The sequence below is a fragment of the Enterobacter sp. CFEC122 genome (genome assembly GCF_052983755.1).
The window spans coordinates 113,839-344,524 of record NZ_JBRIQR010000001.1; the positions used below are offsets into that span (position 1 = coordinate 113,839).

At 57.1% G+C, this 230,686-nt stretch carries 203 protein-coding genes, 2 tRNA genes, 3 pseudogenes, 1 CRISPR repeat array and 1 riboswitch (2 of these 210 running past the window's edge); of the genes and pseudogenes, 116 read left to right on the plus strand and 92 right to left on the minus strand.

Annotation, left to right across the window (positions count from 1 at the left end; translation table 11 throughout):
• A protein-coding gene (locus ACVCAM_RS00550) for an ABC-F family ATPase (protein ID WP_008501187.1) crosses the window boundary here: on the plus strand, nt 1–555 show its final stretch. Its footprint begins 1,041 nt before the window's first position; 555 of the gene's 1,596 nt are visible here — the last part of the coding sequence; the start codon falls outside the window, past its left edge; its stop codon occupies nt 553–555.
• Nucleotides 556–638: 83 nt separating this feature from the next.
• On the opposite strand, the gene ACVCAM_RS00555 is transcribed toward ACVCAM_RS00550, so the two are convergent.
• Both ACVCAM_RS00555 and ACVCAM_RS00560 read right to left on the minus strand, forming a co-directional pair.
• Entirely contained in the window at nt 639–3,002 is a 2,364-nt protein-coding gene (locus ACVCAM_RS00555) for a glycoside hydrolase family 31 protein (RefSeq protein ID WP_025912881.1), read from the minus strand.
• A gap of 17 nt (nt 3,003–3,019) precedes the next feature.
• Nucleotides 3,020–4,321, minus strand: a complete 1,302-nt coding sequence (locus tag ACVCAM_RS00560; protein ID WP_025912882.1) for an MFS transporter — start codon at nt 4,319–4,321, stop codon at nt 3,020–3,022.
• Nucleotides 4,322–4,609: 288 nt separating this feature from the next.
• On the opposite strand from ACVCAM_RS00560, the gene ACVCAM_RS00565 reads away from it, so the two are divergent.
• Complete coding sequence (locus ACVCAM_RS00565; protein ID WP_025912883.1) at nt 4,610–5,683, plus strand: LacI family DNA-binding transcriptional regulator; 1,074 nt, start codon at nt 4,610–4,612, stop codon at nt 5,681–5,683.
• On the opposite strand, the gene ACVCAM_RS00570 is transcribed toward ACVCAM_RS00565, so the two are convergent.
• From ACVCAM_RS00570 to ACVCAM_RS00585, 4 genes are all read right to left on the minus strand, one after another.
• Nucleotides 5,680–6,936, minus strand: a complete 1,257-nt coding sequence (locus ACVCAM_RS00570) for a DUF1479 domain-containing protein (protein ID WP_025912884.1) — start codon at nt 6,934–6,936, stop codon at nt 5,680–5,682. The two genes, ACVCAM_RS00565 and ACVCAM_RS00570, sit on opposite strands and share 4 nt — an antisense overlap.
• A 151-nt stretch (nt 6,937–7,087) precedes the next feature.
• Nucleotides 7,088–7,903: a Cof-type HAD-IIB family hydrolase gene (locus ACVCAM_RS00575; RefSeq protein ID WP_008501192.1), complete on the minus strand. Its 816-nt coding sequence runs from the start codon at nt 7,901–7,903 to the stop codon at nt 7,088–7,090.
• A 166-nt stretch (nt 7,904–8,069) separates the two neighbouring features.
• Nucleotides 8,070–10,502, minus strand: coding sequence for a formate C-acetyltransferase/glycerol dehydratase family glycyl radical enzyme (locus ACVCAM_RS00580; RefSeq protein WP_023343643.1), 2,433 nt, complete (start codon nt 10,500–10,502; stop codon nt 8,070–8,072).
• Between the two features lie 4 nt (nt 10,503–10,506).
• Nucleotides 10,507–11,406: a glycyl-radical enzyme activating protein gene (locus tag ACVCAM_RS00585; protein ID WP_025912885.1), complete on the minus strand. Its 900-nt coding sequence runs from the start codon at nt 11,404–11,406 to the stop codon at nt 10,507–10,509.
• A 129-nt stretch (nt 11,407–11,535) separates the two neighbouring features.
• Between ACVCAM_RS00585 and fsa the strand changes: the two genes are divergently transcribed.
• Nucleotides 11,536–12,198: a fructose-6-phosphate aldolase gene (gene fsa, locus ACVCAM_RS00590; RefSeq protein ID WP_025912886.1), complete on the plus strand. Its 663-nt coding sequence runs from the start codon at nt 11,536–11,538 to the stop codon at nt 12,196–12,198.
• 86 nt (nt 12,199–12,284) lie between these two features.
• On the opposite strand, the gene moeB is transcribed toward fsa, so the two are convergent.
• Entirely contained in the window at nt 12,285–13,037 is a 753-nt protein-coding gene (moeB, locus tag ACVCAM_RS00595) for a molybdopterin-synthase adenylyltransferase MoeB (RefSeq protein WP_025912887.1), read from the minus strand.
• Between the two features lies 1 nt (nt 13,038).
• Entirely contained in the window at nt 13,039–14,271 is a 1,233-nt protein-coding gene (moeA, locus tag ACVCAM_RS00600) for a molybdopterin molybdotransferase MoeA (RefSeq protein WP_106106211.1), read from the minus strand.
• Between the two features lie 187 nt (nt 14,272–14,458).
• Between moeA and iaaA the strand changes: the two genes are divergently transcribed.
• Genes iaaA through gsiD form a run of 5 tightly spaced genes read left to right on the plus strand, consistent with a single transcriptional unit; the run spans nt 14,459 to nt 20,681 of the window.
• Nucleotides 14,459–15,397 carry a beta-aspartyl-peptidase gene (iaaA, locus tag ACVCAM_RS00605; RefSeq protein ID WP_025912889.1) on the plus strand — a complete coding sequence of 313 codons (939 nt, stop codon included), beginning with the start codon at nt 14,459–14,461 and terminating at the stop codon, nt 15,395–15,397.
• A gap of 11 nt (nt 15,398–15,408) precedes the next feature.
• Nucleotides 15,409–17,280, plus strand: coding sequence for a glutathione ABC transporter ATP-binding protein GsiA (gsiA, locus tag ACVCAM_RS00610; RefSeq protein WP_407223192.1), 1,872 nt, complete (start codon nt 15,409–15,411; stop codon nt 17,278–17,280).
• 23 nt (nt 17,281–17,303) lie between these two features.
• Entirely contained in the window at nt 17,304–18,842 is a 1,539-nt protein-coding gene (gene gsiB / locus ACVCAM_RS00615; RefSeq protein WP_025912891.1) for a glutathione ABC transporter substrate-binding protein GsiB, read from the plus strand.
• 5 nt (nt 18,843–18,847) lie between these two features.
• On the plus strand, nt 18,848–19,768 hold the full coding sequence (gene gsiC, locus ACVCAM_RS00620) for a glutathione ABC transporter permease GsiC (protein ID WP_025912892.1): 921 nt from the start codon (nt 18,848–18,850) through the stop codon (nt 19,766–19,768).
• 1 nt (nt 19,769) lies between these two features.
• On the plus strand, nt 19,770–20,681 hold the full coding sequence (gene gsiD, locus ACVCAM_RS00625; RefSeq protein ID WP_021240948.1) for a glutathione ABC transporter permease GsiD: 912 nt from the start codon (nt 19,770–19,772) through the stop codon (nt 20,679–20,681).
• A 64-nt stretch (nt 20,682–20,745) separates the two neighbouring features.
• Here the strand turns inward: gsiD and rimO are convergent, their stop codons facing one another.
• Complete coding sequence (rimO, locus tag ACVCAM_RS00630; protein ID WP_008501203.1) at nt 20,746–22,071, minus strand: 30S ribosomal protein S12 methylthiotransferase RimO; 1,326 nt, start codon at nt 22,069–22,071, stop codon at nt 20,746–20,748.
• 216 nt (nt 22,072–22,287) lie between these two features.
• Here rimO and bssR point away from each other — a divergent pair, with 216 nt between their 5' ends.
• Together bssR and ACVCAM_RS00640 are read left to right on the plus strand one after the other, a co-directional pair.
• A complete protein-coding gene (gene bssR, locus ACVCAM_RS00635; protein ID WP_407223193.1) occupies nt 22,288–22,671 on the plus strand; it encodes a biofilm formation regulator BssR in 384 nt (127 codons plus the stop codon).
• Nucleotides 22,672–22,777: 106 nt separating this feature from the next.
• Nucleotides 22,778–23,896, plus strand: a complete 1,119-nt coding sequence (locus ACVCAM_RS00640; RefSeq protein WP_023326977.1) for a PQQ-dependent sugar dehydrogenase — start codon at nt 22,778–22,780, stop codon at nt 23,894–23,896.
• Here the strand turns inward: ACVCAM_RS00640 and ACVCAM_RS00645 are convergent, their stop codons facing one another.
• Nucleotides 23,897–24,523 (minus strand): glutathione S-transferase family protein, encoded by a 627-nt coding sequence (locus ACVCAM_RS00645; protein WP_008501206.1) that lies wholly within the window; start codon nt 24,521–24,523, stop codon nt 23,897–23,899.
• A 241-nt stretch (nt 24,524–24,764) separates the two neighbouring features.
• On the opposite strand from ACVCAM_RS00645, the gene dacC reads away from it, so the two are divergent.
• Nucleotides 24,765–25,970, plus strand: coding sequence for a serine-type D-Ala-D-Ala carboxypeptidase (gene dacC, locus ACVCAM_RS00650; protein WP_008501207.1), 1,206 nt, complete (start codon nt 24,765–24,767; stop codon nt 25,968–25,970).
• Nucleotides 25,971–26,057: 87 nt separating this feature from the next.
• On the opposite strand, the gene deoR is transcribed toward dacC, so the two are convergent.
• The 3 genes from deoR to ACVCAM_RS00665 all read right to left on the minus strand — a co-directional run bounded on the left by deoR (nt 26,058) and on the right by ACVCAM_RS00665 (nt 28,228).
• Nucleotides 26,058–26,816 (minus strand): DNA-binding transcriptional repressor DeoR, encoded by a 759-nt coding sequence (gene deoR, locus ACVCAM_RS00655; protein ID WP_023292922.1) that lies wholly within the window; start codon nt 26,814–26,816, stop codon nt 26,058–26,060.
• A 67-nt stretch (nt 26,817–26,883) separates the two neighbouring features.
• Nucleotides 26,884–27,492 (minus strand): undecaprenyl-diphosphate phosphatase, encoded by a 609-nt coding sequence (gene ybjG, locus ACVCAM_RS00660; RefSeq protein WP_021240944.1) that lies wholly within the window; start codon nt 27,490–27,492, stop codon nt 26,884–26,886.
• Nucleotides 27,493–27,499: 7 nt separating this feature from the next.
• Nucleotides 27,500–28,228: a phosphatase PAP2 family protein gene (locus ACVCAM_RS00665; protein WP_407223194.1), complete on the minus strand. Its 729-nt coding sequence runs from the start codon at nt 28,226–28,228 to the stop codon at nt 27,500–27,502.
• 168 nt (nt 28,229–28,396) lie between these two features.
• Here ACVCAM_RS00665 and ACVCAM_RS00670 point away from each other — a divergent pair, with 168 nt between their 5' ends.
• Nucleotides 28,397–29,629, plus strand: coding sequence for an MFS transporter (locus tag ACVCAM_RS00670; RefSeq protein ID WP_348569875.1), 1,233 nt, complete (start codon nt 28,397–28,399; stop codon nt 29,627–29,629).
• Between the two features lie 46 nt (nt 29,630–29,675).
• Here ACVCAM_RS00670 and ACVCAM_RS00675 read toward each other — a convergent pair whose 3' ends face one another.
• Nucleotides 29,676–30,488 (minus strand): Cof-type HAD-IIB family hydrolase, encoded by an 813-nt coding sequence (locus ACVCAM_RS00675; protein ID WP_021240941.1) that lies wholly within the window; start codon nt 30,486–30,488, stop codon nt 29,676–29,678.
• The gene (locus ACVCAM_RS00680) at nt 30,478–31,692 is read right to left on the minus strand and encodes an MFS transporter (protein WP_023326980.1); all 1,215 of its coding nucleotides are present in this window, start codon (nt 31,690–31,692) and stop codon (nt 30,478–30,480) included. The genes ACVCAM_RS00675 and ACVCAM_RS00680 overlap by 11 nt, the downstream gene beginning before the upstream one ends.
• Nucleotides 31,693–31,773: 81 nt before the next feature.
• Here ACVCAM_RS00680 and ACVCAM_RS00685 point away from each other — a divergent pair, with 81 nt between their 5' ends.
• Nucleotides 31,774–32,337, plus strand: coding sequence for a TetR/AcrR family transcriptional regulator (locus ACVCAM_RS00685; protein WP_407223195.1), 564 nt, complete (start codon nt 31,774–31,776; stop codon nt 32,335–32,337).
• 107 nt (nt 32,338–32,444) lie between these two features.
• Nucleotides 32,445–33,959 carry a sensor domain-containing diguanylate cyclase gene (locus ACVCAM_RS00690; RefSeq protein WP_407223196.1) on the plus strand — a complete coding sequence of 505 codons (1,515 nt, stop codon included), beginning with the start codon at nt 32,445–32,447 and terminating at the stop codon, nt 33,957–33,959.
• Between the two features lie 69 nt (nt 33,960–34,028).
• On the opposite strand, the gene arsC is transcribed toward ACVCAM_RS00690, so the two are convergent.
• The 6 genes from arsC to ACVCAM_RS00720 all read right to left on the minus strand — a co-directional run bounded on the left by arsC (nt 34,029) and on the right by ACVCAM_RS00720 (nt 40,047).
• Nucleotides 34,029–34,460 carry a glutaredoxin-dependent arsenate reductase gene (arsC, locus tag ACVCAM_RS00695; protein ID WP_055321937.1) on the minus strand — a complete coding sequence of 144 codons (432 nt, stop codon included), beginning with the start codon at nt 34,458–34,460 and terminating at the stop codon, nt 34,029–34,031.
• Between the two features lie 12 nt (nt 34,461–34,472).
• Nucleotides 34,473–35,762, minus strand: coding sequence for an arsenic transporter (locus ACVCAM_RS00700; RefSeq protein ID WP_021240936.1), 1,290 nt, complete (start codon nt 35,760–35,762; stop codon nt 34,473–34,475).
• A 40-nt stretch (nt 35,763–35,802) separates the two neighbouring features.
• Nucleotides 35,803–36,123 carry a metalloregulator ArsR/SmtB family transcription factor gene (locus tag ACVCAM_RS00705; protein ID WP_008503437.1) on the minus strand — a complete coding sequence of 107 codons (321 nt, stop codon included), beginning with the start codon at nt 36,121–36,123 and terminating at the stop codon, nt 35,803–35,805.
• A 224-nt stretch (nt 36,124–36,347) separates the two neighbouring features.
• Nucleotides 36,348–36,827 (minus strand): Hcp family type VI secretion system effector, encoded by a 480-nt coding sequence (locus ACVCAM_RS00710; RefSeq protein WP_407223197.1) that lies wholly within the window; start codon nt 36,825–36,827, stop codon nt 36,348–36,350.
• Between the two features lie 221 nt (nt 36,828–37,048).
• Complete coding sequence (locus ACVCAM_RS00715) at nt 37,049–37,756, minus strand: hypothetical protein (protein ID WP_021240933.1); 708 nt, start codon at nt 37,754–37,756, stop codon at nt 37,049–37,051.
• Between the two features lie 605 nt (nt 37,757–38,361).
• Complete coding sequence (locus ACVCAM_RS00720; protein ID WP_008503440.1) at nt 38,362–40,047, minus strand: aspartate:alanine antiporter; 1,686 nt, start codon at nt 40,045–40,047, stop codon at nt 38,362–38,364.
• A 273-nt stretch (nt 40,048–40,320) separates the two neighbouring features.
• Between ACVCAM_RS00720 and ACVCAM_RS00725 the strand changes: the two genes are divergently transcribed.
• Nucleotides 40,321–40,695: an inner membrane protein YbjM gene (locus tag ACVCAM_RS00725; protein WP_025912901.1), complete on the plus strand. Its 375-nt coding sequence runs from the start codon at nt 40,321–40,323 to the stop codon at nt 40,693–40,695.
• Between the two features lie 35 nt (nt 40,696–40,730).
• Here the strand turns inward: ACVCAM_RS00725 and ACVCAM_RS00730 are convergent, their stop codons facing one another.
• Nucleotides 40,731–41,000 (minus strand): GrxA family glutaredoxin, encoded by a 270-nt coding sequence (locus ACVCAM_RS00730; RefSeq protein WP_006809455.1) that lies wholly within the window; start codon nt 40,998–41,000, stop codon nt 40,731–40,733.
• Between the two features lie 184 nt (nt 41,001–41,184).
• Between ACVCAM_RS00730 and nfsA the strand changes: the two genes are divergently transcribed.
• From nfsA to ACVCAM_RS00785, 11 genes are all read left to right on the plus strand, one after another.
• Entirely contained in the window at nt 41,185–41,907 is a 723-nt protein-coding gene (nfsA, locus tag ACVCAM_RS00735; protein ID WP_447093481.1) for a nitroreductase NfsA, read from the plus strand.
• A gap of 69 nt (nt 41,908–41,976) precedes the next feature.
• The gene (gene rimK, locus ACVCAM_RS00740) at nt 41,977–42,879 is read left to right on the plus strand and encodes a 30S ribosomal protein S6--L-glutamate ligase (RefSeq protein ID WP_219368527.1); all 903 of its coding nucleotides are present in this window, start codon (nt 41,977–41,979) and stop codon (nt 42,877–42,879) included.
• 63 nt (nt 42,880–42,942) lie between these two features.
• On the plus strand, nt 42,943–43,419 hold the full coding sequence (locus ACVCAM_RS00745) for a YbjN domain-containing protein (RefSeq protein ID WP_003858385.1): 477 nt from the start codon (nt 42,943–42,945) through the stop codon (nt 43,417–43,419).
• Nucleotides 43,420–43,770: 351 nt separating this feature from the next.
• A complete protein-coding gene (potF, locus tag ACVCAM_RS00750) occupies nt 43,771–44,883 on the plus strand; it encodes a spermidine/putrescine ABC transporter substrate-binding protein PotF (RefSeq protein ID WP_008503444.1) in 1,113 nt (370 codons plus the stop codon).
• A 143-nt stretch (nt 44,884–45,026) separates the two neighbouring features.
• Nucleotides 45,027–46,160 carry a putrescine ABC transporter ATP-binding subunit PotG gene (potG, locus tag ACVCAM_RS00755; RefSeq protein ID WP_021240929.1) on the plus strand — a complete coding sequence of 378 codons (1,134 nt, stop codon included), beginning with the start codon at nt 45,027–45,029 and terminating at the stop codon, nt 46,158–46,160.
• Nucleotides 46,161–46,170: 10 nt separating this feature from the next.
• Entirely contained in the window at nt 46,171–47,124 is a 954-nt protein-coding gene (gene potH, locus ACVCAM_RS00760) for a putrescine ABC transporter permease PotH (protein ID WP_021240928.1), read from the plus strand.
• Nucleotides 47,121–47,966, plus strand: coding sequence for a putrescine ABC transporter permease PotI (potI, locus tag ACVCAM_RS00765; RefSeq protein ID WP_008503447.1), 846 nt, complete (start codon nt 47,121–47,123; stop codon nt 47,964–47,966). The genes potH and potI overlap by 4 nt, the downstream gene beginning before the upstream one ends.
• A 65-nt stretch (nt 47,967–48,031) precedes the next feature.
• Nucleotides 48,032–48,505, plus strand: coding sequence for a YbjO family protein (locus ACVCAM_RS00770; protein ID WP_047073438.1), 474 nt, complete (start codon nt 48,032–48,034; stop codon nt 48,503–48,505).
• Nucleotides 48,506–48,545: 40 nt separating this feature from the next.
• A complete protein-coding gene (rlmC, locus tag ACVCAM_RS00775; protein ID WP_407223199.1) occupies nt 48,546–49,685 on the plus strand; it encodes a 23S rRNA (uracil(747)-C(5))-methyltransferase RlmC in 1,140 nt (379 codons plus the stop codon).
• A 105-nt stretch (nt 49,686–49,790) separates the two neighbouring features.
• A complete protein-coding gene (locus tag ACVCAM_RS00780) occupies nt 49,791–50,498 on the plus strand; it encodes a response regulator transcription factor (protein ID WP_025912904.1) in 708 nt (235 codons plus the stop codon).
• On the plus strand, nt 50,482–51,951 hold the full coding sequence (locus ACVCAM_RS00785; protein WP_045405969.1) for a sensor histidine kinase: 1,470 nt from the start codon (nt 50,482–50,484) through the stop codon (nt 51,949–51,951). Before ACVCAM_RS00780 ends, ACVCAM_RS00785 begins: the two co-directional genes overlap by 17 nt.
• Nucleotides 51,952–52,031: 80 nt before the next feature.
• Here ACVCAM_RS00785 and artJ read toward each other — a convergent pair whose 3' ends face one another.
• From artJ to ACVCAM_RS00815, 6 genes are all read right to left on the minus strand, one after another.
• On the minus strand, nt 52,032–52,763 hold the full coding sequence (gene artJ, locus ACVCAM_RS00790) for an arginine ABC transporter substrate-binding protein ArtJ (protein WP_021240923.1): 732 nt from the start codon (nt 52,761–52,763) through the stop codon (nt 52,032–52,034).
• A 173-nt stretch (nt 52,764–52,936) separates the two neighbouring features.
• Nucleotides 52,937–53,605 carry an arginine ABC transporter permease ArtM gene (gene artM, locus ACVCAM_RS00795; protein ID WP_407223200.1) on the minus strand — a complete coding sequence of 223 codons (669 nt, stop codon included), beginning with the start codon at nt 53,603–53,605 and terminating at the stop codon, nt 52,937–52,939.
• A complete protein-coding gene (gene artQ, locus ACVCAM_RS00800; protein WP_008500033.1) occupies nt 53,605–54,321 on the minus strand; it encodes an arginine ABC transporter permease ArtQ in 717 nt (238 codons plus the stop codon). Before artQ ends, artM begins: the two co-directional genes overlap by 1 nt.
• 6 nt (nt 54,322–54,327) lie before the next feature.
• Nucleotides 54,328–55,059, minus strand: a complete 732-nt coding sequence (gene artI / locus ACVCAM_RS00805; protein WP_008500032.1) for an arginine ABC transporter substrate-binding protein ArtI — start codon at nt 55,057–55,059, stop codon at nt 54,328–54,330.
• A 19-nt stretch (nt 55,060–55,078) separates the two neighbouring features.
• Nucleotides 55,079–55,807 (minus strand): arginine ABC transporter ATP-binding protein ArtP, encoded by a 729-nt coding sequence (artP, locus tag ACVCAM_RS00810; protein WP_008500030.1) that lies wholly within the window; start codon nt 55,805–55,807, stop codon nt 55,079–55,081.
• A gap of 226 nt (nt 55,808–56,033) precedes the next feature.
• Complete coding sequence (locus ACVCAM_RS00815) at nt 56,034–56,552, minus strand: lipoprotein (RefSeq protein WP_023292915.1); 519 nt, start codon at nt 56,550–56,552, stop codon at nt 56,034–56,036.
• A gap of 97 nt (nt 56,553–56,649) precedes the next feature.
• On the opposite strand from ACVCAM_RS00815, the gene ACVCAM_RS00820 reads away from it, so the two are divergent.
• From ACVCAM_RS00820 to ACVCAM_RS00830, 3 genes are all read left to right on the plus strand, one after another.
• Nucleotides 56,650–56,973, plus strand: a complete 324-nt coding sequence (locus ACVCAM_RS00820) for a heavy metal-binding domain-containing protein (RefSeq protein ID WP_008500028.1) — start codon at nt 56,650–56,652, stop codon at nt 56,971–56,973.
• Nucleotides 56,970–57,800 (plus strand): N-acetylmuramoyl-L-alanine amidase, encoded by an 831-nt coding sequence (locus tag ACVCAM_RS00825; RefSeq protein WP_025912908.1) that lies wholly within the window; start codon nt 56,970–56,972, stop codon nt 57,798–57,800. Before ACVCAM_RS00820 ends, ACVCAM_RS00825 begins: the two co-directional genes overlap by 4 nt.
• Before the next feature lie 275 nt (nt 57,801–58,075).
• Entirely contained in the window at nt 58,076–58,699 is a 624-nt protein-coding gene (locus tag ACVCAM_RS00830; protein ID WP_023292914.1) for a helix-turn-helix domain-containing protein, read from the plus strand.
• On the opposite strand, the gene ACVCAM_RS00835 is transcribed toward ACVCAM_RS00830, so the two are convergent.
• Together ACVCAM_RS00835 and ACVCAM_RS00840 are read right to left on the minus strand one after the other, a co-directional pair.
• A complete protein-coding gene (locus ACVCAM_RS00835; RefSeq protein WP_177317256.1) occupies nt 58,700–59,332 on the minus strand; it encodes a hypothetical protein in 633 nt (210 codons plus the stop codon).
• On the minus strand, nt 59,332–60,897 hold the full coding sequence (locus ACVCAM_RS00840; RefSeq protein WP_447093482.1) for a peptidoglycan-binding protein: 1,566 nt from the start codon (nt 60,895–60,897) through the stop codon (nt 59,332–59,334). Before ACVCAM_RS00840 ends, ACVCAM_RS00835 begins: the two co-directional genes overlap by 1 nt.
• Between ACVCAM_RS00840 and ACVCAM_RS00845 the strand changes: the two genes are divergently transcribed.
• The 16 genes and pseudogenes from ACVCAM_RS00845 to ACVCAM_RS00920 all read left to right on the plus strand — a co-directional run bounded on the left by ACVCAM_RS00845 (nt 60,883) and on the right by ACVCAM_RS00920 (nt 77,470).
• A complete protein-coding gene (locus tag ACVCAM_RS00845; protein WP_126287664.1) occupies nt 60,883–61,248 on the plus strand; it encodes a hypothetical protein in 366 nt (121 codons plus the stop codon). The two genes, ACVCAM_RS00840 and ACVCAM_RS00845, sit on opposite strands and share 15 nt — an antisense overlap.
• A pseudogene (gspC, locus tag ACVCAM_RS00850) lies at nt 61,199–61,929 on the plus strand (type II secretion system protein GspC). Before ACVCAM_RS00845 ends, gspC begins: the two are co-directional and overlap by 50 nt.
• 13 nt (nt 61,930–61,942) lie before the next feature.
• On the plus strand, nt 61,943–63,865 hold the full coding sequence (gene gspD / locus ACVCAM_RS00855) for a type II secretion system secretin GspD (protein WP_023343662.1): 1,923 nt from the start codon (nt 61,943–61,945) through the stop codon (nt 63,863–63,865).
• A 14-nt stretch (nt 63,866–63,879) separates the two neighbouring features.
• Complete coding sequence (gspE, locus tag ACVCAM_RS00860) at nt 63,880–65,358, plus strand: type II secretion system ATPase GspE (RefSeq protein WP_008500020.1); 1,479 nt, start codon at nt 63,880–63,882, stop codon at nt 65,356–65,358.
• Nucleotides 65,358–66,566: a type II secretion system inner membrane protein GspF gene (gene gspF, locus ACVCAM_RS00865; RefSeq protein ID WP_022647588.1), complete on the plus strand. Its 1,209-nt coding sequence runs from the start codon at nt 65,358–65,360 to the stop codon at nt 66,564–66,566. Before gspE ends, gspF begins: the two co-directional genes overlap by 1 nt.
• 3 nt (nt 66,567–66,569) lie before the next feature.
• On the plus strand, nt 66,570–67,019 hold the full coding sequence (gene gspG, locus ACVCAM_RS00870) for a type II secretion system major pseudopilin GspG (RefSeq protein WP_008500018.1): 450 nt from the start codon (nt 66,570–66,572) through the stop codon (nt 67,017–67,019).
• Entirely contained in the window at nt 67,019–67,504 is a 486-nt protein-coding gene (gene gspH / locus ACVCAM_RS00875; protein WP_008500017.1) for a type II secretion system minor pseudopilin GspH, read from the plus strand. The genes gspG and gspH overlap by 1 nt, the downstream gene beginning before the upstream one ends.
• On the plus strand, nt 67,497–67,880 hold the full coding sequence (gene gspI, locus ACVCAM_RS00880; protein WP_023292909.1) for a type II secretion system minor pseudopilin GspI: 384 nt from the start codon (nt 67,497–67,499) through the stop codon (nt 67,878–67,880). Before gspH ends, gspI begins: the two co-directional genes overlap by 8 nt.
• On the plus strand, nt 67,877–68,506 hold the full coding sequence (gene gspJ, locus ACVCAM_RS00885; RefSeq protein ID WP_025912913.1) for a type II secretion system minor pseudopilin GspJ: 630 nt from the start codon (nt 67,877–67,879) through the stop codon (nt 68,504–68,506). The genes gspI and gspJ overlap by 4 nt, the downstream gene beginning before the upstream one ends.
• Entirely contained in the window at nt 68,503–69,513 is a 1,011-nt protein-coding gene (gene gspK, locus ACVCAM_RS00890; RefSeq protein ID WP_025912914.1) for a type II secretion system minor pseudopilin GspK, read from the plus strand. The genes gspJ and gspK overlap by 4 nt, the downstream gene beginning before the upstream one ends.
• A 15-nt stretch (nt 69,514–69,528) precedes the next feature.
• Entirely contained in the window at nt 69,529–70,671 is a 1,143-nt protein-coding gene (gspL, locus tag ACVCAM_RS00895) for a type II secretion system protein GspL (RefSeq protein ID WP_025912915.1), read from the plus strand.
• A complete protein-coding gene (gene gspM / locus ACVCAM_RS00900; RefSeq protein WP_021240906.1) occupies nt 70,668–71,153 on the plus strand; it encodes a type II secretion system protein GspM in 486 nt (161 codons plus the stop codon). The genes gspL and gspM overlap by 4 nt, the downstream gene beginning before the upstream one ends.
• Nucleotides 71,150–71,947, plus strand: coding sequence for a prepilin peptidase (locus ACVCAM_RS00905; protein ID WP_023326999.1), 798 nt, complete (start codon nt 71,150–71,152; stop codon nt 71,945–71,947). Before gspM ends, ACVCAM_RS00905 begins: the two co-directional genes overlap by 4 nt.
• Nucleotides 71,948–72,204: 257 nt before the next feature.
• Nucleotides 72,205–74,937: a glycosyl hydrolase family 18 protein gene (locus ACVCAM_RS00910; RefSeq protein WP_447093483.1), complete on the plus strand. Its 2,733-nt coding sequence runs from the start codon at nt 72,205–72,207 to the stop codon at nt 74,935–74,937.
• A gap of 136 nt (nt 74,938–75,073) precedes the next feature.
• Nucleotides 75,074–75,508 (plus strand): type III secretion system invasion protein IagB, encoded by a 435-nt coding sequence (iagB, locus tag ACVCAM_RS00915; RefSeq protein ID WP_025912918.1) that lies wholly within the window; start codon nt 75,074–75,076, stop codon nt 75,506–75,508.
• 150 nt (nt 75,509–75,658) lie between these two features.
• Nucleotides 75,659–77,470, plus strand: coding sequence for a chitinase (locus ACVCAM_RS00920; RefSeq protein WP_008500007.1), 1,812 nt, complete (start codon nt 75,659–75,661; stop codon nt 77,468–77,470).
• Between the two features lie 160 nt (nt 77,471–77,630).
• On the opposite strand, the gene ACVCAM_RS00925 is transcribed toward ACVCAM_RS00920, so the two are convergent.
• From ACVCAM_RS00925 to poxB, 4 genes are all read right to left on the minus strand, one after another.
• Nucleotides 77,631–78,644: an NAD-dependent epimerase/dehydratase family protein gene (locus ACVCAM_RS00925; protein ID WP_008500006.1), complete on the minus strand. Its 1,014-nt coding sequence runs from the start codon at nt 78,642–78,644 to the stop codon at nt 77,631–77,633.
• Nucleotides 78,645–78,736: 92 nt separating this feature from the next.
• Nucleotides 78,737–80,173, minus strand: coding sequence for an SDR family oxidoreductase (locus tag ACVCAM_RS00930; protein WP_025912919.1), 1,437 nt, complete (start codon nt 80,171–80,173; stop codon nt 78,737–78,739).
• A gap of 10 nt (nt 80,174–80,183) precedes the next feature.
• Entirely contained in the window at nt 80,184–81,185 is a 1,002-nt protein-coding gene (ltaE, locus tag ACVCAM_RS00935) for a low-specificity L-threonine aldolase (protein WP_025912920.1), read from the minus strand.
• A gap of 38 nt (nt 81,186–81,223) precedes the next feature.
• The gene (gene poxB, locus ACVCAM_RS00940; protein ID WP_025912921.1) at nt 81,224–82,942 is read right to left on the minus strand and encodes a ubiquinone-dependent pyruvate dehydrogenase; all 1,719 of its coding nucleotides are present in this window, start codon (nt 82,940–82,942) and stop codon (nt 81,224–81,226) included.
• Between the two features lie 151 nt (nt 82,943–83,093).
• Between poxB and ACVCAM_RS00945 the strand changes: the two genes are divergently transcribed.
• Nucleotides 83,094–83,528: a DoxX family protein gene (locus ACVCAM_RS00945; RefSeq protein ID WP_407223202.1), complete on the plus strand. Its 435-nt coding sequence runs from the start codon at nt 83,094–83,096 to the stop codon at nt 83,526–83,528.
• A gap of 165 nt (nt 83,529–83,693) precedes the next feature.
• Nucleotides 83,694–85,107: a CRISPR direct-repeat array (repeat unit 28 nt; unit sequence GTTCACTGCCGTACAGGCAGCTTAGAAA).
• A gap of 146 nt (nt 85,108–85,253) precedes the next feature.
• Here ACVCAM_RS00945 and hcr read toward each other — a convergent pair.
• The 4 genes from hcr to aqpZ form a co-directional block, all read right to left on the minus strand.
• Complete coding sequence (gene hcr / locus ACVCAM_RS00950; RefSeq protein WP_407223203.1) at nt 85,254–86,222, minus strand: NADH oxidoreductase; 969 nt, start codon at nt 86,220–86,222, stop codon at nt 85,254–85,256.
• Nucleotides 86,223–86,232: 10 nt separating this feature from the next.
• Nucleotides 86,233–87,885: a hydroxylamine reductase gene (hcp, locus tag ACVCAM_RS00955; RefSeq protein ID WP_126287656.1), complete on the minus strand. Its 1,653-nt coding sequence runs from the start codon at nt 87,883–87,885 to the stop codon at nt 86,233–86,235.
• Nucleotides 87,886–88,029: 144 nt separating this feature from the next.
• Nucleotides 88,030–88,929, minus strand: a complete 900-nt coding sequence (locus ACVCAM_RS00960) for a lysine exporter LysO family protein (RefSeq protein WP_045352064.1) — start codon at nt 88,927–88,929, stop codon at nt 88,030–88,032.
• Between the two features lie 170 nt (nt 88,930–89,099).
• Nucleotides 89,100–89,795 carry an aquaporin Z gene (aqpZ, locus tag ACVCAM_RS00965; RefSeq protein WP_008499998.1) on the minus strand — a complete coding sequence of 232 codons (696 nt, stop codon included), beginning with the start codon at nt 89,793–89,795 and terminating at the stop codon, nt 89,100–89,102.
• Between the two features lie 290 nt (nt 89,796–90,085).
• Between aqpZ and ACVCAM_RS00970 the strand changes: the two genes are divergently transcribed.
• Complete coding sequence (locus ACVCAM_RS00970; RefSeq protein WP_008499997.1) at nt 90,086–91,744, plus strand: ATP-dependent endonuclease; 1,659 nt, start codon at nt 90,086–90,088, stop codon at nt 91,742–91,744.
• Here the strand turns inward: ACVCAM_RS00970 and ACVCAM_RS00975 are convergent.
• On the minus strand, nt 91,741–92,697 hold the full coding sequence (locus tag ACVCAM_RS00975) for a VirK/YbjX family protein (RefSeq protein ID WP_023292896.1): 957 nt from the start codon (nt 92,695–92,697) through the stop codon (nt 91,741–91,743). The genes ACVCAM_RS00970 and ACVCAM_RS00975 overlap by 4 nt on opposite strands.
• Before the next feature lie 159 nt (nt 92,698–92,856).
• On the opposite strand from ACVCAM_RS00975, the gene macA reads away from it, so the two are divergent.
• Together macA and macB are read left to right on the plus strand one after the other, a co-directional pair.
• On the plus strand, nt 92,857–93,972 hold the full coding sequence (gene macA / locus ACVCAM_RS00980) for a macrolide transporter subunit MacA (protein WP_023327007.1): 1,116 nt from the start codon (nt 92,857–92,859) through the stop codon (nt 93,970–93,972).
• Complete coding sequence (gene macB / locus ACVCAM_RS00985) at nt 93,969–95,909, plus strand: macrolide ABC transporter ATP-binding protein/permease MacB (protein WP_008499994.1); 1,941 nt, start codon at nt 93,969–93,971, stop codon at nt 95,907–95,909. The genes macA and macB overlap by 4 nt, the downstream gene beginning before the upstream one ends.
• Before the next feature lie 70 nt (nt 95,910–95,979).
• On the opposite strand, the gene cspD is transcribed toward macB, so the two are convergent.
• Nucleotides 95,980–96,201 carry a cold shock-like protein CspD gene (cspD, locus tag ACVCAM_RS00990; RefSeq protein ID WP_008499993.1) on the minus strand — a complete coding sequence of 74 codons (222 nt, stop codon included), beginning with the start codon at nt 96,199–96,201 and terminating at the stop codon, nt 95,980–95,982.
• Nucleotides 96,202–96,468: 267 nt separating this feature from the next.
• On the opposite strand from cspD, the gene clpS reads away from it, so the two are divergent.
• The gene (gene clpS, locus ACVCAM_RS00995) at nt 96,469–96,789 is read left to right on the plus strand and encodes an ATP-dependent Clp protease adapter ClpS (RefSeq protein ID WP_025912927.1); all 321 of its coding nucleotides are present in this window, start codon (nt 96,469–96,471) and stop codon (nt 96,787–96,789) included.
• Between the two features lie 27 nt (nt 96,790–96,816).
• A complete protein-coding gene (gene clpA, locus ACVCAM_RS01000; RefSeq protein WP_014831269.1) occupies nt 96,817–99,096 on the plus strand; it encodes an ATP-dependent Clp protease ATP-binding subunit ClpA in 2,280 nt (759 codons plus the stop codon).
• Between the two features lie 207 nt (nt 99,097–99,303).
• Here clpA and infA read toward each other — a convergent pair whose 3' ends face one another.
• The 5 genes from infA to trxB all read right to left on the minus strand — a co-directional run bounded on the left by infA (nt 99,304) and on the right by trxB (nt 105,127).
• The gene (gene infA / locus ACVCAM_RS01005; protein ID WP_002211347.1) at nt 99,304–99,522 is read right to left on the minus strand and encodes a translation initiation factor IF-1; all 219 of its coding nucleotides are present in this window, start codon (nt 99,520–99,522) and stop codon (nt 99,304–99,306) included.
• Nucleotides 99,523–99,806: 284 nt separating this feature from the next.
• On the minus strand, nt 99,807–100,511 hold the full coding sequence (aat, locus tag ACVCAM_RS01010) for a leucyl/phenylalanyl-tRNA--protein transferase (RefSeq protein WP_008499991.1): 705 nt from the start codon (nt 100,509–100,511) through the stop codon (nt 99,807–99,809).
• A gap of 45 nt (nt 100,512–100,556) precedes the next feature.
• Nucleotides 100,557–102,278: a heme ABC transporter ATP-binding protein/permease CydC gene (cydC, locus tag ACVCAM_RS01015; RefSeq protein ID WP_025912928.1), complete on the minus strand. Its 1,722-nt coding sequence runs from the start codon at nt 102,276–102,278 to the stop codon at nt 100,557–100,559.
• Complete coding sequence (gene cydD, locus ACVCAM_RS01020) at nt 102,278–104,044, minus strand: heme ABC transporter permease/ATP-binding protein CydD (protein WP_407223204.1); 1,767 nt, start codon at nt 104,042–104,044, stop codon at nt 102,278–102,280. Before cydD ends, cydC begins: the two co-directional genes overlap by 1 nt.
• 114 nt (nt 104,045–104,158) lie before the next feature.
• Entirely contained in the window at nt 104,159–105,127 is a 969-nt protein-coding gene (gene trxB, locus ACVCAM_RS01025) for a thioredoxin-disulfide reductase (RefSeq protein WP_021240886.1), read from the minus strand.
• 544 nt (nt 105,128–105,671) lie between these two features.
• On the opposite strand from trxB, the gene lrp reads away from it, so the two are divergent.
• From lrp to ACVCAM_RS01075, 10 genes are all read left to right on the plus strand, one after another.
• On the plus strand, nt 105,672–106,166 hold the full coding sequence (gene lrp, locus ACVCAM_RS01030) for a leucine-responsive transcriptional regulator Lrp (RefSeq protein ID WP_000228469.1): 495 nt from the start codon (nt 105,672–105,674) through the stop codon (nt 106,164–106,166).
• 135 nt (nt 106,167–106,301) lie between these two features.
• Nucleotides 106,302–109,970, plus strand: a complete 3,669-nt coding sequence (locus tag ACVCAM_RS01035) for a DNA translocase FtsK 4TM domain-containing protein (RefSeq protein WP_025912930.1) — start codon at nt 106,302–106,304, stop codon at nt 109,968–109,970.
• Nucleotides 109,971–110,098: 128 nt separating this feature from the next.
• Nucleotides 110,099–110,713: an outer membrane lipoprotein chaperone LolA gene (lolA, locus tag ACVCAM_RS01040; protein WP_021240884.1), complete on the plus strand. Its 615-nt coding sequence runs from the start codon at nt 110,099–110,101 to the stop codon at nt 110,711–110,713.
• Nucleotides 110,714–110,722: 9 nt separating this feature from the next.
• Nucleotides 110,723–112,066 carry a replication-associated recombination protein RarA gene (rarA, locus tag ACVCAM_RS01045; RefSeq protein ID WP_008499984.1) on the plus strand — a complete coding sequence of 448 codons (1,344 nt, stop codon included), beginning with the start codon at nt 110,723–110,725 and terminating at the stop codon, nt 112,064–112,066.
• 92 nt (nt 112,067–112,158) lie between these two features.
• Nucleotides 112,159–113,451 carry a serine--tRNA ligase gene (serS, locus tag ACVCAM_RS01050; RefSeq protein WP_008499983.1) on the plus strand — a complete coding sequence of 431 codons (1,293 nt, stop codon included), beginning with the start codon at nt 112,159–112,161 and terminating at the stop codon, nt 113,449–113,451.
• A 211-nt stretch (nt 113,452–113,662) separates the two neighbouring features.
• Nucleotides 113,663–116,107: a dimethylsulfoxide reductase subunit A gene (gene dmsA, locus ACVCAM_RS01055; RefSeq protein ID WP_447093484.1), complete on the plus strand. Its 2,445-nt coding sequence runs from the start codon at nt 113,663–113,665 to the stop codon at nt 116,105–116,107.
• 10 nt (nt 116,108–116,117) lie between these two features.
• A complete protein-coding gene (locus ACVCAM_RS01060) occupies nt 116,118–116,735 on the plus strand; it encodes a DMSO/selenate family reductase complex B subunit (RefSeq protein ID WP_021240882.1) in 618 nt (205 codons plus the stop codon).
• Between the two features lies 1 nt (nt 116,736).
• A complete protein-coding gene (locus tag ACVCAM_RS01065) occupies nt 116,737–117,600 on the plus strand; it encodes a dimethyl sulfoxide reductase anchor subunit family protein (protein ID WP_447093485.1) in 864 nt (287 codons plus the stop codon).
• Between the two features lie 275 nt (nt 117,601–117,875).
• Complete coding sequence (locus ACVCAM_RS01070; RefSeq protein ID WP_008499979.1) at nt 117,876–119,024, plus strand: MFS transporter; 1,149 nt, start codon at nt 117,876–117,878, stop codon at nt 119,022–119,024.
• A 123-nt stretch (nt 119,025–119,147) separates the two neighbouring features.
• Complete coding sequence (locus ACVCAM_RS01075) at nt 119,148–119,678, plus strand: anti-virulence regulator CigR family protein (protein ID WP_023292887.1); 531 nt, start codon at nt 119,148–119,150, stop codon at nt 119,676–119,678.
• Between the two features lie 35 nt (nt 119,679–119,713).
• On the opposite strand, the gene pflA is transcribed toward ACVCAM_RS01075, so the two are convergent.
• The 4 genes from pflA to ycaO form a co-directional block, all read right to left on the minus strand.
• Nucleotides 119,714–120,454, minus strand: a complete 741-nt coding sequence (gene pflA / locus ACVCAM_RS01080) for a pyruvate formate lyase 1-activating protein (protein ID WP_025912934.1) — start codon at nt 120,452–120,454, stop codon at nt 119,714–119,716.
• Between the two features lie 203 nt (nt 120,455–120,657).
• Nucleotides 120,658–122,940 carry a formate C-acetyltransferase gene (pflB, locus tag ACVCAM_RS01085; protein ID WP_008499975.1) on the minus strand — a complete coding sequence of 761 codons (2,283 nt, stop codon included), beginning with the start codon at nt 122,938–122,940 and terminating at the stop codon, nt 120,658–120,660.
• Nucleotides 122,941–122,991: 51 nt separating this feature from the next.
• The gene (gene focA, locus ACVCAM_RS01090) at nt 122,992–123,849 is read right to left on the minus strand and encodes a formate transporter FocA (RefSeq protein WP_008499974.1); all 858 of its coding nucleotides are present in this window, start codon (nt 123,847–123,849) and stop codon (nt 122,992–122,994) included.
• Nucleotides 123,850–124,255: 406 nt separating this feature from the next.
• On the minus strand, nt 124,256–126,016 hold the full coding sequence (ycaO, locus tag ACVCAM_RS01095) for a 30S ribosomal protein S12 methylthiotransferase accessory factor YcaO (protein ID WP_023292885.1): 1,761 nt from the start codon (nt 126,014–126,016) through the stop codon (nt 124,256–124,258).
• A 127-nt stretch (nt 126,017–126,143) separates the two neighbouring features.
• On the opposite strand from ycaO, the gene ACVCAM_RS01100 reads away from it, so the two are divergent.
• From ACVCAM_RS01100 to ACVCAM_RS01160, 13 genes are all read left to right on the plus strand, one after another.
• Entirely contained in the window at nt 126,144–126,836 is a 693-nt protein-coding gene (locus ACVCAM_RS01100) for a DUF421 domain-containing protein (RefSeq protein ID WP_023343682.1), read from the plus strand.
• 162 nt (nt 126,837–126,998) lie between these two features.
• Nucleotides 126,999–128,087: a 3-phosphoserine/phosphohydroxythreonine transaminase gene (serC, locus tag ACVCAM_RS01105; RefSeq protein ID WP_025912936.1), complete on the plus strand. Its 1,089-nt coding sequence runs from the start codon at nt 126,999–127,001 to the stop codon at nt 128,085–128,087.
• Nucleotides 128,088–128,156: 69 nt separating this feature from the next.
• Nucleotides 128,157–129,440 (plus strand): 3-phosphoshikimate 1-carboxyvinyltransferase, encoded by a 1,284-nt coding sequence (gene aroA, locus ACVCAM_RS01110; RefSeq protein ID WP_008499969.1) that lies wholly within the window; start codon nt 128,157–128,159, stop codon nt 129,438–129,440.
• A gap of 184 nt (nt 129,441–129,624) precedes the next feature.
• A complete protein-coding gene (cmk, locus tag ACVCAM_RS01115; RefSeq protein WP_008499967.1) occupies nt 129,625–130,308 on the plus strand; it encodes a (d)CMP kinase in 684 nt (227 codons plus the stop codon).
• Between the two features lie 111 nt (nt 130,309–130,419).
• Nucleotides 130,420–132,093 carry a 30S ribosomal protein S1 gene (rpsA, locus tag ACVCAM_RS01120; protein WP_008499966.1) on the plus strand — a complete coding sequence of 558 codons (1,674 nt, stop codon included), beginning with the start codon at nt 130,420–130,422 and terminating at the stop codon, nt 132,091–132,093.
• A gap of 170 nt (nt 132,094–132,263) precedes the next feature.
• On the plus strand, nt 132,264–132,551 hold the full coding sequence (gene ihfB / locus ACVCAM_RS01125) for an integration host factor subunit beta (protein WP_008499965.1): 288 nt from the start codon (nt 132,264–132,266) through the stop codon (nt 132,549–132,551).
• A 214-nt stretch (nt 132,552–132,765) separates the two neighbouring features.
• Nucleotides 132,766–135,030: a ComEC family protein gene (locus ACVCAM_RS01130; protein ID WP_025912937.1), complete on the plus strand. Its 2,265-nt coding sequence runs from the start codon at nt 132,766–132,768 to the stop codon at nt 135,028–135,030.
• Between the two features lie 35 nt (nt 135,031–135,065).
• A complete protein-coding gene (msbA, locus tag ACVCAM_RS01135) occupies nt 135,066–136,814 on the plus strand; it encodes a lipid A ABC transporter ATP-binding protein/permease MsbA (RefSeq protein ID WP_008499963.1) in 1,749 nt (582 codons plus the stop codon).
• Nucleotides 136,811–137,788 (plus strand): tetraacyldisaccharide 4'-kinase, encoded by a 978-nt coding sequence (lpxK, locus tag ACVCAM_RS01140; protein WP_447093486.1) that lies wholly within the window; start codon nt 136,811–136,813, stop codon nt 137,786–137,788. The genes msbA and lpxK overlap by 4 nt, the downstream gene beginning before the upstream one ends.
• 44 nt (nt 137,789–137,832) lie before the next feature.
• The gene (locus tag ACVCAM_RS01145) at nt 137,833–139,062 is read left to right on the plus strand and encodes a winged helix-turn-helix domain-containing protein (RefSeq protein ID WP_063615873.1); all 1,230 of its coding nucleotides are present in this window, start codon (nt 137,833–137,835) and stop codon (nt 139,060–139,062) included.
• A 45-nt stretch (nt 139,063–139,107) separates the two neighbouring features.
• Entirely contained in the window at nt 139,108–139,290 is a 183-nt protein-coding gene (gene ycaR, locus ACVCAM_RS01150; protein ID WP_006174474.1) for a protein YcaR, read from the plus strand.
• On the plus strand, nt 139,287–140,033 hold the full coding sequence (gene kdsB, locus ACVCAM_RS01155; protein WP_008499959.1) for a 3-deoxy-manno-octulosonate cytidylyltransferase: 747 nt from the start codon (nt 139,287–139,289) through the stop codon (nt 140,031–140,033). The genes ycaR and kdsB overlap by 4 nt, the downstream gene beginning before the upstream one ends.
• Nucleotides 140,034–140,175: 142 nt before the next feature.
• Nucleotides 140,176–141,069 (plus strand): YcbJ family phosphotransferase, encoded by an 894-nt coding sequence (locus tag ACVCAM_RS01160; RefSeq protein ID WP_025912940.1) that lies wholly within the window; start codon nt 140,176–140,178, stop codon nt 141,067–141,069.
• Here the strand turns inward: ACVCAM_RS01160 and elyC are convergent.
• Entirely contained in the window at nt 141,046–141,825 is a 780-nt protein-coding gene (gene elyC / locus ACVCAM_RS01165; RefSeq protein ID WP_023327028.1) for an envelope biogenesis factor ElyC, read from the minus strand. The two genes, ACVCAM_RS01160 and elyC, sit on opposite strands and share 24 nt — an antisense overlap.
• 124 nt (nt 141,826–141,949) lie before the next feature.
• Between elyC and cmoM the strand changes: the two genes are divergently transcribed.
• The 7 genes from cmoM to ACVCAM_RS01200 all read left to right on the plus strand — a co-directional run bounded on the left by cmoM (nt 141,950) and on the right by ACVCAM_RS01200 (nt 152,587).
• Complete coding sequence (gene cmoM / locus ACVCAM_RS01170) at nt 141,950–142,729, plus strand: tRNA uridine 5-oxyacetic acid(34) methyltransferase CmoM (protein WP_008499956.1); 780 nt, start codon at nt 141,950–141,952, stop codon at nt 142,727–142,729.
• Between the two features lie 3 nt (nt 142,730–142,732).
• Entirely contained in the window at nt 142,733–144,055 is a 1,323-nt protein-coding gene (mukF, locus tag ACVCAM_RS01175; RefSeq protein WP_008499955.1) for a chromosome partition protein MukF, read from the plus strand.
• The gene (mukE, locus tag ACVCAM_RS01180) at nt 144,036–144,740 is read left to right on the plus strand and encodes a chromosome partition protein MukE (protein ID WP_021240871.1); all 705 of its coding nucleotides are present in this window, start codon (nt 144,036–144,038) and stop codon (nt 144,738–144,740) included. Before mukF ends, mukE begins: the two co-directional genes overlap by 20 nt.
• Nucleotides 144,740–149,191, plus strand: a complete 4,452-nt coding sequence (gene mukB, locus ACVCAM_RS01185; RefSeq protein ID WP_025912942.1) for a chromosome partition protein MukB — start codon at nt 144,740–144,742, stop codon at nt 149,189–149,191. Before mukE ends, mukB begins: the two co-directional genes overlap by 1 nt.
• 178 nt (nt 149,192–149,369) lie before the next feature.
• The gene (gene ldtD, locus ACVCAM_RS01190) at nt 149,370–151,193 is read left to right on the plus strand and encodes a L,D-transpeptidase (RefSeq protein ID WP_407223206.1); all 1,824 of its coding nucleotides are present in this window, start codon (nt 149,370–149,372) and stop codon (nt 151,191–151,193) included.
• Nucleotides 151,194–151,367: 174 nt separating this feature from the next.
• Entirely contained in the window at nt 151,368–151,919 is a 552-nt protein-coding gene (locus ACVCAM_RS01195) for a YcbK family protein (protein WP_014169403.1), read from the plus strand.
• Nucleotides 151,920–151,939: 20 nt separating this feature from the next.
• The gene (locus tag ACVCAM_RS01200) at nt 151,940–152,587 is read left to right on the plus strand and encodes an MBL fold metallo-hydrolase (protein ID WP_025912944.1); all 648 of its coding nucleotides are present in this window, start codon (nt 151,940–151,942) and stop codon (nt 152,585–152,587) included.
• A 48-nt stretch (nt 152,588–152,635) separates the two neighbouring features.
• Here the strand turns inward: ACVCAM_RS01200 and ACVCAM_RS01205 are convergent, their stop codons facing one another.
• From ACVCAM_RS01205 to pncB, 4 genes and pseudogenes are all read right to left on the minus strand, one after another.
• Nucleotides 152,636–153,826, minus strand: coding sequence for an amino acid aminotransferase (locus ACVCAM_RS01205; RefSeq protein ID WP_447093487.1), 1,191 nt, complete (start codon nt 153,824–153,826; stop codon nt 152,636–152,638).
• A gap of 184 nt (nt 153,827–154,010) precedes the next feature.
• A pseudogene (locus ACVCAM_RS01210) lies at nt 154,011–155,129 on the minus strand (porin).
• Nucleotides 155,130–155,735: 606 nt separating this feature from the next.
• Nucleotides 155,736–157,136 carry an asparagine--tRNA ligase gene (gene asnS, locus ACVCAM_RS01215; protein WP_021240867.1) on the minus strand — a complete coding sequence of 467 codons (1,401 nt, stop codon included), beginning with the start codon at nt 157,134–157,136 and terminating at the stop codon, nt 155,736–155,738.
• Between the two features lie 166 nt (nt 157,137–157,302).
• A complete protein-coding gene (gene pncB, locus ACVCAM_RS01220; RefSeq protein ID WP_447093488.1) occupies nt 157,303–158,505 on the minus strand; it encodes a nicotinate phosphoribosyltransferase in 1,203 nt (400 codons plus the stop codon).
• Nucleotides 158,506–158,759: 254 nt separating this feature from the next.
• Here pncB and pepN point away from each other — a divergent pair, with 254 nt between their 5' ends.
• Nucleotides 158,760–161,372 carry an aminopeptidase N gene (gene pepN / locus ACVCAM_RS01225; RefSeq protein WP_407223207.1) on the plus strand — a complete coding sequence of 871 codons (2,613 nt, stop codon included), beginning with the start codon at nt 158,760–158,762 and terminating at the stop codon, nt 161,370–161,372.
• Between the two features lie 50 nt (nt 161,373–161,422).
• Here pepN and ssuB read toward each other — a convergent pair whose 3' ends face one another.
• Genes ssuB through ssuE form a run of 5 tightly spaced genes read right to left on the minus strand, consistent with a single transcriptional unit; the run spans nt 161,423 to nt 165,663 of the window.
• Nucleotides 161,423–162,193: an aliphatic sulfonates ABC transporter ATP-binding protein gene (gene ssuB / locus ACVCAM_RS01230; protein WP_008499944.1), complete on the minus strand. Its 771-nt coding sequence runs from the start codon at nt 162,191–162,193 to the stop codon at nt 161,423–161,425.
• Nucleotides 162,190–162,981 carry an aliphatic sulfonate ABC transporter permease SsuC gene (ssuC, locus tag ACVCAM_RS01235; protein ID WP_025912947.1) on the minus strand — a complete coding sequence of 264 codons (792 nt, stop codon included), beginning with the start codon at nt 162,979–162,981 and terminating at the stop codon, nt 162,190–162,192. Before ssuC ends, ssuB begins: the two co-directional genes overlap by 4 nt.
• A 9-nt stretch (nt 162,982–162,990) precedes the next feature.
• Nucleotides 162,991–164,136, minus strand: coding sequence for an FMNH2-dependent alkanesulfonate monooxygenase (ssuD, locus tag ACVCAM_RS01240; protein ID WP_023327036.1), 1,146 nt, complete (start codon nt 164,134–164,136; stop codon nt 162,991–162,993).
• Complete coding sequence (locus ACVCAM_RS01245) at nt 164,133–165,095, minus strand: aliphatic sulfonate ABC transporter substrate-binding protein (protein ID WP_447093489.1); 963 nt, start codon at nt 165,093–165,095, stop codon at nt 164,133–164,135. Before ACVCAM_RS01245 ends, ssuD begins: the two co-directional genes overlap by 4 nt.
• Nucleotides 165,088–165,663 (minus strand): NADPH-dependent FMN reductase, encoded by a 576-nt coding sequence (ssuE, locus tag ACVCAM_RS01250; RefSeq protein ID WP_008499940.1) that lies wholly within the window; start codon nt 165,661–165,663, stop codon nt 165,088–165,090. Before ssuE ends, ACVCAM_RS01245 begins: the two co-directional genes overlap by 8 nt.
• Nucleotides 165,664–165,911: 248 nt before the next feature.
• Between ssuE and pyrD the strand changes: the two genes are divergently transcribed.
• Together pyrD and zapC are read left to right on the plus strand one after the other, a co-directional pair.
• Nucleotides 165,912–166,922, plus strand: a complete 1,011-nt coding sequence (gene pyrD / locus ACVCAM_RS01255) for a quinone-dependent dihydroorotate dehydrogenase (protein WP_008499939.1) — start codon at nt 165,912–165,914, stop codon at nt 166,920–166,922.
• A 166-nt stretch (nt 166,923–167,088) separates the two neighbouring features.
• Nucleotides 167,089–167,631, plus strand: a complete 543-nt coding sequence (zapC, locus tag ACVCAM_RS01260) for a cell division protein ZapC (RefSeq protein ID WP_021240861.1) — start codon at nt 167,089–167,091, stop codon at nt 167,629–167,631.
• Here zapC and ACVCAM_RS01265 read toward each other — a convergent pair.
• Nucleotides 167,628–168,737, minus strand: coding sequence for a YcbX family protein (locus tag ACVCAM_RS01265; RefSeq protein ID WP_025912949.1), 1,110 nt, complete (start codon nt 168,735–168,737; stop codon nt 167,628–167,630). The two genes, zapC and ACVCAM_RS01265, sit on opposite strands and share 4 nt — an antisense overlap.
• 98 nt (nt 168,738–168,835) lie before the next feature.
• Here ACVCAM_RS01265 and rlmKL point away from each other — a divergent pair, with 98 nt between their 5' ends.
• The 6 genes from rlmKL to rmf all read left to right on the plus strand — a co-directional run bounded on the left by rlmKL (nt 168,836) and on the right by rmf (nt 176,762).
• Complete coding sequence (rlmKL, locus tag ACVCAM_RS01270) at nt 168,836–170,944, plus strand: bifunctional 23S rRNA (guanine(2069)-N(7))-methyltransferase RlmK/23S rRNA (guanine(2445)-N(2))-methyltransferase RlmL (RefSeq protein ID WP_447093490.1); 2,109 nt, start codon at nt 168,836–168,838, stop codon at nt 170,942–170,944.
• Between the two features lie 12 nt (nt 170,945–170,956).
• Complete coding sequence (locus ACVCAM_RS01275; RefSeq protein ID WP_248248582.1) at nt 170,957–172,864, plus strand: ABC transporter ATP-binding protein; 1,908 nt, start codon at nt 170,957–170,959, stop codon at nt 172,862–172,864.
• Between the two features lie 13 nt (nt 172,865–172,877).
• Complete coding sequence (gene pqiA, locus ACVCAM_RS01280) at nt 172,878–174,131, plus strand: membrane integrity-associated transporter subunit PqiA (protein ID WP_008499934.1); 1,254 nt, start codon at nt 172,878–172,880, stop codon at nt 174,129–174,131.
• 4 nt (nt 174,132–174,135) lie between these two features.
• Nucleotides 174,136–175,776 (plus strand): intermembrane transport protein PqiB, encoded by a 1,641-nt coding sequence (pqiB, locus tag ACVCAM_RS01285; RefSeq protein ID WP_008499933.1) that lies wholly within the window; start codon nt 174,136–174,138, stop codon nt 175,774–175,776.
• On the plus strand, nt 175,773–176,339 hold the full coding sequence (gene pqiC / locus ACVCAM_RS01290) for a membrane integrity-associated transporter subunit PqiC (RefSeq protein WP_407223208.1): 567 nt from the start codon (nt 175,773–175,775) through the stop codon (nt 176,337–176,339). Before pqiB ends, pqiC begins: the two co-directional genes overlap by 4 nt.
• A 255-nt stretch (nt 176,340–176,594) precedes the next feature.
• On the plus strand, nt 176,595–176,762 hold the full coding sequence (rmf, locus tag ACVCAM_RS01295) for a ribosome modulation factor (RefSeq protein ID WP_013097261.1): 168 nt from the start codon (nt 176,595–176,597) through the stop codon (nt 176,760–176,762).
• A gap of 70 nt (nt 176,763–176,832) precedes the next feature.
• Here rmf and fabA read toward each other — a convergent pair whose 3' ends face one another.
• Both fabA and ACVCAM_RS01305 read right to left on the minus strand, forming a co-directional pair.
• A complete protein-coding gene (fabA, locus tag ACVCAM_RS01300; protein WP_008499931.1) occupies nt 176,833–177,351 on the minus strand; it encodes a 3-hydroxyacyl-[acyl-carrier-protein] dehydratase FabA in 519 nt (172 codons plus the stop codon).
• Between the two features lie 68 nt (nt 177,352–177,419).
• Nucleotides 177,420–179,180, minus strand: a complete 1,761-nt coding sequence (locus ACVCAM_RS01305) for an AAA family ATPase (protein WP_023343697.1) — start codon at nt 179,178–179,180, stop codon at nt 177,420–177,422.
• 186 nt (nt 179,181–179,366) lie between these two features.
• Here ACVCAM_RS01305 and matP point away from each other — a divergent pair, with 186 nt between their 5' ends.
• Nucleotides 179,367–179,819 (plus strand): macrodomain Ter protein MatP, encoded by a 453-nt coding sequence (matP, locus tag ACVCAM_RS01310; RefSeq protein WP_008499929.1) that lies wholly within the window; start codon nt 179,367–179,369, stop codon nt 179,817–179,819.
• A gap of 64 nt (nt 179,820–179,883) precedes the next feature.
• Here matP and ompA read toward each other — a convergent pair whose 3' ends face one another.
• Together ompA and sulA are read right to left on the minus strand one after the other, a co-directional pair.
• Entirely contained in the window at nt 179,884–180,939 is a 1,056-nt protein-coding gene (gene ompA, locus ACVCAM_RS01315) for a porin OmpA (RefSeq protein WP_023292865.1), read from the minus strand.
• Between the two features lie 354 nt (nt 180,940–181,293).
• Nucleotides 181,294–181,803, minus strand: coding sequence for an SOS-induced cell division inhibitor SulA (sulA, locus tag ACVCAM_RS01320; protein WP_021240857.1), 510 nt, complete (start codon nt 181,801–181,803; stop codon nt 181,294–181,296).
• Between the two features lie 217 nt (nt 181,804–182,020).
• On the opposite strand from sulA, the gene ACVCAM_RS01325 reads away from it, so the two are divergent.
• Nucleotides 182,021–182,647 carry a TfoX/Sxy family DNA transformation protein gene (locus tag ACVCAM_RS01325; RefSeq protein WP_021240856.1) on the plus strand — a complete coding sequence of 209 codons (627 nt, stop codon included), beginning with the start codon at nt 182,021–182,023 and terminating at the stop codon, nt 182,645–182,647.
• Here the strand turns inward: ACVCAM_RS01325 and yccS are convergent.
• Both yccS and ACVCAM_RS01335 read right to left on the minus strand, forming a co-directional pair.
• Nucleotides 182,604–184,766, minus strand: coding sequence for a YccS family putative transporter (yccS, locus tag ACVCAM_RS01330; RefSeq protein ID WP_032651202.1), 2,163 nt, complete (start codon nt 184,764–184,766; stop codon nt 182,604–182,606). The two genes, ACVCAM_RS01325 and yccS, sit on opposite strands and share 44 nt — an antisense overlap.
• A 19-nt stretch (nt 184,767–184,785) precedes the next feature.
• The gene (locus ACVCAM_RS01335; RefSeq protein WP_023343701.1) at nt 184,786–185,232 is read right to left on the minus strand and encodes a YccF domain-containing protein; all 447 of its coding nucleotides are present in this window, start codon (nt 185,230–185,232) and stop codon (nt 184,786–184,788) included.
• Between the two features lie 123 nt (nt 185,233–185,355).
• Here ACVCAM_RS01335 and helD point away from each other — a divergent pair, with 123 nt between their 5' ends.
• Nucleotides 185,356–187,410: a DNA helicase IV gene (helD, locus tag ACVCAM_RS01340; protein ID WP_447093491.1), complete on the plus strand. Its 2,055-nt coding sequence runs from the start codon at nt 185,356–185,358 to the stop codon at nt 187,408–187,410.
• Nucleotides 187,411–187,469: 59 nt separating this feature from the next.
• Here helD and mgsA read toward each other — a convergent pair whose 3' ends face one another.
• Nucleotides 187,470–187,928 carry a methylglyoxal synthase gene (gene mgsA / locus ACVCAM_RS01345; protein ID WP_008499922.1) on the minus strand — a complete coding sequence of 153 codons (459 nt, stop codon included), beginning with the start codon at nt 187,926–187,928 and terminating at the stop codon, nt 187,470–187,472.
• An 80-nt stretch (nt 187,929–188,008) separates the two neighbouring features.
• Complete coding sequence (gene csgI, locus ACVCAM_RS01350) at nt 188,009–188,671, minus strand: curli synthesis inhibitor (RefSeq protein WP_407223210.1); 663 nt, start codon at nt 188,669–188,671, stop codon at nt 188,009–188,011.
• A gap of 173 nt (nt 188,672–188,844) precedes the next feature.
• Here csgI and ACVCAM_RS01355 point away from each other — a divergent pair, with 173 nt between their 5' ends.
• Nucleotides 188,845–189,258: a CoA-binding protein gene (locus tag ACVCAM_RS01355; RefSeq protein ID WP_008499920.1), complete on the plus strand. Its 414-nt coding sequence runs from the start codon at nt 188,845–188,847 to the stop codon at nt 189,256–189,258.
• A gap of 37 nt (nt 189,259–189,295) precedes the next feature.
• On the opposite strand, the gene hspQ is transcribed toward ACVCAM_RS01355, so the two are convergent.
• The gene (gene hspQ / locus ACVCAM_RS01360; RefSeq protein ID WP_447093492.1) at nt 189,296–189,613 is read right to left on the minus strand and encodes a heat shock protein HspQ; all 318 of its coding nucleotides are present in this window, start codon (nt 189,611–189,613) and stop codon (nt 189,296–189,298) included.
• A 60-nt stretch (nt 189,614–189,673) separates the two neighbouring features.
• Nucleotides 189,674–190,864 carry a 23S rRNA (cytosine(1962)-C(5))-methyltransferase RlmI gene (rlmI, locus tag ACVCAM_RS01365; protein WP_070533581.1) on the minus strand — a complete coding sequence of 397 codons (1,191 nt, stop codon included), beginning with the start codon at nt 190,862–190,864 and terminating at the stop codon, nt 189,674–189,676.
• A 175-nt stretch (nt 190,865–191,039) separates the two neighbouring features.
• Between rlmI and ACVCAM_RS01370 the strand changes: the two genes are divergently transcribed.
• Genes ACVCAM_RS01370 through yccX form a run of 3 tightly spaced genes read left to right on the plus strand, consistent with a single transcriptional unit; the run spans nt 191,040 to nt 192,689 of the window.
• The gene (locus ACVCAM_RS01370) at nt 191,040–191,597 is read left to right on the plus strand and encodes a kinase inhibitor (RefSeq protein ID WP_248248586.1); all 558 of its coding nucleotides are present in this window, start codon (nt 191,040–191,042) and stop codon (nt 191,595–191,597) included.
• Nucleotides 191,598–191,607: 10 nt separating this feature from the next.
• Nucleotides 191,608–192,396, plus strand: a complete 789-nt coding sequence (locus tag ACVCAM_RS01375) for a helix-turn-helix domain-containing protein (RefSeq protein WP_248248587.1) — start codon at nt 191,608–191,610, stop codon at nt 192,394–192,396.
• A gap of 11 nt (nt 192,397–192,407) precedes the next feature.
• Nucleotides 192,408–192,689: an acylphosphatase gene (gene yccX / locus ACVCAM_RS01380; protein WP_008499914.1), complete on the plus strand. Its 282-nt coding sequence runs from the start codon at nt 192,408–192,410 to the stop codon at nt 192,687–192,689.
• Here the strand turns inward: yccX and tusE are convergent.
• From tusE to ACVCAM_RS01410, 6 genes are all read right to left on the minus strand, one after another.
• Nucleotides 192,686–193,015 carry a sulfurtransferase TusE gene (gene tusE / locus ACVCAM_RS01385; RefSeq protein ID WP_008499913.1) on the minus strand — a complete coding sequence of 110 codons (330 nt, stop codon included), beginning with the start codon at nt 193,013–193,015 and terminating at the stop codon, nt 192,686–192,688. The genes yccX and tusE overlap by 4 nt on opposite strands.
• 68 nt (nt 193,016–193,083) lie before the next feature.
• Nucleotides 193,084–193,635, minus strand: a complete 552-nt coding sequence (locus ACVCAM_RS01390) for a LuxR C-terminal-related transcriptional regulator (RefSeq protein ID WP_407223211.1) — start codon at nt 193,633–193,635, stop codon at nt 193,084–193,086.
• Between the two features lie 10 nt (nt 193,636–193,645).
• Nucleotides 193,646–194,803: a CfaE/CblD family pilus tip adhesin gene (locus tag ACVCAM_RS01395; protein WP_025912954.1), complete on the minus strand. Its 1,158-nt coding sequence runs from the start codon at nt 194,801–194,803 to the stop codon at nt 193,646–193,648.
• A gap of 1 nt (nt 194,804) precedes the next feature.
• A complete protein-coding gene (locus ACVCAM_RS01400; protein WP_447093493.1) occupies nt 194,805–197,522 on the minus strand; it encodes a TcfC E-set like domain-containing protein in 2,718 nt (905 codons plus the stop codon).
• A gap of 72 nt (nt 197,523–197,594) precedes the next feature.
• Nucleotides 197,595–198,101: a CS1 type fimbrial major subunit gene (locus ACVCAM_RS01405; RefSeq protein WP_021240847.1), complete on the minus strand. Its 507-nt coding sequence runs from the start codon at nt 198,099–198,101 to the stop codon at nt 197,595–197,597.
• A 75-nt stretch (nt 198,102–198,176) separates the two neighbouring features.
• Nucleotides 198,177–198,920, minus strand: a complete 744-nt coding sequence (locus ACVCAM_RS01410; protein ID WP_407223213.1) for a fimbrial protein — start codon at nt 198,918–198,920, stop codon at nt 198,177–198,179.
• Nucleotides 198,921–199,228: 308 nt separating this feature from the next.
• Between ACVCAM_RS01410 and ACVCAM_RS01415 the strand changes: the two genes are divergently transcribed.
• Nucleotides 199,229–199,981 (plus strand): winged helix-turn-helix domain-containing protein, encoded by a 753-nt coding sequence (locus ACVCAM_RS01415; protein WP_407223214.1) that lies wholly within the window; start codon nt 199,229–199,231, stop codon nt 199,979–199,981.
• Entirely contained in the window at nt 199,978–200,454 is a 477-nt protein-coding gene (locus ACVCAM_RS01420) for a hypothetical protein (RefSeq protein ID WP_407223215.1), read from the plus strand. The genes ACVCAM_RS01415 and ACVCAM_RS01420 overlap by 4 nt, the downstream gene beginning before the upstream one ends.
• A 56-nt stretch (nt 200,455–200,510) precedes the next feature.
• On the opposite strand, the gene yccA is transcribed toward ACVCAM_RS01420, so the two are convergent.
• Entirely contained in the window at nt 200,511–201,170 is a 660-nt protein-coding gene (yccA, locus tag ACVCAM_RS01425) for an FtsH protease modulator YccA (RefSeq protein WP_407223216.1), read from the minus strand.
• A gap of 270 nt (nt 201,171–201,440) precedes the next feature.
• Here yccA and ACVCAM_RS01430 point away from each other — a divergent pair, with 270 nt between their 5' ends.
• From ACVCAM_RS01430 to ACVCAM_RS01440, 3 genes are all read left to right on the plus strand, one after another.
• Nucleotides 201,441–203,069, plus strand: a complete 1,629-nt coding sequence (locus ACVCAM_RS01430; protein WP_172513185.1) for an ABC transporter substrate-binding protein — start codon at nt 201,441–201,443, stop codon at nt 203,067–203,069.
• Between the two features lie 130 nt (nt 203,070–203,199).
• Nucleotides 203,200–203,287: transfer RNA gene (locus ACVCAM_RS01435), tRNA-Ser, on the plus strand.
• Nucleotides 203,288–203,577: 290 nt separating this feature from the next.
• Complete coding sequence (locus tag ACVCAM_RS01440) at nt 203,578–203,835, plus strand: YjhX family toxin (protein ID WP_047745106.1); 258 nt, start codon at nt 203,578–203,580, stop codon at nt 203,833–203,835.
• A 101-nt stretch (nt 203,836–203,936) separates the two neighbouring features.
• Here the strand turns inward: ACVCAM_RS01440 and ACVCAM_RS01445 are convergent, their stop codons facing one another.
• The 5 genes from ACVCAM_RS01445 to ACVCAM_RS01465 form a co-directional block, all read right to left on the minus strand.
• On the minus strand, nt 203,937–204,773 hold the full coding sequence (locus ACVCAM_RS01445) for an alpha/beta fold hydrolase (RefSeq protein ID WP_407223217.1): 837 nt from the start codon (nt 204,771–204,773) through the stop codon (nt 203,937–203,939).
• Between the two features lie 155 nt (nt 204,774–204,928).
• A complete protein-coding gene (locus ACVCAM_RS01450) occupies nt 204,929–205,147 on the minus strand; it encodes an acyl carrier protein (RefSeq protein WP_008499867.1) in 219 nt (72 codons plus the stop codon).
• A gap of 17 nt (nt 205,148–205,164) precedes the next feature.
• Nucleotides 205,165–206,598 carry an AMP-binding protein gene (locus tag ACVCAM_RS01455; RefSeq protein ID WP_407223218.1) on the minus strand — a complete coding sequence of 478 codons (1,434 nt, stop codon included), beginning with the start codon at nt 206,596–206,598 and terminating at the stop codon, nt 205,165–205,167.
• A complete protein-coding gene (locus ACVCAM_RS01460; RefSeq protein WP_407223784.1) occupies nt 206,595–207,713 on the minus strand; it encodes an MBOAT family O-acyltransferase in 1,119 nt (372 codons plus the stop codon). The genes ACVCAM_RS01455 and ACVCAM_RS01460 overlap by 4 nt, the downstream gene beginning before the upstream one ends.
• Nucleotides 207,714–207,841: 128 nt before the next feature.
• Nucleotides 207,842–208,978 (minus strand): D-alanyl-lipoteichoic acid biosynthesis protein DltD, encoded by a 1,137-nt coding sequence (locus tag ACVCAM_RS01465; protein WP_407223785.1) that lies wholly within the window; start codon nt 208,976–208,978, stop codon nt 207,842–207,844.
• Nucleotides 208,979–209,256: 278 nt separating this feature from the next.
• On the opposite strand from ACVCAM_RS01465, the gene ACVCAM_RS01470 reads away from it, so the two are divergent.
• A tRNA-Ser gene (locus ACVCAM_RS01470) sits at nt 209,257–209,344 on the plus strand.
• A gap of 44 nt (nt 209,345–209,388) precedes the next feature.
• Here ACVCAM_RS01470 and ACVCAM_RS01475 read toward each other — a convergent pair.
• Genes ACVCAM_RS01475 through hpxO form a run of 3 tightly spaced genes read right to left on the minus strand, consistent with a single transcriptional unit; the run spans nt 209,389 to nt 212,542 of the window.
• Entirely contained in the window at nt 209,389–210,324 is a 936-nt protein-coding gene (locus ACVCAM_RS01475) for a PDR/VanB family oxidoreductase (RefSeq protein WP_407223219.1), read from the minus strand.
• An 11-nt stretch (nt 210,325–210,335) separates the two neighbouring features.
• Nucleotides 210,336–211,370: a molybdenum cofactor-independent xanthine hydroxylase subunit HpxD gene (gene hpxD / locus ACVCAM_RS01480; RefSeq protein WP_047747667.1), complete on the minus strand. Its 1,035-nt coding sequence runs from the start codon at nt 211,368–211,370 to the stop codon at nt 210,336–210,338.
• A 17-nt stretch (nt 211,371–211,387) separates the two neighbouring features.
• Nucleotides 211,388–212,542: an FAD-dependent urate hydroxylase HpxO gene (hpxO, locus tag ACVCAM_RS01485; RefSeq protein ID WP_021240834.1), complete on the minus strand. Its 1,155-nt coding sequence runs from the start codon at nt 212,540–212,542 to the stop codon at nt 211,388–211,390.
• Nucleotides 212,543–212,781: 239 nt separating this feature from the next.
• Between hpxO and uraD the strand changes: the two genes are divergently transcribed.
• Entirely contained in the window at nt 212,782–213,282 is a 501-nt protein-coding gene (uraD, locus tag ACVCAM_RS01490; RefSeq protein WP_045406706.1) for a 2-oxo-4-hydroxy-4-carboxy-5-ureidoimidazoline decarboxylase, read from the plus strand.
• Nucleotides 213,279–213,602, plus strand: a complete 324-nt coding sequence (gene uraH / locus ACVCAM_RS01495; protein WP_063418631.1) for a hydroxyisourate hydrolase — start codon at nt 213,279–213,281, stop codon at nt 213,600–213,602. Before uraD ends, uraH begins: the two co-directional genes overlap by 4 nt.
• Here the strand turns inward: uraH and guaD are convergent.
• Nucleotides 213,582–214,898 (minus strand): guanine deaminase, encoded by a 1,317-nt coding sequence (gene guaD / locus ACVCAM_RS01500; RefSeq protein WP_407223786.1) that lies wholly within the window; start codon nt 214,896–214,898, stop codon nt 213,582–213,584. The genes uraH and guaD overlap by 21 nt on opposite strands.
• Nucleotides 214,899–215,000: 102 nt before the next feature.
• Nucleotides 215,001–216,497 carry an NCS1 family nucleobase:cation symporter-1 gene (locus ACVCAM_RS01505; RefSeq protein WP_407223220.1) on the minus strand — a complete coding sequence of 499 codons (1,497 nt, stop codon included), beginning with the start codon at nt 216,495–216,497 and terminating at the stop codon, nt 215,001–215,003.
• 144 nt (nt 216,498–216,641) lie between these two features.
• Between ACVCAM_RS01505 and ACVCAM_RS01510 the strand changes: the two genes are divergently transcribed.
• The 3 genes and pseudogenes from ACVCAM_RS01510 (at nt 216,642) to puuE (ending at nt 219,046) form a co-directional block, all read left to right on the plus strand.
• The gene (locus ACVCAM_RS01510) at nt 216,642–217,358 is read left to right on the plus strand and encodes a GntR family transcriptional regulator (protein ID WP_407223221.1); all 717 of its coding nucleotides are present in this window, start codon (nt 216,642–216,644) and stop codon (nt 217,356–217,358) included.
• Nucleotides 217,358–218,229: pseudogene (hpxA, locus tag ACVCAM_RS01515) on the plus strand (allantoin racemase). Before ACVCAM_RS01510 ends, hpxA begins: the two are co-directional and overlap by 1 nt.
• Nucleotides 218,114–219,046, plus strand: a complete 933-nt coding sequence (gene puuE / locus ACVCAM_RS01520; protein WP_407223222.1) for an allantoinase PuuE — start codon at nt 218,114–218,116, stop codon at nt 219,044–219,046. The pseudogene hpxA and the gene puuE overlap by 116 nt, the downstream one beginning before the upstream one ends.
• 115 nt (nt 219,047–219,161) lie before the next feature.
• On the opposite strand, the gene hpxZ is transcribed toward puuE, so the two are convergent.
• From hpxZ to hpxW, 4 genes are read right to left on the minus strand one after another with little or no spacing between them, the layout of a single operon-like run.
• The gene (gene hpxZ, locus ACVCAM_RS01525; RefSeq protein ID WP_008499851.1) at nt 219,162–219,548 is read right to left on the minus strand and encodes an oxalurate catabolism protein HpxZ; all 387 of its coding nucleotides are present in this window, start codon (nt 219,546–219,548) and stop codon (nt 219,162–219,164) included.
• Nucleotides 219,545–220,942 carry an AtzE family amidohydrolase gene (locus tag ACVCAM_RS01530; RefSeq protein WP_407223223.1) on the minus strand — a complete coding sequence of 466 codons (1,398 nt, stop codon included), beginning with the start codon at nt 220,940–220,942 and terminating at the stop codon, nt 219,545–219,547. Before ACVCAM_RS01530 ends, hpxZ begins: the two co-directional genes overlap by 4 nt.
• Nucleotides 220,939–221,127 carry an oxalurate catabolism protein HpxX gene (gene hpxX / locus ACVCAM_RS01535; protein WP_407223224.1) on the minus strand — a complete coding sequence of 63 codons (189 nt, stop codon included), beginning with the start codon at nt 221,125–221,127 and terminating at the stop codon, nt 220,939–220,941. Before hpxX ends, ACVCAM_RS01530 begins: the two co-directional genes overlap by 4 nt.
• 10 nt (nt 221,128–221,137) lie before the next feature.
• Nucleotides 221,138–222,721 (minus strand): oxamate amidohydrolase, encoded by a 1,584-nt coding sequence (gene hpxW, locus ACVCAM_RS01540; RefSeq protein WP_407223225.1) that lies wholly within the window; start codon nt 222,719–222,721, stop codon nt 221,138–221,140.
• Nucleotides 222,722–222,863: 142 nt separating this feature from the next.
• On the opposite strand from hpxW, the gene hpxU reads away from it, so the two are divergent.
• From hpxU to hpxK, 7 genes are all read left to right on the plus strand, one after another.
• Nucleotides 222,864–223,703: a MurR/RpiR family transcriptional regulator HpxU gene (gene hpxU, locus ACVCAM_RS01545; protein ID WP_320737523.1), complete on the plus strand. Its 840-nt coding sequence runs from the start codon at nt 222,864–222,866 to the stop codon at nt 223,701–223,703.
• A gap of 191 nt (nt 223,704–223,894) precedes the next feature.
• Entirely contained in the window at nt 223,895–224,677 is a 783-nt protein-coding gene (locus ACVCAM_RS01550) for a transporter substrate-binding domain-containing protein (protein ID WP_008499846.1), read from the plus strand.
• Between the two features lie 4 nt (nt 224,678–224,681).
• Nucleotides 224,682–225,347, plus strand: coding sequence for an amino acid ABC transporter permease (locus tag ACVCAM_RS01555; protein ID WP_045354435.1), 666 nt, complete (start codon nt 224,682–224,684; stop codon nt 225,345–225,347).
• The gene (locus tag ACVCAM_RS01560; RefSeq protein WP_071882588.1) at nt 225,347–226,003 is read left to right on the plus strand and encodes an amino acid ABC transporter permease; all 657 of its coding nucleotides are present in this window, start codon (nt 225,347–225,349) and stop codon (nt 226,001–226,003) included. The genes ACVCAM_RS01555 and ACVCAM_RS01560 overlap by 1 nt, the downstream gene beginning before the upstream one ends.
• Nucleotides 225,984–226,721 (plus strand): amino acid ABC transporter ATP-binding protein, encoded by a 738-nt coding sequence (locus ACVCAM_RS01565; protein WP_407223226.1) that lies wholly within the window; start codon nt 225,984–225,986, stop codon nt 226,719–226,721. Before ACVCAM_RS01560 ends, ACVCAM_RS01565 begins: the two co-directional genes overlap by 20 nt.
• Before the next feature lie 13 nt (nt 226,722–226,734).
• Entirely contained in the window at nt 226,735–227,976 is a 1,242-nt protein-coding gene (locus ACVCAM_RS01570; RefSeq protein ID WP_032651243.1) for a pyridoxal-phosphate-dependent aminotransferase family protein, read from the plus strand.
• The gene (gene hpxK, locus ACVCAM_RS01575) at nt 227,973–229,202 is read left to right on the plus strand and encodes an allantoate amidohydrolase (RefSeq protein WP_032674503.1); all 1,230 of its coding nucleotides are present in this window, start codon (nt 227,973–227,975) and stop codon (nt 229,200–229,202) included. The genes ACVCAM_RS01570 and hpxK overlap by 4 nt, the downstream gene beginning before the upstream one ends.
• Nucleotides 229,203–229,286: 84 nt before the next feature.
• On the opposite strand, the gene ACVCAM_RS01580 is transcribed toward hpxK, so the two are convergent.
• Complete coding sequence (locus ACVCAM_RS01580) at nt 229,287–230,288, minus strand: magnesium transporter (protein WP_021240818.1); 1,002 nt, start codon at nt 230,286–230,288, stop codon at nt 229,287–229,289.
• 60 nt (nt 230,289–230,348) lie between these two features.
• A riboswitch (M-box (ykoK) riboswitch) is annotated at nt 230,349–230,518 on the minus strand.
• Between the two features lie 159 nt (nt 230,519–230,677).
• Between ACVCAM_RS01580 and ACVCAM_RS01585 the strand changes: the two genes are divergently transcribed.
• Nucleotides 230,678–230,686, plus strand: partial view of a DedA family protein gene (locus ACVCAM_RS01585; RefSeq protein ID WP_032674505.1) — the 5' portion only. 495 nt of this gene lie beyond the right edge of the window; 9 of the gene's 504 nt are visible here — the first part of the coding sequence; its start codon is at nt 230,678–230,680; its stop codon lies beyond the right edge, outside the window.

Genomic DNA, 230,686 nt, shown 5'->3' on the forward strand with positions numbered 1-230,686 from the left:
ATTGCCATTCTGGGCGCCAACGGCGTGGGTAAATCCACCATGCTGAAAACCCTGGTCGGCGAGCTGCAGCCGGACAACGGCACCGTGAAATGGTCCGAGAACGCGCAGATTGGCTACTACGCGCAGGACCATGAGTACGAGTTCGAAAATGACCTGACCGTCTTCGACTGGATGAGCCAGTGGAAGCAGGAAGGCGACGACGAGCAGGCGGTGCGCAGCATCCTGGGCCGTCTGCTGTTCAGCCAGGACGACATCAAAAAGCCTGCTAAAGTGCTCTCCGGTGGCGAGAAAGGCCGCATGCTGTTCGGCAAGCTGATGATGGAAAAACCAAACATCCTGGTGATGGACGAACCGACTAACCACCTGGACATGGAATCGATCGAATCCCTGAACATGGCGCTGGAGATGTATCAGGGCACCCTGATCTTCGTCTCTCACGACCGTGAGTTCGTCAGCTCGCTGGCAACCCGCGTGATCGAGATTACGCCAGAGCGCGTGGTGGACTTCACCGGTAACTACGAAGATTACCTGCGCAGCAAAGGTATCGACGGCTAAAAAAAAGCCCGGTGGCGCTTCGCTTACCGGGCCTACGGGTGACTTTGTAGGCCGGGTAAGGCGAAGCCGCCACCCGGCAATGTTCAGAGCACCCACTCACTCCTTTCAACCCCGTTCACCCGCAGCGTACGTTTTTCCCCCGCCGGTAATGATACCTTCAGCGCCTTCCACGCCGGACGATAATCCCCCCGCGCGTTCACCTTCAGGTTGATGGTTGCGCCATCGCACACCATCTCCCATTCCACCCACAGCGCGTTGCCGTTCAGGTAGCCCCAGCTTTCGCCGTCATCCTCAAACAGCAGCCCGGCGGTGGTGCCGACGCCTTTCACCGGGAACAGTTTCAGCTCACGGGTATCGTCTTTATCGGCGCTCACGTGACGGATGCGTTCGCTGAGCGGCAAACCGGCACCGGCGCGCACCAGCAGCGGCAGCTTTTCCAGCGGCGCATCAAGGACGATCGCCTGGCCGCCCGCATACCACGCGTGGGTGTAAAAATCGTACCAGCCCGTTTCGTTATCCGGCAGCCAGACGCGGCGCTCGCGCTGCCCGGCTTCGACGACGCTGGCCACCAGCAGGTCACGGCCCAGCAGGAAATCGTCGCACTCTTCAAACGTCTGCGCATCGTGCTCATGATCGAGGAAGGTCGGGCGCAGCATCGGCTCGTCGTCGGCGTGCGCCTGCCAGAGCAGGGTGTAGAGATACGGCAGCAGGCGGTAGCGCAGTTCAATGGCGCTGCGAATCGCAGGCGTGACGCCCGGGTACATCCACGGCTCGTTCACCGTGTGATCATCGTTCCACGAATGAATGGTAAAGCGCGGGTGCATCACGCCGTTCTGTACCCAGCGCACGAACAGCTCGGCATCCGGCTTGTCGCCGGAGAAACCGCCGACGTCGTGACCGACGTTGAACAGTCCGGACAGGCTCATGCCCAGCCCCATGCGGATGTTATAACGCAGGGTGTCCCAGTTGGTGCGGTTGTCGCCGCTCCAGGTCTGAACGTAGCGCTGCATCCCGGCGCAGCCGGAGCGGGAGATCAGATACGGACGCTTCTCCGGCGCAAAGCGCTGCTGCGCTTCCAGCGAGGCGCGCATCATCAGCAGCGGCATCACCGGGCGAATGTGCTTGATGGCGATCTCCTGACCGAAGCCATAGCAGCGCGCTTCCCCGTCCCACACTTCATACTCGTTGTTGTCGTTCCAGGTGGAGTCGATGCCCATCTCCAGCAGCTGCGTGGTCACGCCGTTCTGCCACCACTGCACCGTCTGCGGGTTGGTGAAGTCGAGATGCGATCCTTCGTCATCCCAGAAGCTGGAACGTTCAGGCGCATCGGTTTCTGAATCACGAATGAACAGGCCGCGTTCCGCCACTTCGCTGTAGCGGGGATGATCCTGCAACAGACACGGCTTGATGTTGGCCGCAAGCCGCAGCCCCGCGTCGTGGAACGCCTGGCTCATCACCTTCGGCTGCGGCACTTTGTCGTAGTTCCAGTTAAAGACGTAGCGCTTGCCGTTAATCGAGGTATAGCCGGAGGAGAGCTGGAACGAGTCGCACGGAATGGCATGCTCATCGCACAGGCGGATGAAGTTCATCAGCTGGTTTTGCGCGTCCGGCGCGTCGGTGTAGTGCATGGTCGAGCCGCTGTAGCCCAGGCTCCATTTCGGTCCGAACAGCGTTTTCCCCGTCAGGCGCACGAAGGCTTTGGTCACGTCCAGCACGCGCTTGCCGGTGAAGAGGTAGTAGTCAATATCGCCCGCTTCCGCCTGCCAGCGGCGGTAGGCAGTGTGATAGTTGTCGATCTCGTTACCCAGATCCAGCCAGCAGTTGCTCAGGTTATCGTAGAACAGACCGTAGCTCACGTCATCGCGACGGGTGAGGGTGAACGGGATGTGCTTGTAAAGCGGATCGGTGCTGGCCGCGTTATAGCCCATCGCGTCCAGGTTACGCATCTCATAGCGTTTACCGTTGCGCTGCAGATCGCCCGCTTTCTCGCCCAGGCCGTAGAAACGCTCGTCCTTGCGGCGGCTGAGGTAGTGCGCCACGCCGTCGCCGTGGGCGTTCAGCAGGTAGGCGCTGGTGGGACGGTCGTTGACCAGCGGCTGCCACTCGCCCGCGTCATTGCGGTAGTGCCACTCCAGCCACAGCGGCTGGTGGACCGTCACGCGCAGCTGCTCGGTTGCTACCGTTAACGTGTCCTCCTGCTGCTTCAGCGTCCAGGCCGGGCAGGTGAAGCCGCTGACATCGTCACGACGGCGACCTTCCCACGGCACGTCTTTTTCCGGTGCGATGCTCCAGGTGCGGTCCAGCGCCAGCTCGCCTTTGCGTTTGATCAGCACGCGGAACAGGTTCTCTTCCAGCACATACAGGCACAGACGGTGCTGGTTATCGACCAGCAGTTCAAGATGGTTTGCCGACTGCGTATCAACGGTCCAGTTTTTCAGGGTTTTCATATGCAATACATCCACTATCAGGCGCGCTTGGCGCGACGTTCAGCAATAAATGCTACCAGGAAGAGAGCGCCAATCAGGTCAAAGAAGCCCATGGCGATAAAGAGCGGGTTAAAGCCGATTTTGTCGGCGGTCACACCGATTAACAGCGAGAACAGGAAGCTGGCGATCCACGCCGCCGAGCCGCGCATGCCGTTGACGGTCGCCATCTGGCCTTTGTCGAACGACTCCACGACCAGGGCGCTCAGCATGCAGGAGATGATCTGGTGCCCGAAGCCGCCGATGGAGATCAGCACGATGGTGATATACGGGTCGCGGGTAATGGCCACGATGGCCAGCGAGATCATCAGGAACGCGCCGGTCACGGAGCTGGCGACGACCGAGTTAACGCGGGAGCAGCCGAACAGGCGGGTGTACAGACGCGTCAGGTAGCCGCTTGCCACGCTGCCGAGGTCGGCGGCGAGGAACGGCAGCCAGGCAAACATCGCAATCTGCTTCAGGTCCATACCGTGCTCTTTGGCAAGATACAGCGGCACCCAGAAGCTCAGCACCGCCCAGGCCGGTTCCGCCATAAAGGCCGGGATGGCGATACCGTAGAAGCGTTTGTTTTTTGAAACGGTTTTCAGCGCGGTCAGGAAGGGCAGTTTGACCGGCGCCGGTTCGTTATCCTGCTTGATGAACGCCAGCTCGTCCTTGCTCAGGTTCGGGTGCTGCTCCGGGTTATGGTAGAACGCCCACCAGAGGATCACCCACAGCAGCGCCAGCACGCCGGTAAACATAAACGCCCCCTGCCAGCCGAACGAGGCGTGAGCAAAGTAGATGATAGGGGGAGCCAGCATCGCGCCGATGGAGAAGCCCACGCCCGCCCAACCGGCGGCAACGGGACGCTCTGATTTCGGGAACCATTCGCCGATGGTTTTGGCGTTCGCCGGGGTGGCAGCGGCTTCTGAAGCCCCCATAAAGAAGCGCAGTATGGCCAGGTGCAGCCAGCTTCCGGCGCCCGCATGGAAAATACACATCAGCGCCCAGATCCCGGCGCAGACCATAAAGCCAATCTTGAGGCCAATGACGTCAATCAGCCAGCCGCACAGGGGCTGGAAAATGGTATAGGCGATCTGAAACGCGCCGACGATCCAGGAGTATTGCTCGGTGGTGATCCCGAGGCTCTCTTTTAGCTCCGGAGCGAGAATACCTAAGGAATTTCGGGTGATGTAGTTAACGGTGACGCCCAGCAAAAACAGCACCAGCATGTACCAGCGCAGGTTCTTGATGACGCGACGGGTTTTGCTTGTCGCAATGGTGTTATTGATGTCCTGACTCATTTTACTCTCCACAAGACGGACGGTAAGGGGACGGAGGTTCAGGTGTCACACAGATTGTTATGCCTTTGATTTCTATCCGCTTATAATGCTTAAGTTGCTATACAACTAGTATGGAAGCTGTGTGACAAGTTCACCTTAAGGAAGAAAATGAGTGGGCAAAAGTGGATTTTGTGCAAAATTTCTCATAACAGACGAAAATACTCTGGCATGATGGCATTTATGCCAGTTATTGCCTGATAAACACGCTATGAAAATTTTTTCATTTCGCAAATGGAGCCAGATCACAAAATGGACAAAAGGCTAAAAATCACCGAAATCGCGGCCCGCACGCAGCTCTCCATCAGCACCGTGTCGCGGGTGCTGGCGGGGAAAGCGAATACCAGCGAAAAAGCGCGTGCAAAGGTGCTGGCGTGCGCGCGAGAGCTGGGGGTAATGGACGGCATGGCGGCCGGGCGTCTGCTGCTTAACAGCCTGGTGGTTTTTGCCCCGCAGCGCGCCTTCGACGAGCGGTCCGACATCTTTTACTACCGCGTGATCCAGAGCGTGAGCAATGCACTTGCCTCCCACGAGGTCCGGTTGCGCTACTGCGCGCTGGAGGAGAACGACAGCGACGCCCAGCTGTTTCTGGCGCGGATGAACGAGCCGGATACCCAGGCGGCCATTCTTCTCGGTATTGACGATCCGCATATCCACGATCTGGCTGTGGACGTGGGCAAACCCTGCATGCTGATTAACTGCCGCGACCGGCACATGCGTCTGCCTGCCGTTGCGCCGGATCACCGCGCCATCGGCGAGCGGGCGGCGGAGTACCTGTTCGAGATGGGACACCGCGAGGTGATGAACGTGCTGTGCCTGCGTCGCTACACGATGGAGCTGCGCCTGTCGGGGATCCGCGACGCGTGGCAGTCCCACAACCTGGCGTTCAACGACAAGCGCGATCTGCTGGTGGTGCCGAGCTTCAGCGCCAGAGAGACGGAGCAGCTGGTGAGCGATTGGCTAAATCAGCAGCAGGGAAAAGACCTGCCGACGGCGTTCCTGGTTGGCGGCGACTTTATGGCGGCGGGCACCATCAGCGCCTTACAAAACCACGGCCTGCGCGTGCCGCAGGACGTCTCGGTGATGAGCATCGACGGCTTTAACCTGGCGGCGATTCAGGATGTTCCATTAACGGCCGTGCATGTTCCCCGCGATGAGCTGGGAACGGAAGCGGTACACATGCTCCAGCAGCGGCTCATGCGCCTGGACGCGCCGGTAGGCACATTGCTGCTGAACGGCACGCTGGCCGTGCGGGAATCGGTACGGCGGATACGTCAGGGGAAACGACGCACCGCCGTGGAGCGGGAAGGGCTGTACGACAGCTAGACCATGCCCAGCGCGCGTTTGCCGTGGATGTTGAGATCGTTCACGGTAAAGCGGTCCTGCCAGGTTTTTTCATAATCCTCGCGCGGGAAGTCTCCCGGCGACGCGCCGGTTTCCAGCGCTTCCTTGACCTTCTTCGCGTAGGCGAGGTTTTTCTCGCACATCGGTGCGGCGGGGATGTACATCACGTTGCCCCAGCCCTGCTGATCTTCCACCGGCGCGACGGAGTGGATCACATCGCAGTGCCACCACACCGAATCACCCGCCTCCAGCGCAGGAATGCTGGTCAGCGCCTCGATAAGCAGCGGGTGCCACTTCTCGGAAACCGGCAGCACGCGCCCCGGCGCCACGCCGCACAGCTCGTCCTCCGGCACGTCGTCCAGCAGCGGACGCAGCAGAATGTACGCCATTGCTTCCGGGATCGGCACTACGTGCAGCAGCCCCTGGCCGGGGATCATGTCCGACAGCGCCGTCCAGCCCTGGAAGGTGCGGAACACCGAGCATTTGGTGGTGTTATCGACGGTATACTCTTCCACTTCGGTACGGTGCGCGGCGTTCCACGGATCGTACTTGTCGACGTTGCCGTCAAACACGCGGGCAAAGACCTGCTGGTAGGCAGGCAGCAGCCAGCGCTCCAGCGCGCCGGAGTCGGTATGCGCGCCGAGTCCTTTCGAGGTGGTTCCCGGCGGACGGCGGCGAATACGATCCGGGTAAATCACGCTCACGTCCGGGTCGAACCACTGCTTGCCGTTGCTCTCGAACGTCCATAAGCGGTTCAGGAACGACTGCACCTGCGCCATTTCTTCGCTCTGGCGCGCCTGCATTTGCGCCTGCGACCAGTAGATCGGGTAAATCTCCGGACGGGAAGCGCTCAGGGTGCCGAAGAAGTTATCGCCTGGCCCTTTGTACACCTCATCAAACTTGTTCAGATCGAGGTAGTCGAGCATCGACTGATCCCACGCCAGCGCCTGCTCGCGCGGGAAGTGACCTTTAATCACCGCGCAGCCGCGGCGCTTAACGGCCTCGCGCTGTGCGTCGGTAATCGTGCCGTTTTTCACATCGTTAAACGGAATCACCGGCCAGACGGATTCACCTTTATTTTTAAGGGCGTTAATTTCCGCCACTCGGGTGGCAATGCTGTCGCTGAGCTTGTTGAAGACCGCCTGCACGTCGCCGATCTGCGCGCGTAATTCACGTTTCAACTGACGGATTGCCGCTTTGTGATCCGCTGGCAAGGTTTCACTGGTAAAGGTCATAACTGCCTCGCATCTTTCATTCGAAAGTAAAAATGTCTACAAGTGATACTTTAAGTTAAAAATAAGTTAATGCAAGTTTAAAAACTTGACCTGCGCCACAGGACGGGAAAATGAGTGAGGGTGCCGGAGCAGGGCTCCGGCGAGAAGAGGATCAGGCGTCGAACGGGGAATGGTTGTCGAGCACGGCCTGGATGACGTTCAGCGCGCCGTGATGGTTGTTGTCATCGGTGCTGTAGCGGCTGATTTCTTTGATGCTCTCTGCCGCGTTGCCCATCGCAAAGGAATATTTCACCAGCTTCAGCATCTCGGCATCGTTGCCGCTGTCGCCAATGGCCACGCACTCTTGAGGAGAGATTTTCCAGCGTTTCAGCAGGCGGCTGATGCCGTTCGCTTTGTGCAGGCCGGGGATAATCAAATCGACAAAGCCAAAGCCGCTGGTGACCGGCTTCATGATGCCGTCCAGGGAGACGTGGAGTTTATCCACCAGATTAGGAATGTCGCTGTCCGGCAGGTTCAGGGAGAACTTAAACAGCACGTCGTCAATGTCGCGGTAATCGCTGATGCGCTTTAAGCGGTGGTAGTGCTTTGACATTAGCGCCACGAACGCGTCCGGCGCTTTATCGCTGACGTAGGCGCTCTCCAGCCCGCAGGCCACGAAGTTCAGCCCTTTGTCTTTCAGCAGTTCGCCAATCACGATCTGCGATTCATGGCGCGTCAGCTCGCCGTGAAAAATCTGCTCGCCGCGATCGAACACCAGCGCGCCGTTTTCCGCCACGAAGGAGATCCGATCTTTAAGCTCCGGAAAGAAGGAGATGAGCTGGTAATACTGGTTGCCGCTGGCGACAACAAATTCAATGTCGCGGGCTTTAAGCTGTTCAAACTGTGCCTGGAAGCGGTCACGATCGTACTGCTTGGCATCATCAAGGAAAGTTCCGTCCATATCGGTGACGATAACTTTAACGGTCATACTGTGCTCCTGGGTCACTGCGTTTTGAAACATTCTAATAACAAGGTGACGAGGAGCACAAATTTAATTTCGAATGAAAGTCAGAAAGCCGGGTGGCGGCTTCGCCTTACCCGGCCTACGGGGAGACTCTGTAGGCCCGGTAAGCGCAGCGCCACCGGGCGTTTTCTTACAGCGTATGCTCAGTACGGGCGATAATATCGTCCTGCGCATCCGGCGACAGGGCGGTGAAGAACGCCGAGTAACCCGCGACGCGCACCACCAGGTCGCGGTACTGGTCCGGGTGTTTCTTCGCCTCCAGCAGCGTTTCGCGCGAGACGATGTTGTACTGAATATGCCAGCCCTTATGCACCTCGAAGAAGGTGCGCAGCAGCACCATCAGCTTCTGGCGATCGCTGTCGTTTTCCAGCGTCGACGGGTTCAGCTTCTGGTTCAGCAGCACGCCGCCGAGAATCGCTTCCGTCGGCAGTTTGCCCACCGAGCCAATTACCGCCGTCGGGCCGAGGTGGTCCGTACCCGAAGCCGGGCTGGCCCCTTCCGCCAGAGGGGTATGCGCCTTACGTCCGTCCGGTGTCGCCATCGTCGCCGCGCCAAACGGCACGTTCGCGGAGATGGAAGAGGTGCCCGCGTAGTAGTTACCGCCAATCGGGCCGCGGCCGTAGCGCGGGTTATGGTACTGCTTCAGCTCTTCAATGTAGGTCTGATAGGCGCGGGTCAGCAGCATATCCACGCTGTCGTCGTCGTTGCCGTACTTCGGCGCGCCGTTGATCAGGCGCTGACGCAGCTGCTCGTGGGTCAGGCCATCGAAATCATCGGCCAGCGCCGCCGCCAGCTGCTGTTGACCGATGACGCCCTGTTCGAACACCAGCTTCTTCACCGCCGCCAGGCTGTTGCCGAGGTTGGCGATGCCCACCTGCAGGCCGGACACCCAGTCATACTTCGCGCCGCCCTGCTTGATGCTTTTCGCGCGCTCGATGCAGTCGTCCACCAGCGCCGAGCAGAGAATGTCGTGGACGTTCTCCTCCAGCATGGTGTCCACGACGTACTCAATCTCGATGGATTTGCGGGTGTAGTAGCGGATCTGGCTATCCCAGGCTGCCATCACTTCGTCGAAGTTATCGAAGTTACCGGCAGAGAGGGCTTTCTCCTGCGGCAGGAACACCTTGCCGCTGGTGGCGTCGCGGCCGCCTTCCAGCGCGGCCAGCATCACGCGGGCGAAGTTGATAAAGCTCATGCCGGTGCAGCGGTAGCCCCACTTGCCGCCTACCGCGGTTTCGATGCAGCCAATGGCCGCGTAGTCGTAGGCGTCGTCGCGTTCAACGCCGAGCTTGATGAATTCCGGAATGACGATTTCATCGTTGTTGAACGCAGGCATCCCGAAGCCACAGCGGATCACCTGCACGCAGGCGTCGAGGAAGTCGTTGCTCATGCCCGCGTGATAGCGCACGCTCAGGTTCGGCTGGGTGGAGCGCAGGCGACCGCAGGATTCCAGAATCGCGTAGGAGAGCGGGTTCACCGCGTCCATCGGCTCACCGTTGACCAGCTTCTGGCCGCCGATGGTGACGTTCTGGTACAGCGGGCTACCGGCGGAAGCCTTCGAGTGCGAGCCGGAGCGGATCTTGTTCACTTCCAGCAATTTCAGCCAGCAGCTGTGCAGCAGCTCGATGGCGTGCTCGCGGTCCAGGCTCTGGTTCAGCTCCACGTCGCGGCGGTAGTACGGATAGAGATACTGGTCCATACGCGCGAAGGAGACGGAGTGGCCGTTGGACTCAATCTGCAGGATCAGCTGAATGAAGTAGCACAGCTGCAGCGCCTGCCAGAAGGTTTTTGGCGGCTCGTGGGCGATTACGTCACAGTTTTCCGCCATTGCCAGCAGCTCGTCGCGGCGGCTTACGCGGGTTTCGGTGGAGGCCATCTCGCGCGCCAGATCGGCGAAGCGTTTGATGTGCAGGCTGACGGCTTCCAGCACGATATCAATGGCTTTCAGGAACTGATCGCCGTGCAGGTCTTCCAGCACCGTCAGGTTGATGCGCGAGCGGCGCTCGGCCACTTTGGCGCGCAGGCCGTCGAGACCTTTCTCCAGTACCAGCGGGAAGTTCACCGCCAGGTGCGCGTCGCCGGAGGTCATGTTGCCTTCGGCTTTGATGATGCCGGTTTCCAGCAGGCCTTTCTGCTCGTCGGTGAACATGCCGTAGCAGCGGTCCTGCACCGTCTGGCCGCGCCACCACGGGCAGATCTCATGCAGCACACGCTTGTTCTCTTCGCTCACCGCAAAGCCCGCGCCCGGGCGATCCGCCAGGTCGTCAATCTCTTTCTCAATCCAGGAGACGGTGTATTCCGGGAAGATCGGTGCGGCGCGCACTTCGCTGGCCTGGTTACCGATAATAAGCTCGTCGTGTTTGATCCAGATGGTACGCTCGGCCAGGTGATGCGCCAGCGCCAGGGCGCGACGGACCGGGATCGGCTTGTCCATGTGCTGCTGGTACATTTCGGTGTAATGCTGGGCACGCTCGGTACAGACCGGCGGCTTAACGATATGTACCAGCGCCGTTTTGTGCGCCTTAATGCGCTCGCTGAGGGTATTGAGATTCAGGGTTGTCATAAGTTTATCCTCGTAAGGTCGCGGTTAACCCTTTCTGGCAGGCGTACTGCTGCGCGAAGTCCAGCAGGGCAGGGTTATCCAGCGGTTTGTCAGGGGCAGAGTAGGGTTGGCCGAGCAGGGTGTATTTGTTCATGCCCAGCGTGTGATACGGTAGAAAATGAATATCGTCGACGCCGAGCTCATCGGCAGCGAAGTTGGTAATGGCGGTGATGGAGGCTTCATCCGCGTTGAAGCCCTGGATCAGCGGCACGCGGATGGTGATCGTTTTCCCGGCGGCGGCCAGGCGTTTCAGGTTGTCCAGGATGCGCTTAGCCGAACCGTCCGTCCACTGCTTGAAAACGTCTCCGTCGACATGCTTCAGGTCGGCGAGGAACAGATCGACGTACGGTAATGACGGCTCGATATAGTGCCACGGCACGTGAAGGCAGGTTTCGACGGCGGTGTGGATACCCTGGTCATGGCTGGCTTTAAACAGCGCGTGCGCCAGCTCCGGGTTCATAAACGGTTCGCCGCCGGAGAGGGTGATCCCGCCGCCGCTGCGGTCGTAAAAGGGTTTATCGCGCAGTACGGTCGCCATGATCTCCTCGACCTGCTGTTCTTCGCCGCAAACGGTCAGCGCCTGCGTCGGGCAGCAGTCGGTGAGGGCATCAAGCGTCTCTTCACTCAGCTTTTCGCGGTGGATGACCAGGCCATTCAGCGCGCGTTCGATGCAGCCCGGTGCCGCCTGCTGGCACAGGTCGCAGCCGTCCAGGCACAGACGCGCATCAAACAGCACGTCCCGGCTGCGGGAGCGGCTTTCCGGGTTCTGGCACCAGCGACAGCCCAGCGAGCAGCCTTTCAGGAACACCACGGTACGAATTCCGGGGCCGTCGTGGGTAGAGTAACGCTGAATATTGAAGATCATGTTTTTCGCCTCTCATCTTGCATATGAAGATTAAATTACTTTCGAATGAAAGTTATCTTGATGCAGGTCAACTCTTGAGCAGGTTTTGTCGTGATAGGGTAAGTGCAGGCTAATTTTGAAGGTGACATCATGGAACTTTATCTCGACACATCTGACGTTGCGGCAGTCAAAAAGCTGGCGCGTATCTTCCCGCTGGCGGGCGTGACCACCAACCCAAGCATCGTTGCGGCCGGTAAAACGCCGCTCGACGAACTGCTGTCCGCGCTGCACGACGCGCTGGGCGGTAAAGGCCGTCTGTTCGCGCAGGTGATGGCGACCACCGCCGAAGGGATGGTGGAAGACGCGCGTAAGCTGCGCGCCATCATTAACGATCTGGTGGTGAAAGTGCCGGTGACCGCAGAAGGGCTGGCGGCGATCAAGATGCTGAAGGCGGAAGGGATCCCGACCCTGGGCACGGCGGTCTACGGTGCCGCGCAGGGAATGCTCTCCGCGCTGGCGGGGGCGGAGTATGTGGCCCCTTACGTTAACCGCGTGGACGCGCAGGGCGGGGACGGGATTCAGACCGTAATTGAGCTGCAACAGCTGCTGACGCTGCACGCGCCGCAGTCAAAGGTGCTGGCCGCGAGCTTTAAAACCCCGCGTCAGGCGCTGGACTGCCTGCTGGCAGGCTGCGAGTCCATCACGCTGCCGCTGGACGTGGCGCAGCAGTTTATTACCTCTCCGGCGGTAGACGCAGCGATTGTGAAGTTTGAGCAGGACTGGCAGGGGGCGTTTGGACGGACGTCCATCTGACGCGGTTGCCGGGTGGCGCTGACGCTTACCCGGCCTACGTTCGAGCCGTTGTAGGTCGGGTAAGGCTAAGCCGCCACCCGACTTTTTTACTGGCTACACACCTCACACCCCGGGTTACGCATCAGCTTCATCTCGCGGAACTGGCAGGTCATCGCGTCATACATCACGATTTTCCCCGCGGCGGGCGTGCCGTAATTCGTCAGCACCTTGATCGCTTCCATTGCCTGCAGTGAACCAATCACGCCGACGAGCGGCGCCATCACGCCCGCCTCAACGCAGGTCAGCGCATTCTCGCCAAACAGACGGCTCAGGCAGCGGTAGCAGGGTTCACCCTCGGCGTACGTGAAGACGCTGATTTGCCCCTCCATGCGGATCGCCGCCCCGGAAACCAGCGGGGTTTTGTGAGCAAAACAGCCCGCGTTGAGCTGATTACGGACGGTGACGTTATCGGTGCAGTCCAGGACCAGATCGTGCCGGGCAATCTGCGCGGAGAGCGCGTCGTCATCCAGCATTTCGTCAATTAGCGTGAACTGAACGTGGGGGTTGATACGCGCCAGCGCAGCCCTGGCGGATTCCACTTTCGGCTGGCCCACCGTCGCGTCGCTGTGCAGCGTCTGGCGCTGCAGGTTGGACACCGACACGGTATCGAAATCCAGCAGCGTCATGCTTCCTGCGCCCGCCGCGGCAAGGTACTGCGCGGCGGCGCAGCCCAGCCCGCCCAGCCCGACGACCAGCACGCTGGCCGCCTTGAGCGCTTCCTGACCTTCGAAATCAAACCCGCGCAGCACAATCTGGCGGTTGTAGCGCATCATCTCCGGGTCGCTCAGCTCCACCGCCATGTCAGCCTCCGAACAGGTGGTTAAAGCGCTCAACCTCAACCCATTCGCCGACTTCCACGTTGCCGCGCTCGCGCTCCAGCACGATGAAGCAGTTGCCCAGACTGAAGGAGCTGAAAATGTGCGAGCCCTGATGTCCGGTGGTGCTCACTTCGAGCTCACCGTCCGCGCCGCGCGCCAGAATGCCACGCTGGAAGTCGAGACGGCCCGGTGATTTTTTCAACCGCGTCGCAGCACGCACGCGCAGGCGTTCCGGCAGCGGGCTGGCCTTGTTGCCGGAAAGCTTCGCCAGCAGCGGGATCGCCAGCTGGTAGAAGGTAAGTGCCGCCGAGACCGGGTTACCCGGCAGGCCGCAGAACCAGCTGTGTGGAAGCTTGCCAAACGCGAACGGCTTGCCCGGCTTGATCGCCAGCTTCCAGAAGGCGATTTCGCCCAGCTCTTCAAGCAGGGTTTTGGTGTAATCCGCTTCGCCCACGGAGACGCCGCCGGAGCTGATGACCACGTCGGCGGATTTATCCGCCTCGATAAACGCCGCGCGCAGTTTTTCCGGATCGTCTGGAATAATGCCGAGGTTAATCACGTCGCAGCCCAGCTGCTCCAGCATCAGGTGTACCGCCAGGCGGTTGGTGTCGTAAATCTGGCCGTCCTGCAGCGGCTGGCCCGGAAGCTGCAGCTCGTCGCCGGTGGAGAAAACGGCGACGCGCACTTTGCGGATAACGTCAACTTCCGCGATGCCGAGCGAGGCCAGCACCGGCAGCTCCGCCACCGTCAGCCTTTGCCCGGCGGCAAAAACGGTCGCGCCGAGGGTAATGTCTTCGCCCGTGCGGCGGATGTTCTGGCCCGCTTTGACGCTGGCGGTAAAACGCACGCCGTCGTCGGTCTGTTCGGTCTCTTCCTGCATGACGACAGCGTCGCAGCCAGCCGGAACTGGCGCGCCGGTCATGATGCGCACGCAGGTGCCCGCAGGCCATTCGCCGCTAAACGGCTGACCCGCAAAGGCTTTACCCGCCACCGGCAGGGCGTTACCCGTCTGGAGATCCGCCAGGCGTACCGCGTAACCGTCCATCGCGGAGTTATCAAACCCCGGCACGTTGAGCGGGGAGACGATATCGCGTGCGGCAATACGGCCAAAACAGCGCACGAGGGGCAGCGTCTCAACGTCATGCAGCGGGGAAACTCGGTCAAGCATCTGCGTGAGTGCCGTCTCAAGCGGCATCAGTCCGGCGGTAAAATCCATGGTGGGCTCCTGCGGAGTAACAACGAAAGCGTCCATTATGGCAGAAAAGTGCGGCTAACTGTATGACCGGAGGGTGTACGCTTTACATCACTGTTACGTCTTTCTATATTCAAAAATCATCTGAAGTTTCGTCGACGATAATGATATTTATAGAAAAAGCCGCAAAACAGGCTAACGGGTGATGCGAATGGTTAAGGCGGTAATCGCAATTCATGGCGGGGCCGGGGCAATCACCCGTGCACAGCTCACTCCTGAGCAGGAAAAGCGCTACATCGACGCGCTGTACGCCATTGTCGAAACGGGCCAGAAAATGCTGGAAGCGGGCGAGAGCGCGCTGGACGTGGTCACCGAGGCGGTACGCCTGCTGGAGGAGTGCCCGTTATTTAATGCGGGGATAGGTTCGGTCTTTACCCGGGATGAAACCCACGAGCTGGATGCCTGCGTCATGGACGGTATCTCCCTGAAAGCGGGGGCCGTGGCAGGCGTCAGCCACCTGCGTAACCCGGTGCTGGCCGCGCGTCTGGTGATGGAAGAGAGCCCGCACGTGCTGCTGACGGGCGCGGGGGCGGAGAGGTTTGCCTTCGAACACGGAATGGAGCCGGTATCGCCCGATCTGTTTTCCACAGAGGCGCGCTATCAGCAGCTGCTGGACGCCCGTTCGGCGGGTATGACGCAGCTTGACCATACTGCGCCGCTGGATGAGCGCAGCAAAATGGGCACGGTCGGCGCGGTGGCGCTCGACAAAGCGGGCAACCTCGCGGCGGCAACCTCCACGGGCGGGATGACCAACAAGCTCCCCGGACGCGTGGGCGACAGCCCGCTGCCGGGCGCCGGCTGCTATGCCAATAACGCGACGGCGGCGGTGTCGTGTACCGGCACCGGAGAAGTCTTTATTCGTGCCCTTGCGGCCTACGACATTACCGCGCTGATGGATTACGGCGGTTTAAGCCTCAGCGAAGCCTGCGAGCGCGTGGTGATGGAGAAACTGCCTGCCCTAGGCGGCGTCGGCGGGCTGATTGCGGTGGATCGCGAGGGTAACGTGGCCCTGCCGTTCAACAGCGAAGGCATGTACCGCGCCTGGGGCTATGCCGGCGATGAGCCGAGCACGGGGATCTATCGTGAATAAGGGGGCAGCGCGTGCCGCACAGTGAAGAGCTGGACAACCGCGAAGTGCTGGCTGTCCATCAGCTGAATATTGCGTTTCAGGAAGAGCGGCAGTTCATCCCCGCAGTACAGAATTTATCGTTCACGCTCAGGCGCGGCGAGACGCTGGCGATTGTTGGCGAGTCCGGCTCCGGGAAATCGGTCACCGCGCTGGCGCTGATGCGCCTGCTGGAACAGACGGGCGGGCAAATCAGCAGCGAGAAAATGCTGCTGCGCCGCCGTAACCGTCAGGTCATTGATTTAAACGAGCTGAGCGGCGCGCAGATGCAGGGCGTGCGCGGGGCGGACATTGCGATGATTTTTCAGGAGCCGATGACCTCCCTGAACCCGATGTTCCCGGTCGGGGAACAAATTGCCGAGTCCATCCGCCTGCATCAGGGGCTAAGCGGTGATGAGGCGCTCAGGGAGGCCAGACGCATGCTGGAGCTGGTGCGCATTCCGGAGGCGCAGGCCATCCTGAGCCGCTATCCGCATCAGCTTTCCGGCGGCATGCGACAGCGGGTGATGATTGCCATGGCGCTCTCCTGCCGTCCGGCGGTGCTGATCGCCGATGAACCAACGACGGCGCTGGACGTGACGATTCAGGCGCAGATCCTGCAGCTCATCAAGGTGCTGCAGCAGGAGATGGAGATGGGGGTGATTTTCATCACCCACGATATGGGCGTGGTCGCCGATATCGCCGATCGGGTGCTGGTGATGCACAAGGGCAGCGCGGTGGAAACCGGCCCGGTCGAGCAGATTTTTCACGCGCCCGCGCATCCTTACACCAAAGCGCTGCTGGCGGCGGTTCCGCGCCTGGGGGCGATGAACGGCAGCGATCTGCCGCGTCGTTTTCCGTTGATCTCCCTGGAGGCGTCTGAGCCGCAGGAGGAGGAACGCGAGCAGGACACCGTGGTGCCGGGCAAGCCCATTCTGGAAGTGCGCAATCTGGTCACGCGTTTTCCGCTGCGCAGCGGTGTGTTGAACCGCGTAAAGCGCGAAGTGCACGCGGTGGAAAACGTCAGCTTCGACCTCTGGCCGGGCGAAACGCTGGCGCTGGTAGGGGAGTCCGGCTGCGGTAAATCCACGACCGGGCGCGCGTTGCTCCGTCTGGTGGACGCGCAGGAGGGCAGCATTACCTTTAACGGCGAGCGCATTGATACCCTTCCGGACAGCAGGCTGCAGGCGGTGCGGCGGGATATTCAGTTTATTTTTCAGGATCCGTATGCCTCTCTCGATCCGCGACATACGGTGGGGTATTCGATTATGGAGCCGCTGCGGGTGCATAACCTGCTCGACGGCGAGGCGGCGCAGCGTCGCGTGGCCTGGCTGCTGGAGCGCGTTGGCCTGAAGCCGGAACACGCCTGGCGTTATCCGCACGAGTTTTCCGGCGGGCAGCGGCAGCGTATCTGCATCGCCCGCGCGCTGGCGCTGAACCCAAAAGTGGTGATTGCGGATGAATCCGTCTCGGCGCTGGATGTCTCTATCCGGGCGCAAATCATCAATCTGCTGCTGGATTTACAGCGGGATATGGGGATCGCCTTCCTGTTTATCTCGCACGACATGGCGGTGGTTGAGCGCATCAGCCATCGCGTGGCGGTGATGTTTATGGGGCAAATTGTGGAAATCGGTCCGCGAAGAGCGGTGTTCGAGAACCCACAGCATCCGTATACCCGCAAGCTCATCGCGGCGGTCCCGGTCGCCGATCCGGCGCATCGTCACGGCCAGCGCGTGCTGCTGCAGGATGAAATGCCGAGCAATATTCGTAAACGCGGCGAGGCCGTGGAGCGCGTGGCGTTGCGTGAGGTCGGGCCGGGTCATTTCGTGGCTCCCCCGCGTCAGGACAATGCTTTTTCGCGGTTATAACTTTCAACAGGCAGGAGAACATAATGGTTACATTTGTAGCGCGTAGATGGTTGTTAGCCGCGAGCGTGACGGCAGCCCTGGCCGCTGCCCCCGCGTTCGCTGCCAAAGATGTGGTGGTCGCCGTCGGCTCTAACTTCACCACGCTGGATCCGTATGACGCTAACGACACGCTCTCCCAGGCGGTGGCGAAATCGTTCTACCAGGGGCTGTTTGGCCTGGATAAAGAGATGAAGCTTAAAAACGTGCTGGCGGAGGGGTACACCGTTTCGGATGACGGGCTGGTGTACACCATTAAGCTCAAAACCGGGGTGAAATTCCAGGACGGCACCGACTTTAATGCAGACGCGGTGAAGGTTAACCTCGATCGCGCCAGCAATCCTGAAAACAGCCTCAAGCGTTATAACCTCTATAAAAACATCGCCAAAACCGAGGTGGTCGACCCGGCGACGGTAAAAATCACCCTGAAAGAGCCGTTCTCCGCGTTTATCAATATTCTGGCGCACCCGGCGACGGCGATGATCTCCCCTGCCGCGCTGAAGAAATACGGCAAGGAGATCGGCTTCCACCCGGTCGGTACCGGTCCGTACGAGCTGGTCACCTGGAATCAGACCGATTTTGTGAAGGTGAAGAAATACGCGGGATACTGGCAGAAAGGGCTGCCGAAGCTGGACACCATCACCTGGCGTCCGGTAGTGGATAACAACACCCGTGCGGCGATGCTGCAAACCGGCGAGGCGCAGTTTGCCTTCCCGGTCCCGTACGAGCAGGCCGCCATTCTGGAGAAAAACAGCAAGCTGGAGCTGGTCGCCAGCCCGTCGATCATGCAGCGCTACATCAGCATGAACGTCACGCAAAAGCCGTTCGATAATCCGAAGGTGCGCGAAGCCATTAACTATGCCATTAACCGCCAGGCGCTGGTGAAGGTCGCTTTTGCGGGCTATGCCACCCCGGCCACCGGCGTGCTGCCGCCGGCTATCGCGTATGCGCAAAGCTATCAGCCGTGGCCGTACGATCCGGCCAAAGCGCGCGAGCTGCTGAAGGAGGCGGGCTATCCGAACGGCTTTAGCACCACGCTGTGGTCGTCGCATAACCACAGTACCGCCCAGAAGGTGCTGCAGTTTACCCAGCAGCAGCTGGCGCAGGTGGGGATTAAGGCGCAGGTTACCGCCATGGATGCCGGACAGCGTGCGGCAGAGGTCGAGGGTAAAGGGCAGAAAGAGAGCGGCGTGCGGATGTTCTACACCGGCTGGTCGGCCTCGACCGGTGAAGCCGACTGGGCGCTGTCGCCGCTGTTTGCCTCGCAGAACTGGCCGCCAACCCTGTTCAATACCGCATTCTACAGCAACCCGCAGGTGGACAAAGACCTGGCCGATGCGCTGAAAACCACCAAACCGGACGAGAAGGCACGCCTCTACAGGGACGCGCAGGACATCATCTGGAAAGAGTCGCCGTGGGTGCCGCTGGTGGTGGAGAAACTGGTGTCAGCCCATAACAAAGCGTTGACCGGGTTCTACATCATGCCGGATACGGGCTTTAGCTTTGACGATGCGGATTTAAAATAACGCCCATGCTGAACTATGTTTGTAAACGCCTGCTGGGGCTTATCCCGACGCTACTGATTGTGGCGGTGCTGGTGTTTTTGTTTGTCCATATGCTGCCGGGCGATCCGGCGCGTCTGGTTGCCGGGCCTGAAGCGGATGCCACGGTCATTGAGCTGGTGCGTAAACAGCTTGGTCTTGACCAGCCGCTGTATATGCAGTTTCTGCACTATATTGGCAACGTTCTGCAGGGTGATTTTGGTATCTCGATGGTGTCGCGTCGTCCGGTGTCGGAGGAGATCGCCAGCCGCTTTATGCCCACGTTCTGGTTAACGTTAGCCAGCATGAGCTGGGCGGTGGTGTTCGGACTTGGCGCCGGGATTGTGGCGGCCGTCTGGCGCAACCGCTGGCCGGACAAGCTCGGCATGGCGCTGGCGGTGACCGGCATCTCCTTCCCGGCGTTCGCGCTGGGGATGCTGCTGATGCAGGTCTTCTCCGTTGAGCTGGGCTGGCTGCCCACCGTCGGGGCCGATACCTGGAAGCATTACATTCTACCCTCGATGACGCTGGGGGCTGCCGTGTCGGCGGTGATGGCCCGCTTTACCCGCGCCTCGTTCGTTGACGTGCTGAGCGAAGATTATATTCGCACCGCGCGGGCGAAAGGGGTCAGCGAGAAGTGGGTCATTCTCAAGCACGGGTTCCGCAATGCGATGATCCCGGTGGTGACGATGATGGGGCTGCAGTTTGGCTTCCTGCTGGGCGGCTCTATCGTGGTGGAAAAGGTCTTCAACTGGCCGGGGCTGGGACGTCTGCTGGTCGATTCCGTCGAGATGCGCGACTACCCGGTGATTCAGGCGGAAGTCCTGCTTTTCTCGCTGGAGTTTATTCTTATCAACCTCGTGGTGGACGTGCTCTACGCCGCCATTAACCCGGCCATCAGGTATAAGTAAGATGCGATTATTGAACTGGCGGCGTCAGGCCGTATTAAACGCCATGCCGGGGCTAAAACCGGACCACATCCGCACCCCGTGGTCTGAATTCTGGCGGCGTTTCCGCCGCCAGCCGGTCGCGATGACGGCGGGGCTGTTCGTGCTGCTGCTGATCGTGGTGGCGATCGTGGCGCCGTGGGTGGCGCCGTTTGATGCGGAAAACTATTTTGACTACGACCGCCTGAACGACGGGCCCTCAATGCTCCACTGGTTCGGCGTGGACTCTCTCGGGCGGGATATCTTTAGCCGGGTGCTGGTGGGGGCGCAGATCTCGCTAGCCGCCGGGGTGTTTGCGGTGCTGATCGGCGCGGCTATCGGGATCGTGCTGGGGCTGGTCGCCGGCTATTACGAAGGCTGGTGGGACCGCATCATCATGCGCATCTGCGACGTGCTGTTTGCCTTCCCCGGCATTCTGCTGGCGATTGCCGTGGTGGCGATCATGGGCAGCGGCATGGCCAACGTCATCATTGCGGTCGCGGTGTTTTCGATTCCGGCCTTTGCCCGCCTGGTGCGCGGCAACACGCTGGTGCTGAAACAGCAGACCTTCATCGAGTCGGCCCGCAGTATGGGGGCCAGCGATGCGACCATCCTCTTCAGCCATATTCTGCCGGGGACGGTGTCGTCCATCGTGGTCTACTTCACCATGCGTATTGGCGTGTCGATAATCTCGGCGGCCAGCCTGTCGTTTCTGGGGCTAGGGGCACAGCCTCCGACACCGGAGTGGGGCGCGATGCTGAACGAGGCGAGGGCCGATATGGTGATTGCGCCACACGTGGCGATCTTCCCGAGTCTGGCGATTTTCCTGACCGTGCTGGCGTTTAACCTGCTGGGGGATGGGCTGCGCGACGCGCTGGATCCGAGGATAAAGGGGTAGTGCAGTGAAATGTGCCGGGTGGCGGCTACGCCTTACCCGGCCTACAAAAGCGGAGTGGGGGGAATTAAACCCGGCTACCCCATAGGTCATACTCATCCGCGTTTTCAACCTTCACGCGAATAATATCACCCGGCTTAACGTTGGTTTCGCCATTCAGGTACACCGCACCGTCGATTTCAGGGGCGTCCGCCATGCTGCGGCCAATCGCGCCTTCTTCGTCCACTTCGTCGATGATAACCATGATCTCGCGGCCCACTTTCTCCTGCAGACGTTCGGCAGAAATCTGCTGCTGAAGCTGCATGAAGCGGTTCCAGCGCTCCTCTTTCACCTCTTCCGGCACCTGGTCCGCCAGCTCGTTGGCGGTTGCGCCTTCTACCGGGCTGTACTTGAAGCAGCCGACGCGGTCCAGGCGCGCTTCCTTCAGGAAGTCGAGCAGCATCTGGAAGTCTTCTTCGGTTTCACCCGGGAAGCCGACGATGAAGGTCGAGCGCAGGGTCAGGTCCGGGCAGATCTCACGCCACTGTTTGATGCGCGCCAGCTGACGGTCAACGGAGCCAGGACGTTTCATCAGCTTCAGGATACGCGGGCTCGCGTGCTGCAGCGGGATGTCCAGGTACGGCAGAATCTTGCCTTCCGCCATCAGTGGGATGACGTCGTCAACGTGCGGGTAAGGGTAAACGTAGTGCAGACGCGTCCAGATACCGAGTTTGGACAGCTGCTCGCACAGGCCGACCATGCTGGTTTTCACCGGCTCGCCGTTGTGGAAACCGGAGCGGTGCTTAACGTCCACGCCGTAAGCTGAGGTGTCCTGGGAGATGACCAGCAGTTCCTTCACGCCCGCATCGGCCAGACGTTTGGCTTCCGCCAGCACTTCGCCGATTGGACGGCTCACCAGATCGCCACGCATGGACGGGATGATGCAGAAGGTGCAGCGGTGGTTGCAGCCTTCGGAAATTTTCAGGTACGCGTAGTGACGCGGCGTCAGCTTCACGCCCTGTTCCGGCACCAGGCTCAGGAACGGGTTGTGCTTGGGTTTTGGCACGTAGTGATGAACATGTTGCAGCACCTGCTCGTAGCTGTGCGGGCCGGTAATCTCCAGCACCTTCGGGTGCACTTCGCGGATCTGGTCTTCTTTCGCGCCCAGACAGCCGGTCACGATCACTTTGCCGTTTTCGGTCAGCGCTTCACCGATGGCTTCCAGTGACTCCTGGACCGCGCTGTCGATAAACCCGCAGGTGTTAACGATCACCATATCGGCGTTGTCGTAGCTTGGCACCACGTCATAGCCCTCGGTGCGCAGTTCGGTCAGGATGCGTTCTGAATCCACCAGGTTTTTCGGGCAGCCCAGGGAGACGAAGCCGATTTTCGGCTGGTGCGTAACATTGCTCATAGGTTAAAAATTCATCAATTATGGAGTTATCAGGGCGGGATTTTACAGCGTATCGCGGGGGATTTATACACTCTTTGCAAGGCGGATGCGCCGGGCAGAGGTTGTAACATTGTAAATAATGTTAATCAGTTAATAAAAATTGATCCCAGGCATTAAACTGTACAAAAAATGTACTTATCCTGACTATGCACAATGGCTGACAGAGGAGGAAAGAGCATGACCGTTGACAGACTAAAACGCGATCTGCTGAACAAGCTGATCAACGCCCGAATCGACCTGGCCGCGTACCTGCAGTTGAGGAAGGCAAAAGGGTATATGTCAGTCAGCGAAAGCGAACATCTGCGTGATCACCTGTTTGAACTTTGCAATTTCATGCGTGAAAAAGCACCGGCCCTGCAGGCGAACTACGGCGAAAGTGAAGAAGTCGCGCTGCGCCGCGCCGCCGAGGTGCTCTCCATTGCAGGGGTGTGTCTGATGAACGGACGCCACGACTGCCCGAATTTTATCGCCGTAAACGCGGAGAAGCTTGAAAACTGCCTGACAACGCTCTCTCTATGCATCATGTGCCTGAACGAGCACAAACAGCTTGAACAGCACTGATCCCGGGGGAGGCAACTCCCCCTTCTGATTAAGCTTTTGTAAAAGTGGTAACGCGCCCGGACGCAGTGGCTAATCTTTAAGCCATATGCCGATAAAGGAGCGCGTTATGCCTCGATCCTCGCTGATTTCCCTGCCTGCGTTATTTATTCCGTTTTCACTTCTTGCTGCGCCAGAGGCGGTGAAGGTCGAGGTGCTGCAAAACAGACTCGATCACCCCTGGTCCCTGGCGTTCCTGCCGGATAATAACGGGCTGCTGGTGACCCTGAAGGGCGGCCAGCTCAAACGCTGGCAGGCCGGAAAAGGGCTCTCCGATCCGATTGTCGGCGTACCGAAGGTCTGGGCAAACGGCCAGGGAGGATTGCTGGATGTGGTGCTGGCGCCGGATTTTGAAACGTCGCGCCGCGTCTGGCTGAGCTACGCCGAGGCCGGGCATGACGGCAAAGCCGGAACGGCGGTGGGCTTTGGCCGCCTGAGCGACGACTATTCCCGCATCGAGGGATTCCAGGTGGCGTTCCGCCAGATGCCGAAACTCTCAACCGGTAACCATTTCGGCGGACGGCTGGTGTTCGACGGCAAAGGCTCCCTCTTCATCGGACTCGGCGAGAATAACCAGCGTCCGACGGCGCAGGATCTGGATAAATTGCAGGGCAAAGTGGTGCGCCTCACTGAAGACGGAAAAGTCCCGCCGGATAACCCCTTTGTGAATACCCCCGGTGCGCGACCTGAAATCTGGTCTTACGGCATCCGCAACCCGCAGGGGATGGCGATGAACCCCTGGAGCGACACGCTGTGGCTGAACGAGCACGGCCCGCGCGGCGGGGATGAGATCAATATCCCGGAGAAGGGTAAGAACTACGGCTGGCCGCTGGCAACGCACGGCATTAACTACAGCGGGCTGAAAATTCCGGAAGCCAAAGGCGAGCACGTCGAGGGCACCGAGAAGCCGCTGTTCGTCTGGAAAGTCTCACCCGCGGTAAGCGGCATGGCGTTCTACAACAGCGACGTCTTCCCGCAGTGGAAAAACAAGCTGTTTATCGGCGCGCTGAAGGAGAAGGACGTGATCGTGCTGAGCGTGGAGGGTAACAAGGTGACAGAGGACGGGCGCATTCTGGGCGACCGGGATCAGCGTATTCGCGATGTGCGGGTGGGGCCGGATGGGTATCTGTATGTCCTGACCGACGAGACGGACGGGCAGCTGTTGAAAGTCAGCCCGTCCGGTGCGTAATCAGGTAACCGGGATCATCACGACGTTACGGTACGCCGGGCGATCGCTCAGCTGTTTAAGCCAGCGCTCCAGGTGCGGGCGCGGCGTCCACTTCAGGCCCATGTTGGTCAGGTTCCAGACGAATGGCGCCACGGCGATATCGCCGGTGCCGAACGTCTCGCCGGAGAACCAGGCGTGCTTCGCCAGCTCGTCATCCATCATCGCAAACAGATTTTCGCAGGCATCCTGCGCGGCGTGAATCGCGGGATAATCGCGTTCCGCTTCCGGCGTGCGGATAAGCCCCATCAGGATCACGCGGTGGGTTGGGGACAGCGTCTGGTTCGCCCAGTCCATCCACTTTTCGCCCTGGGCGCGGCGGGCCGGGTTTTCTACCCACAGGCGGCCCTGACCGTACTGGGCGGCGAGGTAACGCACAATCGTGTTGGACTCCCAAAGCGTCGCGTCCGTTTCATCATCGCGCAGCAGCGGCACCAGGCCATTCGGGTTCATGGCCAGATAGTCGGCCTCCTTGTTCACGCCGAACGCCATGCCTGCCATGATTTGATTGAACGGTAAATCCAGCTCTTCCAGCGTCCAGAGCACTTTCTTAACGTTGGTCGAATTATTCCTGCCCCACAGCGTAATCATATTTACTCCCGATGAGATGTGAATCCGAATCAGCTTTTCGCCATGGTGAGATAAACCTAACAATTACGCAACAGAAGACAAAAAAATCGCCTTAATCAAAGCGTATCTGAATGTTATTGCATAAACTTTAATAACTTTACCCTCGTTGGGTTTCTTTAACGGTTTTAGTGCGCTATTACTCATCGCTTCTTGCGACACGGTGATGTGACGTAATTTTTGAATGGACACTCGGGTGGCATTTATGACGCGTAAAATGACTTCTCTGCGCAGCCTGGCGGCAGGCTCTGCGCTTCTTTTCCTGTTTGCACCAACGCTCTACGCAGCTGAACAGGCTGCGCCCGAAGCGCCGCCAGTGGATGCGCGCGCCTGGATCCTGATGGACTACGCCAGCGGTAAAGTGCTGGCGGAAGGGAATGCGGATGAGAAACTCGATCCGGCAAGCCTGACCAAAATCATGACCAGCTATGTGGTGGGCCAGGCGCTGAAAGCGGGCAAGATCAAGCTGGACGATATGGTGACCATCGGGAAAGACGCCTGGGCGACCGGCAACCCGGCCCTGCGCGGATCTTCCGTGATGTTCCTGAAGCCAGGGGATCAGGTCTCCGTTTCCGATCTGAATAAAGGGGTGATTATTCAGTCAGGAAATGATGCGTGCATCGCGCTGGCCGACTACGTTGCCGGCAGCCAGGATTCTTTCATTGGCTTGATGAATGGTTACGCGCAGAAGCTGGGCTTAACCAACACCACGTTCAAAACGGTTCACGGCCTGGATGCGCCGGGCCAGTTCAGCACCGCGCGCGACATGGCGCTGCTGGGGAAAGCGCTGATCCACGACGTGCCGGATGAATACGCCATCCACAAAGAGAAAGAGTTTACCTTCAACAAAATTCGCCAGCCGAACCGCAACCGCCTGCTGTGGAGCAGCAACGTCAACGTGGACGGGATGAAAACCGGCACCACGGCGGGTGCAGGCTATAACCTGGTGGCCTCCGCGACCCAGGGCGACATGCGCCTGATTTCGGTAGTGCTGGGCACCAAAACCGACCGCATTCGCTTTAACGAATCAGAAAAACTGCTGACCTGGGGCTTCCGCTTTTACGAAACCGTGACGCCGATTAAACCGGATGCCACGTTCGTCAGCCAGCGCGTCTGGTTTGGTGACAAGAGCGAGGTGAACCTGGGCGCGGGTGAGGCGGGCTCGGTAACCATTCCGCGCGGCCAGCTGAAAAACCTGAAGGCCAGCTACACTCTGACCGACCCGCAGCTCACCGCCCCGCTGAAAAAAGGCCAGGTGGTTGGGACGATTGATTTCCAGCTTAACGGTAAGTCGATTGAACAGCGTCCGCTGATTGTGATGGAAGCAGTGGAAGAGGGCGGCTTCTTCAGCCGGATGTGGGATTTCGTGATGATGAAATTCCACGGGTGGTTCGGCAGCTGGTTTAGCTAAGTTTTTTGCCGGGTGGCGCTGCGCTTACCCGGCCTACGTTCGAGCCGTTGTAGGCCGGGTAAGGCGAAGCCGCCACCCGGCATAACCTCAATACATCAACTTCACCTGCTGCGCTTTCGCGTGGGCCACAATCTCGTCGTCCGGGCGGCAATCGCTGACGATGGCATCGAACTGCGCCAGCTCGCCCATTCTTGCCGGACGCACCTTACCAAACTTACTGTGATCGACCACCAGAACATGGTACTGCGCGGCGCTTAACGCCCAGTGCTTGACCGGTAATTCTTCCAGGTTAAAGCAGGTTGCCCCCTGGCGCACATTGACGCCCGCGGCGGAATAAAACGCGATATCCGGGCAGAGGTTGCTGAGCGTGTCCTGCAGGTTGAGCGGCTTAAAGATCGCGTTGCTGGCGTGAAACTCACCGCCGCAGAGGATCACCCGGCACTCGGGTTTCTCCTGAAGCGCCAGAAAGGTGTTCAGGGAATAACAGACGGCGGTAAACGGAATGCTGCTGTCGATGGCTTCGATAATCCACGGCGTGGTGGTACCGCAGTCAAAAAACAGCGTCTGGTGCGGCTGTACCAGGGAAGCCGCAAGCCGCGCGGCTTTGCGTTTCTCTTCCACCAGGCGCGTCTTCTGGTCGCTGATCAGATAATGGCTGGCGCTACGCGGCTCAAGCACAATGTATCCGCCCAGCAGCACGACGGGCGCGCTCTCGCTGTTCAGATCCCGACGAATGGTCATCTCCGAGACGCCGAGGAGGTTGGCGGCTTCCTTAAGATGCAGCTTATCGCTGCGCTTCAGCGCCTGTAGCAGCTGAGCAATGCGGTCATCGCGACGTGTTTCCATAGTTCCTCGGCATAAAAAAATGAACCCCCGCAGGGCGGGGGTTCAAGTGTAACCTGTCAGGTCGGGGTTAGTCACGTATCCAGCCTTTGCGGATCGGGATGGCGAAAATGGCGCGATAGAGTGAAGAAAGCGCACGGTAGAGCGCTTCCCCGATGAGGCTCCACAGGATAGCCGCGCTCACGCAGCCAATCAGCCCCACCAGGAAGCCGCCCACCATATCCAGCGGCCAGTGGACGCCCAGATACACGCGAGACCAGGCGATGGCCACAGCGACCACCATCAGCACCGCACCCGACCACAGGCGATGCCAGAACAGGAAGGCCAGTGCGAAGGTGAAGATCACCGTACCGTGATCGCTCGGGAAAGAGTCATCCGGCGCATGGTGCAGGAAGGTATAGCCGACGTGATCGACAAACGGACGATCGTGCGGGAACGCATGGCCCAGAATGTAACTTGCCAGGACGCTTACGCCGAGAGCCATCGCCACTTTGATTACAAGCTTGCGCTGCGCTTTCACCTGGCTACGAGGTCCCCACAGCCAGAGGATGGCTGCCAGCGCGGGCACGATACTGATCAGATCTTTTGCCAGAAAGGTGGCGAAGTCGATCATCCACTCGGGCGAGGCCGGGGTGGCGTTGATCAGATAAAACAGCTGATAATTCAGATTCTCTAGCATAGCGTTATCACTCTTTAGCAAACCGGGTGGAAACCAGCCCGTAGACTGCCACCTGGGAAAACCAGACCCACCACCCGGCCCACAGGTTGTGAGAGAAAAAATGCGCCCCGCGCATGACCTGACCGAAGCCCATCGCCAGACCCAGCAAAATGCCGAGAACGACAAAGCTCCAGGCCAGACGCGGCCGCTCGCGCCAGAAGGCAAAAAACAGTCCCATCACCATAAAGCCGCTGGAAGAATGGCCGCCGGGGAAGCAGCGCCCCGGGCCGCTGTCCGCCGGGACGGCGCTGAACAGGGGATAGGACATCGCCTTACCGCCATATTCCACCAGGTCCCACGGGCAGCTGTGATGGCTCATGCTTTTCAGCACGCCCACGACCAGCGCGCCAAGCCCCATCAGCAGCGCCGCCGTAACCAACCTCGCGTTACGCTTGTACGCGCCGTAAAACAGCGCCACGGCGCCTAAAGCGATGGCAATGTACTTCGCCAGACGATGGTTGAGCAGATCCAGCAGGTGGTCTTTCTGCAGCGGGAAGCTCTTCGTCGCCGCGTCATACCAGAAGCCGGTGATCCATCTGTCGAGCGCTTCATTGCGCGATAGCCACGTAAACACTACGGCAAGGACTATCAGTATGAAAAGCTGATAACCATAAAAGCGGGACGGCAAGCGGTAAAGGCATTTTGTCTTATTTGTCTGTAACTTAGACAATTCTGAACGGCTGGAGGTGAGTGACATAATTTGGGGTCGTTGACGAGTAATGGGGCTATCATAAATCTGTCAAATTAAGGAAACCTTAAACGAAGACGATATGTGCTTTATTTCTGTTTATCCTCGATAAATCACTATCTCGGGCTGCGGCATTTCATTACACTCGTCGCGATTTTGTCATTATAAAGAGATTGCATGTTAAACCGTTCTTCTTCAGGTTCACGTCTGGGTCGTCAGGCGTTGCTTTTCCCCCTGTGTCTGGTGCTCTACGAATTTTCTACCTATATCGGCAACGATATGATCCAGCCCGGTATGCTGGCCGTGGTGGCGCAGTACAACGCCGGAATTGAGTGGGTACCGACCTCCATGACCGCCTATCTGGCCGGCGGCATGTTTTTGCAGTGGCTGTTAGGCCCGCTGTCGGATCGTATTGGCCGTCGCCCGGTGATGCTGACGGGCGTGGTGTGGTTCATCGTCACCTGCCTTGCCACGCTGCTGGCGCAAAATATTGAACAATTTACTCTGCTGCGTTTCCTGCAGGGGGTGAGCCTGTGCTTTATCGGCGCCGTGGGGTATGCGGCCATTCAGGAGTCGTTTGAAGAGGCTGTGTGTATCAAAATCACCGCGCTGATGGCGAACGTGGCGCTGATCGCTCCCTTACTCGGGCCGCTGGTGGGCGCCGCATGGGTGCATATGGCCCCCTGGGAAGGGATGTTTGTGCTGTTTGCCGTTCTCGCCGCCATCGCGTTCTTTGGCCTGCACCGTGCGATGCCGGAAACCGCCACCCGCATCGGCGAGAAGCTTTCGCTGAAAGAGCTGGCTCGGGATTACAAAGAGGTGCTGAAGAATGGCCGCTTTGTAGCGGGCGCACTGGCGACCGGGTTCGTTAGCCTACCGCTGCTGGCGTGGATCGCCCAGTCGCCGGTTATTATCATCAGCGGTGAAAAGCTCAGCAGCTACGAGTACGGCCTGCTGCAGGTGCCGATCTTTGGCGCGCTGATTATCGGTAACCTGGTGCTGGCGCGTCTGACGTCACGCCGCACCGTGCGTTCGCTGATAATCATGGGCGGCTGGCCGATTGCGGCAGGGCTGATTCTGGCGGCGGTGGCAACCGTCGCGTCATCTCACGCTTATTTGTGGATGACGGCGGGGCTGAGTATCTACGCCTTCGGGATTGGCGTGGCGAACGCCGGGCTGGTGCGCCTGACGCTGTTTGCCAGCGAGATGAGTAAGGGCACGGTCTCCGCGGCGATGGGGATGCTACAGATGCTGATTTTTACCGTCGGTATCGAGGTGAGCAAGCATGCCTACGCGATGGGCGGTAACGGGCTGTTCAGCCTGTTTAACCTCGCCAATGGCGTGCTGTGGGTTGGCCTGATGGTGGTGTTCCTGAAAGACAAGCGCGTCGGAAACGCTCTGCAACCTTAATTCTTATGCCCTCTCCCTGTGGGTGAGGGCACCAGACCGCACGCGGTCAATTAAACGGTGCCTCCCCGTTCAACACCTTCTCAATCACATCCAGCACGCCTTCCTCGTTATTGTGCGGCGCTTCAAAACGCGCTGCCGCTTTGATATGCGGTCTGGCATTCGCCATCGCAAAGCTGAACCCGGACTGGCGCAGCATCTCCACGTCGTTGCCGCTGTCGCCGAAGGCCACCACGTCGCTGTTCTCTATGCCCCAGCGCTGTTGCAGGATCCGCAGGCCGTTGGCCTTATGCACGCCGGGGATAATCAGGTCGATACTGCCGTGACCGGTGGTGACGGGCACCATGATGTCGCTGAGCTTTTCATGCAGCAGCGCCTGAATACGCGGAATTTCATCATCGGACACGTTGAGTCCGAACTTGAAGAAAATATCGTTCAGGTTGTCGAAATCGCTGACCATTTCCAGACGGTGATAGTACTTCGCCGCGATGGCCTTAAAGCCCTCGTCATAGCACTTGAGAGTGTAGGCGCTGCTCTTCCCGCAGGCGATAATCTCAATGCCGGGAACGTCGTTTAAGACGCTCGCGACGGTCTCGAAATGGGCTTTCGACAGTTCACCGTTAAAGACGTCTTCACCCTCACTCACGACCCAGCCGCCGTTTTCGGCGACGAATGAAATTTCATGCGCAATCTCCGGGAAAAAGGAGATGAGCTGGTAGTACTGGTTGCCGCTGGCGACCACGAAGCGAATGCCTTGCGCCTTCATGCGCGCGTACTGCGCCAGAAAGCGCGGGCGATTGTAGGTCTTGGCATCGCTCAGGAATGTGCCATCCATGTCGACGGCGATCAGTTTAACGCTCATATCCCTTCTCCAGTGTCGTTTGATTCGTTTCCGGCTTTGCCACCGCGCGCGCCACCAGCGCCGCGATGATGACCAACCCTAATACCACCAGCATGGCGCTGCGCAGCCCGTAGTGCTCCCCGAGGAAGCCGAGCAGCGGCGGCCCGACCAGGAAGGCGAGATAGCCCGTGGTTGCCACCACGCTGACGCGCGTCGGGGCATCCGGGCCGGTATCGCTGGCGGCAGAGATGGTCAGTGGGAAGCCGAGGGACGCGCCCAGCCCCCAGAGGATCACCGAGACGCCGGCAATCCAGTCCACATCCACAAAGATGATCATCGCGATACCCAGCCCGCCGAGCAGGGCGCTGGCGCGCACTACCGCCACGCGGCTGTAGCGGTCAATAAACCAGCCGCCGGTGAAGCGCCCGACGGTCATCCCCAGCGTAAACCCGGCGTAAATCAGCGAGCCGGAGGTCGGGCTAAAGCCGTGACCGTCCACCATCAGCAGCGGCAGCCAGTCGTTGGCGGACCCCTCCGCGAACGCCATCGCCAGCACCACCACGCCGATCAGCATCAGCTGGAAATCGCGGTAGAAGGGCAGCCCTTTTTCGGCTGAGTGCTGTTCGTCAGCGGAGTTTTTACCGGTGCCGTCCGGGATGGCCCGGATGCCGGTCAGAATGGGAATGATGCACACCAGCGCCGCCAGCAGAATATGCAGATTCGCGCTCACGCCAGTGGCCGTCAGCGCCATCCCCACGCCCGCACCGGCCAGCGTGCCGAGGCTATAGAAGCCGTGCATCATCGGCAGCACGGTTTTGTTCATCTCGCGCTCGACCGCTGCCCCTTCCACATTTATCGCCACTTCCGCCGAGCCGAAGCTGCCGCCAAACACCGTCAACCCCAGCGCAAACAGCACCGGTGAGGCAAACCACAGCGCCGCGCTCAGCACCATCATCCCGAACACCGCGAAGCACATGGTGGTGCGGATCACCGCCCGCGTACCGAAGCGCTTCACCAGCCATGCGGAGCAGAGAATGCCGCTCATGGAGCCTATCGACAGGCCGAACAGCACGATGCCCATTTCTGCGGTAGAGACGGACAAAATGTCGCGAATGGCGGGGGTGCGCGTGGCCCAGGAGGCCATCAGCAGACCGGGAATGAAGAAGAACATAAACAGCGCCCACAGGCGGAGCTGCAGGGCTTTGCGGGGAGAGGTCAGCGTCATCGGGATAGCACCAGAAGTACAACAATAGCGACAACACTAGCAAGTTTGTGTACATTTGTACACAAACCAGGTGAGGAATTGATGAGCAGACCACCCAACGATCCGCATCGCCGGGAGAAGATCCTGCAGGCGACGCTCGACACCATTGCTGAACACGGTATTCACGCCGTCACGCACCGTAAAATCGCCACCTGCGCGGGCGTGCCGCTGGGGTCGATGACCTACTATTTCGACGGCATGGAGCCGCTGCTGGAGGAGGCCTTCACGTGGTTTACCCGCCAGATGTCGCAGCAGTACCGGGATTTCTTCGCGGGCGTCACCGGGCCGGAAATGGCGTGCGAATCCATCACCACGCTGATCCACAGCTCGCAGGTGACCACGCCGCACAACATGGCGCTGATGTATCAGCTTTACGCCTTTATGCACCGCAGCGCGGCGCTGAAAACGATGATGCAGGACTGGATGAAGATGAGCCAGACCACGCTGGAGCAGTGGTTCGACCCGGTCACCACCCGCGCGCTGGACGCGTTTATCGAAGGGATGACGCTGCACTATGTCACCGACCGGGCGCCGTTAAGCCGGGAGGAGATTCGGGCGATGGTGGGGAGGATTGCGGGCATTACACCGTTAAATAAAGAAAATTAGTTCATATTTTTCAATGTATTACGATTTTTCTCCATATTGACAATCCGGACCGATCACGTGACTATCCACCGCGGTGGTTATTTACTGTTCAGTGGTTGAGGTTGGCGTTGGGTGAAAAAGTAAGTACCTGGTTCGTGCAGGTCAGTCTGGCAAAAAAGAGAGCGTTGTTAGTACTGTTGATTTTGGTTCAGGCGAGTCTGCTGATTGGGCATCTGCTCTACCAGCGCGGCTATGTGGAGGATAACGCTGCACGTATCCTTCGCAATACGGCCATACTCCAGTCCCAGCAGTTTGATACCAGCCTTAACGCGATGCGCTACCAGATGCGCTTTATCGGGAATGCCTTTCTGCTCAACCATACGGTCACGCCTGAAAACGCGCAGCCATTCCTGCAAGGGGAGCTCAAGCGCGCCTGGCTGGATGGCGTTGTCGTCTTTGATGAAGACGGTGATTTTCTCAGCAGCCGCGCGCTATTTCCTTTTGAGCGCGCTCTGGACGCCTCTACGCTTGCGCAGGCCAGCTTTCGGCAGCACCCTCTGTTTACCGATTTTCGCCGGGATGAAGTTACCGAAAGTTTGTTTTACTGGCAGAGCAACGGCACGGATAAAAACATGTTGGGCTTCGTGATGTTCCGTGCAGTGCGCGACGCACATGGTCGCTTTCTAGGTGGTGCGTTGGGTTTCTTCAATGGTAACACCATGAACGATATGTTTCGCAAAATGGAAGCGCAGGGCTTCGATTTAGGTCAGGGTGGGGCGATGGCGGTCCTTGATCGTGACAATGCGGTGCAGCTTGCCCGTATGGGGGCGAATGACGGTTCGCAATTGAACACCTCCGACCCGCGCCTCGCGAAGCTGCTGGAATACGCAAGCGATACCGCACAGGTCCAACGATATACCTCTCCGATTGATGGCGTTGAACGTATGGGAGTATTTCTTAACCTCAACGAACGCAAATGGGTGCTGGCCGTCGGGCTGGCCAGAAAAGACGTGCTGCACGGCTGGTATTATCAGGCTCTGTGGACGGCGCTGGCGATTCTGGTTATCTCCATTACGCAGTGGTTTCTGATGCATTACATCCACGTCAACGCCCTGCAGCGGGCGCGTTTCCAGCAGGAGGCGCGGCTCGATCCGCTCACCGGGCTGGCAAACCGTCGCCAGTTTGATGAGTGGTCTTTGCGGGCCTGCAATCTTGCCCGTCGGCATCAGCAGCCCCTGTGCCTGATGAGCATGGATCTGGATTTCTTCAAGCGTATTAACGACACCTGGGGCCATGACGGCGGCGATGCGGTGCTGAAGCATATTGGCAATGCGCTTCCGGCACTGGTGAGGGGCAGCGACATTGTCGCCCGCTTCGGCGGGGAAGAGTTTGTCGTAGCAATGCCGCAGACCTCTCTGGAGACGGCCGCTGAGATCGCCGAGCGCGTACGGATGAGCCTTGCCAGCCAGAACGTCGACTTCAACGGGCAGACGATCCGCTTCACCGCCAGCATGGGGCTCGTATGCATGACGCCGGATGAACTGGAGATTGAACATGGCGTGCAGTCAGCCCTGGCGCGAGCCGATCGTGAGCTTTATCGTGCAAAACGTGAGGGGCGCAACCGGATCTGCGTGGCGAGCTAGCGGGCGGTTGTTTTCTCCAGGCGTTCAGGGCCCGCCGGGCGCTGGCCCTGTCGTCCACCTGAGGAAGGATTATTTTTTCAGGATATTCTTCCCGCTGGCGTCCACCACCGCTTCGCCATCTTCTTTCGTAAACGCCCCTTTCTGCGCGTCCGGCAGAATGTCGAGGACGACTTCAGACGGGCGGCACAGGCGGGTGCCCAGCGGCGTCACCACAATCGGACGGTTAATCAGGATCGGGTGTTGCAGCATAAAATCGATAAGCTGGTCGTCGGTGAAGCTGTCTTCGGCCAGGCCGAGCTGTTCATAGGGCTCCACGTTTTTACGCAGCAAATCGCGCACCGAAATGCCCATATCGGCAATCAGGGCGGTCAGCGTATCGCGCGACGGTGGCGTTTCCAGATAGAGAATAATCTCTGGCTCCGCGCCGCTGTTGCGGATCATCTCCAGCGTGTTGCGCGAGGTGCCGCAGGCAGGGTTGTGATAAATGGTGATGTGGCTCATATCAGTGGCTCATTACAGTGTGAAGGAGAGACGAAGCGCCAGCGCGGCGAGCGTCACAAACAGGACCGGCAGCGTCATGATGATGCCCGTCCGGAAATAGCCGCCCCAGGTAATCGTCATGTTTTTCTGCGCCAGCACGTGAAGCCAGAGCAGGGTGGCGAGACTACCAATAGGCGTGATTTTTGGCCCCAGATCGCAGCCAATCACGTTGGCGTAAATCATCGCGTCCTTTATCAATCCTGTTGCCGTGCTGCCGTCAATGGAGAGCGCGCCAATCAGCACCGTGGGCATATTGTTCATTATGGATGACAGGAACGCGGTGATGAACCCGGTTCCCAGCGTGGTGGCCCACAGCCCGTGTCCGGCCAGGCTATTCAGTACGCCTGTGAGAGAGTCCGTCAGCCCGGCATTACGCAGGCCATACACCACCAGATACATCCCCAGCGAGAAGATGACGATCTGCCACGGCGCGCCGCGCAGCACTTTTCCGGTATTTATCGCATGTCCGCGTTTTGCGACAGCGAATAAAATCAGCGCGCCGACGGTCGCAATGGCGCTGACCGGAATGCCGAGAGGTTCAAGCACGAAGAAACCGACGAGCAGAAGGAGGAGGACGATCCAGCCCGTTCTGAACGTCGGGAGGTCGTGAATGGCCCGCGCAGGCTCCTGGAGTTTCGCCAGGTCATATTCTGGAGGAATTTCCTTGCGAAAGAACAGGTGCAGCATCACCAGCGTTGCGGCAATTGCAGCGATATCCACCGGGATCATCACCGAAGCGTACTCGCTGAACCCCAGCGCGAAGAAGTCCGCCGACACGATGTTGACCAGGTTGGAGACAATCAGCGGCAGGCTGGCGGTATCGGCGATAAAACCTGCCGCCATCACAAACGCCAGCGTGGCCTGTTTGCTGAACCCCAGCGCCAGCAGCATGGCGATGACGATAGGCGTGAGGATCAGCGCCGCGCCGTCATTAGCAAACAGCGCTGCGACGGCTGCGCCCAGCAGGATAATCCAGGTAAACAGCAATCGCCCCCGACCTTTCCCCCAGCGAGCGACGTGCAGCGCTGCCCACTCGAAAAAGCCGGACTCATCCAGCAGCAGACTGATAATGATAACGGCGATAAACGTTGCCGTGGCGTTCCAGACGATATTCCAGACTACCGGAATATCGTTAATGTGAATCACGCCGCTGGCCAGCGCCAGCACGGCGCCAATAGTCGCGCTCCAGCCGATACTCAGTCCTTTGGGCTGCCAGATGACCAGCACCAGTGTAAACAGAAAAATTGCCCCTGCCAGAAACATCGCTTACTCCGTTATATCTGTTTTTGTGAATGTGTTGCAATTAGCACGAACCCGGAAGCCGGTTTTTCAGCTTCATACGCGTCTCTTCCCGCAGGCAGTTCCAGCTGGTGTCGATAACGGCTGCCGCCCATGCAGGCATGTTGGGAGAGAGACGGTAATGGACCCACTTACCCTCGCGGCGGTCGATCACCAGCCCGGACTCGCGCAGCAGGGCCATATGGCGGGAAACCTTCGGCTGAGATTCGGCGGTGGCGGCGCAGAGATCGCAGACGCACAGCTCGCCCGCTTCGCGGAGCAGCATGACGATGGCGAGCCGCGTTTCGTCGGAGAGGGTTTTGAAGAGGTGGAGTGGGTGGAGCATTCGGTCATCCTGAATGTCTTTAATCATATGCATTAAATCATATGTGTTTATGGCTGGCGAGAGAAGAGGGAAAAGCAGGAAGGATAGAAAAACTCAGGGAGGGCTTGTTGAAGGTCAAAATAGTCTTTTATGGCTTGCCCGGACCAATCCTGACAGTCATGGGAAAGAAACCGTCCCCTGGAACGGTTTCATTTTATCTGCTCACTTTCAACACTCTTCTGTGCTCAGGCGCAACAGAGATCGTTCCAGGTGTCACGGTAAATGATATTCCCCTCCGTGTACTTCCATGAGATAGCTTCATAACGCAATTCGAGTGTTTCAAGATGGGTGCTGCTCATCCCGTTAGGGGTCAGGAAGGGTGCCACTGTCGTGAACTTAACGTTTTCCATCACGATATTGAAATATTCGGCCTCGATACCGGACTCCAGAATACGGTACATCTTAATAATCCCCTTCTTCATCACTCGCCCTTCGCACACGGCTCGGTAAAGAAGTGGGGTAGTCTGATCAAATTCTTTGATTATCGTAATAGGGCGATGGACGCGCGTGCCGGTGAGCTTGCCCCAACTTGGGTCAACCGGAATGGTTACGCCATGGGAGAACGATTTCAGTTCTATGGAACCATGACGGGTGGGCATCATACAGCTACCAACAATTGGCGAGCCGTTCTCGTCCTCAAGCCAGAGATGTGCGGGTGTAGACATGTCATTTCCTTATTAGCAAACGTGAAGCTTTTATGGTCCTCAATGCCATATCCAGTAAGCCAGCCCCAGTGTTACCAGGTAAAACAGGAGGATGAATCCCTGGCTAACCTCAGGGAAGTAAACGTCAAGGACATAGCCAAAAATGAACGCGAGGATGATGGGTATATAAGTCCAGAAGAAAAACTGGGCCTGAGATTTGAGCCAGCGTCTTAGAAAGCCCATTAGTGCCTGCCCATGAGCTTCAGGATAGTGTCAGCAGCATCATAAGGGCTTTGACTGTCGGTCCATTGATGGGTTAGCACGCCCGCGCGCATAAAAGCAGGTTCCACCAGGAAATACATCATTTCCAGTTCTCGCAGGTACAACGCTTGATAGTAGGCGGGATGCATCACTTGCAAGCGATGAGCGCTGTCAGCGGCCTGTTGCACAATCCCATATATCCCCAGCCCGCCAATAGCCGCGCCCGTTAATCCTGAAACGACCTTTAACCCTGAAGGTGGAAGGGTTATATAAAGGCAAACAGTCGATGTGACCCCTGCAGAGAATGAATAAGAGGTTAGCGTGCTGGTGGATATATAAACGTTAGCGCGCATTAGAGCATGCTGTATCCCTGATAATTCTGCTGGGGAATAATCCTTAACCAGCTCCTCAACGTACGTGTTGATTAGGTCAAAGACGATGTTCCAGCGAGAAACGAGATGGAATATGCCCTTTCGGAAGCGAGCGTCCTCCAGGTTTTGTCGGGTGCATACATCGTAATATTCATCAGTAAAGCAGGAAGTGTAGTACAGCAGGCGTTGGGCACCGGCACCTATATTACTCAGCTGGCTCTTTACTTCTTCACCTACCGCGCGTACCGCCTGGTCCAGCTTCATGGCCAGTATTTTTTGGCTCTGAAGCTGGCGGATGATCTCTTCAGAATGGTACATGCTTACTGACCTCGCACTTCAGCTCACTTGAGCGATCTTTTGCTGCATTCCCTAAGACTGGAAATGCCATTACTGAGCTTGAAAACTGCATTCCTGTCCCCTCCATAGTGTTTCTATCCGCTCCAGCGTATGCCCGTAACTAATATGGAAGTTCAAAGCAGATCATGTTTATGAAAAACAGGGGATTTTTAGGAGAATGACCTGATATTTTTTAATCTAAATACGATTTATCGGGAGGTTTTAGGGCGAATAGATGAGTTCAATAACTGAGTGGCGCGTTCCAAAGCCCAAATGGATTGCAGTAACAGTTAGCTGACTAATATAGACCCGCCGCTGGCTGGTTTTTTATTACCTGTTACAGCTATATAAGTTCTGCCGCGACGATGTCACTATGCAGGGGAACGTGGCGGCCTAAAGCATTAATTTACAGAGTGGTAATTTTCAGGCAACAAAAAACCCATCAACCTTGAACCAAAACGGCGGGGTTGATGGGCTCCACAAATTGGGGACATCAAAGAAAAGCAGTGGCACTAGTTATGACTGCCCCCTGATAAAAAAGTTCTGCGCGTAACGAAAATATTTTCCGCCACGCGCATTCTTAGGAGTTATCCGAGCCCCGGCCAGATGATGATGATCAGCGTACCCGCCAGCGTGAGCAGTACGTTAGCGATAGCATAGGTGCCTGCATAGCCCAGCGCCGGAATGTTGCTGCGCGCGGTGTCGCTGATGATTTCCATAGCAGGCGCACAGGTACGCGCCCCCATCATCGCCCCGAAGAGCAGGGCGCGGTTCATGCGCAGCACGTAGGCGCCGAACAGGAAGCAGATCACCACCGGCACCAGGCTGACGATAAGTCCGGAAACCAACATCTGCCAGCCAACGGCACCCAGGCTGTGGCCAATGCCGCTGCCCGCGCTTAAGCCCACGCCCGCCATAAAGACCATCAGACCGAACTCTTTCACCATGTTCAGCGCGCCCTGCGGAATGTAGCCGAAGGTCGGGTGGTTCGCTCGCAGGAAGCCCAGCATGATCCCGGCGAACAGCAGCCCGGCGGCGTTACCGATGCCGAAGCTAAAGTTGCTGAACTGGAAGGTGATCATCCCGATCATCAGGCCAACGATAAAGAAGGCGCAGAAGGCCAGCAGGTCGGTGACCTGGCTGTGAATAGAGATAAAGCCGATGCGGTCGGCCACGGTTTTTACGCGTCGCGCGTCGCCGCTGACCTGCAGCACGTCACCTTTGTTGAGCACCACGTTGTCGTCGATCGGCATCTCAATCTGGCTGCGGATCACGCGGTTGAGGAAGCAGCCGTGGTCGGTCAGCTTCAGCTGCGCCAGGCGACGGCCAACGGCGTTATGGTTTTTCACCACGATCTCTTCGGTGACGATGCGCATGTCGAGCAGGTCGCGGTCGAACACCTCTTTGCCGTTACGGAAGCTCGGGTCGAGACGGGCGTGGGCGTCCGGGTAACCGACCAGCGCGATGTCGTCGCCCATCTGCAGCACCGCGTCGCCGTCCGGGTTCGCCAGAATGCCGTTGCGGCGGATACGTTCGATGTAGCAGCCCGTCTGGCGGTAAATCCCCAGCTCGCGCAGGTTTTTGCCGTCAGCCCACGCCACCAGCTCCGGCCCGACGCGGTAGGCGCGGATCACCGGGAGATAAACTTTACGTTTGGAGTCGGTATCCAGACCGCGCTCGCGGGCGATTTGCTGGGCGCTGGTCTGCAGATCCTGATGCTGCAGTTTTGGCAGATAGCGTGCGCCAACGATCAGGCTTACCAGACCAATCAGATAGGTCAGGGCATAGCCCAGGCTCAGGTGATCGAGGGCGGTGGAGAGCTGTTCCCCGGCCATACCGGAGTGGCGCAGGGTATCACCGGCACCCACCAGCACCGGAGTGGAGGTCATCGAGCCTGCCAGCATACCGGCCGTTAGCCCGATATCCCAGCCAAACAGTTTACCCAGCCCTAACGCGATCAGCAGCGCGCTGCCGACCATCACCAGCGCCAGCATCAGATAATTTTTGCCGTCGCGGAAGAAAATGGAAAAAAAGTTCGGTCCCGCTTCCACGCCAACACAAAAAATAAACAGCATAAAACCTAAGTTGAGCGCGTCCGTGTTAATGCTGAAGTGCTGCTGGCCTAATAATAAGGAGACGACTAAAACGCCAATGGAATTACCGAGTTGAACCGAACCCAGGCGCAATTTACCCAGGCAAAGGCCCAGCGCCAGTACCACAAATAATAACAGGATGTAATTCCCATTTAACAAGTCTGCGACGTTTATATTCACGGAGGCTAACTTCTTGTTTACCAGTAAGTTGTTGAATGAAAGGACTTTTTGGGCTACTGTTTTTTGGGTCAGGGAAAAGCGTTAACGCTCCCTGTTTCCTGCTTTATTCCCTAAAACATTAGCTGGCGTGTAGTTTAATCGCATTAGCTACTGACAGCTACTGATTATCGCATCACCCTGTGCGTACTTTGGCAAGGATTGCCGCATTGCTTTATCTGACTGGGCGTCTACCCGACGAAAGTGTATTTGATAGAGATAAGTCAGGAGGATAGGTTGAATATGAAACGAAACTGGGCGGGGGTGATCAGCTGCTTTTTGCTGTTCACGGTCGTATGCATGTCGCTTGCTTTTAACGTGAAAGGGGCATTCAGGGCGTCGGGTCATCCGGAGCTCGGGTTGCTCTTTTTTACCCTGCCGGGGGCAGCTGCCAGTTTTCTCTCCCGTAAAGGGGAGGTGGTGAAGCCACTGCTGGGCGCCATGCTGGCCGCGCCGCTCTGTTTGCTGATGATGCGCTTGCTGTATATCTCTACGCGGAGTTTCTGGCAGGAGCTGGCGTGGTTGATGAGCGCTGTTTTCTGGTGCGCCCTTGGCGCGCTCTGCTACTTATTTGTGCGCAGTCTGCTTCATAACCGACGGCACCACAAATAAAAACGCCCTCTCGGTGAGGGCGTCCTTTCATTTCATTACTGGGCAGCAAACAGGCCCAGGTGCTCTTTGGCGTAAGCTTCAAAGTCGGTGCAGCCGCCAATGTGTTTCTGATCGAGGAAGATCTGCGGTACGGTTTCAACCGGCTTACCGACAGTTTTTTCCAGATCGGCTTTGGTGATGCCTTCCGCGTGGATGTCCACATAGCGGAAGTTGAAGTCATCGCGCTCTTCGGTCAGTTTCTCAGCCAGCTCTTTCGCGCGCACACAGTAAGGGCACCCTGGACGACCAAAAATAACTGCAAACATTTCTCTCTCCTCAAAAAAACAAGCCTGACGGCGAATGACACGTATAGTGCCCCATAACCTGTCGTCATTAAAGAAGGTTTCGCCTGTCGTTATAATATCTAAGAGCTATGTTCGCCAATTACACCGCGCATATCATTGCCTATACTGGCTGCCATACGGTTTAAGCAAGACAAAGAGAGACAAGATGACGCCAACCATAGACCTGCTCCTTTCCCATCGTTCCATTCGCCACTTCACCGATGAGCCGATTACCGATGCGCAGCGCGAAGCGATTATTAACAGCGCAAGGGCGACCTCCAGCTCCAGCTTCCTGCAGTGCAGCTCCATTATCCGCATTACCGACCCGGCGATGCGTGAACAGCTGGTGACGCTGACCGGCGGGCAGAAGCATGTGGCTCAGGCTGCCGAGTTCTGGGTATTCTGCGCCGACTTTAACCGCCACCTGCAGATCTGCCCTGAGGCCGAGCTGGGCCTGGCCGAACAGCTGCTGCTGGGCGTGGTGGATACCGCGCTGATGGCGCAAAACGCCTTTACGGCCGCCGAGTCGCTGGGGTTAGGCGGCGTTTACATTGGCGGCCTGCGTAACAACATTCAAAGTGTGACCGACCTGCTGAAGCTGCCAAAACACGTGCTGCCGCTGTTTGGCCTGTGCCTTGGCTGGCCGGCGGATAACCCGGATCTGAAGCCGCGCATTCCTGCGGTGATGCTGGTGCATGAAAACAACTACCAGCCGGTCGATCAGGATGTCCTGAATCACTACGATGAAGAGCTGGCGAATTACTACATGACGCGCGGCAGCAATAACCGCCGCGACACCTGGACTGACCATATTCGCCGCACCATCATTAAAGAAAATCGCCCGTTTATTCTTGATTACCTGCACAAACAGGGCTGGGCGACGCGATAGTCCATTTATCCTGCGCCTGCCTGCGTATATGATACGCAGGCTTTTTCCATGTCTTCAGAGAGGTGCAGGGTGAAAATTGCCATATTGTCCCGGGATGGAACGCTCTATTCATGTAAGCGCCTGCGAGAAGCGGCGGCGAAACGCGGGCATCAGGTTGAAATTCTCGACCCGATGTCCTGCTATATGAACATCGATCCGGCCGCCTCGTCGATTCACTACAAAGGCCGCAAGCTGCCGCACTTTGATGCGGTGATCCCCCGCATCGGCTCCCAGATTACCTATTACGGCACCGCCGCGCTGCGCCAGTTCGAGATGCTGGGCAGCTACCCGCTCAACGAATCCGTCGCCATTTCCCGCGCCCGCGACAAGCTGCGCTCGCTGCAGCTTCTTGCCCGTCAGGGGATCGATCTTCCCGTCACCGGGATTGCCCATTCCCCGGACGACACCAGCGATCTGATCGACATGGTGGGCGGCGCGCCTTTGGTGATCAAGCTGGTGGAAGGCACGCAGGGCATTGGCGTGGTGCTGGCGGAGACCCGTCAGGCGGCGGAGAGCGTGATTGATGCCTTCCGGGGCCTCAATGCCCACATTCTGGTGCAGGAGTATATCGAAGAGGCGAAAGGGCGCGATATTCGCTGTTTTGTGGTGGGTAACGAGGTCGTGGCGGCGATCGAGCGGCAGGCCAAAGAGGGCGATTTCCGCTCTAATCTTCACCGCGGCGGCATTGCCAGAATCGTCGAAATCAGCGATCGCGAACGGGAAATTGCCGTGAAAGCGGCGCAAACCCTGGGGCTGGACGTGGCGGGTGTAGACCTGCTGCGCGCGACGCGCGGGCCGCTGGTCATGGAGGTGAACGCCTCGCCGGGGCTGGAAGGTGTGGAAAAAACCACAGGGGTCGATATTGCGGGTAAAATGATCTTATGGATCGAGCGTCATGCGACGCCGGGCTACTGTCTGAAAACGGGTGGTTAAATGGATTACCGCGCGCTTTTTAAGTACCCTATGCGAAGTTTTTATTAAAGAGGCTGCATCGCGATGGATTTACAGGTCGTACCTACACTGGATACGTTACGTCAATGGCTTGATGATGCCGGAATTACGTTCTTCGAATGTGATTCCTGCCAGGCGCTGCATCTGCCTCATATGCAGAATTTCGACGGCATTTTCGATGCCAAAATCGATCTGATTAACGACGTGATCCTTTTCTCCGCGCTGGCCGAAGTGAAGCCCTCCGCGCTGCTGGCGCTGGCTTCCGACCTGTCGGCAATCAATGCCAGTTCTTTGACGGTGAAGGCATTTCTCGACATACAGGATGATAATCTGCCAAAACTGGTCGTTTGCCAGTCTTTATTCTCCGGGGCAGGGCTGTCGTTCAAGCAGTTCGCCTGGTTTATGCGCTTGAGCGAAGAGCAAATTTCCATGGTTATGATGGAAGCCAATGCACACCATCTGCTGTATAGCGCGGAAGATGATGCAGAGAATAATGATGCATCTCCCAATTTTCTTCACTAAGCCTGTCTGACTTTTGCGCAGTCGCTGCCATAGCGGCTGCAGAAGGCCATTTTTTCTGCTGCTTTTAACCTTTCTTTAAAGAATATTTCACCTCCCTGAAGGCCGTTTCGGCTTATCACGTAGACTTAACCTGCATAAAAAATTGATAAAAGGCGTTTTTTCGTCTGGGCTATAGCCGGGGACACGGGCTACAGTTATTCTTGCGATGCTTAAAAAAGCGAGCGGAAGCTGCCGGGTAAAGAGGTTTCTTTTTATTTTGAGCAGAGCGACAAACTATGCATGATTTTTGCATATATCCTGATTGCACAGTTTTAGTTCGTTTGTTAACGAGCTTTCAGAAGGAATAACACTATGATCGCCTTGAATAAAAAATGGTTATCGGGTCTGGTTGCGGGTGCTCTGATGGCCGTCTCTGCCGGCACGCTCGCTGCGGAACAAAAAACGCTGCACGTTTATAACTGGTCTGACTATATTGCGCCGGACACGGTGGCAAATTTTGAAAAAGAGACCGGCATTAAAGTCGTCTACGACGTGTTCGATTCCAACGAAGTGCTGGAAGGAAAGCTGATGGCGGGCAGCACCGGGTTCGACCTCGTGGTGCCTTCCGCAAGCTTCCTGGAGCGCCAGCTGACGGCAGGCGTCTTCCAGCCGCTGGATAAGAGCAAATTACCGAACTGGAAAAATCTCGATCCGGAAGTGCTGAAGCTGGTGGCTAAGCACGACCCGGACAACAAATACGCGATGCCTTACCTGTGGGCGACCACCGGTATCGGCTACAACGTGGATAAAGTCAAAGCCGCGCTGGGCCCGGACGTGAAGCTGGACAGCTGGGACGTGGTGCTGAAGCCGGAAAACCTCGAGAAGCTGAAAAGCTGCGGCGTCTCCTTCCTCGATGCGCCGGAAGAGATTTTCGCGACCGTGCTGAACTACCTGGGCAAAGATCCGAACAGCAATAAGGCCGATGATTACACCGGCCCGGCGACCGATCTGCTGCTGAAGCTGCGTCCAAACATTCGTTACTTCCACTCGTCCCAGTACATTAACGACCTGGCGAACGGCGACATCTGCGTCGCGATCGGCTGGGCAGGGGACGTATGGCAGGCGGCAAACCGCGCGAAAGAGGCGAAAAACGGCGTGAACGTCTCCTACTTCATTCCGAAAGAGGGGGCGCTGGCCTTCTTCGACGTCTTCGCGATGCCGGCTGACGCCAAAAACAAAGACGAGGCGTATCAGTTCCTCAACTACCTGATGCGTCCTGAGGTTATCGCCCACATCAGCGACCACGTTTACTATGCGAACGGTAACAAGGCCTCCGTGCCGCTGGTGAGCGAAGAAATCCGTAATAACCCGGCTATCTATCCGCCAGCGGATGTGTTCGCCAAGCTCTTCACCCTGAAAGTTCAGGATCCAAAAATTGACCGCGTGCGTACCCGCGCGTGGACCAAGGTGAAAAGCGGTAAATAACGGCGTTTGGTATTGCTGCCCGGTGGCGCTATCGCTTACCGGGCCTCTACAACCCGTAGGCCGGGCAAGCGATAGCGCCGCCCGGCGATGCGCACCCTGACGGTGCGTTTGCACCAGTTTTGATCTCTACCGGAGAACACCCCGTGAATGACGCGATCCCCCGCCCGCAGGCGAAAGTCCGTAAAGCGCTGACCCCGCTGCTTGAAATTCGTAACCTCACCAAATCTTTCGATGGCCAGCATGCCGTGGACGACGTCAGCCTGACGATCTATAAAGGCGAAATTTTTGCCCTTCTGGGGGCCTCTGGCTGTGGTAAATCGACCCTGCTGCGTATGCTGGCCGGTTTTGAACAGCCCACCGCCGGGCAGATCGTGCTCGACGGCGTGGATCTCTCCAGCGTGCCGCCGTATCAGCGCCCGATCAACATGATGTTCCAGTCCTACGCGCTGTTTCCGCACATGACGGTGGAGCAGAACATCGCCTTTGGCCTGAAGCAGGACAAGCTGCCGAAGGCTGAAATTACCGCGCGCGTGGCCGAGATGCTGAGCCTGGTGCACATGCAGGAGTTCGCGAAGCGTAAGCCGCACCAGCTCTCCGGCGGCCAGCGCCAGCGCGTGGCCCTGGCCCGCAGCCTGGCAAAACGCCCGAAACTGCTGCTGCTTGATGAGCCGATGGGCGCGCTGGATAAAAAGCTGCGCGACCGTATGCAGCTCGAAGTGGTCGATATCCTCGAGCGCGTGGGCGTGACCTGCGTGATGGTCACCCACGACCAGGAAGAGGCCATGACCATGGCCGGACGTATCGCCATCATGAACCGCGGGAAGTTCGTGCAGATTGGCGAGCCGGAAGAGATTTATGAGCATCCGACCACCCGCTACAGCGCGGAGTTCATCGGCTCGGTTAACGTCTTCGAGGGGCTGCTGAAAGATCGTCAGGAAGACGGTCTGGTCATCGAATCGCCGGGGCTGCAGCATCCGCTTAAGGTCGATCCGGATAACTCCGTGGTGGATAACGTGCCGGTTTACGTCGCGCTGCGTCCGGAGAAGATCATGCTCTGTGAGGATCCGCCTGCTGATGGCTATAACTTTGCCGTGGGCGAAGTGGTGCACATTGCCTATCTGGGCGATCTCTCCATCTATCACGTGCGCCTGAAAAGCGGGCAGATGCTCAGCGCGCAGTTACAGAACGAACATCGCTACCGCAAGGGGCAGCCGACCTGGGGCGACGAAGTGCGCCTGTGTTGGGATGCAGACAGTTGCGTTGTGCTGACGGTATAAGGAGCGGCCAATGAGTACACTTGAACCTCCAGCCCGCGTCGAAAAGCCGGGCGGCTTTGCCCACTGGCTGACGCGCATGCAGATGAAGCACGGCCGCAAGCTGGTGATCGCCATGCCGTACGTGTGGCTGATCCTGCTGTTCCTGCTGCCGTTCCTGATCGTTTTCAAGATAAGCCTGGCGGAAATGGCGCGGGCGATCCCGCCTTACACCAACCTGCTGGACTGGGCCGACGGGCAGCTGACGCTGACCTTAAACCTGGGTAACTTCCTGCAGCTCACCGACGATCCGCTCTATTTCGAAGCCTATCTGCAATCGCTGCAGGTGGCGGCGATCTCAACGCTCTGCTGTCTGGTGATGGGCTATCCGCTGGCGTGGGCGGTGGCGCACAGCAAGCCGTCGACGCGAAACATCCTGCTGCTGCTGGTGATCCTGCCGTCGTGGACCTCGTTCCTGATCCGCGTTTACGCGTGGATGGGCATCCTGAAAAACAACGGCGTGCTGAACAATTTTCTGATGTGGTTAGGCGTTATCGATCAGCCGCTGACGATCCTGCACACCAACCTCGCGGTCTATATTGGCATTGTGTACGCCTATCTGCCGTTTATGGTGCTGCCGATCTACACGGCGCTGACGCGTATTGATTACTCGCTGGTGGAAGCGTCGCTCGATCTCGGCGCCCGTCCGTTAAAAACCTTCTTCAGCGTCATTGTCCCGCTGACCAAAGGCGGCATTATCGCCGGGTCGATGCTGGTCTTTATCCCGGCGGTGGGGGAGTTTGTGATCCCGGAACTGCTCGGCGGGCCAGACAGCATCATGATTGGCCGCGTGCTGTGGCAGGAGTTCTTCAATAACCGCGACTGGCCGGTGGCGTCGGCGGTGGCGATTGTCATGCTGCTGCTGCTGATCGTGCCGATCATGTGGTTCCACAAGCATCAGCAAAAACAGATGGGAGATCGCGGATGAACAACTTACCGGTAGTGCGCTCCCCGTGGCGAATTGCGATCCTGGTCATCGGCTTTACCTTCCTGTATGCGCCGATGCTGATGCTGGTGATCTACTCGTTTAACAGCTCTAAGCTGGTGACGGTCTGGGCAGGCTGGTCGACGCGCTGGTACAGCGAGCTGTTCCACGATGATGCGATGATGAGCGCGGTGGGGCTGAGCCTGACCATTGCGGCGCTGGCGGCGACCATGGCGTCCGTGCTGGGCACGATCGCCGCGCTGGTGATGGTGCGCTTCGGACGTTTTCGCGGTTCGAACGGCTTCGCCTTTATGATCACCGCCCCGCTGGTTATGCCGGACGTGATCACCGGTCTCGCGCTGCTGCTGCTGTTCGTGGCCCTGGCGCACGCCATCGGCTGGCCGGCGGATCGCGGGATGCTCACCATCTGGCTGGCGCACGTCACCTTCTGTACCGCCTATGTCGCGGTGGTGATCGCCTCGCGCCTGCGCGAGCTGGATCGCTCCATTGAAGAGGCGGCGATGGATCTCGGCGCGACGCCGCTGAAGGTCTTTTTCATCATCACGCTGCCGATGATTATGCCGGCGGTGATCTCTGGCTGGCTGCTGGCGTTTACCCTGTCGCTCGACGATCTGGTGATCGCCAGCTTTGTTTCCGGCCCGGGGGCGACGACGCTGCCGATGCTGGTCTTCTCCAGCGTGCGCATGGGGGTCAACCCGGAGATCAACGCCCTGGCCTCTATCATCCTCGGCGTGGTCGGAATTGTCGGATTTATCGCCTGGTATTTGATGGCGCGCGCGGAAAAACAGCGCGTGCGCGATATCCAGCGTGCAAGACGCGGCTGAAGGATTTAAAATTTCCAGTGATGTGCCGCGCATGACGCGGCACTGTTTTTCAGGGAAGTAAAACATTGGGATTATTAAAAAAATCACGTATTACGCACGCGCGTCCTAACGTACCTGCACTGGTTCAGGTGGCGGCGCTCGCCATTATTATGATCCGCTGCCTGGACGTGCTGATGATTCTGAATACCCTGGGCGTGCGCGGCATCGGTGAATTCATTCACCGCAGCGTGCAGACGTGGAATCTGACGCTGGTCTTTTTGAGCAGCCTGGTGCTGGTGTTTATCGAGATTTACTGCGCGTTTTCGCTGGTCAAAGGGCGCAACTGGGCGCGCTGGATCTATCTGCTGACGCAGATTACCGCGGCGAGCTATCTGTGGGCCGCCTCGCTGGGCTACGGCTACCCGGAGCTGTTCAGCATTGCCGGTGAATCCAAACGTGAGATCCTGCGCGCGCTGTTTATGCAAAAGCTGCCGGATATGCTGGTGCTCTGTCTCCTCTTCGTTCCGGCCTCCAGTCGGCGGTTCTTCCGCCTGCAATAATGTGTATAATCGCAGCCCTCGTGATTCTTAAGGTTTTGATATGCAGTGCGCACTCTATGACGCCGGACGCTGCCGCTCCTGTCAGTGGTTAGAACAGCCGGTCTCTCAACAACTCACCGCCAAAATGGCCGACCTGCAACAGCTGCTGGCAGCACACGCGGTGGGCGAGTGGTGCGCACCCGTCAGCGGCCCGGAACACGGTTTTCGCAACAAAGCCAAAATGGTGGTCAGCGGCAGCGTAGAAAAACTGCTGCTGGGAATGCTGCACCGCGACGGCACGCCGGAAGACTTAACCGACTGCCCGCTGTATCCCGACTCCTTTGCACCGGTCTTTGCCGCGCTTAAGCCGTTTATTGCCCGGGCGGGGTTAACGCCCTATAACGTGGCCCGCAAGCGCGGCGAGCTGAAATACCTTCTGCTGACCGAAAGCCAGATCGACGGCGGCATGATGCTGCGCTTCGTGCTGCGCTCTGAAACTAAGCTTGAGCAGCTGCGCGCGGCCCTGCCGTGGCTGCAGGCGCAGCTTCCGCAGCTGAAGGTCATTACGGCGAACATTCAGCCGGTGCATATGGCGATCATGGAAGGGGAGAAAGAGATTTTCTTCACCGACCAGCACGCGCTGGCGGAGCGCTTCAACGGCGTGCCGCTGTGGATCCGCCCGCAAAGCTTCTTCCAGACCAACCCGACCGTGGCAAGCAGCCTGTACGCCACCGCCCGCGACTGGGTGCGTGCGTTGAACGTTCACCATATGTGGGATCTGTTCTGCGGCGTGGGCGGGTTTGGCCTGCACTGCGCCACGCCGGAGATGCAGCTCACCGGGATTGAGATCTCTGCCGAAGCGATTGCCTGCGCGAAGCAGTCTGCCTCTGAGCTGGGGTTAACGAATCTGCGCTTCCAGGCGCTCGACTCCACGCAGTTCGCCACCGGCCAGGGCAACGTGCCGGAACTGGTGCTGGTTAACCCGCCGCGCCGCGGCATCGGGAATGCGCTGTGCGACTACCTGAGCCAGATGGCGCCGGAATACATCATCTATTCCAGCTGCAACGCGCAGACCATGGCGAAAGACATCGCTCAACTGCCGGGCTATCGCGTTGAACGCGTTCAGCTTTTCGATATGTTCCCGCACACCGCGCATTATGAAGTGTTGACGTTGTTAACCCGTAGGCCGGGCAAGGCGTAGCCGCCACCCGGCATGACCCCCGCACAATGTTCAACAAAATGTGAACTCTTCATCCCGGCGAAATCAGGTAAGCTTACGTCATAAGACATGAATATAGGCTTACCCATGAAGCAGATCCTGCTGGTAGAAGACGACCACGATATCGCGGCGCTTCTGCGACTCAATTTAGAAGACGAAGGCTACGCCATCACCCACGAGCCCGACGGGGGCAACGCCTTACAGCGTCTTGAAGCCCAGACGTGGGATGCGGTGATCCTCGACCTGATGCTGCCCAACGTTGACGGTCTGGAGATTTGCCGCCGCATCCGTCAGATGACGCGCTACCTGCCGGTGATCATCATCAGCGCCCGCAGCAGCGAAACCGACCGCATTACCGGGCTGGAAACCGGCGCCGATGACTATCTGGCAAAACCGTTCTCCGTGCAGGAGCTGATTGCGCGGATCAAAGCGCTGTTTCGTCGCCAGCAGGCGATGGGGCAGGCGCAAACCGACGGACACATTCAGGCGCACGGGCTGACCATCGATCCGCTGGCGCGCAGCGTGCTGCTTCACGGCCAGGTGGTGGATCTCACCCCGCGCGAGTTCGAGCTGCTCTACTTCTTTGCCCGTCATCCCGGCGAGGTGTTCTCCCGTCTGGCGCTGCTGGAGCAGGTCTGGGGCTACCAGCACGAAGGCTACGAGCATACCGTCAACACCCATATCAACCGCCTGCGCATCAAGATAGAGAAGGACGCCGCCGAGCCGGAGATCATTCGCACCGTCTGGGGCAAGGGCTACAAATTTGCGGAGCCGCAGCATGATGCGTCGCTTTAGCCTGAGCCAGCGCCTGACGCTGCTCTTCATCCTGCTGATGATGCTCTGCGCCGCCGTCGCCTGCGCGGTACAGCTCTACAGCAGCATGCAGTACGGTAATGCGATGGTGCAGCGGTTATCGGGCGGGCTGGCGCAGCAGATCGTTCAGCGCGAACCGATTCTGGACGCGCAGGGCAGGGTCGACCGCAGCGCGCTGAAACCGCTGTTTGGCCGGCTGATGACCTTTAATCCGAGCGTTGAGCTCTACGTTGTCTCCCCGGACGGCGATATTCTCGCCGACGCTGCCCCGCCGGGCCATATTCAGCGGCAAAAAATCGACCTGGCGCCAGTGCAGAGCTTCCTGAGCGGCACCGCCATGCCGGTACTGGGCGACGATCCGCGCAGTCAAAATCAAAAAGTCTTTAGCGCCACGCCGCTGCGGCAGGACGGCGAGCTAAAAGGCTATCTGTACATTATTTTGCAGGGCGAGGAGTCAAACGCCCTGGCGGAAATGGCCTGGCACAAGGCGCTGTGGAGTACCGTCCTGTGGTCGCTGCTGTGGGTCGCGCTGTTTGGGCTGCTGGCAGGGCTGCTGGTCTGGTACTGGGTCACGCGCCCGGTCAAACAGCTGACGGTGGAGGTCGCCGGGCTGGAGCAGGACAGCATAAGCGCCATCAGGCTGCTGGCGGCACAGACGCCGGACGCGGCGGCAAAAGATGAAGTGGCGATCCTGCGCAACAGCTTTATCGAGCTGGCGCGCAAAATCACCCAACAGTGGGATCGGCTGGCCGACAGCGATCGTCAGCGTCGTGAGTTTATCGCCAATATTTCGCACGATCTCCGCACGCCGCTCACCTCGCTGCTGGGCTATCTCGAAACCCTGTCGCTCAAATCCGCCACCCTGACGCCGCAGGAGCATCAGCAGTATCTCGCCACCGCGCTGCGTCAGGGGCAAAAAGTCCGGCATCTTTCGCAGCAGCTTTTTGAGCTGGCGCGCCTTGAACACGGCGGTATCAAACCCCAGCGCGAGCGGTTCGCAATGGCGGAGCTGATTTCCGACGTGGCGCAGAAGTTTGAGCTCACGGCCCGCACGCGAGAGGTCAATCTGCATATTGACGTGCCGGGGCCGCTGCCGATGGTAAACGCCGATGTATCGATGATTGAACGCGTGGTGACCAACCTGCTGGATAACGCGATGCGCCATACGCCTGGCGGCGGAGAAATTCGCCTGGCGGTGTGGCAGGAAAATGAACAGCTGCAGGTCGAAGTGTCCGACAGCGGAACGGGCGTGGATGCCTCGCTGCGCGACGATCTGTTCCAGCGGCCGTCGGCGCTCAACACCCAGGCGTCGAGAGAGAATCGCGGCGGGTTAGGGCTGCTGATTGTGAAACGGATGCTGGAGCTGCACGGTGGCGGGATCAGGCTGATGGAGTCGGCGAGCGGGGCGCGGTTCAGGTTCTTTGTGCCGTTGTGAGAGAGTGCCGGGTGGCGGCTTCGCCTTACCCGGCCTACAGACTACCCCCCCCGTAGGCCGGGCCACCCGGCAAAAAAATCTTACTGCGGGAACCACTGCTCGCTGATTTTCTGGTACGTACCGTCCGCTTTAATCGCCTTAAGCGCGCCGTTCAGTTTTTCCAGCAGGGCTTTGTTATCCGGACGTACCGCGATGCCGAGGCCCGTGCCGAAGTACTGCGGGTCGGTCACTTTTTCCGTTGCGGTGCCCAGCTGCGGGTTGGTTTTCAGCCATTCGTTCACCACGGCGGTATCGCCGAAGACGCCATCAATACGGCCATTTTTCAGGTCGATAATCGCGTTCTGGTAGCTGTCATAGGCCACGGTTTTCACTTCCGGATGTTTGTCCTGCAGGTACTTCTGATGGGTGGTGCCGTTTTCCATCCCGATGCGTTTGCCTTTCAGCTGATCGAAAGAGGTATAAGCGCCTTTCTTCGCAATCACCACCGCCGAGTTGGCGTAGTACGGGTCGGTGAACGCGACCTGCTTGCTGCGCTCAGGCGTGATGTCCATCCCGGAGATCACCGCGTCGTATTTTTTGAACTTCAGCGACGGGATCAGGCTGTCAAAAGCATGGTTAGTAAAGGTGCAGTCGGCCTGCATCTGTTTGCACAGCGCTTTCGCCAGATCGATATCAAAACCGACGATCTGGTTGCTGGCATCCAGCGACTCAAACGGCGGATAGGTGGCGGACACGCCGAAATTGATTTTATCCGCAGCGGATGCGCCAGCGGCGAAGGTGGCAAGTAATGCGGCCAGAACTAACTTTTTCATTGTAATGCTCCCGTCTGTCTTATTGATGCGCCGTGTCTGCGGCCTGGATGTACAATGCCAGTTAATGAATTTATATGCAATAAAAATGATTAAGTATTATGCTAATCACAAAAAAAAGCGGATAACCCATCAGGTTACCCGCTCCATGAATACCGTTTTATGCACTTGCGCGGTTAATTCCTGCGCTCAAACGCCAGCGCTTTACGCTCAATAAGGCGCATCATCAGCGTCAGCAGACCGTTCACCACCAGATAGACCACGCCCGCCGCGCCGAACACCATCACGTCATAGGTGCGCCCGTACAGCAGCTGTCCGTGTCCCATCACCTCCATCAGGGTGATGGTATAGGCCAGAGAGGTACTCTTGAACACCAGCACCACTTCGTTGGAGTAGGAGGAGAGCGCGCGCTTAAAGGCGTACGGCAGCAGGATCGCCAGCGTGTCCTTCTTGCTCATGCCCAGCGCCCCGCAGGACTGCCACTGGCCTTCCGGAATGGCGCGGATCGCACCAAAGAACAGCTGGGTGGTATAGGCCGCGCTGTTCAGCGAAAGGGCAATCAGGGCACACAGCCATGGCTCAGAGAGCAGATGCCAGATAACCGGATATTCCTGCAGCGACGGGAACTGGCCCGGGCCGTAGTAAATCAGGAAGATCTGCACCAGCAGCGGCGTACCGGTAAACAGGGTGATGTACCCGCGCACAATCCACACCAGCACCGGCGTTTTCAGCGTCAGGATGATGGTGAAGATGAGCGCCAGGATCAGCGCCACGATAATGGACGCCATGGTCAGCGTCAGGCTGGTGTGCAGCCCTTTCATCAACTCGGGAAAGTATTCAAGCATCAGCCTGGTCTCCGTTCAAAGCGCGTCGCTCGCAGGTCAATACGCTTGAGGATGTACTGACTGAGCAACGTGATCACCAGGTAGATTGCCGCCGCCACAATGTACCAGGTAAACGGCTCCTGGGTACGGGTGGCGATGCTTTTGGTTTGCAGCATCAAATCGTTAACGCTGATCAGGCTCACCAGCGCGGTATCTTTCAGCAGCACCAGCCACTGGTTGCCGAGGCCCGGCAGGGCATGACGCCACATCTGCGGCATCACCAGACGGAAGAAGATGGCGGATTTCGACAACCCTAACGCCTGACCCGACTCCCACTGTCCCTGCGGCACGGCCTTCAGCGCACCGCGCAGGGTTTGCGACGCGTACGCGGAGTAGAGCAGGGAGAGCGCAATGACGCCGCACAGGAACGGGCTGACGTCGAAGTTGTCGATCTGCATCTGCACCGGGATCTGCGCAAAGCCGAGATTAATCGTGAAGCCGTCCGAGAGCGTGAGCAGCAGCTGCGAGGAACCGAAATAGATGAACAGGACCACCAGAATTTCCGGTAGCCCACGCAGCACGGTGACCAGCGCGGAGCCTGTCCAGGCGACGGGGAACCATTTCGCGGATTCCCACACCGCAAAGAACATCGCCAGCACCAGGCCGATAATCAGTGCGCAAACGGCAAGGCCGACGGTCATCCCGGCGGCGCTTGCTAAAGGAAAAATTTCATTCATCAGGAATTACTTCTGGAACCATTTTTTATAGATGGTTTCGTAGGTGCCGTCTTTCTTCACTTTTTCCAGCGCAGCGTTGAATTTCTGCTGCAGCTCAGTGTTGCCCTGACGAACGGCAATCCCCAGACCGGTACCGAAGTAATCCTTATCGGTCACTTTGTCGCCCACTGGCGCCAGTTTATCGTTGGCTTTCAGCCACTCGGTCACGACAGCGGTATCGCCAAATACGCCGTCGATACGGCCATTCTGCAGATCCAGCTTCGCGTTCTGGTAGCTGTCATATGGCACGGTGGTGATTTCCGGATGCTTATCCATGATGAATTTCTGGTGCGTGGTACCGTTCTGCACGCCCACTTTTTTGCCTTTCAGCTGATCGACAGAGGTGAATTTGCCTTTCTGACCAATGAACAGGGCAGAGTTATCGTAGTAAGGGGTGGTGAACAGCACCTGCTTTTCACGCTCCGGGGTGATGTCCATACCGGCCATTACGGCGTCGATACGGCGGAACTTCAGGCTTGGGATCAGGCTGTCGAACGCCTGGTTGCTGAAGGTGCAGGTCGCATCGATCTCTTTACACAGGGCGTTAGCCAGGTCCACGTCGAAGCCAACAATTTTGTTGTTCGCATCGATGGATTCAAACGGAGGGTAAGAGGCTTCCGTGGCGAAACGAATGGTCTGAGCTGCGGTAGCGGAAAGGGTAACGCCAGCAAGCAGCACGGCAAGTAATACTTTTTTCATTATATTTCCCCTGACACAATCAATGAGATAAATAGTTTTTGAAGGCATCGGTTTGCGGGTTAGCGAAGCAGCTCGCATCACCTTGCTCAACGATATACCCGTTTTCCATGTACACCACACGGCTGGCGGTTTTACGCGCCACTTCCACTTCGTGGGTAACGATAACCTGCGTAATGTTGGTTTCCGCCAGCTCGCGAATAATGCTGACGATCTGGGCGGTGATTTCCGGGTCCAGCGCGGCGGTGGGTTCATCAAACAGCAGTACCGCAGGTTCCATCATCAGCGCACGGGCAATGGCCACGCGCTGCTGCTGACCACCGGACAGGTGCAGCGGGTAGCGGTCGCTGTAGGGCTTGAGGCGCAGACGCTCCAGCAGCTTTTCGGCACGCGCGATGGCCTGATCTTTGCTTAACCCCAGCACGCGGCACGGGGCTTCAATCAGGTTTTGCAGCACCGTCAGGTGTGGCCAGAGATTGTATTGCTGGAAGACCATGCCGACGTTTTGACGCAGCTCGCGAATCGCTTTATCAGACGGCGTCTTTGCGAAATCAAAATGGTTACCGGCAATTGCCAGCGTACCTGAACGAGGCATTTCAAGCAGATTAAGGACGCGCAGAAGGGAACTTTTGCCTGCACCGCTTGGGCCAAGCAAAACCAGCGTTTCGCCTTCCGGGCAGTTCAGCGTGATGTCAAACAGCGCCTGGTGTGCGCCGTAGAAGCAGTTAATGCCGTTTAGTTTAATACTCATCGGGGCAGTCTTTACTCATCCAGGCAATCTATAGCAATTGAGGCCGCAGATAGTACCGTTGACAGAATAGTTATGCAATATTTCTGCGTTAAAAGTTAAATATAACCCGTATTTTCTCTTAAACATAGCACAAAATAGCGAAGGGCAAAGGCGGCGAGTATAAATGTCGGCATTCCGCGAGAAATGCCGGACATTTTACGGGGGTAACATTTTTATCACTGATGAATCAGCGGTTCTCAATCGACTGGCGCAGCGTGCCGGCCGGGGCATGCACGCTGCCGCCCACGTAGCGTACGTCGTCCACCGCCCAGCACTGGCCTTCACGGATCATCAGCACTTCGTCCTGCCAGGTTTGGCTGCCCTGCGTTAGCTTCACGCGCAGCGGAATATTACGGGCATCCGTGTTCGGAATGGTGGACGCGCTGGCCACTTCTGCGCTGTCCGGCAGCGTGGTGCGGCTGGAGAACGGGTCGGATTTCAGCAGCGCGTTGTGCTGCGGATCGCGGGTGGCATCGTTAAGCAGTTTTGCCAGACCATCGCTCAGATACGGGCGCAGGCCGGTGAGGTCGTTGCTGCGGTGCTGAATGCGGTAATCATAGAACTGTTGCGCCACGGTGTCCGGGCCGCCCTCAATGCAGGGGCCGCTGCGGGTACCGATATCCTTAAAGGCTGGCGTGACCGTGGTGGTACAGGCGCTGAGCACCAGCGCGCAGGGCACGAAAAGTGTTAAAGCTGAATAGCGCATGTTGATTTCCTTATTTATTAACTATCCTTTCAATCATAGCGTAACGAACCGATAATGCTGTGCCTAAGGCATTGAACGCTAAAGAAGGAGAGAAACCATGCAGTTTTCAACAACGCCAACCCTGGAAGGACAGACAATAACCGAGTACTGCGGCGTGGTCACCGGCGAAGCGATTCTCGGCGCCAATATCTTCCGTGACTTTTTTGCCGGTATCCGCGATATCGTGGGTGGCCGCTCTGGCGCATACGAAAAAGAGCTGCGCAAAGCACGCGAAATCGCCTTTAAAGAGCTCGGCGAGCAGGCGGAAGCCCTCGGCGCGGATGCGGTCGTGGGAATCGATATTGACTACGAAACGGTCGGGAAAGACGGCAGCATGCTGATGGTGAGCGTAAGCGGTACGGCGGTGAAAACCCTGCGATGAGGCGTGCGTTTGCCACGCTCCTGCTGGCGCTGCTGCTGGCAGGATGCGTTACGGAAAAGGGGATTATCGATAAAGGTGCCTACGAGCTGGATACGCGTCATCAGGCGCAGGCGGCTTACCCGCGCATCAAGGTGCTGGTGATCCACTACACCGCGGATGATTTTGACAGCTCGCTGGCCACGCTGACGGATAAAAACGTTAGCTCTCACTATTTGATCCCCGCCAGCCCCCCGGCGCCGGACGGCAAGCCGCGCATCTGGCAGCTGGTTCCCGAGAGCGAGCTGGCCTGGCATGCGGGCATTAGCTTCTGGCGCGGCACCAACCGGATTAATGATACGTCCGTGGGGATTGAGCTCGAGAACCGCGGCTGGCAAACGCGTGACGGCGTGAAAACCTTTACCCCGTTTGCGCCTGCGCAGATTGCAGCGCTGATCCCGCTTGCCAGGGACATTATTGCCCGCTATGACATTCAGCCGCAGAACGTGGTTGCCCATGCCGACATAGCCCCGCAGCGTAAAGACGATCCCGGCCCGCTGTTTCCGTGGCAGCAGCTGGCGCAGCAGGGGATAGGTGCCTGGCCCGATCCCGCGCGCGTGGCGTTCTATCTTAACGGGCGGCCGCGCTATCAGGAGGTCGAGCGCGGTGCGCTGCTTGATGTGCTGAAACGCTATGGCTACGAGGTGCCGGACAACGCCACAGAACAGCAGCAGAAGAGGGTGATCAGCGCGTTTCAGATGCACTTCCGCCCCGCGCTGTGGAACGGCGTGGCTGACGTAGAAACCCTGGCCATCGCCGAGGCGCTTTTAGAGAAGTACGGGCAAGGGTAGTCCTCAGGGCTGCCCCTGACCAGGCCGTATTACCTTAGTTTTCTTGAGATTAATCTTAAGTACATTCTCAATTCATTTTTAGTTAATTGACTTAAAAGTACCCTCATTTAAGATAGACGTATAGCTTGCTAAGTATTTATAAAAAATAACACCTGCATAGTGATTTTTATTATCACTTCTCCTTGAAGTTTTTTATCAGGATTATACGAATAGTTTCGGTGGTTCCACCGTGGCCATTTTTTATCTAAAATTTACATCTTAATTCGGGTATAACAATGTTAAGCATTTACGGCAGAAAATTACGTCCTCATCATGAAATAGAAAAAATCATTTCCGCAACGGAAGGATTTGAAGAAAAATCGTTAAAGAAATGGCAAAAAATTTCCACCGTCGATAATGAATTTATTCATATTATCGTCAGCGGTGAAGTGGAATTCCGCCGCGAATCCGACGAGCTCTGCTTGTTCACCCTGCAGGGGCAGTGCATTTTTGGACTCTCTTCCATTTTCTATCATTCGTCCCATATGTATGGCCTGGTCCGCTCGAATACCGTGGTGCGCTCGATTCCGAAAAGCGTTTTCTCTCAACTGATGACCGAGAAAGGCTTGTGGCCTGAACTCACCAAGGTGCTGGCCTGGTATATCTGTCTCCTGAGCAAGCGCGATGACGTGCTGGTTGCCCGCAGCGCCTATTCTGTCGTGCGCGAGTTTTTGCTGGAAATTAATGAACTGATTGTACATCATCAACGCGATATTAATGTTTATGATTATATTCAGGAATACACCAGCCTGGCACGCAGTACGATTATAAAAATCCTCTCCGATCTGAAAAAAGGTCAATACATTGTGGTGGAAAAGGGTCGACTCCTTAATATCACCAACCTGCCTGAAAAATATTAACTATTCCAGCCGGTCTCCCTTTTTACTTAATGGAGACCGGGAACTTTCTTTATGTAATGTGCCCGCCTGAGTATTATCCTGCGTTTCGTCAACCGGCGGTGCGGGTATTTTCCCTTGCGAATAATCCTGCTCTTGTTCTTTTAACGCCCGCTTAAACAGTTCGGTTAATGATGCGTCGTCACCCTCCGTGCGGGGGGAGACGGCATCGTCGTGCGCTTCCGTTCCGGGGAGGGTATCCCGCGAGGTATCGTGCGGCACCGTGCCGTCAGGCATCTGCTGCCAGTCGGCGTCGTCGCTGTTAATCGGCAGATCCTGCATGGCAGGGACGTCGGCCTGCACCGGGACGGGTTTCGGGTGCGGATGCGGGAACGGCTTGCTCACGTACACGTAGTGCATATCGGAAAGCTGCGTCTCGGGCTTCGCCACGTTCACTTTTTTTACCGGCTCCGGCGCAGGGTGGCGCAGTTGCCAGTATACGTGGGCGTACAGCCCCGCCATCAGCATGACGCAGAGGCTTACTATTCCTAAAAAGGCGTTAGAAGCGATTTTTCTCAGGCGGGGAATGCGGTACGAAAACCAGACCGCCTCCCCGGAAACGTAGCTGCGCTGAGCCGCAAGACAGATGGTAGACATTAGGAATGCTTCTCCTGCGTTTTCGCGTCCGGTGCGGCATGGGGGGTCTGAAGCAGCACGCTCGGCGTGGTGTTAGTGTCGCGCATCAACTGCATCAGCGTCTCTTCACCCGGGATACCGTCGACGCGCAGATGCATTTTTTGCTGGAACTCGCGGGTACGTTTCATCATCTCCGTCGTCCAGGTTTGAGCGTGGGTTTCCGGCTCGGCAAGGGCCTGGCTCAGCTGCTGATCCAGCCACCCCATGTCCTTCGCATCGCTGGCGGCGCTGATGGCGTCTTTGCCTTCCGGCGTCAGGCGGTGGAGCTGGGTATAATTGCCGGTGGCATGCTGGTTAAACCAGTGACGGCTTACCTGCCAGGTGCGGTTATTCATCAGCAGGTCGAGTGAGTTATCCCCGACGCGGGCGACCACGGCATAGTTAAGGTGGTTGCCGGTTTTCAGTTCACTCACCCATGGATACCCTTCCTGTGCCAGCGCGTCCGGTGAGGCATTTCCCTGCTTACACATCAGGTTCACCTTCGCGGCGTTCTGGCACAGGGCATCGTCCGCCGAGGCGTCATACCCCCACATCAGATAGAGCTGATGCATCGCATCCGGCTGATTAACCACCTCGTTGTCGATAGCCGGCACCACCGGCGCCTGCTCGATGGGCGTCTGCTGTTTCCAGCTTGCGGGCACCGGCAGTTGAATCGGAAGTCTTGCTCCGATCGAGGAGGTCAAATACCAGCCGCAGGCAGCGAACAGCACGGAGGTGAACAGCCCCACGGTAGCCAGGCGCATACCGTGTTTTTTCGCAGGCAGGATCTCACCGGCCGCCAGGCGCAGATGACGCGGGCTAACCTGTTCTGCACGTTCGGTCCAGGCGGCGAGCATCGACAGGTGCGCCAGCTCGTTCAGCTTGCTGATATTCCCTTTGGTCAGCGCATGCATTTTACGCACGCGCGCCGGGGTCAACGGCGAGTGCTCACACCCGTGCGCTTCACACTGCGCCTGAACGTAGCTGAGAAACTCCCGGCAGGTAAGGGGTCGCAGGGTGTGGCAGGTATGCGCATATTCACGCAGTTCAGACTGCTGCATCAGAACGGCTTCCCGATCCGCTGTACCCATCAGTACGACGGACAGACGAAACTCCAGCTCCTGCGCGCGCGTCAGCAGCAGAGCCAGCACCTCCCGACAGGTCTCTTTCATGGCATCGGTATGGCTAATCACCAGCACTTTCGTCCTGCTTTTCCCCCCCTGCCACTGGTGCAGGATGGCATCCACCGCCTGAAGCCGGTTTTTGCTCTCTTTCGTTCCCGGGTTGAGTTTATACAGCAGGCTACTGGCACTCAGTTTTGGAAACGCGTTGATGGCAATAACGTCAGGGGTTGCGGATTTCAGGGCGTCGCTGAACTGGCCCAGCAGCGGGGCATCGTCTGCAAAGAGCCCAATAATCCCCGCCTGTTGGGTTTTCTCTTTCAGCAGGTTGAAAATATCCTGGTGATACGGCACGAAGAAATCGCCCGAGGCGCGGGTAATTTTTCGAAAAGGCGGGTGATTAAATTTAAAATGACTCTGATACATAACGACTTACCGTCTCTGGGCATGAATAGCAATGGTCCAGAAAAGTACGGCAAGGGTGCGTCATGGTCAATTTACGGGCAGGGTAAAAATAACCTGTCGGCTTCCTCTAACACTGGTTTTTTTGACGGTCAATCTTTTTCTTTATCAAAGTTAACGGCGAAGCAGGTGGTCGATTGTCAGGCCGCTAATTACTATTTATGTCACATATTGGCGCAGCATGACGCTGCTTATTTCCGCTTTGCTAAAGGCCAGATGAATAATGAGGCTCTCACTTTTTTCACGGTGGATAACGCCCTGTATTATGTTTGTATTGCTGATTTTTTGCGGTCAGCAAGGCTACGTCATTTTTAAAGATTATAAAAAAGTGACGAATAAACTCGCGAACGCAGCGGCGAAACCGCAAAAAAACGTCAGGAAGAAAAGACATTTTCACTTTTCACCGCCGCCGTGCGTCAGGACAACCTGCCAGCGGCCGGAAAAGCCCCGCTCGCTGCCGAAATTGAGGGGATCGTCCGCAGCGACGATGCCTGGTTGTCCTTCGCCGTGATCAAAACGCCGGGTGGTCAAAAGAGCTATCGCGAAGGCGAAGCGCTGACCGGTTTTAACGATGCCTTTATTCAGGAAATAAACAAAGACAATGTGGTGGTTAATTACGAAGGTGCTACGCAGGTACTGGCGTTAAATAAACCTGACTATTTTAAGGGCGGCGTTGACAGCGGCCCGGTAACCCAATCGACGAAAGATGCTGGTGCTGAAAGCGTGCATCTGGATGATTATCTGGTGTTAAAGCCACTTATCGAAAAGGGCCAACTGGAAGGCTACAACATTAATCCAAGGAATGCCTCTGACTTCTACAGCCATGCCGGTCTGGAAAAAGGTGATGTGGCGGTAAAAGTCAATTCTGTCGATATGACCGATGCAAAAAAGGCAAAAGATATTATTGCCAACTGGTCGAAAATGAAAGAAGCGGAGGTCGTCGTCAGACGTCACGCTCACCTTGAAAATATTCGGGTCAATGTTCTAAACAATTAACAAGTGTACAGACATGAAGAAATTTCCTTGGGCGTGCGTGGCGCTGACCGCATTGTCGTTATATTCCAGTTCGCTGCTCGCAGCTAACTTTAGCGCCAGCTTTAAAAACACCGATATCCGCGAATTTATTGATACGGTAGGCCGCAATCTGAACAAAACCATTCTGGTCGACCCGTCCGTTCAGGGCACGGTGTCGGTCAGAACCTATAACGTGTTGACGGAAGACGAATATTACCAGTTTTTCCTGAGCGTGCTGGACCTGTACGGCCTGTCGGTGATCCCGATGGATAACGGCATGGTCAAAGTGGTGCGCTCAAGCATTGCCCGCACCGCCGGTGCGCCGCTGGCCGACGGTAAAAATCCGGGCAAAGGCGACGAGATCATCACCCGCGTCGTGCGCATGGAAAACGTGCCTGTTCGCGAGCTGGCGCCGCTGCTGCGTCAGCTCAACGATGCCACCGGCATCGGTAACGTGGTCCACTTTGAGCCGTCCAACGTCCTGCTGCTAACCGGTAAAGCTTCGGTGGTGAACCGCCTGGTGGATCTGGTCCAGCGCGTGGACAAAGACGGTATTCAGCGTCGTGAAATCGTGCCGCTGCGCTTTGCGTCCGCCAAAGAGCTCTCGGAGATGTTGAATAACCTCAACAACGAAGAGCAGAAAGGGCAGAACGCGCCGCAGCTGGCGACCAAAGTGGTGGCCGATGACGAAACCAACAGCCTGGTGATCAGCGGTTCGGAAGATGCGCGCGCGCGGACCCGCTCCCTGATCCATCAGCTGGATCGCGAGCAGAACAACGAGGGGAATACCCGCGTCTTCTATCTCAAGTATGCCAGCGCCACCAAGGTGGTGCCGGTACTCACCGGCATCGGCGAGCAGCTGAAGGACAAGGCCGGCGCGCCGAAGTCGAAAACCGCGCCAGCGTCCAGCGATCTGAACATTACCGCCGACGAAGCAACCAACTCGCTGGTGATTACCGCCCAGCCTAACGTGATGAACTCCCTTGAGAAGGTGATCGACAAGCTGGACATCCGTCGTCCGCAGGTGCTGGTGGAAGCCATCATCGCGGAAGTGCAGGACGGGAACGGCCTGGATCTCGGCGTGCAGTGGACCAGCAAGCACGGCGGCGTGCAGTTCGGCTCCACCGGCCTGCCAATCAGCCAGATTAAAAATGGCACCATGAAAGGGGCAAGCTTCACTGGCCTGGCGACCGGCTTCTTTAACGGTGATTTTGGTGCGCTGGTGACTGCGCTTTCCACCGACGGCAAAAATGACATCCTCTCCACGCCAAGCGTGGTCACGCTGGATAACAAAGAAGCGTCGTTCAACGTGGGCCAGGATGTGCCGGTACTTTCCGGTTCGCAAACCACCAGCGGCGATAACGTCTTTAACTCCGTTGAGCGTAAGACGGTCGGTACCAAGCTGAAAATTGTGCCGCAGATTAACGATGGCGACATGATCCATCTGAAGATTGAGCAGGAAGTCTCCAGCGTCGACAACAGCGCGACGGAAGACTCCAGCCTCGGCCCGACCTTCAATACGCGCACGATCAATAACGAAGTGATGGTCCACAGTGGCCAGACGGTGGTGCTTGGTGGTCTGATGGAAAATGTGACCAAACAGTCCGTGTCCAAAGTGCCGCTGCTCGGCGATATCCCGCTGGTCGGTCAGCTGTTCCGCTACACCTCCCAGGATACCTCCAAGCGCAACCTGATGGTGTTCATTCATACCACCGTTCTGCGTGACGACGACAACTACAGCGCGGCCTCGAAAGAGAAATATGACCAGATCCGGGTGCGCCAGATGCAGCGCGTGGAAGAGAAAAAGCTCGGTATTGTTGAGCCGAGCGACAATGCCGTCCTGCCCGCGTTTCCTTCAGCAAGCCCTCACGCCGCACCGGTGAAAACCCGCGCGACACGCAATCCGTTTAAAGAGTAAGGCGGAGGGGCAACGTGGACGAACTGAGTAAAACACTGTGTAGCAGCAGCTATGCAAAAGATAACGGCGTTCTGCTTTACAACAATGACGTCTATATCCGTGAGGACACCCCGGCGTTAGCACTGCTGGAAGTGCGCCGGGTGTTGGGCCGCGCGTTCGTCCCGGTTACTGTGACGCCGGAAGCGTTTGACGAGATGCTGGCCAAAATCTGGCAGCAGAGCAGCGGCGTTTCACAGCAGCTGGTGGACGACATGGATGCGGATATCGACCTGATGGCGTTAACCGAGGAGATCCCGGATAACGAAGATCTGCTTGATAACGACGAAAACTCGCCGGTGATCCGCCTGATCAACGCCATTCTCGGCGAGGCGGTTAAGGACGGCGCGTCGGATATCCATATCGAAACCTTCGAGCGCACGCTGAGCATTCGCTTCCGCGTTGACGGCGTGCTGCGCCCGGTGCTGCAACCGGCGCGTAAGCTCGCCCCGCTGCTGGTGTCGCGTATCAAGGTGATGTCGAAACTCGACATTGCCGAAAAACGTCTGCCGCAGGATGGCCGTATCTCACTGCGCATTGGCCGCAAGGCGATCGACGTGCGCGTCTCGACCATTCCGTCCCAGTACGGCGAGCGCGTGGTCATGCGCCTGCTCGATAAAAGCAATCTCAAGCCCGACATCAACAAGCTGGGCCTGATCGATGAAGAGCTGGAGAAGTTAAAAGGGCTGATAGAGCGCCCGCACGGCATTATCCTGGTCACCGGGCCGACAGGCTCCGGTAAAAGTACCACCCTGTACGCCATTCTTTCGGCGCTGAACGGCCACGAACGCAACATCCTGACCGTGGAAGACCCGATCGAATATGAGCTGGAAGGGGTGGGGCAGACGCAGGTTAACCCGCGCGTGGACATGACCTTTGCCCGCGGGCTGCGCGCTATTCTGCGTCAGGACCCGGACGTGGTGATGATCGGGGAAATTCGTGACGGTGAAACCGCGCAAATTGCGGTGCAGGCGTCGCTCACCGGTCACCTGGTCATGTCTACGCTGCACACCAACAGCGCCGCCGGGGCGATTACGCGTCTGCGGGACATGGGGCTGGAGTCCTTTTTAATCGGTTCATCGTTGCTCGGTGTCATTGCCCAGCGTCTGGTGCGTCGGCTGTGTACGCACTGCCGGACCACCAGTCCGCTGGATGCCAATGAAAAAGCGCTGTTCAGCTTTATGGACGCGCCGCCAAAAGCCATTTACCGCGCGGTGGGCTGTGAACACTGCCGCCAGAGCGGCTATCAGGGCCGTGCCGGTATTCACGAGTTCCTGGTGGTGGACAGCGCCATGCGCCGCGCCATTCATGAAGATAAAGACGAAATGTCCATTGAAACGCAGCTCTTTAAGCAGGCTTACAGCCTGCGCGAAAACGGGCTGCTGAAGGTGATTAGCGGCGTCACCTCGCTGGAAGAGGTGATGCGTGTGACCGCCGAGCGCGGGGGGGATGCGTAATGGCCTTCTACGCCTGGACGGCGACGGATGTCGCAGGCAAAACCCAGCGCGGCACGCTGCAGGCCGAGGGGCAAAAGCAGGTTCGCCAGATGTTGCGAGAGCAAAAGCTGATGCCCGTCAGCATCAGCGAAACCCGTGAAGCGGCGTCTGCCGGAAAAGCAAAAACCGGAGCCAGGCTCTCCACGCCGGTGCTGTCGATGTTTACCCGTCAGCTCTCCACGCTGGTCAACGCCGCACTGCCGCTCGAGAGCGCGCTGAAAGCGATCTCGAAGCAAACGGAAGACAACAAGCTGGCGGCAATGGTGGTGGAGATCCGCGAGAAGGTGGTGGAAGGTCACACCCTTTTTGACGCATTCAGCCAGTTCCCGCGCACCTTCGACAAGCTCTACTGCACGCTGGTGATGGCCGGTGAAAAGACCGGCCACCTGGGCGACGTGCTGGAGAAGCTGGCGGAGTACAACGAGCAGCGCCAGAAGATGAAGAGCAAGCTAACGCAGGCGATGGTCTACCCGATTACCCTCACCGTGGTCGCCATCGCGGTCATCAGCATTCTGCTGGTGGCGGTGGTGCCGCAGGTGATCGAGCAGTTCACCCACATGAAGCAGCAGCTGCCGATCACCACCCGCACGCTGATTGCGGTGAGCGATTTCCTGCAGGCGTACGGGATCTACATCGTGGGGATCCTCGGCGGCGGATTTGTTGGCTTTAAGACCTGGCTCAGAAACGCCAAAAACCGTTTTCGCTGGCACAGCTGGCTGGTGAATGGCTCGCCGATTAAAAAGCTGGTGTGCGCGATCAACAGCGCCCGCTATATCCGCACGCTCAGCATCCTGCAGGCGAGCAGCGTGCCGCTGCTTGAAGGGATGTATATCGCGATGGACGGTATCGAAAACCTCTACGCCCGGCAGGTGCTGGAGCAGGCGGCGGATACCGTGCGTCAGGGGGCCTCGCTCTATGCCGCGCTGGAGCAGGCGAAATTATTCCCGCCCACCATGCTGTACATGATTGCCTCCGGCGAAGAGAGCGGCGAGTTAGGCAACTTAATGGACCGCGCGGCGGAAAACCAGGAGTCGGCGCTACAGCATCGTATTACGTTAACGCTCTCGGTATTTGAACCAGCGCTGGTGGTCTCCATGGCGACGATTGTTTTATTCATCGTGCTGTCAATATTACAGCCGCTTCTGCAACTTAATAATATGGTAGGTTAAATCATGGCTATAAAAACAAAACGTCTGGCTCGCCAGGCGGGGTTCACCTTGCTCGAATTAATGGTGGTGATCGTTATTCTCGGCGTTTTAGCAAGTATGGTAGTGCCCAATTTAATGGGTAATAAAGAAAAAGCGGACGCGCAAAAGGCGACCAGCGATATTGTTGCGCTCGAAGGCTCGCTGGATATGTATAAGCTTGATAACCACCGCTACCCAACGACCGAGCAGGGTCTGCAGGCGCTGGTGACCAAGCCTGAGATCGCGCCGATCCCCAACGGCTACCGCGCCGACGGCTATATTCGCCGCCTGCCGCAGGATCCGTGGGGCAACGATTATCTGCTCGTCAGCCCGGGTGAACACGGCGCCGTAGACGTCTTCTCTGCCGGTCCTGATGGCGAAGCCAACACCGCAGACGATATTACGAACTGGTCTCTGGATAAGAAAGAGAAATAATGAAGAATCAACGCGGCTTTACGTTGCTGGAAATTATTCTGGCGCTGGTGATATTTGCCAGTTGCGCCATGATGGTTGTCTCAACAATACCCTCACGCAGCGGTGCGGATATATTTGGTCAGCAATTAAAAGCCCTCGTTGATTATGGTTCAGACCGCGCGGTCATGGACGGAAATATTGTCGGGCTGGTGATTGCTACCGATAAATATCAGCTGGTCACGCTCGACGATAAAAACGGCGAACGTCACTGGGTGCCGTTATCCGCAGGCCGTATTACCACGAAAGGCGATTTCCCGGAAGAGATGCACGTGTCGCTCTCGCCTCAGCGTCTGGCGGCTAACGTCGAGGCCGACCCCCAGATCCTCTTTCTGCCGGACGGTGAGATTGGCCGTTTTACGCTGACGCTGCAAAGTTACGACAAACAGCATCACTTCCGCGTGGTGTCGCAGGGCGCGGCCCCGGTTTCGGTAGAGAACGATGACTAAAGGCAAGGTTAAGCAGAACGGGATGACGCTCCTGGAGGTGATGGTGGCGCTGGTCATTTTCTCCACCGCCGCGCTGGCGCTGATGAATTCCGTCTCCCTGAACGTGCGCTTCACCCACGGGCTGGCCGAAACGCTGCAGGCCAGCTGGGTTGCAGAAAATCAGCTGGCTGAAGCCCAGCTTAGCAAAACCGATTTTCCCGATGCCGAGGAGCAGGGGACGGAAATCATGGGGGGGCGCAGCTGGTACTGGCATAAGCAGCGGGTGAAAACCGCCAATAGCGGTTGGGCCAATGCCATCCGCGTTTACGCCGAAGGCGATAAAAGCCAGCCGGTCATTTCGCTTCAGATCATTGGGCCGGGAGAAGAGAGCAAGTGAAGACGAGCCGACGCCAGCGCGGTTTTACCCTGCTGGAGATCATGATTGCGCTGACCATTTTTGCGGTCATCAGCACCCTGGCCTGGCAAATTCTCGACGGCGCGATGCGCACCAGTTCGGCAACCGATACCCGCGCGGCGAAGCTTAATCAGCTTCAGCGTGCCTGGAGCCTGATGGAGCGCGATTTTTTCCAGCTGCAGGCGCGGGCGCCGCGCAACGCGCCGGATCTGTTTTTACAGGATGGCGATGCCGTGGAATTTACCACGCTGAACGGCGTGAGTGGCACGGTCCAGCTGGAGCGCGTGCGCTGGCGGCTGGAAGAAGGGCGTCTGTATCGCGACGTCTGGCCGGTGATTGACAGCCCGGCGGACGTCAAACCCGATGAAGTGCCTATCGTCAGCGAGGTGAAAGCGATGCAATGGCGGTTTTATCACCAGGGCTGGCAAAAAAGCTGGGGTGACTCTGCCCATCTGCCAGACGGCGTGGAGCTTACGCTGACCATGGAAAATGGCGACACCTGGCGCTGGGTGTTTACCACGCCGGGAGAGATACCAGAAGCGGCGGCACCGGCGGCAGAAAACGCGCCTGCCCCGCAAAATGCGCCTGCGCCGGACGTGAAGCCATGAGCCGGGTCCATCAGCAACGCGGTGTTGCCCTGCTGGTTGTGCTGATCCTGCTGGTCATGATGTCGGCCCTGGCGGCCAAAATCAGCCAGCAGTTCTGCCGTAATTTGCAGAAAACCCACTATCAGGTGAGCCAGCAGCAGCTGCGCTGGGCAATGCAGGCGCAGGAAAAAGTGGTGAAAGACCGGTTGCAGAACGACGCCAGCGGCGAGAGCAAACCGCTCGACCCGGAGGGCGACTGGCACCAGCCGCTGGAGACGCAGGGTGAAGACTATACGGTGGTCAGCCAGGTCGACGACGCGCAGGACTGCTTCAACGTCAATAATCTGCTGGCCGCAGACAAAGTGGCTCAGGATCAAAATGCGTCAACCGTGCCGGAAAAGCCGCGAAAAGAGAAGATTGTCGAGCAGATCCTGACGGACGGCGGCATCAGCCAGACGGCGGCGGAAGAAATTTATCAGCAGCTGGTGGATTATCTCGACGGCGACGCCACGACGGTGAAAGAGGGCGCGGAGATGGACGCCTGGTCTGGCGTAGTGCCGGCGCGTCAGCCTGCGAATCAGATGATGCGCACCCTTGCCGAGATCAAGCTGCTGCCGGCGTTTCCTGCGGCAGCGTACCCGAAAGTGAGCAAGCTGTTATGCGCGCTGCCGGATTCGGCCAGCAAGGTGGATGTCAATACTCTGACGCCGGAGCAGGCGCCCTTACTGGCAGCCCTGTTCCCGGGAAAACTCACCGCGGACGATGCCGTACGCCTGATTGAGTCGCGGCCGGAAACCGGCTGGGAAAGTATGGACGTCTTCAGCAAAGCGCTGGAACAGGCCTTCCCGCAGTTGAAGGAAGAGTTGCCGCAGGTGGCCGGGCTGCTCTCCATCAACAGCCGGTATTTTCGCGTCAACTACACCGGCAATACCGATGAGTTAACGCTTCGCGTGGTGAGCCAGCTTCAGGTGAATAACGAAGCCGGTGAAATTGTGACGTGGCAACGTCGTTACCGAATGATTGAATAAGAAAAGTAGAACGCTATGAAACAGGTCCTTTTTGTTCGTCCCGACAGCCGTGAGGACGGGAAAATCATGTGGTGTGAGTCGGGAAGCGAACAGGTTACAACCCTGGACACCCCGCAGGCGCTGCATACCCTTGCCGACCATCCTCTGGCTGCGCGCGTGTGTCTGCTGCTGCCCGCCAGTGAGATGATCTTCCGCCACTTTACGCTGCCGAAGAAAATGGCGTCGCAGGCGACCGCCTTCTCGTGGATGGCGGAGGAGACTCTGATTGGTGAGGTGGACGATCTCCACTGGACGGTGCTGAACAAAAAAGGCGCCGAGGTGGACGCCGTGGCGATAGATTCCGCCCGCCTGCAGCAGTGGCTGACCCGCTTTCACGAGGCGGGCCTGAAGGTCATTCAGGTCCTGCCTGACGCCTGGCTGCTGCCGGTCACGGCGGGTGGAAGCACGCTGGTTGCGCGGGAAGAGAACTACTGGTTGCGCTTGTCGCCGCATATCGCCTGTAACGTTGAGGTTGGCCTGTTGCCGCTGCTGATGCAAAAAGCCGGAGAGGGCGAGGTCCGCTGCTACGGGGACATCCCGCCGGGCATTGAGGTTGACGAACAGCTGGCGGCAGAACATCCGCTGGTGCTGATCCAGCCGCAGTGGCGGGCGTGCCGCGTCAACGTGCTGCACGGTGCGTTCAGCGCGAAAGCGACCAGCGCGAGGGCGGCGAAAGGGATGAAGGCCGCCGTCGCGGTGATGGGGCTTCTCTCTTTGGGACTGCTGCTCGGCCCCCGCATCACCCTGGCGTGGATGCTGGCAGATCGGGAAAATCAGGTGCAGCAGGAGATGGTCGAGCTTTATCAACACCATTTTCCGAGTATGCGTCACCAGACCAACCTTAAGTACCATTTTGGGCAGAACATCAAGAAGCAGCCCAAAGGCATTTTTTTGCAGATGGACGAACTGGAAAAGATCCGTCAGTCCGTTCCGTCGATGGAAATTACGCTGTTTGAATATGACGACACGCAGGGAGCCCTGACATTAAGCGTGAGTGCGCAAAACGAGCAGGCATTACAGGAATTCATTCATCAGGCCAGCACGAATTTTGATTTTACGTTACAGCCTATTTCAAAGGACGCGCCGTATACGGCCATGATTACAGGGAAATATAAATGAAAGCGCGAATTGCACAGTTTACATCTCGTTATCAACAATACAGCACCAGAGAAAAATTCATTTTAAAAATAGCGGCGGGAGCTTTATGCAGCGCCGTCATCTATTACGCAGGGATAATTCCCCTGGATAACATGATAAAAAATAGCCAGGCGACGCTGGCGCGACAAATTGAAACGGTAAACTGGATGAAAACAGAAATTGATAAAAATCATCTGCCGGTGCTACAGGTGAAAACCGATAATCCACGCAGCGTGGTGGAGAATAGCGCGCATGAAATCAACCTGACGTTGACCGATATTCGTCAGGATGGTCAGACTCTGGCCTTTGTCGTGAACCGGGTCAACGTGTATGAATTAAAAAACTGGCTGCGGGAGATGAACCTCGCGTCAGGCGTCAGGCTGGAGAAAATGAACCTCACGCCCGTGGATCACCTGAGCGACGTGAAGGCCGAAATCCAGCTGACCTGGAAAAAAGTGGCATGAACGGGCTGATACTCGTCCGGGAGAGTTATCCCGTCGGGTTTGCCGCGATGAGCGGCGTGTTCGGCGCGATCCTGGGGAGCTTTCTCGGCGTTGTGGTGGATCGCGTGCCGGGGATGGTGCTAGAGGAGGAGAGCCGCAGCAACCTGCTTTTCCCGGCGTCACACTGTCCCGTCTGCCAGCATGCACTGCGCGCATGGGAGAACATCCCGCTGCTGAGCTGGCTGGCGCTGCGGGGACGCTGTCGTTGCTGCAAGTCGCCGATTCCGCTGCGGTTATTTTTACTCGAGCTGTTGACGGCGGTGTTCTTTGGCCTCACCGCCCGGTGGATACCGGACTTAGCATCCCTTTTCTCGCTGTGGGTGCTGGCGGCCTTTCTGCTGCCGCTGGCGATGATTGACGGACAGCACCAGCTGCTGCCCGACTGCCTGACGCAGCCGCTGCTCTGGGCCGGGCTGCTGTTCCACGCCTTCAGCCACGGGCTGCCCCTGCGTGATGCGCTGCTCGGCGCGGTGGCAGGCTATCTTTCGCTCTGGCTGGTGTACTGGGCGTTTCGTCTGCTTACCCGTCGGGAAGGGCTGGGCTACGGCGATTTCAAGCTGCTGGCGGCGCTGGGCGCCTGGTGCGGCTGGCAGTCACTGCCTGCGATTGAATTAATTGCCGCATTAAGTGGCATAGTGGGCTATTTGCTATTAAATAAATCGAATAAAAATAACCTAACCATCGCTTTCGGACCTTATCTGGCTTTTGCTGGAATAGCGCTCTATACCTGCCAGCTATTTGTGAATACCTATTAAATAACCGGGTCAAGTTTTTTTATCAATATTTTCGACGAGGAAAGAGAAAGACGACCTTTTATCCTCAGTGTATCGTAAAAGGCATAAGCTACACGGATTTTTAGCTTGTATCTTTTAATGGAGGAATACAACGCGTCTTTAAGGTTTGGATAACGGCTGTCTGCGTATTTAAAAACGCACTATGTGAATATTATTCCATGTTCTAAAGGAAGACATGGATCAATTTCGTTTACGAATAAATTTATCAGGAAAGAAAAATGAAATTTATTAAGCCTAAATATCTGGCGCTCTTTATTGCAGCGGCAACCGGTTCTGCATTCGCTGCTGCGCCAGGTGCGCCGACCATCGGCTCCGGCAATGACAAATTTGCGCTGGTCGAGGTGGATCAGGCCGCGCAGGATTACAACAGCCTCGTCAAGGTACATAACGACGGCGTGGAAGTGAAAGTCAAGTGGAACGTGTGGAGCGGCGACGCGCCAACGTCTGCCAAAGTGCTGCTGGATGGCAAAACCGTGTGGACCGGCGCAGCTGGTGCAAGCGGCTCAGCCACCTTTAAAGTGAAAAAGGGCGGACGTTATCAGGAGCAGGTTGAATTCTGTAATGCCAGCGGCTGCACCAAAAGCGCCAGCAAGCTGATCATCGTGGCGGACACCGACGGCAGCCATCTGCTGCCGCTGAACGCGCCGCTGCAGGAGAACAACAAAACGTTCGCCAAACATACTGATAAAGTGGTTGCGGCGTATTTCCCTGAATGGGGCGTTTACGATCGTAACTTCCCGGTTGATAAAATCCCGGCAGCGAACCTTAACCACATCCTCTATGGCTTCATTCCAATCTGTGGCGGCGACGGCATCAACGATGGCCTGAAAACCGTTGAAGGCGGTAACAGCTTCTCCGTACTGCAGCGCGACTGCGCGGGCCGTCCGGACTATACCGTCGCCATTCACGATCCGTGGGCTGCGCTGCAAAAACCGCAGTCTGGCGTCTCCAACTGGGACGACCCGTACAAAGGTAACTTTGGCCAGCTGATGGCGCTGAAAAAAGCGCATCCGGACCTGAAAGTGCTGCCATCCATCGGTGGCTGGACGCTGTCCGATCCGTTCTTCCACATGGGCGACCCGGCAATCCGTGCCCGCTTCGTCTCCTCTGTGAAAGATTTCCTGCAGACCTGGAAGTTCTTTGACGGCGTGGATATCGACTGGGAATTCCCTGGCGGCGGCGGCGTGAGCGAACATCTGGGTAACCCGCAGCAGGATAAAGCGACGTATACCGCCCTGATGCATGACCTGCGCACCATGCTGAACGAGCTGTCTGCACAGACTGGCCGTACCTATGAACTGACCAGCGCCATCGGTGCGGGCCGCGATAAGATTGAAGACGTGGATTACACCGCTGCTCAGCAGTACCTCGACCACATCTTCCTGATGAGCTATGACTTCTACGGCGGCTGGAGCAACACCGAGCTGGGCCACCAGGCCGCACTGCGCGCGCCGTCATGGCGTCCGGACACAAACTACACCACCGAGAACGGCGTGGACGCGCTGCTTGCTCAGGGCGTACAGCCAGGCAAGATCGTGGTGGGTGCGGGCATGTATGGCCGCGGCTGGACTGGCGTGCATGGCTACACCGGTGACAATCCATTCACGGGTACCGCAACCGGTATGGTGAAAGGTACCTGGGAACCTGGCGTGGTCGACTACCGTCAGATCGTTAACGAGTACAAAGGCAAGCCTGGCTGGGAATATGGTTACGACGCGAATGCTGAAGCGCCATATGTCTTCAATAAGTCTACCGGCGACCTGATCACCTATGAAGATGCACGCTCTACCGCCGCTAAAGGCAAGTATGTGCTGTCGAAAAACCTGGGCGGACTCTTTGCCTGGTCTATTGACTCTGATACCGGCGACATCCTGAACGCGATGAACGAAAGTCTGCTGGGCGGTTCTACCCCGGTCGATCCGGTCGTCACCAACCATGCGCCAATCGCGTCTTCTGCGGATCAGAACGTCTCTGGCCCGGCAACCGTCACGCTTGATGGTTCTGCTTCCAGCGATCCAGACGGCGATGCGATTACCTACAAATGGACCCAGGTTTCTGGCCCATCTGTAACTCTCTCCAACAGCACCAAAGCGAAAGCAACCTTCAACGTTGCGGCAGCGACCAGCGATCAGACCATGGTGTTCCGCCTGACGGTTACGGATGCTAAAGGCCTGAGCAACGCCATTGATGTGCAGGTTGTGAATAAAGCGCCAAAAGCTAACCAGGCGCCAGTCGTGAACGCAATGGAGGCAGTGACGCTGCAGGCAGGAGAAACCTATGCTCTGCACGCGCAGGCTGTGGATCCAGACGGTGATGCGATGACCTTCTCCTGGAGCGTGCCAGCGGATATGCATGCAACCGGTACCGATACCGCGAACGTGACGATTACTGCACCAGACGTTGCCACCACGTCTACCTATACGCTGAGCGTAGTTGTAGGCGACGGCAAAACCAGCGTGCAGTCTAACGTGCAGGTTACCGTGAATCCGAAACCGGCTGACGTTACACCACCGTCTGATGAGGTTACACCTCCGTCTGATGACGTAACGCCACCCTCTGATGAGATTACGCCTCCGTCTGATGACGTGACCCCGCCATCTGACGAAGGGTCTGCAACCGGTAGCTGCGATGCGCCTGTCGATGCTAACGCCAGCAAATATGCCGCGTGGGATGCCAGCAAAATCTACAACAGTGGCGATACCGTGAGCTTCGACCATCTGGTGTGGAAAGCGAAGTACTGGACGCAAGGCAACCAGCCTGGCTTCGGTGTGGATGCCTGGGAGCTGGTCAGCAACGTGAAGATGAACTGGCGTTCTGACCTGGTTTATAACGGCGGCGAAACCACAACCTACCAGGGCAACGTTTACCGTGCCAAATGGTGGACCCGCGGTGACAACCCGGCTAACAGCGATGTATGGGTGAAAGAAGGTCCTTCAACAGACTGCAAATAACCTTCTGAACCGTGGATTGCGGGAATGATATCAACCCGCACTAGTTGGTCACACCCCACTTCGGGTGTGACCAACACTTCGGCATTATCGCTAATGATGAGCGGAAAGAGGTTCAGTATTTAAAAAGCAGGTGCTCATGAAACGCGTGATTATATTTTTACTGCTGTTTAGTCAAAGCGTATTCGCGAACTGTTGGGATAACGCCGGACATTATTATCATGTCGATCCGTGGTTATTGTATGCAATTGCCAAAGTCGAATCCGGAATGAATCCCCACGCGGTAGGCTGGAACCACGACGGCACGCGTGACGTCGGGTTGATGCAGATTAACAGTTCACACTTCAGTGAGTTAGAACGTCAGGGTATTGATGAAAATCAGCTTATTAATGAGCCCTGTACCTCCATTATGGTCGGCGCCTCCATCCTGTCCGGGATGATAAACGTGTATGGCTATAACTGGGAAGCGGTGGGCGCGTATAACGCCGGATTGAAAAAAGAAAATTATCCGCAGCGCATGCGTTATGCCCATAAAGTGTGGGCGAAGTATCAGCAAATAAAATTGGGTAAATAACCGTAGCGTTATTTTTATTTTTTGAAGAATTCCTTTCGGTGTTCTTCAGAAAATGAAAAAGAACCACACTCTCGGGCTTATTTATTAAGGGAGTAATACATAAGCCGGGAATGTACTCACCCTAGTTGCTTAAATACAGGATTATTTGAAATGACGAAAAGGACATTACTGAGCGTTCTCGTGGCGGGGGCATGTATTGCACCCTTTATGGCCCAGGCTGCATCACTGCAGGCGGCCAGCAGTGAGCCGTACACCATGAAAGCCAGCGATCTGGCGAAAAAGGAAAAAGAGCTGACCAATTTCCCGCTGATGGTTTCGGTGAAGGATACCATTGCGACCCTGGACAATAGCCTCGTTGAGCAGATTGAGCCAGGTCGTGCCTCGAACCCTGACAACGTCAAGCGCGTTGAAGGGATCGTGAAGGCCAGCGACTGGGAATATCTCTTCCCGCTGCGCGCTCAGTCTTATACCTACAGTAACTTCCTGAAGGCTGTTGGTAAATTCCCGGCACTGTGTAAGACCTATAACGATGGTCGCGACAGCGACGCCATCTGCCGCAAAGAGCTGGCGACCATGTTCGCCCACTTTGCGCAGGAAACCGGCGGCCATGAGAGCTGGCGTCCGGAAGCCGAGTGGCGTCAGGCCCTGGTTCACGTCCGTGAAATGGGGTGGACCGAAGGCCAGAAAGGCGGCTATAACGGCGAATGTAACCCAGACATCTGGCAGGGACAGACCTGGCCATGCGGTAAGGACAAAGACGGCGACTTCGTAAGCTACTTTGGCCGCGGCGCGAAGCAGCTGTCTTACAACTATAACTACGGTCCGTTCTCTGAAGCGATGTTTGGCACCGTCCGTACCCTGCTCGACAAACCTGAGCTGGTGGCGGATACCTGGCTGAACCTGGCAAGTGCGATCTTCTTCTTCGCCTATCCGCAGCCGCCAAAACCAAGCATGCTGCAGGTTATCGACGGCACCTGGCAGCCAAACGATCACGATAAAGCCAACGGCCTGGTTCCGGGCTTCGGCGTGACCACCCAGATCATCAACGGTGGCGTAGAGTGCGGCGGCCCAACCGAGATTGCCCAGTCTGAAAACCGCATCAAGTACTACAAAGAGTTCGCGAACTACCTGAAAGTGCCTGTTCCGGCGAATGAAGTGCTGGGCTGCGCCAACATGAAGCAGTTCGATGAAGGCGGCGCCGGCGCGCTGAAGATCTACTGGGAGCAGGACTGGGGGTGGAGCCCGGATACGCCGGACGGTAAGACCTACTCCTGCCAGCTGGTGGGGTACCAGACGCCGTTCAGCGCGTTCAAAGAGGGTGACTACACCAACTGCGTTAAGAAGTTCTATAACGTGAACATCATTAACGACGACGGCTCAGCCGTGACCCCAGGAGAAGACAAAACCCCGGCAGACACCACGCCGCCAGCGGATACGACGCCAGCGGAAGATACCACCCCTGTTGAACCGGCTACCGTGAATCACGCCCCTGTGGCGCAGATTGCGGGCCCAATCGGGGCGGTTGAAGCGGGTGCGCAGGTTTCCCTGAGCGCGGAAGGCTCCACTGACGCCGACGGTAACAAGTTGACCTACACCTGGCGTTCCCAGGATGGCCAGACCGTGACCGGTCAGGACAAAGCGGTGGTGACCTTCAAGGCGCCAGAGTCTGCAACGGCTCAGCAGTACGAAATCGGCCTGACCGTCAGCGATGGTGAACTGACCAGCACCACGTCCTACCTGCTGAATGTGAAAGCGAAAGCCGAGTCTAAGGACGAAGGCACTTCCGGCTCTTACGCCGCGTGGAGCGCGAACAGCAAGTACAACGCAGGTGATATCGTGAACAACCACGGTAAACTGTTCCAGTGCAAACCGTTCCCGTACAGCGGCTGGTGTAACAATGCCCCGGCATACTACGAACCCGGCGCTGGCCTGGCGTGGGCTGACGCCTGGACGGCTCTGTAAAAGCAAACGGCAACCTTCGGGTTGCCGTTTTCGTATTTGCACCCTCTGTCTTTTACCGGGTGGCGCTGCGCTTACCCGGCCTACATGAGGCTAAGGGGCGAGGGGTCAGTACGGAGCCGTTGTAGGCCCGGTAAGGCGAAGCCGCCACCGGGTAAAAAGGCTAGCGATGCAGCTTCCCGTGATCCCGCAGCCACGCCGCCGTGCGCATAATCCCTTCATCCAGCGTCACAACCGGTTTATACCCCAGCTCATTCTCCGCCCGCGAAATATCCAGCGTGAAGTCAAAGTTGAGTTTAGAGACGCCGTAATGCGTCAGCGCAGGCTCTTTGGCTGTTTTACTGCCAAAGCGCTCCATGCTGCGGGCAATCATATCCAGCATTGGGTAGGGCACGGAACGGATACGGCAGTTGATCTGCAGCTCGTCGATCAGCCGCTGCACAATGCTGCGCAGCGTGCAGGGTTCGCCGTTAGTGATGTTGTAGGCGCGACCGGAGATCAGCTTATCGCAGTCCGGCTGGCTGGCCAGCCACATGGCGTGAACGGCGTTTTCGTAGTAGGTCATATCCACAAGGGCATCGCCGCCGCGCGGCAGCAGCACGCTGCCGTAATGGTGCATCATCTGCGCCAGACGCGGAATAAATACCTTATCGTGCGGCCCGAACAGGCTCTGCGGACGCAGGACCGTAAAGCGGGTGTGCGGGTTTGACTGCGCCAGCAGGTCGATGACCTCTTCGCTGGCCGCCTTGCTGCGGGCAAACTCGCAGGCAAAGCGAGCAGGGCGGAAATCTTCCTGCACGTCACGGTGGTGGTGATAGTCGAAATAGAGTGACGGTGACGAGATATGAATAAAGTTACGCACGCCCCAGGCAACGGCCCATTCCCCCAGACGACGGGTGGCCCGCACGTTGGCGAGATCGAAGGCTTCCTGGGTCCCCCACGGGGAGGTAAAACTGGAGCAGTGCCATAGCGTGTCGATACCGGCGAGCATCACCTTCGCCTGCGAGGAGACCAGCTCCGTCAGGTCGGCATGGACGAACTCTGCGCCCATTTTTTGCAGCAGTTTACCCATCGCTTCGTTGCGACCGGTAGCCCTGACGCTAATGCCCTTGTTGCGCAGAAATTCGACCGCATTTCGGCCTAAGCCGCTGGTCGCCCCGGTAACCAGTACCTTCATAGCTATCCACTGTGTTGAAAAGAATTTCGTGCGCATTCTTTCGTGAATTACGGCGCTATGCAATGGGAAAGGTGAAAGAAAGAGAGTTTTATTTAGATCTTTTCCGTCTTTTGTTCTGCCCGTTGCGCAATGCGTTTCGCCATTCCCCGGAAGATAAACAGGTGGGCAGGGATCATCAACAGCCAGTAGAACAGACCCGGCATTCCGTGCGGGTGCCACCAGGCGCGCACGTCCAGTTCACGATGATCGCCTTTGTCTTTCAGGGTAAAGCAGAGTCGGCCCAGCCCCGGGGCTTTCATGCCGAACAACAGCGCCAGCTGTTTTTCCGGTTCGACGACGATCACCTTCCAGCTGTCGACTGCGTCGCCCACCTCAAGATACGGGCGCGCCGGGCGGCCTTTCGCCAGCCGGTGGCCCACCAGCAGGTCCATCGCCCCGCGCGTTTGCCAGAGGAGATTACCGAAGAAATACCGTTCTTTGCCGCCAATCTGGTTCACCACCTCCCAGAGCGCGGCCAGGCTCGCGGAGGTTTTCACCGTGCAGCCCGCCTGTTTCGGGTAATAACCATACTCAGGCCGCCAGCGGGCAAAGGCCTGGGCGTCGTAGCCCCAGTCGCTGGAGTTCACCAGCTGTTCTTCTTCCTTGAGCGTATTGCGCACGGCATCGTCAAAGCGGATCAGATCCTGAGGAATTAAGGCGCGCAGCGCGCGATCGTCGGCCAGCAGATCGTGCTTCAGCCCCTGAATAAGCGCTTTGGCGGTCGTCGGCGGCACCGAGGTGATGACATTCAAAAACCACACCGAAATCCAGCGGGTCGGGAAGGGAATGGGGATCAGCCAGCGGCGGCGTCCGCTGACGCGCATGAAATGTTCGAACTGCGCCTGATAGCTCAGCACATCCGGGCCTGCCGCCTCGAGCACGCGGTGTTGCTCCGGCGGATGATCCAGCAGGGCCACCAGATAATGCAGCAGGTTCTCCAGCGCAATCGGCGTGGTGCGCGAACGGACCCAGCGCGGCGGCGTGAGCACCGGCAGGTTGTAGACCATATCGCGCATCACTTCGAAGGCGGCAGAGCCTGCGCCGACGATGATCCCGGCGCGCAGTTCGGTGACGGGGATATTTGCCCCCCGCAGGATGTCCGCCGTCAGCTGGCGGGCGCGCAGGTGATCGGACTGCTCGTGTTCAGGTGCCTGGAGTGAACTGAGAAAAATCACCTGCTTCACCGGGGTTTGCAGCAGGGCATCGCGGACATTCATCGCCACCTGACGCTCGTGGGCGATAAAATCCCCGCCTTCGCCCATGCTGTGTACCAGGTAGTAAAGGGTGTCGACCCCGTCCAGCAGCGCGGGAAGCGACTTTGGCCAGTTGAGGTCAACGTTGTGACAGGTAACGCCCGCTAAACTGAGTTTTTGCAGGCGTTCGGTGTTGCGTGCCGCAGCCAGCACCTGGTGCCCCTGCTGGCTTAACGCCGCGGTGAGATGCTGACCGATATACCCGCTGGCGCCGAGCACCAGAATGCGTTGCGGCACGTGATGCTCCTTATCGCTGTAAAAACGCCTGCCAGTGTTTTACCACGTCGGCCAGCTGCTCGCGGTTGACGTCGAGATGCATGACCAGACGCACCACAGGTGAGGCGTTGATCAGCACGCCACGTGCTTTCATGAACTCGCCAAGCGCAGCGGCGTGGTCATCGCCCACGCGGACAAACAGCATGTTGGTGTCGTGGCGCATCACGTCGGCGCCAATTTCACGCAGCTGCGCCGCCATCCACGCGGCGTTGTCGTGATCGTCCTTCAGGCGCGCCACGTTGTTTTTCAGGGCATACAGCCCGGCTGCCGCCAGAATACCCGCCTGACGCATGCCGCCGCCGGTCATTTTGCGCCAGCGGTTGGCGCGCTTGATGTAGTCCGCATTGCCCACCAGCAGGGAACCCACTGGGGTGCCCAGCCCTTTAGAGAGGCAGATGGTGAACGAGTCGCAATATTGCGTAATTTCTTTCAGCGCGCAGCCGTACGCCACCACGGCGTTGAAGATGCGCGCGCCATCCACGTGCAGACCGAGCCCGCGCTCGCGGGTAAACTCCCACGCCGCCTTCAGGTATTCGCGCGGCAGGACCTTGCCGTTGTGGGTGTTTTCGAGGCTGAGCAGACGGGTGCGGGCAAAATGAATATCATCGGCTTTGATTTTCGCCGCGACTTTATCAAGGGGCAGGGTGCCGTCCGGCGCAGCGTCGATCGGCTGCGGCTGAATGCTGCCGAGCACCGCGGCACCGCCTGCTTCGTAGAGATAGTTATGCGCGCCCTGGCCGACGATATACTCTTCACCGCGCTCGCAGTGGCTGAGCAGCGCCACCAGGTTGGCCTGCGTGCCGGTGGGCAGGAACAGGGCGGCCTCTTTTCCGCTCAGCTCTGCGGCATAGCGCTGCAGTTCGTTGACCGTCGGGTCATCGCCGTAGACGTCGTCCCCGACCGGGGCGGCCATCATCTCTTCGAGCATGGCGCGACTCGGGCGGGTAACGGTATCACTGCGTAAATCAATCATGGCATGTCCTTATATTTAAAAAGGCGATGCCAGATGTTTTACCTGAGCCAGTTGGTTTTTGCCAGTTCGATCACCTCGTCACCGCGCCCGCTGATGATCGCGCGGAGCATGTACAGGCTAAAGCCTTTGGCCTGCTCCAGCTTGATCTGTGGCGGGATGGCCAGCTCCTCTTTGGCGACGACCACATCCACCAGTACCGGGCCGTCGATGGAGAAGGCGCGCTGCAGGGCTTCATCCACCTCGGACGCTTTCTCCACGCGGATGCCGGTGATGCCGCAGGCCTCGGCGATGCGGGCAAAGTTGGTGTCGTGCAGCTCGGTGCCGTCCGTCAGATAGCCTCCAGCCTTCATCTCCATCGCCACGAAGCCCAGCACGCTGTTGTTGAAGACCACGATTTTCAGCGGAAGCTTCATCTGCACCACCGACAGGAAATCACCCATCAGCATGCTGAACCCGCCGTCGCCGCACATCGCCACCACCTGACGCTCCGGCGCCGTCGCTTTTGCGCCCAGCGCCTGCGGCATGGCGTTAGCCATCGAGCCGTGGTTGAACGAGCCGAGCAGTCGGCGTTTGCCGTTCATTTTCAGGTAGCGTGCCGCCCAGACGGTTGGCGTGCCTACGTCGCAGGTGAAAATGGCGTCTTCGTCCGCGAAATGGCTGATCTGCTGCGCCAGATACTGCGGGTGAATGGCTTTGTCGCTCGGTTTGGCGAGATCGTCCAGACCCTTGCGGGCATCGCGATAGTCGCTTAGTGCTTTATCGAGGAACTTGCGATCGGTTTTCTCTTCCAGCAGCGGCAGCAGGGCGGCAAGGGTAGATTTGATGTCGCCCACCAGCGCCATATCGACCTTGCTGTGCGCGCCGATGCTGGCCGGGTTGATATCAATCTGAATGATTTTGGCATCCGTCGGGTAAAACGCGCGGTACGGGAACTGGGTGCCGAGCAGGATCAGCGTGTCGGCGTTCATCATGGTGTGGAAGCCACTGGAAAAACCGATCAGACCGGTCATGCCTACATCGTAGGGGTTATCGTATTCGACGTGCTCTTTGCCGCGCAGGGCGTGGACGATCGGGGCTTTCAGCTTTCCGGCAAATTCCAGCAGCTCTTTATGCGCGCCCGCACAGCCGCTGCCGCACATCAGGGCGATATTGCTGGCGTAACGCAGCAGCTGCGCCAGCTTTTTCAGCTCCTCCTCGGCAGGCGTCACCACCGGCTGCGGGGCATGGTACCAGTGGGTGCTGGCTCCTTCCGGCGCGGCCTTGAGCGCCACGTCGCCCGGGATAACGACCACGGACACGCCGCGATTCAGCACGGCCTTGCGCATGGCGATCGCCAGAACCTGCGGGATCTGCTCCGGGGATGAAACCAGTTCGCAATAGTGGCTGCATTCACGGAACAGCTCCTGCGGATGCGTCTCCTGAAAATAGCCGCTGCCGATTTCGGACGAGGGGATGTGGGCGGCAATCGCCAGCACCGGAACGTGGTTACGGTGACAGTCGAAAAGGCCGTTGATCAGGTGCAGGTTACCCGGCCCGCAGGATCCGGCGCAGACGGCCAGCTCACCCGTAAGCTGTGCTTCAGCGCCTGCGGCGAACGCGGCAACCTCTTCATGGCGGGTCGGCATCCATTCAATGGTCTTCATCTTGTTAAGGCTGTCGCTGAGTCCGTTCAGGGAATCGCCGGTGACGCCCCAGATACGTTTTACGCCAGCCTGTTCGAGCGTTTTCGCTATATATGCAGCCACGGTTTGTTTCATGGTTGTCCGTCTCCTTTTTGTGATAACGCTTACAAGCTTAGAAGAAAGTCTCCGTATTGCCCGTCAGATCCCCCCAATTAAAAGGTGCTTTTCACGCGCAACGCTTCGGCATAATCTGGTGATACCTCAGTGAAAACAGGAATCATTTCAAATGGTTAAATCATTGTTAATTGCTGTTAATGAAAAGATATCGTGCGACGATCTTGGCAAACTCTTGTTACGACTTGCCGTCGGCGGGCTGATGCTCTTTCACGGTTTGCATAAGCTGTTTGGTGGGGTGGGCTTTATCAGCGGCATGCTGGTGGAGAAAGGGCTGCCGGGGTTTATTGCCTACGGCGTGTTGATTGGCGAAGTGGTGGCGCCGATCCTGATTATTGTCGGGCTCTTTACGCGCCCGGCCGCGCTGGTGCTGGCGTTTACGATGATCGTGGCGTGGCTGATGGTGGGATTGGATGAGACATTCGCGCTCGACAAGGTCGGCGCATGGGCGATTGAAAGCCTGGTGTACTTCTTTATCGGCTCGCTGGCAGTGGCGTTTTTAGGGGCAGGGCGGTTTGCGCTGGGGAAAGCACCTGTGTGGCGGTAGGGGTTGGAATCTGTTCCGAGGGAAGGGGTCTACGGACCCTTTTTTATTGGTAAGTTTTAAGTTGTTGATTTCACAACGGTGAATTGTTGGTGATGAAAAAAAGGTTTACGGAGAATTTTAGAGGGATTTCTTTATATCACAAGAAGATAGGTGTAGATTGTTCCAGTTCACTGCCGTACAGGCAGCTTAGAAATCTGTTTTACAGTCCTGCTGGAAATTTGGATATGTTCACTGCCGTACAGGCAGCTTAGAAAGGCTGCGCCGTCCTGTTGCTGAATAAAAGCAAGTTCACTGCCGTACAGGCAGCTTAGAAAAGCTTGCGCGGGGAAGTGCCTTTGACCTCTGCGTTCACTGCCGTACAGGCAGCTTAGAAATTTTGAGGCCTCATATGAGCAGAAAACCATACGTTCACTGCCGTACAGGCAGCTTAGAAAGTCGGAATCGCGGTCGCCCCACGACGCGAAATGTGCACTGCCGTACAGGCAGCTTAGAAACGTCAAAGACTGGCTTAAATTTATTGTGCCGTGGTGCACTGCCGTACAGGCAGCTTAGAAAGCCGCGAGTGACAACCTTGTCGTAATTAACAATGTGCACTGCCGTACAGGCAGCTTAGAAAGTATTCACCACAGGCGAAGTAACGGATAGTTCGGTGCACTGCCGTACAGGCAGCTTAGAAACTGTTGATATGTAAGATCGGCACGGACGCACAGTGCACTGCCGTACAGGCAGCTTAGAAAAATGGCAGCGGCCGCAATACTCATAATAACCTGCGCACTGCCGTACAGGCAGCTTAGAAAGCGGGCAATCGTTGCTCGAGCCATTGCAGACCGTGCACTGCCGTACAGGCAGCTTAGAAAACATGGGTGCAGCAGGGGCTGCGTAGCTTCGCGTGCACTGCCGTACAGGCAGCTTAGAAACTGAGTACCGACATGAATCCCGCTGAGCCAACTGTGCACTGCCGTACAGGCAGCTTAGAAAACCGGCGGCCGCGACACCACGGCGCCGAACGCGTGCACTGCCGTACAGGCAGCTTAGAAATCAAAAATTCATAGTGAGGTGAAGATGGATTAGTGCACTGCCGTACAGGCAGCTTAGAAAAGGAGTCCAGAGACGATATCACGCCGGGCCGGGTTCACTGCCGTACAGGCAGCTTAGAAAGATAGAGCGCGCAGCGGCGGCAGCTTGCAGGCGTTCACTGCCGTACAGGCAGCTTAGAAACGTCATTAACTACAGATCCGTCATTAGAAGAGAGTTCACTGCCGTACAGGCAGCTTAGAAATGAGCCGCCAGAAGACGCACGCAGCTGCCGGAGTTCACTGCCGTACAGGCAGCTTAGAAAACGATGATGCGCTTTCGCTCGTTGTGCAGCCCGTTCACTGCCGTACAGGCAGCTTAGAAAATGAGAGCCTCAGAATACGCATATGCGCACCTGTTCACTGCCGTACAGGCAGCTTAGAAATAAATAAAGCCATTTAAATGTCGGAACGGCATGTTCACTGCCGTACAGGCAGCTTAGAAATCTGTGGCTTGCCGCCAAAAGAAGGCCGACTAGTTCACTGTCGTACAGGCAGCTTAGAAAGCACTTCAGCCGGGTAAGCGTCGGTGGTTAGGGTCCAATGCCGAACAGGCAGTAGGCACAACGTAGGCCGGGTAAACGCAGTGCCACCCGGCAAAAAAGCCCGGTGGCGCTGACGCTTACCGGGCCTACGAACGAACGTTTATTGTTTATGCGAAGACCAGATCGCCCTGCGGATGGCACGAGCATGCCAGCACGTAACCCTCGGCAATATCCGCGTCGGACAGCGTCATGGTGCTGGTGACGGTGTACTCCCCGGAAACCACCTTTGTTTTACAGCAGCCGCACACCCCGGCACGGCAGGCCGCCGCCACCGGCACGTTGTTGCTTTCCAGCGCCTCCAGCAGCGTCGTGCCCACGCGGCCAAAGAAGGTCTGCGCAGGCTGCAGTTTGGTGAACTGAATCCCGCTGGTTGCCGCTTCCGCCACCGGCGTGAAGAACTGCTCTTTGAAGAAACGGGTCACGCCGAGCGCTTTCACGTCTTCTTCCACGATAGCCATGTACGGCGCCGGGCCGCAGGTCATCACGGTGCGGTTCGCGATATCCGGCACGCTTTGCAGCAGCTCGCGGCTCAGGCGACCGGGCACAAAACCGTGCGTCGCGTTGTGCTCAGCCAACAGCGTCACCGGATAATCACGCCACTCCTCGGCAAAAATGACATCGTCCGGAGAGCGCACGCTGAAGATCGCCTGCACGTCGGCCTGCGGGCGGTTTTTTGCCAGCCAGCGGCGCATTGACATAATCGGCGTTACGCCACAGCCTGCCGCCAGCAGCAGGAATTTATCGTCCGCTTTGTCGTCACAGGTGAAATCACCCTGGGCGTCGGAGAGCCAGATGTAATCTCCGCGCTTCACGTCACGGGTCAGCCACTGAGAGCCGGCACCGTCATCAATGCGGCGGACGGTGAGCGTGATGTATTCGCTGACGCCCGGCGTGGAGGAGAGGGTGTAGGCGCGCAGGGTGTCCGCCGAATGGCGAACGCTAACCAGCGCATACTGACCTGCTCGGTACGGATAGTAGTCGTGGCACAGCAGCGACAGCGTCCACACATCCGGCGTCTCCTGATGGATGTGATGCACCTGCATCCGCCACGGGCATTGTGAGGTTGGCATGGTCATAAATTACTCCTTACGCGCTCAACAGCTGCTTCATATCATCTTCAACGTTGGTCACGGAACGCAGGCCGAATTTCTCGTTCAGCACGGCCAGCAGGTCCGGCGTCAGGAAGCCTGGCGCTGTCGGGCCGGTCACGATGTTGGTCACGCCCAGAGAGAGCAGGGTCAGCAGGATGACAATCGCTTTCTGCTCAAACCAGGAGAGCACCAGCGAGAGCGGCAGATCGTTGACGCCGCAGCCCAGTTTTTCCGCCAGCGTGACCGCCAGAATGATGGCCGAGTATGCATCGTTACACTGGCCCGCATCGATCAGGCGCGGCAGGCCTTCGATGTTGCCGAAGTCCAGCTTGTTGAAACGGTATTTACCGCACGCCAGGGTCAGGATCAGGCAGTCTTCCGGCACGCGGGTGGCGAAATCGGTAAAGTAGTTACGCTCGCCGCGCGCGCCGTCGCAGCCGCCGACGAGGAAGATGTGGCGCAGCTTTTCGCGGCTGACGAGGTCAATCAGCGAATCGGCGGCGCCGAGCAGGGTTTCGCGACCGAAGCCGACGGTGATCAGATGCGGGATCTCGCTGTACGGGAAGCCTGCCATCTGCTGCGCTTGCGCTATCACCGGTCCGAAATCGTCACCTTCAAGATGGCTCACGCCCGGCCAGCCGACGATGCTGCGGGTCCAGATGCGGTCGTCATACGCGCCCACGGTCGGGTCGATGATGCAGTTAGAGGTCATTACGATAGGACCAGGGAAGCGGGCAAATTCCACCTGCTGGTTCTGCCAGCCGCTGCCGTAGTTACCGATCAGGTGCTTGAATTTACGCAGCTCCGGATAGCCGTGCGCTGGCAGCATTTCACCGTGGGTATAGACGTTAACGCCGGTGCCTTCGGTTTGCTTCAGCAGGTTGTAGAGATCTTTCAGGTCATGACCGGAGATCAGGATGCATTTGCCCTCGGTCGCTTTGACGTTGACCTGCGTCGGCGTCGGGTGGCCGTAGGTGCCGGTTTCACCCGCATCCAGAATGCTCATCACGCGGAAGTTCATCTGGCCGATTTCCATTGAGCATTCCAGCAGCGCGTTCATATCGGCAGGCCAGGTGCCCAGCCACGCCATGATTTTATGGTACTGGGCGTAGATGTCGTTATCGTACTGGCCGAGCACGTGCGCGTGTTCCATATAGGCTGCAGCGCCTTTCAGGCCGTACAGGCACAGCAGGCGCAGGCCGAGAACGTTCTCGCCAATCGCCGCTTTGTCTTTATTTGGGGTGAATTCGGCCGCCTGACGCTGCAGATCGCCGAGATCGTCGCTCACCAGCTGAAGGTCAGACATCGGGTTTTCCACGCGGGCGTTAGCATCCGCCTTCAGGCACTGCGCCTTCAGCGCTTCACGCAGGGCAATGGCTTCGCGGGCATAGCCAACAATGCGCGGAGAGTCGAAGTTAACGTTGGTCAGCGTGGAGAAGAAGGCGCGCGGGGCGAAGCTGTCGACGTAGTGGTCGATGATGCCGTATTCGCGGGCTTTAAACGCCCATGCGGAAAGGCCTTGCAGGGCGGCAATCAGCAGGTCCTGCAGGTCAGATGTTTCTGCGGTTTTGCCGCACATACCCTGTGCGTAAGAGCAGCCATTGCCTGCGGGGGTACGGATGGTTTGTTCACATTGCACACAAAACATAATCACACCTGTTAAAGTTATATTTGATATACATGTTTAAGGTTATGCCTGTGCCAGAACGGAGAAAAGGGCTTTCTGCTACAAAATAGAGGGAGATTGATTTAGCGCAATTTTGGCGGCAGGCACCCTACCGCCAAAGAGGTATCAGGCCGAGAAGACGGCCATCAGAACCGGAACCAGCAGGCTTAAAATAAAGCCGTGAACGATGGCGGCGGGCACCATCTCCAGCCCGCCAGAGCGTTGTAACACCGGCAGGGTAAAGTCCATCGACGTCGCGCCGCACAGGCCCAGCGCGGTAGAGCGGCTGCGGCGAACCAGCCCCGGGATCAGCATAATGGCGAGCAGCTCACGCGCCAGATCGTTAAAGAAGGCAGCACTGCCGATGACCGGGCCAAAGGATTCGGTCAGCAGGATACCGGAGAGGGAATACCAGCCAAAGCCTGACGCCATCGCCAGACCGGTTTTCAGCGGCAGGTCGAGAATAAAGGCGTTAATGATGCCCGCTACCATGGAACTGGCGACCACAATGACCGCAACCATCATTCCCCGACGGTTTAAAACAATTTGCTTCAGCGTCATGCCATTATTTCGCAGCTGGATACCGATCAGGAACAGCAGGAAAATTAGCGTATATTCACTGGCCTCTGTCGCGTGCTGTAAAAATGCCCAGCCGGTCAGCCCAAGAAGAAAACCGAGCACCACGACGCCGCACAGTTTTAATGATTCCAGCGCCATCGCAATTCGGGAAGGCAGTTTTTCCTGATGATGATGGTTTTTCCACGGAACGGTGCGCTCAAGCCAGAATAATGCGGCGATATTACACAGCAAAATAACCACCACGGTGACCACAGAATAATGCAGGATGGAAAGCAGATTCGTCGCCAGATTATCCAGGAAGGCCAGGCTGATCCCCATAAAGAAAAGAATGACGTAAACAATCCAGCTGAGAAAACGGTTGATAAGCCGTAATGCGGATTCTCTGTGCAGCGGGATGAGATAGCCCACAATCAGGGGCAGCAGAATAATGAGGAGTCCTGAAAACATGAACAGCCGGTCCTTTTGAGTATCTGTTGAGCGCCAGAGACACTACCCAATAAAGACTGTTCAGTAAAGCGGCAATAAAAAAGCCGGGTGGCGGCTGCGCCTTACCCGGCCTACAAGTGCACACTCACGTGGGTCGGGTAAGCGTTAGCGCCACCCGACACCGCGCGCAATTAATCGCGTTTTTCCAGCAGGGTGCGGTACAGCACGCCACCCAGGATACCGCCGATAATCGGCATCACCCAGAACAGCCAGAGCTGCTCAAGCGCCCAGCCGCCCTGGAAGATGGCGACGGCGGTGCTGCGTGCCGGGTTAACGGAGGTGTTGGTGACCGGAATGGAGATCAGGTGGATAAGCGTCAGTGCCAGACCAATGGCAATCGGCGCGAAACCGGCTGGCGCGTGTTTGTCGGTTGCGCCGTGGATCACCAGCAGGAAACCTGCGGTCAGCACAATTTCAATCACGATGGCAGACAGCATGGAATAACCGCCGGGAGAATGCTCGCCGAAGCCGTTAGAGGCGAAGCCGCTGGCCGCCGCGTCGAAGCCAGCTTTACCGCTGGCAATGACGTACAGAACGCCCGCTGCGATAATACCGCCCACCACCTGAGCGACAATATAGCCAATTACCTCTTTCGCCGGAAAACGACCGCCGGCCCATAAACCTAATGTCACTGCCGGGTTAAAATGACCGCCGGAAATATGCCCCACGGCAAAGGCCATGGTTAATACGGTTAAACCAAATGCCAGCGCGACGCCGACAAAACCGATACCTAATTCCGGGAATGCTGCTGCCAGAACGGCGCTACCGCAGCCACCAAATACCAGCCAGAATGTACCAAAGCATTCTGCTGCCAATTTTCTAAACATAACCACCTCAAATAATTTTCCGCACGCTTTCCCGCGCGCGGGATATATCGCCATAAAGGGATGACGACTCAAAGAGTCCGTATTTTAGAAACCAATAACACCCCTTCGCCACTTAAATAAATTCGATTAATTTGATTTAAGGCAATGTGATGTCAATCCTTGTTCAAATCAGCGGTAAATAGAGCATAGACCAATTCTCGTCAGGGTGAATGTTGTGCTGTCGTGACAGTCCGCCTCCCGCTATACTGCTGATAACTTAAAGGAAAAAGTGAATATTGCGCGGGGGATTTATGCTTCTCGAACGTGTGGAAATTGTCGGGTTTCGCGGTATTAACCGCCTGTCGCTGCAGCTGGAACAGAACAACGTCCTGATCGGCGAGAACGCCTGGGGTAAGTCCAGCCTGCTGGATGCGCTGACGTTACTGCTTTCGCCCGAAGACGATCTTTATCACTTCGTTCGCGACGATTTCTGGTTCCCGCCCGGCGACGTGACGGGGCGCGAGAAGCACCTGCATATCATCCTGACGTTCCGCGAATCCGAACCCGGGCGCCATCGGGTGCGTCGCTTCCGCCCGCTGTCACCCTGCTGGGTGCCGTGCGATGATGGTTTCCACCGGATATTCTACCGGCTGGAAGGGGAGATGGCGGAAAACGAGGGCGTGTTGACCCTGCGTGATTTTCTTGATGAGAAGGCCAGCCCGATCCCGCTGGACAATATCGACGATCTGGCCCGCCATCTGATCCGCCTGACGCCGGTGCTGCGCCTGCGCGACGCGCGTTTTATGCGGCGCATTCGTAACGGTACCGTACCAAATATGCCGGAAGTGGAAGTCACCGCCCGCGAGCTGGATTTTCTGGCGAGAGAGCTGGTGTCGCGTCCGCAGAATCTGACCGACGGTCAAATTCGTCAGGGGTTGTCCGCAATGGTACAGCTGCTGGAGCACTATTTTTCCGAGCAGGGAACGTCGGAGTCGCGCCATCGCCTGATGCGCCGCCGCTCTCATGACGAACAGCGCAGCTGGCGCTACCTCGATATCATTAACCGGATGATCGACCGGCCCGGTGGTCGTACCCATCGGGTGATTTTGCTGGGGCTGTTTTCAACGCTTCTGCAGGCCAAAGGCACCGTTCGTCTTGACCGGGACGCCAGGCCGCTGCTGCTGGTGGAAGACCCGGAAACGCGCCTGCATCCCATCATGCTCTCCGTGGCATGGCATCTGCTGAACCTGCTGCCGCTCCAGCGCGTTACGACCACCAATTCCGGTGAATTATTATCGCTGACGCCGGTCGAGCACGTCTGTCGTCTGGTGCGTGAATCTTCCCGCGTCTCCGCCTACCGGTTAGGTCCGGGTGGATTGAACGCGGAAGACGGGCGGCGCATCGCGTTTCATATTCGCTTTAACCGCGCGTCGTCGCTCTTTGCCCGCTGCTGGCTGCTGGTGGAAGGAGAGACGGAAACCTGGGTCATCAACGAACTGGCGCGCCAGTGCGGCCACCATTTTGATGCGGAAGGCATTAAGGTGATTGAATTCGCCCAGTCGGGACTCAAGCCGCTGATCAAATTTGCCCGCCGGATGGGGATCGAGTGGCACGTTCTGGTCGACGGTGATGAGGCGGGCAAAAAATATGCCTCGACCGTGCGTAGCCTGCTGAATAACGAGCGCGAGGAAGAGCGCGACCATTTAACCATGCTGCCCGCGATGGACATGGAACACTTTATGTATCGTCAGGGGTTCGACGACGTATTCCACCGAATTGCCATGGTGCCGGTCGATGTCCCGATGAACATGCGGCGCGTGATCGCCAAAGCTATTCATCGTTCTTCAAAACCGGATTTAGCCATTGAAGTGGCGACGGAAGCGGGGAGACGGGGCGTGGAGGCGGTGCCGACCCTGCTGCGGAAGATGTTTTCCCGCGTGCTGTGGCTGGCACGCGGGAGAGCGGATTAACGTTGAGTCGCCTGGTTCACCTGCTGAATCAGGCTGTCCAGCAGCGCGTAGCGGCGGCGATATTCGGAGCGTTTTTTGCTCGCGATCTCTTCCATCGGTTTACGCGGCATGACGAGTGGCAGCATGAAGTTGCCGCTATCCTGCTTTTCGCCGCCGATGGAGATCCAGAAACTGTCGTAATCGGCCAACAGTTTCCCCTCTTTTTTCTTGCGGTAGCGCCAGCTGCGATAAATATGGGTGTCGTTACTGACGGCGACAATCTGTTCTACCGGGAAGGCGGTGCCGAGAGTCATGGCGGCTTCGACCAGCAGACGTTTCGGGAACAGACCATGGCAGGCCTTCGTCGCACCCTGGATCAGCTCATGGGGAACGTGGGCTTTTGCGCCCTGCAGGCCGCCGATAAACAGCGTCGATTTTCCCTCAAGCTGGCACAGGGTGAAGGTCATCTCGGCCAGCACCGTATTCTGATGGTCGCAGAAGGCGAGGGTGGCTTCCCCTTCTTTATCCAGAAACGCATCGGCGCACAGGCGGACGGTAAATTGCTCTTCATCTTTACCGGTTAAGGTGAGCAGCGTGAAGCCCTTTTTCGACAGATAACCCGAGAGCAGCGATGCCGGCATATGGCGGCTCATCGTTTGATAGTGCCAGTTAAGGGACTCAAGGGCCTGCTGGCGATCCATATTCACCGTCAGCCAGGGGCGATGCAGACGGCACGGCAGTCCTGGCTGCACCTGCAGCATTTGCATCAGGCTCGGCTGTTTTGCAAGGCTCGTCAACAGGCGAGCGGTACTTACAGGCGTCGCCAGCGAACGTAGCATGAATTTACGTCGATAGGCGGGGTTTTGCCACGCCAGCCCTGGCGTGAGCTTACCGGAAGCCAGATGACTGAAGAGCTGCCAACCCGATGCAGGCTGTGGCAGGTTTGAAAAAGGTGTATCGACGATGGAAGACATGTTAGATCCTGCTTCTTGATGAAGATCTCCATTTCAGCAGGCGGACTTTCAACGTCTCGTAAACAAATTGTGACGATTTCGGAGAACAGGGGTTTCGTTGAGGAGTCGTTTAGATAGAATCAGCATTTATCATTGCCAGAACATTTATTTGGAATATTTATGAACCTCAAGGGAAAACGCAGAACGCTGTTTCTGCTGCTGGCGGTCGTGGTGTTAGCCGGTGGGTACTGGCTATGGCAGGTGCTGAATGCGCCGGTGCCGCAGTATCAGACGCTGATTGTTCGTCCGGGCGAACTGCAACAAAACGTCCTCGCGACGGGCAAACTTGATGCCCTGCGCAAGGTTGACGTTGGCGCACAGGTCAGCGGTCAGCTGAAAACGCTGTCGGTTGAGATTGGCGATAAGGTAAAAAAAGGCCAGCTGCTCGGCGTGATCGATCCTGAACAGGCCGAGAACCAGATCCGCGAGGTGGAAGCCACGCTGATGGAGCTGCGCGCGCAGCGTGCGCAGGCGCAGGCAGAGCGTAACCTTGCCCAGGTGACGCTGACCCGTCAGCAGGCGCTGGCCAAAACCCAGGCGATCTCGAAGCAGGATTTAGATACGGCCACCACGGAACTGGCGGTGAAGCAGGCGCAGATTGGCACGATTGACGCGCAAATCAAACGCAACCAGGCCTCGCTGGATACGGCGAAAACCAACCTCGACTACACCAAAATCGTTGCGCCAATGGCCGGGGAAGTGACGCAAATTACCACGCTGCAGGGGCAGACGGTGATTGCCGCGCAGCAGGCGCCCAACATTCTGACGCTGGCGGACATGAGCACCATGCTGGTCAAAGCCCAGGTCTCGGAGGCGGACGTTATCCATCTCAGACCGGGGCAGAATGCCTGGTTTACGGTGCTGGGCGATCCGCAGACGCGCTACGAAGGCGTGCTGAAAGACATTCTCCCGACGCCGGAAAAGGTTAACGACGCCATCTTCTACTATGCCCGTTTTGAAGTGCCGAACCCGCAGGGCGTGCTGCGTCTCGACATGACCGCGCAGGTGCATATCCAGCTGACCGGCGTGAAGAACGTGCTGACCATTCCCCTCTCCGCGCTGGGTGAGTCCGCCGGTGATAGCCGCTATAAAGTGAAAGTGCTGCGCAACGGCGAAACGCGCGAGCGCGAAGTGGTGATTGGCGCGCGCAACGACACCGACGTGGTGGTGGTGAAAGGGCTGGAAGAGGGTGAGGAGGTTGTCATCAGCGAAAGCCTGCCCGGAGCCGCGAAATGACGGCATTGCTTGAGCTGAAAGACATTCGCCGCAGCTATCCGTCGGGCGATGGCCCGGTGGAGGTGCTAAAAGGCATCTCCCTGCGCGTGGAGGCGGGCGAGATGGTGGCGATTGTCGGGGCATCGGGCTCCGGTAAATCGACGCTGATGAACATTCTCGGCTGCCTGGATAAACCCACCAGCGGTACGTACCGCGTGGCCGGGACGGACGTCTCAACGCTGGACGGCGACGCGCTGGCGAAGCTGCGTCGGGAGCACTTCGGCTTTATCTTCCAGCGTTACCATCTGCTTTCTCACCTCAATGCCGCGCAGAACGTAGAAGTACCGGCGGTCTATGCGGGCGTCGAGCGGAAAAAACGCCTCGAGCGCGCGCAGATGCTGCTGACGCGTCTGGGGCTGGCGGAGCGGGTGGAGTATCAGCCCTCGCAGCTGTCCGGCGGCCAGCAGCAGCGCGTGAGTATTGCCCGCGCCCTGATGAACGGCGGGCAGGTGATCCTGGCCGATGAACCCACCGGCGCGCTCGACAGCCATTCCGGCGAAGAGGTGATGGCGATCCTGCACCAGCTTCGCGATCAGGGGCATACGGTCATTATCGTGACCCACGATCCGCAGGTGGCGGCGCAGGCGGAGCGAATCATTGAGATCCACGACGGCGAGCTGGTCAGCAACCCGCCGCCGCGTGAGTCCAGGGCTGCGGCGCCGAAAGAAGTGCTTCCGGCATCAACCGGATGGGGGCAATTTTCCAGCGGCTTTCGTGAAGCATTGACCATGGCCTGGCTGGCGATGGCGGCCAATAAAATGCGTACCCTGCTGACCATGCTCGGCATTATCATCGGTATCGCCTCGGTGGTGTCGATTGTGGTGGTGGGCGATGCGGCCAAGCAGCTGGTGCTGGCCGATATCCGCGCAATCGGGACCAACACCATTGACGTCTATCCCGGCAAAGACTTTGGTGACGACGAGCCTCAGTATCAGCAGGCGCTGAAATACGACGATCTGGCGGCCATTCAGAAGCAGCCGTGGGTCAACTCCGCCACGCCTGCGGTGTCGCAAAACCTGCGCCTGCGCGTGGGCAATGTTGACGTGGCGGCCAGCGCGAACGGCGTCAGCGGGGATTATTTCAACGTCTACGGTATGACCTTCAGCGAAGGCGCCACCTTTAACGCCGAACAGCTGGCGGGCAGGGCGCAGGTGGTGGTGCTGGACGCAAACTCGCGCAGGCAGCTTTTCCCCAATAAAGCTAACGTGGTGGGCGAAGTGATCCTGGTCGGCAACATGCCTGCCACGGTCATCGGCGTGGCGGAAGAGAAGCAGTCGATGTTTGGCAGCAGCAAGATCCTGCGCGTCTGGCTTCCCTATACCACCATCTCCGGGCGGATTATGGGCCAGTCCTGGCTCAACTCCATCACCGTGCGCGTGAAGGAGGGCTACGACAGCGCCATGGCCGAACAGCAGCTTGAGCGGCTGCTCACCCTGCGCCACGGGAAGAAAGATTTCTTCACCTGGAATATGGACGGCCTCTTGAAAACGGCAGAAAAGACCACACGTACTCTTCAGCTGTTCCTCACGCTGGTGGCGGTGATTTCGCTGGTCGTCGGCGGTATCGGGGTGATGAACATCATGCTGGTGTCGGTAACCGAACGTACCCGGGAGATTGGCATCCGCATGGCGGTCGGGGCCAGAGCCAGCGACGTGCTGCAGCAGTTTTTGATTGAAGCCGTGCTGGTGTGTCTGGTCGGCGGTGCGATGGGGATTGCGCTCTCGATGATGATCGCCTTCGCGCTCCAGCTCTTTTTACCCGGCTGGGAGATTGGCTTCTCGCCGGTGGCCATTATTACCGCATTCTTGTGTTCAACCTTTACCGGCATTTTGTTTGGCTGGTTGCCCGCCCGCAACGCGGCGCGGCTGGATCCGGTGGATGCGCTGGCTCGGGAATAACCCGAAAATAAAAATGCCAGCCGATCGGGCTGGCATTTTGACTGCGGGATGTACACAATAAAACAGAGAGCTATGCAACCGTCTCTGCTTCAATGGGGACGATAAGGCTTGCATGATTGCCTTTTGGTCCCTGGTGGACATCGAACCGGACGGACTGCCCGGCTTTGAGCGTTCTGTAACCATCCATCTGAATGGTGGAATAGTGAGCGAAGATATCCTCGCCGCCGCCTTCGGGGCAGATGAAGCCAAACCCTTTGGCGTTGTTGAACCACTTAACAGTACCCATTTCCATGCTTCGACATCCTTCGTAAATCTTATAAGTTAAGATGGAATGAACCGGTGGTGGAGTGGGGGCTGTTCAAAACCTCGCCATCTCACGCTTGTACAATTTAGAGAAACGAAAGACGTCGTCAAGCGTTTGGCGCTGGAGATGGGACAATAATCAACCAAAGTTTGAAGCAGTTAACGCTATTGCAACAGTTTGTGACAGACATCGCGGATGACAGTAATAGATGATTGTTATCTAACATCTGAGGTAGATTCAAAGTGGTTATGCAAAATGGGTAAGACCAACGACTGGCTGGATTTTGACCAGCTGGCGGAAGACAAAGTGCGTGACGCGCTAAAACCGCCATCTATGTATAAAGTTATGTTAATGAACGATGATTACACGCCGATGGAATTTGTTATTGACGTGCTACAAAAGTTCTTTTCTTATGATGTAGAACGTGCAACGCAACTGATGCTTACCGTTCATTATCGTGGCAAAGCTATCTGCGGCATCTTCACAGCCGAAGTGGCGGAAACCAAAGTGGCGATGGTGAACGAATATGCGAGGGAGAACGAGCATCCGTTGCTGTGTACGCTGGAAAAGGCCTGATAAGGCATAAAATTGGGGGAGGTGCCTATGCTCAATCAAGAACTGGAACTCAGTTTAAACATGGCTTTCGCCAGAGCGCGTGAGCACCGACATGAGTTTATGACCGTCGAGCATTTACTGCTCGCACTGCTTAGCAACCCATCTGCCCGCGAAGCGCTGGAAGCCTGCTCCGTGGATCTGGTGGCGCTACGTCAGGAACTCGAAGCCTTCATCGAACAAACCACACCGGTGCTGCCTGCCAGTGAAGAAGAGCGCGACACGCAGCCGACGCTCAGCTTCCAGCGCGTGCTGCAGCGCGCGGTATTCCACGTCCAGTCTTCCGGACGTAGTGAAGTGACTGGCGCAAACGTCTTAGTCGCCATCTTCAGCGAGCAGGAGTCACAGGCTGCCTATCTGCTGCGCAAACACGAAGTCAGCCGCCTCGATGTGGTTAACTTTATCTCTCACGGAACGCGCAAAGACGAGCCTAACCAGGCATCGGATTCCAGCAATCAGGTCAATAACAATGAAGAGCAAGCAGGCGGGGAGGATCGTATGGAAAACTTCACCACCAACCTTAATCAGCTTGCTCGCGTTGGCGGTATCGACCCGCTGATTGGTCGCGATAAAGAGCTGGAGCGCGCGATCCAGGTGCTGTGCCGTCGCCGCAAGAACAACCCGCTGCTGGTGGGGGAATCTGGCGTGGGTAAAACCGCGATTGCCGAAGGCCTTGCCTGGCGCATTGTGCAGGGCGACGTACCGGAAGTGATTGCCGACTGCACCATCTACTCGCTGGACATCGGCTCGCTGCTGGCGGGCACCAAATACCGTGGTGATTTTGAAAAACGCTTCAAGGCGCTGTTAAAACAGCTGGAGCAGGACACCAACAGCATCCTGTTTATCGATGAAATCCACACCATCATCGGCGCGGGTGCGGCCTCTGGTGGCCAGGTGGATGCGGCTAACCTGATCAAACCGCTGCTCTCCAGCGGCAAGATCCGCGTGATTGGCTCCACCACCTACCAGGAGTTCAGCAACATCTTTGAGAAAGACCGTGCGCTGGCGCGCCGCTTCCAGAAAATCGACGTGACCGAACCGTCCGTCGAGGAAACGGTGCAGATCATCAACGGCCTGAAGCCGAAGTACGAAGCGCACCACGACGTGCGTTATACCGCGAAAGCGGTGCGTGCGGCGGTGGAGCTGGCGGTGAAATACATCAACGACCGTCATCTGCCGGATAAGGCGATTGACGTGATTGATGAGGCAGGGGCGCGTGCGCGCCTGATGCCGGCCAGCAAGCGTAAGAAAACCGTTAACGTGGCGGATATTGAGTCCGTGGTGGCCCGCATCGCGCGTATCCCTGAGAAGAGCGTCTCTCAGAGCGACCGCGACACGCTGCGTACCCTTGGCAATCGCCTGAAAATGCTGGTCTTTGGTCAGGATAAAGCCATTGAGGCCTTAACCGAAGCGATCAAGATGGCCCGCGCAGGACTGGGGCATGAGCACAAGCCTGTCGGTTCCTTCCTGTTTGCCGGCCCGACCGGCGTGGGGAAAACCGAGGTAACGGTTCAGCTCTCTAAAGCACTGGGCATTGAGCTGCTGCGCTTTGATATGTCCGAGTATATGGAGCGTCACACCGTCAGCCGTTTGATTGGTGCGCCTCCGGGCTACGTGGGCTTTGACCAGGGCGGCCTGCTCACCGACGCGGTGATCAAGCATCCGCACGCGGTACTGCTGCTCGATGAAATCGAGAAAGCGCACCCGGACGTGTTCAACATCCTGCTGCAGGTGATGGACAACGGGACGCTGACCGACAACAACGGGCGCAAGGCGGACTTCCGTAACGTGGTGCTGGTGATGACCACCAACGCCGGGGTACGTGAAACCGAGCGTAAATCCATCGGCCTGATCCACCAGGACAACAGCACCGATGCGATGGAGGAGATCAAGAAGATCTTCACGCCGGAGTTCCGTAACCGTCTGGACAACATTATCTGGTTCGATCACCTCTCTACCGAGGTGATCCATCAGGTCGTGGACAAGTTCATCGTCGAGTTGCAGGTTCAGCTGGATCAGAAAGGCGTGTCGCTGGAAGTAAGCCAGGAGGCCCGCAACTGGCTGGCCGAGAAAGGCTACGACCGTGCGATGGGGGCCCGTCCGATGGCGCGCGTGATTCAGGACAACCTGAAGAAACCGCTGGCGAACGAGCTGCTGTTTGGCTCGCTGGTGGACGGCGGCCAGGTGACCGTGGCGCTGGATCAGGCGAAGAACGAACTGACGTACGATTTCCAGAGTGCAGCGAAGCACAAGCCGGAAGCGGCTCACTGATTTCTTACGTAGGTCTTAAAAACCGGGCAATAGCCCGGTTTTTTTATGCCTGCCTTTAGCCCTCTCCCTGTGGAAGAGGGCTGGGATGAGGCCACCAGGTTGCCAAAAAATACATCCCCCGGCATAGCCAAATTAAAGCCACAAATAAAAAAGGCCGGGTTTAACCCGACCTTTTAAATATTCATCTGCCATTACAGGCGAAAACAATTAGCGACTACGGAAGACAATGCGGCCTTTGCTCAGGTCGTACGGGGTCAGTTCAACAGTCACTTTGTCGCCCGTCAAAATGCGGATGTAGTTTTTGCGCATTTTACCGGAGATGTGCGCAGTTACCACGTGACCGTTTTCCAGCTCTACGCGAAACATGGTATTAGGTAACGTATCAAGTACGGTACCCTGCATTTCAATATTGTCTTCTTTGGCCATCTAATCCTCTGGGGTATCACTACCAAGTTTTGAACCGGCAAGATAATGCCGAAATTCATCAATTAAGTAAAGAATTGCGCGTTTGAAACGCAGCAAAACAGTTTCGGCGCATTGCCCAAGCGTCACGGTACAACCGAACGGAAAGCGCATTCGTAAAGGGGATACAACAGGATAAACGTCAGGACGTTATCTGAAGCGAAGGTCCCAAACGGCGGCGGGGCAACAGGCAGAAGCTACTCTGCGGCATAATTATAACACCCTCACAAAAAATATGCGGAAAACATTTAGGCATTGGGCATAAAGAGCGTTCTCGGTATCCAGAAGTCGCGCGGGAGCTTTTCCTGACGACTGGCATCCAGATGCTCGATGTACTGGCGTCGCGGTATCTCAACGGCGCCGAGGGAAGCCGTGTGCTCATTGAGCACCTGACAATCGATCAGGCGTCCGCCGCGCTGGGCAAACGCCTGGCAGAAGACCAGCAGCGCCGTTTTCGAGGCGTTAACCGCGCGGGAGAACATCGACTCACCACAAAACAGCGTCCCCTGCGCCACGCCATACATGCCGCCGACCAGTGCTCCGCCGTCCCACACCTCAATGGAGTGCGCGTAGCCAAGCTCGTGAAGCTGGTGGTAAGCGGTAATGATATCGCGGGTTATCCATGTTCCCTCAAACCGGTCTTCGGCACAGCCTTCAATGACCTGACCAAAGGCGTGGTTCAGGGTGACGCGGTACGGTGATTTTGCATGGAAACGCTTCATGCTGCGGCTCAGGTGAAACTGCTCTGGCCACAGCACGGCACGCGGATCGGGAGACCACCATAAAATCGGGTCGCCGGGAGAAAACCAGGGGAAGATGCCGCGCTGGTACGCCATCAACAGCCGCGCAGGGCTGAGGTCACCACCAAGGGCCAGCAGCCCATTTGGTTCACGCAGCGCCCCTTCTGGAGAAGGGAACGCGATGTTATGACGAGAAAGCTGGACCAGGCGCATGACAGCAAAACTCCAGTACGCGAGTGAGGACGCTACAAATATAGTCTACAGACGCTGTTTAAACTGGAAGTAGCGACCCTGTTTCGCCAACAGCTCTGAGTGACTACCTTGCTCAATAATGTGTCCGTTGTCCATCACAATTATCCGATCAAAACTCGCCAGTCCGCGCAGGCGGTGCGTAACCATCAGGACGGTTTTACCGGTCATGACATTGGCCAGCAAATCAAGGATTTGGCTCTCGGTCGTGGCATCCAGCCCTTCGGTAGGTTCGTCAAGCAGCATCAGCGGCGCATCGTGCAGCAGCGCGCGCGCAATCGCCAGACGGCGCAGCTCTCCGCCGGAAAGCTGACGACCGCCTTCACCGAGCCAGCTGTTCAGTCCATCGCCCTCAAGCAGCTTATGCAGACCGACCTGTTCCAGCACGGCGCGAAGCGCATCATCAGAGGCCTCTGGCGCAGCCAGCAGCAGGTTATCGCGCAGGGTGGCGCTAAACAGATGCACCCGCTGCGGAACGACGCTGACGGTTTTGCGCAGGGCCTGCTCGCTGAAATCGGTCAGCAACGTATTATTAAAACAAATCTGACCGCGCTGCGGGTCCCAGGCGCGGGTCAACAGCTGCAGCAGCGTCGATTTACCGCAGCCGGTACGGCCGAGGATCGCAATCCGCTGGCCGGCATTCACAGAAAGGGTGATACCGTCCAGCGCGTTCTGCGCCTGTTTGTCATAGCTGAAGGTGACATCTTCAAGCGTCAGCGCAACCTGCTCAGGGACAACGGTCTGCCCGGCACTGAACGTGACTTCAGGCTCCTGCTCGGCAATCTGGGTGATGCGCAGGGCAGAGGCGATGACCTGTCCCAGATGCTGGAAGGCACCCGTCACCGGAGCCAGCGCTTCAAACGCGGCCAGCGCACAGAAAACGAAAAGGGCAATAAGCGGACCCGGCTGTGCGTTTCCCCCAATATCGCCGGAAGCCAGCCACAGCATGGCTATTACCGCCACGCCGCCGATCAGCATCATCAGCGCCTGAGAGAAGGCCGTCAGCTCCGACTGACGGCGCTGGGCCTCATGCCAGTTCAGCTCCGTACTTTCCATCCGCGCGCGGTAGCGCTTGCTGGCACCAAAAATGGTCAGCTCTGCCTGCCCCTGAAGCCAGGAGGTCAGCTGCTGGCGGTAGTCCCCGCGCAGACGCGTCAGGTTTTCCCCGGTGGATTTCCCGGCGCGGTAAAACAGCGGCGGCAGAACGATAAGCGTCAGCAGCATGATCCCGCCCAGCGTCAGCGCAACGGGGACATCCAGAACAGACAGCCCCAGCGTGACCACCACAATCACCACAAACGCGCCCACGATCGGGGAAATCACCCGCAGGTAAAGGTGATCCAGCGTGTCGACATCCGCCACCACGCGGTTAAGCAATTCACCCTGACGAAAACGCGCCAGCCCGGCAGGGGAGAGGGGCAGCAGTTTGCTGAAGGTATAGATACGCAGGTGCTGCAGCACGCGGAAAGTGGCGTCGTGGCTGACCAGCCGTTCGAAATAGCGTCCGGCAGTACGGGTGATGGCGGTACCGCGAACCCCGGCAGCCGGAAGCATATAGTTGAAGCTGTATAATCCGGCGAACCCCGCGACGGCCGAGGCCGACAGGAACCAGCCGGAAAGCGTGAGCAGGCCGATGCTGGCGAGCAGCGTGACAATCGCCAGCACAATCCCCAGCGTCAGCATCCATTTGTGGCGTTTATAGAGCGCAAGATAAGGCAGCAGAGCGCGCATCAGATATCCTCCTGACGGTTCGCCAGCAGGGTCGCAAATGGCCCCTGGGCGGCAACGAGAGAGGCGTAATCGCCTTGCTCAACAATACGGCCGTTTTCCATGACCCAGATCTGGTCCCAGTCGGCAATCCCTTCCAGCTGGTGGGTGACCATCAGGGTGGTTTGCTGCAGGGAGGCGGCGTTAAGCGCTTCCATTACGCGCTGCTCGCTGTGTGCGTCAAGGCTGGCTGCCGGCTCGTCCAGCAGCATTAGGTGGCATGGGTTAAGCAGCGCGCGGGCAACGGCCACACGCTGCGCCTGCCCGACCGACAGCCCGGCGGACTGGTCGCCGACTACGGTATCCACCCCTTGCGGCAGCAGCGGCAGAAATTCGCTGACCCAGGCGCGGTCGAGAACCGATTGCAGCTCATCTTCACGCGCGTCCGGGCGCGCCAGAAGCACGTTTTCGCGCAGCGTAGCGGCGGGAAGCTGCGGGTTTTGGCCTACCCAGCTGAGCTGTTTACGCCAGGCGTCGGGGTCGAGGTTGCGCAGTTCGGTTTTGTTGATCCGCAGTGAACCCGTATAGGCCATAAAACCGGATAGCGCGTTCAGCAGAGAACTTTTCCCGGAACCGCTGATGCCGACAAGCACCACGCGTTGTCCGGCAGGTAAGGTAAAGTTCAGCGGACCGGCGAGCACTTTGCCTTCGGGCGACAGAATGGAAAAGTCCTGCGCTTCAATGGTCACGGAGTCTTTAGCATTCAGCGTTACATCACCGCGCTCCGGGTGGGCCAGCGGCGTTTCCAGGAACGTTTTCAGGCTATCGGCGGCGCCAACCGCCTGGGCTTTGGCGTGATAGAAGGTCCCCAGATCGCGAAGCGGCTGGAAAAACTCCGGCGCCAGGATCAGCGCCAGGAACCCGGCGGAAAGGGGCACCGCCGTGCCGTAATGGCCGAAATCCAGCGCGCCGAGGTAGGAGAAGCCGAAGTAGACCGCCACGAGGGCAATCGACAGTGAGGTAAAGAATTCCAGTACGCCGGAGGACAGGAAGGCGAGGCGTAACACTTCCATGGTGCGCTGACGGAAGTCCTGCGACGCCAGGCGAATATTTTCGGTTTCCGCTTCACCGCGGCCAAAAATGCGCAACGTCTCCATGCCGCGAAGGCGATCGAGGAAATGACCGCTCAGTCGACCCAGAGCCAGGAAGTTTCTGCGGTTGGCATCCGCTGCCCCCATCCCGACCAGCGCCATAAACAGCGGGATCAGCGGGGCGGTGCCCAGCAGAATCAGCGCTGCCATCCAGTTCACCGGGAAAATGGCGATCACGATCAGCAGCGGAACGAAGACGGCAAGGGCCATCTGCGGCAGATAGCGCGCGTAGTAGTCATGCATATCGTCAATCTGCTCAAGGATCAGCGTCGCCCAGCTACCGGCCGGTTTACCCTGGATCCACGCGGGCCCGGCTTCCTGAAGCCTGTCGAGCACCTGACGGCGGATCTCGTAGCGAATGTGCTGTCCGGCGTGAAAACCGACGCGCTCACGCAGCCACACCACCCAGGCGCGCAGGATAAAAATCAGGATCAGGACAATAAAGGGCAGCAGGAGCGCTTCGCGGGGAATGTTCTCCATGATCATGTGATTAAGAATGCGGGCCAGCAGCCATGCCTGGGCAACAATCAACAGACCGCTGATGAAACCCAAAATACGGGAAATCGTAAGCCAGCGGCGGGAAAGAACGCTTTGCTGTTTCAGCCAGCGTGTTAACTCTTGTTGACGGGTTTTTTCCATTGCGTACTTTGCAGGTGACGTTATAAGAAGTTGGGCAGCGCAATGTTACAACGGGGAGACAATAAAGGCGACTTATCGCCGCCTTTATTTACGTTTGTTACTGACTTGTAAAGATTATTTACCTTGTTCAGCCAGTCCATCGAGGTAGCGTTCAGCGTCCAGCGCGGCCATACAGCCGGTGCCCGCAGAGGTGATCGCCTGACGGTAAATGTGGTCCATTACGTCGCCGGCCGCGAATACGCCCGGGATGCTGGTTTGAGTCGCATTACCGTGAATGCCGGACTGCACTTTGATGTAGCCGTTTTCCAGCTCCAGCTGGCCTTCGAAGATCGCGGTGTTCGGGCTGTGGCCGATAGCCACGAACAGACCCGCCACTTCCAGCGTTTCGACGTTATCGGTGTTCTGGGTATCACGGATACGCAGACCGGCAACGCCCATCTGGTCGCCCGTCACCTCTTCCAGGGTGCGGTTGGTGTGCAGCACGATGTTGCCGCTTGCCACTTTATCCATCAGACGTTTGATCAGGATCTTCTCCGCGCGGAAGGTCTCGCGACGGTGGATCAGGTGCACTTCAGAGGCAATGTTGGCCAGATAAAGCGCTTCTTCCACCGCGGTGTTGCCGCCGCCGATAACCGCGACTTTCTGGTTGCGATAGAAGAAACCGTCGCAGGTTGCGCAGGCAGAAACCCCGCGGCCTTTAAACGCTTCTTCGGATGGCAGACCGAGATAACGGGCAGAGGCGCCGGTAGCGATGATCAGCGCGTCACAAGTGTATTCACCGCTGTCACCCGTCAGGCGGAACGGACGGTTCTGCAGGTCGACCTTGTTGATGTGATCGAACAGAATTTCGGTTTCGAATTTAGCGGCATGCTCGTGCATGCGCTCCATCAGCAGCGGCCCGGTCAGGTCGTTCGGGTCCCCTGGCCAGTTTTCCACTTCGGTAGTGGTGGTCAGCTGACCGCCTTTTTCCATACCGGTGATGAGTACCGGGTGCAGGTTAGCGCGTGCAGCGTAGACCGCCGCGGTATATCCCGCAGGTCCAGAACCAAGGATTAGCAGCTTACTGTGTTTGGCCGTGCCCATGAGATCCCCATTGTTGTTGGCAGACATTTGGCTGGATTGTAGGGAATTTGTTGCCGTAAAAAAAGAGCGCAGCAATTTTGATATCAATCTGTGTAATAGCCGTGGACGATGAATCGCGCGCGATAACATCACGCTTTCTTAAGAAAACCGGTCGTTTATAAGGCAATAAAATGAGGATTAATACCCTGTCGTAATGAATATCCGGCATGTTGCACTAAAAAACGATGTTTTGCTTTGACAATCCCCTGCGCTTTTGCGAAAACATTCAAGGAAGAAAAAAAACCGCGTTAACCGTATGCCGCATAGGCATGCACGTAAATGCCATTTTTACCGGGTCAGTGAAATCTACGCATGGCGTGGACAGACGCCATGCGTGATGTCGGTGACAGCCTTCGGGCAACGGTCTTCTTACCAACAGAACCCGAATCCGCATCGCGTCTAATACAAAACCAGGCGATGTGATGACTAACGGGTACAGGCTCTGAACAGTGATGTGCACAGGGTCCAGGCAGGAGTAGGGAAGGAATACAGAGAGACAATAATAATGGTAGATAGCAAGAAGCGCCCTGGCAAAGATCTCGACCGTATCGATCGTAACATTCTGAATGAATTGCAAAAGGATGGGCGTATTTCCAACGTCGAGCTTTCAAAACGTGTGGGACTTTCCCCGACGCCGTGCCTTGAGCGTGTGCGCCGACTGGAAAGACAGGGTTTTATTCAGGGCTATACGGCTCTGCTGAACCCGCATTATCTGGATGCCTCACTTCTGGTATTTGTTGAGATTACTCTGAATCGTGGTGCGCCGGATGTGTTTGAGCAATTTAACGCCGCTGTACAAAAACTTGAAGAAATTCAAGAGTGTCATCTGGTGTCCGGTGATTTCGACTACCTGTTGAAAACCCGTGTGCCTGATATGTCCGCCTACCGTAAGCTGCTGGGGGAAACCCTGTTGCGTCTGCCGGGCGTGAACGACACCCGTACTTATGTGGTAATGGAAGAGGTCAAACAGAGCAATCGTCTGGTTATTAAGACGCGCTAACACGGAACAGGTGCAAAATCAGCGTAGTTTGATTACACTCCTGTTAATCCATACAGCAACAGTGCCGGGGAGTCCCGGCGCTGTTGTCCGTTTTAGCAAACAGGCAGGATATGCCTGATACCTGGAGAGCCTTTCTTGAGCCAGGAATACACTGAAGACAAAGAAGTCACACTATCGAAGCTAAGCAGCGGACGTCGTCTCCTCGAGGCTTTGCTGATTGTTATTGCCCTTTTTGCCGTCTGGCTGATGGCAGCCTTACTCAGTTTCAACCCCTCTGATCCCAGCTGGTCACAAACTGCATGGCATGAGCCTATCCATAATTTAGGCGGTGTCCCCGGTGCCTGGCTTGCGGACACGCTGTTTTTCATTTTCGGTGTGATGGCCTACACCCTTCCCGTCATTATCATTGGCGGATGCTGGTTTGCGTGGCGTCATCGTCAGAACGATGATTACATCGACTATTTCGCCGTCTCGCTGCGCCTGATTGGCGCGCTGGCGCTGATTCTCACTTCCTGCGGGCTGGCAGCGATCAATGCGGATGATATCTGGTACTTCGCCTCTGGCGGGGTAATCGGCAGTTTATTAAGTTCCGCGCTTCAGCCGATGCTGCACAGCAGCGGCGGCACGCTGGCGCTGCTGTGCATCTGGGCCGCCGGGCTGACGCTGTTTACCGGCTGGTCCTGGGTGAGCATTGCCGAGAAAATTGGCAGCTTTATCCTCACCATTCTGACCTTCGCCAGTAACCGTACCCGTCGTGACGATACGTGGGTGGATGAAGACGAATACGAAGATGAAGAGGAAGACGACGCGCCTGTGCAGCGTCGCGAGTCTCGTCGTGCCAGAATTCTGCGCGGTGCGCTGGCGCGTCGCCAGCGTGTTGCTGAGAAATTTGCCAACCCGCTGGGCCGTAAAACCGATGCGGCGCTCTTCTCCGGTAAACGCATGGATGAAGACGAGCAGGTTGAGTACCGTGCCGCAGGTACCGCCGTCGATCCTGATGATGTGCTTTTTTCCGGTAGCCGTGCCACGCCGGGTGACTTCGACGAATACGATCCACTGTTGAACGGCCACTCGGTTACCGAGCCGGTTGCGGCTGCCGCCGCCGCGACGACCGCTGCGCAGGCGTATGCCGCGCCTGTCGACGCCGTGATGCCATCCGCGCCGGTCCCGCCGCCGGAATCCGTTATTCAGCAACCTCAGGTTGACTGGCAGACTGCGCCGGGTGTTCATACGCCGGAGCCCGTTATTGCGCCTGAACCTGAAAGTTACATCCCCGTGCAGCAGGAACAGTGGCAGCAGCCTTATCAGCCGCCGCAGCCTGAGTATGCACCGCAGCAATATCAGCAGCCAGTGTCCCAGCCTTATCATGAGTACGTGCCTGAACCCGTTGAACCTGTGCAGCCTTACGTTGCACCGCAGCCTGAACCTGAGCCTGAAATCGTGGAAGAGGTGAAGCCTGCGCGTCCACCGCTGTACTATTTCGAAGAAGTCGAAGAGCGCCGTGCGCGTGAACGCGAACAGCTGGCCGCCTGGTATCAGCCTGTGCCTGAACCGGTGCAGGAGCCGGTTACGAAGGCGCCTTCTGTTCCGCCGGTCGACCCGACGCCTGCTGTAGCACCCGTAGCGGAAGGCGTTAAGCAGGCTACTGCGGCCGCAGCAGCAGCGGCACCGGTCTTTAGCCTGGCAACAGGGGGCGCACCGCGTCCTCAGGTGAAAGAGGGGATTGGTCCGCAACTGCCTCGTCCTAACCGCGTCCGCGTGCCAACCCGCCGTGAGCTTGCTTCTTATGGCATCAAGCTGCCTTCCCAGCGCATGGCTGAAGAAAAAGCGCGCGAGTCTGAGTACGACGATGATGCTGATGAAATGCAGCAGGACGAGCTGGCCCGCCAGTTCGCTGCGCAACAAAATCAGCGCTACGGTCAAGACTATCAGCACGACGAACCTGCGCTAGAAGACGACGATGATGCGGCAGAAGCCGAATTAGCGCGCCAGTTTGCGGCAACGCAGCAGCAGCGTTACTCCGGTGAACAGCCGGCAGGGGCAAATCCGTTCTCACTGTCGGACTTTGAATTCTCGCCGATGAAAGATCTGGTGGATGATGGCCCAAGCGAGCCTTTATTTACCCCGAGCGTGATGCCGGAAGCTGAGCCTGTGCGCCAGCAGACACCATCTACCTACGCACAGCAACCTGTTCAACAGCCGTATGTGCAACCACAGCAGCCGCAGCAACAGCAGTTCCAGCAGCCTGCGCCACAGCCGCAGGAGAGCCTGATTCACCCGCTGCTGATGCGTAACGGTGACAGCCGTCCGCTGCAGCGTCCAAGCACGCCGCTGCCGTCGCTGGACCTGCTGACGCCGCCGCCAGCTGAAGTCGAGCCGGTTGATACATTTGCGCTGGAGCAGATGGCCCGTCTGGTTGAAGCCCGTCTGGCTGACTTCCGTATCAAGGCGGACGTCGTGAACTACTCGCCGGGTCCGGTGATCACCCGTTTTGAACTGAACCTGGCGCCGGGCGTAAAAGCCGCGCGTATTTCCAACCTGTCCCGCGACCTGGCGCGTTCGCTGTCAACCGTGGCGGTGCGCGTGGTGGAAGTGATACCGGGCAAACCGTACGTTGGTCTTGAGCTGCCGAACAAGAAACGTCAGACCGTCTACCTGCGTGAAGTGCTGGATAACACCAAGTTCCGTGATAACCCATCTCCACTGACCGTGGTGCTGGGTAAAGATATCGCTGGCGATCCGGTGGTGGCAGACCTCGCAAAAATGCCTCACCTGCTGGTCGCGGGTACCACCGGTTCCGGCAAGTCCGTCGGTGTGAACGCCATGATCCTCAGCATGCTCTATAAAGCGCAGCCGGAAGATGTGCGTTTCATCATGATCGACCCGAAAATGCTCGAATTGTCGGTCTATGAAGGTATTCCACATCTGCTGACTGAAGTGGTCACCGACATGAAAGACGCCGCCAACGCCCTGCGCTGGAGCGTGAATGAGATGGAACGCCGCTACAAGCTGATGTCTGCGCTGGGCGTGCGTAACCTGGCCGGCTATAACGAGAAAATCGCCGAAGCGGCGCGCATGGGCCGTCCGATTCCGGATCCGTACTGGAAGCCGGGTGACAGCATGGATGCCCAGCATCCGGTGCTGGAAAAACTGCCTTATATCGTGGTGCTGGTCGACGAATTCGCTGACCTGATGATGACCGTCGGTAAGAAAGTGGAAGAGCTGATTGCCCGTCTGGCGCAGAAAGCGCGTGCGGCCGGTATTCACCTTGTGCTGGCGACCCAGCGTCCTTCCGTAGACGTTATCACCGGTCTGATTAAAGCGAACATCCCGACGCGTATCGCCTTTACCGTATCAAGTAAAATTGACTCCCGTACCATTCTTGACCAGGGCGGTGCAGAGTCGCTGCTGGGAATGGGTGACATGCTCTATTCCGGGCCGAACTCCACCTCTCCGGTGCGTGTTCACGGCGCGTTCGTGCGCGACCAGGAAGTGCACGCGGTCGTGCAGGACTGGAAAGCGCGCGGTCGTCCGCAATACGTCGATGGCATCACCAGCGATACGGAAAGCGAAGGCGGCGGCGGTGGCTTTGACGGCGGTGAAGAGCTGGATCCGTTATTCGATCAGGCGGTGAATTTCGTTACCGAAAAACGTAAAGCGTCTATCTCCGGCGTACAGCGTCAGTTCCGCATCGGCTATAACCGCGCTGCGCGCATTATCGAGCAGATGGAAGCGCAGGGCATTGTGAGCGAGCAGGGGCATAACGGTAACCGCGAGGTGCTGGCTCCGCCACCGTTTGATTAACCTTTCGCGATTGCAAAGAAGGGTAAATCAGCCAAAATTAAGCATTTTCTTCTGTCGCCTGCCTCCGGGCAGGTCCAGAATAGAAGTCGGAAACCCCATATCGGGAAGACGTATTTTAAGGAATAACAATGAAAAAAATCGCCATCGCCTGTGCATTACTCACCAGTTTTGTCGCCAGCAGCGTCTGGGCTGATGCAGCCAGCGACCTTAAAAGCCGACTGGATAAAGTAAGCAGCTTCCACGCCAGCTTCACGCAGAAAGTGACGGACGGCAGCGGCAACGCGGTGCAGGAAGGTCAGGGGGACTTGTGGGTAAAACGGCCAAATCTGTTTAACTGGCACATGACCCAGCCGGATGAGAGCATCCTGGTGTCTGACGGTAAAACCTTATGGTTCTACAACCCGTTCGTTGAGCAGGCTACTGCGACCTGGCTGAAAGATGCCACCAGCAATACGCCATTTATGCTGATTGCCCGTAACCAGGCCAGCGACTGGCAGCAGTACAATATTAAACAGACGGGTGACGAGTTTGTCCTGACGCCGAAAGGCAGCAACGGCAACCTGAAGCAGTTCACCATCAATGTCAGCACCAACGGTACCATTAATCAGTTCGGCGCGGTTGAGCAGGACGATCAGCGCAGCAGCTATCAGCTCAAATCTCAGCAGAACGGCGCCGTTGATGCATCGAAGTTCACCTTTACCCCGCCGAAGGGCGTAACGGTGGACGACCAACGCAATAAGTAAGAGGCGTGAGTGGGCAATCTGTCGCTCGATTTTTCAGATAACGCGTTTCAACCTCTGGCCGCCCGTATGCGGCCAGAAAATTTAGCGCAGTACATCGGTCAGCAGCACCTGCTGGCTGCCGGTAAGCCCTTGCCGCGCGCCATTGAGGCGGGGCATTTGCACTCCATGATCCTCTGGGGCCCCCCAGGCACCGGCAAGACTACGCTTGCAGAAGTGATTGCCCGTTATGCCAACGCGGACGTTGAGCGTATCTCAGCGGTGACGTCCGGCGTGAAGGAGATCCGTGAGGCTATCGAGCGTGCACGTCAGAACCGCAACGCCGGACGCCGCACCATTCTTTTTGTCGACGAAGTCCATCGCTTCAACAAGAGCCAGCAGGATGCCTTCCTGCCGCATATTGAAGACGGCACGATCTTCTTCATTGGGGCGACTACCGAAAACCCGTCGTTTGAGCTGAACTCGGCGCTGCTTTCCCGTGCGCGCGTTTATCTGCTCAAATCGCTGACGACTGAGGATATCGAAAAGGTTCTCACTCAGGCGATGGACGACAAATCGCGCGGCTACGGCGGGCAGGATATCGTTCTGCCTGACGAGACGCGTCGTGCGATTGCCGAGCTGGTTAACGGCGATGCGCGTCGGGCGCTGAACACGCTGGAAATGATGGCCGACATGGCCGAGGTCGACGATGCCGGCAAGCGGGTGCTAAAACCGGAACTGCTCACCGAAATTGCCGGGGAACGCAGCGCGCGTTTCGATAATAAAGGTGACCGTTTTTACGATTTGATTTCGGCGCTGCATAAGTCCGTGCGCGGTAGCGCGCCGGATGCGGCGCTGTACTGGTATGCGCGCATTATTACTGCGGGTGGCGATCCGCTATACGTCGCGCGCCGCTGTCTGGCGATTGCCTCAGAAGATGTCGGCAACGCCGACCCGCGTGCCATGCAGGTCGCGCTGTCGGCCTGGGATTGTTTCACCCGGGTTGGACCTGCGGAGGGCGAGCGTGCCATTGCGCAGGCGATTGTCTATCTGGCCTGTGCGCCGAAAAGCAATGCCGTCTATACCGCGTTTAAGGCCGCGATGTCTGACGCACGCGAACGCCCGGACTACGATGTACCGGTTCATCTGCGTAATGCGCCGACCAAACTGATGAAAGAGATGGGGTATGGGCAGGAATACCGCTACGCTCATGATGAACCCAATGCCTACGCTGCCGGGGAGGAATATTTCCCGCAGGAGATGGCACAAACGCGCTATTATCACCCCACAAACAGAGGTCTTGAAGGAAAGATTGGTGAAAAGCTCACCTGGCTCGCCGGACAGGATCAAAATAGCCCTATAAAACGCTACCGTTAGTTCAATCGTTGCGGTAATGTTGGCAATTGTATCCTTGTGACCGCAGGCTGTGGTCACATTTCCTATTTTAATTCGATAAGCACAGGATAAGCATGCTCGATCCCAATCTGCTGCGTAATGAGCCAGACGCAGTCGCTGAAAAACTGGCACGCCGGGGCTTTAAGCTGGATGTAGATAAGCTGCGCGCTCTTGAAGAGCGTCGTAAAGTACTGCAGGTACAAACTGAAAATCTGCAGGCAGAGCGTAACTCTCGATCGAAATCCATCGGCCAGGCGAAAGCGCGCGGGGAAGATATTGAGCCATTACGCCTGGAAGTGAACAAGCTGGGTGAAGAACTGGATCAGGCGAAAGCTGAACTGGATGTTCTTCAGGCCGAAATTCGTGATATTGCCCTGGCTATCCCGAATATTCCTGACGACAGCGTGCCTGTCGGCAAAGATGAAAACGACAACGTTGAAGTGAAACGCTGGGGTACGCCTCGTGAGTTTGACTTCGAGGTGCGCGACCACGTGACGCTGGGCGAAATGCACGCGGGCCTGGATTTTGCGGCAGCGGTTAAGCTGACCGGCTCTCGCTTCGTGGTGATGAAAGGCCAGATTGCCCATCTGCACCGCGCGCTGGCGCAGTTCATGCTGGATCTGCACACCGAGCAGCATGGCTACAGCGAAACCTATGTGCCGTATCTGGTCAACCACGATACGCTGTACGGTACGGGCCAGCTGCCGAAATTTGCCGGCGACCTGTTCCATACCCGTCCGCTGGACGAGGAAGCAGACAGCAGCAACTACGCGCTGATCCCAACCGCGGAAGTGCCGCTGACTAACCTCGTGCGTGATGAGATCATCGACGAAGACGACCTGCCAATCAAACTGACGGCGCACTCTCCGTGCTTCCGTTCTGAAGCAGGATCTTACGGTCGCGACACGCGCGGTCTGATCCGCATGCACCAGTTCGACAAAGTTGAGATGGTGCAGATCGTCCGTCCTGAAGAATCCATGGACGCGCTGGAAGAGATGACCGGCCACGCGGAGAAAGTGCTGGAGCTGCTAGGTCTGCCATACCGTCGTATGGCGCTGTGCACCGGTGATATGGGCTTTGGTGCCTGCAAAACCTTCGATCTGGAAGTGTGGGTACCTGCGCAGAACACCTACCGTGAGATCTCCTCCTGCTCTAACGTCTGGGATTTCCAGGCGCGCCGCATGCAGGCACGTTGCCGCAGCAAATCTGATAAGAAAACCCGTCTGGTGCATACCCTGAACGGTTCTGGCCTGGCTGTGGGCCGTACCCTGGTTGCCGTGCTGGAAAACTATCAGCAGGCAGACGGTCGTATCGAGATCCCTGAAGTGCTGCGTCCATACATGAAAGGCCAGCAGTACATCGGCTAATAATTTGTCTTAAAACAAAAAAGCGCCTCAGGGCGCTTTTTTTATGCCTTTGGTTTGATACGACGCAATAACCTCTCCCTCTAAAGTAGTAATACTCCTTCGAATGAAAGTCAGCATAAAAAGCTGATAACGATAATATTCGTTATATATAAAACTACATAGCGGTTTGCGCCGCCTCTCTTTTCTTTGTGAGCAACCAAAGTGAGTCTCTATGAAAATCAACGCGCCTGAAGCATTAATGGCTGCCGAGGTCACTCGCCGTGGGTTGATGAAAACCACGGCAATAGGCGGCCTGGCCGTAGCCAGTAGTGCCTTCACGCTCCCTTTTACCCGACTGGCGTCGGCGGCAGATGCTCTGTCTCCGGCCACTTCGCCGGAAAAAGTGGTGTGGAGTGCCTGTACCGTTAACTGCGGTAGCCGTTGTCCGCTGCGTATGCATGTGGTGGATGGCGAAATTAAATATGTCGAAACCGACAATACCGGGCACGATAACTACGAAGGGTTACATCAGGTTCGTGCGTGTTTGCGTGGTCGCTCCATGCGTCGCCGCGTCTATAATCCGGACCGCCTGAAATATCCGATGAAGCGTGTCGGTAAGCGTGGGGAAGGGAAGTTCGAGCGGATTAGCTGGGATGAAGCCTACGATATCATCGCCACCAATATGCAGCGCCTTATTAAAGAGTACGGCAACGAATCCATCTACCTGAACTACGGTACCGGGACGCTCGGCGGCACGCTGACCCGTTCCTGGCCGCCGGGGAAAACGCTGGTGGCGCGCCTGATGAACTGCTGCGGCGGTTATCTCAATCACTATGGCGACTACTCCTCGGCGCAGATCGCAGCGGGACTGAACTACACCTACGGCGGCTGGGCGGACGGCAACAGCCCGTCAGATATCGAAAACAGCAAGCTGGTCGTGCTGTTCGGTAACAACCCGGGTGAAACCCGCATGAGCGGTGGTGGAGTAACCTACTACCTCGAACAGGCTCGCGCCAAATCCAATGCCCGCATGATCATCATCGATCCGCGCTATACCGACACCGGTGCCGGACGTGAAGACGAGTGGATCCCAATACGTCCGGGTACCGATGCGGCCCTGGTCTCCGCGCTGGCGTGGGTGATGATCACCGAGAACCTCGTCGATCAGCCTTTCCTGGATAAATACTGCGTCGGCTATGACGAGAAAACCCTGCCAGCCAGCGCACCGGCAAACGGACATTACAAAGCTTACATTCTCGGTCAGGGTAGCGACGGCGTGGCAAAAACGCCGGAGTGGGCGTCCACCATCACCGGCATCCCGGCAGAGCGTATCGTTCAGCTGGCGCGTGAGATTGGCTCAGCCAAACCAGCTTACATTAGCCAGGGCTGGGGTCCGCAGCGTCATGCGAACGGTGAAATTGCGACCCGAGCCATTTCCATGCTCTCCATTCTGACCGGCAACGTCGGTATTCACGGCGGTAACACCGGCGCGCGTGAAGGCTCATATGAAGTGCCGTTTGAACGTATGCCAACGCTGGATAACCCGGTTCAGACCAGCATCTCCATGTTTATGTGGACCGATGCGATTGAACGTGGCCCGGAAATGACCGCCCTGCGCGACGGCGTGCGCGGTAAGGACAAGCTGGACGTGCCGATCAAGATGATCTGGAACTACGCCGGCAACTGTCTCATCAACCAGCACTCTGAAATCAACCGCACCCATGAAATCCTGCAGGACGACAAGAAGTGCGAGATGATTGTGGTGATCGACTGCCACATGACCTCCTCGGCAAAATATGCCGATATCCTGCTGCCGGACTGCACCGCCTCTGAGCAGATGGATTTCGCGCTGGACGCCTCCTGCGGCAACATGTCCTACGTGATCTTTACCGACCAGGCGATTAAACCGCGCTTCGAGTGCAAAACCATTTATGAGATGACCTCTGAACTGGCGAAACGTCTAGGCGTTGAGCAGCAGTTCACCGAGGGGCGTACTCAGGAAGGGTGGATGCGCCATCTGCATGAACTCTCCCGTAAGGCAATTCCTGACCTCCCTGACTTTGATACCTTCCGCAAGCAGGGGATGTACAAACAGCGCGATCCGGAAGGACACCACGTGGCGTACAAAGCGTTCCGTGAAGATCCGCAGGCGAACCCGCTGACCACGCCGTCGGGCAAAATCGAAATCTATTCCGAAGCGCTGGCAAAAATTGCCTCCACCTGGGAGCTGCCGGAAGGGGATGTTATCGATCCGCTGCCGATCTACACGCCGGGCTTTGAAAACTATAACGATCCGCTGACGGCGAAATTCCCGCTGCAGCTGACCGGCTTCCACTATAAAGCGCGTGTTCACTCCACCTACGGTAACGTCGACGTGCTGAAAGCCGCCTGCCGCCAGGAGATGTGGATCAACCCGATGGACGCGAAAGCGCGCGGCATCAGCAATGGCGATCGCGTGCGCATCTTCAACGGTCGCGGCGAGGTGCATATTGAAGCCAAAGTCACCCCGCGCATGATGCCCGGCGTGGTGGCGTTAGGGGAAGGGGCCTGGTACAGCCCGGATGCCAACCGCATCGACCAGGCAGGCAGTATTAACGTACTGACCACACAGCGTCCGTCGCCGCTGGCGAAGGGTAACCCATCCCACACTAACCTTGTCCAGGTTGAAAAGGTTTAAGGAGTAACCGATGACAACTCAGTATGGATTTTTTATTGATTCCAGCCGTTGTACCGGGTGCAAAACCTGCGAGCTGGCCTGCAAAGATTACAAAGACCTGACGCCGGACGTGAGCTTCCGTCGCATCTACGAATACGCCGGGGGCGACTGGCAGGAAGATAACGGCGTCTGGCATCAGAACGTCTTTGCGTATTACCTGTCAATTGCCTGTAACCACTGTGAAGATCCCGCTTGTACAAAAGTCTGCCCGAGCGGGGCGATGCACAAGCGAGAAGACGGTTTTGTGGTGGTGGATGAAGATGTCTGCATTGGCTGTCGCTACTGCCATATGGCCTGTCCGTACGGCGCGCCGCAGTACAACGCCGCTAAAGGCCACATGACCAAATGCGACGGCTGCCACACCCGCGTAGCGGATGGCAAAAAGCCAATCTGCGTCGAGTCCTGTCCGCTGCGCGCGCTGGACTTCGGTCCTATTGAAGAGCTGCGTCAAAAACACGGTCAGCTTGCCGCCGTGGCACCGCTGCCGTCTGCGCACTTCACGAAGCCGAGTATTGTGATTAAACCTAACGCCAACAGCCGTCCTACAGGTGACACCACCGGCTACCTGGCAAATCCGAAGGAGGTGTGAGATGGGAAGTGGATGGCATGAATGGCCGCTGATGATCTTCACGGTCTTTGGTCAGTGCGTAGCGGGCGGCTTCATTGTGCTCGCGCTGGCGTTGTTGAAAGGTCGTCTCAATGCTGAACAGCAGCAGCGCCTGGTGTTGAGTATGTTTGGCCTGTGGGTGCTGATGGGGATCGGCTTTATCGCCTCTACGCTGCACCTGGGTTCGCCGATGCGCGCGTTTAACTCCCTGAACCGCGTGGGGGCCTCATCACTGAGTAACGAGATTGCCAGTGGCGCAATTTTCTTTGCCGTCGGTGGGCTAGGCTGGCTGCTGGCCGCTATGAAGAAGTTGCCTGCGGGTCTGCGCAGCCTGTGGCTGATTGTGACCATGGTGCTGGGCGTAGTGTTCGTGTGGATGATGGTGCGTGTCTATAACACCATCGATACCGTCCCCACCTGGTACAGCGTCTGGACGCCAATGAGCTTCTTCCTGACGATGTTTATCGGCGGGCCGCTGCTGGGCTACCTGCTGCTGCGCGTGGCGGGTGTCGACGGATGGGCAATGCGTCTGCTGCCCGCTGATTCGCTGCTGGCGCTGGTAGTGAGTGCTATAGTCGCCCTGATGCAGGGTTCTGAACTGGCAACCATTCACAGCTCTATTCAGCAGGCCTCTGCCCTGGTGCCGGACTACGGTGCGCTGATGGCCTGGCGTATCGTTCTGCTGGTCGCCGCGCTGGTATTCTGGATTGCCCCTCAGCTCAAAGGATATCAGCCGGCGCTGCCGCTGCTGTCACTGGCTTTTGTGCTGGTACTGGCGGGTGAACTGATTGGTCGCGGCGTGTTCTACGGGTTGCATATGACCGTTGGTATGGCTGTCGTCAGTTAACGTTTCATTTGGTTATATCAAGCCGGGCCAGAGTGCCCGGCTTTTTCTTTTTTCGATCATGAAATTTTTCGACTGTCGTTTTGTTTTAATTTCCCCCATTAATAAATGAAAACAGAGACATAATTAATATCTATAGCAGGCGTGGCATTAGCAGGATAAGTTTTTTAAATCGACAGAGAACATATTGTGCGAGGCGGCTAAATCAGTGGATTGACTTTGTTTTTGCCAGTGGCATGATGCGCACGAAATCTGAACTTCCTCACGGTTTTTAATCCATGACCACCTATACCCGGCCAGTGCTGCTGTTGCTCTGTGGCCTGCTTTTGTTGACCCTGGCGATCGCAGTGTTAAATACGCTCGTCCCGCTGTGGCTCGCCCATGAAAACTTACCGACCTGGCAGGTGGGTATGGTCAGCTCGTCCTTTTTTACCGGCAACCTTCTTGGAACCCTGGTGACCGGGAGCCTGATTAAGCGCTTTGGCTTTAACCGCAGCTATTATCTGGCCTCGCTGATTTTCGCCGCCGGATGTGCGGGGCTGGGCCTGATGGTCGGCTTCTGGAGCTGGATGGCATGGCGCTTTATCGCCGGTGTTGGCTGCGCGATGATTTGGGTGGTCGTTGAAAGTGCGCTGATGTGCAGCGGCACCTCCCGCAACCGCGGACGCCTGCTGGCTGCCTACATGATGGTTTACTATGTCGGCACCGTGCTGGGACAACTGATGGTGAGCAAGCTGCCAACCGACCTGATGAGCGTTCTGCCGTGGGTAACGGGCATGGTGCTGGCCGCAATCCTGCCGCTGCTCTTTACCCGCATTGTGAACCAGAACAGTGAACACCAGGAAGCAACCCACGTCTGGCCCATGCTGAGACTGCGTCAGGCCCGTCTGGGCGTTAACGGCTGCATTATCTCGGGGATTGTCCTCGGCTCGCTCTATGGCCTGATGCCGCTTTATCTGAACCATCAGGGCGTCAGCGACTCCGGAATTGGCTTCTGGATGGCGGTGATGGTGAGTGCGGGTATTGTTGGACAATGGCCAATTGGCCGTCTGGCTGATCGCTTTGGCCGTCTGCTGGTGCTGCGCGTTCAGGTCTTCGTGGTGATCATGGGATGCCTCGCCATGCTCAGCAATGCCGCGATGGCACCCGCGCTGTTTATTCTTGGAGCGGCAGGTTTTACGCTTTATCCGGTCGCGATGGCGTGGGCCTGTGAGAAAGTTGAGCATCACCAGCTCGTGGCAATGAACCAGGCGCTTTTACTGAGCTATACCATCGGCAGCTTATTAGGGCCGACGTTTACCGCGATGCTGATGCAAAATTATTCCGACAATTTACTGTTTATCATGATCGCCAGCGTGTCGTTTATTTATCTCTTAATGCTGCTGCGTAAAGCGGGCGAACATCCAACGCCTGTGGCACACGCCTGATTAAATAAAAGCCTGTCATCGACAGGCTTTTTTGTCCCTGTCACATATAAGACTTTTACGTATTGTTTGTTTTTCCCCCCTGGCGATAATTCAAATGAGTTCTACCACTAAAAGGCAACAATCATGTCTATACGTCGTTTTTCCACTACCGCACTTGCCGTAGTGTTGTCTTTAACGTTTGCAACGGCTCCGGTCATGGCTAATCCTGGCAACGGGAACGGCGGTGGTCACGGAAACGGTGGCGGACAAGGTAATGGCGGCAATCATGGTAACGGGAATTCTGGTAACTCCGGTAACCATGGTAATAAGCAAAATAGCGGACAGGATAACCCTGGAAAATCGGATAAGAACTTCAAAAACAGCAAAGATGTCGGTAATGACGTTGATGCTCGCGTGAGCTTCGATCATGTCCGTCATCTTGCCGTGAATTACGGCTTAACGGGCTATAAGTCACTGCCCCCGGGGATCGCAAAAAACCTGGCGCGCGGTAAACCACTGCCTCCGGGTATTGCGAAGAAGGCCGTTCCGGCCTCAATGCTGGACCAGCTTCCTTCCTATCCCGGCTACGAATGGCGCGTAGTGGGTGACGACCTGGTCTTAATTGCGCTGAGTACTGCGATTGTGACTTCCGTTATTAACGGCGTCTTTAAATAGAATAAAAAAGGCCCGGTTCTCACCGGGCCTTTTCTTTAATACATCACTTTGTGACCGTACTGTTCAAGAATACCTTTGACGCGTTCCATCGTCTCTTTTTTCGGCGGCTTCACGCCATCAAGCTTGTACTCTTCACCCATGGCCACCCATTTATGTTTACCCAGCTCGTGATAGGGCAGAAGCTCGATTTTCTCGACGTTGCCCATGTCGCGGGTAAATTCTCCCAGGCGGTGCGCGGAGTCGTCGTCATCTGACCAGCCAGGAACAACCACGTAGCGGATCCAGGTTTTGATGCCCTTGTCGGCAATGTATTTGGCAAACTCCAACGTGCGGTGGTTGGAGACGCCCACCAGATTCTGGTGGATCTCATCATTCATCTGTTTGAGATCGAGCATCACCAGATCGGTCACGTCGAGCAGTTCATCAATCACCGGATCGTAGCGACGTACAAAGCCGTTGGTGTCGAGGCAGGTATGAATGCCTTCTTTATGGCAGGCGCGGAACCAGTCGCGGACAAACTCAGCCTGAAGAATGGCTTCACCGCCGGACGCGGTCACACCGCCGCCGGAGGCGTTCATAAAGTGGCGATAGGTCACCACCTCTTTCATCAGATCGTCGACGGTGACTTCTTTACCGCCGTGCGTGTCCCAGGTGTCGCGGTTATGGCAGTACAGGCAGCGCATCAGGCAGCCCTGGAAAAAGGTGATAAAGCGGATACCCGGGCCATCGACGGTGCCACAGGATTCAAAGGAGTGAATACGACCAATAGTTGACATTGCGGTGATATCTCCATCATCGGCCCGTCCGGGGCCTGTGTATGCACAGCTCAAAGCCGGCTGTGTTAAGTCTGTTTTGGCTGTTATCCATTCAGTATAGATAGCGGACAAAAGAGACTGAGGTGGAGAGGGTGCTAAAAAGGCCCCACTGACGTGGAGCCTTTATTGTACGCTTGTTAACGCGTGATTTCAGTCAATTCCACTTACATGGACTGAGTGAAAGTACGGGTGATAACGTCCTGCTGCTGTTCTTTAGTCAGGGAGTTAAAACGTACTGCGTAGCCAGATACACGGATGGTCAGCTGAGGATATTTCTCAGGATGTTCCATCGCGTCGAGCAGCATTTCACGGTTCATGACGTTCACGTTCAGGTGCTGACCACCTTCGATGGACGCTTCGTGGTGGAAGTAACCATCCATCAGACCCGCGAGGTTAGTTTTACGCACTTCGTCGTCTTTACCCAGCGCATTTGGCACGATAGAGAAGGTGTAGGAGATACCATCTTTCGCGTAAGCAAACGGCAGTTTAGCGACAGAAGTCAGAGAGGCAACCGCACCTTTCTGGTCACGACCGTGCATTGGGTTTGCACCTGGGCCGAATGGCGCGCCAGCACGACGACCGTCTGGGGTGTTACCGGTTTTCTTACCATACACAACGTTAGAGGTGATGGTCAGAACAGACTGAGTCGGGATAGCGTTACGGTAGGTAGTCAGTTTCTGAATTTTCTTCATGAAACGTTCTACCAGGTCAACCGCCATGTCATCAACGCGAGAATCGTTGTTACCAAACTGCGGATATTCGCCTTCGATTTCGAAGTCGATAGCCAGACCGTCTTCGTCACGAATTGGTTTAACTTTCGCATATTTGATTGCAGACAGGGAGTCAGCAGCAACGGACAGACCTGCGATACCACACGCCATGGTGCGGATAACGTCACGGTCGTGCAGCGCCATCAGAGAGGCTTCGTAGCTGTACTTGTCGTGCATGTAGTGGATAACGTTCAGCGCAGTGACGTACTGTTTCGCCAGCCAGTCCATGAAGTGGTCCATGCGTTCCATGACTTCGTCATAGTTCAGCACATCACCTTTGATCGGCTCAGACTTAGGACCAACCTGCATTTTCAGTTTTTCATCAACGCCGCCGTTGATTGCGTACAGCATGGTTTTCGCCAGGTTTGCACGCGCACCGAAGAACTGCATTTGCTTACCAACAACCATTGGGCTTACGCAGCAAGCGATAGCGTAATCGTCGTTGTTGAAGTCCGGACGCATCAGGTCATCGTTCTCGTACTGCAGAGAAGAGGTGTCGATGGACACTTTAGCGGCGAATTTCTTGAAGTTCAGAGGCAGTTTTTCAGACCACAGAACGGTGATGTTCGGCTCCGGAGAAGGACCCATGGTGTACAGGGTATTCAGGAAGCGGAAGCTGTTTTTGGTCACCAGAGTACGGCCGTCAACGCCCATACCGCCGATGGATTCAGTTGCCCAGATTGGGTCACCGGAGAACAGCTCATCGTATTCAGGGGTACGCAGGAAGCGAACCATACGCAGTTTCATGACCAGGTGGTCAATCATTTCCTGAGCGTCTTGCTCGGTGATTTTGCCTGCTTTCAGGTCACGTTCGATATAGGCATCCAGGAAGGTGGATACGCGACCGAAGGACATTGCTGCGCCGTTCTGAGATTTAACTGCGGCCAGGTAGCCGAAGTAGGTCCACTGGATAGCTTCCTGAGCGTTGGTAGCAGGACCAGAGATATCGCAGCCGTATTTAGCAGCCATCTCTTTGATCTGACCCAGCGCGCGGTGCTGTTCAGCGATTTCTTCACGCAGACGGATAGTCGCTTCCAGGTTTACGCCGTTTTCCAGATCGGACTGCAGGGAAACAAACTGCGCGTACTTGTCTTTCATCAGGAAGTCGATACCGTACAGCGCAACGCGACGGTAGTCACCGATGATACGGCCACGGCCATATGCATCTGGCAGACCAGTCAGAACGCCAGATTTACGGCAGTTCAGAATGTCTTTGGTGTAAACATCGAATACGCCCTGGTTGTGGGTTTTGCGGTATTCGGTGAAGATTTTTTTCAGCATTGGGTCCAGCTCGCGGTTATACGCTTTGCATGAACCTTCAACCATTTTAATACCACCGAACGGGATGATTGCGCGTTTCAGTGGTGCTTCAGTCTGCAGACCAACGATTTTCTCAAGGGCTTTGTTGATATAGCCAGCATCGTGAGAAGTGATGGTGGAAGCAACGGAGGTGTCAAAATCAACTGGCGCGTGAGTGCGGTTTTCCAGTTTAACGCCTTCCATTACGCTGTCCCACAGCTTGGTGGTCGCGTCAGTTGCGCCAGCCAGGAAGGATTCGTCACCTTCATACGGGGTATAGTTTTTCTGAATGAAGTCACGTACGTTTACTTCATTCTGCCAGTCACCTTTCGCAAAACCTTCCCAGGCTGTGGCTAACTTTTCATTAAGCTCGGACATGTAACACCTACCTTCTTAAGTGGATTTTTTATTTACTGCCTGAGAAAACCATCAATGATGATCGTCGCCACGCAGGTAAATGACCCAGTATGTCAACCCAACTAACAGACCCCCACCGATAATGTTCCCGATAGTGACAGGGATCAGGTTATCAGTAATGAAATTCATAATAGTCAGGTGTGAGAAACTTTCCGGGGATGAACCAACTGCGGTCCAGAACTCCGGGCTCGCAAAGTCGCGGATAACAATGCCCATTGGGATCATGAACATATTGGCGATACTGTGCTCAAAGCCGCTGGCAACAAACATCGCAACCGGCAGAACCATAATTAAGGCTTTGTCCATCAGGCTACGACCCGAGTAGCTCATCCATACAGCCAGGCAGACCATCAGGTTAGCGAGGATGCCGAGAGCAACGGCTTCGATAAATGTGTGGTGCATTTTGTGGTCGGCGGTTTGCAGGACGTTAAGGCCCCAGCCACCGTTGGCGGTCATGTACTCGCCAGAAAGCCACATCAACAAAACAAAGAGCAGACAACCAACCAGGTTACCCACGTAAACATTAAGCCAGTTACGTGCCAGCTGACCCCAGGTAATTCTTCCGCTCGCCTTTGCCACGACAATCAGCACCGTTGAGGTGAAGAGGTCGGCGCCGCAAATGACGCAAAGAATCAGACCCAGTGAGAAACAAATGCCGCCAATCAGTTTGGCCATGCCGAAAGGCATTCCGGCAGTACCGGTGGTGGCGGTGATGTAGAAGACGAAAGCGATAGAGATGAACACACCAGCCGTGATCGCCAGATAGAACGTCTTCATCGGGTGTTTCGTTGCTTTATAGACACCTGCTTCTTCGGCAACTTTGGCCATCGCAGCAGGGAGTAAAAGATCAAAAGGGTTGTCAGCTTTCACACTAACTCTCTCTTTATTAAGTCGGCGACGAGATACTAACAAAGCATTATAGAAGAGAAATTGATATAGATCATATCTCGCCTGGCTTATAGGCCCGCAATGTGTATGGATTTACAGCAAATGCGGAGTAAGTATTTGATTATCCGTATAAAAATAAATTTTAAAAGTTATGAAAAGAGTTGAATTTTTTCGTTCGGCCACCTCTTTATCAGTTAATTAATATGGAGTATTAACCATAAAAAGTAACAGTAAAGCCCAGATCAATATTATTATATTTACCCGTGTTTAACTTTATTATTACAATCAACAATCATTGCCGAAGGAAATAAAAAAAGGGGCAATGAAATTGCCCCGTAATATAGCCCAGACGATTGAATACGCCTACTGCTGGTAATGTTATGTGCGCTTATTTTGACCAGTAAGCGGCTTTTGCTTTCTGCAGCTTTTCGTAGGCCTTCAGCAGCGACTGATGCGCCGGGAAGGCTTTCAGATCGCTATCAACAGCCTGCAGGCCATAGAACGGCGCTTCGCCGCTCAGGGCTGCGCTGGCTGCTTCAACGGCCTCAGCGCCGTACATACGCACGAAAGCATTCAGATATTGCAGCGGTTCGCGATCCTCTTCCTGTGCAAGCAGCAGCAGGGTTTGCAGGCAGCGGTAATAGTTGGTGCGCTCGGCAGAGAAGACCGACTGGTTGAACTCCATGGTCCACTCGGTCCAGGCCAGGGCCTGATCCAGATCGCCGCCCGCCAGGGCCAGCATCGCTTTCAACTCACCGATGCGCAGGGTGTACCAGCCGTTGTCTTTACCGGTCGCCAGGCCCAGGAGTTCGCGTACGCGGGTGAAATCATCGTGGCCTTCTTCGTCCAGCTGGGCGATCAGGTTCAGATAATCTTCTTTCTCCCATTCGCTGCCCGGCAGAGCCAGCAGCGTTTCTCGCAGATGCGCGCCCATGCTGTTGTTTGCCAGCCACAGATCTTCCGCCGGATAGATATCAGACATGCCAGGCACGATGATGCGGCACGCGTAAACGCCCAGGTGCTCGTAATCGGCAATGTACACTTCCTGGTCTTCCGCGTTAAAGATCGCCATCAGCGTCGCGAACTCTTCTTCCGTGGTACCGGCAAAGCTCCAGTCCACGAACGGATAGTCCGCGTCCTGCTTGAACATATCCCAGGAAATTAAGCCGCTGGAATCGATGAAGTGGGTTTCGAGGTTGGTATGCTCGGCCACTTCTTCATCGTCAAACGTTGGCGGCGTAAACACGTCGAGATCTTTCAGGCTACGGCCCTGGAGCAGCTCGGTAACGGTACGCTCCAGCGCCACGCCGAAGTCCGGGTGCGCGCCGAAGGAGGCGAAGCAGGTGCCGTTGGTCGGGTTAAACAGCACGACGCAGATCACTGGATACTTGCCGCCCAGCGAGCCGTCATACGCAAAGATTGGGAAACCTTCTGCTTCCAGCTTGGCGATGGATTCCACCACGCCCGGGTAGCGCGCCAGCACCTCTGCCGGAATTTCAGGCAGGCTGATGGATTCGGCAATAATGCGGTTTTTGATATGACGCTCGAAGACTTCAGACAGCCCCTGCACGCGCGCTTCATTGCGGGTGTTACCGGCGGACATGCCGTTAGACACATACAGGTTGCCGACAATGTTCATCGGAATATAGACGGTCTGCTCGTCAGATTGACGGGTAAACGGCAGGGCGCAAATACCGCGATCGTCGTTGCCGGACTGCAGATCGATCAGCATGCTGGCGGTCAGTTCGTTTTCCGGATCGTAGAAGGCACGCAGGCGCGCGTCGAGAATTCCTTCCGGCAGTTCATCGTCTTCGGTCAGCGGGAACCATTTTTCGTTCGGATAGTGAACGAACGGGCCGTTGGCGATGGTTTCGCCCAGCCAGAAGTCAGCGAAGAAATAGTTGGTGGACAGACGCTCAAAATACTCACCCAGCGCGGAGGCCAGTGCCGCTTTTTTTGTCGCGCCTTTACCGTTGGTAAAGCACAGGGCACAGTCTTTATCGCGAATATGCACGGACCAGACATGAGGCACCGGATTGAGCCAGGAGGCTTCTTCGATGTTAAAACCCAGGTCGGTCAGTTTCTGCTGGAAGCGAGCGATGGAATCTTCCAGAGCGGCGTCTTTGCCGGGGATAAACGTTTGAGTCATGGCGTTCACTTTTATCGTACGTAAAGCGCGCAATGATACGGGTTTTGCGTGACGGGTGCTATCTCCGGCGAAAATAAAAGACTGGGCTATGCTTATTGTCAGTAACTCACTGTTAAGGCATAGAAAAATGAAAGCATTCGATCTCCAGCGGATGGCGTTTGATAAAGTCCCTCCTGAATTTTTAGGCGAAGTGGCGCTGCGTAGTCTGTATACCTTCGTTCTGGTCTTCCTGTTTCTTAAAATCACCGGTCGTCGCGGCGTGCGGCAGATGTCGCTTTTTGAAGTGTTGATCATCCTGACGTTGGGTTCCGCGGCGGGGGATGTCGCCTTCTATGATGATGTGCCGATGGTGCCGGTATTTATCGTTTTTGTCACACTGGCGCTGCTTTACCGCCTTGTCATGTGGCTGATGTCGAAAAGTGAAAAGCTGGAAGATCTGCTTGAAGGGAAGCCGGTCGTTATCGTCGAGGACGGTCAGCTGGCCTGGGAAAACGTTCAGAGCGCCAATATGACCGAGTTTGAGTTCTTTATGGAGCTACGCCTCAACAGCGTGGAACAGCTCGGGCAGGTGCGTCTGGCGATCATGGAGACCAACGGGCAGATCAGCGTCTATTACTATTCTGACGATGAGGTGAGGCCGGGACTGTGCATCCTGCCGGATATGCTGGTCGAGCGTTTCAGAACCGTACCGGAATCAGGCGAGTATGCCTGCGTGAGATGTAGCCATGTCGTCGCGATGCAGCCGGGGGATCGTCAATTATGCCCCCGCTGTGCAAATCCGGAATGGACGAAGGTTAGCCGGGCTAAACGCATCACCTGACAGCCATTTTGTCGGTTTTGTCCTGGCGAGGCGGCAGATTGTTTTGTGTGACGTGGGGCACATTTCACGGGTCATAAGTTTTAGACATTGCGGCGCGTGTCACTGAATGATAAAACCGATATCCACAGTTATAACTTATGGCTTTTAGCGTGGTGAGGGGAAATGGCTCAAGTCTTTAATTTCAGTTCAGGTCCGGCAATGTTACCGGCAGACGTGCTTAAACAGGCTCAACAGGAACTTTGTGACTGGAACGGTCTGGGAACGTCGGTGATGGAAATCAGCCACCGGGGTAAAGAGTTTATTCAGGTGGCGGAAGAGGCAGAAAAGGATTTTCGCGATCTGCTGAATATTCCCTCGAACTACAAAGTATTGTTCTGTCACGGCGGCGGGCGCGGCCAGTTTGCAGGCGTACCGCTAAACATCCTGGGCGATAAAACGACGGCAGACTACGTTGACGCAGGCTACTGGGCGGCCAGTGCGGTGAAAGAAGCGCACAAATACTGCACGCCGAATGTGATTGACGCCAAAGTGACCGTTGACGGCCTGCGCGCCGTGAAGTCAATGAGCGAATGGCAGCTTTCTGATAACGCAGCGTATCTGCACTATTGCCCGAACGAAACCATTGACGGGATTGCCATCGACGAGACGCCGAACTTCGGTAAAGACGTCGTGGTTGCCGCTGACTTCTCCTCCACCATTCTTTCTGCACCAATTGACGTCAGCCGTTATGGCGTGATCTACGCGGGCGCGCAGAAAAATATCGGCCCTGCAGGCCTGACGATTGTTATCGTGCGTGAAGACCTGCTGGGTAAAGCGCATACATCGTGCCCGTCCATTCTTGATTACACCGTGCTGAACGACAACGATTCTATGTTCAACACCCCACCGACGTTTGCCTGGTACCTCTCCGGCCTGGTCTTCAAATGGCTGAAGCAAAACGGCGGCGTGGCGCAGATGGACAAAGTGAATCAGCAGAAAGCCGAACTGCTGTATGGCGTGATCGACAAGAGCGATTTCTACCGCAACGACGTGGCGAAAGCTAACCGTTCCCGCATGAACGTGCCGTTCCAGCTGGCGGACAGCAACCTGGATAAAGTGTTCCTGGAAGAGTCCTTCGCGGCCGGCCTGCACGCGCTGAAAGGTCACCGTGTCGTGGGCGGCATGCGTGCCTCCATCTATAACGCGATGCCGCTGGAAGGCGTTAAAGCGCTGACCGATTTCATGATCGACTTCGAACGTCGCCACGGTTAATCGCGCTGTTTTCACCCCCGTAGCCCTGCTGCGGGGTTTTTATTATGTTGAGTTGAGAGTTAAGTTTTCATGGAATCCCTGACGTTACAACCTATCGCGCGGGTAGATGGCACCATTAATCTGCCTGGTTCAAAAAGTGTCTCGAACCGCGCTCTGCTGCTGGCAGCACTGGCAAACGGCACCACCGTCCTTACAAACCTGCTGGACAGCGATGACGTGCGCCATATGCTCAATGCGCTGAAAGCGTTGGGCGTTCATTACACTCTCTCCGACGATCGTACCCGCTGCGAAGTGACCGGCAACGGCGGCGCGCTGCAGACGGGTGAAGAGCTTGAGCTGTTTCTGGGCAACGCGGGTACCGCGATGCGTCCGCTGGCGGCGGCCCTGTGTCTTGGGCGCAACAACATTGTGCTGACCGGCGAGCCGCGCATGAAAGAGCGTCCGATTGGCCATCTGGTGGATGCCCTGCGTCAGGGCGGCGCGCAGATCGAGTATCTGGAGCAGGAAAATTATCCGCCACTGCGTCTGCGCGGGGGCTTTACCGGCGGTCACGTCGAGGTTGACGGCAGCGTCTCCAGCCAGTTCCTGACCGCACTGCTGATGACCGCGCCGCTGGCTCCGCAGGATACGGTTATCACGATTAAAGGTGAGCTGGTCTCCAAACCGTATATTGATATCACGCTGCACCTGATGAAAACCTTCGGCGTTGAGGTGGAAAACCAGTCTTATCAGCGTTTTGTCGTGCGTGGGGCGCAGCAGTACCAGTCTCCGGGCAGCTATCTTGTTGAAGGCGACGCCTCGTCGGCATCTTACTTCCTGGCTGCAGGCGCGATCAAAGGCGGTACCGTGAAGGTGACCGGTATTGGTCGCAACAGCGTGCAGGGTGACATTCGTTTTGCGGACGTGCTGGAAAAAATGGGCGCGGTTGTGACCTGGGGTGATGACTTCATTTCCTGTACTCACGGCGAGCTGAAGGCCATCGACATGGACATGAACCATATTCCGGATGCGGCGATGACCATTGCCACGGCGGCGCTGTTTGCAAAAGGCACCACCACGCTGCGTAACATCTACAACTGGCGCGTAAAAGAGACTGACCGTCTGTTTGCGATGGCGACCGAACTGCGTAAGGTCGGTGCTGAGGTGGAAGAGGGCGAAGACTACATTCGCGTCACGCCTCCTGCAAAACTGCAGGTTGCCGAGATCGGCACCTACAACGATCACCGTATGGCGATGTGCTTCTCGCTGGTGGCACTGTCCGACACGCCTGTGACCATTCTCGATCCGAAATGTACGGCGAAAACGTTCCCGGACTACTTTGAACAGCTGGCACGCATTAGCACGCTGGCCTGATGACTTTTGCCGCATCACCTGATGCGGCATTTCCTTACGCTTCCTGACGAACACTTCCGTTCATTTCTTCTACACTCTGCTTCAATCAATCCGTAATTTGCACGCAAAGGTAACAGTTGCGCACGTTGACGCGTATAATGCGCGGCGTTCATGTAAACGGTATGCCTTATTTAAGGAGAAAAAGATGACGGCAATTGCCCCGGTAATCACCATTGACGGGCCGAGTGGCGCAGGGAAAGGGACTCTGTGCAAAGCGATGGCGGAAGCATTGCAATGGCATCTTTTAGATTCGGGAGCAATCTATCGCGTGCTGGCCCTGGCTGCGCTGCATCATCATGTGGACGTGGCGTCAGAAGAAGCGCTGGTTCCGCTGGCTGCGCATCTTGATGTGCGTTTCGTGTCGACCAATGGCAACCTGGAAGTCATCCTTGAAGGGGAAGACGTGAGCGGGGAAATCCGTACTCAGGAAGTGGCAAATGCGGCCTCTCAGGTAGCGGCCTTCCCGCGCGTTCGTGAGGCGCTGTTACGTCGTCAGCGCGCGTTCCGTGAAGCACCGGGTTTGATCGCGGACGGACGCGATATGGGAACCGTGGTATTCCCTGATGCACCTGTGAAAATTTTCCTTGACGCCTCTTCGGAAGAACGCGCTCAACGCCGCATGCTTCAGTTGCAGGAAAAGGGGTTTAGTGTTAACTTTGATCGCCTTTTATCCGAGATAAAAGAGCGCGATGACCGCGATCGTAACCGCGCCGTCGCCCCACTTGTTCCAGCAGAAGATGCATTAGTTCTGGATTCAACCAGTTTAACTATTGAGCAAGTGATTGAAAAAGCGCTACAATATGCGCGCCAAAAACTGGCACTCGCGTAATCGCGACCGATTTAGCAGTACCCCCGCTGCAATGGATTGACGGCGGGTATGTGAAACAACCCCATCCGGCATGGAGCCAGGTGGACGTTAATATTAACCTGAAGATTAAACATGACTGAATCTTTTGCTCAACTGTTTGAAGAATCCTTAAAAGAAATCGAAACCCGCCCGGGTTCCATCGTTCGCGGTGTTGTTGTTGCTATCGACAAAGACGTAGTACTGGTTGACGCCGGTCTGAAATCTGAGTCCGCCATTCCGGCAGAGCAGTTCAAAAACGCCCAGGGCGAGCTGGAAATCCAGGTTGGCGACGAAGTTGACGTTGCTCTGGACGCAGTAGAAGACGGCTTCGGTGAAACCCTGCTTTCTCGTGAGAAAGCGAAACGTCACGAAGCATGGATCACGCTGGAAAAAGCTTACGAAGAAGCTGAAACTGTGGTCGGTGTTATCAACGGCAAAGTTAAAGGTGGCTTCACTGTTGAGCTGAATGGTATTCGCGCGTTCCTGCCAGGTTCTCTGGTAGACGTTCGTCCAGTTCGTGACACCCTGCACCTGGAAGGCAAAGAGCTTGAGTTCAAAGTAATCAAGCTGGACCAGAAGCGTAACAACGTTGTTGTTTCCCGTCGTGCCGTTATCGAATCCGAAAACAGCGCAGAACGCGATCAGCTGCTGGAAAACCTGCAGGAAGGCATGGAAGTCAAAGGTATCGTTAAGAACCTCACTGACTACGGCGCATTCGTTGACCTGGGCGGCGTTGATGGCCTGCTGCACATCACCGACATGGCGTGGAAACGCGTTAAGCACCCAAGCGAAATCGTGAACGTGGGCGACGAAATCACTGTTAAAGTGCTGAAGTTCGACCGCGAGCGTACTCGTGTATCCCTCGGCCTGAAACAGCTGGGCGAAGATCCATGGGTAGCTATCGCTAAGCGTTACCCAGAAGGGACTAAACTGACTGGTCGCGTAACCAACCTGACTGACTACGGCTGCTTCGTTGAAATCGAAGAAGGCGTTGAAGGTCTGGTGCACGTTTCCGAAATGGACTGGACCAACAAAAACATCCACCCATCCAAAGTTGTTAACGTTGGTGATGTAGTGGAAGTGATGGTTCTGGATATCGACGAAGAACGTCGTCGTATCTCCCTGGGCCTGAAGCAGTGCAAAAACAACCCATGGCAGCAGTTCGCGGAAACCCACAACAAGGGCGACCGTGTTGAAGGTAAAATCAAGTCTATCACTGACTTCGGTATCTTCATCGGCCTGGACGGCGGCATCGATGGCCTGGTTCACCTGTCTGACATCTCCTGGAACGTTGCAGGCGAAGAAGCAGTTCGTGAATACAAAAAAGGCGACGAAATCGCTGCAGTTGTTCTGCAGGTTGACGCAGAGCGTGAGCGTATCTCCCTGGGCGTTAAACAGCTCGCAGAAGATCCGTTCAACAACTGGGTTGCACTGAACAAGAAAGGCGCAATCGTAAACGGTAAAGTCACTGCAGTTGACGCGAAAGGCGCAACCGTAGAACTGGCTGACGGCGTTGAAGGTTACCTGCGCGCTTCTGAAGCTTCCCGTGACCGCGTTGAAGATGCCACTCTGGTTCTGAACGTAGGCGACGACGTTGAAGCTAAGTTCACCGGTGTTGACCGTAAGAACCGTGCAATCAGCCTGTCTGTTCGTGCTAAAGACGAAGCTGATGAGAAAGATGCAATCGCAACTGTTAACAAACAGGAAGATGCAAACTTCTCTAACAACGCAATGGCTGAAGCTTTCAAAGCAGCTAAAGGCGAGTAATATCAGGTTCTCAGCATCATTTGCGCTGTAACGCATTTACAGCGCGAAGGATGAGGAGCAAACTTGACAGATTACAGGATTCGTCCTGTAATCAATAACAAAGGGCGGCTACGGCCGCCCTTGTTTAATGAGCTGTTCAGCTAATTGGTTTGAAAGGAACCGGAGGAATCATGACCAAGTCAGAATTGATTGAAAGACTTGCCAGTCAGCAACCGCATATCCCTGCCAAGGCAGTGGAAGATGCCGTAAAAGAGATGCTGGAGCATATGGCCTCCACTCTTGCCCAGGGCGAGCGCATTGAAATCCGCGGTTTCGGTAGTTTTTCTCTGCACTATCGTGCTCCACGTACCGGGCGTAACCCGAAAACTGGCGATAAAGTCGAGCTGGAAGGTAAGTACGTTCCACACTTTAAGCCGGGTAAAGAACTGCGCGATCGCGCCAATATTTACGGCAACTGAGTTTAGCCAGCCGGTTAAACTGGGTTCGAAATAAAGCACCTGCGGGTGCTTTTTTTGTACCCGTCGCTTTCTTTCTGAAGGTGCCCCGCATTTTCCGTTTCGTTTTCTGCAACCCGTTAAATACCTTGCTGCGCTTGCCGTAAATCGTATTCTTCACGCCTGACGACATGCTCAACCTGCCTGCATACTGCCACCCTGAAACAGGGAGGTGGCAATGGGAATTCCCGCGCTTAGCATCTGCGCCATTCTGGCGATAGTTCCGTTACTCTGGTTACCTGAACTGCCTTCCCCCTACACCGTGTGGGCAATGATGGCTGGCGGGATAGTGCTAGCGGTATGGCAAAACAGTCGACTGAGGTATGCGGGTATGACGCTGTTATTTTGTGCCTGGGGCATTTTGGCCGCGCAGGAGAGCGTCTGGCCGATGCAGCATTTAACAACGGGGGCCGTGCAGGCTGAGATAGAGCTCACCGCGACCGACGGCGCCACTCAACATCAGGGAAGCATTCTAAGCGTCAATGGCAAGCGCTGGTGGGCCTCTACCGGCGTAACGCTGTATGGCAATTATCTGCCGCAAAAGGCGTGTGCAGGGCAGCGCTGGAGCGTGACGCTCAGGCTCAGGCCTGCACACGGCGAACTCAACGACGGCGGTTATGATTCTCAGCGCAGCGCTTTTGCCCGACATCAAACGCTGAGCGGGCGCTTCACCCGTGCGGAGATCGTCGACGGGCGCTGCAGCCTGCGAGCGCAATATCTGATGTCGCTGCAAAACCGACTTTCAGCTTACCGATGGGGAGCGGTTATCCTGGGGCTTGGGATGGGAGAACGCCTGGAAGTACCCCGTGAAATAAAAGACCTGATGCGGGAAACCGGCACGCTGCATCTGATGGCGATTTCGGGTCTGCATATCGCGCTGGCAGCCTCTCTCGTCTGGTTACTTGCACGTGGACTCCAGTTTTTATTACCCAGCCACCGCGTCCACTGGAAAATGCCTCTCCTTGCCGGGTTGTTCTTTGCTGCTTTCTACGCCTGGCTTACCGGCCTGCAACCGCCTGCGCTGAGGACGATCATCGCCCTTGCGGTGCTTGCTCTGTTGCGGATTACTGGCCGTCAATGGTCTCCCTGGCAGGTTTGGAGCTGCTGCATCGCGGCGATACTGATTAACGATCCCCTGGCCGTACTTTCGCAGAGTCTGGTTCTGTCAGCCTTTGCCGTCGCCGCGCTGATTTTCTGGTTTCAGTGGGTGCCTCTTCCCGACTGGAATTGGACACGACGGATGCGGCCGCTACTGAACCTGATTTATCTGCAGGTCGGGATGTTGCTGCTGCTCATGCCGTTACAGGTTCTGATTTTCCATGGCTTCAGCTTCTCCTCCCTTGTCGCGAATCTCTTTGCCGTTCCCCTGGTAACGTTTGTCTCCGTCCCGCTGATCCTGCTCGGTATGCTGCTCCATTTGCTACCGCTGGCTGCGGTAGAAAGTGCCATCTGGTTTGCCGCCGATAAGTCGCTTGCGGGACTCTTCTGGCTACTGATGCGCCTGCCAGATGGCTGGCAGAATGTTGATCAACGCTGGCAAATCATGGCATTACTGCCGTGGTTGAGTATTATTGCCTGGCGTTTTCGTGCCTGGAAAACCGTTCCTGCCGTTTGTCTTGCAGGCAGCGTCTTACTGACATTTCCCCTCTGGCGAGCGGAAAAAAGCGAGAGCTGGACGCTGCATATGCTGGACGTGGGGCAGGGGCTGGCCATGGTGATTGAAAGGCAGGGAAAAGCCATTCTCTTTGATACCGGGCTCGCCTGGCCGGGCGGGGATAGCGCGCAGCGGTTAATTATTCCCTGGCTTCGCTGGCATCACCTGCGGCCAGAAGGAGTGATTCTCAGTCATGAACACCTCGACCATGCAGGAGGCCTCGCGTCGTTGCAAAAAGCATGGCCGGATATATGGGTAAGAAGTCCGTTACGCAGGACGGGGCACCGCCCTTGTTTTCGTGGGCAAAAATGGGAATGGCAGGGATTAACCTTCACCGTCCACTGGCCTCCTGAAAATTACCCGGCCCAGGGGAATAACCATTCCTGTGTGGTAAAGGTGGACGATGGGGAGCAAAGCGTTCTGCTAACAGGGGACATTGAAGTGCAGGCGGAACAGGCTATGCTTAGCCATTACTGGCGTCATCTGAGGGCCACGCTCATACAGGTCCCCCATCATGGCAGCAATACCTCGTCTTCATTGCCGCTGGTACAGCGGGTGGAAGGACAGATCGCCCTGGATTCTGCGGCCCGCTATAACGCATGGCACTTCCCGTCGGCAAAAGTCGTTCGACGTTATCGAAAAGAGGGATATATCTGGCACGATACCCCTCATTCAGGACAAATATCGGTGACATTCTCGCAACATCACTGGCAAATCCGGCGCTTGCGAGAGCAAATTTTACCACGTTGGTATCATCAGTGGTTTGGCGCGCCCGTCGATAACGGGTAGAATATGCGGCTATTTCAACAATGCTGGTTTTTTGAATGCATAACGACAAAGATCTCTCCACGTGGCAAACGTTCCGCCGACTCTGGCCGATGATTGCCCCTTTTAAAGCAGGCTTGATCGTGGCGGGTGTAGCGTTAATCCTCAACGCAGCCAGCGATACCTTTATGCTATCGCTTCTCAAACCGTTACTGGACGACGGTTTTGGTAAAACGGATCGCTCAGTGCTGCTATGGATGCCTCTGGTGGTTATCGGACTGATGATCTTACGCGGTATCACCAGCTATATCTCCAGCTACTGCATTTCCTGGGTATCCGGGAAAGTGGTGATGACCATGCGCCGTCGGCTGTTCAGTCACATGATGGGCATGCCGGTTGCGTTCTTTGACAAGCAGTCAACCGGGACGCTGCTGTCGCGGATCACCTACGACTCCGAGCAGGTTGCCTCTTCCTCTTCCAGCGCGCTGATTACGGTTGTGCGCGAGGGCGCGTCGATTATCGGCCTGTTCGTGATGATGTTCTACTACAGCTGGCAGCTGTCGCTCATCCTTATCGTTCTGGCACCTGTGGTTTCTATTGCTATCCGCGTCGTCTCAAAACGCTTCCGTAATATCAGCAAGAATATGCAGAATACGATGGGGCAGGTGACTACCAGCGCAGAGCAGATGCTGAAAGGGCATAAAGAAGTGCTGATTTTTGGTGGTCAGGACGTTGAAACGAAACGCTTTGATAAAGTGAGCAACAAAATGCGTCTGCAGGGGATGAAAATGGTCTCGGCCTCTTCTATCTCCGACCCGATTATTCAGCTGATTGCCTCACTGGCGCTGGCGTTCGTTCTGTATGCGGCAAGCTTCCCGAGCGTCATGGAGACGCTGACGGCGGGTACCATCACCGTGGTCTTCTCCTCAATGATCGCCCTGATGCGTCCGCTGAAATCACTGACAAACGTCAACGCCCAGTTCCAGCGTGGGATGGCGGCCTGTCAGACCCTGTTCAGCATTCTGGATTCCGAGCAGGAAAAAGATGAAGGCAAACGCGTCATTGAGCGCGCGAACGGCGACGTTGAGTTCCGCAATGTGACCTTTACCTATCCTGGCCGCGAAACACCGGCTCTGCGCAATATCAACCTGACCATTCCGGCGGGGAAGACCGTTGCGCTGGTAGGCCGTTCCGGCTCGGGTAAATCGACCATTGCCAGCCTGATCACCCGTTTCTACGACATTGACGAAGGTGAAATTCTGTTAGACGGTCACGATCTGCGGGAGTATACCCTGCAGTCGCTCCGTAACCAGGTGGCGCTGGTCTCCCAGAACGTGCACCTGTTCAACGATACCGTGGCAAACAATATTGCTTATGCACGCACTGAAGAGTACAGCCGCGAGCAGATTGAGAACGCCGCACGTATGGCCTACGCGATGGACTTTATCAACAAGATGGATAACGGTCTGGATACCATCATCGGCGAGAACGGTGTACTGCTCTCCGGTGGGCAGCGTCAGCGTATCGCCATTGCCCGAGCGCTGCTGCGCGACAGCCCGATACTGATCCTGGACGAAGCGACCTCTGCGCTGGATACGGAATCTGAACGCGCGATTCAGTCGGCGCTGGATGAGCTGCAAAAGAACCGCACCTCGCTGGTGATTGCGCACCGTCTGTCGACTATCGAGCAGGCTGATGAAATCGTCGTGGTTGAGGATGGGGTCATTGTTGAACGCGGAAGCCATGCTGATCTGCTGGAACACCGCGGCGTTTACGCTCAGCTTCATAAGATGCAGTTCGGCGAATGATTGCACGCATCTGGTCCGGTGAATCCCCGCTGTGGCTGCTGCTTTTGCCGCTCTCCTGGCTCTACGGCCTGGTGAGCGGCATTATCCGTCTGCTTTATCGTCTTGGGGTGAAGCGGGCCTGGCGCGCGCCGGTGCCCGTTGTGGTCGTCGGTAATCTTACGGCGGGCGGCAACGGCAAAACGCCGGTGGTGATCTGGCTGGTGGAGCAGTTGCAAAAGCGCGGTATACGCTCGGGCGTGGTATCGCGGGGATATGGTGGTAAAGCGGCGCATTACCCGCTGTTGCTGACGGCGGAAACCACGACGGCTGAAGCGGGTGATGAACCGGTATTGATTTTCCAGCGTACTGGCGCCCCTGTTGCGGTCTCCCCGGTGCGCAGCGATGCCGTCCGGGCCCTGCTTGCCGAACATGCGGTACAGATCATTATCACTGACGATGGTCTGCAGCATTATGCCCTGGCGCGAGATAAAGATATTGTGGTCATCGACGGGGTTCGCCGTTTTGGGAACGGCTGGTGGTTACCTGCCGGACCCATGCGCGAACGCGCTTCGCGTCTGAAGTCCGTTGATGCGGTGATCGTGAACGGTGGTGAGGCGAAAACGGGTGAAATCCCGATGCACCTGCAGCCGGGTCTGGCAATCAACTTGGTGACGGGTGAACGCCGGTCGGTTTCAGAGCTTCCTTCACTGGTAGCGATGGCGGGCATTGGTCATCCGCCGCGCTTCTTCGCGACGCTGGAACAGTGTGGTGCCCGGCTGGAAAAACGCGTTCCGCTGGCCGACCATCAGGCGCTGGTGGAAGGGCAGATAGACGCCCTGACCACACCCGGGCAGTCTCTGATCATGACCGAAAAAGATGCGGTGAAATGCCGTGCCTTTGCGAAAGATAACTGGTGGTATCTGCCGGTTGACGCCGAACTCAGCGGTGAGCAGCCGGAACATTTGCTCAAGGAACTGATTGCGTTGGTGCACTAAAGGCTTACGCGGTTCTGGTGGCGCTTTGACTGACAGGAAAACGCATGTCTTTACCGCAACTCTCGCTCTCAGCCGCACGTAATCTCCACCTTGCCGCGCAGGGGCTGCTCAAAAAGCCCCGCCGTCGCGCGCAGCCTGCCGATATTCTCTCTACCGTACAGCGCATGTCGCTACTCCAGATCGACACCATTAATATTGTGGCACGTAGCCCTTACCTGGTGCTGTTCAGCCGCCTGGGGAGCTATCCTTCTCAGTGGCTGGATGAGGCGCTCAGCAAGGGGGAGTTGATGGAGTACTGGGCGCACGAAGCCTGCTTCCTTCCCCGCAGCGATTTTGCCCTTGTGCGTCACCGTATGCTTGCGCCGGAAAAGATGGGCTGGAAATACCGGCAGGCGTGGATGCAGGAACATGCGGCTGAAATAGAGCAGCTCATCGCGCATATTCAGGAAAACGGTCCTGTACGCTCCGCCGATTTTGAACACCCGCGCAAAGGTACAAGCGGCTGGTGGGAGTGGAAGCCGCACAAGCGTCATCTCGAAGGCCTGTTTACCTCAGGCAAAGTCATGGTGATTGAGCGGCGTAATTTTCAGCGCGTCTACGACCTCACGCATCGCGTGATGCCCCACTGGGACGACGAGCGCGACCTGCTTACCCAGGAGGCGGCTGAGGCCATTATGTTAGAAAACAGCGCCCGTAGTCTGGGGATTTTTCGCTCGCAATGGCTGGCAGATTACTATCGCCTGCGCCAGCCCGCGCTGAAACCGCTGCTGGACATGTGGCAACGCGAACAGCGCGTCATTCCCGTTACCGTGGAAACGCTGGGCGAAATGTGGCTACATGCGGATCTCCTCCCGCTATTGCCTCAGGCCCTGGAGGGGAAACTGCAGGCGACCCACAGCGCGGTATTGTCGCCTTTCGACCCGGTCGTCTGGGACAGAAAACGCGCCGAGCAGCTCTTTGATTTCAGCTACCGGCTGGAATGTTATACCCCGGCCCCAAAGCGCCAGTATGGCTACTTTGTTTTACCGCTCCTGCATAAGGGGCAGCTGGTCGGGCGCATGGATGCCAAAATGCATCGCAAGACCGGCACGCTTGAAATCATTGCGCTTTATTTGCAAGAGGGCGTCAGGGTGATGGCGAGCCTGGAAAAAGGGTTAACGTCCGCCATTAGCGAATTCGCGCGCTGGCAGGGGGCCGACGATGTGACGCTGGGCCGGGTACCTGATGGATTGTTTACATCCTGTCGAAGTGGCTGGGAAACAGGCACGCCCTGAAAAAGGAATGTGTTAAGCTTTAGCGATTACCCATACGGAGGAACTATGGATCACCGTTTACTTGAAATTATTGCCTGCCCGGTATGCAACGGCAAACTCTACTACAGCCAGGACAAACAAGAGCTCATTTGCAAGCTGGACAGCCTGGCTTTCCCGCTGCGCGACGGTATTCCGGTATTGCTGGAAAACGAAGCCCGTTCCCTGGTGGCAGAAGAGAGCAAACCATGAGTTTTGTTGTCATTATTCCTGCGCGTTACGCTTCAACCCGTCTGCCGGGTAAACCGCTGGTGGATATCAATGGCAAGCCGATGATCGTGCATGTCCTTGAGCGGGCGCGTGAATCCGGTGCTGACCGTGTGATTGTTGCCACCGATCATCCGGATGTCGCTCGTGCGGTTGAGGCGGCAGGCGGCGAGGTATGCATGACCCGCGCAGATCACCAGTCCGGCACCGAGCGTCTGGCGGAAGTGGTTGAGAAATGCGGTTTCAGTGATGATACGGTTATCGTAAACGTGCAGGGTGACGAGCCGATGATCCCCGCGGTGATTATCCGTCAGGTGGCCGAAAACCTGGCGCAGCGTCAGGTCGGAATGGCCACGCTGGCGGTACCCATTCATCATGCAGAAGAAGCTTTCAACCCGAATGCGGTGAAGGTCGTCATGGATGCGGAAGGCTATGCGCTCTATTTCTCCCGTGCCACGATCCCGTGGGATCGCGATCGCTTTGCGCTTTCTAAAGAGACCATCGGTGATACCTTCCTGCGTCATATTGGGATCTACGGCTATCGCGCCGGCTTTATTCGCCGTTATGTGGCCTGGGCCCCGAGTCCGCTGGAGCATATCGAAATGCTGGAGCAACTCCGCGTGCTCTGGTACGGCGAGAAAATTCACGTTGCCGTTGCTGAGGAAGTCCCCGGCACGGGCGTAGACACCCCTGAAGATCTTGAGCGCGTTCGCGCTGAATTGCGTTAATCTTACCGGCATCTCTCCGTTGGGAGAGATGCACTCTCCGGATTATTTTTCACTTTCTTTTTCCTGATTGATCTCTTCCGGGTGACATCTTCATGAAGGACGCTCATTATAAAAGCAGTAGTCTTAATGGGGGTAATCTCATATGGAACAGCTGCGTGCCGAACTTAGCCATCTGCTGGGTGAAAAGTTAAGCCGGGTCGAATGCGTGAGTGAAAAAATCGATACCGCGCTCTGGTCGTTGTACGACAGTGAGGGTAACCCAATGCCGCTGATGGCACGGAGTTTCACGTCACCCGGCGTTGCCAGGCAGCTTGCATGGAAAATGTCGATGCTGGCGCGGGAGGGAACCGTGCGTATGCCGACGGTGTACGGCGTGATGACCCATGAGGAACATCCCGGCCCGGACGTACTGCTAATTGAACGTTTACGTGGTGTACCCGTGGAAGCGCCCGCGCGAACGCCGGAACGCTGGGAACAGCTAAAAGACCAGATTGTCGAGGCGCTGCTGGCGTGGCACCGTCAGGATAGCCGCGGACTTGTCGGGCCGGTCGACAGCACTCAGGAAAATCTCTGGCCGCTGTGGTATCGCCAGCGGGTTGAAGTGCTGTGGGGAACGCTTAACCAGTTCAACAATACCGGTTTAACCATGCAGGACAAACGTATTCTCTTTCGCACCCGGGAGTGTTTACCGGCGCTGTTCGAAGGTTTTAACGATAACTGCGTGCTGATCCACGGTAACTTCACCCTGCGCAGTATGCTGAAAGACCCCCGCAGCGATCAGCTTCTGGCGATGGTGGGGCCGGGGATCATGCTCTGGGCTCCGCGCGAATATGAGCTGTTCAGGCTCAGCGACAGCGGGGCGGCGGAAGGTTTACTGTGGCATTACCTTCAACGCGCCCCCGTTGCGGAAGCGTTTCTCTGGCGGCGCTGGCTCTACCTGCTCTGGGACGAAGTTGCGCAGCTGGTTAACACCGGACGCTTTAATCGCGCAAACTTCGATCTGGCGACTAAATCACTCTTGCCCTGGCTCGCCTGAGGAACCTTTCAGCCACTGCCAGAGGCGTCCGAGCGTCTCATAACCGACGCGATCGCTATGCATCAGCCACATAGGGGAGGGGATTACCCGCTCCCACGGATTAAGCGGCGCGTCGATGGCCATCTGGTTCGCCGGTGCGGGAAGCGGGTGCAGGCCCTGTTTTTCAAAGAAAATCATCGCGCGTGGCAGGTGCGAGGCGGAGGTCACCAGTAAGAACGGGGCTTCACCAATCGCCTGCTTCACTGCGGCGGCCTCTTCCTCGGTATCTTTCGGGCTGTCCAGAGTGACAATGGAGGAGCGCGGTACGCCGAGTGATTCCGCGACCCGGGCGCCCGCTTCCGCCGTACTCACCGGGTTCGTTTTGGCCGCCGCGCCGGTAAAGATCATTTTTGATCCCGGATTCGCCAGCCAGAGGCGAATGCCTTCGTTTAGCCGCGGCAGGCTGTTGTTGATCAGGTTTGAGCTAGGGGCCCAGTCAGGATCCCAGGTATATCCACCGCCCAGCACCACGATGTACGCCACTTTCTGATTTCCCTGCCATGTCGGGTACCTGTTTTCGATGGGGCGTAACAGACCATCAGCCACCGGCTGCAGGCTCAGCAGCAGCAGGACCAACCAGCCGAACGTGATCAGCGTTTTGCCACTCTTCTGAAAGCGACTGAACCACACCAGCGCCAGCCCCAGCGCGATGATGATGAGCAGCAGCGGAAGGGGAAGCATCATCCCTCCAATGTATTTCTTAAGGGTAAAAAGCATCCTTTTTGGTTCCTTTTTTGACCATATAGCAGGTGATTGACGGTGATATTACACCAGAGAGGTTCATTCTCCGCGCGGGTGTGACAAAATAGCGGTTTTGCAGTTAGCGAGTGGAACTCTCCCAATGCGGGATCGCAATTTTGATGACATCGCGGAAAAGTTTTCGCGCAACATTTATGGCACCACGAAAGGGCAGCTCCGTCAGACGATCCTCTGGCAGGATCTGGACACCATTCTGGCTACCTTTGGTGGTCAAACGTTGCGCGTGCTGGATGCCGGAGGCGGTGAAGGGCAGACGGCCATAAAAATGGCGGAACGCGGTCATCACGTCACGCTTTGCGATCTTTCTGCTGAAATGGTCGCCCGCGCGACGCGTGCGGCAGAAGAGAAAGGTGTGAGCGACAACATGCATTTTATACAATGCGCCGCTCAGGACATCGCACAGCATTTGGAAACCCAGGTTGATCTGATATTGTTTCATGCGGTGCTGGAGTGGGTTGCCGATCCGCTAAGCGTGTTACAAACCCTGTGGTCGATGTTGCGCCCGGGCGGCACGCTGTCGTTGATGTTCTACAATGCTAACGGCTTCCTGATGCACAACATGGTTGCGGGAAACTTCGACTATGTTCAGGTCGGGATGCCCAAAAAGAAAAAACGCACGCTTTCCCCGGACTATCCGCGCGATCCACAGCAGGTCTATGGCTGGCTGGAAGCGATTGGCTGGCAGATTGTCGGGAAGACGGGCGTCAGGGTGTTTCATGATTATCTGCGTGAAAAACACAAACAGCGTGACTGTTTTGACACCTTAACAGAATTGGAAACGCGGTATTGCCGCCAGGAGCCTTTTGTCAGCCTTGGCCGCTATATTCACGTCACCGCGCACAAGCCGCAGATGCAAGGATAACCTATGAGTGAATTTTCCCAGACAGTCCCCGAACTGGTTGCCTGGGCCAGGAAAAATGATTTCTCCATCTCGCTGCCGGTAGACAGACTCTCTTTCCTGCTGGCGGTTGCCACGCTGAACGGCGAGCGGCTGGATGGGGAAATGAGCGAGGGTGAACTGGTGGACGCGTTCCGCCATGTCAGTGATGCGTTTGAGCAAACCAGCGAAACCATTAGCGTGCGTGCCAACAACGCAATTAACGATATGGTGCGTCAACGTCTGCTGAACCGCTTTACCAGCGAGCAGGCGGAAGGAAACGCCATCTATCGCCTGACGCCACTGGGCATCGGCATCACCGATTACTACATTCGCCAGCGCGAATTTTCCACGCTGCGTCTGTCCATGCAGCTGTCGATCGTGGCCGGTGAGCTTAAGCGCGCCGCCGATGCGGCAGATGAAGACGGTGACGAATTCCACTGGCACCGAAACGTCTATGCACCGCTGAAATACTCGGTGGCGGAAATCTTCGACAGTATCGATCTGACCCAGCGCCTGATGGACGAACAGCAGCAGCAGGTCAAAGACGATATCGCACAGCTGCTGAATAAAGACTGGCGTGCAGCCATCTCCAGCTGTGAACTTCTGCTGTCAGAAACCTCCGGTACGCTGCGTGAGCTGCAGGATACGCTGGAAGCCGCAGGGGATAAGCTGCAGGCGAACCTGCTGCGCATCCAGGACGCGACGCTGGCGCACGACGATCTGCACTTTATCGACCGTCTGGTGTTCGACCTGCAGAGTAAACTGGACCGCATCATCAGCTGGGGCCAGCAGTCGATCGACCTGTGGATCGGCTACGACCGACACGTGCATAAATTTATCCGTACCGCGATCGATATGGATAAAAACCGCGTCTTTGCCCAGCGTCTGCGCCAGTCGGTGCAGACCTATTTCGATGCGCCGTGGGCGCTGACCTACGCCAATGCCGATCGTCTGCTGGATATGCGCGACGAAGAGATGGCATTGCGTGATGAAGAGGTAACCGGTGAACTGCCGCCGGATCTGGAATACGAAGAATTTAACGAAATTCGCGAGCAGCTTGCGGCGATGATCGAAGAACAGCTCGCGGTCTACAAAACCAGACAAGCTCCGCTGGATCTGGGGCTCGTGGTGCGCGACTATCTGGCGCAATATCCTCGCGCGCGCCACTTCGACGTTGCCCGCATTGTGGTAGACCAGGCTGTTCGCCTGGGTATCGCGCAAGCCGATTTCACCGGACTGCCGCCGAAGTGGCAGCCAATTAACGATTACGGAGCCAAGGTACAGGCGCATGTCATTGACAAATATTGAACAAGTGATGCCGGTTAAGCTGGCACAGGCGCTGGCGAATCCGTTATTTCCGGCGCTGGACAGCCAGCTGCGTGCCGGTCGTCACATTGGCTTAGACGAGCTGGATAATCACGCCTTTTTGATGGACTTCCAGGAGTACCTGGAAGAGTTTTACGCCCGCTACAACGTGGAGCTTATCCGCGCGCCGGAAGGGTTTTTCTACCTGCGCCCGCGCTCCACGACGCTGATTCCGCGTTCCGTGCTCTCCGAGCTGGATATGATGGTCGGCAAAATTCTCTGCTACCTCTACCTCAGCCCGGAACGTCTGGCGAATGAAGGGATCTTCACCCAGCAGGAACTTTACGACGAGCTGTTGACGCTGGCAGATGAGGGCAAGCTGCTCAAGCTGGTGAACAACCGCTCCACGGGGTCGGATCTTGATCGTCAGAAATTACAGGAAAAAGTCCGCTCTTCCCTGAACCGTCTGCGTCGTCTGGGGATGGTCTGGTTTATGGGTCACGACAGCAGCAAATTCCGCATTACGGAATCTGTCTTCCGCTTTGGCGCCGACGTGCGTGCGGGCGATGACGCGCGTGAAGCGCAGCTTCGCATGATCCGCGACGGTGAAGCGATGCCGGTGGAAAACCATTTGCAGCTCAATGACGAGCATGAAGAGAATCTGCCGGATAGCGGGGAGGAAGAGTAATGATTGAACGCGGTAAATTTCGCTCACTGACGCTGATTAACTGGAACGGCTTCTTTGCCCGAACGTTCGATCTGGATGAGCTGGTGACGACGCTCTCCGGCGGTAACGGGGCGGGTAAATCCACCACCATGGCGGCCTTTGTCACGGCGCTGATCCCTGATCTGACGCTGCTTCACTTCCGTAACACCACCGAAGCGGGGGCCACAAGCGGTTCCCGTGATAAAGGTCTGCACGGGAAGCTGAAGGCCGGCGTCTGTTATTCGGTTCTGGACGTCATTAACTCCCGCCATCAGCGCGTGGTGGTGGGCGTGCGCCTGCAGCAGGTTGCCGGTCGCGACCGCAAAGTCGACATTAAACCGTTCGCCATCCAGGGGCTGCCAACGTCTGTGCAGCCGACGGCGCTGCTGACGGAAACCCTGAACGAGCGCCAGGCGCGCGTGCTGACGCTGCAGGAGCTGAAAGATAAGCTCGAAGCGATCGAAGGCGTGCAGTTCAAACAGTTCAACTCGATTACAGACTACCACTCGCTGATGTTCGATCTCGGCGTGGTGGCGCGTCGTCTGCGTACCGCATCAGACCGTAGCAAATACTACCGCCTGATCGAAGCGTCCCTGTACGGCGGTATCTCCAGCGCCATTACCCGCTCCCTGCGCGACTACCTGCTGCCGGAAAACAGTGGGGTGCGTAAGGCCTTCCAGGACATGGAGGCGGCGCTGCGTGAAAACCGCATGACGCTGGAAGCGATTCGCGTGACCCAGTCTGACCGCGATCTGTTTAAACACCTGATCAGCGAAGCCACTAACTACGTGGCGGCGGACTACATGCGCCACGCCAACGAGCGCCGCGTCCACCTCGATCAGGCATTAGAATACCGCCGCGAGCTGTTTACCTCCCGCAAACAGCTGGTGGCCGAGCAGTACAAGCACGTCGAAATGGCGCGCGAGCTCGGTGAGCACAACGGTGCTGAAGGTGACCTGGAAGCCGATTACCAGGCCGCCAGCGATCACCTGAACCTGGTGCAAACTGCGCTCCGTCAGCAGGAAAAAATCGAACGCTATGAAGCGGACCTCGACGAGCTGCAAATTCGTCTTGAAGAGCAAAATGAAGTGGTGGCCGAAGCCGCCGAGATGCAGGAAGAGAACGAAGCCCGCGCCGAAGCGGCCGAGCTGGAAGTGGATGAGCTGAAAAGCCAGCTTGCCGATTACCAGCAGGCGCTGGACGTGCAGCAGACGCGCGCGATCCAGTACACCCAGGCACTGCAGGCATTACAGCGCGCGAAAGAGCTGTGCCATCTGCCAGACCTGACGCCGGAAAGCGCCGACGAGTGGCTGGATACCTTCCAGGCCAAAGAGCAGGAAGCCACTGAGAAACTGCTGTCCCTCGAACAGAAAATGAGCGTCGCCCAAACGGCGCACAGCCAGTTTGAGCAGGCCTATCAGCTGGTTGTGGCGATTAACGGCCCGCTGGCGCGTAACGAAGCCTGGGACGTTGCCCGCGAGCTGCTGCGTGACGGCGTGAACCAGCGCCATCTGGCCGAGCAGGTTCAGCCGCTGCGTATGCGTCTGAACGAGCTGGAACAGCGCCTGCGCGAGCAGCAGGAGGCCGAGCGTCTGCTGGCCGAATTCTGCAAGCGTCAGGGCAAACATTACGATTTTGACGAGCTTGAGGCCCTGCATCAGGAACTCGAGGCGCGTATCGCTGCGCTTTCAGACACGGTTTCCAGCGCTAGCGAACAGCGTATGACCCTGCGTCAGGAGCTGGAACAGCTTCAGTCCCGTTCGCAAGCGCTTCTGCAGCGTGCCCCGGTCTGGCTGGCGGCCCAGAGCAGCCTTAACCAGCTCAGTGAGCAGTGCGGCGAGCAGTTCGAATCCAGCCAGGAAGTCACTGAATACCTGCAGCAGCTGCTGGAGCGCGAGCGCGAGGCGATTGTTGAGCGTGATGAAGTGGGCGCGCGCAAGCGTGACGTCGACGAAGAAATTGAGCGCTTAAGCCAGCCGGGCGGTGCGGAAGACCCGCGCCTCAATGCCCTGGCAGAGCGTTTTGGCGGCGTACTGCTGTCTGAGATTTACGACGACGTCGGCCTGGACGATGCGCCATACTTCTCGGCACTGTATGGCCCGTCGCGTAACGCGATCGTGGTGCCGGATCTGTCGCTGATTTCTGAGCAGCTTGCCGGTCTGGAAGATTGCCCGGAAGATCTCTACCTGATCGAAGGGGATCCGCAGTCGTTCGATGACAGCGTGTTCAGCGTAGACGAGCTGGAAAAAGCGGTGGTGGTGAAAATCGCCGACCGTCAGTGGCGCTACTCCCGCTTCCCGGAACTGCCGCTGTTTGGCCGCGCCGCGCGTGAAAGCCGCATCGAAAGCCTGCACGCCGAGCGTGAAACGCTGTCTGAACGTTTTGCGACGCTGTCGTTTGACGTGCAGAAAACCCAGCGTCTGCATCAGGCGTTTAGCCGCTTTATCGGCAGCCATCTGGCCGTGGCCTTCGAAGCCGACCCGGAAGCGGAAATTCGCAAACTCAATACCCGCCGTGGCGAACTGGAACGGGCGATTGCCAGTCATGAAAGCGACAACCAGCAGAGTCGCGTCCAGTTCGAGCAGGCGAAAGAGGGCGTCGCGGCCCTTAACCGTATTCTGCCGCGCCTGAATCTGCTGGCAGACGACACGCTGGCCGACCGCGTGGATGAGATCCAGGAGCGTCTGGATGAAGCGCAGGAAGCCGCGCGATTCGTGCAGCAGCACGGCAATCAGCTGGCGAAGCTGGAGCCGGTTGTCTCTGTCCTGCAGAGCGACCCGGAACAGTTCGAGCAGTTAAAAGAAGATTATGCCTGGTCACAGCAGGTGCAGCGCGAAGCGCGTCAGCAGGCGTTTGCCCTGACGGAAGTGGTGCAGCGTCGCGCCCATTTCGGCTACTCCGATTCGGCGGAAATGCTGAGCGGTAACAGCGATCTGAATGAAAAGCTGCGTCAGCGCCTTGAGCAGGCGGAAGCGGAGCGTACCCGCGCCCGCGAAGCGATGCGCAGCCACTCCGCTCAGCTGAACCAGTACAACCAGGTGCTGGCCTCGCTGAAAAGCTCCTTCGACACCAAGAAAGAGCTGTTAAACGACCTGCAGAAAGAGCTTCAGGATATCGGCGTCCGTGCCGACAGCGGGGCGGAAGAGCGCGCGCGCATTCGTCGTGACGAGCTGCATGCTCAGCTCAGCAACAACCGCGCGCGTCGCAATCAGCTGGAAAAAGCGCTGACCTTCTGTGAAGCGGAGATGGATAACCTGACCCGTCGCCTGCGCAAGCTGGAGCGCGACTACTTTGAGATGCGCGAGCAGGTCGTGACCGCGAAGGCGGGCTGGTGCGCGGTAATGCGCATGGTGAAAGACAATAACGTTGAGCGTCGTCTGCACCGTCGCGAGCTGGCGTATCTCTCTGCCGATGAGCTGCGTTCCATGTCGGATAAGGCGCTGGGTGCGCTGCGTCTGGCGGTGGCGGATAACGAACACCTGCGCGATGTCCTGCGTATGTCAGAAGATCCGAAACGTCCTGAACGTAAAATCCAGTTCTTCGTGGCGGTTTACCAGCACCTGCGCGAGCGTATTCGTCAGGACATTATCCGTACCGACGATCCGGTCGAAGCCATTGAGCAGATGGAAATCGAGCTGGGGCGTCTGACGGAAGAGCTGACCTCTCGCGAGCAGAAGCTGGCGATCAGCTCCCGCAGCGTGGCGAATATCATCCGCAAAACTATTCAGCGCGAGCAGAACCGCATTCGCCAGCTGAACCAGGGTCTGCAGAGCGTGTCGTTTGGCCAGGTGAACAGCGTGCGCCTCAACGTCAACGTGCGTGAAGCCCACGCGACGCTGCTGGAAGTGCTGTCTGAGCAGCACGAGCAGCACCAGGATCTGTTCAACAGCAACCGTCTGACCTTCTCCGAAGCGCTGGCGAAGCTGTATCAGCGCCTGAACCCGCAGATTGATATGGGACAGCGTACGCCGCAAACCATCGGGGAAGAGCTGCTGGATTACCGTAACTACCTGGAAATGGAGGTAGAGGTAAACCGTGGCTCCGACGGCTGGCTGCGTGCGGAATCCGGGGCGCTCTCTACCGGTGAAGCGATCGGTACCGGGATGTCGATTCTGGTGATGGTGGTACAGAGCTGGGAAGACGAAGCGCGCCGCCTGCGCGGCAAAGACATCTCCCCATGCCGACTGCTGTTCCTGGATGAGGCGGCGCGTCTTGATGCGCGCTCCATTGCCACGCTGTTTGAGCTCTGCGAACGTCTCGATATGCAGCTCATCATTGCGGCGCCGGAGAACATCAGCCCCGAGAAAGGCACTACCTACAAGCTGGTGCGTAAAGTGTTCCAGAACAGCGAACACGTTCACGTTGTGGGGCTGCGCGGCTTTGCGCCGCAGCCGCCGGAGTCATTGCCGGAAACCACAGCCGACGCTTCCTGAAGTGTCTTCTGACCCGAAGCGGCGCTCTGGCGCCGCTTTTTTTTTAAACTTAACTTGTGCTTAGGGCTGCGTTATCTTTAAACTTCTTTACATAAGGTAAGGCAACAGCTTAGCCGTCTACCTATAATGAAAGAAAGCCCCAACGTGATGGGCATGTCGTGAAAACAGGGGGCAAGGGATGTTGCTTAAGAAAGAATGTGGTCGTCAGCTGTCGGCGCTAAGTTTATGTCTGGCAGTGATGTTTGCTCCACTGTTAACCGCCCAGGCCGACGAGCCTGAAATTGTGCCGACTGACAGCTCGTCAGCGACAGGCACGCAGCCTACGTCGTTGTCCCAGCCGCTGGAGCAATCTCCGGCGACAGCGATCATGGCCGGTATTAAGCCGCTGCCGGAAGGCATCGACGCCGAATCGCTCAGCCAGCAGCTGCAGTCGGGGCTGCCGTCAGGCTACACGCCTGTCTATCTCAATCAGCTCACGCTGCTTTATGCTGCCCGCGATATGAAACCGATGTGGGAAAACCGCGATGCCGTGCGCGCCTTCCAGCAGCAGCTGGCGGAGGTCGCGATTGCAGGGTTTCAGCCACAGTTTACAAAGTGGGTTGAGCTGTTAACCGATCCTGCCGTGTCCGGTCAGGCTCGGGACGTCGTGCTTTCCGATGCCATGATGGGCTATCTGCAGTTCGTGGCGGGTATTCCGGTCAATGGCAACCGCTGGCTGTACAGCGACAAGCCGTATAAGCTGGCGACGCCGGCGCTGTCGGTGATTAACCAGTGGCAGTTAGCCCTGGATAACGGCGAACTGCCGCGCTTTATTGCCAGCCTCGCACCAGCGCATCCACAATATGCCACTCTGCACGAGTCGCTTCTCGCGCTGGTGGGCGACTCGCGTCCATGGCCGCAGATGCGCGGCACCGCGACGCTGCGTCCGGGGCAGTGGAGCAGCGATGTGCCTGCTCTGCGTGAGATCCTGACGCGCTCCGGTCTTCTTGATGGCGGGCCACATATCGCTCTGCCTGGTGACGATCCACAAAACGCGGCGGTCAGCCCGTCAGCGCCCGTGAAAGAGAAAAAAGCGATTGCCGTCAGCAATAAACCCGCAGCATACGATCGCGAGCTGGTTGCGGCAGTGAAGCAATTCCAGGCCGCTCAGGGACTGGGAGCCGATGGCGTCATTGGCCAGACGACACGAGACTGGCTGAACGTATCGCCTGCGCAGCGGGCTGGAGTGCTGGCGCTCAATATCCAGCGTTTGCGCCTGCTGCCTGGAACCCTCTCTACCGGGATTATGGTTAACATTCCGGCGTATTCACTGGTCTATTACCAGGACGGTAGCGAAAAACTGGCGTCACGCGTGATTGTCGGGCGTCCGGATCGCAAAACGCCGATGATGAGCAGCGCGTTGAATAACGTGGTGGTTAACCCGCCGTGGAACGTGCCACCGACGCTGGCGCGTAAAGACATTCTGCCGAAGGTCTGGAACGATCCGGGTTATCTGGAACGTCATGGTTATACGGTGATGCGTGGCTGGAACAGTAAAGAGGCCATCGATCCTTATATGGTCGACTGGTCGACAATCACGGCTTCTAACCTACCGTTCCGTTTCCAGCAGGCTCCGGGGGCGCATAACTCTTTAGGGCGTTACAAATTCAATATGCCGAGTTCTGACGCTATCTATCTGCACGATACGCCGAACCACAATCTGTTCCAGAAAGATACGCGCGCGCTGAGTTCTGGCTGCGTGCGCGTGAACAAAGCCTCGGAGCTGGCCAATATGCTGCTGCAGGACGCGGGCTGGAACGATACGCGCATTTCGGATGCCCTGAAGCAGGGAGATACGCGTTACGTTAATATCCGACACAATATTCCGGTCAATCTTTACTATCTGACGGCGTTTGTTGGCGAAGACGGGCGGACTCAGTACCGTACAGATATTTACAATTATGATCTCACCGCGCGATCCGGCGCACAAATTTTGCCAAAAGCGGAACAATTAATCAGGTAAATGAAGCAGTTCGGGAAAAATGATTGTCGTAAGTTAGGGTGAATAAGGGGCTATATCGCTGCAAGCCGCGTATTCACTGGGGTTGGGCGCCTTGACGTACCCGGTTTTGCCAGTTAAGGTGCCCTTCGTGCGCTAAGCATATTACGATTTCTTTTACCTGTAGACCTGATTATCATGGACAAATTTGACGCTAATCGCCGCAAACTGCTGGCGTTAGGTGGTGTTGCGCTTGGCGCAGCGGCCATCTTGCCGACGCCAGCATTTGCCACCCTCTCGACACCTCGTCCGCGAGTTTTAACGCTCAACAATCTTCATACCGGTGAGTCGTTAAAAGCGGAGTTCTTCGATGGCAGAGGCTATATTCAGGATGAATTAGCAAGACTTAACCATTTTTTCCGTGATTTCCGCGCGAATAAAATTAAAGCCATCGACCCAGGACTGTTTGATCAGCTTTTCCGCCTTCAGGGCCTGCTGGGTACCAGCAAGCCGGTGCAGCTTATTTCTGGTTATCGCTCGGTTGATACCAATAATGAACTGCGCGCCCACAGTCGCGGGGTAGCGAAAAAAAGCTATCACACGAAGGGCCAGGCAATGGATTTCCATATTGAGGGCGTTTCGTTAGCCAATATTCGCAAAGCTGCGTTATCTATGCGCGCAGGTGGTGTAGGATATTACCCCAGCAGCAACTTTGTGCATATTGATACCGGTCCGGTTCGGCACTGGTAATAACGAAACACAGGAGCAGTATGAACTATCGTATTATTCCGGTTACCGCGTTCTCCCAGAATTGTTCACTCATCTGGTGCGAACAAACTAAACTGGCCGCGCTTGTCGATCCCGGCGGTGACGCTGAGAAGATCAAGCAGGAAGTCGCCGACAGCGGCGTGACGCTCATGCAGATTTTACTGACGCATGGTCACCTCGACCATGTGGGCGCAGCGGCTGAACTGGCTGAACACTACGGCGTGCCGATTGTCGGTCCGGAAAAAGAAGATGAGTTCTGGCTGCAGGGGTTACCTGCCCAAAGCCGCATGTTTGGCCTTGATGAGTGTCAGCCTCTGACGCCCGATCGCTGGCTGGATGAAGGAGAGCGCGTTAGCATAGGGAATGTGACTTTACAGGTGTTGCATTGTCCTGGGCATACGCCAGGCCATATCGTCTTCTTTGATGACCAGTCCCGTCTGCTGCTCTCCGGCGATGTGATTTTCAAAGGTGGCGTAGGACGCAGCGATTTTCCGCGCGGCGATCACGGACAGCTGATTCAGTCGATTAAACAGAAGTTATTGCCGCTGGGTGATGATGTGACGTTTATCCCTGGGCACGGTCCGATGTCGACGCTGGGCTATGAACGGCTCCATAATCCGTTCCTTCAGGATGAAATGCCTGTCTGGTAACCCGAATAAAAAAAGCCTGCATAATGCAGGCTTTTTTGTGGGCGCAAATTACAGTACGGCGACAATCGCTTCGCACAGCGGCGCCATGTTGTCAGGCGTCATGCCTGCAACGTTCACGCGGCCAGACGCCACAGCGTACACGCCGAACTCTTCACGCAGACGCAGAACCTGCTCTTTGGTCAGGCCGCTGAACGAGAACATGCCGTTCTGTTTGATGATAAAGCTGAAGTCGCGATCCGCGCCTTTCTCCGCCAGGGTGTTCACAAACAGCAGGCGCATGCGCTGAATACGCTGACGCATATCGTTCAGCTCTTGTTCCCAGATGGCTCGCAGCGCATCGTTGCTCAGGATAGTCGCAACAACAGAGGCACCGTGTGCCGGCGGGTTAGAGTAGTTAGCGCGGATAACGGATTTCATCTGGCTGAACGCGCGATCGACGGTCTCATCGTTAGCCGCAACCAGCGTACAGGCACCTACACGCTCATTGTACAGACCAAAGTTCTTGGAGTAGGAGCTTGCAACGATCAGCTCCTGATGCACTGCGGCGAACGCGCGCAGGCCTTCGGCATCTTCTTCCAGACCACGGGCGAAGCCCTGGTAGGCAAAGTCAAACAGCGGCAGCCAGCCTTTTTCTACGGACAGCTTCGCCAGATGTTCCCACTGCTCAAGCGTTGGATCGATACCGGTTGGGTTGTGGCAGCAGCCGTGGAACAGCACCACGTCACCTGCTTGCGCCTCACTCAGGCTCGCCAGCAGGCCGTCAAAGTCCAGAGAGTGGTTTGCTGCGTCGTAGTAGGCGTATTCACGCACTTCCAGACCCGCAGAGTTAAATACGCTCTTATGGTTCGGCCAGCTTGGATTGCTTACCCAGACACGCTTCACAGAGGTGTTTTTCGCAAGGAAATCCGCCGCCACGCGCAGCGCGCCGGTACCGCCCGGGGTCTGTGCCGTACGGGCACGTTTGTCACTCACAATTGCACTGCCTTTACCGAACAGCAGCTCCTGGGTGCAGCGACCAAATTCAGGGATACCATCAATACCGAGGTAGTTTTTGGAGGTTTCGTTTTCCAGCAGATACTGCTCAGCTTTCTTAACGCTGGTCAGTACCGGAGTTTTGCCGGTTTCATCTTTATATACACCAATACCCAGGTTGATTTTGCCAGGGCGGTCGTCGGCACGAAACAGATCGGCCAGGCCCAGAATCGGGTCGGCAGGAGCGGCGGTAATGTTCTCAAACATGACGAAGTTCCATTGTGATTACAGAAGTGAAATCCGCTATCAGGTTAACGGTAGATTTACAAAATGCCAACCGTTTGCGACGAAAAGCGTGCGGCTTTTCAAAAGTCGCCATTATTTTCTGTCAGGCATAAAAAAACAGGGCCGAAGCCCTGTTCATTAAGCATATAACAAAGTGGTGTTCTGATTAGAACTGGTAAGTCACACCCACAGCTGCCATATCGTCGTTGCCGTTCAGGCCGCCAACGGTTTGCGCGTAGTCTGTGTCTTTGTCCAGCAGGTTGATGTAGTAGTCAGCCCACACGTTGAAGTTTTTGTTGAAGTAGTAAGTTGCGCCAACCTGGATGAATTTAGCCAGATCTGCATCGCCACCTTTGAAGGTGCCTTTAGAGTTGGTCACGCCAGCCAGGTCTTTACCTTTGGTCTGCACGTAGGAGATTGCTGGACGCAGGCCAAAATCGAACTGGTACTGAGCAACAACTTCGAAGTTCTGCGTTTTGTTAGCAAAACCAGCATCGCCATCAGACCCGGTACGGGTGGTGTTACGGGTTTCAGCATAGGTGGTTGCCAGGTAGATGTTGTTGGCATCGTATTTCAGACCCAGACCCCATGCTTCAGCTTTGTCGCCTTCGCCGTCAGCTTTCTGCTTCAGAGTACGGTTAGCGTTGCTATAAGATGCGATTGCACCGAAGCCTTCGCCGAAATCGTAACCCAGAGAGTAGCCTACGCCGTCACCGTTAGAGGTTTTAACGTCAGCACGGTCGTTTTTGCCCTGGTACTGAACGCCCAGGCTCAGGCCGTCAACCAGACCGAAGAAGTTGCTGTTACGGTAGGTCAGCAGACCGGTGCTGCGGCTGGTCATAAAGTTATCAACATAGTTACCGCCCCAGGTCATACCAGAGAAGGACGGCGCCATATCGGTGTAAGATTCTACGTCGTAAACGATACCTTAGTTACGACCGTAGTCGATGCTGCCAGCGTCGCCCGCTTTCAGACCAGCGAAAGCCAGACGGTTTTTGTTTTTCTGTGCAGAGTTTTCTGCATCGCTAGCCACGAAACGGTATTCCCACTGGCCATAACCTGTCAGTTGGTCGTTGATCTGAGTTTCGCCTTTGAAACCGATCTGCGCGTAAGTAGCGTCGCTATTGTTTGTGCTATCACCGGAAGTCACGAAGTCGTGCTCGGCGTTAACTTTACCGTAGAAGTCCAGCTTGTTGCCGTTCTTGTTATAGATTTCTGCAGCGTTGGCTGCACCGGCTACCAGCAGGGCAGGGATTACCACTGCCAGAATATTGCGCTTCATCATTATTTATTACCCTCATTGGTTTTTTTATGACACTCGCCACTGCCGTCAATAAATTCTGTCAATAAATATTTCCGGAACTATTGATGAGAGTTTGGTGTCTTTATGTATCTGACAGGCATCTTTCCATTCGCCGAAGCGTTTCGCTAGCCTGAAAGTGCTACAATTCTCAAGATTGAGTAACCAAAAGAAAATATATGTAACTAAATGTGTATTTTTGGGAACTTTGTGAACCACCTCAAACTTCAGAACGCCCTGGTGAATTAAGCTACAGCATCTATCCTATATATATGAATTCCTTATGATTAATTTGGATAAAGGCAATTCATATAAACAGACGATAAACGACTCGTTTTTTCTTATGACGCCGAAAAGCCTTCTGGATGGCTGTAAAATTGGTTGAAATTTGTGCTATTGCTTGAGGATGTAATAAGCGCAATAAGAATGGGGTTTATTTTTTGTGGCTGGATATTTCGCGGAAACAAAACGTAACAGGTAGTGGTTGTGACGGGGTGAAGGTTTGAAGATGCTGACTTTACGCTGACGAAAACTGACAATACAGGATAAAATAATGGCCAGCACAGGCTGGCCATTTTAGTCTTTTACCGATTAGAAGCTGGCGTTACGTGGCGTACGTGGGAACGGAATCACGTCACGAACGTTCTGCACACCGGTCACGTAGGCGATCAGACGCTCAAAGCCCAGACCAAAACCGGCGTGCGGTACGGTACCGTAACGACGCAGATCGCGGTACCAGCTGTAGTCCGCAGGGTTGAGACCCATCTCTTCCATACGCGCGTCCAGCACGTCCAGACGCTCTTCACGCTGAGAGCCACCGATGATTTCACCGATGCCCGGCGCCAGGACGTCCATCGCTGCCACGGTTTTACCGTCTTCGTTAAGGCGCATATAGAAGGCCTTAATGTCTTTCGGGTAGTTTTTAACGACAACCGGCGCTTTGAAATGCTTCTCGGCCAGATAGCGCTCGTGCTCAGACGCCAGGTCTACGCCCCAGTAAACCGGGTTCTCGAACTTCTCACCGCATTTCTCGAGGATCGCCACCGCGTCGGTGTAGTCCACCTGCGCAAAATCGGCAGAGACGAAGCGCTCCAGACGGGCTACCGCGTCGCTGTCTACGCGCTCGGCGAAGAATTTCATGTCGTCCGGACGCTCTTCCAGCACCGCTTTGAAGACATATTTCAGCATCGCTTCCGCCAGACCCGCGACATCGTCCAGGTTGGCGAACGCCACTTCAGGCTCCAGCATCCAGAATTCCGCCAGGTGACGGCTGGTGTTGGAGTTTTCGGCACGGAAGGTAGGGCCAAAGGTGTAGATTTTAGACAGCGCGCAGGCGTACGTTTCGCCGTTGAGCTGACCGGATACGGTCAGGAAGGCCTCTTTACCAAAGAAGTCTTTGTCATAGTCCACTTTACCTTCCGGGGTGCGCGGCAGGTTTTCGAGATCCAGCGTTGAGACGCGGAACATCTCACCGGCGCCTTCCGTATCGGACGCGGTGATCAGCGGGGTAGACACCCAGAAATAACCCTGCTCATCGAAGAAACGATGCAGCGCCTGCGCCAGCGTATGACGTACGCGAGCAACCGCACCAATCAGGTTGGTACGTGGACGAAGGTGCGCCACTTCACGCAGATACTCAATGCTGTGACGTTTAGCCGCCATCGGATAGGTATCCGGATCTTCAACCCAGCCGGTGACTTCAATGGCAGAAGCCTGAATTTCGAAACTCTGACCCTGACCCGGGGATGCCACGACCACGCCGGTGACAATAACGGAACAGCCCGTCGTCAGGTGCAGAACGTCATCATTGTAATTGGGCAGAGAATTATTAATGACGGCCTGTACAGGATCAAAGCAGGAACCGTCATAGACGGCAAGGAAGGAGATGCCAGCTTTAGAATCTCGGCGGGTACGCACCCATCCGCGCACGGTGACTTCTGAGTCAACGGCGACACGGCCCTGGAGTACGTCGGCTACAGGCACAACGCTCATAATATTCTCTCTGTTAATAGTCGGAAAAAATAAACACTTGTCCACCCTTATGGGGGGATATCTATGTTACCTGCCATCCGCTATCAGACAAGTAAATTTCGCGGTCAAAAGGGAAGAATTGAGAAATAAATAAGAAGAGGGGAGCCATGAAGGCTCCCTTAAGCGCTTAACTGGCTTTTTTGATCTGGGGAAGATCGAAGGCTTTGCGCAACGCGCGGACAAACGCCTTGTCATGGCAGATGGTTTTGCCCGGACTGTCGGAGAGTTTCGCCACCGGTTTGCCGTTACATTCCACCAGCTTTATCACGATATTCAGAGGTTTTACCTGAGGAATGTCGCAGGTTAACCGGGTACCGATCCCGAAGCTCAGGTTCACTCTGGCGTTGAAATGGCGATAGAGTTCGACGGCTTTCGCCAGATCGAGATTATCGGAGAAGACCAGCACCTTGCTCATCGGGTCAATGCCCAGTTTCTCGTAATGGGCAATCGCCTTCTCACCCCACTCAACCGGATCTCCGGAATCGTGGCGCAACCCCTGATAACGCTCCGCAAATTCAGGTCCAAAGTCGCGCAGGAAGGCATCCATCGTAATACAGTCCGTGAGGGCAATTCCGAGTTGATTCGGGTACTCCGCAAGCCATGCGGCCAGCGCTGCGCGCTGGCTGTTGGCGAGGTCAGGGCTAATTTGCTGATGCGCCTGGAACCACTCGTGCGCCTGGGTACCCATTGGCGTCAGATTGAGGCGACGGGCCAGATCGTAGTTACTGGTGCCCACGAACCACGGCTCCTGCTGCAGACGTTTAACGATGGCCTCCTGTACGTCGCGCGAAAAACGGCGGCGGGTGCCAAAGTCCATCAGGCGGAAGCGGGACATGTCCAGCCCTGCGGTCAGCGTGGAGAAGTCAGCGAGTTTCTTTTCCAGCGAGGCCACCGCCTGCGCTACGCCCGTTTCCGGGGAACGGTAGCGGTGAGCCAGCTCACTGATTACCGCCAGAAGCGGCACTTCCCACATGATCACTTCCCGCCACGGACCTGCAAGGCGAATATCCAGCTTGCCGTTATCGTTAACCACGGTGACCTGCTCCGGCTTATAGCGGAAGTCGCGCAGCCAGTTCAGGTAGTCGGCTTTGAAGAAAGGCAGGCCAGAAAGCCACTGATATTCCTCGTCCTGCAGCGTCAGATGCTGCATAGCATTGACCTTTTCACGAATGGCGTCTGCGTAGATACCGAGCAAGTCGTCGCCACGGCAGCGGAATTCCGCCGCGACATGAACGTCATAGTAATGGTGGAAAACGGCTTGCTGCATGTGCAGTTTATACGCGTCGGTATCCAGCAACGTATGCAGAACTGGAGAAGCGAATTGAGTCATAGGTGCGCAGTAGCATCCTCTCACAGGAGCGTTTAGTACAATAAACAACTCCGGAGTATACCTTGTTTAGTGATTTATTGAACCCCGATCACAACATAAGCGCGTTTTATGGTCGAGGGCATTTTGTGCCCCGTGTTATACAAATGTAGCAAAAAAAGGTATTGACCCTGAAAAGATGAACATTCTGCATAGCGCGTTTTGCGCAACAGGAATATATTGAAACGTTACTCGACAAACGATGCATAAGGTTTTCTATGACACAACAGCCACAAGCCAAATACCGCCACGACTACCGTGCGCCGGATTATCTGATTAGCGAAATCGATCTGACTTTTGACCTGGATGCCACTAAAACCGTTGTCACGGCGGTGAGTCAGGTGACGCGCCAAAGCGCAACTGCTGTGCCGCTGCGTCTGGATGGCGAAGACCTGACGCTGGTCTCCCTGCATATTAATGATGAAGCCTGGTCAGACTATAAAGAAGAAAACAACCAGCTGGTCATCGACAACCTGCCGGAACAGTTTACGCTGCGCATCGTGAATGAAATCAGCCCGGCCGCCAACACCGCGCTGGAAGGGCTTTACCAGTCAGGCGTGGCGCTGTGTACCCAGTGTGAAGCGGAAGGGTTCCGCCACATTACCTGGTATCTCGACCGCCCGGACGTCCTCGCGCGCTTCACCACCAAAATCATCGCCGATAAAACCCTGTATCCCTTCCTGCTCTCCAACGGCAACCGCGTAGGCGAAGGCGAGCTGGAGAATGGCCGTCACTGGGTTCAGTGGCAGGATCCGTTCCCGAAACCGTGCTACCTGTTTGCGCTGGTGGCGGGGGACTTCGACGTGCTGCGCGACACCTTCAAAACGCGCTCAGGCCGCGAAGTGGCGCTGGAGCTGTTTGTTGACCGTGGTAACCTGGACCGCGCGCCGTGGGCGATGACCTCGCTCATCAACTCCATGAAGTGGGACGAAGAGCGCTTTGGCCTCGAATATGACCTCGACATCTATATGATCGTTGCCGTTGATTTCTTCAACATGGGCGCAATGGAGAACAAAGGCCTGAACGTCTTTAACTCCAAATACGTGCTGGCGCGCACCGATACCGCCACCGATAAAGATTATCTCGATATCGAACGCGTCATCGGCCACGAATATTTCCACAACTGGACCGGTAACCGCGTCACCTGCCGCGACTGGTTCCAGCTGAGCCTGAAAGAGGGCCTGACCGTTTTCCGTGACCAGGAGTTCAGCTCCGATCTGGGTTCACGCGCGGTGAACCGCATCAATAACGTGCGTACCATGCGCGGCCTGCAGTTTGCGGAAGATGCCAGCCCAATGGCGCACCCGATCCGTCCGGATAAAGTCATCGAAATGAACAACTTCTACACCCTGACGGTGTATGAGAAAGGCGCTGAAATTATCCGCATGATCCACACCCTGCTGGGTGAAGAGAACTTCCAGAAAGGGATGCAGCTCTACTTCGAGCGTCATGACGGCAGCGCGGCCACCTGCGACGATTTTGTGCAGGCGATGGAAGATGCTTCTAATGTCGATCTTTCCCACTTCCGCCGCTGGTACAGCCAGGCCGGTACGCCAGTTGTTACCGTCAAAGACGACTACAATCCGGAAACCGAGCAGTACACGCTGACCATCAGCCAGCGCACGCCGCCGACGGCAGAGCAGGAAGAGAAATACCCGCTGCATATTCCGTTCAGCATTGAGCTGTACGATAACGAGGGCAAAGTCATTCCATTGCAGAAGGGCGGCCACCCGGTACACCACGTGCTGAACGTGACCCAGGCCGAGCAGACCTTTATCTTCGATAACGTCTACTTCCAGCCGGTGCCTGCGCTGCTGTGTGAGTTCTCCGCGCCGGTGAAGCTGGAGTACAAGTGGAGCGATCAGCAGCTGACGTTCCTGATGCGTCACGCCCGCAACGACTTCTCCCGCTGGGATGCGGCGCAAAGCCTGCTGGCGACCTACATCAAGATCAACGTAAACCGTCACCAGCAGGGTCAGCCGCTGTCGCTGCCTGTTCACGTGGCTGACGCGTTCCGCGCGATCCTGCTGGATGAGAAGATTGACCCGGCGCTGGCCGCTGAAATTCTGACCCTGCCGTCAGCAACGGAAATCGCGGAGTTGTTCGAGATTATCGATCCGATCGCGATCGTGGCGGTGCGTGAAGCGCTGACCCGTACGCTGGCTGCTGAACTGGCTGACGAGTTCCTTGCCATTTATAACGCCAACAAGCTTGACGCTTATCGCGTTGAGCACGCGGACATTGGTAAACGTTCTCTGCGTAACACCTGCCTGCGCTATCTGGCGTTTGGTGAAACCGAGCTGGCGAACACCCTGGTGAGCAAGCAGTATCACGAGGCGGATAACATGACCGACGCGCTGGCCGCGCTGGGCGCAAGTGTTGCCGCCGAACTGCCGTGCCGCGATGCGCTGATGCAGGAGTATGACGACAAGTGGCATCAGGATGGTCTGGTAATGGATAAGTGGTTCATCCTGCAGGCGACCAGCCCGGCGGCCGATGCGCTCAGCAAGGTGCGCAGCCTGCTGAAGCATCGTTCCTTTACCCTGAGCAACCCAAACCGCGTGCGCTCGCTGATTGGCGCGTTTGCCAGCAGCAACCCGGCCGCATTCCACGCCGAAGACGGCAGCGGTTATCAGTTCATGGTGGAAATGCTGACCGAGCTGAACAGCCGTAACCCGCAGGTGGCGTCGCGCCTGATAGAGCCGCTAATCCGCCTGAAACGCTACGATGAGAAGCGTCAGGCGAAGATGCGTGCCGCGCTCGAGCAGCTGAAAGGGCTGGAAAACCTGTCTGGCGATCTGTACGAGAAGATTGCTAAAGCGTTAGCGTAATAAAAGTTTACCCTCCCTCTCCCTGTGGGAGAGGGCCGGGGGTGAGGGCATCAGGCATTAGCCTTAGCTCGCTGTAACTCCGTACCTCCGCGTTTCATCACCCGATCCAGCACTTCTGCCTCCAGCTCCGCCAGTCTTGCCGAGCCCACGCGACGAGGCCGGGGAAGATCCACCGTCAGATCCAGACCGATTTTTCCTTCCTCTATTAACAGCACCCGATCGGCCATTGCGACGGCTTCGCTCACGTCATGCGTCACCAGCAGTACCGTAAAGCCGTGCGTCTGCCACAAGGAACCAATCAAATCCTGCATTTCAATTCGCGTCAGGGCGTCGAGCGCGCCCAGTGGTTCATCGAGCAAGAGCAGGCCCGGACGGTGAATCAACGCCCGCGCCAGCGCAACGCGCTGCTTCTGTCCACCCGAGAGTGCGGCAGGCCATTCATCGGCGCGATTTTCCAGCCCAACGGCGGCCAGCGCCTGGCGGGCTTCATCCCGCCAGTTACCCTTAAGGCCGAGCCCGACATTGTCGATAACCGATTTCCACGGCAGCAGGCGTGCATCCTGGAACATCATGCGGGTATCGTCCTGAATATTCGAAAGCGGCGTCGTTCCTGCCAGAATGTCGCCGCCGTTGGGGGCTTCCAGTCCGGCCAGCAGCCGTAGCAGCGTACTCTTGCCGCCGCCGCTGCGCCCGACTACGGCCACAAACTGTCCGGCGGGAATATGCAGATCCAGCCCGTTAAGAATGGTGTTATCGCCGTAGCGTTTGGTGACACCGTTCAGCAGTAACGGGGTCCCCTGATTCAGTCGTGCAGTATTCATGCTTTCGCCTCCTGAAGGGTATAGGCCGGATTCCAGCGCAGCCAGCTGCGCTCCAGCCACTGGGCGCTGACGTCGGCGAGTTTGCCGAGCAGGGCGTAAAGGATAATGGCAACTACCACCACGTCCGTTTGCAGGAATTCGCGGGCGTTCATCGCCAGATAACCAATCCCGGAGTTGGCTGAGATGGTTTCCGCCACAATCAGCGTTAGCCACATCAGGCCGAGCGCGAAACGCACCCCGACCATAATGGAGGGCAGGGCGCCCGGCAGAATCACGTGAACAAAGAGGGAAAAACCCGATAAGCCGTAGCTGCGCGCCATCTCCACCAGACCACGATCGATATTGCGGATGCCGTGCCAGGTGTTGATGTAAATCGGGAACAGCGTGCCCAGCGCCACGAGGAAGATCTTGGCGCTCTCATCAATCCCAAACCACAGAATGACCAGCGGGATCAGCGCCAGATGCGGCACGTTGCGCAGCATCTGGATGGAGGTATCCAGCAGCCGCTCGCCCCAGCGTGAAAGGCCGCTCACCAGACCCAGAACCAGCCCGATACTGCCGCCGATGGAAAACCCGATCGCGGCGCGCCAGGAGCTGATCGCCAGATGCTGCCACAGCTCTCCGCTGACGCTCAGCGACCAGAACGCTTCTACAACGCCCTCCGGAGAGGGCAGAATGCGGCTCGACAGCCAGCCGGTGGACGATGCGAGCTGCCAGAACGCCACAATGCCGACGGGTAAAAACCACGGCGCGGCGCGCAGCAGCCATTTTTGTGAGGTGGCAGACATGGTCCCTCCTTAGCTCTGTGCGGCTTTGCGTGGAATAAATTCGTTTGCCACGGCTTCGCCCTGCAGCTGGAGCTGCTGCGGCTGCGGAACCTCCGGAATGGCGACATCAAGATGCGGAAACAGCAGCTCGCCGACCTTGTACGCCTCTTCCAGGTGCGGATAACCGGAGAGAATAAAGCTGTCGATACCCAGTTCGGCGTATTCATTGATGCGCGCGGCCACGGTCGGGCCGTCGCCGACCAGCGCCGTACCCGCACCGCCGCGCACCAGACCGACGCCCGCCCACAGGTTCGGGCTGATCTCCAGATTCTCGCGCTTGCCGTTGTGCAGGGACGCCATCCGGTGCTGCCCGACGGAGTCGGTTTTGGCAAACGCGGCCTGCGCTTTGGCGATGGTCTCATCGTCCAGATGAGAAATCAGACGGTCCGCCGCCCGCCAGGCCTCATCATTGGTTTCACGCACAATCACGTGCAGGCGAATACCGAAGCGCACCTTGCGGCCATGGGCGGCCGCTTTCGCGCGGACCTGAGCGATTTTTTCTTTCACCAGCTCAGGCGGTTCGCCCCAGGTCAGATAGAGGTCGACCTGCTCCGCCGCCAGATCCTGGGCTACATCCGACGACCCGCCAAAATAGAGCGGCGGGCGCGGCTGCTGCACCGGCGGGAAGTAGAGCTTCGCGTCGCGAACGTGAATATGCTTGCCTTCAAAGGTGACGGTTTCCCCTTCCAGCAGGCGTCGCCAGACGCGGGTGAATTCGGCGGAGGCCTCATAGCGTTCGGTATGGTCGAGGAACACGCCGTCGCCCGCCAGCTCCTGTGGATCGCTGCCCGTTACCAGGTTAAACAGGGCGCGGCCGTTGGACAGCCTGTCCAGCGTGGCCGCCTGACGTGCCGCCACGGTAGGGGAGACGACGCTCGGGCGTAACGCGACAAGGAACTTCAGGCGCTGTGTAACCGGGATCATCGACGCGGCGACCAGCCAGGCATCTTCACAAGATCGTCCGGTCGGGATCAGCACCCCGGTGAAACCGATTCGGTCCGCCGCCTGTGCAATCTGCTGCAGGTAGCCATGGTCAACCGGGCGTGAACCCTCTTCTGTACCAAGATAGTGTCCATCACCGTGGGTGGGTAAAAACCAGAAAAGATTCAGACTCATGATTTAGCTCCGTCTTTGCCTGCGGGTTGCCAGATGCGTTCGCGAATAGTGACCTGTTTTGGAACCAGGCGGTTTTGATAGAAGAGGTCAGCCGTTTGTTGCTGAAGTGCGGCGACGTGTGCGTCCACCGGCGTAATGGTGGTCGGCGGACGGTGGTTGAGATAGCTCGCGATCACCGGCTCAGGTAAGCCCATGGTTTTCGCCAGCAGGGCAATGCTCTCCTGACGCTGGCTCTGTGTCAGGGCATCGGCCTGGGTAAAGGTATCCAGCACGCCCTGAAGAAACGCGCCGTTCTTTTCAGCGTAAGGGCGCGCGGCCAGGTAGAACGAACCGGTCTGCTTCAGCGTGGTACCGTCTTTCAGCACGCGAACGCCACCCTGCAGCAATGCGGCGGAGTAGTACGGGTCCCAGATGGCCCAGGCATCAACGTTCTTCTGCTGGAACGCGGCGCGCGCGTCAGCGGGGGTAAGGTAGACGGGCTGAATGTCGGTGAACTTAAGCCCGGCCTCTTGCAGAGCGCGCAGCAGCAGGTTGTGCGAGCTGGAGCCCTTCTGGAAAGCGACCTTATGGCCTTTAAGATCGGCGACGCTTTTAATGTCGCTGTTTTCAGGCACCAGAATGACTTCGGCCTTAGGCTTTGGCGGCTCAACGCCAACGTAGATGAGGTCCGCTCCCGCGGCCTGGGCGAATATAGGTGGGATATCGCCCGTGCTGCCGAGATCGATACTGCCCACGTTCAGGGCCTCCAGCATCTGCGGGCCGGCCGGGAACTCCACCCAGGAGAATTTGGTGTCCGGGAAGCGTTTTTCCAGAAGCTGGTGGCTTTTTGCCAGCACCATGCTGACGCTGCCTTTCTGATACCCGATGCGTAAACTTTCCGGAGCCGTTTCTGCGGCATGGGCCAGCGAGGTAAGCGCCATCAAACCGGCCAGTCCGATGCGGGTTAACGTTTTAAACATGTGCGACTCCTTGAGGCTGACCAAACGCCGGGGCCTGGATATCTCTTCGGTGAAGGGCATGCCAGAACGTTTCCAGAGCGTTATCGAGGCGGGTTTGCAGGTTAGGCGTAAAGTGGGGTTTGTGTTGATAGTCGATGACCTGCGAGTCATCGGCGAAAACGCCGTGGAGGATCTCCTGCGCTTTCAACGCGTTCAGCACCGGCTTCAGGGCATAATCCACGGCCAGTAAATGGGCAACCGTACCGCCCGTTGCCAGCGGCAGCACCACCTTGCCGTCCAGCGCACGTTCCGGAAGCAGATCGAGCAGGGTTTTCAGGGCCCCGGAAAAGGAGGCCTTATAGATGGGCGTTGCTACGATCAGGCCGTCCGCGCCGTTAAGTTGCTCAATGAGGGTTTTCAGCGCGGGGCTGTCGAAACGGGCGTAGAGCAAATCTTCAGGTTCGAAGTTATGCAGGTTCCAGTGGCACACTTCCACATCCAGAGCATTCAGTTTTTCACGGGCATATTCCAGCAGGGCGCTGGAGCGCGAAGGGAATCGTGGACTTCCGGCCAGGGTAATGACGCGCATACTTCCTCCTTATAACTAATTGTTTGCTTTTATCTAACATTCATAACAATTTTAAGGAGTGTGACACCGCGCGTTTATTCCACTAAATGATTTATCTGCAATTAAAATGCAAAAAAGTGCATAAGAAATGGACGGGGAGGTAAACGATTGCGTTTTACGCGGGTTTTTTGCCGCAGGTCAATTCCCTTTCGCGACGGGATCGCCCATAATCCCCTCCCGGTTTGCACACCGGGAATCCAGGAGAGTTCATGTACTACCCCTTCGTTCGTAAAGCCCTTTTCCAGCTCGACCCTGAGCGCGCTCATGAATTTACATTCCAGCAATTACGTCGTATTACCGGCACGCCTCTGGCCGCGCTGGTGCGCCAGCATGTGCCGGTAAAACCTGTGCAGTGCATGGGGCTGACTTTTAAAAATCCGCTGGGTCTGGCGGCCGGTCTGGACAAAAATGGCGAGTGCATTGATGCCCTGGGCGCGATGGGCTTTGGCTCCATTGAAATCGGTACCGTCACCCCGCGCCCGCAGCCGGGAAATGACAAACCGCGCCTGTTCCGACTGGTGGAAGCCGAAGGGCTGATCAACCGCATGGGCTTCAACAACCACGGTGTTGATCACCTGGTCGAGAACGTAAAAAAAGCCCACTTTGACGGAATACTGGGCATCAATATCGGCAAAAATAAAGACACGCCGGTCGAGCAGGGTAAAGATGACTATCTGATTTGTATGGAAAAAGTCTATGCCTATGCCGGTTATATTGCGGTGAATATTTCGTCACCCAATACCCCGGGCCTGCGATCCTTACAATATGGTGAAGCGCTGGACGATCTTCTGAGTGCCATTAAAAATAAGCAAAATGAACTCCAGGCGATCCACCACAAATATGTTCCGGTCGCGGTTAAGATCGCCCCGGATCTTTCTGCCGAAGAATTGATCCAGGTTGCCGACAGTTTGGTTCGCCATAATATTGATGGTGTAATTGCGACCAATACCACACTCGATCGTTCCCTCGTGCAGGGAATGAAAAACTGTGACGAAGCGGGTGGGTTAAGTGGCCGTCCGGTGCAATTAAAAAGCACCGAAATTATTCGCGCCCTGTCTGCGGAATTAAATGGCCGCCTGCCGATTATTGGCGTCGGCGGCATTGACTCCGTGATTGCTGCGCGTGAGAAGATGGCGGCGGGTGCGTCCCTGGTGCAAATCTATTCCGGCTTTATTTTTAAAGGGCCGCCGCTGATTAAAGAAATCGTTACGCATATCTAATCTTTTCTCGTAATCAGACAACCGGGGCTTTATTTCCAGCCCTGGTTGTTTTATATTCCGTCACTGTTGCTTATTTAGACATTATAGTCTTTTATTAATGGTGTTATAAACGAAGCGGCAAACAGGACATTTTTAGTACAGGACGTTTCGGGGACGGGAGAGAAACATGCGAATTAAACCTGACGATAACTGGCGCTGGTATTTTTGCGACGAGCATGACCGAATGATGCTCGACTTAGCCAATGGCATGTTGTTTCGCTCTCGTTTTGCCCGCCGAATGTTAACCCCGGACGCTTTTTCCCCGTCAGGCTTTTGCGTTGATGACGCTGCGCTTTATTTCTCCTTTGAGGAAAAATGTCGCGATCTGATGCTCTCGAAAGAGCAGCGCGCCGAGCTGGTATTAAATGCGCTGGTGGCTATCCGTTTCCTGAAGCCGCAAATGCCAAAGAGCTGGCATTTCCTGCCGCACGGCATGAACTGGACCCCGGCAACGGGCGATGCGGCCAGCGTCAACCTGAGCGATACCGCAGAAGAGGTGAGCCTGCTGGTGGTGGAGCCAGGCGAAAATGCCGCGCTCTGCCTGCTGGCCCAGCCTGGCGTGACGATTGCCGGCCGGACGATGCAGCTCGGGGATGCCATTAAGGTCATGAACGACAGGCTGAAGCCCCAGCTTCGCGTGGATGCCTTCAGCCTCGAGCAGGCGGTTTAAGCTTCCAGCTGTACGGACGTTTTCGGTACGCAGCTACAGCACAGAATTGTGCCGTCATTTCCAGTTGCCGACTTTTTCAACGCACTCACTTCGCCATCCACCAGTCTGATACGACAGCATCCGCAAATGCCCGCGCGGCAGGAATAGGGTATGCGGATCCCCGCTTGTTCCAGTTGCTCAAGCAGTACCTGCTGGTTGTTACCCCGGATAACGTTGCCCTGCCAGTGAATATCTACCGCAGAGGCGACGTTCGTCTCAACGTCGACAAGCTCCTCCTCCTGACCCGAGCCGTACACTCTTGCTGGCCCACGGGCAAGAATTTCGACCTCATCGCCGACGCGGATCGCGCCGCTGGAGCGTGGGATCAGGTTCTGGCCGAAATCGACATCGCCATTATCCTGCGCGGTGCGGAATGATTGCAGGGTTTTCAACGGTTCGCCGGAAGGATGCTTCTGGCCTTTCTCCGGGCTCACCGTCGTGAAAATGCAGCGGCTGCAGGGCTTCACCACGTCAAAAATGACGCTGCCGATGCGGATCACTTTCCAGGTATCTTCGTCCCAGGCCTCGGCACCCGTCACCACCAGGTTCGGACGGAACTGTTCCATCTGAACGCTGGCTTTGCAGCGGCCTTGTAAATCACGCAGCGAGGCTTCGTTCGTCAGCAGGAACGGGAAGCCATCGGCGAAGGAGAGGGGAACGGCGTCGTGTCGCTTCACGCGACGCGTCAGTTCAGGTCCAACCCAGCGCAGCTGCACGTCGCGGGAGAAGAAGCCGCTTAACCAGCGGTTAATTTCATCCGGGGCGATGCGCGCGGTAAAGTGGTTCCCCCACACTTCCGTTGGCGCATCGACGGGCGCAAAATCAGCAAAGCGAATCACCGCGCTGGAACCGTCCGGCGCGGTAAGGTGCAAACCGTCGTGAAGCGGGGAAGGGGTAAAGCGAACCATCTGAGGGAACTGGCGTGCGGTAATAAACGTACCGTCAGGCTCGGTGACCATAAAAATGCGATCGAAGGCGAATCCGCTCATGTCGGCCAGCGCGTGAGAGACGCCGATGCCGCGCATGGATTTCACCGGATGAATAAAAAGCCTGGATAACGTCGCCACTGCACACTCCCTCGAATGAAAATAAGCCTTCAACTTTATGACATACACGCCATATTAGCTATAATGCGCGACAATTTTCTAAGAGTAAAAGTGACGATATGAATTCTCTGTTTGCCAGTACGGCCCGTGGGCTGGAAGAGCTGTTAAAAACTGAACTGGAAAGCCTGGGCGCACAAGAGTGTCAGGTGGTTCAGGGTGGTGTCCATTTTGAGGGCGACACGCGGCTTATTTACCAGAGCCTGATGTGGAGCCGCCTGGCGTCGCGCATCATGCTGCCGATGAAGGAGTGCAAGGTTTATAGCGACCTTGACCTCTACACCGGCGTACAGATGATCGACTGGACAGAGATCTTCACCCCGAATGCCACCTTTGCGGTCCATTTCAACGGCGTGAACGACGAGATCCGCAACAGCCAGTACGGTGCCCTGCGCGTAAAAGACGCCATTGTGGACTGCTTTACGCGTAAAAATAAGGAACGTCCGAACGTCGATCGTGAAAACCCGGATCTGCGTATTAACGTCTGGCTGAACGGCGACACGGCGAGTATCTCTCTCGATCTGAGCGGTGCGGGCCTGCACCTGCGCGGCTACCGCGATCGTACCGGCATGGCACCCATCAAAGAGACCCTGGCGGCCGCCATTGTGATGCGCTCCGGCTGGCAGCCGGGCACGCCGCTGCTCGACCCGATGTGCGGTTCCGGTACCCTGCTGATTGAAGCGGCCATGCTGGCCACCGACCGCGCCCCGGGACTCCATCGCGGCCAGTGGGGCTTCAAAGGCTGGGCGCAGCACGATGAAGCGCTCTGGAAAGAGGTCAAAGACGACGCGCAGACCCGCGCACGTAAGGGGCTGGCGGAATATACCTCTCATTTCTACGGCTCCGATAGCGACCCTCGCGTCATTGAGCGCGCGCGCAGCAACGCCCGCCGTGCCGGTATCGGCGAGCTGGTCACCTTCGAAGTAAAAGACGTGGCAAACCTGACCAACCCGCTGCCAAAAGGCCCGTACGGTACCGTGATCAGCAACCCGCCATACGGCGAACGTCTCGACAGCGAACCGGCGCTGATTACCCTGCACAGCCTGCTGGGCCGCAACATGAAGGACCACTTCGGCGGCTGGAACCTGTCTCTGTTCAGCGCCTCGCCGGAACTGCTGAGCTGCCTGCAGCTGCGTGCCGACCGCCAGTTTAAGGCGAAAAACGGCCCGCTGGACTGCGTGCAGAAAAACTACCATCTGGCGGAGAAGGCGGCCGACAGCAAGCCGTCCGGCGTGGCGGAAGATTACGCTAACCGTCTGCGCAAGAACCTGAAGAAATTTGAGAAGTGGGCGAAGCAGGAGGGCATTGAATGCTACCGCCTGTATGATGCCGACCTGCCGGAGTACAACGTGGCGGTTGACCGCTACGCGGACTGGGTGGTGATTCAGGAATATGCGCCGCCGAAAACCATTGATGCGCAAAAAGCGCGTCAGCGCATGCTGGACGTTATTGCCGCCACCATCGCCGTGCTGGGTATTGCGCCAAACAAGCTGGTGCTGAAAACCCGTGAACGTCAGAAAGGGAAAAATCAGTACCAGAAGATGGGCGAGAAGGGCGACTTTATCGAAGTGGGCGAATACAACGCCCGTCTGTGGGTCAACCTGACCGACTATCTGGATACCGGCCTGTTCCTCGACCACCGTATCGCCCGCCGCATGCTGGGCCAGATGAGCAAGGGCAAGGACTTCCTGAATCTCTTCTCCTATACCGGCAGCGCCAGCGTGCATGCGGGTCTGGGCGGCGCGCGCAGCACCACCACGGTGGATATGTCCCGCACCTATCTGGAGTGGGCGGAGCGAAACCTGCGTCTTAACGGCTTAACCGGGCGTCAGCATCGCCTGATGCAGGCTGACGTGCTGGGCTGGCTGCGCGACACCGACGAGCAGTTTGACCTGATCTTTATCGATCCGCCGACCTTCTCCAACTCCAAGCGCATGGAAGATAGCTTTGACGTTCAACGCGATCACCTGCGCCTGATGACCGACCTGAAGCGCCTGCTGCGCAAAGGCGGCACCATTATGTTCTCGAACAACAAACGCGGCTTCCGTATGGATCATGACGGCTTAGCAGCCCTGGGACTGAAAGCACAAGAAATCAGCCAAAAAACGCTGTCTCAGGACTTTGCCCGTAACCGTCAAATCCATAACTGCTGGTTGATTACCGCGGTCTGAAAGGAAAAATAAATGTCTTTAATTAGTATGCACGGCGCGTGGCTCTCTTTCAGCGACTCACCGCTTCTCGACAATGCAGAGCTGCACATCGAAGATAACGAGCGCGTCTGTCTGGTGGGCCGTAACGGCGCGGGTAAATCCACGCTGATGAAAATCCTTAACCGCGAACAGGGCCTGGATGACGGGCGCATTGTTTACGAGCAGGATCTGATTGTCTCCCGCCTGCAGCAGGATCCACCGCGTCACGTGACCGGCAGCGTGTACGATTTCGTGGCGGAAGGGATCTCCGAGCAGGCTGAATACCTGAAGCGCTATCACGAGATTTCGCATCTGGTGATGACCGATCCGAGCGACAAAAACCTCAACGAACTGGCAAAAGTGCAGGAGATGCTCGATCACCACGGTCTGTGGCAGCTTGAAAACCGCATTAATGAAGTGCTGGTGCAGCTCGGTCTGGAACCCGACATGGAGCTGTCGGCGCTCTCCGGCGGCTGGCTGCGTAAAGCGGCCCTGGGTCGTGCGCTGGTCAGCGGGCCGAAGGTGCTGCTGCTGGACGAACCGACGAACCACCTGGATATCGAGGCGATCGACTGGCTGGAAGGCTTCCTGAAAACCTTCAGCGGCACCATCATCTTTATCTCGCACGACCGTTCGTTTATTCGCAATATGGCGACGCGTATTGTCGATCTCGACCGCGGCAAGCTGGTGACCTATCCCGGCGATTACGACACCTATCTGCTGGAGAAAGAAGAAAACCTGCGCGTGGAAGAGCTGCAGAATGCGGAGTTTGACCGCAAGCTGGCGCAGGAAGAGATCTGGATCCGCCAGGGCATCAAAGCCCGCCGTACCCGTAACGAAGGCCGCGTGCGCGCCCTGAAGGCGATGCGTCGCGAGCGCAGCGAACGCCGTGAAGTGATGGGCAGCGCCAAAATGCAGGTGGAAGAGGCGTCCCGTTCCGGCAAGATTGTCTTTGAAATGGAAAATGTTAACTATCAGGTTGACGGTAAAGTGCTGGTGAAAGACTTCTCGGCACAGGTTCAACGCGGCGACAAAATCGCCCTGATTGGCCCGAACGGCTGCGGTAAAACCACGCTGCTGAAACTGATGCTCGGCCAGCTGCAGGCCGACAGCGGCCGCATTCACTGTGGGACCAAGCTCGAGGTCGCCTACTTCGACCAGCACCGCGCGGAGCTGGATCCGGACCGTACGGTGATGGACAACCTCGCCGAAGGCAAGCAGGAAGTGATGGTGAACGGCAAGCCGCGCCACGTGCTGGGCTACCTGCAGGACTTTCTGTTCCATCCGAAGCGCGCCATGACGCCGGTGCGCGCGCTGTCAGGCGGTGAGCGCAACCGTCTTCTGCTGGCGCGCCTGTTCCTGAAGCCAAGCAACCTGCTGATCCTCGATGAACCGACCAACGATCTGGATGTCGAAACGCTGGAACTGCTGGAAGAACTGATTGACGGTTATCAGGGTACCGTGATGCTGGTCAGCCACGATCGTCAGTTCGTTGACAACACCGTGACCGAGTGCTGGATCTTCGAAGGTGAAGGGCGAATTGGTCAATATGTCGGCGGTTATCACGATGCAAAAGGGCAGCAGGCACAGTCGCTGGCGACGAAACAGTCAAAGTCCAAAATAAGTTCTGAACCTGCTGTAACAAAAGCAGAAACTGTCAAGAAAACCTCGGCTAAACTAAGCTATAACCTGCAGCGCGAACTGGAGGGGCTACCGCAGCGTCTTGAAGAGCTGGAGGCTGCGCTTGAGGATCTGCAAAAACAGGTTGCTGATGCGTCATTCTTTACCCAATCGCATGACTATACTCAGAAAGTATTGGCTGAAATGTCCGCGGCTGAAAAAGCCCTGGAAGACGCCTTTGAGCGCTGGGAGTACCTTGAGTCTCTGAAAAACGGCGCATAAACAGGGATAACATATGTGTGACCAGCACCATGCCGACAGGCATATTTTATGCTCGCAATGCGATATGCTCGTGGCGTTGCCAGAGCTTGGTCACGGACATAAAGCCCTGTGTCCACGCTGTGGCGCGACGTTGACAACCGAGTGGGACGCGCCGCGGCAGCGTCCTACTGCTTACGCGCTGGCAGCACTGTTCATGCTGCTGCTCTCTAATCTCTTCCCCTTCATCTATATGAAGGTGGGGGGGATCACCAGTCAGGTGGATCTGCTTGAAATCCCGGGCGTGATGTTCTCGGAAGATTACGCCAGCCTGGGGACCTTCTTTCTCCTGTTTGTCCAGATAGTCCCGGCTTTTTGCCTGGTCGTCATCCTTTTGCTGGTGAACCGCGTCAGGATGCCGGCACCGCTGAAAATCCGACTTGCGCGTATTCTGTTTCAGCTCAAAAGCTGGGGGATGGCGGAGATCTTTCTGGCGGGGATCCTGGTCAGTTTCGTGAAGCTGATGGCGTACGGCGACGTGGGGATTGGCAGCAGCTTTATTCCCTGGTGTCTGTACTGCGTCCTACAGCTGCGCGCTTTCCAGTGCGTGGACAGACGCTGGGCGTGGGATGATATCGCCCCGGCACCGACGCTTGCGCAGACGGTGAAGGTCGGCGTGCCCGGCATTCGCCAGGGGCTTCGCTCGTGCCCGTGCTGTACCGCCGTGCTGCCCGCCGATCTCGACGTTTGTCCGCGCTGCGAAACGAAAGGGCACGTGCGCCGTAAAAATAGCCTGCAGTGGACGATGGCGCTGCTGGTCACGTCCGTCATGCTGTATCTGCCAGCCAATATTCTGCCAATCATGATCACCGATTTGCTCGGCGACAAAATGCCCTCGACGATCCTGGCCGGGGTGATACTGCTCTGGGGTGAAGGTTCCTATCCGGTCGCTGGCGTCATCTTTATCGCCAGTATTATGGTGCCCACCTTAAAAATGATCGCCATCGCCTGGCTCTGTTGGGATGCGAAAGGTCATGGGAAACGCGACAGCGAACGCATGCACCTGATTTATGAAGTGGTCGAGTTTGTCGGACGCTGGTCAATGATTGACGTGTTTGTCATCGCCGTTCTCTCTGCGCTGGTGCGGATGGGTGGTTTGATGAGTATTTATCCTGCGATGGGGGCTTTAATGTTTGCACTGGTCGTGATTATGACCATGTTTGCGGCCATGACCTTCGACCCTCGTTTATCGTGGGATCGTGAGCCTGAATCAAGCCATGAGGAAGAGTAAGAGCATGGAAAATAAGAGTGGAGAGGCGAAAGTGCAGAAGGTCAAAAACTGGTCTCCGGTGTGGATTTTTCCCATCGTGACTGCGCTGATCGGTGCCTGGATCCTGTTTTATCATTACAGCCATCAGGGGCCGGAAGTGACGCTGATAACCACCAATGCCGAGGGGATTGAGGGCGGTAAAACGACCATCAAAAGCCGTAGCGTGGATGTGGGCGTGGTGGAAAGCGCAACCCTGACCGACGATTTAACCCATGTGGAAATTAAGGCGCGCCTGAATGCCGGCATGGAAAAACTGCTGCACGGCGATTCCGTTTTCTGGGTCGTTAAGCCGCAGGTGGGGCGTGAAGGGATCAGCGGCCTGGGGACGCTGCTCTCGGGTGCCTACATTGAGCTGCAGCCGGGCGCTAAGGGTAACCAGCCGGCCCAATACCAGCTTCTGGATTCACCGCCGCTTGCACCGCCTGATGCCAAGGGCATCCGCGTGATCCTCGACAGCAAAAAAGCCGGTCAGCTCACGGCGGGCGACCCGGTTCTGTTTCGCGGCTACCGCGTCGGGTCGGTTGAGAAAAGCACGTTCGATCCGCAGAAACGCGCGATCAGCTATCAGCTCTTCATTAATGCGCCAAACGATCGCCTGGTTACCAGCAACGTCCGCTTCTGGAAAGACAGCGGGATCGCGGTGGATCTGACTTCGGCAGGCATGCGCGTTGAAATGGGTTCGCTGACCACGCTGTTTGGTGGCGGCGTGAGTTTTGACGTGCCGGAGGGCCTGGATTTAGGGCAGCCGGTCGCAGAGAACACCGCTTTCCGTCTCTTTGACGATCAAAAAAGCATTCAGGATGCGCTCTATACCGATCACGTTGACTTCCTGATGTTCTTTAAAGACTCCGTTCGCGGCCTGCAGCCGGGGGCGCCTGTTGAATTCCGGGGCATTCGTCTCGGTACGGTTGGGCAAGTGCCGTTCTTCGTCCCGGGCCTTCAGCAGGTGCTGGATGATGATTACCGCATTCCGGTACTGATCCGCATTGAACCGGAGCGTCTGCTTAATCAGATTGGTGAAAATCAGGATATCGCGACTCATATCACCCAGCTGATGGAACGCGGTCTGCGCGGGTCGCTGAAAACCGGCAACCTGGTCACCGGTGCGCTGTATGTGGATATGGACTTCTACCCGAAAGCACCGCCGATTACCGGTATCCGTGAATTCGGTGGCTACAAGATCATCCCAACGGTAAGCAGCGGTCTGGCGCAGATCCAGCAGCGTCTGATGGAGACGCTGGATAAGATCAACAATCTGCCACTGAATCCGATGATTGAAGCGGCAACAAACTCGCTGAGCGAAAGCCAGGCAACGATGCGCCGTCTGCAAACCACGCTGGATAACATCAACAAGATTACGGCGAGCCAGAGCATGCAGCAGCTGCCGCAGGACATGCAGAAAACGCTGCGTGAGCTGAACCGCAGTATGCAGGGCTTCCAGCCGGGATCAGCGGCCTATAACAAGATGGTGGCAGATATGCAGCGTCTTGATCAGGTCCTGCGTGAACTGCAGCCGGTGCTGAAAACGCTCAACGAGAAGAGCAATGCGCTGGTGTTCGAAGCGAAAGATAAAAAGGATCCTGAGCCGAAGAGGGCAAAAGAATGAAAAAATGGCTATTGATGGTTGGCGCTCTGCTGTTAACGGCATGCAGTTCAGAGGGAGATAATAAAAGCTATTATCAGCTGCCTGTGGCAACCCACAGCGGTGGGCAAAGCACGGCCAGTCAGGGAAACCGCCAGCTGTGGGTTGAGCAGGTCGCCGTGCCGGATTATCTGGCAGGAAACGGCGTGGTCTATCAGACCAGCGACGTTAAATATGTGATTGCAACCAACAACCTGTGGGCCAGCCCGCTGGATCAGCAGCTGCGCAACACGCTGGTGGCCAATCTGGGTAGCCAGCTTCCGGGCTGGGTTGTCGCGTCGCAGCCGCTGGGTAACGATCAGGATACGCTAAACGTCACCGTAACGGGCTTCCACGGCCGCTATGACGGTGCGGTGGTCATCAGCGGGGAGTGGTTGCTGAATCATCAGGGGCAGCTGATTAAGCGTCCTTTCCATCTGGAGCTGAAGCAGCAGAAGGATGGCTATGACGAAATGGTGAAAGTCCTGGCTCAGGGATGGGCGCAGGAGTCGGCCAGTATCGCGAGAGAGATTTCCCGGCTGCCATAAGTAAAATTCATCATCAGAAACCGCAATCGGTCTGTCGCTGATTGCGGTTTTTTTTCGTTTTCAACTCAGGTTGTTACTTGTGCCACGTCACAATTTTTGTACAAATGAACTTCCAGCTCGCTCACAAATATGACACCCGTATGAATTTTGAACATTGACGATGCGACTAATTCGGGGTATTCGTTATCTGTGCCTGTGCAGATAGTGCAGACACTGTTTTCTTTCCACCAGACAAAAGAATGAGGGAAACGAGGCATGAAGAGACAGAAACGAGATCGCCTGGAACGGGCTCATCAACGTGGTTATCAGGCCGGCATCGCTGGACGTTCTAAAGAAATGTGTCCTTATCAGACGATAAATCAAAGGTCACAATGGCTTGGAGGCTGGCGAGAAGCCATCGGCGACAGGGCACTCATAGCCTGATAACGTCTCTTTCAAAAAAGAAACCTCCGCAATGCGGAGGTTTCGCCTTTCTGGAGGTGCGAAAGCACGATCAGAACGCGGACGTGTCCTGGAACAGGCCAACCTTCAGGTCGCTTGCGCTATAGATCAGACGACCGTCTACCAGCACTTCGCCATCTGCCAGGCCCATAATCAGGCGGCGGTTAACGATGCGCTTGAAGTGAATACGATAGGTCACTTTCTTCGCCGTAGGCAGAACCTGGCCAGTGAATTTTACTTCGCCCACGCCCAGCGCGCGGCCTTTACCTTCACCACCCAGCCAGCCCAGATAGAAGCCAACCAGTTGCCACATGGCATCCAGACCCAGACAGCCAGGCATTACCGGATCGCCAATAAAGTGGCAGCCGAAGAACCACAGGTCCGGGTTGATATCGAGTTCTGCTTCTACGTAACCCTTATCGAAGTTGCCGCCGGTTTCGGTCATTTTCACGACACGGTCCATCATCAGCATGTTCGGGGCCGGTAACTGTGGGCCTTTCGCGCCAAACAGTTCACCGCGACCAGAGGCAAGAAGATCTTCTTTTGTATAGGATTCGCGTTTATCTACCATGTTCTCAGTAAGCCTTATTTTAGTGAAGGACGCAGGATAGCTAACACGTGTACGCTGAACAAGTCCGATCAGTTCGAACTAAACCAGCCCAGCCAGCGTAACGGCCATGGATAACGGTGACGAGCATCCTGCTGTGTTGCCTGAGCAATGCGCTCCTGGATAGTCTGCATCAGGGTGGTTTGCCCTTCGCCATCCCATACCAGGTTTGTCAGTAAGGGTAGTGCATCCTCAATCCCTTCGATGGCCCAGATAGCGAACTGCTCTTGTTCAACCGCATCCAGAATCTCCTGGCTGAGGCTTAAATGGCGTGCGTTGGGAGCCGGAATAATCACACCCTGCTTGCCGTTTAAACCGCGCTGCTGACAAATAGAGAAGAAGCCTTCAATTTTTTCGTTGAGGCCACCCACAGGCTGCGCACGACCGAATTGATCCACCGAACCGGTGATCGCGATGTTCTGATTGATGGGCACTTCCGCCAGGGCGCTGATTAAGGCGCACAGTTCAGCCATAGAGGCGCTATCACCATCCACTTCGCTGTAGGACTGCTCAAACGTCAGCGAGGCGGAGAAGGGGATCTGTTGCTCAAGCTGCAGTTCAGACATCAAAAACGCCTGCATGATCATCATGCCTTTGGCGTGAATGTTTCCGCCCAGCTCGGCTTTGCGTTCGATGTCGGTAAACTCGCCATCGCCAATATGCACAACGCAGCTAATACGGGACGGCTCCCCGAACGCGCGCGGATGGCCAGGGAATTCAATCACCGACAGGGCGTTGATCTGTCCGACGCGTTCGCCTTCGGTTTCCACCAGAATTTGTTCCAGCAGAATTTCATCCTGCATGCGGTCAGCAAGATAGCCTTCCCGCCACTCACGCTGAGCCAGCATCTGGGTGAGCTGCTCCCCGGTGAACGCACCGCTACCGCTCACCACGCCCACTTCACGCAGCTGTTTGCCGATCCAGAGCGGGCAGAGTGGCAGCGTTTCCTGGTCACCGGTATAACGCACCGCTTCGCGGATCAGGCCTGGCCATGCGTCAGCCGCAGGCGTTGGCAGCGCAAAACGTTCAGCAACGGCCATCACCCACTGGCACCACTGCGCCATATCGTCGGCATCGGCAATCTGAATATTGTCTTCATATTCGCTATACACCGCCTGTTCAGCCAGTTCAGGCTCCATTTCCTGGAAGTCTGCCAGCGATTCACGGTCGCCCGTTAGCACGACGGTTAATGACAGCGGCATAGACGGAACCGAGACAGGCAGAGGACGAGACTCATCGTAGCCAACCCAGTCGAAACGCTGCTGATGCACGATGGTTTTCAGACGCATCCACAGCAGCGGCTGCGAGAGCAGGGTACGCAGCGAGATGATCAGGACACCGCCATTTGCGCGATGTACCAGCCCCGGCTGCAGCGAAAGCTCGCCGTTAAACTGGCGCAGACAACCAAAGAGTTGTTCAGCCTCGACCCAGTTCGCGGTAATCACCTCGCCCTTAGCGGCAAAAAGGCCGTCGGCCTGCGCCGCCGGTTCGAAAGTAACATCATGTCCAGCGATACGATACTGGCCGCCAAAAACGGCGTTCGCTTCCGGCTTTAGCTGACGCACGGCATCCCCGAACAACGTCAGGTATTCCGCTTCTTCCGGGGCTTTGAGCAGCATGAAAGGCGCAGTTGCCCAGGGGCTTAATACCTGCTCCAGCGCATAATGCAAACGGGGCTGCGTATCGCTAAGGATGAATTCGTGTTCTTTTGCGAGATCTGGCTGTGCAAACAGTTCCTGATAACTTTCGGTATCCGGAACAAGGTCACGCCATGCAAGTTTCGTAATGGTCAAAGTTGATGTTTTTTAGTCAGATGTAAAAGCGTGGAGTATACCGTAAGCGGGGGGCTGTACCCAAGCAGGATTGGGGATTTCGACAGGGTGATTGGCTGCATTCACTCACAGGATATGATTTCTTTTCAGCAGATTGCTAAAAAACTGATATTCTGAACAGAGTTACGTGGTAACACTGAGATCGCAATGAAATATCAACAACTGGAAAATCTCGAAAGCGGCTGGAAATGGAAGTACCTGGTCAAAAAGCACCGTGAAGGGGAGCTGATCACCTGCTACATCGAAGCCAGCGCTGCGCAAGAAGCCGTGGATATTTTGCTGACCCTCGAAAACGAACCGGTACAGGTCAACGGCTGGATTGAGAAACACATTAATCCTGCGTTGTTAAACCGGATGAAGCAAACTATCCGCGCGCGACGCAAACGGCATTTTAATGCTGAGCACCAGCACACTCGCAAAAAATCAATCGACCTGGAATTTGTTGTCTGGCAGCGCCTGGCCGGGCTGGCACAACGACGGGGTAAAACGCTGTCGGAAACCATCGTGCAGTTGATTGAGGATGCAGAACATAAAGAGAAGTACGCCAACCAGATGTCGACACTGAAGAATGACCTTCAGGCGCTGTTGGGTAAAAAGTAGTTTTTTACTTTTCTTCAGACAATAAAAAACCCCGCATTGCGGGGTTTTTTTATAAGACGATAACTTATGCCGCTGGCTGAGTTACAACGTCTTTGATGCCTTTAACTTCGATCTCTACGCGACGATCTGGAGCCAGGCAGTCGATCAGTGCAGCGCGAGCTTTCACGTTGTCACAGGTGTTGCCAGTAACTGGGTTAGCTTCGCCCATACCACGTGGGGAGATCTTGTTAGCTGGGATACCTTTAGAGATCAGGTAATCAACAACAGACTGAGCACGTTTCTCAGACAGTTTCTGGTTGTAAGCGTCAGAACCGATACGGTCGGTGAAGCCCAGAACCACTACAGAACCGTCTTTAGGATCCAGGTTGCTCAGCTGGGTGTACAGCTGATCCAGTGCCTGCTGGCCTTCTGGTTTCAGAGTCGCTTTGTTGAAGTTGAACAGAACGTCAGACTTCAGAGTGAAGTGCTTGGTCTGTACTTCTGGAGCTGGAGCCGGCGCTGGAGCAACAACTGGTGCTGCTTCTTCCTGCTGGCCGAAACGGTAGGAAACACCTACGCTCAGCATGCCGTTGTCTGGACGAACACCAACGGTGTTGCCGTCGCCGATGTTGTTAACCCACTGGTATTCCAGACGGGTAGCGATGTCACGGGTCATAGCCCACTCAACGCCACCAGCGAATACTGGGGAAACACCGGTGTCATGGTCGTCGCCAGCGATGCTGTTGCTGGAGTCAGCGCGCCATACCATGCCGCCCAGACGGGTGTACACGTCCAGATCGTCAGTTACTGGGTAACCCAGTTTAGCGGTCAGCTGAACGCCCTGTGCTTTGAAAGCGCCGTTTACGGTGTCGCCTTTGTATGGCATACGACCTAACCAGTCGTAACCCATTTCAAAACCAACATACGGGTTAACCTGATAGCCACCGAACGCACCTGCACCAAGCTGGCTCTCGTGAGTTGGGCCATCATTGTTCAGGCTGCTGTTGTACCAGCCGGTGTCGTGGAACTGAGACCAGCCCAGTTTACCGCCTGCATACCAGGTATTATCTTTCGGAGCGGCCTGCGCTACGGTAGCGAAGCCAGCCAGTGCCACTGCAATCGCGATAGCTGTCTTTTTCATTTTTTGCGCCTCGTTATCATCCAAAATTCGCCATGAAAGTCTCAAGAGAGAATCACGGTTAAATCCTTCACCGGGGGGCGTGGTCAAATATAAATCTACCGATATCTTCGGCTTAGGCCGAGCACCCCTGGCGATGTAAAGTCTACAACGTAGCTGAAAACTTACAAGTGTGAAGTCCGTCAGGCATATGAAAAAAAAAGTTCCGTATACCGATTATTTAACATTTTTTGAACGAATTTTGTGCAATAAAATTAAGGAGAACCGCACCAGACAAGCCTTGCCGCAATTTTAAGGCCGGGAACTAAAATCCCATCTTGCGGTCAAAAAAAATTCCAGGAAAAATCTTAATTTCACTCAATGATACAAATTTGAGTGAATTTTTAGCCCAGAAAGTTGTCCTCTGCGGTAAGAATCCGATCGAACCGGACGCATAATGAACCCGATCGCATTCCCTTCTTCAGCGGCTTCAGTCAGTCGGAAATGTTCCTCTTCCGTCAATTCTTCCGGTAACCAGCCAATCACCACGCTGTAATTTCCTGTGCGTAACGCGCGGATCATCGACTCAACGGTATCGCAAGGCGGAAGTTGATTAATCTGCATGACCTTGGTCAGCGGAAGGCCTGCGGATTGAACCCACTCGCGACTCAGCTTTTGCTGAGGCGTGAGCCAAAGCTGCCAGCGCGATTGCTGACCGAGCTGTTGTAATAATGGCAGTAAAAGAAGTTGCGTTAACAAGGGCTGGTCTTCACGATAAACCACTTCACTGATAAGTCCTGTGGAAACACGCTCGACGGAATTCTGCGCGACATTGCCTGCGGCAGAAGAGAGAGAGGTTGCGCGATTTGCATAGCCTGAAGTGTGCATATTCATTCCAGCCCTGTGGTTACTGTATGGATATACAGTAACTCCTGTATGCCCAAAGATCAACCTCATTTTCGGAAAGCGACTCGCAAAATTCATTCAATCTTGATGCCCCTCGAAAAATCATCTTGCTCAACGACGATAAGTTGCCTATTTTCCTGCTAACGGATCCGCTAGTAAGAAATTTCGTTGTTAGCCTATGATTTTGAAGGGAAATATTATGAAAAAGATATCTTATGAACGGATTTATAAATCCCAGGAATACCTCTCTCCGTTGGGCGAGATTCATCATCGCGCGCTGTTTGGCGGTTACACCCTGGCGGTCGATGATGCGGTCTTTGCCATGGTGTCCGATGGCGAACTTTACCTTCGCGCGTGTGAAGAGAGTGCAAAATACTGTGTAAAAAATGCTTCCTCCTTCTTGACGTTGATGAAGCGAGGCCGCCCGGTGCTGCTCAACTATTATCGTGTGGATGACGGATTATGGCAGGACAGGGAGCGGTTGCTTCAGCTCTCCTCGTTTGCACTCAGTGCGGCAAGGAAAGAGCGCTACCAGCGTCATCAACGAAACCGTCTTAAGGATCTGCCGAACCTGACCTTTCAGCTTGAAGTCTTGCTCTATGAAGCCGGTATCACCAATGAAGAAACGCTGCGGGCGCTGGGCGCCAGAGCGAGCTGGCTGAAGATGCGGGCAAAGAATAAAGCACTCAGTATAAAAGTGCTCTTTGCGCTGGAAGGGGCTATCGAAGGGCTGCATGAGGCGGCGCTCCCGGCAGGTATCCGCCGGGAACTGACGGAGTGGTTTAATGCGCTGCCTGAGCCGCAGGAGAGTCGTTCCTCCAGGTAGCGATGTGCTGTTGCAGACGGCAAATTTCAGGCAGCAGAGCGATCAGCAGGCCTATCTGCTGAAGAACCAGCGGCGCTTTGCTGTCATTTCCCGGGTCAAGATGCGCAATGCGTTGAGCCAGTTCATCCAGAGCCTGTCGAACGCGCGGTTCATCGGCCGGGCGGTGATGAAGCGCATCATCGACATAGCAGACGGCGTCATCGAGGAGGTTGAGAACCGCCGGGTTAGTGAGCTTCTCGCGGTGGGCCCCCAGCGTCGAAATATAGCTGGTGAAGGTATGGTTCAGGCAGAGCAGGCGGAACGCTGTCTCACGAATCTCAGCCGTGGCGCGCGGCTCCGTTGACATGTTAGAGACCACGGAGGCCAGTTCAGCATCACTGTTGTGCGCGTCGCGACGTGCTATCCGGTAAGCCAGACGGTTATCGCGGCCCTGGTGGTACTGCTCCAGAATTGCGTCAAGGTAACGACAGTTGGCATTCATCGCCCTGTCTACCACGCGCGGCAAATTGCGAAAACGCCAGTCCGGCCAGATAAAGCTGACCGCGGCCCAGGCAATCGCGCAGCCAATCAGCGTATCAATCACGCGGGGCAGGGCGACTTCAAACCCTTCACCCAGCAGATTAAAGCAGAGCAGCACCAGCAGCGTGATGAACATGGTGGCATGGGCGTATTGCACGTTGCGAAACGCGAAAAACAGCACGCCGGTGATCACGATCAGAATCAGCTGCCCTTCGACAGAAGGCACGAAATAAAGCACCGGCAGGCCGATTGCGACGCCGACCAGCGTGCCGATAATACGCAGCGCCAGGCGGTGTCGGGTGGCGTTATAGTTCGGCTGGCAGACGAACAGGCTGGTCAGCAGGATCCAGTAGCCATGATGCAGCCCGGTTATCTGGATAAAGGCATAACCCACGCACAGCACCAGCGACATTCTCACCGCGTGGCGGAAGAGAGCCGACTCCGGGGTAAAGTTGCGGCTCAGGCGTAGCCACATATCGCTAAAACTGTGCACGCTGTCATCAGCAAGCTGATTGTCGACCTCACTGCCCGGAAGCGCCATCGCCTGCTCGGACTCAATGGTCGCCAGCTGTGCGTCAATCGCCCGCAGGTTGTTCAGCAGAAAGCCCAGCGCTTTGATGTGTTCCGGTGACGTTCCGCTGGCCTGAACGCGGTCGAGCGCTGCGTCAAGATGGCTAAATACGCGTTCAAAACGTGGATCATGCTGATAGGGCGTGCGCAGCAGAATGGAGCGCGAGAGCTGCTGGCACGCCTGGGACTGCATGGAGAGCAGGCGCTGGAAGCGGAACATCACGTCGCTGTAGCGGAACTTCTCTCGCAGGGCGGCATACTGGACGTGCGAGGAGCTGGCGCGTTCATGAATGTCCTGGGCGGCAAAATAGTAATGTAAGGTTCTTCGCGTTCCGCGCTGACCGCGATCGCCGCGCAGACGGGTCAGCAGAGAGGCTTTTGTCTGGTTAAGGGTGGCGACCAGTTGACCATTTGCCAGCGCCAGATCGTAGAGCGGCGCCTGGCTTTCTTCCTCGATATCCGGGTCGAACAGCCGGGATTTCAGTTCCAGATAGTGAGCTAGCTGCTCAAAGCTGCGGGCAAGGTTGTCCTGCAGAGGGCGAACAGGGAAAATCAGATGACCGGTTAAGGTCAGCAGGTTATACCAGATGGCGCCGAGCAACAGCAGAACCGGCTGCTGGTACCACTGGTCGTAGAGGGATGCGCCCAGCATGGTATAGATGGCGATCAGCAGGGCGCCAAACGCGATAGTGGCATATCGCTGCCCGAGGCCGCCCAGCAAAATAAACCCGCTGGTTGAGAGCGTCAGACCCAGGGCAAACAGCCAGGGCCAGGGGAAAAGTAACTCAACGGACGCTGACGCAATAAAAAAGCAGACGAGCGTGATGACCAGGTTGCGTAAACGCCCGGCCAGACGATCGTCCAGGTCCGCCAGCGCCCCGGCCACGACGCCCAGCGTGAGCGGGATGGTGAGCTTGACGTCATTCAGCCACCAGGGCAGGGCAACCGTGCCGCAAAGTGCGATAAATATCCTGACGTTATAAAGCCAGGTGCTGTTCCAGGTATAACGGCGAAGCAGTGGGCTTAGCATAAACGCGGCCAGTCCTTAGTTACTGAAAACGACGACGCGCATTGGCTTCACGCGCCGCCTGGGCCACTTCGACCGGAACAACCCTGCGCCCGACGGGCCAAAGAGCGATAGCGGCGATCTTAAAGTTCGCGATCCCCACCGGAATACCAATAATCGTGATGCACTGCGCAATCCCCGCAAAAATATGCATGATGCAGAGCCACCAGCCGAAGAAAATCAGCCACAGAATGTTCAGCAGGGTTCCGCCCGTATTCATCAGGGCGTTTTTGTTCTCCGGATTCAGCTCGTCAACGTGGATGGCTTCATTCCCGTAGGGGACGAAGGAGAGTTTTGTGATTTCCCAGCAGGAGCGAGTCAGGGGGAGCGTGAAAATCAGGACGATGCTCACCAGCGTGGCAAAAAGCCAGGAAAGGGTGGTGGCAAAACCGCCCAGCACAAAATTCAACACATTCAGAACGGTACGCATAAACCCTCACTTCCTTTCGATAAAATTAACGCCCAATGATTGTAACGTTTTTTTAGGCTGGAGCACCTTAAAACTGGCAGTTACACTGTCAGGTAAATTATCTCTTCGTGGATTTAGCGGAACATGGAACTGAAAGCAACGTCGTTAGGCAAACGTCTGGCGCAACACCCTTACGACCGGGTGGTTCTCCTTAATGCCGGGGTAAAAGTCTCTGGAGAACGCCACGAATACCTTATTCCGTTTAATCAGCTTCTGGCTATCCACTGCAAACGCGGGCTGGTGTGGGGCGAACTCGAGTTCGTACTGCCTGACGATAAAGTCGTGCGTCTTCACGGCACCGAGTGGGCAGAAACCCAGCGTTTCCATCATCACCTGAACGCGCTCTGGCAGCAGTGGAGTCAGGATATGAGCGTGATTGCCGCCGGAGTGCTTCAAAAGGTGCTGGACGATATCGCGCAAAGCAACGCGCAGCATTCGTGGCTCACCCGTCAGCAGACCGCCGGGTTGCAGCAAAAGATCCGGCAGGCACTCTCGGCGCTGCCGTTATCCGTGGCGCGTCTTGAGGAGTTTGACAATTGTCGCGACGCCTGGCGCCAGTGCCAGGCCTGGCTGAATGATAAGGATAAAAGCCGACTCGCCCATAACCAGGCCTGGACGGACGCCATGCTCACCCAATACGCCGACTTTTTCAGTACGGTGGAGTCTTCTCCGCTTAACCCGGCTCAGGCGCGCGCGGTGGTCAACGGCGAGCAGTCGCTGCTGGTGCTGGCGGGGGCCGGTAGCGGTAAAACGTCGGTGCTGGTTGCGCGTGCCGGCTGGCTGCTGACGACCGGGGAAGCGGTCGCCGATCAAATTCTGCTTCTGGCCTTTGGCCGCAAGGCTGCCCAGGAGATGGACGAACGGATCCAGGAACGTCTGCATACCCGGGATATCACGGCCAGAACCTTCCATGCCCTTGCCCTGCATATTATTCAGCAGGGCAGTAAAAAAGTGCCTGCTATCAGTAAGCTGGAAAACGACGCGCAGGCGCGCCAGGCGCTGTTTATCAAAACGTGGCGCCAGCAGTGCAGTGAGAAAAAGGCGCAGGCGAAAGGTTGGCGTCAGTGGCTCGAGGAGGAGCTCAACTGGGACGTGCCGGAAGGCAGCTTCTGGCAGGATGACAAACTGGCGCGTCGGCTGGGTTCACGGCTTGACCGCTGGGTCAGCCTGATGCGAATGCACGGCGGAACGCAGGCAGAGATGATTGAAAGCGCGCCGGAGGCGATCCGCGATCTGTTTTCGAAGCGGGTCAAGCTGATGGCGCCGCTGCTGAAGGCATGGAAAACCGCGCTGAAAGCGGAAAATGCCGTCGATTTTTCCGGCCTAATCCACCAGGCCATCATCATTCTGGAGAAGGGGCGCTTTGTCAGCCCGTGGAAACATATTCTGGTGGATGAGTTCCAGGACATCTCTCCGCAGCGCGCAGCGCTGCTTTCGGCACTACGGGCGCAAAATAAGCATACCTCTCTGTTTGCGGTGGGGGATGACTGGCAGGCCATCTATCGCTTCAGCGGGGCACAGCTTTCGCTGACGACCGCATTCCACCACTATTTTGGCGAAGGCGATCGCAGCGATCTGGACACGACCTACCGCTTCAATTCACGGATTGGTGAAATCGCCAACCGCTTTATCCAGCAGAACCCGCATCAGCTGGCAAAGCCGCTCAATAGCCTGCGGGCAGGGGATAAAAAAGCCGTGACCCTGCTGGCGGACGATCAGCTGGAACCGCTGCTGGACAAGCTCAGCGGCTATGCGAAGCCTGATGAGCGTATCCTGGTGCTGGCGCGCTACCATCACCTCAAACCCGAGGCGCTGGAAAAGGCGGCCACCCGCTGGCCGAAGCTGCAGCTTGAATTTATGACGATTCACGCCAGCAAAGGGCAGCAGGCCGACTATGTGATTGTCATGGGGCTGAAAGAGGGGAGCGACGGTTTCCCGGCCCCGGCCCGCGAGTCGGTCATGGAGCAGGCCCTGCTGCCGGTGCCGGAAGACTTTCCGGATGCCGAAGAGCGGCGTTTGCTGTATGTGGCGATGACCCGCGCGCGCCATCGCGTGTGGCTGCTGTTCAATAAAGAAGAGCCATCCGTGTTTGTCGATATTTTGAAGAGCATTGATGTGCTGGTGGCGCGGAAGCCGTAACGCCGCCGGGCATGGATGGGTAGGCCGGGTAGGGCGTAGCCGCCACCCGGCAAAAAAAGCTACTTCAATCTCTCTGAAAGATAACGCTGATAGTCCGGAATAAGGATATCTACCGGCGAGTTAAACTGCGGCGATTCGATGATGAAATCCGCCGTAGAGAGGTTTGTCGCCACCGGAATATTCCACACCGTCGCCAGGCGCAGCAGGGCCTTGACGTCCGGGTCGTGCGGAACCGCGTTTAGCGGGTCCCAGAAGAAGATCAGCACATCAATCTTCCCTTCGGAAATCTGTGCGCCGACCTGCTGATCGCCGCCCATCGGGCCGCTCAGCATGGCGTTTACCTCCAGACCCGTTTCGCGCTGGATCAGGTTACCGGTGGTGCCGGTCGCCGACAGGGCGTGTTTTTCCAGTAAAGACTGATGGCGGCGAACCCAGTTAAGCAGCATTTGTTTACAGTGATCGTGCGCTACCAGAGCAATATGTTTGCGTTCCGGGAGCGTGCGTGTTGTCAGTTCCATAATCATATCCATCAGGTTAACTGCCTACACGATGACGGGAACCGTCTGACGCTGCAAGAGAAAGGCGTAAAAAATGTGGCTTATGATGAAGGTTGTTGTTTTGCCCACTGTAAAAACCGGGCCCGCGTGTCGGCATCGGCCTGCTGGAACCAGAATTTAAGGCGCTGTTCCGTCAGGGCCTGGGACTGGGGAGGAATGACGTCCAGTTCAGAGACGCCGGAAAGCAGCGTACTGTCGTCAGCCATCATGGTGGCAAACTGAGGAAGCGACGCGCGTTTACCGGCTTTGTTATAGGTCTGCGTCGCGGCCTCGTAGTCCGGACCTTTCGGTGAAGTCGTCAGCGCCAGAATATCCAGCTTCGCCGGAATCGGCATCGCATCCCCGTCCAGCAGTTCAATGCGGGGAGACGCGTCGAAGGCCACCGATTCCTTCTCCGTTTCAAGGCGTGGCAGGGTAATATTCACCTGACTGATTTGTCGGGTATTAAAGCTGACGATCAGCGGCGGAGAGATGTACATCCGTTGCTCGTGATTGGCCAGACCGATCGATTTTTCTACGCGGAATACCAGCTGATGCGGTCCGTTATCCAGCTCGATACTGTCCGCACCGCGCAATAACGAACTGGAGACCTTTTTTCCGTCCAGTACCAGGAGATCAATATCGGTAGAGAGCCGGAGCGTGGTAGCAAAAACGCAGACCGGCATCACTAATGCAATCAGAGCAGTGGCAATACCGGTTTTCATAGAAGGCTCCCGTCAGAAATCCTGTCGCCGCATTAATGTATCTAAATTTTTCGATAATCACGTTTACTAACATATAGACATATTTGGCCGTTTTGCCCTCATGCATCGGTATGGGATGGATGGTTGAGATGTGCGGTTTGGCGTACACTTTTAAAAAAGCCAGGAGAAAAACCATGAAAGAGAACGATATTGCCGAGATTCTGACATCCACGCGTACCATTGCGCTGGTGGGCGCGAGCGATAAACCCGATCGTCCCAGCTATCGGGTGATGAAATACCTTCTCGATCAGGGCTATCACGTCATCCCGGTCTCGCCAAAAGTGGCGGGGAAAACCTTACTGGGCCAGCAGGGTTATGCCACGCTCGCTGACGTGCCGGAAAAAATTGATATGGTCGATGTCTTCCGTAATTCCGAGGCGGCGTGGGAAGTGGCGCAGGACGCTATCGCCGTCGGGGCGAAAACGCTGTGGATGCAGCTGGGCGTGATTAACGAGCAGGCTGCCGTGCTGGCGCGGGATGCGGGGCTGAACGTCGTCATGGATCGCTGTCCGGCGATCGACATCCCCCGTCTGGGGCTGGCGAAGTAATAAAAAAAAGCCCGTTCATCGGGCTTTTTTTACACGCTTAGTTCCGCAGGCGCGGAGCCTGTAACTGTTTGCGGATAGTCTGAGCAAGTTCATCCATAGTGGGTTGCTCCGGATGCTCTTCCTGCAGCTCGCTGCTTAGCTGCGCTTCGGCAAGGTAGGTGTGGACGGGTTGCCCGTCGTCACCTTCCATCACCACATGGTACCAGGGTGCAGCGCGAAGCTCTGCGTTTACCGCCAGCTCGTCTGCTGACGGCTCATCAAGGGAATACTCCGGGTCGATATCCACGACCACACCCAAATACCCGAGCAAAGTGTGGCGGACCTGCTGGCAGATACCGAATTTGCTGGCAATCATAGTCACCTCCCGGGAAATACGACTTACACGTTATGTGCGGGCAATATTTCTCTTTTCAAGTTACATGACGCGACAGGCAAACCCTTTCAGATACAGTCCTTCCGGGTAGGTAGCAATCACGGGGTGATCGGCTGCCTGACGGAACTGCTCTATAAATTGTACATCACGGCCAGCATCTATTGCGGCATCAGCGATGATTTTCTGAAATAAATCTGTGGTCATCAGGCCGGAGCAGGAGAAGGTGAGCAAAACCCCGCCCGGGTTCAGCAGCTGGATAGCCAGCATGTTGATATCTTTATATCCGCGGCAGGCGCCCATCAGCTGGCTTTTGTTCTCCACAAACTTTGGCGGATCCATCACGATGACGTCGAACTTCTCGCCCTGGTCGCGATATTTACGCAGCAGCTTGAAGACGTCGTCGCGTATAAATTCGGCTTTGCTCAAGTCCAGTTTGTTCAGCTCGACGTTCTGTTTTGCCACGTCCAGCGCTTCCTGCGAGGTATCCACGCTAACCACCTGGGCACAGCCGCCCATCAGCGCCGAAACGGCAAACCCACCGGTGTAGGAGAAGCAGTTGAGCACGCGTTTGTCGGCAACGTACTGACGCGTCGCGAGACGGCTGTCGCGCTGGTCAAGGTAGTAACCCGTTTTGTGCCCGCCCTGAATATCCACCAGCAGCTTCATGCCGTGCTCTTCAATTGGCAGCAGGGCAGGCGGCAGTTCACCCGTGACCGGCCCCTGAGTCAGCTCCATGCCTTCTTTTTTGCGCACCGCCACATCGCTGCGGTCGTAAATGGCGCACTGCGGGAACAGCGTTTGCAGGGCGCTAATCAGCGCAGCGCGCTGGTATTCCGCCCCGGCGCTCAGGAGCTGCAGCACCAGGAAGTTACCGAAGCGATCGATGGTCACGCCCGGCAGGCCGTCAGACTCACCGGCAATCAGGCGGTAGCTGTCCAGCCCGTCGCGTTTAGCCAGCCAGTCGCGCCACTGCTGCGCCTGCTGCAGACGACGCACGAAGAAGTCGATGTCGATGGTTTCGTTTTTATCGAAGGTCCAGACGCGCGCGCGGATCTGGGAGGCTGGCGAGTAGGCGCCTCGCGCTAACCATTTCCCCTGGTGGTCCACGATATCAATGGTTTCACCGAGGCTGGCTTTGCCTTCCATACGGGCAACCGCGCCGGAAAAGACCCAGGGATGACGGCGCAGTAAGGATTTCTCGCGCCCTTTGGCTAACACTAAACGTACACTCATAATTTGCTGTTCTGTCGATTTCATGGAAATGGCGCGTAGAGTAGCACATTCAGCAAGGCGCAATCATCTGCGGATGCCGTTGAGCGTTTCGGCACAAAATCAAATCGCTTAGGCACATTAGGGCATTGTTGCGTGCTTTATCTTAGGGATTCCGGTTCAGCAAAGGAAACCCCCCATGAAAAAGTGCAGTGTCATCACAATAGCCGCTCTGACGGCAATGAGTTTTCAGGTTTTAGCCGCAACGCCTTTCAGCATGACCAGCCGGGATATTTCCGGCGACCGGCGGTTAGCGCCACAGCAGGTGTTTGAGGGATTCGGCTGCCACGGCGGTAACCAGTCCCCACAGCTGGCGTGGAAAAACCCGCCCGCCGGTACGCAAAGTTTTGCCATTACGGTCTATGACCCGGATGCGCCTACCGGCAGCGGCTGGTGGCACTGGACAGTAGCCAACATTCCCGTGAAGACAATGACGCTGCCCGCTGATGCCGGTAACCCAAATGGCGAAAAATTACCTGCTGGCGCTGTGCAGGGGCGTAATGATTTCGGTTATTCTGGATTCGGCGGCGCTTGTCCGCCCGCAGGCGATAAGCCTCACCGCTATCAGATGACCGTCTGGGCGCTGGACGTGGATACCCTGCCCATCGACAACAATGCCAGCGGCGCGCTGGTCGGCTTTATGCTTAATAGTCACGTTCTGGCAAAGGCGCAGTTAACCGCAACCTACAGCAGATAAGGATGAACCGGTGCAGGAGTTCCATTTTCGACATAAACACCTGACGGCGGGTGAAGTGACCGCCAGCAAAATGCATCGCCTGCACCAGGTTAAGCTCTTTTTCCCGGCGATTTGCCATATCACTCACGGCAGTAAGGTGATTGTGCAGGACGATAACCGCCTGGTGGCCACCCGGGATGAACTCATCATTATCCCTGCCAATAGGGCAATGGAGATCATCAATCAGCCTGCAAACGGTCTGTTTCACTCGGACTTGCTGATGTTATCGCCGGAAATCGTTGCCGAGTTTAAAGCGCATTACCTGAAATCCTGGCCGCGCACGACGCTGCATTCGCTCTGCGCTCCGCTGAGCGAGGGGCTGGCGTTTATGTGGGATAACCTGCTGCACGCCGTGCGTCAGGATTTACCGGAGGCGCTGCAAAAACATCAGGCCTTCGGTCTGTTGCTGGCATTGCTGCATGACGGCGTGGCAGGCCCGCTGCTTATTGAGCGAAGCAATAACCTGACCGAGCAGGTGCGACAGTTCATCATGCTTTCGCCCGCCAGAGCCTGGACCGCGCAGGATGTCGCCAGCCGTCTCGCATTAAGCGTGCCCACGCTGCGCAGGCGGTTACGCGAGGAGTCACAGAGTTTTCGCCAGATTGTCGAGGAGGTGAGGATGGCCGTGGCTTTGTCACAGTTACAGTCAACCCGATTACCGATCGGCGAAATCGCATTACAATGTGGGTATCTGTCCAGCTCTCGTTTCACCGCCCGTTTCCGGCAGCACTACGGCTGTTTGCCGAAAACGCTACGTTAAGGAGAAGAAGAATGTCTAAAGTCTGCACTATTGCCTGGGTTCACGGCGTCGTTCAGGGCGTGGGTTTCCGCTACAGTACCCAGCGCGAAGCGATTGAGCTTGGGCTAACGGGATACGCGCGCAACATGGATGACGGCAGCGTTGAGGTGGTCGCCTGTGGCGAAGCAGAGCAGGTTGACAAGCTGGTGGCGTGGCTGAAAGCGGGTGGGCCGCGCAGCGCGCGGGTTGATAAGGTCTTAACGGAACCCCATCAACCGGGGCGCGAATACGTCAACTTCGGTATTCGGTATTAAATACACTTCACCGGCTTAGGCAGGCCGGCAATTTTGGTGGCCTGTTTTGCCGGACCTTTCGGGAACAGACGATAGAGATAGCGGCTGTTGCCTTTCTCTTCACCGAACTTATTGGCCATCGCCTTGACCAGCATGCGGATGGCCGGAGAGGTGTTGAACTCGAGATAAAACTCGCGCACAAAACGCACCACTTCCCAGTGTTCGGGGGAAAGAGTAATCCCTTCGTTTTCCGCAATTTTCTCCGCCAGCGGTTCGCTCCAGAGCGTTGTATCTTTCAGATAGCCTTCGCTATCGGTCTCAATTTCCTGGCCTGCAAAAATGAACATAATCTTCTGTCGTAGGTGAAAAATCGGCGACAGTGTAGCAAAAAAGCGGGCTCAGGATAAACCGTGACCTACAGGAGCAGCTGAAGCAGGTTGTTGGCATTGAGCTTCTTCAGCGCGTTGCATTTATGGGTTGAAACCTGTTTCTCCGACATGTGCGTCACGATGGCAATGTGGCGGACCGGCAACCCGGTCAGCATCAGATCGAGCACGTTGAATTCAGGAACGGTCAGGCAGCAGTCCAGGCTTCGAACGCGGCGTGGCTCTTTTGCCAGCAAATACGCCGCATCGGCAACGGCGATCCTGTCGTCGATGATATAAAGCGTTAGCGTACTGAAACGCTTGCGTAAATGCGTCGCCAGCGCCCACCCCTTTTCGTTGCAGACCAGATAAAGGCTGCCTTTCCAGCGGGCGGCTTCCAACCTGAGCAAAATATTGATCAGCGCCTGATGCGTCGCCGCCACGGAAAAACGGCAGCGGACGACAATCACGCGGCGGGTAAGCAGCGTTAGCTGCCATTGTACGGTATCGCTCTGGACCTCTAACTGAACGCCCCGACGCAGCAGCGCATAGCGCAGTCCTTCGGCGTAAAATCGATTATTGTCGAGAATGGCGTAACTCACAGTGACCTCGTTATAACGTGCTGGGCGTATAGATGACGCGCAGCGTGCCGGTATAGTCGCCCGCGTTTTTGCTGCTGGCGGCGAACGCGGGGGTTTTCAGGATAATTGGCGCAGGAATGCACAGTACGCTCTCGCGTCCGCCGGGCAGCACGACCTGACGCAGATACTGCGGATCGTTAGTGCCTTGCCAGACTACGGTTTTACCGTTCGCGACGGTTTCGGTTGCGCCTGTGACGGGATGGGTAACGAAGACCTGATAGTCGAGACGGTCCCGCGCATCCGTCTGGCTTCCACCGCGCCGCCGGATAGAAAACGCGCCTTCGGCACGTCCCGCTGAGGGAAGCCCGTCATCTTCAAAACGAAGATAGGCGCGGGTGCTGGTGCTGTTTTTGCCGTCGTACAGGCACATATCCAGCGTGTTTTCCCCCTTGATCTCGCTGCCCCCGGGGCGCCCCGGGAAGTTGGTCAGGTTGAGGTTAACGATGGGCGTGGAGTGCGGAAAGGCCGGCAGGTAAATCTGCTGGTTTCCCGGGTCGACCACCTCAATGCGAATATTTGCCTGCCATTTGGCGATGGTGAGATAGCCAGGACAGCCGACATTCACGTCATTGAAGTTGCCGCCGCAGTCGGCGCTTCCCCACTGGCGCAGGTTCTGCTTCAGCGTGGCGGTCCAGATCCCCGGCAGGGCGAGCTTATCCAGTTCGCTTTTCACGATATAGAAATCGAAGTAGGGCTCTCTGTTCCAGCTAGCAATTTCCGTCGTCCCTCCCGTGACAAAGCTGGCAAAGGTGAACACTTTATTGTTGATAAACATGTAGTGATCGCCATACACCTTGATATTCACCGTCTTGCCGGTAAGGGAATGGGTAAACGCTAAATTGATGGCATAAGGCGCGGCCGGGTTCGCCGAGAACCAGACCGGTGAGTTCATGCAGGCGCCGTTCGTGGTATCGGTACGGGACTGACAGGTCAGGGTATTGCGCCCCCACTTTTGCGGATCGGCGGCGTCAAAGCCGCCCGATTCATGAAACCAGATGTCAAAACGCGCGGGCGGCGCGGTGCGATCGAAGCTGATCCCTACGCTGGTATTTCGTCCCGCGGGAGAGCCTGCCAGCGTCTGGCTGGCCCACAGGCTTAAGAACAGAAAAATAAAGAGGCACTTAATCACATCATTTCCCTTTAGTGAGGCTATCGGTGTTCATGGCAGTCGGTCCAGCAGGGACCGACCGTCCTGCCAGCATCAGCTGTGCCTGCTGCTGGACGGCATCCGGCAGGGCGGAGAAGGTTAACTCCTTACAGGGGATCGACCCGACATAACGCACCACGTCGCGCATACTCTTCACGTTCAGCGCGCACTGATAAAACTGCTGCTGACGCACCAGGTAGAGGTTATGCAGCAGGGCGTCGCTTTGGGCGCTAAACCCGCCGTTGCCAAGGTCGCTCCAGCCGTTCACGTTCAGCGGCACGCCGCCGATAAACGGCGAGTGACGCTCGTCGGTTAACTGGCCGAGCCAGGTGTAGCTTGCGGTGGTTTGCACGTCCCGGCGCAGCAGTTTGCCAGGCACCATAAACAGCGTTCTGCTGCCCGATCCTTGCGTGATTTCACTGCTGGCTCCTCGTGAGACATCCAGCGATTCGTTAACCGTCAACGTTGTCTGCTGATAGCCCGGCACCGCGAAGAGGGCGCGGCTATTGCCTGGAATATCGGCACTGCCGCCGTTATCCAGCGACACGGCGACGCGCGGATCCTGAGCATCTTCCGGCGTGGTCACGTTCACCGCGACGGCGGAAGCAGGGCGACCGTCGCTCCAGCGGCCCAGCCACAGGCCAGAGCGGGACAGCGCAAACGTCGAGCTGTAGTTGCCGCTGCTGCTCAGCGTATGGCGACGATCCTGACGATCCCAGGCGTCGCTGACGGTCAGACTCCCGTTGCCATATCGTCCGCCCTGGCGCGTATAGGCTGAGGTATTCAGCGAGTCGCTGTTAATGCCCGACGCGCTGAGGCCGTACTCATTTTCGCCGCGGGCATCGGCATACCAGTTATGCGCCACGTTGTAGCTCAGCTGGTTTTTTTCACGTTGCTGGTGCTGCCATGTCGCGCCCAGAGAGGTGTAGCTTGACGCATCGCCCTGGCGGTTATGCGCCATGGACAGGCTCACGCTCAGGTAGCCGCCTTTATCCCTGCCTTCGCGGGCGTCATCGTTACGCATGAACAGGTTAATGCTGCTGTTAATGTTCAGGCCATGGGTGCTGAAGGCATTGCTAAGGCCAGCCTGCCAGGCCCGCGTGCGCGAGCGGGTCATATAGACCGATTCCCACGGCAAACCCGCATCGTGGCGATCGTCACTGTCCGGCAGCTCCCGGCGTGAAACGTACCGGCCTTCGTTGCGGTTATCCGAATACCCCAGGCTCGCATACCAGGCGCCGACCGGGACGGAGAACATCACCGAGAGGGTGCGATAACAGCCATTCACGGCGTCAAATCCCGCGCTTTGGGTGTTGCAGTTTTCAGCGGATAACGCGTTGCGATAGACGCTCAAAGAAAAACCGTCGTTGTAGCTGATTTGCTGAATATTGCCGCGCAGGCCTTCGCTGCCGTAGAGGTAGCTAAACCGGGTACTCAGCACGCCATCGATCGGGCCCGCGTTGAAGCCCCGGCTCCAGTCGAGCGCGTTCTCCAGGAAACGCTGATTTTTCTTGAACGTTGCGCCGCTGGTCAGCGCCAGCGTCGGGGTGACGGGCAGACGAACGCCCGCCTGCGCAACCGCGCGGCGCTCTTCGTTTTGATCGCTATTATCGGTTTCGCCCGCCTGCAGGAACCACTCGACGCGGTCGAATGGCGTAATGCCGGTTCGGGTAAACGGCACCTGCTCGGTGCGCGTCAGCCGGTTATTTTCATAGATGGAGAGCGTCACGGTGTAGCTTCCGTCCGGGAACGATCGCGTGTCCAGGGTTTGCGCCCCGGCATTCAGATAGAAGCTCGCCAGCAGCTGATTGCCCCGGCGGGCGTCGATACGCGCGTCATGGGAAAGCAGCACGGTAACAGGGGTTCCCTTCGACTGCTGAACCGGGTTCATCCACGCCCGTGTTGAACCCGTGCGCAGGCCGCGAATTTTGCCCAGCGGCAGCTGGCTGAGGGTGATATTCCCGCCGGCATTGCTGAACAGATCGCGGGTATCCATCTCGCCTGCCTGGACGTAGTACTGACGCAGGATATCCTGGCGGAACCAGGCGTTGTTGACGGTGACCTCCTGCTGCTGCTGGTGCCGTGAACGCTGCCCCAGCCAGGTCCAGTCGAGATTTACATAGCCGTCCTGGGTGAGCGCCAGCGCGCCGTTGCCCTGCACGGTGGCCGACTGATAATCCCTGTCGGCAACGAAGTTAATGTTTTGTTGATGGATCAGCGCATTTTCGGTGCCGTGCGTGGGCTGATACCATGCGTTCTCTGCCGTCTGCTTAGGCAGAAATTTCTTGTCCAGGAACAGGTTAATGCGGGCGTTATTCTCGTCATAAATAATGGCCGCGCGATCGGTATCGATGTAATCGCAGCCCGCTGCGGAGCCGTTGCTGCTGCAGGCCAGGTTGCCGTTACGGGCAAGCGGAACGGCCAGCGCGGCAGAGACGGTGGCAACGAGGGATGGGGCGTCATTAAACCGGCGTTTGATGGCCGCTACCACGTTCTCAGGTGCGACAAAGCTCACCGTTTCAAGCGTGATATCCGTTTCAAAAAGGCCCAGCGATTCGCCGTAGAGGTTCACCTCGGTCCACAGGCGCTGCGTCTTTGCCAGATCTTCAAAACCTGGTGGGACGGCCAGCCCGGCGCAGGCGAGTTGGATGGAAGCGGGTAACAAAGCAACAAAGAGGAGAGTATTTCTGTGAAACGCCATGAACGAGCCTCGACATCATCCTGACGTCAGAGGGTGGGCACCCTCTGACGTTATTCCTTAGGTGCTGTGGTGTTACGCACCGCCTTCCGTGGTCGTCGCCTGCGTCAGCATCAGGCTGACAACGCCGCTGTACTGACCGGTTTTCAGAATGCCTTTGGTGGTCTGGGAAATGGTCAGCGGCAGTACCGCAGAACCGTTTTCAATGCTCCCCGGGAACAGTTCGGTACCGGTGTATTCAACATCTGCGGTAGAGAGGGTTTTATCGCCCAGCTTCACCGTCATAGGGATGGTTTCAGCACCGTCGGCATTCGCCAGCTTCGCGGCGCTCACCAGACGGACTTTCACGTTGCTGGTGGCGGAGTTAGACCACACCTTGGTATTCAGACGGTAGCTTTCCAGACCGCGGCCAGGCAGGTACTGCATATCGATGCTTGCCGGCAGCGGCGTGTTATCGGCCTGAGTCATATCCAGCTGTGAATCAACGCTGGCGTTGACGGTAATATCTTTTTGAATCGCCAGCGCGCTAACGGACGTGGTCATCGCGGCAACAATCATCAGAGGTTTAAAGTACTTACGCATTGATATCTCCATATTTACAAATGAGCACCCTGGCTCTTTAATCAAACCCTGTGGGGTTTTTACGGTGACGTCGTGTTATTGCACGACGGGTAAATCAGCTTCTTCAGCGCTTTTATTCAGCCAGTTGAAGTAGCGGAATTTATATTTCTGGCCTTGTACCTTCGTGAGCGTTTTTAATTTCCGTTCGGTGTCCGGATAAATCGTCGCGTCTTCTTTAATCCATCTACACGATGAATCCGCATCACAAACACCGATCTCCCTGAGCGGCACGCGCAACGTGCCGTTGTTTTTTAACGTTCCCCTGAGAGGGTCAATCGTCAGTGAAACCACGCTTTTTTCCGGTGCGAGATGGATCAGGGCGCCCCAGATCACATTGACGCCCAGTCTTGCCGTCGCCGCAGGGCTTTCTGCCTTGCCCGGAATAATGCTGTCAGGCTGCTTTACGCCTTCAAAATAGACGCGCCAGGTCGTCTCTTTTTCCGGTGGTGCAAGCGATACCAGGCGAACCACGCGCATTGCGCCTGCCGCAAGGGCGAATTTTTCCGGTGTGACAACAACGCCACCTTCTTTCCACGAGGCCACATCAATCTCTTTTTCCTGGGGCGTGCCGGGATTAAGAATTTTCTTTTGCCTCACCCGAATGAACTGAATATCATCCGTTTTTGACGCCACCTTAATTTGCGCCGCACCGGACTTATCCACGTTAAGTTCCATGGGATACACGCTCATATTGGCCAGTGCCATTTCTGAGAAAAATGGCAATGACAGCGCGGCGATATAAAAGGCAGTTGTCTTATTCACACTTTTTTTCTGTTTCACTTTCTGTCCGCCTGCGTTGAGTTCATTCCCGGCGCATTCACAACGGGACACCCTCTGCTAACGTATTGCTTCAGGGCAGGGAAACTTTAACCAGAACAGCGGTTTGTGAAAATTTGTATTAATTAACTCGTTATATACAGTTTTTTATCCTGCTTTCCTGGCTTTAAGGTTGTATAGTTAAGCGAAAATACCGCTACCCGGGATGGGGAGAAAACTCCTTCTGATGAAAAAACAATCAGTTCAGGAGGCGATTTTCTTGTCGTTGTATCAGGGATTAAAAAGCATGCGGTAACAGCCGAGAATAAAAGATGTTTTTTATATGCAATAATTCGTTGTTATTCGATCCTGAAGCACATGCAATAAGTATTGTTGGGCAACCCGAGTCTGTATTAACGCTTTCGGCTCCGGCCGTTCGTCTTTTACAGGAGTTTATTCGTCATAAAGGGCGCGACCTGAGCCGGGAAGAGTTGATCACTCGCGTGTGGGAGGAGTTCGGCTTTACGCCGTCGGGAAATAACCTCAATAAGGCGGTAAGTGAATTACGCAAAAGCTTCCACGCCCTGGGCGACAGCCACGACTATATCGTGACCGTGCCCCGGTTTGGATTCCGCTTTGACGCCGACGTTATTTTTAAGCCCGCAGAGAGCGTTACGCCCGAAGTATCTCAGCCATCCGTTGAGCAGCCGTCAGGATATAAGCGTTTATCCAAAAAGTGGTGGCTGGTTTTAGCGGTATTAACGACGTCAGTCGTGGGGTTTAGCCTGTTTTTTAGCCGACAGTTTGAGATAACCGTACCCGCAACACTCAAACCCGTTAAGGAAAAAATAGCTGGCTGTCGGCTCTGGGTGATCAACGATCATGGCCGACCGCTGGTGTTATCAAAATTGGCCGAGCTGCTGAAGAAAAATAACGTCGCGTGCGAGCGCGAGGAGTACAACATTTATTATTTCAGCGCCCGCTTTTCGCTTGCCGCCGCCGATGAGGTTTTCATTGGCGCCTGCCCGGTGAGTGAAGCCAGCCTGTGTAAAACTATTCGCTATAAAAGCGGGGCGGAAGAATGAGAAACAAACTTCTGTTCGGACTGGGTGGCGCAGTCGTTGGCGGGGCGTTTGCGCTCTTTATCTACACCGGCGGAGCCTATAAGCGCGATGCGCTGGCCTGCAGCACCGAGTTTAATTTTACGCGCAATCAAGGAAAGGCGAATGAAGTGAAGGTCAATGCCGTTGCCCAGTTCTATTTTCATCGTAACGGCACCGGCCTGACCACCTACAAAGGCGCTGCAAAGGCTGAAGGTAAGAGCCTGATCGTTGACAGGGACGTGGATTTTACGTGGGAGCGACGGGACGATGATAAGGTAATTGTCCTGAGCTACACCAAGACCTGGCGTCGACACAATGACAACACCCCTGATGCCCAGTGGGGAAGCTTTGCCAGCCCGACCGCACGCTACTATCTCACGATCTCTGAACTCTCGCCTTCCGTATGGCTGATTCAGGACCGGCGTTACCCCACCTATATTTGCCGGGGTGATTAAGGCATAAAAAAAGGAGAATGCCGGGGGCATTCTCCTTTTTGTTTCAGCAGGTCAGCTTAATCGCGGCTGGCGAAGCCCAGGATGCTCAGCAGGCTGACGAAGATGTTGTACAGCGACACATACAGGCTCACGGTGGCGCGGATATAGTTCGTCTCACCGCCGCGAATGATGTTGCTGGTTTCAAACAGGATTGCGCCGGAAGAGATCAGAATAAATACGGCGCTGATCGCCAGGTGCAGAGCAGGCAGCTGCAGGAAGATGTTGGCCACCATACCCACCAGCACCACCACAACACCCGCCATCAGCATGCCGCCGAGGAAGGACATGTCCTTACGCGTGGTCAGCACGTAGGCCGAGCAGCAGAAGAACACCAGCGCGGTGCCGCCCAGCGCCATACCAATCACATCGCCCATTCCGGCGGACAGATACGCGTTCAGGATTGGCCCCAGGATGTAGCCCAGGAAGCCGGTGAAGGCAAACGCGGACAGAATACCGACCGGTTTGTCAGCGGTTTTGTAAGTCAGGAACATCAGGCCATACATGCCCACCAGGGTCAGGATCAGTCCCGGAGACGGCAGCATCAGCACGGTGCTGGCGGTGGCGGTGATCGCCGAAAACGCCAGCGTCAGGCTGAGCATGAAATAGGTATTGCGCAGCACCTTGTGGGTGCTGAGTAGCGATGTGCGGTCGCGTGAGGAAGTAATTATATGATCCATGAGTCACTCTCTTATGACAGATGTAATTAACGGAAAGAATAGGAAACGGCGCGTCACTCTCAAAGTGGTTTTACCCATCTTTACTCAGCAGGTTAGCGCGGGACCTGGTTGTTTCTTCTGCATAAATACGTTTCACCAGTATGAACAGCGGTTTGACGCGATTAATCAGATCAACCTCTTATAGGTTACTGAAAATTATTGCGTTATTACCATAAGGCCGCTAAGAGTTATTTCCGGATCGTCACAAAAACAGACAATAAGGCGAAGGACATGAAACCACAAACACGCACGCGCTTTACGCTCTCTTTACTTACCGCCGGGATCCTGTGCGCCAGCACGGCGACCTGGGCGGCTAACGTGCCGGCAGGAACCGCGCTGGCCGATAAACAGGAACTGGTCAGGAATAATGGCAGTGAACCGGCTTCGCTCGACCCGCATAAAGTCGAAAGCGACGTCGAATTCAATATTATCAGTGATTTATTCGAAGGTCTGGTGAGCGTTTCCCCGTCGGGTGACGTCCAGCCCCGGCTGGCGGAAAAATGGGAGAACAAGGACAACACCGTCTGGACGTTCCATCTGCGTCCGGGCATCACCTGGAGCGACGGCACGGCGATTACCGCAGAGGATGTGGTCTGGAGCTGGCAGCGCCTGATTGACCCGAAAACGGCGTCACCGTACGCCAGCTATCCAGGCAACATGCATATCGCCAACGCGGCCGATATCGCTCAGGGGAAAAAAGCGCCCGATACGCTGGGCGTGAAGGCCATTAACGACACCACGCTGGAAGTGACGCTCACCCAGCCAAACGCGGCGTTCCTCGCGATGCTGGCGCACCCGTCGCTGGTGCCGGTGGATAAAGTGCTGATTGGCCGCTTTGGCGACAAGTGGACCAAACCGGAGCACTTCGTCAGCAGCGGGGCGTATAAACTGTCTCAGTGGGTGGTCAACGAACGCATTGTGGCGGAGCGTAACCCGCGCTACTGGGATAACGCGCATACCGTGATTAACAAGGTCACCTACCTGCCCATCACGTCCGAGGCCGCGGATGTGAACCGCTATAAAGCGGGCGAAATCGATATTGTCTACACGGTGCCGATTAACCAGTTTGCTCAGTTGAAAAACACGCTGGGCAGCCAGCTGGATGTTTCCCCGCAGCTGGCGACCTATTACTACGAATTCAATACCACCCGACCGCCGTTCAACGACGCCCGCGTGCGCAAGGCGCTGAACATGGCGCTCGATAAAGACATCATTGCCGGAAAAGTATTAGGGCAGGGGCAGCGCCCGGCGTGGCTCATCAGCCAGCCGGACATCGGCGGCGTTAAGCTCCAGAACCCGGATTACGCCAGCTGGCCGCTGGACAAGCGCATCGCCGAGGCGAAAAAACTGCTGAACGAGGCCGGATATAACGAAAGCCATCCCCTGAGCTTCAACCTGCTCTATAACACTTCTGAATCGCACCAGCGCATCGCGATTGCCGCCAGCTCCATGTGGAAGAAAAACCTCGGCGTGGACGCGAAGCTGCAAAATCAGGAGTGGAAAACCATGCTGGATACCATGCACACCCACAACTTTGACGCGGTGCGTTACGCCTGGATTGCCGACTACGACGACGCGGCGACGTTCCTGAACAACTTCCGCACCGGCGACAGCGAAAACACCAGCCAGTACAGCAATCCGGAATACGACCAGGCGCTGGTGAATGCCGCAAAAGCCAAAACAACGGAAGAGCGGGGTAAGTTCTACCAGCAGGCGGAAGATCTGCTGGGACGCGATGTGCCCGCCATTCCGGTGTATCACTACGTCCGTACGCACCTGGTGAAACCGTGGGTGGGCGGATTTACGCCGGATAAGCTGGGGTACTATTACACGAAAGACATGTACATCAAAAAACACTAGGCCTGTGCTGATAAAATCGTCGATGTGTTGTCAGTTCAACCGATTAAACACGTTTTGACTATTTTTACAGCGAACGATTGCTGGCACTCTTTACAGCACGCGGTGAGGTGTTTATAGTTCGCCTCACTCAGGAAGTGTGGCCGAGCGGTTGAAGGCACCGGTCTTGAAAACCGGCGACCCGAAAGGGTTCCAGAGTTCGAATCTCTGCGCTTCCGCCAGATATAAACCCCAGGTTACTCGTTGACCTGGGGTTTTTCTTTTGGATTAGCCGATCCGCCTCACATTTTTAAGACCCGGTTATTTCCCTGTAAAACCCCGGCGTTATCATTCACCCCGTAAATACCTTTTCATCGCTTACCGAGGCTTTGATGCTGGAGAATGTTTTCATCAGATAATCAGCTTCCCGCCCTTTTCAGGACGGACTGGTTATCGCTGCGCTTAAACCTTACGCACGCACCTGCGGGTGTGGGCTCGTTTTTACGCATGATGATTACACAGGTTTTCCAGTATGAATTTATCCCGTCAGGAACAACGTACCTTACACGTTCTCGCCAAAGGTGGACGTATTGTGCACGTCCGCGACAGTTCTGGCCGCGTCACGTCCGTTGAGTGCTACACCCGTGAAGGGCTGGTGCTGAGCGACTGCACGCTCAGCGTCTTCAAAAAACTCCGCGCCAAAAAGCTGATCCGATCCGTGAACGGGCAGCCTTACCGCATCAACACCACCGGGCTGAACAACGTTCGCGCCCAGCTGGATAATCGCTAAGCGGAATTAACAACGCCACCCTCGGGTGGCGTTCATGCATTGAGCGGGATATTGTGGCGTAGGCCGGGTAAGCGCAGCGCCACCCGGCAAGAAACGCGGCGTTATGAGCGAATAAAGGCCAGTATGTCCGCGTTGATAGTATTCGCATGGGTAGTATGCATCCCGTGCGGGAAGCCCGGATAAATTTTCAGCACGCTGTTCGCCAGCAGCTTGTCCTGAAGAAGGGCGGCATTTTTATACGGCACAACCTGATCGTCATCGCCCTGCAGCACCAGAACGGGAACGGTGATGGTTTTCAAATCTTCCGTCTGGTCGGTCTCTGAAAACGCCTTAATCCCCTCGTAGTGGGCTTTGGCGCTTCCGATCATCCCCTGACGCCACCAGTTCTGGATCGTACCCTGCGAAACGTCGGCACCATCGCGATTAAAACCGTAGAAAGGACCGGTGGCAACGTCGAGATAAAACTGGGCGCGGTTAGCCGCCAGCGCTTTGCGGAAGCCGTCGAAAACCTCGATCGGCGTTCCGCCAGGGTTCGTCTCCGTTTTGACCATCAGAGGCGGGACGGCGCTGACGAGCACCGCTTTGGCGACGCGCCCCTGCGGCTGGCCGTACTTCGCAACATAGCGGGCGACCTGGCCGCCGCCGGTGGAGTGACCGACGTGCACGGCATTGCGCAGATCCAGGCTTTCAACCACGGCTGACGCATCGGCCGCATAATGATCCATATCGTGGCCTTCACTCACCTGGTCCGATCGTCCATGTCCGCGGCGATCGATAGCGATAACGCGATAGCCTTCTGCCAGGAAGAAGAGCATCTGGTTATCCCAGTCATCGGCACTCAACGGCCAGCCGTGGTGGAAGACAATGGGCTGAGCCTCTTTCGGACCCCAGTCTTTGTAGTAAATGTTGACGCCGTCTTTCGTGGTTACGAATGCCATACCGCAGACTCCTCTGTTAAGAACAACACGACCCCTAAAGTGTAGGAGAAATCCCAAAAGCGGTTGGTTTAATTCCGGTGAAGGATATTCATTTTGCGTCTGGGCTCTGGCGCGATGCGCCAGAGCCTTCAGGACAGGATTAACAGCAGGGGCGTTTAGCGGTTTTCTTCAATATAGCGGGCCAGGTCCGCCGGGGTTTTCAGCACCGTCGCCACGTCTGTCGGCGGGATCATGCAGCCGTAAACGTCCTGCACTTCCAGCACCATATCGACCGCCAGGATGGAGTCGAGAATGTCGGATTCAATCAGCTCATCGTGAAAGCCCACCTTACGGGATAACACTTTTTCGAACAGGGCGAGAATTTCTTGTTCCATAATTTTTCCTGGAGTCATTAATTTGTGCGGGCGTAAGCGTCCAGCAGCTTGCGGTCAATTTTGCCGTTAGGATTCAGCGGCAAAGCGTCTTTTACGATAATTTGTGACGGCACCATATAGTGGGGGACTACCTTCGAGAGCGAGGTTTTGATGGTATCCGGCGCCAGTTCCGTCACGCAGAACGCGGCAATGCGCAGCACGCTGCCGCAGGGTTTCATCAGTGGCATCACCACCGCTTCGTTAATCCCGGACATCGCCAGCAGGCGGTTTTCAATTTCGTTGATTTCAATACGGTAGCCATTCAGTTTGACCTGGCTGTCGTTGCGTCCCTGGCAGTAGATAAGCCCCGCTTCATAGCCCAGATCGCCGGTCCGGTAGCCGCGAAATGCTTCATTTTCCCGACGGAGTAATTTTTCTGCGTTCTCCTGCGGCAGGCCGAGGTAGCCGCGCATGACGTTTTTACCCCAGATAATCAGCTCGCCCTCGGCGGAAATTTCCATTCTGCTCTCAGGCATCATGACCCCCACCGGCAGCACGGCGCTGTCGCTGTTCATGATCGCATCCGTGATCTCGACCACGGTGGTCGCGATGGTCGCTTCCGTTGGGCCATAGGAGTTGATGATTTTGGCCTGCGGGAAGCGGCGGCGAAGCTGTTTAACCAGCGCTTTATTCAACACTTCACCAATGAAGATAAAGACGTTGAGTTCAGGTAAATACTCGCTGTTGAACTGCGGGGAAAGCAGCTGCTGGTAAGCAAAAGAGGGGGTGGAAACCCAGGCGGAGACGGCGTTGCTTTTCAGTCGTTCCAGCCAGTTCGCTTTCTGAATATCGTCTTTGGCGTTCAGCACGATGTGTCCACCCATCGCCAGATTCGCCAGCAAAGGGATCAGGGAGAGGTCAAAACTGAACACCGCGTGGTTCATCAGGACCGGTTTTTCCGGCAGCGAAAAGTCATTGCTGACCCATTTCATGAAGTGCCACACGCTTTCACGCCCAATCTGCACCCCTTTAGGCTTGCCGGTGCTGCCGGAGGTAAACATGATATAGGCCAGATCCTGCTCCTCCAGCACCTTGCCCGGTTCACCCGTGGCGATGAACTGCCGGGTCGCGACGTCGTAATAGTAAGGGGCGCTGGCCAGATGGCAGATCTCCCGCAGGCGCTCCTGCGGGTAAATGCAGTCCACCGGAATGTACGGAATGTTGTGCAGCAGGCAGCTATAAATCGCCACGGCGAACTCGGCCTGCTGGTGTCCGTACAAGACGACCGGCGTACCGGCAACAGGCTGGCTACGCTGATAGCGCTGCGCCCAGTCCGTCACGGCAGCGGAAAGCTGCAGCCAGCTTAAGGCTTCGTCGCTGCCGCTGATGGCCATCTGCTGCGGGGAGGCGGGATCGTATAATGCTGCACGCAAGAAATCCTGCAGTTCCTGAAGATCGGAGAGATTTTTCATAGAGGTGACATTCCACTAAAGATGTAAAGGGCGCCCGCGGCGCTTCCCAGCGTCAGAATGCGCCCTAAAAACGCAACAGCCGGATACTGCAACCCGCGGTGCAACGCCGGGCTGCGTTTGGCTGACCACAGCAGCATGTTGTGAGCGACAGAAATGGCGCCAAACAGCGCGCCGCTGATGACGTAATGGCGTTCCAGGCCATTCCATGCCCCCATGCAAAACAGGGTGCAAAAAATACCGATATTTTGCGCCAGCGTTTTGTTCTGACGGAAAAAGTTGAACTTCATCAGGTTCATATAAACGGGCATAAAGACCACATCGCGCAGCCATTCAGACAGGCTGATGTGGAAGCGGCGCCAGAAATCCTGCGGGTTCTTTGCCAGAAGCGGCATATTGAAGTTTGCCGGGATGTTGAGCCCAAACAGCCGGCCCGCACCGATGGCCATATTGCTGTAGCCCGCAAAATCAAAGTAGAGGTAGGCGCTGTAGGCTATCGACATCACCACGCCCACGGTCAGCGTAAACGGCTTATGGCTCCAGGGCTGCACGACCAGCGAATCAACCAGCATGGCAAACAGGAACTTCTGGATAATGCCGGTAATGATTTGCTCCAGCGCCACTAAAAACTGTTCGCGGTTAAGGGCAAAGACGGGCTTGCTGACGTCGCTCATCCATGTCCGCCAGCGGTACATTGGGCCTGCCAGAATAATAAAGGGCATAAACAGATAGCAGAAATAGTGCAGGAAATTCTGCCCTTCTTTTTTACTGCGATAGAGCAGCACGTCCACCGCGCGGAATGTCATAAAAGAGAGGCCGATCATGCCGAGATGATGATTAAGGTGCAATTTCACCAAAAATAAAGGAAGCAGCGTTAACACAATCGCCTGCCAGGTTTTTAACCATCCTTTTTCTTTTAACGCGGCGACTAGATAAAAACTGATAAAAACGACCGCGGGAACACGGTAATCACCCTGAAAAATATAGCCCCAGCCTAATGCGGCCATGACGGATAATGCCGATAAATACGTCAGGCGATGGCGTAATAGGCGATTGACCAGCGCAAACGCCAGGGCGGATGAAAATAAATAGACAAAAAACATGCCTGAGCTATACATCATTCGGCCTCAGAACTTTTGATATTCAAAATGCAGCTGCATACTCATACTGTCATCGACAGAGGTCCACGCGACGATGGTGATCGCCAGCAGGAGATAAAGGAAAAAAAGACGGATCGCTGTTTTCATTATTTAAAGCTCTGTGCAATAAAGCGAATCATAGGAACCCAGGCCAGTTCGGAAGGGTGCAAACGATCCCAGTTCCAGCCATTCTGATAAGGCATGGCGTACATATCTAAATACGGGATCTGGTTCTTTTCCAGAATGGTTTTAATTTGCTTATCCACCGGGCGGAAGGTATCGGTGTTGTAAAGCGCCCAGGGGTTAACCGGGTCGACGATAGCAATCACCTGCACGTGGTGTTCTTTAAGCAGCTGGACGGTTTTACTGAAGGCGGCGATTTGCGCAGGCACGACCGGCGTGTCATCCCACTGCTGCCGCGTACCGTCCTCCTCGTAAATCGTTTTGTCCATCCACAGGGTGGCCGCGCTCTGCTGGCGCTTTTTATTTAACTCGCGGGCATTCGCCAGCTCTTTATCCCAGTCAGGGGCAATGTGGGTGGATGGCTGTGGCGGCCACGGTTGTTCCGTCCGGGGCGTGACGTGAAGCAGCGCCAGCCAGTCGTTTTTTATCAGGGTGCAGACGTTGGCAAACTGGAAACTCACCTCGTCCCATATCAGATCGGGGTGCCAGCCAAAGACACGCATTTGGCCAAAGGTTAAATGGCTTATTTCTTTACTCTCAATATGTTTTAAATAATTAACCAATATTGGGCGTGCCTGCGGATCCTTCATCAAAGGATTAAAAACAGAACCCGGGAAATTATCAGCATAGATAGCGGGAGGCAGGCCTTTTGAGTAAAAGCTGTCGGGTGCCAGCAGCAAAACAACTTTACTGTTTGCGTTAAGGCTATTTTTAAAACGTGAGAACAGTAAAAACTGCGTTTCGTCATCGACAAACGCATCGCCATACGCCACGACGGGGTTGTGCAATTGCTTATTAAAGTAATTATAGACAGCGTAATGTTCATCTTCTGAGGTCGCCACCTCAGACGCACCAATGAAGAATATCGCATTCCCTTCTAAGGCATGAGAGATAGTGGCAATTTTTTCCGCCTGTTCTTTAGGCGTGCCCGCCATTGATTTAATCAGCGGCTGGAAGGTAAGCGGCGGATCGAAGCTCGCCACCAGCGGGTGAAGACAAAGAAACGAAATGGCCAGAAACGCCATCAGAAAATGTAAGCAAAGCGTATTTTTGATTTTCATCATCAACCAGTAACACTGCATGGCAGTAATGTCTTAAATCTGCGGAAATTCAGATTAATAACAATTACACAACAAATGGCCGTCTATTTTTGTGGCATTCTATACCAGAGCGATTTAAAAGGATGAGCGTTGCTGTGTTACGGTATGTACAAGGTCGCGGAGAGTGATGTGAAGTCAGCGTTTGGGTGACTTTTTGCGCAGTCAAACGCCCGTGGGGAAAAATCGAAAAATTCCTGCTTTACAAGGCGCTAATAGATGTTTATAGTGCGCCTCACTTTGGAAGCGTGGCCGAGCGGTTGAAGGCACCGGTCTTGAAAACCGGCGACCCGAAAGGGTTCTAGAGTTCGAATCTCTACGCTTCCGCCAAATTCGAAAACCCTGCGATAGCAATATCGCAGGGTTTTTTCGTTTTACAGCCCAATCACCAGCTCCCCGGAATAGCTTCGCGAACAGCACAGCGCCACCTGCTGGTCCATCGCGCCTTTTTCCGCCTCCGACTGCACGCTATCCCGGTGATCCACTACGCCGTCAATCACCGGCGTCAGGCAGGCGCCGCAGATCCCCATCTCACAGGAAAGCGGGACCGCCACGCCATTTTCCTGCAGCACCTGGGCGATGGTTTTATCCGCAGGCACCGGCCAGCGCTCCCCGGTGGAGGCCAGTTTGACCGTGAAGATCTCCCCGGCTTCACCGCCTGCGGCGGGCGCAACGGGCTGAAACGCCTCGCTGTGAAGATGGGCGTCATCCCATCCCTTTGCCGCCGCCACCTCACGCACTTTTTCCATAAAACCTGCCGGACCACAGACCCAGGCGTGAAGGCCCGATTCGGCCGCGGGGAGATGTGCCGCCAGCGCTGTGCGCGGGCTGGTGGTATGAATGAGGCACCCACCGAGCCGGGAGAGTTCGCGCTCAAACGCCGCGCTTTCCCGGTTTCTGACGTAATAATGCAGCGTGAACGGCGTTCCGGTCGCCTTCAGCTGCAGGGCCATCGCATACAGCGGCGTAATGCCGATCCCCGCCGCCAGGAGCAAAACCCGCTCTGCCTGCTGCAGCGGAAACAGGTTGCGTGGAGCCGATATCATCAGCTTCTGCCCGGGACGCAGCGTCTCGTGAACGTAGCGCGACCCTCCGCGCGAGGCGGTTTCACGCCCCACGCAAATAAGATAGCTCTCGTCCCCACATGCTCCGGTCAGGGAATACGGGCGCACCACGCCGCAGGGCAGGTGGACATCAACGTGCGCCCCGGGCTGCCACGCCGGCAGCGCGTCGCCGTTATCAGCCACCAGCCTGACGGCGAGGCTTTTGTCGCCCTCGCGCCACAGCCCGTCAACAATTACGCTCAGCATATTGGCCTCCGTCATACCAGGAAAAACTCGCCAAAGCCCATTTTCTTCAGCCCCCGACGGTAGGCAATCGAGCTTTTATCCGCGGGGATATGCGCTTCCAGCGTCAGGTCCAGCGGCAGGTTTTCCGGGCGCTGGGTTTCCACCATCAGGCGATCCTCTTCAAAAATCCGCAGGTTGAAGGCATGCACGTCCTCCACCGGAATATGCAGGTCAAAATTGCGGGCAATAGGGGCGAACATGCGGGTCACGCGCGATGATACCGGTGATGCGGCGTTCATAATGACCAGTCTCGATTCACCCGGAAAATGAATCGTCAGGGTGGCGGTGAACGGCAGGTGCATTTCAAAATGGCGCAGCCACTGGAACCCTTCCGGAGCCTGCACGGGGGAACTGGCGGGATAGTTGCTCACGGCGCTCCAGTAATCCGCCACGAAGCCGAACGGCGTCTCCTGTGGCTGATAGGCAGGCACCAGCGGATTATTGGGGTCGGCAAAGGTTTCGGTGTGGATCCACGCAAAGTGCGCCACGTCCAGAAAACCCTCTACCTGACGTCCGGCGAAGCCGTTCACCTCAAACGCCGGGCAGTTAATCTGCTGAAATCCGTCGTCATCCCAGTGCGGCATGGCGGGCAGCGGCGCGGGGTTTTCCGGATCATAGGCCAGGCAGGCCCAGATCAGTCCGAACCGCTCCTCCACGGCGTAGTTAATCAGGTTCAGCTTCGCCGGAACGGGCTGGTCGGGGCTGGACGGAATGCGGTTGCAGCGGCCGTCCTCCCCAAAGCGTAATCCATGATAGGGGCAGATAATCCCGTGCTCGTCGTGAAAGCCGAGCGTCAGCGGCACGCCGCGGTGCGGGCACACGTCGCGGGCAACCACGACCTGGTCGTTAATCCGGTAAATCACCAGCTGCTCATCCAGCAGCGTCGCTTTGACCGGCGCCGGACCGACGTCGCAGGCGCGCGCGACCGGATGCCAGCATTTCGCCAGACGCAGCCAGTCCTCTGGCTCAAACGTACAGTGGGCGGGTGGGGTCGGTTCTCTTTTCATCGTTGTCCCTCTTGCGTTCAGCCTAATGGGCCGCCCTGAATGGTCTCGCACAGACCGTTGATGATGCGCTCTCCGGTCTCCTCTTTGAGCTCCTGATACCAGGCCTGCGTCAACGCCATATCTTTGCCGTGGGTGACGTCGCAGCGCTTGCGCGCCTTCAGCACCAGGTCGCGTACGCGGTCGCAGCGCAGCGCCTCGTACTGCCGCAGCGCCAGCGTGATGTTGTGGTTTTCACGCAGGCATTCCCCCAGCACCACGGCGTCTTCCATCGCTGCACAGCCGCCCTGGCCGATATCCGGCGTGGTGCTGTGCCCGGCATCGCCCAGCAGCGCGACGTTGCCGCGCACCAGGCTGTCGAACGGCTCAATGTCGTGGATTTCAATCCGATTGGTCGTTTCAGGATCCAGCGCCGCGATAAGCTTTTGCACCGGCGGCGCCCAGCCGCGGAAGTAGCCCGTGAGATCGGCGCGCAGGGTGGTGCGATCCTCCGCCAGGCCTGCGGGCAGCGGCACGTCAAAAAAGAAATAGAAGCGTCCGCCGGAGACGGGCATCAGCGACACGCGTTTGCCTTCGCCAACGAAGGTGGTCCACTGGTGCGCCGGGGCGATCTCTTCGTCAATCTTCACCAGCCCGTTCCAGTTCACATAGCCCGCGTAGCGGCGCTCCGGGGTGTATCCCAGCACGTACGGGCGAACCGCCGAGTGGCTGCCGTCGGCGGCAATCAGGAAATCCCCGGCGGCGGTGGTGCCATCGGTGAAGGTCACGCTCACGCCCGCGTCGTCTTCATGGACGCCTTCGACGCGCTTGCCAAACTGCACCTTGTCGCGACCCCAGAAGTCCAGCATTTCGCGCTGAAGCTCAGCGCGCGAGACGGGGCAGGGGCGCCCGCCGGTACGCTCAACCAGCGGGGCAAGGCTAAAGCGGGTCAGGGTATCGCCGCGCCGGTAATCCTTGTAGGCCATAAAACGCATCGGCCCGCCCCAGGTCTCGATGATGTCGCCCATGCCGAGGTGCTGCATGCATTTCACGCCGTTAGGCCAGATGGAGATGGCCGCCCCGACGGGCCTGATCTCCTTTACGGCTTCAAACACGGTACAGTCGATGCCCGCTTTCTTCAGCGCGACGGCGGCGCTCAGGCCGCCAATACCCGCGCCAATAACGATTGCTTTCATGCTTCTCTCCTTTTGCAGGGTGTAAAGACAGTCAGCAATTTGCGTACCAGGCTGCAGCATGGCGAAAACAGCGTTGTAAGGCAGACGTTTGCACTGCTAAGGTGCGTAAACGCGGTGAGCGTGCCTTTTTAAGAATCAAAAATTTCCTGGTCGACCTTGTGGAATCGACTGTTTCACGCCTGTGCTCAGGGTGGCGTGGTTTGTGCAATAGCCTGGAGAAGGACAATAAAGGAGACACTATGATCGCACTGCACGACTTCAATCATCTTCCCCATGAACAGGCGTTAGCGCTGATTCACCCCTGCGTGGCGCTTCCCCGCTGGGCCGATGCGCTGGTTCACGGGCGGCCTTACGCCAGCCGGGACGAATTGTTCAGTACGGCGAAATCGCTGATGCAAAACTGGGACGAAGCGGCGCTGGCGCAAGCCCTGAGCGCCCATCCGCGCATCGGGGAAAAGCCAGCGGGTTCAGCGGCGGAGGCGGCGCTGTCGCGCCAGGAGCAGGGGGCGGTGAATGACCGCGATGCTGCTCTTGCCCGGGCGCTGCGTGAAGGCAACGCCCGCTACGAAGCCCGCTTTGGACGCGTCTTTCTGATCCGCGCGAAGGGCCGCAGCGGCGAGGAGATATTACAGGCCCTGCACGCGCGGCTGGAGAACAGCGACGCGCAGGAAATCCATGCCGCGCTGGAACAGCTGCGGGAAATTACGCTGCTGCGCCTGGAAGGAGTCATCCACGAATGAGCACACTCAGCACCCATATTCTCGATATTTCGACGGGCAAGCCCGCGGAGGGCGTGACGGTTCATCTGCAACAGGACGGGAAGACGCTGGCCACGGGCGTGACCAACGCCCAGGGGCGCATCGCCGCGTTCGTTCCCTCTCTGACCGCGGGCCGCTATCGGCTGGTGGCGGAGATCGGGGCGTGGTTTAGCGATACCGGCCGGAAGACGATCTATCCCTGCGCGCACATTGAGTTTGTCACGGGAGAAACGGCAGACGAACACTTCCATCTGCCGTTTGTGATTGCCCCCGGCGGATGGTCAACCTACCGGGGCAGTTGACCACACCCGCTCGCCGTTGACCCAGGTCTCGCTGATGTTGCGCTCGTCGCCCAGGGTCATCAGCACGAAAAGCTGCTCGTAGATATCCTGGCAGCGCCGATTGCGCAGGCGCTGCAGCGGCGTGACGTTGGGGTCGATAACCACAAAATCCGCCTCTTTGCCTGCCGCGAAGTTACCAATCTTGTCGTCCAGCCGGAGGGCGTGCGCGCCGCCCAGCGTGGCGTGATAAAACGCCTCGCTGGCGCGCAGGCGATAGCTCTGAAGCTGCCCGACCTTGTAGGCCTCTCCCAGGGTGCGCAGCATGCTGAAGGTGGTGCCCGCGCCGACGTCGGTGCCGATGCCCATCCGCACCCTGTGCTGCCAGCAGGCGGGCAGGCGAAACAGCCCGCTACCGAGAAACAGGTTCGAGGTGGGACAAAACGCCACCGCCGAGCCGGTGTCATGCAGGCACTGCCACTCGCTATGGTGCAGATGGATCGCGTGGGCAAACACGCTGCGCTCGCCGGTCAGGCCGTAGTGGTGATACACGTCCAGATAGCGCTCATGCTCCGGCCAGAGATCGCTCACCCAGGCCACTTCGTTGGGGTTTTCGCTCAGGTGGGTCTGCAGCCAGGTGTCCGGGAACTCCTCTCTGAGCAGGCTGACCGCCGCAAGCAGCTCGGGTGATGAGGTCGGGGCAAAGCGCGGCGTAATGGCATAGCCCAGCCGCCCACGGTGATGCCAGCGCTGGATCAGCGCCCGCGTCTGCCGGTAGCTCTGCTTCGCGTCTTCGCTCAGGTAGTCCGGCGCGTGTCGGTCCATCATCACCTTTCCGGCGATAAGGCGCATATTGAGGCGCAGGGCTTCGGTAAACAGCGCCTCGACCGATTCCGGATGCAGCGTGCAAAACACCAGCGCGGTGGTGGTGCCGTTGCTCACCAGCTGCTGAATGAAAAATTCAGCGATCTCTTTCGCGTAGGCCTCATCGGCAAACTGGCTCTCCACCGGGAAGGTGTAGGTGGTCAGCCACTCCAGCAGCTGTTCGCCAAAGGCGCCGATCATCTCCGTTTGCGGGTAATGGACGTGGGTGTCGACAAAACCGGGCAGCAGCAGCCTGCCGCGCAGGTCGGTATAGCCCTTGTGGGGGGCAAGATACTGCTCGCCCTCCTGCCACGGCATCTGCGCCAGAATTTTTCCGTTCTGGATAAACAGCAGGCCGTCCTCAAGGTAGCGCGCGTGCCGGGCAATGGCGTCTGCGCTGTCGCAGACTCGGGCAATATCAAAAAATGCACCGCGTATCGCAGTCTGGTATTCCATCATGGTTCCTGCCTTCGTGTGTGCGTAGCGGGGTGGGAAAGCTCAGCAAGAACGGTGCCAGAATGAACGGGCCGCAGATACGCTGCGGCCGGAGGGGAGGGGTTACTCTTTTTGCGTCGCCACGCGGGAGCCAAACGACGTCGCGCCTGCCGTCTCGCGCTCTTCCCGCGCCAGCCAGCGGTAGGTCACGCCGCCGAGGAAGACGCCGATAAACCAGCTGAAGTTTGCCACCTCATGCAGGGCCGGGATAAAGCTGATGACCAGGCCCACGGCAACGGACGGGATCAGGGCGCCAATGGCTTTCGGGTTAAAGCCGTTGCGGTACCAGTATTTGCCCTTTGGCGTGTCGTCGAACAGATCGTCAACCGACACCTTGCCGCGCTTAATCAGGTAGAAATCGGCAATCAGAATGCCGAACAGCGGGCCGATAAACGCCCCGAGCACGTCCAGGGTGTAGTGGATAAGCTCCGGCGAGTTGAACAGGTTCCACGGGGTGAGCAGGATCGAACCGACGGCGGCGATCATGCCCCCGGTGCGGAAGCTGATTTTCTGCGGCGAGCAGTTTGAGAAATCAAACGCCGGGGAGACGAAGTTCGCGACGATGTTGATCCCGATGGTGGCGGTGATCATCGTCAGCAGGCCAATCGCCACGGCCAGATCGTTACCCACGCGGCTGACGGTTTCGATCGGATCGGTGATCATGCGGCCAAACAGCGACTGGGTGCCTGAGACAATGACCACGGTGACGATGGAGAACAGCAGGAAGTTAAACGGCAGCCCCCAGCGGTTGCCGCGGCGGATCTCACCCATGCTTTTGCCGTAGCGGGAGAAGTCGCCAAAGTTGAGCAGCGGGCCGGAGAAGTAGGAGACCACCAGCGCCGTGGCGGTGATCATCTGCCAGGTCTGCTCGCCCGCGCTCAGGGATTTGCTGGCGAGGGTAAAGGAGATCCCGTCAAAACCGGTCTTGTATACAATCCAGCCGGCGAGGGCCAGCATTACCACATAGACCGCCGGACCGGCGATATCAATAAAGCGCTTGATGGCGCTCATGCCGTGCCAGAAGACCATCGCCTGCAGGACCCACATAATGGCAAAGCAGATCCAGCCCAGATACGACAGGCCCAGGAATGCGCCGGTAGTGAGTGAAGAGAGCGATGGCCAGAACTTCAGCGCCACCAGCATCAGGGCGTTGGCGGCGAGATAGGTCTGAATCCCGTACCACGCGAAGGCAATCAGCCCGCGGATCACCGCCGGAATATTGGCCCCGAACACGCCGAACGCCTGACGACTGATCACCGCATAGGGCACGCCCGCCATCTGGCTCGGTTTGGCCACCAGGTTGGCGCACAGCTGCACGATGCAAATCCCCACCAGCAGGCAGAGCAGCACCTGCCAGCTTGCCAGCCCGAGCGTAAAGAAGCTCGCGGCGACCACATACCCCCCCATGCTGTGAACATCCGACATCCAGAACGAAAAGATGTTGTACCAGCTCCAGTTCTGGTCACGCGTCGGTGCCAGATCCTCATTGCAAAGACGTGGGCTGTAAACCGCACCGGAATCAGCGGCCGTACCCTGCTGCGCGTTTTGACTGTTTGGCATGAAACCTGCTCCTGTGAATGAAAACCCGTTGAGTGGGAGTGCAAACGGTGTTGCAGGATCCAGGCCAAAATAATAAATCTTGTATGCAATATTTTATTTTTATGTATACGATTCGATAACGGAAAGTAAAATTCGGAGTGGTGAATGAACAACATTAACGCCCTGCAGACCGCGCCAGACCTGCATGACAAAGACGAAACCATCTTCCAGGCGCTGATGACCGCGATTGTCGAACACCAGCTGCTGCCGGGGAGCAAATTGCCGGAAGAGGCGCTGGCAGAGGTCTTTGGCGTGAGCCGCACGGGCATCCGCAAGGTGCTTCAACGACTCGCCGCTGTGCAAATGGTCACCCTGACGCCCAAGCGTGGTGCACACGTCGCCAGCCCGACGGTGGAAGAGGCGCGGCACATGTTCCGCACCCGCGCACTGCTGGAGGTCGCCAACCTGCCGGACGTGCTGGCGCACTGCCAGCCGCCGCACCTTGCTGCGCTGGAGGCCATTATTCGCCAAGAGCAGCAGGCGCACGAGGCCTATGACGGTCCGGCGGCAATTCGCCACTCCGCCAATTTCCACATTCAGCTGCAGGCCATCTCCGGCAACCAGGTGCTCACGGAGATGGTGACCGGCCTGAGCCAGCGTTCTTCGCTGGTGATCGCCACCTGGGGCGCACCGTGGCGTCAGGGATGCCGCTGCAACGATCACGAACAGCTTGTGGATCTGCTGCGCCAGAAGGCGCTTGAGCCACTAAGCGATGCCCTCATGCACCATTTTGAACATATCGTCGCCAGCCTCTGCTTCGAGCGGGCGGGCGAGTGCCTGCCTGATTTTGCCCGGCTGTTTGCCGGCCACAAGGAGTCGTAATGTCTGTCTGTATACAAGTGATCAACCCCAACACCAGCCTCGCCATGACGGAAACCATCGGCGCGGCGGCCCGCGCGGTGGCGGCGCCGGGGACGGAGATCCTCGCGGTCTGTCCGAGCGCGGGCGTGCCGTCTATAGAAGGCCACTTCGATGAGGCCATCGCCGCCGTGGGCGTTCTTGAACAGGTCAAGCTCGGAAGAGAGCAGGGCGTGCACGGTCACGTCATCGCCTGCTTTGGCGATCCGGGCCTGCTGGCGGCGCGCGAGCTGGCGCAGGGGCCGGTGGTGGGCATTGCGGAAGCCGCCATGCATATGGCGACGCTGGTCGCGACGCGCTTTTCGGTGGTCACCACGCTGCCGCGCACGCTGATCATTGCCCGTCATCTGCTGCACCAGTATGGCTTTCAGGACCATTGCGCGGCGCTGCATGCTATCGATCTCCCGGTGCTGGCGCTGGAAGACGGCAGCGGTCTGGCGCAGGAGAAAGTACGCGCGCGCTGTATACAGGCGCTGCAAGAGGATGGCTGCGGTGCCATCGTGCTGGGCTGCGGCGGCATGGCGACCCTGGCGCAGGAGCTGACCTGCGAGCTGCGCGCGCCGGTGATCGACGGCGTCAGCGCGGCGGTAAAGATGGTGGAGTCGCTGGTGGCGCTGGGGCTGTCGACCAGCAAGCACGGCGATCTGGCGTTCCCGGAGAACAAAGCGTTAAGCGGGCATTTTCAGGCATTGAATCCATTTTAATTTTTGGGGGTGGCAATGGGGCTTTTCAAACAGGATTATCCGCGGGATCTGCGCGGCTACGCGGGCAACCCGCCGCACGCGCGGTGGCCGAATCAGGCGCGCGTTGCCGTGCAGTTTGTGCTCAACTATGAGGAAGGGGCGGAAAACCACGTTCTGCATGGCGATGCCGGATCCGAGCAGTTCCTGTCGGACATCATCGGCGCGGCCAGCTACCCGGACAAACACATGTCGATGGACTCCCTCTACGAATACGGCAGCCGCGCCGGGTTCTGGCGGATCCACAATGAATTTCAGAAACGCGGCCTGCCGCTGACGGTCTTTGGCGTGGCGATGGCGCTGGCGCGTCACCCGGAGATTGTTGAGGCGATCAAAGCGGCGGATTACGACGTGGTCAGCCACGGCTGGCGCTGGATCCACTATCAGAATATGGACATCAGCCAGGAGCGCGAACACCTGCACAAGGCGGTGCACGTTCTGACCGACCTGTTCGGCAAGCCGCCAGCGGGCTGGTACACCGGGCGCGACAGCCCCAACACGCGCCAGCTGGTGGTGGAGCATGGCGGCTTCGACTACGACAGCGACTACTACGGCGACGATTTGCCCTTCTGGACGGAAGTGGCCTGCAGCGACGGCTCCCGCAAGCCGCACCTGATCGTGCCGTATACGCTGGATGCGAACGACATGCGCTTTGCGACCGCGCAGGGATTTAACACCGCCGAGCAGTTTTATACGTATCTGAAGGACAGTTTTGACGTGCTGTACGAAGAGGGGGAAAGCGCGCCGAAGATGATGTCCATCGGCATGCACTGCCGCCTGCTGGGGCGACCGGGGCGTTTTCGGGCGCTGCAGCGGTTCCTGGATTACGTTGAGCAGCACGAGCGGGTATGGGTCTGTACCCGCCAGCAGATTGCCGACCACTGGCGGGAAGTGCATCCGTTTCAGAAGTAAGTGTGCGATGTTTTGCCGGGTGGCGGCTGCGCCTTACCCGGCCTACAGGGCCCATATGGCATACGGGACATCGTAGGCCCGGTAAGCGCAGCGCCACCGGGCAGGTTTTTCAGCGTTACACCATCAAACTCACCTGCGCCGCCACAATGCGCCACCCGTAGGCAAACCGCACCCACGTCTGCTGCTGGCGGCCAATGCGTTCCGTGCTCTCGCGGGTAAACTCGGTGCTGCATACGGCATAATCCTCCCCGAAGGTGGTGATGACGGTGTGCCGCAGCGTCCGCTGCAGCCCGGCGGCGGGGCGCGCCGCGCGAAAGGCGCGGATTTCATCGATCCCGTACAGGTTTTCCCCCGCCCCCAGCCGCACCGTGTTCTTGTCGTGCCAGAACAGCTCGTCCAGCACCGCAACGTTGTTGCTCACCAGCGCGTCCTCATAGCGGTAAAACGCGGCCGTCACCTCGGCAACCACCCACGGGAGGTTAATGTCATCGTGATTCATCATGCTGCTATCTCCGCCGGGCGGGCATCGGTGATGCCGCTCTCTTCCAGAACCCGCGCGACGCGCAGGCAGGCCTGCTCGTTAAACGGCGCGGCAATCAGCTGCAGGCCAATGGGCGCGCCCTGCGCGGTGCGCAGCGGAACGGTGGTCACGGGCAGGCCTAAAAACGAAATCGGCTGGGTCAGCATCCCCATGCTGGCGCGGATGGGAAGCGGCTGACCGTTAATCTCCATGGTCTGCTCGCCGATCCGCGTGGCGCTGCGCGGCGTTGCCGGGGCAATCAGCACGTCGGCCCGTGCAAACAGCGCGTGAAACGCCTGCCGTGCCTGCGCGCGAAACCGCTGGGCCTGAATGTACCAGGCGGAAGGGATCATCGCCCCGGCCAGCAGGCGTTCGCGGGAGTGCGGCTCAAAACGCTCGGGCTCCCGGCGAAGCGCGGGCAGGTACTGATTTCCCCCTTCGGAGGCGCTGATGATAAACGCCGCGGAACGCGCCAGCTCGGCGTCAGGAAACTGAAGCTCATCCTGCACGTCGAGCGCCTTCGCCACCCGCGCCACGGCGTCTCTGGCGTCCGCGTCGCACCAGGTGGTGAAGTAGCCGCCGAGCACCGCGCAGCGCAGGCCGTCAAGCCCGCGGTCAAGCAGGGGGCGCGTCTGTTCGCGCGAGCTCTCTGCCTGAAAACCGTCGCTGGTGTCCCGGCCCTGCAGCGCGTCGTACACGGACGCCAGGTCGCATATGCGGCGCGCAAAGGGCCCGATATGATCCAGGCTCGCGACAAACGGATGGCTGCCGGATCGCGACAGGCGGCCAAAGGTGGGCTTCAGGCCGTAGATGCCGCACAGGGAGGCCGGAACGCGAATCGAGCCGTTGGTGTCGGTGCCGAGCGAAAAGTGCACCAGCCCGGCGGCCACCGCGGCGGCTGAACCGCCGGACGACCCGCCCGCAATGCGCGTCAGATCGTGCGGGTTACGCGTCGCGCCGTAGTGGCTGTTCTCGGTTGTGAAGCCGTAGGCGTAGGCGTCCATATTGACCATCCCGGTCAGCAGCCCGCCCGCGCTGCGCAGCTGGCGCACGGCGAAGCTGTCGGCGGCCGCGGCGGGGCGCTGGCTGAACAGCTCGGCCCCGGCGAGGGTGGTGTGACCGGCAACGTCGAACAGGTTTTTCACCGCGTAGGGTACGCCCGCCAGCGGCGGCAGGGGACGCTTTTCCCGTCGCAGGGTATCGATATTGTCGGCCTCGGCGAGCATGCGTGCTTCCGTCACGGCGGTCCAGGCGCCGATCTGCGGGTTAACGCGCGCAATCCCCTCCAGCGTCTGGCGGGCAATCTCGCGAGCGCTCAGCTCGCCCGCGCTCAGCGCCTGCTGAATAGCGCTGATACTCATCTCGTGTAGCGTCATGCTTTATACACTCCTGCGATCTCCAGACGGTCGTCGAGCGGCAGCGCCATCAGCGGGGCGGCCATGCTGGCAATGCGGCCGAACTGCAGCTGCAGCTCGGCGCGGCGGGCGTCATCCAGCGTCACGCCGAGTACGGTTTCCATCTGCGCCAGGTACGCCTGCCAGTCGGGTTGGGGTGTCGTCATTATTTTCTCCTCAGAATCCGGCGGCCGCGCCGTTGCTGCGCGGGTCAAATGCCCCTTCAAACAGCCCGTTAGGGTGGCGAACAATGGCGCCCGCGTGGCCCATGGCTTCACTAAAGTCAGGGAATAGCTCCACCTCGTGACCGAGTGCCCGCAGGCGCGCGACCGTCTCGGGTGAAAAACGCCCTTCAAGCTTTAAGGTGTCTGAGGTTTGCCCCCAGGTGCGCCCCAGCAGCCAGCGTGGGCGGGTGATGCTCTCCTGCAGGGGGACGCCCTGGACAACGTAGCGGGTAAAGAGCGCGGCCTGGGTTTGCGGCTGTCCGTCGCCGCCCATCGAGCCGTAGACCATCACGCGACCGTCCTTCAGACGCGCCGCCGCCGGGTTCAGGGTGTGGAACGGCTGTTTGCCCGGCGCGAGGGCCAGAAGATGGGCGGGATCGAGGCTGAACGATGCGCCCCGGTTCTGCCAGACGATGCCGGTGTCGGGCAGCACCACGCCGCTGCCGAACTCGTGATAAAGGCTCTGGATAAACGACACGGCAAGCCCGCTGCTGTCCATCACCCCCATCCACACCGTATCGCCGGGACCTTTTCCGGTTCCCCACGGCGCGGCGCGGCCGTCGTCAACCCTGTCGGCAAGCGCCTGCAGGGCGGCGGGATCCAGCAGTTTCTGAACATCGGTTTTCAGCGCGCGTGGGTCGGTGATGTGGGCATCGCGCAGGCCAAAGGCCAGCTTGGTGGCTTCCACGATGCGGTGAAGGGTGTCGGCGTCGTCGGCCTCCGCCATGTTCAGGCGGTCGGTGATGCCGAGTATCGCCAGCGAGACCAGCCCCTGCGTTGGCGGGGCGTGGTTAAAGATCTCTCCCTGCTGATGCTCCAGCTTCAGCGGCGTGGTGCGCCGGGCCGCGTGGGCGTTGAGATCGGCCAGCGTTACGGGGAGACCCAGTGTCTCCATGCCGTGCGCCAGGACTTCCGCCAGCGGGCCGCGATAAAAGCTGTCCAGACCCTCTTCCGCCAGACGCGTCAGGGTCGTGGCCATGGCGGGCTGGTAAAACCGGCTCCCGACCTGCGGCGGCGTACCGTCGACCAGCCAGGTTTCCGCGAAGCCGGGGATGGCCTTCAGCTCGTCGAACTTGCTGGCCGTGGCGTGGGCCTGAGAGGCCGTGACCGGGGTGCCGTTCTGCGCATAGTCAATGGCGTCGGCCAGCAGGCGGGCCAGCGGCAGCGCCTTGCCGGTCATCTCACGGGAAACCTTCAGCGCCTCGTCCCAGCCGCTGACCGTGCCGGCGACGGTCAGCGCCGCCTGCGGTCCGCGATGGGGGATCTGCGCGAGCCCGTCGTAGGCGGCCAGCGTCGCGCGCGATCCCGCCGCGCCGCTGGCGTCAATGGCGATGGGGTCGCCTTCCGGCGGCACGATAAGCCAGAAACCATCGCCGCCCAGCCCGTTCATATGCGGGTAAACCACGGCGATGGTGGCCGCTGCCGCGACCATCGCCTCTATCGCGCTGCCGCCTTCGCGCAGCACCGCCAGCGCGCTCTGGCTGGCAAGATTGTGGGGCGCAACGGCCATGCCGTGCGTGGAGACATTACTTTGCATGAAGCGTCCTCGTAACTCTTAAAGTCACAAGGTGCTGCAAAAGCTGTTCCAGTTCTGAAAGAAAAGTTTCAGTAAACTGGCACGTATAATGAATACATACAAAAAAGGTACAATGTAATGAAACAAAAGTTACAGAGGCGCTATGGAACAGTTAGATGAACGTCTGAAAGCACAATACCCGTCGCTGTCGCCGCAGGAGCAGCGGGTGGCGGACTTTATATTCGACCATTTTGACGATCTGATTAGCTACAACAGCGCCGAGCTTGCGCAGCTGAGCGGGGTGTCGAAAGCCACGGTGAGCCGTCTGTTTAAGCGGCTGGGCTATGAGAAATATAAGGACATGCGCGACGAGCTGCGCACCCTGCGCCAGAGCGGAATGCCGCTCACCGATAACCGCGACGCGGTGCAGGGCAACACGCTGCTGGCGCGCCACTATAAGCAGGAGATGGCGAACCTGACCCAGTGGGTCAATGCCCTTGACGCGCAGCAGTTTGCCGACGCCATGGCCTGCATGGTCAAGGCGCGGCGCATCGTCATTATCGGCATGCGTAACGCTTATCCGGCGGCGCTTCATCTGCGCCAGCAGCTGCTGCAGGCGCGCGGTCAGGTGCTGGTCCTGCCGCAGCCGGGGCAGAGCCTGAGCGAGGAGCTGGTGGACTTAACGCCGGACGATCTGGTGGTGATGATGGCCTTTCGCCGTCGCCCGCGCATCATCCGTCCGCTGCTGCAGCAGCTTCAGAGCAGCGGTATTCCGGTGCTGCTGATGTGTGAGCCGCAGGCCCACAGCCTGTTTCCGCTGGCGAGCTGGCAGCTCTGCACCCCGCTGGACAGCGTCTCCGCCTATGACAGCTATTCGTCGGTCAACAGTCTGATCAACCTGCTGGCGAACGCCTTCCTGCATGACATTCTCGATAAGGGCCGCCCGCGCATTCACGAGATTGCCTCCCTCTACCAGCAGCTGGACGAACTCGAACAGCGATAATGGGGCGTCAGGCTGGTGCTTTGCATTAAAATGGTGCATAACGGCGGGGCGAAAATGGAGAGCGTTTTCGCCCCGCCCGCGTTTTATAAGGCTTTATTAGAAAAATCCCCGCTTCGCGTTATCTGGCACATTAGTTGCAAAATCACCTTCAAAGAATCTTTTGTTTCATGTTAACGTTACGGGGAAGCACCATGAAAAAACTGTTAATTGCACTGGCCGGGGCCGCATGCCTCTTCACACAGCTGCCGGCAAAGGCTGACCAGCTTCAGGATATTGAGAAGCGCGGCACCATCCGCATTGCCGTTCCGCAGGATTTCCCGCCGTTTGGCTCGGTGGGAACCGATCTGCAGCCGCAGGGCTACGACATCGACATGGCGCGCTATCTCGCTAAACAGATGAAGCTCAAGCTGCAGCTGGTGCCGGTGACCAGCGCCAACCGCGTGCCGTACCTGCAAACCGACAAGGTGGATCTGGTCATTTCCAGCCTCGGTAAAAACCCGGAGCGCGAGAAGGTAATCGACTTCAGCCGCGCCTACGCGCCGTTCTTCCTCGGCGTGTTTGGTCCGAAAGGGGCTGAACTGAAGGACGCCGCCGCGCTGAGCGGAAAAACCATCGGCGTGACGCGCGGGGCGGTGGAGGACATGGTGCTGACCGGCCTGGCGCCGAAAGACGCGGACGTGAAGCGCTACGAAGACAATAACACCACGCTCTCCGCCTACCTCTCTGGCCAGGTGCAGTACGTGGCAACAGGCAACCTCGTGGTGGCGGCCATTTCGCGCCAGAACGCGGCGAAAGCACCGGTGCCGAGCTTTATGCTGAAAGACTCGCCGTGCTTCATTGGCCTGAAGAAAAATGAACCGGCCCTGAAGGCAAAAGTGGACGCGCTGATTGAGCAGGGCATCAAGGACGGCACGCTGAACGGCCTGTCTGAGCAATGGCTGAAGGCCCCGCTGCCGGCAAACCTTGGCGCCTGAGCCGATGACGGAGCAACTTGATTTTTCAGCCCTCTGGCCGCACTGGCCGGCGCTGCTGGCGGGATTGTGGGTCACCATTCAGCTGACGGTGATGGCGACCGTCGGCGGGCTGGCAACAGGGATTGTCGGGGCGGCGATCCGCAGCGGACGCACCACCTGGTACAGCCGGATCTGGGGCGCATACGTGGAAATCATCCGCAACACGCCGTTTGTGGTGCAGCTGTTTTTCATCGTCTTCGGTCTGCCGAATCTGGGCCTGAAGATGACGGCGGGGGAAGCGGCGCTATTGGCCATGGTGGTGAACCTGGGCGCGTACAGCACCGAGATTATCCGCGCCGGCATCCAGGTCACGCCGAAAGGCCAATGGGAGGCCGGACGCGTGCTGGGGCTGACCCGGCTGCAGACCTTTATTCGCGTGGTGCTGCCGCCCGCGCTGCAGCGCATTTACCCGGCGCTGGTGAGCCAGTGCATCATCGTGATGCTCGGCTCGTCGGTGGTGTCGCAGGTCTCGTATGAGGAGCTGACCTTCGCCGCCAACCTGATCCAGTCCAGAACGTTTTTGAGCTTCGAGGTCTATCTGGTGACCACCGGGATTTACCTGGCGCTGTCGATTACCCTGCGCCAGCTGATGATGGCGGCAGGACGCAAATGGCTGGGGGTGCAGGCATGATGACCACCTTTACCGACTGGGACATTATTCGCAACCTGCTGCTGGCCGGACGCTGGACGGTGCTGCTGTCGCTGGTGGCGTTCGTCGGCGGGGCGGTGGTAACGCTGCCGCTCCTGCTGCTGCGCCTCACCGGCGGACGCACGGTGAAGCGCATTATCCGCGGCTATATTGAGCTGTTTCAGGGCACGCCGCTGCTGATGCAGCTGTTCCTGGCCTTCTTCGGCGTGGCGCTGTTCGGCATCGACGTCTCGCCGTGGACCGCCGCCTCGCTGGCGCTGACGTTTTACACCAGCGCGTTTCTGCTCGATATCTGGTACGGCAGCATTCGCGCGCTGCCGAAGGGGCAGTGGGAAGCGTCGCGCTGTCTGGGGCTGACCTTTGGACAGACCCTGTTTCGCGTGGTCGCTCCGCAGGCGCTGCGCATCGGCATTGCGCCGACGGTCGGCTTTGCCGTGCAGGTGATCAAAGGCACCGCGCTGGCGTCGATCATCGGCTTTGTCGAGCTGACCAAGGCCGGGACCATGCTGACCAACGTGACCTATCAGCCGTTTAAGGTCTTTGCGCTGGTGGCGCTGGGCTACTTTATTCTGTGTTATCCGCTGTCGCGTTACAGCCGCTATCTGGAGACGAAATTCAATGCCTCTCATCACCATTAATCAGGTGCAGAAATACTACGCCGATAACCACGTGCTCAAGGGCGTCGATCTGGATATCGACATGGGCCAGGTGATCTCCATCATCGGGCGCAGCGGATCGGGCAAAAGCACGCTCCTGCGCTGCATCAACGGCCTGGAAGGCTATCAGGACGGCAGCATCAAGCTGGGCGGCATGACCATTACCGACCGGGATTCCCAGGCGCGCGAAATCAGCCGCTCGGTCGGGATGGTGTTCCAGAGCTTCAACCTGTTCCCGCACATGACGGCGCTGGAAAACGTAATGCTCGCCCCGCGTCGGGTGCTGAAGAAAAGCGCCGCCGAATGCCGCGAATTGGCCCAGCGCATGCTGGAGAAAGTGGGGCTTGGCGATCGTCTGGATTACTACCCGTCGAGCCTCTCCGGCGGCCAGCAGCAGCGCGTGGCGATTGCCCGCGCGCTGGCGATGTCGCCGAAAGTGTTACTCTGCGACGAGATCACCTCCGCCCTCGACCCGGAGCTGGTGGGCGAAGTGCTCAAGGTGCTGGAGCAGCTGGCGGCCGAGGGGATGACGCTCATACTGGTTACCCATGAAATGAATTTTGCCCGCGAAGTGGGCGACCGCGTGGTGTTTATGCACCAGGGGAAAGTCTGGGAGCAGGGCGACAGCAAAACGCTGTTCGCTAACCCGCAGACCACGGAACTGAAGCAGTTCATCTCCTCCGTGCGCGGCCTCAACTGATAAGGACTGAACAATGGATATCGCACACTTTCCGCAAATCAACCCGCCGCAGCGCCTGCTGATGGGGCCGGGCCCGATCAACGCCGACCCGCGCGTGCTGCGCGCCATGTCGAGCCAGCTGATCGGCCAGTACGATCCGGCCATGACCCACTACATGAACGAGGTGATGGCGCTCTATCGCGGCGTGTTCCGCACCGAAAACCGCTGGACGATGCTGGTGGACGGCACCTCCCGCGCGGGGATTGAAGCCATTCTGGTCTCCGCCATTCGCCCGGGCGATAAGGTGCTGGTGCCGGTGTTTGGCCGCTTTGGACACCTGCTGTGCGAAATTGCCCGCCGCTGCCGCGCGGAGGTGCACACCATCGAGGTGCCGTGGGGCGAGGTGTTTACCCCGGACCAGGTGGAGGATGCGATTAAGCGTATTCGTCCGCGCCTGCTGCTGACCGTGCAGGGCGACACCTCCACCACCATGCTGCAGCCGCTCGCCGAGCTTGGCGCGATCTGCCGCCGCTACGACGTGCTGTTTTACACCGATGCCACCGCGTCGCTCGGCGGTAACGCGCTGGAGACCGACGCCTGGGGGCTGGATGCCGTCTCGGCCGGGATGCAGAAGTGCCTCGGCGGCCCGTCCGGCACGTCGCCGATCACCCTGAGCGCGCGGATGGAAGAGGCAATCCGTCGCCGCAAGTGCGTGGAGGAGGGCATTCGCACCGACGCCCACCGCGACGGCGACGAGGAGATGATCTACTCCAACTACTTCGATCTCGGTATGGTGATGGACTACTGGGGGCCGGAGCGGCTGAACCACCACACCGAAGCAACTACCGCGCTGTTTGGCGCTCGCGAATGCGCGCGGCTGATCCTGCAGGAGGGGCTGGATAACGGCATCGCGCGCCACAGGCTGCACGGCGATGCGCTGCTGAAGGGCATTCAGGCGATGGGGCTGGAGACCTTCGGCGACCTGAAGCACAAGATGAACAACGTGCTGGGCGTGGTCATCCCGCAGGGGATCAACGGCGACCAGGTGCGCAAGCTGATGCTGGAGGATTTCGGGATTGAGATCGGCACCTCGTTTGGCCCGCTGCACGGCAAAGTGTGGCGCATTGGCACCATGGGCTACAACGCGCGCAAGGACTGCGTGATGACTACCCTGAGCGCGCTGGAGTCGGTGCTGAACTACCTGAAGTTCACCACCACGCAGGGGGCCGCCATGCAGGCCGCGTGGGACCACTATCGTCGCGAGACGCCGCAATGAGCCCGGCGGCAGAGCGGGTGATGGCGCGCGCCGACGCGCTGGCCGCCATCAGCGAAACCCCGGACGGCCTGACGCGGGTCTATCTCTCCACGCAGCATCTCCAGGCCAACCAACTGGTTGGGGAGTGGATGCGCCAGGCGGGCATGACCGTCTGGCAGGACAGCGTGGGCAATATCTGTGGACGCTACGAGGGCGCGCAGGAGGGGGCGCAGGCGGTGCTGCTCGGCTCGCATCTGGACACCGTACGCAACGCCGGGCGCTACGACGGCATGCTCGGGGTGCTCACCGCCATCGAAGTGGTGGATAGCCTGCACCAGCAGGGGCGGCATCTGGCGCAGGCCATCGAGATTGTCGGCTTTGGCGACGAAGAGGGAACCCGTTTTGGTATCACCCTGCTGGGCAGCCGTGGTCTGACGGGAACCTGGCCGCAGGGCTGGCTGGAGACGTGCGATGCCCAGGGCATCAGCGTGGCGCAGGCGATGGTGCAGGCGGGGCTCGATCCCGCCCGCGTGGCGCTCGCGGCACGCCATCAGGAGGATTTCAGCGCCTGTCTGGAACTGCATATCGAACAGGGACCGTGTCTGGAGCAGGAAGGGCTGGCGCTGGGCGTGGTGGAAGCCATCAACGGCGCGCGCCGCCTCAACTGCCGCTTCATCGGCGAGGCCGGGCACGCCGGTACCGTGCCGATGAACCATCGTAAGGATGCTCTGGCCGCCGCCGCCGAGTGGATGGTGCTGATTGAAAACACCACCCGGCAGCAGGGCGGCAACCGGGTGGCGACGGTCGGGGAACTGCGCTGCCTGCCCGGCGCGGTCAACGTCATCCCCGGCGAGGTTGCGCTCTCGCTGGATATTCGCGGCCCGCAGGATGCCCCGCTGGACGCGCTGCTCGCTGAACTGCTGGCGCAGGCGCAGGCGATCGCCGCCCGTCGCGGGCTGAGCTTCAGCGCCGAGGAGTTTTACCGGATCGCCGCCACGCCGTGCGATGCGCGTTTGCAGCGCCTGCTGGGCGACGCGGTTGAATCGGTGCAGGGGCGCTCGTTATCTCTGCCCAGCGGCGCCGGGCATGACACCATCGCCCTGGCGGAACGCTGGCCGGTGGGGATGCTGTTTGTGCGTTGCAGGGGGGGCGTCAGCCACCATCCGGCGGAATCGGTGATGGCTGAGGATGTTGCCCTGGCGATTGAGGCATTTGGGCAGGCGGTGAGAGCGCTTGGTGCGATCTGATTGTTGCCCGGCGGCGCTGCGCTTGCACGGGCCTACGGGATGGGTAGGCCGGGTAAGCGGCAGCGCCACCCGCAAGGAATCACATCACTCCAGCCCCAGCGTATATTGCGCGATCTTAAAGTAGATAATCAGCCCGGTACCGTCGATCAGCGTCGCGATAAACGGCGCGGAGACGACCGCCGGGTCAATGCCGCAGCGCTTGAGCACCATCGGAATGACGGACGAGACAATCGCACTCCACAGCGTAATGCACACCAGCGTCAGGCTGACGATGAGCGTAATCTCCAGCCCGATCCCCATCATCCAGGCGCGAATGCACCCGGCAATGCCGAGCGTCACGGCAATCATCAGCGAGGTGGTCATCTCTTTGCGCAGCACGCGGCCCACGTCGCGCAGATGAACTTCACCCAGCGCCATGGCGCGCACCAGCGTGGAGGTGATCTGCGTCCCGCTGTTGCCGCCCGTGCCGATCAGCAGCGGAATAAAGAACGCCAGCGCGATGGCGGACTCCAGCGCCTCTTCAAAATGCTGAATGACCGAGCTGGTGTAGGCTTCGGCGACAAACAGCAGCAGCAGCCAGACGGAGCGTTTCTTCCACAGGCTGAAGGCGCTGGTTTCCAGATAGGGCTTCTCCAGCGGCAGCGTCGCCCCCTGAAGCTGGGCATCTTCGGTGACGTCATCTTCCAGCAGATGGGCAATTTCGCGCTCGGTCAGGCAGCCGACGAGTTTGCCGTGGGTCACCACGGGCACGACATCTGCGTCGCCGTGCGCCAGCAGCCCTGCAACATCGGCACGTTCATCCTCCGGTTTGACCTGCAAAAACTGCGAAATCATCAGGCTTTTAATTGGCTGTACGGTATCTGTGGTCTGTAGCAGCTTGCGCACGGCAACCATCCCCGCAAGGCGGCCATTGTCTTCAATAAAAATATGCGACGGAATATCATCGTCTTTTAATTTTTTGAAGAATTGCTCGCGCGCCAGCGCCACGCATAATGCAATATCGAGGACGATAAAATCGGTATTCATATATTGCGCGACCGCGCTGTCATTGAATGCCAGGTTTTGGTTGTGAATAGCGTAAGACATAGTGAATTCCCTTTGAATAATAACATCTCTCAGGGGCGAGCAAGACAGGGCATGTCGAAGAGGAGATCCCCACGTCCTGGGTTCAGCACTGTACACCGTATCCCGCAAGGGAAGTTATACTGACAAAGCCTTGATTCGACAGTGCCTGTTTTACCCTGTGCCGGTTCTCTCGAACCTACCAGAGCGATAACGTGTATTTGTACAGGAGCCTCGCCATAACGAGATCGTTGTAAAACGAGAGGGATAATACGCCTGTTTAAATTTAGCGCTCAGAAAATTAAATAATGTTTAAGAACGGTTTAGATAAATATTATTAATAAAATGTTGAGGGTTTATTTAGGTTTATTCACTTTAAATGGAGAATTAAATAATTAACGGGGGAGAGGAAAATGGCGTGG

Bases quoted from the DNA above. Each gene is read 5' to 3' on its own strand.
- ACVCAM_RS00555 (WP_025912881.1), bottom strand. From the start codon at position 3,002: ATGAAAACCCTGAAAAACTGGACCGTTGATACGCAGTCGGCAAACCAT.
- ACVCAM_RS00560 (WP_025912882.1), bottom strand. From the start codon at position 4,321: ATGAGTCAGGACATCAATAACACCATTGCGACAAGCAAAACCCGTCGC.
- ACVCAM_RS00565 (WP_025912883.1), top strand. From the start codon at position 4,610: ATGGACAAAAGGCTAAAAATCACCGAAATCGCGGCCCGCACGCAGCTC.
- ACVCAM_RS00570 (WP_025912884.1), bottom strand. From the start codon at position 6,936: ATGACCTTTACCAGTGAAACCTTGCCAGCGGATCACAAAGCGGCAATC.
- ACVCAM_RS00575 (WP_008501192.1), bottom strand. From the start codon at position 7,903: ATGACCGTTAAAGTTATCGTCACCGATATGGACGGAACTTTCCTTGAT.
- ACVCAM_RS00580 (WP_023343643.1), bottom strand. From the start codon at position 10,502: ATGACAACCCTGAATCTCAATACCCTCAGCGAGCGCATTAAGGCGCAC.
- ACVCAM_RS00585 (WP_025912885.1), bottom strand. From the start codon at position 11,406: ATGATCTTCAATATTCAGCGTTACTCTACCCACGACGGCCCCGGAATT.
- fsa (WP_025912886.1), top strand. From the start codon at position 11,536: ATGGAACTTTATCTCGACACATCTGACGTTGCGGCAGTCAAAAAGCTG.
- moeB (WP_025912887.1), bottom strand. From the start codon at position 13,037: ATGGCGGTGGAGCTGAGCGACCCGGAGATGATGCGCTACAACCGCCAG.
- moeA (WP_106106211.1), bottom strand. From the start codon at position 14,271: ATGGATTTTACCGCCGGACTGATGCCGCTTGAGACGGCACTCACGCAG.
- iaaA (WP_025912889.1), top strand. From the start codon at position 14,459: ATGGTTAAGGCGGTAATCGCAATTCATGGCGGGGCCGGGGCAATCACC.
- gsiB (WP_025912891.1), top strand. From the start codon at position 17,304: ATGGTTACATTTGTAGCGCGTAGATGGTTGTTAGCCGCGAGCGTGACG.
- gsiC (WP_025912892.1), top strand. From the start codon at position 18,848: ATGCTGAACTATGTTTGTAAACGCCTGCTGGGGCTTATCCCGACGCTA.
- gsiD (WP_021240948.1), top strand. From the start codon at position 19,770: ATGCGATTATTGAACTGGCGGCGTCAGGCCGTATTAAACGCCATGCCG.
- rimO (WP_008501203.1), bottom strand. From the start codon at position 22,071: ATGAGCAATGTTACGCACCAGCCGAAAATCGGCTTCGTCTCCCTGGGC.
- bssR (WP_407223193.1), top strand. From the start codon at position 22,288: ATGACCGTTGACAGACTAAAACGCGATCTGCTGAACAAGCTGATCAAC.
- ACVCAM_RS00640 (WP_023326977.1), top strand. From the start codon at position 22,778: ATGCCTCGATCCTCGCTGATTTCCCTGCCTGCGTTATTTATTCCGTTT.
- ACVCAM_RS00645 (WP_008501206.1), bottom strand. From the start codon at position 24,523: ATGATTACGCTGTGGGGCAGGAATAATTCGACCAACGTTAAGAAAGTG.
- dacC (WP_008501207.1), top strand. From the start codon at position 24,765: ATGACGCGTAAAATGACTTCTCTGCGCAGCCTGGCGGCAGGCTCTGCG.
- deoR (WP_023292922.1), bottom strand. From the start codon at position 26,816: ATGGAAACACGTCGCGATGACCGCATTGCTCAGCTGCTACAGGCGCTG.
- ybjG (WP_021240944.1), bottom strand. From the start codon at position 27,492: ATGCTAGAGAATCTGAATTATCAGCTGTTTTATCTGATCAACGCCACC.
- ACVCAM_RS00665 (WP_407223194.1), bottom strand. From the start codon at position 28,228: ATGTCACTCACCTCCAGCCGTTCAGAATTGTCTAAGTTACAGACAAAT.
- ACVCAM_RS00670 (WP_348569875.1), top strand. From the start codon at position 28,397: ATGTTAAACCGTTCTTCTTCAGGTTCACGTCTGGGTCGTCAGGCGTTG.
- ACVCAM_RS00675 (WP_021240941.1), bottom strand. From the start codon at position 30,488: ATGAGCGTTAAACTGATCGCCGTCGACATGGATGGCACATTCCTGAGC.
- ACVCAM_RS00680 (WP_023326980.1), bottom strand. From the start codon at position 31,692: ATGACGCTGACCTCTCCCCGCAAAGCCCTGCAGCTCCGCCTGTGGGCG.
- ACVCAM_RS00685 (WP_407223195.1), top strand. From the start codon at position 31,774: ATGAGCAGACCACCCAACGATCCGCATCGCCGGGAGAAGATCCTGCAG.
- arsC (WP_055321937.1), bottom strand. From the start codon at position 34,460: ATGAGCCACATCACCATTTATCACAACCCTGCCTGCGGCACCTCGCGC.
- ACVCAM_RS00700 (WP_021240936.1), bottom strand. From the start codon at position 35,762: ATGTTTCTGGCAGGGGCAATTTTTCTGTTTACACTGGTGCTGGTCATC.
- ACVCAM_RS00705 (WP_008503437.1), bottom strand. From the start codon at position 36,123: ATGCTCCACCCACTCCACCTCTTCAAAACCCTCTCCGACGAAACGCGG.
- ACVCAM_RS00710 (WP_407223197.1), bottom strand. From the start codon at position 36,827: ATGTCTACACCCGCACATCTCTGGCTTGAGGACGAGAACGGCTCGCCA.
- ACVCAM_RS00715 (WP_021240933.1), bottom strand. From the start codon at position 37,756: ATGTACCATTCTGAAGAGATCATCCGCCAGCTTCAGAGCCAAAAAATA.
- ACVCAM_RS00730 (WP_006809455.1), bottom strand. From the start codon at position 41,000: ATGTTTGCAGTTATTTTTGGTCGTCCAGGGTGCCCTTACTGTGTGCGC.
- nfsA (WP_447093481.1), top strand. From the start codon at position 41,185: ATGACGCCAACCATAGACCTGCTCCTTTCCCATCGTTCCATTCGCCAC.
- ACVCAM_RS00745 (WP_003858385.1), top strand. From the start codon at position 42,943: ATGGATTTACAGGTCGTACCTACACTGGATACGTTACGTCAATGGCTT.
- potF (WP_008503444.1), top strand. From the start codon at position 43,771: ATGATCGCCTTGAATAAAAAATGGTTATCGGGTCTGGTTGCGGGTGCT.
- potH (WP_021240928.1), top strand. From the start codon at position 46,171: ATGAGTACACTTGAACCTCCAGCCCGCGTCGAAAAGCCGGGCGGCTTT.
- potI (WP_008503447.1), top strand. From the start codon at position 47,121: ATGAACAACTTACCGGTAGTGCGCTCCCCGTGGCGAATTGCGATCCTG.
- rlmC (WP_407223199.1), top strand. From the start codon at position 48,546: ATGCAGTGCGCACTCTATGACGCCGGACGCTGCCGCTCCTGTCAGTGG.
- ACVCAM_RS00780 (WP_025912904.1), top strand. From the start codon at position 49,791: ATGAAGCAGATCCTGCTGGTAGAAGACGACCACGATATCGCGGCGCTT.
- ACVCAM_RS00785 (WP_045405969.1), top strand. From the start codon at position 50,482: ATGATGCGTCGCTTTAGCCTGAGCCAGCGCCTGACGCTGCTCTTCATC.
- artJ (WP_021240923.1), bottom strand. From the start codon at position 52,763: ATGAAAAAGTTAGTTCTGGCCGCATTACTTGCCACCTTCGCCGCTGGC.
- artM (WP_407223200.1), bottom strand. From the start codon at position 53,605: ATGCTTGAATACTTTCCCGAGTTGATGAAAGGGCTGCACACCAGCCTG.
- artQ (WP_008500033.1), bottom strand. From the start codon at position 54,321: ATGAATGAAATTTTTCCTTTAGCAAGCGCCGCCGGGATGACCGTCGGC.
- artI (WP_008500032.1), bottom strand. From the start codon at position 55,059: ATGAAAAAAGTATTACTTGCCGTGCTGCTTGCTGGCGTTACCCTTTCC.
- artP (WP_008500030.1), bottom strand. From the start codon at position 55,807: ATGAGTATTAAACTAAACGGCATTAACTGCTTCTACGGCGCACACCAG.
- ACVCAM_RS00815 (WP_023292915.1), bottom strand. From the start codon at position 56,552: ATGCGCTATTCAGCTTTAACACTTTTCGTGCCCTGCGCGCTGGTGCTC.
- ACVCAM_RS00820 (WP_008500028.1), top strand. From the start codon at position 56,650: ATGCAGTTTTCAACAACGCCAACCCTGGAAGGACAGACAATAACCGAG.
- ACVCAM_RS00825 (WP_025912908.1), top strand. From the start codon at position 56,970: ATGAGGCGTGCGTTTGCCACGCTCCTGCTGGCGCTGCTGCTGGCAGGA.
- ACVCAM_RS00830 (WP_023292914.1), top strand. From the start codon at position 58,076: ATGTTAAGCATTTACGGCAGAAAATTACGTCCTCATCATGAAATAGAA.
- ACVCAM_RS00835 (WP_177317256.1), bottom strand. From the start codon at position 59,332: ATGTCTACCATCTGTCTTGCGGCTCAGCGCAGCTACGTTTCCGGGGAG.
- ACVCAM_RS00845 (WP_126287664.1), top strand. From the start codon at position 60,883: ATGACTCTGATACATAACGACTTACCGTCTCTGGGCATGAATAGCAAT.
- ACVCAM_RS00840 (WP_447093482.1), bottom strand. From the start codon at position 60,897: ATGTATCAGAGTCATTTTAAATTTAATCACCCGCCTTTTCGAAAAATT.
- gspD (WP_023343662.1), top strand. From the start codon at position 61,943: ATGAAGAAATTTCCTTGGGCGTGCGTGGCGCTGACCGCATTGTCGTTA.
- gspF (WP_022647588.1), top strand. From the start codon at position 65,358: ATGGCCTTCTACGCCTGGACGGCGACGGATGTCGCAGGCAAAACCCAG.
- gspG (WP_008500018.1), top strand. From the start codon at position 66,570: ATGGCTATAAAAACAAAACGTCTGGCTCGCCAGGCGGGGTTCACCTTG.
- gspH (WP_008500017.1), top strand. From the start codon at position 67,019: ATGAAGAATCAACGCGGCTTTACGTTGCTGGAAATTATTCTGGCGCTG.
- gspI (WP_023292909.1), top strand. From the start codon at position 67,497: ATGACTAAAGGCAAGGTTAAGCAGAACGGGATGACGCTCCTGGAGGTG.
- gspK (WP_025912914.1), top strand. From the start codon at position 68,503: ATGAGCCGGGTCCATCAGCAACGCGGTGTTGCCCTGCTGGTTGTGCTG.
- gspL (WP_025912915.1), top strand. From the start codon at position 69,529: ATGAAACAGGTCCTTTTTGTTCGTCCCGACAGCCGTGAGGACGGGAAA.
- gspM (WP_021240906.1), top strand. From the start codon at position 70,668: ATGAAAGCGCGAATTGCACAGTTTACATCTCGTTATCAACAATACAGC.
- ACVCAM_RS00905 (WP_023326999.1), top strand. From the start codon at position 71,150: ATGAACGGGCTGATACTCGTCCGGGAGAGTTATCCCGTCGGGTTTGCC.
- ACVCAM_RS00910 (WP_447093483.1), top strand. From the start codon at position 72,205: ATGAAATTTATTAAGCCTAAATATCTGGCGCTCTTTATTGCAGCGGCA.
- iagB (WP_025912918.1), top strand. From the start codon at position 75,074: ATGAAACGCGTGATTATATTTTTACTGCTGTTTAGTCAAAGCGTATTC.
- ACVCAM_RS00920 (WP_008500007.1), top strand. From the start codon at position 75,659: ATGACGAAAAGGACATTACTGAGCGTTCTCGTGGCGGGGGCATGTATT.
- ACVCAM_RS00925 (WP_008500006.1), bottom strand. From the start codon at position 78,644: ATGAAGGTACTGGTTACCGGGGCGACCAGCGGCTTAGGCCGAAATGCG.
- ltaE (WP_025912920.1), bottom strand. From the start codon at position 81,185: ATGATTGATTTACGCAGTGATACCGTTACCCGCCCGAGTCGCGCCATG.
- poxB (WP_025912921.1), bottom strand. From the start codon at position 82,942: ATGAAACAAACCGTGGCTGCATATATAGCGAAAACGCTCGAACAGGCT.
- ACVCAM_RS00945 (WP_407223202.1), top strand. From the start codon at position 83,094: ATGGTTAAATCATTGTTAATTGCTGTTAATGAAAAGATATCGTGCGAC.
- hcr (WP_407223203.1), bottom strand. From the start codon at position 86,222: ATGACCATGCCAACCTCACAATGCCCGTGGCGGATGCAGGTGCATCAC.
- hcp (WP_126287656.1), bottom strand. From the start codon at position 87,885: ATGTTTTGTGTGCAATGTGAACAAACCATCCGTACCCCCGCAGGCAAT.
- ACVCAM_RS00960 (WP_045352064.1), bottom strand. From the start codon at position 88,929: ATGTTTTCAGGACTCCTCATTATTCTGCTGCCCCTGATTGTGGGCTAT.
- aqpZ (WP_008499998.1), bottom strand. From the start codon at position 89,795: ATGTTTAGAAAATTGGCAGCAGAATGCTTTGGTACATTCTGGCTGGTA.
- ACVCAM_RS00970 (WP_008499997.1), top strand. From the start codon at position 90,086: ATGCTTCTCGAACGTGTGGAAATTGTCGGGTTTCGCGGTATTAACCGC.
- ACVCAM_RS00975 (WP_023292896.1), bottom strand. From the start codon at position 92,697: ATGTCTTCCATCGTCGATACACCTTTTTCAAACCTGCCACAGCCTGCA.
- macA (WP_023327007.1), top strand. From the start codon at position 92,857: ATGAACCTCAAGGGAAAACGCAGAACGCTGTTTCTGCTGCTGGCGGTC.
- macB (WP_008499994.1), top strand. From the start codon at position 93,969: ATGACGGCATTGCTTGAGCTGAAAGACATTCGCCGCAGCTATCCGTCG.
- cspD (WP_008499993.1), bottom strand. From the start codon at position 96,201: ATGGAAATGGGTACTGTTAAGTGGTTCAACAACGCCAAAGGGTTTGGC.
- clpS (WP_025912927.1), top strand. From the start codon at position 96,469: ATGGGTAAGACCAACGACTGGCTGGATTTTGACCAGCTGGCGGAAGAC.
- clpA (WP_014831269.1), top strand. From the start codon at position 96,817: ATGCTCAATCAAGAACTGGAACTCAGTTTAAACATGGCTTTCGCCAGA.
- infA (WP_002211347.1), bottom strand. From the start codon at position 99,522: ATGGCCAAAGAAGACAATATTGAAATGCAGGGTACCGTACTTGATACG.
- aat (WP_008499991.1), bottom strand. From the start codon at position 100,511: ATGCGCCTGGTCCAGCTTTCTCGTCATAACATCGCGTTCCCTTCTCCA.
- cydC (WP_025912928.1), bottom strand. From the start codon at position 102,278: ATGCGCGCTCTGCTGCCTTATCTTGCGCTCTATAAACGCCACAAATGG.
- cydD (WP_407223204.1), bottom strand. From the start codon at position 104,044: ATGGAAAAAACCCGTCAACAAGAGTTAACACGCTGGCTGAAACAGCAA.
- trxB (WP_021240886.1), bottom strand. From the start codon at position 105,127: ATGGGCACGGCCAAACACAGTAAGCTGCTAATCCTTGGTTCTGGACCT.
- lrp (WP_000228469.1), top strand. From the start codon at position 105,672: ATGGTAGATAGCAAGAAGCGCCCTGGCAAAGATCTCGACCGTATCGAT.
- lolA (WP_021240884.1), top strand. From the start codon at position 110,099: ATGAAAAAAATCGCCATCGCCTGTGCATTACTCACCAGTTTTGTCGCC.
- serS (WP_008499983.1), top strand. From the start codon at position 112,159: ATGCTCGATCCCAATCTGCTGCGTAATGAGCCAGACGCAGTCGCTGAA.
- dmsA (WP_447093484.1), top strand. From the start codon at position 113,663: ATGAAAATCAACGCGCCTGAAGCATTAATGGCTGCCGAGGTCACTCGC.
- ACVCAM_RS01060 (WP_021240882.1), top strand. From the start codon at position 116,118: ATGACAACTCAGTATGGATTTTTTATTGATTCCAGCCGTTGTACCGGG.
- ACVCAM_RS01065 (WP_447093485.1), top strand. From the start codon at position 116,737: ATGGGAAGTGGATGGCATGAATGGCCGCTGATGATCTTCACGGTCTTT.
- ACVCAM_RS01070 (WP_008499979.1), top strand. From the start codon at position 117,876: ATGACCACCTATACCCGGCCAGTGCTGCTGTTGCTCTGTGGCCTGCTT.
- ACVCAM_RS01075 (WP_023292887.1), top strand. From the start codon at position 119,148: ATGTCTATACGTCGTTTTTCCACTACCGCACTTGCCGTAGTGTTGTCT.
- pflA (WP_025912934.1), bottom strand. From the start codon at position 120,454: ATGTCAACTATTGGTCGTATTCACTCCTTTGAATCCTGTGGCACCGTC.
- pflB (WP_008499975.1), bottom strand. From the start codon at position 122,940: ATGTCCGAGCTTAATGAAAAGTTAGCCACAGCCTGGGAAGGTTTTGCG.
- ycaO (WP_023292885.1), bottom strand. From the start codon at position 126,016: ATGACTCAAACGTTTATCCCCGGCAAAGACGCCGCTCTGGAAGATTCC.
- ACVCAM_RS01100 (WP_023343682.1), top strand. From the start codon at position 126,144: ATGAAAGCATTCGATCTCCAGCGGATGGCGTTTGATAAAGTCCCTCCT.
- serC (WP_025912936.1), top strand. From the start codon at position 126,999: ATGGCTCAAGTCTTTAATTTCAGTTCAGGTCCGGCAATGTTACCGGCA.
- aroA (WP_008499969.1), top strand. From the start codon at position 128,157: ATGGAATCCCTGACGTTACAACCTATCGCGCGGGTAGATGGCACCATT.
- cmk (WP_008499967.1), top strand. From the start codon at position 129,625: ATGACGGCAATTGCCCCGGTAATCACCATTGACGGGCCGAGTGGCGCA.
- rpsA (WP_008499966.1), top strand. From the start codon at position 130,420: ATGACTGAATCTTTTGCTCAACTGTTTGAAGAATCCTTAAAAGAAATC.
- ihfB (WP_008499965.1), top strand. From the start codon at position 132,264: ATGACCAAGTCAGAATTGATTGAAAGACTTGCCAGTCAGCAACCGCAT.
- ACVCAM_RS01130 (WP_025912937.1), top strand. From the start codon at position 132,766: ATGGGAATTCCCGCGCTTAGCATCTGCGCCATTCTGGCGATAGTTCCG.
- msbA (WP_008499963.1), top strand. From the start codon at position 135,066: ATGCATAACGACAAAGATCTCTCCACGTGGCAAACGTTCCGCCGACTC.
- lpxK (WP_447093486.1), top strand. From the start codon at position 136,811: ATGATTGCACGCATCTGGTCCGGTGAATCCCCGCTGTGGCTGCTGCTT.
- ACVCAM_RS01145 (WP_063615873.1), top strand. From the start codon at position 137,833: ATGTCTTTACCGCAACTCTCGCTCTCAGCCGCACGTAATCTCCACCTT.
- ycaR (WP_006174474.1), top strand. From the start codon at position 139,108: ATGGATCACCGTTTACTTGAAATTATTGCCTGCCCGGTATGCAACGGC.
- kdsB (WP_008499959.1), top strand. From the start codon at position 139,287: ATGAGTTTTGTTGTCATTATTCCTGCGCGTTACGCTTCAACCCGTCTG.
- ACVCAM_RS01160 (WP_025912940.1), top strand. From the start codon at position 140,176: ATGGAACAGCTGCGTGCCGAACTTAGCCATCTGCTGGGTGAAAAGTTA.
- elyC (WP_023327028.1), bottom strand. From the start codon at position 141,825: ATGCTTTTTACCCTTAAGAAATACATTGGAGGGATGATGCTTCCCCTT.
- cmoM (WP_008499956.1), top strand. From the start codon at position 141,950: ATGCGGGATCGCAATTTTGATGACATCGCGGAAAAGTTTTCGCGCAAC.
- mukF (WP_008499955.1), top strand. From the start codon at position 142,733: ATGAGTGAATTTTCCCAGACAGTCCCCGAACTGGTTGCCTGGGCCAGG.
- mukE (WP_021240871.1), top strand. From the start codon at position 144,036: ATGTCATTGACAAATATTGAACAAGTGATGCCGGTTAAGCTGGCACAG.
- mukB (WP_025912942.1), top strand. From the start codon at position 144,740: ATGATTGAACGCGGTAAATTTCGCTCACTGACGCTGATTAACTGGAAC.
- ldtD (WP_407223206.1), top strand. From the start codon at position 149,370: ATGTTGCTTAAGAAAGAATGTGGTCGTCAGCTGTCGGCGCTAAGTTTA.
- ACVCAM_RS01195 (WP_014169403.1), top strand. From the start codon at position 151,368: ATGGACAAATTTGACGCTAATCGCCGCAAACTGCTGGCGTTAGGTGGT.
- ACVCAM_RS01200 (WP_025912944.1), top strand. From the start codon at position 151,940: ATGAACTATCGTATTATTCCGGTTACCGCGTTCTCCCAGAATTGTTCA.
- ACVCAM_RS01205 (WP_447093487.1), bottom strand. From the start codon at position 153,826: ATGTTTGAGAACATTACCGCCGCTCCTGCCGACCCGATTCTGGGCCTG.
- asnS (WP_021240867.1), bottom strand. From the start codon at position 157,136: ATGAGCGTTGTGCCTGTAGCCGACGTACTCCAGGGCCGTGTCGCCGTT.
- pncB (WP_447093488.1), bottom strand. From the start codon at position 158,505: ATGACTCAATTCGCTTCTCCAGTTCTGCATACGTTGCTGGATACCGAC.
- pepN (WP_407223207.1), top strand. From the start codon at position 158,760: ATGACACAACAGCCACAAGCCAAATACCGCCACGACTACCGTGCGCCG.
- ssuB (WP_008499944.1), bottom strand. From the start codon at position 162,193: ATGAATACTGCACGACTGAATCAGGGGACCCCGTTACTGCTGAACGGT.
- ssuC (WP_025912947.1), bottom strand. From the start codon at position 162,981: ATGTCTGCCACCTCACAAAAATGGCTGCTGCGCGCCGCGCCGTGGTTT.
- ssuD (WP_023327036.1), bottom strand. From the start codon at position 164,136: ATGAGTCTGAATCTTTTCTGGTTTTTACCCACCCACGGTGATGGACAC.
- ACVCAM_RS01245 (WP_447093489.1), bottom strand. From the start codon at position 165,095: ATGTTTAAAACGTTAACCCGCATCGGACTGGCCGGTTTGATGGCGCTT.
- ssuE (WP_008499940.1), bottom strand. From the start codon at position 165,663: ATGCGCGTCATTACCCTGGCCGGAAGTCCACGATTCCCTTCGCGCTCC.
- pyrD (WP_008499939.1), top strand. From the start codon at position 165,912: ATGTACTACCCCTTCGTTCGTAAAGCCCTTTTCCAGCTCGACCCTGAG.
- zapC (WP_021240861.1), top strand. From the start codon at position 167,089: ATGCGAATTAAACCTGACGATAACTGGCGCTGGTATTTTTGCGACGAG.
- rlmKL (WP_447093490.1), top strand. From the start codon at position 168,836: ATGAATTCTCTGTTTGCCAGTACGGCCCGTGGGCTGGAAGAGCTGTTA.
- ACVCAM_RS01275 (WP_248248582.1), top strand. From the start codon at position 170,957: ATGTCTTTAATTAGTATGCACGGCGCGTGGCTCTCTTTCAGCGACTCA.
- pqiA (WP_008499934.1), top strand. From the start codon at position 172,878: ATGTGTGACCAGCACCATGCCGACAGGCATATTTTATGCTCGCAATGC.
- pqiB (WP_008499933.1), top strand. From the start codon at position 174,136: ATGGAAAATAAGAGTGGAGAGGCGAAAGTGCAGAAGGTCAAAAACTGG.
- pqiC (WP_407223208.1), top strand. From the start codon at position 175,773: ATGAAAAAATGGCTATTGATGGTTGGCGCTCTGCTGTTAACGGCATGC.
- rmf (WP_013097261.1), top strand. From the start codon at position 176,595: ATGAAGAGACAGAAACGAGATCGCCTGGAACGGGCTCATCAACGTGGT.
- fabA (WP_008499931.1), bottom strand. From the start codon at position 177,351: ATGGTAGATAAACGCGAATCCTATACAAAAGAAGATCTTCTTGCCTCT.
- matP (WP_008499929.1), top strand. From the start codon at position 179,367: ATGAAATATCAACAACTGGAAAATCTCGAAAGCGGCTGGAAATGGAAG.
- ompA (WP_023292865.1), bottom strand. From the start codon at position 180,939: ATGAAAAAGACAGCTATCGCGATTGCAGTGGCACTGGCTGGCTTCGCT.
- sulA (WP_021240857.1), bottom strand. From the start codon at position 181,803: ATGCACACTTCAGGCTATGCAAATCGCGCAACCTCTCTCTCTTCTGCC.
- ACVCAM_RS01325 (WP_021240856.1), top strand. From the start codon at position 182,021: ATGAAAAAGATATCTTATGAACGGATTTATAAATCCCAGGAATACCTC.
- yccS (WP_032651202.1), bottom strand. From the start codon at position 184,766: ATGCTAAGCCCACTGCTTCGCCGTTATACCTGGAACAGCACCTGGCTT.
- ACVCAM_RS01335 (WP_023343701.1), bottom strand. From the start codon at position 185,232: ATGCGTACCGTTCTGAATGTGTTGAATTTTGTGCTGGGCGGTTTTGCC.
- helD (WP_447093491.1), top strand. From the start codon at position 185,356: ATGGAACTGAAAGCAACGTCGTTAGGCAAACGTCTGGCGCAACACCCT.
- mgsA (WP_008499922.1), bottom strand. From the start codon at position 187,928: ATGGAACTGACAACACGCACGCTCCCGGAACGCAAACATATTGCTCTG.
- csgI (WP_407223210.1), bottom strand. From the start codon at position 188,671: ATGAAAACCGGTATTGCCACTGCTCTGATTGCATTAGTGATGCCGGTC.
- ACVCAM_RS01355 (WP_008499920.1), top strand. From the start codon at position 188,845: ATGAAAGAGAACGATATTGCCGAGATTCTGACATCCACGCGTACCATT.
- hspQ (WP_447093492.1), bottom strand. From the start codon at position 189,613: ATGATTGCCAGCAAATTCGGTATCTGCCAGCAGGTCCGCCACACTTTG.
- rlmI (WP_070533581.1), bottom strand. From the start codon at position 190,864: ATGAGTGTACGTTTAGTGTTAGCCAAAGGGCGCGAGAAATCCTTACTG.
- ACVCAM_RS01370 (WP_248248586.1), top strand. From the start codon at position 191,040: ATGAAAAAGTGCAGTGTCATCACAATAGCCGCTCTGACGGCAATGAGT.
- yccX (WP_008499914.1), top strand. From the start codon at position 192,408: ATGTCTAAAGTCTGCACTATTGCCTGGGTTCACGGCGTCGTTCAGGGC.
- tusE (WP_008499913.1), bottom strand. From the start codon at position 193,015: ATGTTCATTTTTGCAGGCCAGGAAATTGAGACCGATAGCGAAGGCTAT.
- ACVCAM_RS01400 (WP_447093493.1), bottom strand. From the start codon at position 197,522: ATGGCGTTTCACAGAAATACTCTCCTCTTTGTTGCTTTGTTACCCGCT.
- ACVCAM_RS01405 (WP_021240847.1), bottom strand. From the start codon at position 198,101: ATGCGTAAGTACTTTAAACCTCTGATGATTGTTGCCGCGATGACCACG.
- ACVCAM_RS01415 (WP_407223214.1), top strand. From the start codon at position 199,229: ATGTTTTTTATATGCAATAATTCGTTGTTATTCGATCCTGAAGCACAT.
- ACVCAM_RS01420 (WP_407223215.1), top strand. From the start codon at position 199,978: ATGAGAAACAAACTTCTGTTCGGACTGGGTGGCGCAGTCGTTGGCGGG.
- yccA (WP_407223216.1), bottom strand. From the start codon at position 201,170: ATGGATCATATAATTACTTCCTCACGCGACCGCACATCGCTACTCAGC.
- ACVCAM_RS01430 (WP_172513185.1), top strand. From the start codon at position 201,441: ATGAAACCACAAACACGCACGCGCTTTACGCTCTCTTTACTTACCGCC.
- ACVCAM_RS01440 (WP_047745106.1), top strand. From the start codon at position 203,578: ATGAATTTATCCCGTCAGGAACAACGTACCTTACACGTTCTCGCCAAA.
- ACVCAM_RS01445 (WP_407223217.1), bottom strand. From the start codon at position 204,773: ATGGCATTCGTAACCACGAAAGACGGCGTCAACATTTACTACAAAGAC.
- ACVCAM_RS01450 (WP_008499867.1), bottom strand. From the start codon at position 205,147: ATGGAACAAGAAATTCTCGCCCTGTTCGAAAAAGTGTTATCCCGTAAG.
- ACVCAM_RS01455 (WP_407223218.1), bottom strand. From the start codon at position 206,598: ATGAAAAATCTCTCCGATCTTCAGGAACTGCAGGATTTCTTGCGTGCA.
- ACVCAM_RS01460 (WP_407223784.1), bottom strand. From the start codon at position 207,713: ATGTATAGCTCAGGCATGTTTTTTGTCTATTTATTTTCATCCGCCCTG.
- ACVCAM_RS01465 (WP_407223785.1), bottom strand. From the start codon at position 208,978: ATGAAAATCAAAAATACGCTTTGCTTACATTTTCTGATGGCGTTTCTG.
- ACVCAM_RS01475 (WP_407223219.1), bottom strand. From the start codon at position 210,324: ATGCTGAGCGTAATTGTTGACGGGCTGTGGCGCGAGGGCGACAAAAGC.
- hpxD (WP_047747667.1), bottom strand. From the start codon at position 211,370: ATGAAAAGAGAACCGACCCCACCCGCCCACTGTACGTTTGAGCCAGAG.
- hpxO (WP_021240834.1), bottom strand. From the start codon at position 212,542: ATGAAAGCAATCGTTATTGGCGCGGGTATTGGCGGCCTGAGCGCCGCC.
- uraD (WP_045406706.1), top strand. From the start codon at position 212,782: ATGATCGCACTGCACGACTTCAATCATCTTCCCCATGAACAGGCGTTA.
- uraH (WP_063418631.1), top strand. From the start codon at position 213,279: ATGAGCACACTCAGCACCCATATTCTCGATATTTCGACGGGCAAGCCC.
- guaD (WP_407223786.1), bottom strand. From the start codon at position 214,898: ATGGAATACCAGACTGCGATACGCGGTGCATTTTTTGATATTGCCCGA.
- ACVCAM_RS01505 (WP_407223220.1), bottom strand. From the start codon at position 216,497: ATGCCAAACAGTCAAAACGCGCAGCAGGGTACGGCCGCTGATTCCGGT.
- ACVCAM_RS01510 (WP_407223221.1), top strand. From the start codon at position 216,642: ATGAACAACATTAACGCCCTGCAGACCGCGCCAGACCTGCATGACAAA.
- puuE (WP_407223222.1), top strand. From the start codon at position 218,114: ATGGGGCTTTTCAAACAGGATTATCCGCGGGATCTGCGCGGCTACGCG.
- hpxZ (WP_008499851.1), bottom strand. From the start codon at position 219,548: ATGATGAATCACGATGACATTAACCTCCCGTGGGTGGTTGCCGAGGTG.
- ACVCAM_RS01530 (WP_407223223.1), bottom strand. From the start codon at position 220,942: ATGACGCTACACGAGATGAGTATCAGCGCTATTCAGCAGGCGCTGAGC.
- hpxX (WP_407223224.1), bottom strand. From the start codon at position 221,127: ATGACGACACCCCAACCCGACTGGCAGGCGTACCTGGCGCAGATGGAA.
- hpxW (WP_407223225.1), bottom strand. From the start codon at position 222,721: ATGCAAAGTAATGTCTCCACGCACGGCATGGCCGTTGCGCCCCACAAT.
- hpxU (WP_320737523.1), top strand. From the start codon at position 222,864: ATGGAACAGTTAGATGAACGTCTGAAAGCACAATACCCGTCGCTGTCG.
- ACVCAM_RS01550 (WP_008499846.1), top strand. From the start codon at position 223,895: ATGAAAAAACTGTTAATTGCACTGGCCGGGGCCGCATGCCTCTTCACA.
- ACVCAM_RS01555 (WP_045354435.1), top strand. From the start codon at position 224,682: ATGACGGAGCAACTTGATTTTTCAGCCCTCTGGCCGCACTGGCCGGCG.
- ACVCAM_RS01560 (WP_071882588.1), top strand. From the start codon at position 225,347: ATGACCACCTTTACCGACTGGGACATTATTCGCAACCTGCTGCTGGCC.
- ACVCAM_RS01565 (WP_407223226.1), top strand. From the start codon at position 225,984: ATGCCTCTCATCACCATTAATCAGGTGCAGAAATACTACGCCGATAAC.
- ACVCAM_RS01570 (WP_032651243.1), top strand. From the start codon at position 226,735: ATGGATATCGCACACTTTCCGCAAATCAACCCGCCGCAGCGCCTGCTG.
- hpxK (WP_032674503.1), top strand. From the start codon at position 227,973: ATGAGCCCGGCGGCAGAGCGGGTGATGGCGCGCGCCGACGCGCTGGCC.
- ACVCAM_RS01580 (WP_021240818.1), bottom strand. From the start codon at position 230,288: ATGTCTTACGCTATTCACAACCAAAACCTGGCATTCAATGACAGCGCG.